At 70.5% G+C, this 226,534-nt stretch carries 221 protein-coding genes, 3 tRNA genes, 1 other RNA gene and 1 riboswitch (2 of these 226 cut by a window edge); of the genes, 96 read left to right on the top strand and 129 right to left on the bottom strand.

The window, feature by feature from the left end; translation table 11 throughout:
- The 6 genes in view from gltX to ACFVR6_RS04850 are tightly spaced (at most 55 nt apart) and all read right to left on the bottom strand, a layout consistent with a single transcriptional unit that may run on beyond the window.
- A protein-coding gene (gene gltX, locus ACFVR6_RS04825; protein ID WP_386959345.1) for a glutamate--tRNA ligase crosses the window boundary here: on the bottom strand, positions 1–579 show its start. 936 nt of this gene lie to the left of the window's left edge; 579 of the gene's 1,515 nt are visible here — the first part of the coding sequence; the start codon lies at positions 577–579; its stop codon lies beyond the left edge, outside the window.
- A gap of 42 nt (positions 580–621) precedes the next feature.
- Positions 622–1,845: an MFS transporter gene (locus ACFVR6_RS04830; protein WP_386959347.1), complete on the bottom strand. Its 1,224-nt coding sequence runs from the start codon at positions 1,843–1,845 to the stop codon at positions 622–624.
- Complete coding sequence (locus ACFVR6_RS04835; protein ID WP_386959349.1) at positions 1,838–2,605, bottom strand: fumarylacetoacetate hydrolase family protein; 768 nt, start codon at positions 2,603–2,605, stop codon at positions 1,838–1,840. Before ACFVR6_RS04835 ends, ACFVR6_RS04830 begins: the two co-directional genes overlap by 8 nt.
- A gap of 45 nt (positions 2,606–2,650) precedes the next feature.
- Positions 2,651–3,751, bottom strand: a complete 1,101-nt coding sequence (locus tag ACFVR6_RS04840) for a branched-chain amino acid aminotransferase (protein ID WP_386959351.1) — start codon at positions 3,749–3,751, stop codon at positions 2,651–2,653.
- A 55-nt stretch (positions 3,752–3,806) separates the two neighbouring features.
- Positions 3,807–4,856 carry a 3-isopropylmalate dehydrogenase gene (locus ACFVR6_RS04845; RefSeq protein ID WP_386959353.1) on the bottom strand — a complete coding sequence of 350 codons (1,050 nt, stop codon included), beginning with the start codon at positions 4,854–4,856 and terminating at the stop codon, positions 3,807–3,809.
- A 29-nt stretch (positions 4,857–4,885) separates the two neighbouring features.
- On the bottom strand, positions 4,886–6,439 hold the full coding sequence (locus ACFVR6_RS04850; RefSeq protein ID WP_386959355.1) for an MFS transporter: 1,554 nt from the start codon (positions 6,437–6,439) through the stop codon (positions 4,886–4,888).
- A gap of 68 nt (positions 6,440–6,507) precedes the next feature.
- Between ACFVR6_RS04850 and ACFVR6_RS04855 the strand changes: the two genes are divergently transcribed.
- Positions 6,508–7,059: a TetR/AcrR family transcriptional regulator gene (locus ACFVR6_RS04855; RefSeq protein ID WP_386959357.1), complete on the top strand. Its 552-nt coding sequence runs from the start codon at positions 6,508–6,510 to the stop codon at positions 7,057–7,059.
- On the opposite strand, the gene serA is transcribed toward ACFVR6_RS04855, so the two are convergent.
- From serA to ACFVR6_RS04880, 5 genes are all read right to left on the bottom strand, one after another.
- Positions 7,046–8,650 (bottom strand): phosphoglycerate dehydrogenase, encoded by a 1,605-nt coding sequence (gene serA / locus ACFVR6_RS04860; RefSeq protein ID WP_386959359.1) that lies wholly within the window; start codon positions 8,648–8,650, stop codon positions 7,046–7,048. The genes ACFVR6_RS04855 and serA overlap by 14 nt on opposite strands.
- 145 nt (positions 8,651–8,795) lie before the next feature.
- Positions 8,796–9,143 carry a bacitracin resistance protein gene (locus ACFVR6_RS04865; RefSeq protein ID WP_386959361.1) on the bottom strand — a complete coding sequence of 116 codons (348 nt, stop codon included), beginning with the start codon at positions 9,141–9,143 and terminating at the stop codon, positions 8,796–8,798.
- The gene (locus ACFVR6_RS04870) at positions 9,140–9,622 is read right to left on the bottom strand and encodes a DNA polymerase III subunit gamma/tau (protein WP_386959363.1); all 483 of its coding nucleotides are present in this window, start codon (positions 9,620–9,622) and stop codon (positions 9,140–9,142) included. Before ACFVR6_RS04870 ends, ACFVR6_RS04865 begins: the two co-directional genes overlap by 4 nt.
- Before the next feature lie 82 nt (positions 9,623–9,704).
- The gene (locus ACFVR6_RS04875) at positions 9,705–10,544 is read right to left on the bottom strand and encodes a CAP domain-containing protein (protein WP_386959365.1); all 840 of its coding nucleotides are present in this window, start codon (positions 10,542–10,544) and stop codon (positions 9,705–9,707) included.
- A gap of 43 nt (positions 10,545–10,587) precedes the next feature.
- Positions 10,588–11,268: a FadR/GntR family transcriptional regulator gene (locus ACFVR6_RS04880; RefSeq protein WP_386959367.1), complete on the bottom strand. Its 681-nt coding sequence runs from the start codon at positions 11,266–11,268 to the stop codon at positions 10,588–10,590.
- A 77-nt stretch (positions 11,269–11,345) separates the two neighbouring features.
- On the opposite strand from ACFVR6_RS04880, the gene ACFVR6_RS04885 reads away from it, so the two are divergent.
- Positions 11,346–12,176 (top strand): amidohydrolase family protein, encoded by an 831-nt coding sequence (locus ACFVR6_RS04885; protein ID WP_386959369.1) that lies wholly within the window; start codon positions 11,346–11,348, stop codon positions 12,174–12,176.
- 4 nt (positions 12,177–12,180) lie between these two features.
- On the opposite strand, the gene ACFVR6_RS04890 is transcribed toward ACFVR6_RS04885, so the two are convergent.
- Positions 12,181–12,930 (bottom strand): SDR family NAD(P)-dependent oxidoreductase, encoded by a 750-nt coding sequence (locus ACFVR6_RS04890; protein ID WP_386959371.1) that lies wholly within the window; start codon positions 12,928–12,930, stop codon positions 12,181–12,183.
- The gene (locus tag ACFVR6_RS04895; protein WP_386959373.1) at positions 12,927–13,787 is read right to left on the bottom strand and encodes a fumarylacetoacetate hydrolase family protein; all 861 of its coding nucleotides are present in this window, start codon (positions 13,785–13,787) and stop codon (positions 12,927–12,929) included. The genes ACFVR6_RS04890 and ACFVR6_RS04895 overlap by 4 nt, the downstream gene beginning before the upstream one ends.
- A 129-nt stretch (positions 13,788–13,916) precedes the next feature.
- Here ACFVR6_RS04895 and ACFVR6_RS04900 point away from each other — a divergent pair, with 129 nt between their 5' ends.
- From ACFVR6_RS04900 to ACFVR6_RS04910, 3 genes are read left to right on the top strand one after another with little or no spacing between them, the layout of a single operon-like run.
- Positions 13,917–15,212, top strand: coding sequence for an enolase C-terminal domain-like protein (locus tag ACFVR6_RS04900; protein WP_386959375.1), 1,296 nt, complete (start codon positions 13,917–13,919; stop codon positions 15,210–15,212).
- On the top strand, positions 15,205–16,179 hold the full coding sequence (locus ACFVR6_RS04905; RefSeq protein WP_386959377.1) for an aldo/keto reductase: 975 nt from the start codon (positions 15,205–15,207) through the stop codon (positions 16,177–16,179). Before ACFVR6_RS04900 ends, ACFVR6_RS04905 begins: the two co-directional genes overlap by 8 nt.
- A gap of 15 nt (positions 16,180–16,194) precedes the next feature.
- Positions 16,195–16,614: an RbsD/FucU family protein gene (locus tag ACFVR6_RS04910; RefSeq protein ID WP_386959378.1), complete on the top strand. Its 420-nt coding sequence runs from the start codon at positions 16,195–16,197 to the stop codon at positions 16,612–16,614.
- Between the two features lie 13 nt (positions 16,615–16,627).
- Here ACFVR6_RS04910 and ACFVR6_RS04915 read toward each other — a convergent pair whose 3' ends face one another.
- Genes ACFVR6_RS04915 through ACFVR6_RS04945 form a run of 7 tightly spaced genes read right to left on the bottom strand, consistent with a single transcriptional unit; the run spans position 16,628 to position 24,334 of the window.
- On the bottom strand, positions 16,628–17,353 hold the full coding sequence (locus ACFVR6_RS04915) for a copper homeostasis protein CutC (protein ID WP_386959380.1): 726 nt from the start codon (positions 17,351–17,353) through the stop codon (positions 16,628–16,630).
- Entirely contained in the window at positions 17,350–18,693 is a 1,344-nt protein-coding gene (locus ACFVR6_RS04920; RefSeq protein ID WP_386959382.1) for an alpha-L-fucosidase, read from the bottom strand. The genes ACFVR6_RS04915 and ACFVR6_RS04920 overlap by 4 nt, the downstream gene beginning before the upstream one ends.
- The gene (locus tag ACFVR6_RS04925) at positions 18,690–20,264 is read right to left on the bottom strand and encodes a M81 family metallopeptidase (RefSeq protein WP_386959384.1); all 1,575 of its coding nucleotides are present in this window, start codon (positions 20,262–20,264) and stop codon (positions 18,690–18,692) included. Before ACFVR6_RS04925 ends, ACFVR6_RS04920 begins: the two co-directional genes overlap by 4 nt.
- The gene (locus ACFVR6_RS04930) at positions 20,245–21,216 is read right to left on the bottom strand and encodes an ROK family protein (protein ID WP_386959386.1); all 972 of its coding nucleotides are present in this window, start codon (positions 21,214–21,216) and stop codon (positions 20,245–20,247) included. The genes ACFVR6_RS04925 and ACFVR6_RS04930 overlap by 20 nt, the downstream gene beginning before the upstream one ends.
- Positions 21,213–22,136: a carbohydrate ABC transporter permease gene (locus tag ACFVR6_RS04935; protein ID WP_386959388.1), complete on the bottom strand. Its 924-nt coding sequence runs from the start codon at positions 22,134–22,136 to the stop codon at positions 21,213–21,215. The genes ACFVR6_RS04930 and ACFVR6_RS04935 overlap by 4 nt, the downstream gene beginning before the upstream one ends.
- Positions 22,126–23,031: a carbohydrate ABC transporter permease gene (locus ACFVR6_RS04940; RefSeq protein ID WP_386959390.1), complete on the bottom strand. Its 906-nt coding sequence runs from the start codon at positions 23,029–23,031 to the stop codon at positions 22,126–22,128. Before ACFVR6_RS04940 ends, ACFVR6_RS04935 begins: the two co-directional genes overlap by 11 nt.
- Before the next feature lie 40 nt (positions 23,032–23,071).
- Entirely contained in the window at positions 23,072–24,334 is a 1,263-nt protein-coding gene (locus ACFVR6_RS04945) for an ABC transporter substrate-binding protein (RefSeq protein WP_386959392.1), read from the bottom strand.
- Between the two features lie 180 nt (positions 24,335–24,514).
- Here ACFVR6_RS04945 and ACFVR6_RS04950 point away from each other — a divergent pair, with 180 nt between their 5' ends.
- A complete protein-coding gene (locus ACFVR6_RS04950) occupies positions 24,515–25,672 on the top strand; it encodes an ROK family transcriptional regulator (RefSeq protein WP_386959394.1) in 1,158 nt (385 codons plus the stop codon).
- Between the two features lie 9 nt (positions 25,673–25,681).
- Here the strand turns inward: ACFVR6_RS04950 and ACFVR6_RS04955 are convergent, their stop codons facing one another.
- The 6 genes from ACFVR6_RS04955 to ilvD all read right to left on the bottom strand — a co-directional run bounded on the left by ACFVR6_RS04955 (position 25,682) and on the right by ilvD (position 35,087).
- Positions 25,682–26,944, bottom strand: coding sequence for an alpha-L-fucosidase (locus tag ACFVR6_RS04955; protein WP_386959396.1), 1,263 nt, complete (start codon positions 26,942–26,944; stop codon positions 25,682–25,684).
- A 118-nt stretch (positions 26,945–27,062) separates the two neighbouring features.
- The gene (adhE, locus tag ACFVR6_RS04960; protein WP_386959398.1) at positions 27,063–29,801 is read right to left on the bottom strand and encodes a bifunctional acetaldehyde-CoA/alcohol dehydrogenase; all 2,739 of its coding nucleotides are present in this window, start codon (positions 29,799–29,801) and stop codon (positions 27,063–27,065) included.
- Between the two features lie 167 nt (positions 29,802–29,968).
- Positions 29,969–30,994: a ketol-acid reductoisomerase gene (gene ilvC, locus ACFVR6_RS04965; protein WP_386959400.1), complete on the bottom strand. Its 1,026-nt coding sequence runs from the start codon at positions 30,992–30,994 to the stop codon at positions 29,969–29,971.
- Between the two features lie 33 nt (positions 30,995–31,027).
- Positions 31,028–31,537, bottom strand: a complete 510-nt coding sequence (gene ilvN, locus ACFVR6_RS04970) for an acetolactate synthase small subunit (protein ID WP_386959402.1) — start codon at positions 31,535–31,537, stop codon at positions 31,028–31,030.
- Between the two features lie 2 nt (positions 31,538–31,539).
- A complete protein-coding gene (locus tag ACFVR6_RS04975; RefSeq protein WP_386959403.1) occupies positions 31,540–33,345 on the bottom strand; it encodes an acetolactate synthase large subunit in 1,806 nt (601 codons plus the stop codon).
- 35 nt (positions 33,346–33,380) lie between these two features.
- Positions 33,381–35,087: a dihydroxy-acid dehydratase gene (gene ilvD / locus ACFVR6_RS04980; protein WP_386959405.1), complete on the bottom strand. Its 1,707-nt coding sequence runs from the start codon at positions 35,085–35,087 to the stop codon at positions 33,381–33,383.
- A gap of 145 nt (positions 35,088–35,232) precedes the next feature.
- Here ilvD and ACFVR6_RS04985 point away from each other — a divergent pair, with 145 nt between their 5' ends.
- Genes ACFVR6_RS04985 through ACFVR6_RS05000 form a run of 4 tightly spaced genes read left to right on the top strand, consistent with a single transcriptional unit; the run spans position 35,233 to position 37,665 of the window.
- Positions 35,233–35,922: an energy-coupling factor ABC transporter permease gene (locus tag ACFVR6_RS04985; RefSeq protein ID WP_386959407.1), complete on the top strand. Its 690-nt coding sequence runs from the start codon at positions 35,233–35,235 to the stop codon at positions 35,920–35,922.
- On the top strand, positions 35,919–36,248 hold the full coding sequence (locus ACFVR6_RS04990; protein WP_386959408.1) for a PDGLE domain-containing protein: 330 nt from the start codon (positions 35,919–35,921) through the stop codon (positions 36,246–36,248). Before ACFVR6_RS04985 ends, ACFVR6_RS04990 begins: the two co-directional genes overlap by 4 nt.
- Positions 36,245–36,910, top strand: coding sequence for a cobalt ECF transporter T component CbiQ (gene cbiQ / locus ACFVR6_RS04995; protein ID WP_386959410.1), 666 nt, complete (start codon positions 36,245–36,247; stop codon positions 36,908–36,910). Before ACFVR6_RS04990 ends, cbiQ begins: the two co-directional genes overlap by 4 nt.
- Entirely contained in the window at positions 36,907–37,665 is a 759-nt protein-coding gene (locus ACFVR6_RS05000; protein ID WP_386959411.1) for an energy-coupling factor ABC transporter ATP-binding protein, read from the top strand. The genes cbiQ and ACFVR6_RS05000 overlap by 4 nt, the downstream gene beginning before the upstream one ends.
- Positions 37,666–37,683: 18 nt before the next feature.
- On the opposite strand, the gene otsB is transcribed toward ACFVR6_RS05000, so the two are convergent.
- Positions 37,684–38,466, bottom strand: a complete 783-nt coding sequence (otsB, locus tag ACFVR6_RS05005; protein ID WP_386959413.1) for a trehalose-phosphatase — start codon at positions 38,464–38,466, stop codon at positions 37,684–37,686.
- Positions 38,463–39,878: an alpha,alpha-trehalose-phosphate synthase (UDP-forming) gene (gene otsA / locus ACFVR6_RS05010; protein ID WP_386959415.1), complete on the bottom strand. Its 1,416-nt coding sequence runs from the start codon at positions 39,876–39,878 to the stop codon at positions 38,463–38,465. Before otsA ends, otsB begins: the two co-directional genes overlap by 4 nt.
- 131 nt (positions 39,879–40,009) lie before the next feature.
- Between otsA and ACFVR6_RS05015 the strand changes: the two genes are divergently transcribed.
- Positions 40,010–40,270, top strand: a complete 261-nt coding sequence (locus ACFVR6_RS05015) for a hypothetical protein (protein WP_386959417.1) — start codon at positions 40,010–40,012, stop codon at positions 40,268–40,270.
- A 3-nt stretch (positions 40,271–40,273) separates the two neighbouring features.
- Here the strand turns inward: ACFVR6_RS05015 and ACFVR6_RS05020 are convergent, their stop codons facing one another.
- The 3 genes from ACFVR6_RS05020 to ACFVR6_RS05030 are packed head-to-tail and all read right to left on the bottom strand — an operon-like array spanning position 40,274 to position 42,889.
- A complete protein-coding gene (locus ACFVR6_RS05020; protein WP_386959419.1) occupies positions 40,274–41,458 on the bottom strand; it encodes an acetyl-CoA C-acetyltransferase in 1,185 nt (394 codons plus the stop codon).
- Positions 41,455–42,108 carry a CoA transferase subunit B gene (locus tag ACFVR6_RS05025; protein ID WP_386959421.1) on the bottom strand — a complete coding sequence of 218 codons (654 nt, stop codon included), beginning with the start codon at positions 42,106–42,108 and terminating at the stop codon, positions 41,455–41,457. Before ACFVR6_RS05025 ends, ACFVR6_RS05020 begins: the two co-directional genes overlap by 4 nt.
- Positions 42,109–42,112: 4 nt before the next feature.
- Positions 42,113–42,889 carry a CoA transferase subunit A gene (locus tag ACFVR6_RS05030; protein WP_386959422.1) on the bottom strand — a complete coding sequence of 259 codons (777 nt, stop codon included), beginning with the start codon at positions 42,887–42,889 and terminating at the stop codon, positions 42,113–42,115.
- A 99-nt stretch (positions 42,890–42,988) separates the two neighbouring features.
- Between ACFVR6_RS05030 and ACFVR6_RS05035 the strand changes: the two genes are divergently transcribed.
- Positions 42,989–43,780, top strand: a complete 792-nt coding sequence (locus tag ACFVR6_RS05035; RefSeq protein WP_386959424.1) for an IclR family transcriptional regulator — start codon at positions 42,989–42,991, stop codon at positions 43,778–43,780.
- Between the two features lie 157 nt (positions 43,781–43,937).
- Here the strand turns inward: ACFVR6_RS05035 and ACFVR6_RS05040 are convergent, their stop codons facing one another.
- Positions 43,938–44,129, bottom strand: a complete 192-nt coding sequence (locus ACFVR6_RS05040) for a hypothetical protein (protein WP_386959426.1) — start codon at positions 44,127–44,129, stop codon at positions 43,938–43,940.
- A gap of 46 nt (positions 44,130–44,175) precedes the next feature.
- Positions 44,176–44,248: transfer RNA gene (locus ACFVR6_RS05045), tRNA-Lys, on the bottom strand.
- A 93-nt stretch (positions 44,249–44,341) separates the two neighbouring features.
- Here ACFVR6_RS05045 and ACFVR6_RS05050 point away from each other — a divergent pair.
- From ACFVR6_RS05050 to ACFVR6_RS05060, 3 genes are all read left to right on the top strand, one after another.
- A complete protein-coding gene (locus ACFVR6_RS05050) occupies positions 44,342–45,169 on the top strand; it encodes an inositol monophosphatase family protein (RefSeq protein ID WP_386959427.1) in 828 nt (275 codons plus the stop codon).
- A gap of 26 nt (positions 45,170–45,195) precedes the next feature.
- The gene (locus tag ACFVR6_RS05055; RefSeq protein ID WP_386959429.1) at positions 45,196–45,786 is read left to right on the top strand and encodes a hypothetical protein; all 591 of its coding nucleotides are present in this window, start codon (positions 45,196–45,198) and stop codon (positions 45,784–45,786) included.
- Between the two features lie 103 nt (positions 45,787–45,889).
- Complete coding sequence (locus ACFVR6_RS05060; RefSeq protein WP_386959431.1) at positions 45,890–46,057, top strand: hypothetical protein; 168 nt, start codon at positions 45,890–45,892, stop codon at positions 46,055–46,057.
- A 63-nt stretch (positions 46,058–46,120) separates the two neighbouring features.
- On the opposite strand, the gene ACFVR6_RS05065 is transcribed toward ACFVR6_RS05060, so the two are convergent.
- Positions 46,121–47,071, bottom strand: coding sequence for a hypothetical protein (locus ACFVR6_RS05065; RefSeq protein ID WP_386959432.1), 951 nt, complete (start codon positions 47,069–47,071; stop codon positions 46,121–46,123).
- 116 nt (positions 47,072–47,187) lie between these two features.
- Between ACFVR6_RS05065 and ACFVR6_RS05070 the strand changes: the two genes are divergently transcribed.
- Entirely contained in the window at positions 47,188–47,961 is a 774-nt protein-coding gene (locus tag ACFVR6_RS05070; RefSeq protein ID WP_386959434.1) for a DUF427 domain-containing protein, read from the top strand.
- Between the two features lie 13 nt (positions 47,962–47,974).
- Here ACFVR6_RS05070 and ACFVR6_RS05075 read toward each other — a convergent pair whose 3' ends face one another.
- From ACFVR6_RS05075 to ssrA, 4 genes are all read right to left on the bottom strand, one after another.
- On the bottom strand, positions 47,975–48,739 hold the full coding sequence (locus ACFVR6_RS05075; protein WP_386959436.1) for a GmrSD restriction endonuclease domain-containing protein: 765 nt from the start codon (positions 48,737–48,739) through the stop codon (positions 47,975–47,977).
- Positions 48,740–48,847: 108 nt separating this feature from the next.
- Complete coding sequence (locus ACFVR6_RS05080; protein WP_386959438.1) at positions 48,848–49,609, bottom strand: NYN domain-containing protein; 762 nt, start codon at positions 49,607–49,609, stop codon at positions 48,848–48,850.
- Between the two features lie 82 nt (positions 49,610–49,691).
- Positions 49,692–49,919, bottom strand: coding sequence for an RNA-binding S4 domain-containing protein (locus ACFVR6_RS05085; protein ID WP_386959440.1), 228 nt, complete (start codon positions 49,917–49,919; stop codon positions 49,692–49,694).
- Positions 49,920–50,038: 119 nt separating this feature from the next.
- Positions 50,039–50,409, bottom strand: a transfer-messenger RNA (tmRNA) gene (ssrA, locus tag ACFVR6_RS05090).
- Positions 50,410–50,547: 138 nt separating this feature from the next.
- Between ssrA and ACFVR6_RS05095 the strand changes: the two genes are divergently transcribed.
- Positions 50,548–51,201, top strand: a complete 654-nt coding sequence (locus tag ACFVR6_RS05095; RefSeq protein ID WP_386959442.1) for an SIMPL domain-containing protein — start codon at positions 50,548–50,550, stop codon at positions 51,199–51,201.
- Between the two features lie 3 nt (positions 51,202–51,204).
- Here ACFVR6_RS05095 and smpB read toward each other — a convergent pair whose 3' ends face one another.
- The 8 genes from smpB to prfB all read right to left on the bottom strand — a co-directional run bounded on the left by smpB (position 51,205) and on the right by prfB (position 57,986).
- Positions 51,205–51,681, bottom strand: a complete 477-nt coding sequence (smpB, locus tag ACFVR6_RS05100; RefSeq protein ID WP_191717717.1) for an SsrA-binding protein SmpB — start codon at positions 51,679–51,681, stop codon at positions 51,205–51,207.
- 84 nt (positions 51,682–51,765) lie between these two features.
- Positions 51,766–52,680 carry a permease-like cell division protein FtsX gene (gene ftsX / locus ACFVR6_RS05105; protein ID WP_386959445.1) on the bottom strand — a complete coding sequence of 305 codons (915 nt, stop codon included), beginning with the start codon at positions 52,678–52,680 and terminating at the stop codon, positions 51,766–51,768.
- Positions 52,677–53,864: a cell division ATP-binding protein FtsE gene (ftsE, locus tag ACFVR6_RS05110; protein WP_386959447.1), complete on the bottom strand. Its 1,188-nt coding sequence runs from the start codon at positions 53,862–53,864 to the stop codon at positions 52,677–52,679. The genes ftsX and ftsE overlap by 4 nt, the downstream gene beginning before the upstream one ends.
- Positions 53,865–53,943: 79 nt before the next feature.
- A complete protein-coding gene (locus tag ACFVR6_RS05115) occupies positions 53,944–54,726 on the bottom strand; it encodes an anti-sigma factor (protein WP_386959449.1) in 783 nt (260 codons plus the stop codon).
- Complete coding sequence (locus ACFVR6_RS05120; RefSeq protein WP_386959451.1) at positions 54,713–55,306, bottom strand: sigma-70 family RNA polymerase sigma factor; 594 nt, start codon at positions 55,304–55,306, stop codon at positions 54,713–54,715. The genes ACFVR6_RS05115 and ACFVR6_RS05120 overlap by 14 nt, the downstream gene beginning before the upstream one ends.
- Positions 55,303–55,944, bottom strand: a complete 642-nt coding sequence (locus ACFVR6_RS05125; protein WP_386959453.1) for a class F sortase — start codon at positions 55,942–55,944, stop codon at positions 55,303–55,305. The genes ACFVR6_RS05120 and ACFVR6_RS05125 overlap by 4 nt, the downstream gene beginning before the upstream one ends.
- Before the next feature lies 1 nt (position 55,945).
- Positions 55,946–56,767 carry a DUF4397 domain-containing protein gene (locus ACFVR6_RS05130; RefSeq protein WP_386959455.1) on the bottom strand — a complete coding sequence of 274 codons (822 nt, stop codon included), beginning with the start codon at positions 56,765–56,767 and terminating at the stop codon, positions 55,946–55,948.
- A 109-nt stretch (positions 56,768–56,876) separates the two neighbouring features.
- The gene (prfB, locus tag ACFVR6_RS05135; RefSeq protein WP_386959457.1) at positions 56,877–57,986 is read right to left on the bottom strand and encodes a peptide chain release factor 2; all 1,110 of its coding nucleotides are present in this window, start codon (positions 57,984–57,986) and stop codon (positions 56,877–56,879) included.
- 26 nt (positions 57,987–58,012) lie between these two features.
- On the opposite strand from prfB, the gene ACFVR6_RS05140 reads away from it, so the two are divergent.
- The 4 genes from ACFVR6_RS05140 to ACFVR6_RS05155 all read left to right on the top strand — a co-directional run bounded on the left by ACFVR6_RS05140 (position 58,013) and on the right by ACFVR6_RS05155 (position 62,872).
- On the top strand, positions 58,013–59,284 hold the full coding sequence (locus tag ACFVR6_RS05140; protein ID WP_386960263.1) for an MFS transporter: 1,272 nt from the start codon (positions 58,013–58,015) through the stop codon (positions 59,282–59,284).
- Positions 59,285–59,591: 307 nt separating this feature from the next.
- Entirely contained in the window at positions 59,592–60,557 is a 966-nt protein-coding gene (locus tag ACFVR6_RS05145) for a TIGR03885 family FMN-dependent LLM class oxidoreductase (protein WP_386959458.1), read from the top strand.
- On the top strand, positions 60,554–62,221 hold the full coding sequence (locus tag ACFVR6_RS05150; RefSeq protein WP_386959460.1) for an alpha-amylase family protein: 1,668 nt from the start codon (positions 60,554–60,556) through the stop codon (positions 62,219–62,221). The genes ACFVR6_RS05145 and ACFVR6_RS05150 overlap by 4 nt, the downstream gene beginning before the upstream one ends.
- A 288-nt stretch (positions 62,222–62,509) precedes the next feature.
- Complete coding sequence (locus ACFVR6_RS05155) at positions 62,510–62,872, top strand: helix-turn-helix domain-containing protein (RefSeq protein WP_386959462.1); 363 nt, start codon at positions 62,510–62,512, stop codon at positions 62,870–62,872.
- Positions 62,873–62,908: 36 nt separating this feature from the next.
- Here the strand turns inward: ACFVR6_RS05155 and ACFVR6_RS05160 are convergent, their stop codons facing one another.
- The 9 genes from ACFVR6_RS05160 to ACFVR6_RS05200 form a co-directional block, all read right to left on the bottom strand.
- Positions 62,909–63,496 (bottom strand): ClpP family protease, encoded by a 588-nt coding sequence (locus ACFVR6_RS05160; protein WP_386959464.1) that lies wholly within the window; start codon positions 63,494–63,496, stop codon positions 62,909–62,911.
- On the bottom strand, positions 63,493–64,122 hold the full coding sequence (locus ACFVR6_RS05165; RefSeq protein ID WP_386959466.1) for a ClpP family protease: 630 nt from the start codon (positions 64,120–64,122) through the stop codon (positions 63,493–63,495). Before ACFVR6_RS05165 ends, ACFVR6_RS05160 begins: the two co-directional genes overlap by 4 nt.
- A 101-nt stretch (positions 64,123–64,223) precedes the next feature.
- Positions 64,224–64,646, bottom strand: coding sequence for a pilus assembly protein TadG-related protein (locus ACFVR6_RS05170; RefSeq protein WP_386959468.1), 423 nt, complete (start codon positions 64,644–64,646; stop codon positions 64,224–64,226).
- On the bottom strand, positions 64,643–65,110 hold the full coding sequence (locus tag ACFVR6_RS05175; RefSeq protein ID WP_386959470.1) for a TadE family protein: 468 nt from the start codon (positions 65,108–65,110) through the stop codon (positions 64,643–64,645). Before ACFVR6_RS05175 ends, ACFVR6_RS05170 begins: the two co-directional genes overlap by 4 nt.
- Positions 65,085–65,426, bottom strand: coding sequence for a TadE/TadG family type IV pilus assembly protein (locus ACFVR6_RS05180; RefSeq protein ID WP_386959472.1), 342 nt, complete (start codon positions 65,424–65,426; stop codon positions 65,085–65,087). Before ACFVR6_RS05180 ends, ACFVR6_RS05175 begins: the two co-directional genes overlap by 26 nt.
- A gap of 41 nt (positions 65,427–65,467) precedes the next feature.
- The gene (locus ACFVR6_RS05185) at positions 65,468–65,671 is read right to left on the bottom strand and encodes a hypothetical protein (protein ID WP_386959474.1); all 204 of its coding nucleotides are present in this window, start codon (positions 65,669–65,671) and stop codon (positions 65,468–65,470) included.
- A gap of 26 nt (positions 65,672–65,697) precedes the next feature.
- Positions 65,698–66,621, bottom strand: a complete 924-nt coding sequence (locus ACFVR6_RS05190; RefSeq protein WP_386959476.1) for a type II secretion system F family protein — start codon at positions 66,619–66,621, stop codon at positions 65,698–65,700.
- Complete coding sequence (locus tag ACFVR6_RS05195) at positions 66,618–67,475, bottom strand: type II secretion system F family protein (RefSeq protein ID WP_386959478.1); 858 nt, start codon at positions 67,473–67,475, stop codon at positions 66,618–66,620. The genes ACFVR6_RS05190 and ACFVR6_RS05195 overlap by 4 nt, the downstream gene beginning before the upstream one ends.
- Positions 67,472–68,638, bottom strand: a complete 1,167-nt coding sequence (locus ACFVR6_RS05200) for a CpaF family protein (RefSeq protein ID WP_386959479.1) — start codon at positions 68,636–68,638, stop codon at positions 67,472–67,474. The genes ACFVR6_RS05195 and ACFVR6_RS05200 overlap by 4 nt, the downstream gene beginning before the upstream one ends.
- 41 nt (positions 68,639–68,679) lie before the next feature.
- Here ACFVR6_RS05200 and ACFVR6_RS05205 point away from each other — a divergent pair, with 41 nt between their 5' ends.
- From ACFVR6_RS05205 to ACFVR6_RS05245, 9 genes are all read left to right on the top strand, one after another.
- A complete protein-coding gene (locus ACFVR6_RS05205) occupies positions 68,680–69,471 on the top strand; it encodes an OmpL47-type beta-barrel domain-containing protein (protein WP_386960266.1) in 792 nt (263 codons plus the stop codon).
- 53 nt (positions 69,472–69,524) lie between these two features.
- Positions 69,525–72,131, top strand: a complete 2,607-nt coding sequence (locus ACFVR6_RS05210; protein ID WP_386959481.1) for a helix-turn-helix transcriptional regulator — start codon at positions 69,525–69,527, stop codon at positions 72,129–72,131.
- 247 nt (positions 72,132–72,378) lie between these two features.
- On the top strand, positions 72,379–73,509 hold the full coding sequence (locus ACFVR6_RS05215; RefSeq protein WP_386959483.1) for a glycosyltransferase family 2 protein: 1,131 nt from the start codon (positions 72,379–72,381) through the stop codon (positions 73,507–73,509).
- 34 nt (positions 73,510–73,543) lie between these two features.
- Positions 73,544–73,705 carry a hypothetical protein gene (locus ACFVR6_RS05220; RefSeq protein ID WP_386959484.1) on the top strand — a complete coding sequence of 54 codons (162 nt, stop codon included), beginning with the start codon at positions 73,544–73,546 and terminating at the stop codon, positions 73,703–73,705.
- 63 nt (positions 73,706–73,768) lie between these two features.
- A complete protein-coding gene (locus ACFVR6_RS05225) occupies positions 73,769–74,575 on the top strand; it encodes a hypothetical protein (RefSeq protein ID WP_386959486.1) in 807 nt (268 codons plus the stop codon).
- Positions 74,576–74,716: 141 nt separating this feature from the next.
- Complete coding sequence (locus tag ACFVR6_RS05230) at positions 74,717–75,247, top strand: universal stress protein (protein WP_386959488.1); 531 nt, start codon at positions 74,717–74,719, stop codon at positions 75,245–75,247.
- A 136-nt stretch (positions 75,248–75,383) separates the two neighbouring features.
- The gene (locus ACFVR6_RS05235) at positions 75,384–76,220 is read left to right on the top strand and encodes a formate/nitrite transporter family protein (protein ID WP_386959490.1); all 837 of its coding nucleotides are present in this window, start codon (positions 75,384–75,386) and stop codon (positions 76,218–76,220) included.
- Between the two features lie 59 nt (positions 76,221–76,279).
- A tRNA-Leu gene (locus ACFVR6_RS05240) sits at positions 76,280–76,361 on the top strand.
- A gap of 65 nt (positions 76,362–76,426) precedes the next feature.
- A complete protein-coding gene (locus tag ACFVR6_RS05245) occupies positions 76,427–77,224 on the top strand; it encodes a DedA family protein (protein ID WP_386959492.1) in 798 nt (265 codons plus the stop codon).
- On the opposite strand, the gene ACFVR6_RS05250 is transcribed toward ACFVR6_RS05245, so the two are convergent.
- Positions 77,221–78,168, bottom strand: coding sequence for a non-homologous end joining protein Ku (locus tag ACFVR6_RS05250; RefSeq protein WP_386959494.1), 948 nt, complete (start codon positions 78,166–78,168; stop codon positions 77,221–77,223). The genes ACFVR6_RS05245 and ACFVR6_RS05250 overlap by 4 nt on opposite strands.
- Before the next feature lie 60 nt (positions 78,169–78,228).
- Here ACFVR6_RS05250 and ACFVR6_RS05255 point away from each other — a divergent pair, with 60 nt between their 5' ends.
- Positions 78,229–80,910 carry an ATP-dependent DNA ligase gene (locus ACFVR6_RS05255; RefSeq protein WP_386959496.1) on the top strand — a complete coding sequence of 894 codons (2,682 nt, stop codon included), beginning with the start codon at positions 78,229–78,231 and terminating at the stop codon, positions 80,908–80,910.
- 24 nt (positions 80,911–80,934) lie between these two features.
- Here ACFVR6_RS05255 and ACFVR6_RS05260 read toward each other — a convergent pair whose 3' ends face one another.
- The 4 genes from ACFVR6_RS05260 to murI all read right to left on the bottom strand — a co-directional run bounded on the left by ACFVR6_RS05260 (position 80,935) and on the right by murI (position 84,138).
- On the bottom strand, positions 80,935–81,849 hold the full coding sequence (locus ACFVR6_RS05260) for a cation diffusion facilitator family transporter (RefSeq protein ID WP_386959497.1): 915 nt from the start codon (positions 81,847–81,849) through the stop codon (positions 80,935–80,937).
- 74 nt (positions 81,850–81,923) lie between these two features.
- Positions 81,924–82,547 carry an RdgB/HAM1 family non-canonical purine NTP pyrophosphatase gene (gene rdgB / locus ACFVR6_RS05265; protein ID WP_386959499.1) on the bottom strand — a complete coding sequence of 208 codons (624 nt, stop codon included), beginning with the start codon at positions 82,545–82,547 and terminating at the stop codon, positions 81,924–81,926.
- An 11-nt stretch (positions 82,548–82,558) separates the two neighbouring features.
- Positions 82,559–83,305, bottom strand: a complete 747-nt coding sequence (rph, locus tag ACFVR6_RS05270; RefSeq protein ID WP_386959501.1) for a ribonuclease PH — start codon at positions 83,303–83,305, stop codon at positions 82,559–82,561.
- Between the two features lie 14 nt (positions 83,306–83,319).
- Positions 83,320–84,138, bottom strand: coding sequence for a glutamate racemase (murI, locus tag ACFVR6_RS05275; protein ID WP_386959503.1), 819 nt, complete (start codon positions 84,136–84,138; stop codon positions 83,320–83,322).
- Positions 84,139–84,177: 39 nt separating this feature from the next.
- On the opposite strand from murI, the gene ACFVR6_RS05280 reads away from it, so the two are divergent.
- Positions 84,178–85,530, top strand: coding sequence for a nicotinate phosphoribosyltransferase (locus tag ACFVR6_RS05280; protein ID WP_386959505.1), 1,353 nt, complete (start codon positions 84,178–84,180; stop codon positions 85,528–85,530).
- 15 nt (positions 85,531–85,545) lie between these two features.
- Here ACFVR6_RS05280 and ACFVR6_RS05285 read toward each other — a convergent pair whose 3' ends face one another.
- From ACFVR6_RS05285 to ACFVR6_RS05295, 3 genes are read right to left on the bottom strand one after another with little or no spacing between them, the layout of a single operon-like run.
- Entirely contained in the window at positions 85,546–85,812 is a 267-nt protein-coding gene (locus ACFVR6_RS05285; RefSeq protein ID WP_386959507.1) for a DUF3039 domain-containing protein, read from the bottom strand.
- Between the two features lie 39 nt (positions 85,813–85,851).
- Positions 85,852–87,411 carry a hypothetical protein gene (locus ACFVR6_RS05290; protein WP_386959509.1) on the bottom strand — a complete coding sequence of 520 codons (1,560 nt, stop codon included), beginning with the start codon at positions 87,409–87,411 and terminating at the stop codon, positions 85,852–85,854.
- Positions 87,387–88,643 carry an ABC transporter ATP-binding protein gene (locus tag ACFVR6_RS05295; RefSeq protein ID WP_386959511.1) on the bottom strand — a complete coding sequence of 419 codons (1,257 nt, stop codon included), beginning with the start codon at positions 88,641–88,643 and terminating at the stop codon, positions 87,387–87,389. The genes ACFVR6_RS05290 and ACFVR6_RS05295 overlap by 25 nt, the downstream gene beginning before the upstream one ends.
- A 421-nt stretch (positions 88,644–89,064) precedes the next feature.
- Between ACFVR6_RS05295 and ACFVR6_RS05300 the strand changes: the two genes are divergently transcribed.
- The 6 genes from ACFVR6_RS05300 (at position 89,065) to ACFVR6_RS05325 (ending at position 94,325) form a co-directional block, all read left to right on the top strand.
- Positions 89,065–89,757 carry a phosphocholine cytidylyltransferase family protein gene (locus tag ACFVR6_RS05300; protein ID WP_386959513.1) on the top strand — a complete coding sequence of 231 codons (693 nt, stop codon included), beginning with the start codon at positions 89,065–89,067 and terminating at the stop codon, positions 89,755–89,757.
- Between the two features lie 50 nt (positions 89,758–89,807).
- Positions 89,808–90,776 carry a hypothetical protein gene (locus ACFVR6_RS05305; RefSeq protein ID WP_386959514.1) on the top strand — a complete coding sequence of 323 codons (969 nt, stop codon included), beginning with the start codon at positions 89,808–89,810 and terminating at the stop codon, positions 90,774–90,776.
- Between the two features lie 57 nt (positions 90,777–90,833).
- A complete protein-coding gene (locus ACFVR6_RS05310) occupies positions 90,834–91,049 on the top strand; it encodes a hypothetical protein (protein WP_386959516.1) in 216 nt (71 codons plus the stop codon).
- Positions 91,050–91,078: 29 nt separating this feature from the next.
- Positions 91,079–91,300, top strand: a complete 222-nt coding sequence (locus ACFVR6_RS05315; RefSeq protein ID WP_386959518.1) for an SCO4848 family membrane protein — start codon at positions 91,079–91,081, stop codon at positions 91,298–91,300.
- Between the two features lie 45 nt (positions 91,301–91,345).
- The gene (locus tag ACFVR6_RS05320; protein WP_386959519.1) at positions 91,346–92,848 is read left to right on the top strand and encodes an HNH endonuclease signature motif containing protein; all 1,503 of its coding nucleotides are present in this window, start codon (positions 91,346–91,348) and stop codon (positions 92,846–92,848) included.
- Positions 92,849–92,945: 97 nt separating this feature from the next.
- Positions 92,946–94,325, top strand: a complete 1,380-nt coding sequence (locus tag ACFVR6_RS05325; protein ID WP_386959521.1) for a maltokinase N-terminal cap-like domain-containing protein — start codon at positions 92,946–92,948, stop codon at positions 94,323–94,325.
- 4 nt (positions 94,326–94,329) lie between these two features.
- Here the strand turns inward: ACFVR6_RS05325 and ACFVR6_RS05330 are convergent, their stop codons facing one another.
- Entirely contained in the window at positions 94,330–95,607 is a 1,278-nt protein-coding gene (locus tag ACFVR6_RS05330) for a CDP-glycerol glycerophosphotransferase family protein (RefSeq protein ID WP_386959522.1), read from the bottom strand.
- 41 nt (positions 95,608–95,648) lie between these two features.
- On the opposite strand from ACFVR6_RS05330, the gene ACFVR6_RS05335 reads away from it, so the two are divergent.
- Entirely contained in the window at positions 95,649–96,749 is a 1,101-nt protein-coding gene (locus tag ACFVR6_RS05335; RefSeq protein ID WP_386959524.1) for a glycosyltransferase family 2 protein, read from the top strand.
- 15 nt (positions 96,750–96,764) lie between these two features.
- Here ACFVR6_RS05335 and ACFVR6_RS05340 read toward each other — a convergent pair whose 3' ends face one another.
- Genes ACFVR6_RS05340 through ACFVR6_RS05350 form a run of 3 tightly spaced genes read right to left on the bottom strand, consistent with a single transcriptional unit; the run spans position 96,765 to position 101,068 of the window.
- Positions 96,765–98,216, bottom strand: a complete 1,452-nt coding sequence (locus tag ACFVR6_RS05340; RefSeq protein WP_386959526.1) for a CDP-glycerol glycerophosphotransferase family protein — start codon at positions 98,214–98,216, stop codon at positions 96,765–96,767.
- Positions 98,213–99,472, bottom strand: coding sequence for a CDP-glycerol glycerophosphotransferase family protein (locus ACFVR6_RS05345; RefSeq protein ID WP_386959528.1), 1,260 nt, complete (start codon positions 99,470–99,472; stop codon positions 98,213–98,215). The genes ACFVR6_RS05340 and ACFVR6_RS05345 overlap by 4 nt, the downstream gene beginning before the upstream one ends.
- 48 nt (positions 99,473–99,520) lie before the next feature.
- Entirely contained in the window at positions 99,521–101,068 is a 1,548-nt protein-coding gene (locus ACFVR6_RS05350; protein WP_386959529.1) for a trypsin-like peptidase domain-containing protein, read from the bottom strand.
- A 98-nt stretch (positions 101,069–101,166) separates the two neighbouring features.
- Here ACFVR6_RS05350 and ACFVR6_RS05355 point away from each other — a divergent pair, with 98 nt between their 5' ends.
- Positions 101,167–102,369: a pyridoxal phosphate-dependent aminotransferase gene (locus ACFVR6_RS05355; RefSeq protein WP_386959531.1), complete on the top strand. Its 1,203-nt coding sequence runs from the start codon at positions 101,167–101,169 to the stop codon at positions 102,367–102,369.
- Between the two features lie 7 nt (positions 102,370–102,376).
- On the opposite strand, the gene ACFVR6_RS05360 is transcribed toward ACFVR6_RS05355, so the two are convergent.
- Positions 102,377–103,186, bottom strand: coding sequence for a carbon-nitrogen hydrolase family protein (locus tag ACFVR6_RS05360; RefSeq protein WP_386959533.1), 810 nt, complete (start codon positions 103,184–103,186; stop codon positions 102,377–102,379).
- Positions 103,183–103,695 carry a DUF6328 family protein gene (locus ACFVR6_RS05365; RefSeq protein ID WP_386959535.1) on the bottom strand — a complete coding sequence of 171 codons (513 nt, stop codon included), beginning with the start codon at positions 103,693–103,695 and terminating at the stop codon, positions 103,183–103,185. Before ACFVR6_RS05365 ends, ACFVR6_RS05360 begins: the two co-directional genes overlap by 4 nt.
- 102 nt (positions 103,696–103,797) lie before the next feature.
- On the opposite strand from ACFVR6_RS05365, the gene ACFVR6_RS05370 reads away from it, so the two are divergent.
- Positions 103,798–103,874, top strand: a tRNA-Met gene (locus ACFVR6_RS05370).
- Positions 103,875–103,947: 73 nt separating this feature from the next.
- Here ACFVR6_RS05370 and ACFVR6_RS05375 read toward each other — a convergent pair.
- A complete protein-coding gene (locus ACFVR6_RS05375; protein WP_386959537.1) occupies positions 103,948–104,418 on the bottom strand; it encodes a MarR family winged helix-turn-helix transcriptional regulator in 471 nt (156 codons plus the stop codon).
- A gap of 70 nt (positions 104,419–104,488) precedes the next feature.
- Between ACFVR6_RS05375 and idi the strand changes: the two genes are divergently transcribed.
- The 7 genes from idi to ACFVR6_RS05410 are packed head-to-tail and all read left to right on the top strand — an operon-like array spanning position 104,489 to position 110,023.
- The gene (gene idi, locus ACFVR6_RS05380) at positions 104,489–105,043 is read left to right on the top strand and encodes an isopentenyl-diphosphate Delta-isomerase (protein WP_386959539.1); all 555 of its coding nucleotides are present in this window, start codon (positions 104,489–104,491) and stop codon (positions 105,041–105,043) included.
- Complete coding sequence (locus ACFVR6_RS05385) at positions 105,040–106,101, top strand: polyprenyl synthetase family protein (RefSeq protein WP_386959541.1); 1,062 nt, start codon at positions 105,040–105,042, stop codon at positions 106,099–106,101. Before idi ends, ACFVR6_RS05385 begins: the two co-directional genes overlap by 4 nt.
- Positions 106,098–106,964, top strand: coding sequence for a phytoene/squalene synthase family protein (locus ACFVR6_RS05390; protein WP_386959543.1), 867 nt, complete (start codon positions 106,098–106,100; stop codon positions 106,962–106,964). The genes ACFVR6_RS05385 and ACFVR6_RS05390 overlap by 4 nt, the downstream gene beginning before the upstream one ends.
- Positions 106,961–108,520: a phytoene desaturase family protein gene (crtI, locus tag ACFVR6_RS05395; RefSeq protein ID WP_386959545.1), complete on the top strand. Its 1,560-nt coding sequence runs from the start codon at positions 106,961–106,963 to the stop codon at positions 108,518–108,520. The genes ACFVR6_RS05390 and crtI overlap by 4 nt, the downstream gene beginning before the upstream one ends.
- Entirely contained in the window at positions 108,520–108,858 is a 339-nt protein-coding gene (locus tag ACFVR6_RS05400) for a lycopene cyclase domain-containing protein (RefSeq protein WP_386959546.1), read from the top strand. Before crtI ends, ACFVR6_RS05400 begins: the two co-directional genes overlap by 1 nt.
- Positions 108,855–109,160 carry a lycopene cyclase domain-containing protein gene (locus ACFVR6_RS05405; protein ID WP_386959548.1) on the top strand — a complete coding sequence of 102 codons (306 nt, stop codon included), beginning with the start codon at positions 108,855–108,857 and terminating at the stop codon, positions 109,158–109,160. Before ACFVR6_RS05400 ends, ACFVR6_RS05405 begins: the two co-directional genes overlap by 4 nt.
- Positions 109,157–110,023, top strand: a complete 867-nt coding sequence (locus ACFVR6_RS05410; RefSeq protein ID WP_386959550.1) for a prenyltransferase — start codon at positions 109,157–109,159, stop codon at positions 110,021–110,023. Before ACFVR6_RS05405 ends, ACFVR6_RS05410 begins: the two co-directional genes overlap by 4 nt.
- Before the next feature lie 10 nt (positions 110,024–110,033).
- On the opposite strand, the gene ACFVR6_RS05415 is transcribed toward ACFVR6_RS05410, so the two are convergent.
- Positions 110,034–112,940 carry a UPF0182 family membrane protein gene (locus tag ACFVR6_RS05415; RefSeq protein ID WP_386959552.1) on the bottom strand — a complete coding sequence of 969 codons (2,907 nt, stop codon included), beginning with the start codon at positions 112,938–112,940 and terminating at the stop codon, positions 110,034–110,036.
- A gap of 67 nt (positions 112,941–113,007) precedes the next feature.
- Complete coding sequence (locus ACFVR6_RS05420) at positions 113,008–114,129, bottom strand: YlbL family protein (protein WP_386959553.1); 1,122 nt, start codon at positions 114,127–114,129, stop codon at positions 113,008–113,010.
- A gap of 117 nt (positions 114,130–114,246) precedes the next feature.
- On the opposite strand from ACFVR6_RS05420, the gene ACFVR6_RS05425 reads away from it, so the two are divergent.
- On the top strand, positions 114,247–115,707 hold the full coding sequence (locus ACFVR6_RS05425) for a zinc-dependent metalloprotease (protein ID WP_386959555.1): 1,461 nt from the start codon (positions 114,247–114,249) through the stop codon (positions 115,705–115,707).
- Positions 115,708–116,477: 770 nt separating this feature from the next.
- Here ACFVR6_RS05425 and ACFVR6_RS05430 read toward each other — a convergent pair.
- Positions 116,478–118,235, bottom strand: coding sequence for an ATP-dependent helicase (locus tag ACFVR6_RS05430; RefSeq protein WP_386959557.1), 1,758 nt, complete (start codon positions 118,233–118,235; stop codon positions 116,478–116,480).
- On the bottom strand, positions 118,232–119,143 hold the full coding sequence (gene nudC / locus ACFVR6_RS05435; RefSeq protein ID WP_386959559.1) for an NAD(+) diphosphatase: 912 nt from the start codon (positions 119,141–119,143) through the stop codon (positions 118,232–118,234). The genes ACFVR6_RS05430 and nudC overlap by 4 nt, the downstream gene beginning before the upstream one ends.
- A 65-nt stretch (positions 119,144–119,208) precedes the next feature.
- Here nudC and ACFVR6_RS05440 point away from each other — a divergent pair, with 65 nt between their 5' ends.
- On the top strand, positions 119,209–120,522 hold the full coding sequence (locus tag ACFVR6_RS05440) for a phosphotransferase (RefSeq protein WP_386959561.1): 1,314 nt from the start codon (positions 119,209–119,211) through the stop codon (positions 120,520–120,522).
- A 43-nt stretch (positions 120,523–120,565) separates the two neighbouring features.
- Here ACFVR6_RS05440 and ACFVR6_RS05445 read toward each other — a convergent pair whose 3' ends face one another.
- Complete coding sequence (locus ACFVR6_RS05445) at positions 120,566–121,420, bottom strand: helix-turn-helix domain-containing protein (protein ID WP_386959563.1); 855 nt, start codon at positions 121,418–121,420, stop codon at positions 120,566–120,568.
- A 177-nt stretch (positions 121,421–121,597) separates the two neighbouring features.
- Between ACFVR6_RS05445 and ACFVR6_RS05450 the strand changes: the two genes are divergently transcribed.
- Both ACFVR6_RS05450 and ACFVR6_RS05455 read left to right on the top strand, forming a co-directional pair.
- Positions 121,598–122,341 (top strand): Atu4866 domain-containing protein, encoded by a 744-nt coding sequence (locus ACFVR6_RS05450; RefSeq protein WP_386959565.1) that lies wholly within the window; start codon positions 121,598–121,600, stop codon positions 122,339–122,341.
- A gap of 30 nt (positions 122,342–122,371) precedes the next feature.
- The gene (locus ACFVR6_RS05455) at positions 122,372–122,620 is read left to right on the top strand and encodes an Atu4866 domain-containing protein (protein ID WP_386959567.1); all 249 of its coding nucleotides are present in this window, start codon (positions 122,372–122,374) and stop codon (positions 122,618–122,620) included.
- A gap of 35 nt (positions 122,621–122,655) precedes the next feature.
- On the opposite strand, the gene ACFVR6_RS05460 is transcribed toward ACFVR6_RS05455, so the two are convergent.
- A complete protein-coding gene (locus ACFVR6_RS05460) occupies positions 122,656–125,943 on the bottom strand; it encodes a UvrD-helicase domain-containing protein (RefSeq protein WP_386959569.1) in 3,288 nt (1,095 codons plus the stop codon).
- Positions 125,940–129,086 carry an ATP-dependent helicase gene (locus ACFVR6_RS05465; protein WP_386959571.1) on the bottom strand — a complete coding sequence of 1,049 codons (3,147 nt, stop codon included), beginning with the start codon at positions 129,084–129,086 and terminating at the stop codon, positions 125,940–125,942. The genes ACFVR6_RS05460 and ACFVR6_RS05465 overlap by 4 nt, the downstream gene beginning before the upstream one ends.
- A gap of 135 nt (positions 129,087–129,221) precedes the next feature.
- Here ACFVR6_RS05465 and ACFVR6_RS05470 point away from each other — a divergent pair, with 135 nt between their 5' ends.
- Both ACFVR6_RS05470 and ACFVR6_RS05475 read left to right on the top strand, forming a co-directional pair.
- Positions 129,222–129,446 carry a DUF3107 domain-containing protein gene (locus tag ACFVR6_RS05470; protein ID WP_386959573.1) on the top strand — a complete coding sequence of 75 codons (225 nt, stop codon included), beginning with the start codon at positions 129,222–129,224 and terminating at the stop codon, positions 129,444–129,446.
- Positions 129,447–129,450: 4 nt separating this feature from the next.
- Positions 129,451–129,741: a hypothetical protein gene (locus tag ACFVR6_RS05475; protein WP_386959575.1), complete on the top strand. Its 291-nt coding sequence runs from the start codon at positions 129,451–129,453 to the stop codon at positions 129,739–129,741.
- 24 nt (positions 129,742–129,765) lie between these two features.
- On the opposite strand, the gene ACFVR6_RS05480 is transcribed toward ACFVR6_RS05475, so the two are convergent.
- Positions 129,766–130,482 carry a ferritin-like fold-containing protein gene (locus tag ACFVR6_RS05480; protein WP_386959576.1) on the bottom strand — a complete coding sequence of 239 codons (717 nt, stop codon included), beginning with the start codon at positions 130,480–130,482 and terminating at the stop codon, positions 129,766–129,768.
- Between the two features lie 154 nt (positions 130,483–130,636).
- Here ACFVR6_RS05480 and ACFVR6_RS05485 point away from each other — a divergent pair, with 154 nt between their 5' ends.
- Positions 130,637–132,103: a DEAD/DEAH box helicase gene (locus tag ACFVR6_RS05485; RefSeq protein ID WP_386959578.1), complete on the top strand. Its 1,467-nt coding sequence runs from the start codon at positions 130,637–130,639 to the stop codon at positions 132,101–132,103.
- A gap of 113 nt (positions 132,104–132,216) precedes the next feature.
- Positions 132,217–132,639, top strand: coding sequence for an SHOCT domain-containing protein (locus tag ACFVR6_RS05490; protein ID WP_386960269.1), 423 nt, complete (start codon positions 132,217–132,219; stop codon positions 132,637–132,639).
- Between the two features lie 18 nt (positions 132,640–132,657).
- Here the strand turns inward: ACFVR6_RS05490 and ACFVR6_RS05495 are convergent, their stop codons facing one another.
- Together ACFVR6_RS05495 and ACFVR6_RS05500 are read right to left on the bottom strand one after the other, a co-directional pair.
- Positions 132,658–133,566, bottom strand: a complete 909-nt coding sequence (locus tag ACFVR6_RS05495) for a carbohydrate kinase family protein (RefSeq protein ID WP_386959580.1) — start codon at positions 133,564–133,566, stop codon at positions 132,658–132,660.
- 11 nt (positions 133,567–133,577) lie between these two features.
- Complete coding sequence (locus ACFVR6_RS05500; protein WP_386959581.1) at positions 133,578–134,450, bottom strand: PHP domain-containing protein; 873 nt, start codon at positions 134,448–134,450, stop codon at positions 133,578–133,580.
- Between the two features lie 82 nt (positions 134,451–134,532).
- On the opposite strand from ACFVR6_RS05500, the gene ACFVR6_RS05505 reads away from it, so the two are divergent.
- From ACFVR6_RS05505 to ACFVR6_RS05520, 4 genes are all read left to right on the top strand, one after another.
- Positions 134,533–135,549, top strand: a complete 1,017-nt coding sequence (locus ACFVR6_RS05505; protein WP_386959583.1) for an endonuclease/exonuclease/phosphatase family protein — start codon at positions 134,533–134,535, stop codon at positions 135,547–135,549.
- 35 nt (positions 135,550–135,584) lie between these two features.
- On the top strand, positions 135,585–137,006 hold the full coding sequence (locus tag ACFVR6_RS05510) for an aminopeptidase P family protein (RefSeq protein ID WP_386959585.1): 1,422 nt from the start codon (positions 135,585–135,587) through the stop codon (positions 137,004–137,006).
- The gene (locus ACFVR6_RS05515; protein WP_386959586.1) at positions 137,003–138,802 is read left to right on the top strand and encodes a gamma-glutamyltransferase family protein; all 1,800 of its coding nucleotides are present in this window, start codon (positions 137,003–137,005) and stop codon (positions 138,800–138,802) included. Before ACFVR6_RS05510 ends, ACFVR6_RS05515 begins: the two co-directional genes overlap by 4 nt.
- A gap of 148 nt (positions 138,803–138,950) precedes the next feature.
- Positions 138,951–140,267 carry an HNH endonuclease signature motif containing protein gene (locus tag ACFVR6_RS05520; protein WP_386959588.1) on the top strand — a complete coding sequence of 439 codons (1,317 nt, stop codon included), beginning with the start codon at positions 138,951–138,953 and terminating at the stop codon, positions 140,265–140,267.
- 76 nt (positions 140,268–140,343) lie between these two features.
- Here the strand turns inward: ACFVR6_RS05520 and ACFVR6_RS05525 are convergent, their stop codons facing one another.
- Together ACFVR6_RS05525 and ACFVR6_RS05530 are read right to left on the bottom strand one after the other, a co-directional pair.
- Positions 140,344–141,015 carry an alpha/beta hydrolase family protein gene (locus ACFVR6_RS05525; protein ID WP_386959590.1) on the bottom strand — a complete coding sequence of 224 codons (672 nt, stop codon included), beginning with the start codon at positions 141,013–141,015 and terminating at the stop codon, positions 140,344–140,346.
- A complete protein-coding gene (locus tag ACFVR6_RS05530; RefSeq protein ID WP_386959592.1) occupies positions 141,012–141,713 on the bottom strand; it encodes a general stress protein in 702 nt (233 codons plus the stop codon). Before ACFVR6_RS05530 ends, ACFVR6_RS05525 begins: the two co-directional genes overlap by 4 nt.
- 73 nt (positions 141,714–141,786) lie before the next feature.
- Between ACFVR6_RS05530 and ACFVR6_RS05535 the strand changes: the two genes are divergently transcribed.
- From ACFVR6_RS05535 to ACFVR6_RS05545, 3 genes are read left to right on the top strand one after another with little or no spacing between them, the layout of a single operon-like run.
- Positions 141,787–143,073, top strand: coding sequence for a magnesium transporter MgtE N-terminal domain-containing protein (locus tag ACFVR6_RS05535; RefSeq protein ID WP_386959593.1), 1,287 nt, complete (start codon positions 141,787–141,789; stop codon positions 143,071–143,073).
- Positions 143,073–143,621: a DUF1003 domain-containing protein gene (locus tag ACFVR6_RS05540; protein ID WP_386959595.1), complete on the top strand. Its 549-nt coding sequence runs from the start codon at positions 143,073–143,075 to the stop codon at positions 143,619–143,621. The genes ACFVR6_RS05535 and ACFVR6_RS05540 overlap by 1 nt, the downstream gene beginning before the upstream one ends.
- A complete protein-coding gene (locus ACFVR6_RS05545; RefSeq protein WP_386959597.1) occupies positions 143,618–144,760 on the top strand; it encodes a P-loop NTPase in 1,143 nt (380 codons plus the stop codon). The genes ACFVR6_RS05540 and ACFVR6_RS05545 overlap by 4 nt, the downstream gene beginning before the upstream one ends.
- A gap of 3 nt (positions 144,761–144,763) precedes the next feature.
- Here the strand turns inward: ACFVR6_RS05545 and ACFVR6_RS05550 are convergent, their stop codons facing one another.
- On the bottom strand, positions 144,764–145,144 hold the full coding sequence (locus ACFVR6_RS05550; RefSeq protein WP_386959599.1) for a Sec-independent protein translocase TatB: 381 nt from the start codon (positions 145,142–145,144) through the stop codon (positions 144,764–144,766).
- A gap of 71 nt (positions 145,145–145,215) precedes the next feature.
- Between ACFVR6_RS05550 and ACFVR6_RS05555 the strand changes: the two genes are divergently transcribed.
- Positions 145,216–145,851 carry an O-methyltransferase gene (locus ACFVR6_RS05555; RefSeq protein WP_386959600.1) on the top strand — a complete coding sequence of 212 codons (636 nt, stop codon included), beginning with the start codon at positions 145,216–145,218 and terminating at the stop codon, positions 145,849–145,851.
- Between the two features lie 58 nt (positions 145,852–145,909).
- On the opposite strand, the gene ACFVR6_RS05560 is transcribed toward ACFVR6_RS05555, so the two are convergent.
- The 3 genes from ACFVR6_RS05560 to dapE all read right to left on the bottom strand — a co-directional run bounded on the left by ACFVR6_RS05560 (position 145,910) and on the right by dapE (position 148,449).
- A complete protein-coding gene (locus ACFVR6_RS05560; RefSeq protein ID WP_191717786.1) occupies positions 145,910–146,083 on the bottom strand; it encodes a DUF3117 domain-containing protein in 174 nt (57 codons plus the stop codon).
- An 84-nt stretch (positions 146,084–146,167) separates the two neighbouring features.
- Positions 146,168–147,391: a hypothetical protein gene (locus tag ACFVR6_RS05565; protein ID WP_386959603.1), complete on the bottom strand. Its 1,224-nt coding sequence runs from the start codon at positions 147,389–147,391 to the stop codon at positions 146,168–146,170.
- Positions 147,373–148,449 (bottom strand): succinyl-diaminopimelate desuccinylase, encoded by a 1,077-nt coding sequence (gene dapE, locus ACFVR6_RS05570; protein ID WP_386959604.1) that lies wholly within the window; start codon positions 148,447–148,449, stop codon positions 147,373–147,375. The genes ACFVR6_RS05565 and dapE overlap by 19 nt, the downstream gene beginning before the upstream one ends.
- Positions 148,450–148,492: 43 nt before the next feature.
- On the opposite strand from dapE, the gene dapD reads away from it, so the two are divergent.
- The gene (gene dapD, locus ACFVR6_RS05575; RefSeq protein WP_386959606.1) at positions 148,493–149,440 is read left to right on the top strand and encodes a 2,3,4,5-tetrahydropyridine-2,6-dicarboxylate N-succinyltransferase; all 948 of its coding nucleotides are present in this window, start codon (positions 148,493–148,495) and stop codon (positions 149,438–149,440) included.
- A 3-nt stretch (positions 149,441–149,443) separates the two neighbouring features.
- Here dapD and ACFVR6_RS05580 read toward each other — a convergent pair whose 3' ends face one another.
- The 17 genes from ACFVR6_RS05580 to ACFVR6_RS05660 all read right to left on the bottom strand — a co-directional run bounded on the left by ACFVR6_RS05580 (position 149,444) and on the right by ACFVR6_RS05660 (position 169,481).
- Entirely contained in the window at positions 149,444–151,048 is a 1,605-nt protein-coding gene (locus tag ACFVR6_RS05580; RefSeq protein ID WP_386959608.1) for an L-lactate permease, read from the bottom strand.
- Positions 151,049–151,148: 100 nt separating this feature from the next.
- Positions 151,149–152,456, bottom strand: coding sequence for a citrate synthase (locus ACFVR6_RS05585; RefSeq protein WP_386959610.1), 1,308 nt, complete (start codon positions 152,454–152,456; stop codon positions 151,149–151,151).
- 101 nt (positions 152,457–152,557) lie between these two features.
- Complete coding sequence (gene dapC / locus ACFVR6_RS05590) at positions 152,558–153,664, bottom strand: succinyldiaminopimelate transaminase (RefSeq protein ID WP_386959612.1); 1,107 nt, start codon at positions 153,662–153,664, stop codon at positions 152,558–152,560.
- A gap of 1 nt (position 153,665) precedes the next feature.
- Complete coding sequence (fdxA, locus tag ACFVR6_RS05595) at positions 153,666–153,983, bottom strand: ferredoxin (RefSeq protein ID WP_257516462.1); 318 nt, start codon at positions 153,981–153,983, stop codon at positions 153,666–153,668.
- On the bottom strand, positions 153,980–154,384 hold the full coding sequence (locus ACFVR6_RS05600) for a histidinol dehydrogenase (protein WP_386959615.1): 405 nt from the start codon (positions 154,382–154,384) through the stop codon (positions 153,980–153,982). The genes fdxA and ACFVR6_RS05600 overlap by 4 nt, the downstream gene beginning before the upstream one ends.
- Before the next feature lie 21 nt (positions 154,385–154,405).
- A complete protein-coding gene (locus ACFVR6_RS05605) occupies positions 154,406–154,720 on the bottom strand; it encodes an AzlD domain-containing protein (protein ID WP_386959616.1) in 315 nt (104 codons plus the stop codon).
- The gene (locus ACFVR6_RS05610) at positions 154,717–155,484 is read right to left on the bottom strand and encodes an AzlC family ABC transporter permease (protein ID WP_386959618.1); all 768 of its coding nucleotides are present in this window, start codon (positions 155,482–155,484) and stop codon (positions 154,717–154,719) included. Before ACFVR6_RS05610 ends, ACFVR6_RS05605 begins: the two co-directional genes overlap by 4 nt.
- A gap of 16 nt (positions 155,485–155,500) precedes the next feature.
- Entirely contained in the window at positions 155,501–157,411 is a 1,911-nt protein-coding gene (typA, locus tag ACFVR6_RS05615; RefSeq protein ID WP_386959620.1) for a translational GTPase TypA, read from the bottom strand.
- Positions 157,412–157,562: 151 nt separating this feature from the next.
- Positions 157,563–159,242: an ABC transporter family substrate-binding protein gene (locus tag ACFVR6_RS05620; protein WP_386959621.1), complete on the bottom strand. Its 1,680-nt coding sequence runs from the start codon at positions 159,240–159,242 to the stop codon at positions 157,563–157,565.
- Positions 159,243–159,303: 61 nt separating this feature from the next.
- Positions 159,304–161,466: an ABC transporter ATP-binding protein gene (locus ACFVR6_RS05625; RefSeq protein ID WP_386959623.1), complete on the bottom strand. Its 2,163-nt coding sequence runs from the start codon at positions 161,464–161,466 to the stop codon at positions 159,304–159,306.
- Positions 161,429–162,361: an ABC transporter permease gene (locus ACFVR6_RS05630; RefSeq protein WP_386959625.1), complete on the bottom strand. Its 933-nt coding sequence runs from the start codon at positions 162,359–162,361 to the stop codon at positions 161,429–161,431. The genes ACFVR6_RS05625 and ACFVR6_RS05630 overlap by 38 nt, the downstream gene beginning before the upstream one ends.
- A gap of 2 nt (positions 162,362–162,363) precedes the next feature.
- Positions 162,364–163,347: an ABC transporter permease gene (locus tag ACFVR6_RS05635; RefSeq protein WP_386959627.1), complete on the bottom strand. Its 984-nt coding sequence runs from the start codon at positions 163,345–163,347 to the stop codon at positions 162,364–162,366.
- 228 nt (positions 163,348–163,575) lie between these two features.
- The gene (locus ACFVR6_RS05640) at positions 163,576–164,130 is read right to left on the bottom strand and encodes a PH domain-containing protein (protein WP_386959629.1); all 555 of its coding nucleotides are present in this window, start codon (positions 164,128–164,130) and stop codon (positions 163,576–163,578) included.
- A gap of 11 nt (positions 164,131–164,141) precedes the next feature.
- Entirely contained in the window at positions 164,142–165,827 is a 1,686-nt protein-coding gene (locus ACFVR6_RS05645; RefSeq protein WP_386959631.1) for a dipeptide ABC transporter ATP-binding protein, read from the bottom strand.
- Complete coding sequence (locus ACFVR6_RS05650; RefSeq protein ID WP_386959633.1) at positions 165,824–166,771, bottom strand: ABC transporter permease; 948 nt, start codon at positions 166,769–166,771, stop codon at positions 165,824–165,826. Before ACFVR6_RS05650 ends, ACFVR6_RS05645 begins: the two co-directional genes overlap by 4 nt.
- Positions 166,761–167,690: an ABC transporter permease gene (locus ACFVR6_RS05655; RefSeq protein WP_386959635.1), complete on the bottom strand. Its 930-nt coding sequence runs from the start codon at positions 167,688–167,690 to the stop codon at positions 166,761–166,763. The genes ACFVR6_RS05650 and ACFVR6_RS05655 overlap by 11 nt, the downstream gene beginning before the upstream one ends.
- A gap of 162 nt (positions 167,691–167,852) precedes the next feature.
- Entirely contained in the window at positions 167,853–169,481 is a 1,629-nt protein-coding gene (locus tag ACFVR6_RS05660) for a peptide ABC transporter substrate-binding protein (RefSeq protein ID WP_386959637.1), read from the bottom strand.
- Between the two features lie 146 nt (positions 169,482–169,627).
- Here ACFVR6_RS05660 and ACFVR6_RS05665 point away from each other — a divergent pair, with 146 nt between their 5' ends.
- Together ACFVR6_RS05665 and ACFVR6_RS05670 are read left to right on the top strand one after the other, a co-directional pair.
- Complete coding sequence (locus ACFVR6_RS05665; protein WP_386959638.1) at positions 169,628–170,443, top strand: CPBP family intramembrane glutamic endopeptidase; 816 nt, start codon at positions 169,628–169,630, stop codon at positions 170,441–170,443.
- Between the two features lie 241 nt (positions 170,444–170,684).
- A complete protein-coding gene (locus tag ACFVR6_RS05670) occupies positions 170,685–171,662 on the top strand; it encodes a type IV toxin-antitoxin system AbiEi family antitoxin domain-containing protein (protein WP_386959640.1) in 978 nt (325 codons plus the stop codon).
- A gap of 122 nt (positions 171,663–171,784) precedes the next feature.
- Here the strand turns inward: ACFVR6_RS05670 and gcvP are convergent, their stop codons facing one another.
- The 4 genes from gcvP to ACFVR6_RS05690 form a co-directional block, all read right to left on the bottom strand.
- Complete coding sequence (gene gcvP / locus ACFVR6_RS05675) at positions 171,785–174,598, bottom strand: aminomethyl-transferring glycine dehydrogenase (protein ID WP_386960272.1); 2,814 nt, start codon at positions 174,596–174,598, stop codon at positions 171,785–171,787.
- 53 nt (positions 174,599–174,651) lie between these two features.
- Entirely contained in the window at positions 174,652–175,035 is a 384-nt protein-coding gene (gcvH, locus tag ACFVR6_RS05680) for a glycine cleavage system protein GcvH (protein WP_386959642.1), read from the bottom strand.
- A gap of 24 nt (positions 175,036–175,059) precedes the next feature.
- On the bottom strand, positions 175,060–176,169 hold the full coding sequence (gene gcvT / locus ACFVR6_RS05685) for a glycine cleavage system aminomethyltransferase GcvT (RefSeq protein ID WP_386959643.1): 1,110 nt from the start codon (positions 176,167–176,169) through the stop codon (positions 175,060–175,062).
- 163 nt (positions 176,170–176,332) lie between these two features.
- Positions 176,333–176,429, bottom strand: a riboswitch (glycine riboswitch).
- A 39-nt stretch (positions 176,430–176,468) separates the two neighbouring features.
- A complete protein-coding gene (locus tag ACFVR6_RS05690; RefSeq protein ID WP_386959645.1) occupies positions 176,469–177,662 on the bottom strand; it encodes a MarP family serine protease in 1,194 nt (397 codons plus the stop codon).
- 121 nt (positions 177,663–177,783) lie between these two features.
- Here ACFVR6_RS05690 and ACFVR6_RS05695 point away from each other — a divergent pair, with 121 nt between their 5' ends.
- The 6 genes from ACFVR6_RS05695 to ACFVR6_RS05720 are packed head-to-tail and all read left to right on the top strand — an operon-like array spanning position 177,784 to position 184,314.
- A complete protein-coding gene (locus tag ACFVR6_RS05695) occupies positions 177,784–178,461 on the top strand; it encodes an NUDIX hydrolase (protein ID WP_386959647.1) in 678 nt (225 codons plus the stop codon).
- An 11-nt stretch (positions 178,462–178,472) separates the two neighbouring features.
- Entirely contained in the window at positions 178,473–179,813 is a 1,341-nt protein-coding gene (gene nadA / locus ACFVR6_RS05700) for a quinolinate synthase NadA (protein WP_386959649.1), read from the top strand.
- Entirely contained in the window at positions 179,810–181,357 is a 1,548-nt protein-coding gene (gene nadB / locus ACFVR6_RS05705; protein ID WP_386959651.1) for an L-aspartate oxidase, read from the top strand. Before nadA ends, nadB begins: the two co-directional genes overlap by 4 nt.
- Entirely contained in the window at positions 181,357–182,211 is an 855-nt protein-coding gene (gene nadC / locus ACFVR6_RS05710) for a carboxylating nicotinate-nucleotide diphosphorylase (RefSeq protein ID WP_386959653.1), read from the top strand. The genes nadB and nadC overlap by 1 nt, the downstream gene beginning before the upstream one ends.
- Before the next feature lie 7 nt (positions 182,212–182,218).
- Positions 182,219–183,361: a cysteine desulfurase family protein gene (locus ACFVR6_RS05715; protein WP_386960274.1), complete on the top strand. Its 1,143-nt coding sequence runs from the start codon at positions 182,219–182,221 to the stop codon at positions 183,359–183,361.
- Positions 183,358–184,314 (top strand): glycosyltransferase family 2 protein, encoded by a 957-nt coding sequence (locus ACFVR6_RS05720; RefSeq protein ID WP_386959656.1) that lies wholly within the window; start codon positions 183,358–183,360, stop codon positions 184,312–184,314. Before ACFVR6_RS05715 ends, ACFVR6_RS05720 begins: the two co-directional genes overlap by 4 nt.
- Here ACFVR6_RS05720 and ACFVR6_RS05725 read toward each other — a convergent pair.
- Entirely contained in the window at positions 184,279–186,216 is a 1,938-nt protein-coding gene (locus tag ACFVR6_RS05725) for an ABC transporter ATP-binding protein (protein WP_386960278.1), read from the bottom strand. The genes ACFVR6_RS05720 and ACFVR6_RS05725 overlap by 36 nt on opposite strands.
- A 48-nt stretch (positions 186,217–186,264) precedes the next feature.
- On the opposite strand from ACFVR6_RS05725, the gene ACFVR6_RS05730 reads away from it, so the two are divergent.
- From ACFVR6_RS05730 to adhP, 4 genes are all read left to right on the top strand, one after another.
- The gene (locus ACFVR6_RS05730; protein ID WP_386959659.1) at positions 186,265–186,450 is read left to right on the top strand and encodes a hypothetical protein; all 186 of its coding nucleotides are present in this window, start codon (positions 186,265–186,267) and stop codon (positions 186,448–186,450) included.
- 99 nt (positions 186,451–186,549) lie between these two features.
- Positions 186,550–188,037, top strand: a complete 1,488-nt coding sequence (locus tag ACFVR6_RS05735; protein ID WP_386959662.1) for an MDR family MFS transporter — start codon at positions 186,550–186,552, stop codon at positions 188,035–188,037.
- A gap of 250 nt (positions 188,038–188,287) precedes the next feature.
- Complete coding sequence (locus ACFVR6_RS05740) at positions 188,288–188,836, top strand: type 1 glutamine amidotransferase domain-containing protein (RefSeq protein WP_386959665.1); 549 nt, start codon at positions 188,288–188,290, stop codon at positions 188,834–188,836.
- A 196-nt stretch (positions 188,837–189,032) separates the two neighbouring features.
- A complete protein-coding gene (gene adhP, locus ACFVR6_RS05745; RefSeq protein ID WP_386960281.1) occupies positions 189,033–190,052 on the top strand; it encodes an alcohol dehydrogenase AdhP in 1,020 nt (339 codons plus the stop codon).
- A 43-nt stretch (positions 190,053–190,095) separates the two neighbouring features.
- On the opposite strand, the gene ACFVR6_RS05750 is transcribed toward adhP, so the two are convergent.
- Positions 190,096–191,313 (bottom strand): trans-sulfuration enzyme family protein, encoded by a 1,218-nt coding sequence (locus ACFVR6_RS05750; protein WP_386959667.1) that lies wholly within the window; start codon positions 191,311–191,313, stop codon positions 190,096–190,098.
- A 112-nt stretch (positions 191,314–191,425) separates the two neighbouring features.
- Between ACFVR6_RS05750 and ACFVR6_RS05755 the strand changes: the two genes are divergently transcribed.
- Positions 191,426–191,911: an Lrp/AsnC family transcriptional regulator gene (locus tag ACFVR6_RS05755; protein WP_386959670.1), complete on the top strand. Its 486-nt coding sequence runs from the start codon at positions 191,426–191,428 to the stop codon at positions 191,909–191,911.
- Between the two features lie 5 nt (positions 191,912–191,916).
- Here the strand turns inward: ACFVR6_RS05755 and ACFVR6_RS05760 are convergent, their stop codons facing one another.
- The 4 genes from ACFVR6_RS05760 to ACFVR6_RS05775 all read right to left on the bottom strand — a co-directional run bounded on the left by ACFVR6_RS05760 (position 191,917) and on the right by ACFVR6_RS05775 (position 196,653).
- Complete coding sequence (locus ACFVR6_RS05760) at positions 191,917–192,225, bottom strand: metal-sensitive transcriptional regulator (protein ID WP_386959673.1); 309 nt, start codon at positions 192,223–192,225, stop codon at positions 191,917–191,919.
- 13 nt (positions 192,226–192,238) lie between these two features.
- Positions 192,239–194,509 carry a heavy metal translocating P-type ATPase gene (locus ACFVR6_RS05765; protein ID WP_386959676.1) on the bottom strand — a complete coding sequence of 757 codons (2,271 nt, stop codon included), beginning with the start codon at positions 194,507–194,509 and terminating at the stop codon, positions 192,239–192,241.
- A 13-nt stretch (positions 194,510–194,522) separates the two neighbouring features.
- On the bottom strand, positions 194,523–194,732 hold the full coding sequence (locus ACFVR6_RS05770) for a heavy-metal-associated domain-containing protein (RefSeq protein ID WP_386959679.1): 210 nt from the start codon (positions 194,730–194,732) through the stop codon (positions 194,523–194,525).
- Between the two features lie 211 nt (positions 194,733–194,943).
- Positions 194,944–196,653, bottom strand: coding sequence for a long-chain-fatty-acid--CoA ligase (locus tag ACFVR6_RS05775; RefSeq protein ID WP_386959682.1), 1,710 nt, complete (start codon positions 196,651–196,653; stop codon positions 194,944–194,946).
- Positions 196,654–196,843: 190 nt separating this feature from the next.
- On the opposite strand from ACFVR6_RS05775, the gene ACFVR6_RS05780 reads away from it, so the two are divergent.
- The 5 genes from ACFVR6_RS05780 to ACFVR6_RS05800 all read left to right on the top strand — a co-directional run bounded on the left by ACFVR6_RS05780 (position 196,844) and on the right by ACFVR6_RS05800 (position 200,831).
- The gene (locus tag ACFVR6_RS05780) at positions 196,844–197,506 is read left to right on the top strand and encodes a hypothetical protein (RefSeq protein WP_386959685.1); all 663 of its coding nucleotides are present in this window, start codon (positions 196,844–196,846) and stop codon (positions 197,504–197,506) included.
- Positions 197,484–197,897 (top strand): phage holin family protein, encoded by a 414-nt coding sequence (locus ACFVR6_RS05785; RefSeq protein WP_386959688.1) that lies wholly within the window; start codon positions 197,484–197,486, stop codon positions 197,895–197,897. Before ACFVR6_RS05780 ends, ACFVR6_RS05785 begins: the two co-directional genes overlap by 23 nt.
- Complete coding sequence (locus tag ACFVR6_RS05790) at positions 197,894–198,469, top strand: DUF3618 domain-containing protein (RefSeq protein WP_386959691.1); 576 nt, start codon at positions 197,894–197,896, stop codon at positions 198,467–198,469. Before ACFVR6_RS05785 ends, ACFVR6_RS05790 begins: the two co-directional genes overlap by 4 nt.
- Positions 198,470–198,704: 235 nt before the next feature.
- On the top strand, positions 198,705–200,399 hold the full coding sequence (gene ctaD, locus ACFVR6_RS05795) for an aa3-type cytochrome oxidase subunit I (RefSeq protein ID WP_386959694.1): 1,695 nt from the start codon (positions 198,705–198,707) through the stop codon (positions 200,397–200,399).
- Between the two features lie 102 nt (positions 200,400–200,501).
- A complete protein-coding gene (locus ACFVR6_RS05800) occupies positions 200,502–200,831 on the top strand; it encodes a hypothetical protein (protein ID WP_386959697.1) in 330 nt (109 codons plus the stop codon).
- Positions 200,832–200,837: 6 nt separating this feature from the next.
- Here the strand turns inward: ACFVR6_RS05800 and cls are convergent, their stop codons facing one another.
- Positions 200,838–202,310, bottom strand: a complete 1,473-nt coding sequence (cls, locus tag ACFVR6_RS05805; RefSeq protein ID WP_386959700.1) for a cardiolipin synthase — start codon at positions 202,308–202,310, stop codon at positions 200,838–200,840.
- A 160-nt stretch (positions 202,311–202,470) separates the two neighbouring features.
- Between cls and ACFVR6_RS05810 the strand changes: the two genes are divergently transcribed.
- A complete protein-coding gene (locus ACFVR6_RS05810) occupies positions 202,471–202,818 on the top strand; it encodes a LysR family transcriptional regulator (protein WP_386959703.1) in 348 nt (115 codons plus the stop codon).
- A 30-nt stretch (positions 202,819–202,848) separates the two neighbouring features.
- Here the strand turns inward: ACFVR6_RS05810 and ACFVR6_RS05815 are convergent, their stop codons facing one another.
- Positions 202,849–204,507 carry an ABC-F family ATP-binding cassette domain-containing protein gene (locus ACFVR6_RS05815; protein WP_386959706.1) on the bottom strand — a complete coding sequence of 553 codons (1,659 nt, stop codon included), beginning with the start codon at positions 204,505–204,507 and terminating at the stop codon, positions 202,849–202,851.
- Positions 204,508–204,901: 394 nt separating this feature from the next.
- Between ACFVR6_RS05815 and ACFVR6_RS05820 the strand changes: the two genes are divergently transcribed.
- The 5 genes from ACFVR6_RS05820 to ACFVR6_RS05840 all read left to right on the top strand — a co-directional run bounded on the left by ACFVR6_RS05820 (position 204,902) and on the right by ACFVR6_RS05840 (position 209,015).
- Positions 204,902–205,270, top strand: a complete 369-nt coding sequence (locus tag ACFVR6_RS05820) for a hypothetical protein (protein WP_386959709.1) — start codon at positions 204,902–204,904, stop codon at positions 205,268–205,270.
- Between the two features lie 61 nt (positions 205,271–205,331).
- Positions 205,332–206,672 carry an APC family permease gene (locus tag ACFVR6_RS05825; protein ID WP_386959712.1) on the top strand — a complete coding sequence of 447 codons (1,341 nt, stop codon included), beginning with the start codon at positions 205,332–205,334 and terminating at the stop codon, positions 206,670–206,672.
- Between the two features lie 90 nt (positions 206,673–206,762).
- Entirely contained in the window at positions 206,763–207,473 is a 711-nt protein-coding gene (locus tag ACFVR6_RS05830) for a DUF1345 domain-containing protein (protein ID WP_386959715.1), read from the top strand.
- Positions 207,474–207,568: 95 nt separating this feature from the next.
- Positions 207,569–207,991 (top strand): GIY-YIG nuclease family protein, encoded by a 423-nt coding sequence (locus tag ACFVR6_RS05835; RefSeq protein WP_386959718.1) that lies wholly within the window; start codon positions 207,569–207,571, stop codon positions 207,989–207,991.
- An 85-nt stretch (positions 207,992–208,076) separates the two neighbouring features.
- A complete protein-coding gene (locus ACFVR6_RS05840; protein ID WP_386959721.1) occupies positions 208,077–209,015 on the top strand; it encodes a DUF1214 domain-containing protein in 939 nt (312 codons plus the stop codon).
- A gap of 12 nt (positions 209,016–209,027) precedes the next feature.
- On the opposite strand, the gene ACFVR6_RS05845 is transcribed toward ACFVR6_RS05840, so the two are convergent.
- From ACFVR6_RS05845 to ACFVR6_RS05860, 4 genes are all read right to left on the bottom strand, one after another.
- Positions 209,028–209,633 carry a hypothetical protein gene (locus tag ACFVR6_RS05845; protein WP_386959723.1) on the bottom strand — a complete coding sequence of 202 codons (606 nt, stop codon included), beginning with the start codon at positions 209,631–209,633 and terminating at the stop codon, positions 209,028–209,030.
- A gap of 43 nt (positions 209,634–209,676) precedes the next feature.
- Positions 209,677–209,895: a PLDc N-terminal domain-containing protein gene (locus ACFVR6_RS05850; RefSeq protein WP_386959726.1), complete on the bottom strand. Its 219-nt coding sequence runs from the start codon at positions 209,893–209,895 to the stop codon at positions 209,677–209,679.
- A gap of 71 nt (positions 209,896–209,966) precedes the next feature.
- On the bottom strand, positions 209,967–210,557 hold the full coding sequence (locus tag ACFVR6_RS05855; protein ID WP_386959729.1) for an IMPACT family protein: 591 nt from the start codon (positions 210,555–210,557) through the stop codon (positions 209,967–209,969).
- Between the two features lie 3 nt (positions 210,558–210,560).
- Complete coding sequence (locus ACFVR6_RS05860; RefSeq protein WP_386959732.1) at positions 210,561–211,364, bottom strand: alpha/beta fold hydrolase; 804 nt, start codon at positions 211,362–211,364, stop codon at positions 210,561–210,563.
- A gap of 153 nt (positions 211,365–211,517) precedes the next feature.
- Between ACFVR6_RS05860 and ACFVR6_RS05865 the strand changes: the two genes are divergently transcribed.
- Positions 211,518–212,102 carry a DapH/DapD/GlmU-related protein gene (locus tag ACFVR6_RS05865; protein ID WP_386959735.1) on the top strand — a complete coding sequence of 195 codons (585 nt, stop codon included), beginning with the start codon at positions 211,518–211,520 and terminating at the stop codon, positions 212,100–212,102.
- Positions 212,103–212,414: 312 nt separating this feature from the next.
- On the opposite strand, the gene ACFVR6_RS05870 is transcribed toward ACFVR6_RS05865, so the two are convergent.
- Complete coding sequence (locus tag ACFVR6_RS05870; RefSeq protein ID WP_386959738.1) at positions 212,415–213,104, bottom strand: SDR family oxidoreductase; 690 nt, start codon at positions 213,102–213,104, stop codon at positions 212,415–212,417.
- Between the two features lie 248 nt (positions 213,105–213,352).
- Between ACFVR6_RS05870 and ACFVR6_RS05875 the strand changes: the two genes are divergently transcribed.
- The 3 genes from ACFVR6_RS05875 to ACFVR6_RS05885 all read left to right on the top strand — a co-directional run bounded on the left by ACFVR6_RS05875 (position 213,353) and on the right by ACFVR6_RS05885 (position 216,774).
- Positions 213,353–215,233 carry an MFS transporter gene (locus ACFVR6_RS05875; protein WP_386959741.1) on the top strand — a complete coding sequence of 627 codons (1,881 nt, stop codon included), beginning with the start codon at positions 213,353–213,355 and terminating at the stop codon, positions 215,231–215,233.
- 112 nt (positions 215,234–215,345) lie between these two features.
- Positions 215,346–215,693: a cupin domain-containing protein gene (locus tag ACFVR6_RS05880; RefSeq protein WP_386959743.1), complete on the top strand. Its 348-nt coding sequence runs from the start codon at positions 215,346–215,348 to the stop codon at positions 215,691–215,693.
- 148 nt (positions 215,694–215,841) lie between these two features.
- A complete protein-coding gene (locus tag ACFVR6_RS05885; RefSeq protein WP_386959745.1) occupies positions 215,842–216,774 on the top strand; it encodes an oxygenase MpaB family protein in 933 nt (310 codons plus the stop codon).
- Between the two features lie 168 nt (positions 216,775–216,942).
- Here the strand turns inward: ACFVR6_RS05885 and ACFVR6_RS05890 are convergent, their stop codons facing one another.
- The 6 genes from ACFVR6_RS05890 to ACFVR6_RS05915 all read right to left on the bottom strand — a co-directional run bounded on the left by ACFVR6_RS05890 (position 216,943) and on the right by ACFVR6_RS05915 (position 220,881).
- Positions 216,943–217,737, bottom strand: a complete 795-nt coding sequence (locus ACFVR6_RS05890; protein WP_386959748.1) for an SIR2 family NAD-dependent protein deacylase — start codon at positions 217,735–217,737, stop codon at positions 216,943–216,945.
- On the bottom strand, positions 217,730–218,296 hold the full coding sequence (locus tag ACFVR6_RS05895) for a non-canonical purine NTP pyrophosphatase (protein ID WP_386959750.1): 567 nt from the start codon (positions 218,294–218,296) through the stop codon (positions 217,730–217,732). The genes ACFVR6_RS05890 and ACFVR6_RS05895 overlap by 8 nt, the downstream gene beginning before the upstream one ends.
- The gene (locus tag ACFVR6_RS05900) at positions 218,293–219,315 is read right to left on the bottom strand and encodes a hypothetical protein (RefSeq protein WP_386959753.1); all 1,023 of its coding nucleotides are present in this window, start codon (positions 219,313–219,315) and stop codon (positions 218,293–218,295) included. Before ACFVR6_RS05900 ends, ACFVR6_RS05895 begins: the two co-directional genes overlap by 4 nt.
- Before the next feature lie 10 nt (positions 219,316–219,325).
- Positions 219,326–220,324, bottom strand: a complete 999-nt coding sequence (locus tag ACFVR6_RS05905; protein ID WP_386959756.1) for a 5'-nucleotidase — start codon at positions 220,322–220,324, stop codon at positions 219,326–219,328.
- Positions 220,325–220,441: 117 nt separating this feature from the next.
- Positions 220,442–220,639, bottom strand: coding sequence for a hypothetical protein (locus ACFVR6_RS05910; RefSeq protein ID WP_386959759.1), 198 nt, complete (start codon positions 220,637–220,639; stop codon positions 220,442–220,444).
- A complete protein-coding gene (locus tag ACFVR6_RS05915) occupies positions 220,636–220,881 on the bottom strand; it encodes a hypothetical protein (protein WP_386959762.1) in 246 nt (81 codons plus the stop codon). The genes ACFVR6_RS05910 and ACFVR6_RS05915 overlap by 4 nt, the downstream gene beginning before the upstream one ends.
- A gap of 94 nt (positions 220,882–220,975) precedes the next feature.
- On the opposite strand from ACFVR6_RS05915, the gene ACFVR6_RS05920 reads away from it, so the two are divergent.
- Positions 220,976–221,398, top strand: coding sequence for a hypothetical protein (locus ACFVR6_RS05920; RefSeq protein ID WP_386959764.1), 423 nt, complete (start codon positions 220,976–220,978; stop codon positions 221,396–221,398).
- A gap of 666 nt (positions 221,399–222,064) precedes the next feature.
- On the opposite strand, the gene ACFVR6_RS05925 is transcribed toward ACFVR6_RS05920, so the two are convergent.
- The 3 genes from ACFVR6_RS05925 to ychF all read right to left on the bottom strand — a co-directional run bounded on the left by ACFVR6_RS05925 (position 222,065) and on the right by ychF (position 225,625).
- The gene (locus ACFVR6_RS05925; protein ID WP_386959767.1) at positions 222,065–223,342 is read right to left on the bottom strand and encodes a hypothetical protein; all 1,278 of its coding nucleotides are present in this window, start codon (positions 223,340–223,342) and stop codon (positions 222,065–222,067) included.
- Positions 223,339–224,103, bottom strand: a complete 765-nt coding sequence (locus ACFVR6_RS05930; RefSeq protein ID WP_386959770.1) for an ABC transporter ATP-binding protein — start codon at positions 224,101–224,103, stop codon at positions 223,339–223,341. Before ACFVR6_RS05930 ends, ACFVR6_RS05925 begins: the two co-directional genes overlap by 4 nt.
- A gap of 448 nt (positions 224,104–224,551) precedes the next feature.
- Positions 224,552–225,625, bottom strand: coding sequence for a redox-regulated ATPase YchF (gene ychF / locus ACFVR6_RS05935; RefSeq protein WP_386959773.1), 1,074 nt, complete (start codon positions 225,623–225,625; stop codon positions 224,552–224,554).
- A gap of 220 nt (positions 225,626–225,845) precedes the next feature.
- Between ychF and ACFVR6_RS05940 the strand changes: the two genes are divergently transcribed.
- Positions 225,846–226,478, top strand: coding sequence for an exonuclease domain-containing protein (locus ACFVR6_RS05940; RefSeq protein WP_386959776.1), 633 nt, complete (start codon positions 225,846–225,848; stop codon positions 226,476–226,478).
- Between the two features lie 43 nt (positions 226,479–226,521).
- A protein-coding gene (rmuC, locus tag ACFVR6_RS05945) for a DNA recombination protein RmuC (protein WP_386959780.1) crosses the window boundary here: on the top strand, positions 226,522–226,534 show its 5' portion. It continues 1,271 nt past the right edge of the window; the window shows 13 of its 1,284 coding nt (coding positions 1–13); it begins with the start codon at positions 226,522–226,524; the stop codon falls past the right edge of the window.

Below are 226,534 nucleotides of genomic sequence, written 5' to 3' on the forward strand. Positions count from 1 at the left end.
GGGGAAGGAGCCCGCGGGGAAGGTGACTTCGCCGCGGATGAGGTCGACGTAGGTGAGGTCCTCGTCGGGGACCCGCAGCCGCCACGCCGGCTCGCGACCTTCGGCCCGGAATGCGGCCTTCTGCTCGTCGGTGAGCGTGCGGTCGTGGTTGTCGTAGCCGAGCTGCTTCGCGCGGCCGTTGGCCTCGTTGCGCGCGTCGATCTCCTCGGCGGTGGAGTACGACTCGTACACCGCGCCGGAGGCGATCAGCTGCTGGAGGACGTCGGCGTAGATGTCCCCCCGCTGCGACTGGCGGTACGGCGCGTGCGGGCCGCCCTTCTCCACGCCCTCGTCCCAGTCGATCTCGAGCCAGGTCAGCGCGTCGACGAGCTGGCGGTAGCTCTCCTCGCTGTCGCGGGCGGCGTCGGTGTCCTCCACCCGGAAGATCAGCTTGCCGCCGGTGTGGCGCGCGTACCCCCAGTTGTAGAGGGCCGTGCGCACCATGCCGACGTGCGGCAGGCCGGTGGGCGACGGGCAGAACCGGACGCGGACGTCGGTACCGGAGGCGGTCGTGGTGCGGGGATCTGGTGCAGAGGACATCACGGTCCAGTCTAGTTGCGCGGGCGGCTCGGCCGCGGGCGGTCAGCGGCGACCGGCGGGCGCGAGCACGACGACGACGGCGACCGCGACGAGGGCGACCAGGGCCAGCCCGCCGTAGCCGATGGCGCCGAGCACCGCGCCGGCGCCGATCGCACCGATCGCGCCGACGAGGTTCATGGCCAGGTCGCTGCGGCCCTGGCGACGGGTGCGGTGCTCCTCGTCGGAGGTTTCGGTCAGCAGCGCCGCCCCCGCCACCGTCGAGGCGCTCCAGCCGAGCCCGAGCAGCACGAGCCCGACCGTGACGAAGACGGTGGAATCCTGACCGATGGCGGCGACGAGGAGGGATGCCACGAGCAGCCCTTGACCGATGAGGATCGTGGGGATCCGTCCGAGCCGGTCGGCGAGCAGGCCGAACACGGGCGAGAGGGCGTACATGCCGGCGATGTGCAGGCTGATCGTGAGCCCCACGATCGACAGCTCCGCGCCGTGGTGGATGAGGTGCACGGGCGTCATCGCCATGACCGCCACCATCACGCCGTGGCTGGCCGCGATCGCGGTGATCGCGTAGCGCGCCGCGACAGGGCGGTCGGCCTTCGCGATCGTGCGGGCGGTCGCCGAGGCCTCGCGCGCCAGTCGGTGGGCGAGCAGCAGCGGGTCGGGACGGAGGGCGGTGAGGTACAGCGCGACACCCAGCAGCTGCGCGGCGATGGTGAACAGGTAGGGCCCCGTGAGCGGTGGCATCCCCACCACTTCCCCGAGGGCCTCCCCCGGTCCGACCAGGTTGGGGCCGAGCACCGCGCCGATCGTCGTGGCCCAGACCACGAGCGAGAGGTCGCGACCGCGGGAGGCGTCGGTGGCGAGATCGGTGGCCGCGAACCGCGACTGCAGATTGGCGGCCTGACCGGCGCCGATCAGCGCGAAAGCCACCAGCAGCAGGGCGAACTGGTCGAGGGAGACCGCGACCACGACGAGCGCGACGCCCGCCAGCGCGATCAGCATGCCCGAGGCGAGCGAGACGCGCCGACCGCTGCGGCGCGCGAGGGCGGCCAACGGAACAGCCAGCGCGGCAGCTCCCAGGGTCACCGCGGCGGTCGCCAGCCCCGAGAGCGTGTCGTCGCCGGAGATGTCGGCGGCCAGCACCGCGCCGAGCGAGATCGTCGCACCGAACGCGATGCCGCCCAGCACCTGCCCGAGCGCGAGGACCGCGACGGTGCGGCGACGGATGCGGCCGAGATCGAGTCCGTCGGAACGGGTCGGCTCAGGCATCCCGCGCGGTGTTGCGCAGGATTCCGAGTCCGGTGATCTCCACCTCCACCACGTCGCCTGCGACGAACGGGCCCACCCCTGCCGGCGTGCCGGTGAGGATGACGTCGCCCGGCAGCAGCGTGAACGCGGCGGACGCGTACGCGATGACGTCGGCGACGGAGTGCACCATGTCGGTGATGGGACCGTCCTGGCGGACCTCGCCGTTGACGCGGGTGACGATGCGGGCGGGGCCGGTGAGATCGAAGTCGGTCTCGATGGCGGGGCCGAGCGGGCAGAACGTGTCGAATCCCTTGGCGCGTGCCCACTGGCCGTCGCTGCGCTGCAGGTCCCGCGCGGTGACGTCGTTGGCGATCGTGTAGCCGAAGACGTAGTCCAGCGCCCGCTCGGCGGGCACGTTCTTGGCCACGCGACCGATGACGACGGCGAGCTCGCCCTCGTAGTCGGTGCGCTCGGACTGCGTGGGACGCACGATCGTGTCGCCCGGCCCGATCACCGAGGTGTTCGGCTTGAAGAACAGCAGCGGAGCCTCGGGGGCCTCGCCACCCATCTCGGCGGCGTGGTCGCGGTAGTTCTTGCCGACGCAGACGATCTTGGACCGCGGGATCACCGGGGCGAGCAGGGTCACGTCCGACACCGGGACGCGCTGTCCCGTCGTCTCGAATCCGGCGAACAGCGGATCGCCGGCGAGGACGACGAGGTCGCCTTCGTCGAGGATGCCGTAGGTGATGACGTCCTGGTGGCTGAAGCGTGCGATTCTCACCCGCTCAGCCTAGACGCGTGCGCGCTCCGGTGCCCGGTGCGCCACTCACGCGTCCAGGCGCACCAGCCAGCCGTGGCGGTCTTCGGCGCGCCCGTACTGGATGTCGGTGAGTTCCTGGCGCAGCGACAGCGCCAGCTCGCCCACGGGCTGCTCGTCGATGAAGTCGGCACCCTTGAGCTGGCCGATCGGGGCGACCACGGCGGCGGTGCCGCACGCGAACACCTCGACGATGTCTCCGGATGCCACGCCCGCGCGCCACTCGTCGATCGACACGTTGCGACCCTCGACGCGGTGACCACGGTCGGCGGCCAGCTGCAGCAGCGAGTCGCGCGTGATGCCTTCGAGGATCGACGCGGACTGCGGGGTGACGATGGTGCCGTCCTTGTAGACGAACACGATGTTCATGCCGCCGAGCTCTTCGACGTTGCGCTCGGAATCGAGGAACACCACCTGGTCGCAGCCTTCCTCGTACGCCTGGGCCTGCGGCAGCAGGCTCGCAGCGTAGTTGCCGCCGGTCTTGGCCGCGCCCGTTCCGCCCTTGCCCGCGCGGGAGTAATCCTCGCTGAGCCAGATCGACACCGGCTTGGCGCCGCCCTTGAAGTAGGCCGCGACGGGGCTGGCGATGAGGTAGTAGGCCACCTTATTGGCGGGGCGGACGCCGAGGAAGGCCTCCTTGGCGAACATGAAGGGGCGCAGGTACAGGCTCTGGTCTACGCCTGCGGGCACCCAGTCGCCGTCGACGGCGATGAGCTCCCGCAGCGACTGCAGGAAGTACTCCACGGGGAGCTCCGGCAGCGCGAGGCGGCGGGCGCTGCGCTGCAGGCGGCGGCCGTTCTGGTCGGGCCGGAAGGTGTGGATGGAGCCGTCGGCGTGACGGTACGCCTTGATGCCCTCGAACACCTCCTGCCCGTAGTGCAGCACCGCGGCGGCGGGATCCAGCGCGATCGGGCCGTACGGCTGCACGCGCGGGCGGTGCCAGCCGCCGCCGACCGACCAGCAGATGTCGACCATGTGATCGGTGAAGACGGTGCCGAAGCTGGGGTCGCGGAGGATCTCGGCGCGCTCCGCGGGCGTCTTGGCCGCGAGGTTGCGGGTGCGGGCGAACTCGAGGGGCGCGAGCCCCGCGTCGGAGTCGAGGAGGGTCATGTCAGGTCCTGTCGCATGGGGCGCCGGCGGCGCAGATTCCAGGGTACGCCGGTGATCAGGCGAGGCGGGAGGCGATCGCGTCGCCGATCTGCGTCGTGGTGCGGGGGTTGCCGTCTCGGGCGGCGATGTCCGCTTCGGCTGCGCGGGTGACGCGCTGGGCCTCGTCCTGCAGCCCGAGGTGATCGAGCATGAGGGCGACGGAGAGGATCGCTGCCGTGGGATCGGCCAGCTGCCGGCCGGCGATGTCCGGCGCCGATCCGTGCACGGGCTCGAACATCGAGGGGAAGACGCCGTCGGGGTTGATGTTCCCCGAGGCGGCGAGGCCGATGCCACCGGTGACGGCGCCGGCCAAGTCGGTGAGGATGTCGCCGAAGAGGTTGTCGGTGACGATCACGTCGAAGCGATCCGGGTTCGTGACCAGGAAGATCGTCGCCGCGTCGACGTGCAGATAGTCTACGGCCACGTCGGGGTGCTCCGCCGCGACGGCGTCGACGATGCGCTTCCACATGCCGCCCGCGTGCACCAGCACGTTGGTCTTGTGCACGAGGGTGAGGCGGCGACGACGGCGCTCGGCGAGGTCGAAGGCGTACCGCACGACGCGCTCGATGCCGTAGGCGGTGTTGACGCTCGTCTCGTTGGCCACCTCGTGGGGCGTGCCGGTGCGGATCGAGCCGCCGTTGCCGACGTACGGCCCTTCGGTGCCCTCGCGCACGACGACGAAGTCGATGTCGCCCGGGGCGGCCAGGGGGCCGGCGGCGCCGGGGTAGAGCTTCGACGGGCGCAGGTTGACGTAGTGGTCCAGCGCGAAGCGCAGCTTCAGCAGCAGCCCCCGCTCGATGTTGGCCTCGCGCAGGCGCGGGTCGCCGGGCACTCCCCCGACCGCGCCGAGCAGGATCGCGTCGTGGGCGGCGATCGCGGCGAGGTCTTCGTCGGTGAGGGTGTCGCCGGTGGCGAGGTAGCGATCGGCGCCGAGGGAGAACCGGGTCTTGTCGAACGTGACGTCGGAGTGCGCCGTCACGGCGTCGAGCACCTTCTCCGCCTCCGCGATGACCTCGGGACCGATGCCGTCACCGGCGATGACGGCGAGCTTGACGACACGCGACATGACACTCCTTTGCGGGGCGCGCCGCCGCGTCAGTGGTCGACGCGGTCAGGCGCGGGGCGGGATGTACCCAGGGTAGTGGCCGCGATGACGGCCGCGATCACGACGAGGCCGGCACCGATGAGCGCGGTGACCCCCACCCCCGCGTCGAACGCGTGCGCCGCGGCGGTCTGCAGCGCCTCGGCGGTCGTGGCATCCAGGCCCTGCGCGGCGCTGACGGCGCCGGCGAGGGTCTCGCGGGAGGCGTCGGCGACGTCGGAGGGCAGGCCGGGGGGCAGCACGATGCCGGTGCGGTACAGCGCGGTGAGGATGCCGCCGAGCACGGCCGTGCCGAGCACCGCGCCGAGCTCGTAGGCCGTCTCGGACACGGCGCTGGCCGCCCCGGCCTTCGCCGGCGGGACGCTCGCGAGGATGAGGTCGTTCGAGACGGTCTCGGCGGCGCCGATGCCGATGCCGAGCAGCGCGAAGGCCGCGATCAGCATGCCCAGCGCACCGTCGGCCGCGGTGAAGGCGACCATGACGTAGCCGGCGACCGAGAAGACCAGGGCGACGCTCACGACGACGCGGGCATCGACCCGCCGCGCCACCGGCACCACGAGCAGTCCCGCCGCGATCATGGCCAGCATCCCCGGCACGAGCGCGAAGCCCGCTTGCATGGGCGAGAGCCCCACGATCAGCTGCAGGTGCTGCGAGACGAAGAACAAGAAGCCCACGAGGGCGACGACGCTCAGCAGATTCACCATCAGCGCGCCGCTGAACGTGCCCCGCCGGAACAGGCGCATGTCGAGCATGGGCGAGTCCGCCCGCAGCTGCCGTCGCACGAACAGCACGCCGAAGCCGATGCCCGAGAGCACGAGCACGAGGGGCAGCAAGCCCGGGCCATGCACGGCGAACTCCTTGATCGCGTAGACGATCGGCACCATCGTCGCCAGCGACAGCAGGATGCTGAGCGGGTCGATGCGGCCGGGCTGCGGGTCACGGCTCTCGGGGACCAGCAGCGGCGCGAGCACGAGGAGCGGGATGAGGACCGGCACCGACATGAGGAACACCGAGCCCCACGAGAAGTGCTCGAGCAGGATGCCGCCGACGATGGGGCCGAGGGCGGCGCCGGCGGAGAACATCGCCGCCCACACCGCGATGGCGAACCGCCGCTGGTCGCGGTCGGTGAAGATGCTGCGCAGCAGCGACAGCGTGGAGGGCATGAGCATGGCGCCGAACACACCCATCGCCGCGCGCGCCGCGATGAGCAGACCCGCGGTGGGTGCGAAGGCGGCGAGCACCGAGACGGCGGCGAAGCCGGTGGCGCCGATCATCAGCATCCGTCGCCGGCCGAAGCGGTCACCGAGGGTCCCCATCGTCACCAGCAGCCCTGCCAGTACGAGCGGGTAGGCGTCGATGATCCACAGCTGCTCCGCGCTCGTGGGCGCGAGGTCCTTGGCGATGTCGGGCAGCGCGAAGCTCAGCACCGTGTTGTCGACCGAGACGAGCAGCACGGGCAGCATCAGCACGACCAGCGCGGCCCAGCCGCGCCAGCCCACTCGGCGGCCCCGGCTGTCGGCGAGGCGGATCTCTTCTGTCAGTGTCATCATGATTCTATACCGTCCAGCCGGTATAGTAACAGGATGTCCGCCTGCCCGTCGATACCATCGAGCCCATGAGCCGCCCTCCCCTGGCCCGCGAGAAGGTGCTCGACGCGTTCGAGACGATCCTCATCGACGAGGGCGAGCGCGCCGCGACCCTGGAGGCCACCGCCCGCGCGGCCGGCGTCTCCAAGGGCGGACTGCTGTACCACTTCGGCACGAAGGAGGCGCTGGAAGCCGCGCTGCTCGAACGCCTGAGCGCGCTCGTCGACGCCGACGTCACGGCGACGGCGGCCGCGCCCGACGGGCCCGTGTCGTACTTCCTTCGTTCGTCGGTCATGCACAACGATCCACTCGACCGCGCACTGCTGGCCACGTCCCGTCTCGCGCAGGGGGGCAACACCACGGCCCGGGACGCCCTGCGCACCGTGCGCGAGGAGTGGACCGCGGTGCTGCGCCCGCACGTGCGCGACGAGACGGCGTTGGATCTGGTGATGCTCGTCAGCGACGGGCTCTACTTCAACAACGCCCTCGCCGGCGGTTCCGTCCCGGGCCCGGTGCCCCGAGGGGCGGCCATGGACGCACTCATCGCCCTCGTCGAGGGCGCGACGCTTACGACTCGGTGATCTCGATCTGACGGAACAGGTCGGCCTGGATCGCCGAGCGCACCTCGTCGAGCACCTCGTCGGCGACGGGCGAGTCGACGGTGAGGACCGACAGCGCCTGTCCCCCGGCGGCGCGACGGGCGATCTGCATCCCGGCGATGTTGATGCCGGCCTCACCGAACTTCTGCCCGTAGACCGCGACGATGCCGGGACGGTCGGTGTAGAGCATGACGATGTGGTGCTGCTCGATCGGCAGTTCCACCGCGTAGTCGTTGATGCCGACGAGCTTCTCGATCTGCTTCGTGCCGGTGAGCGTCCCCGACACCGACAGCTGCGAGCCGTCCGAGAGTGCGCCGCGCAGCGTGATGACGTTGCGGTACTCGTCGGACTGATCGTCGACGATGAGGCGCGACTCGATGCCGCGCTGCTCGGCCAGCAGCGGCGCGTTGACGTACGAGACGCTCTCGCTGACGATGTTCGTGAACACGCCCTTGAGGGCGGCGAGCTTGAGCACGCTGACGTCGTACTGGCTGAGCTCGCCGTGCACCTCGATGTCGAGGCTCGTCAGCGGCGAGTGGGCCAGCGCGCTGAAGATCTGGCCCAGCTTCTCCACGAGCGGGATGCCGGGGCGCACGTACGGGTCGATGACGCCGCCTGCGACGTTGACGGCATCCGGCACCAGCTCTCCGCCGAGGGCGAGGCGCACCGAGCGGGCGACCGACACACCGGCCTTCTCCTGCGCCTCGTCGGTGGAGGCGCCCAGGTGCGGGGTGACGAGGATGTTCGGCAGGTCGAGCAGGGGGCGCGCGGTGCCGCCTTCGGCGGGCGGCTCGCTCGTGAACACGTCCAGGCCCGCCCCGGCGATCTCGCCCGTGGTCAGCGCCGTGTACAGCGCCTCCTCGTCGATGAGGCCGCCGCGCGCGACGTTGACGATGTAGGCGCTCGGCTTCATGAGCGAGAACTGCTCGGTGGAGATCATGCCGGTGGTCTCCGGCGTCTTGGGCATGTGGATCGTGATGAAGTCGGACTGCTGCAGCAGGTCGTCCAGGCCGAGCAGCTGGACGCCGAGCTGCTGCGCCCGCGCGCTGGTGACATAGGGGTCGTACGCGACGACGTGCATGCCGAAGGCCTGCAGGCGCGCCGCGATGAGGGCGCCGATGCGGCCGAGGCCGATGATGCCGACCGTCTTCTCGAACAGCTCCACGCCGGTGTAGGCGCTGCGCTTCCACTGACCGGCCGACAGCGAGGCGTGCGCGGCGGGGATGCGGCGGGCCAGGCTCAGGATGTGACCGATCGTGAGTTCGGCGGCGGAGACGATGTTCGACGTCGGGGCGTTGACCACCATGACGCCGGCGGTCGTTGCCGTCTTGATGTCGACGTTGTCCAGGCCCACACCGGCACGGGCGATGACCTTCAGCCGGGGCGCGGCGGCGATGGCCTCGGCATCCATCTTCGTCGCCGAGCGGATGAGCACGGCGTGCGCGTCGGCCAGCGCGGGAAGCAGTGCCGCCCGGTCCGCTCCGTCCACGTGACGGACCTCGAAGTCGGGCCCGAGGGCGTCGATCGTGGCAGGTGAGAGTTCTTCGGCAATGAGCACGACGGGCTGAGGCACGCTGGATCCTTCGGGGTGGCAGCGCACGTCATCGCGTGCGCCGCGACTGAGGGGGAATCCCCGTCACAGCGTCGGACGGGGGCGGTTTCACCTTATCGCGCGGGCGCGGGTGCCCTTGACCGTGTGACGCCCGGCGTCGCCGCGGTCAGACGCCGTAGAGCGAGGGGGATGCCGCGGCGTAGGCCAGCACGTCGAGCCAGAACACCGCGACGCAGGCGAGGCCGGTGAGCATGACGGCGACGTACGCCAGCGCCGGTCGCTTCCAGCCGATCGCGAAGGCGGCGGCGAAGACGGCGGGCGGGAAGATGACCGGCAGCAGCAGCACGAACCAGCCGTAGCCGGTGAGTCCGGCCGTTCCCCCGGCCTGCTGCAGCAGGAAGCCGAGCGCCGTCCAGAAGACGAACGCGTACAGCAGCAGGAACGCCCCGGCGATGACGGCGACGAGCCAAGTGGGCAGCGCCGAGCGGCGCGCGGTCGGTGCGGCGGCGGTCACAGCGAAGCTCCCGAGAGGACGAACGGCCACGGCACGAGCAACACGGCCCCGGCGGCCAGCAGCACGAGGCGCAGCCACACCTTCGAGCCGCGGGTGAGCAGCCACACGGTGGCGAACCACAGCGGCGGGGCGAGCACGGCCAGCCACATCGTGACCTGGTAGGCGACCGGATCGAGGAACAGCTGCGCGACCAGCTGCAGCCGGCCGGCGCCGAGCACCCAGCCGAGGGAGAGCAGCATGTAGACGCCGGCGAACACGCCGATGCCGACGAGCGCGGCGTTGCCCAGGGGTGCCGGGCCGGAGGGTGCGGTCAGCGGCGCCTCATCTGCGGCATCCGTCTGCTCGGACTCCCCCAGCTGCGCGCTGCCCTTGCCGACGGCCCGGTAACCGGTCGGCAGCGGTGCCGCCGCCGGTGCGGCGGCGAGGGTGGGATCGTCGTCGCCGTCCCAGCTGAGCGCGTCGTCGTCTGGTCGGGCCATGCCTCCAGCGTAGCCCGGCGGGCGCGGCGACGCGGGCGGATGCCGGTGCCGCGCAGCGCCGCGCGGCGCCGGACGCCGCGCGTCAGCGCCGCCGCAGCAGGCGCTGCGCGGGCGGCAGCAGCCAGAGCGCCACGAGCACGGCGACACCCAGCGGGATGAGCCAGGGCCACGCCGGCGGTGGCGTGGGCGAAGTCTCAGCGGCGACCGTCTCGAGCTCGGGGGCGATGACGATCGGCGCGGCGCGCGGTGCGGACGCGGGAGTCGGCGTCGCCGTCGCCGAGGGCATGGGCACGGGGGTCGCCGCTGCCGCGGTCGCGGCGGGATCCGCGGGCGCGGCTTCGACGGGCGCGGGCGCGGCATCGGCCGGTGGAGCGGGGGCCGGGGCGGGCGCCGGGGCGGGGGCGGGGGCGGGGGCGGGAGCCGCGATCGGCGCGCCGCTGCCGGGGTAGGTCGCGAACACCTGCACCGCCCACGTCGTGCCGTTCGCGGAGATCAGTGCCACCCCGATGTCGGTGAAGTCGCCGAGGATGTTGGCGCGGTGCCCGGCGGATCCCATCCAGCCGGCATGCACGGCGGAGCCGCTGCCGTAGCCCTGCGCGACGTTCTCGCCCCACGACGTCCAGCCGCCGGGGATCTGCGACCCGAGCGACGGGTTGTGGCTGAGCGTCCCGTTCGCCGCCATCTGATTCGCCCATCGCAGCGCGACCGCATCGAGTGCGCCGTTGTGCACGAGCCCGCCCATGCCGTTGGCCGACCGTTCCTGGTTCGCCAGCGACACGATCGTGCCTTCGTCGTACGCCGCGACCGGTGTCGGCACACCCCCGACGGCGATCGCCAACGCGAGCATCAGCCCGGCGAGGGTGGCGGCGACGGAGGGGCGGGAGGTGGAACGAGGGCGTCCGTGGACGAGCGTCTGCGGCATCAGGGCATCGTATCCGCGATGCCCATGCGGGTGAAGCGCCGGCTCACACCTCGTTGCGCGCGCGACGCAGCCACTGCTCCACGCCCGCGACGTGCGCCGTGGCGAGCGAGGTGGCCAGCTCCACGTCGTGGGAGGCGATCGCGTCGACGATCGCACGATGCTCGTGCAGCGTGCGCTCCACGGCGTGCTCCTCGGTGAGGCCCCGCCAGACCCGCGCACGCACGGTGTGCGTCGTCAGGCTGTCCACGAGGCTCGCGAGGTAGTGGTTTCCGCCGAGCTCGACGATCGCGCCGTGGAAGCGGAGGTCGTGCTCCACGAGGGTCTCGATGTCGGTGTCGGCTTCGACCGAGCGAAGCTCCTCCTCGAGCGCCGCGATGTCGTCCCGCGTCGCGCGCTGCGCCGCGGCACCGGTCGCCTGCGACTCGAGGATACGCCGCACCTGGAAGATCTCGAGGAGCGACTCGTCGTCGTGCATGTCCATGACGAACGAGGTCGCCTCCAGGAGCAGTCGCGGCTCCAGACTGGTCACGTAGGTGCCGTCGCCGCGGCGGACATCGAGCACCCGGATGACCTCGAGTGCTTTGACGGCCTCTCGCATCGAATTGCGCGAGAGCCCCAGTCGCTCGGCCAGCTCCTTCTCGGGCGGCAGCCGGTCGCCGGGGGCGAGCTGGCCGGACACGATCATGGCTTTGATCTTCTCGATTGCTTCGTCGGTGACCGCCATGGCGCCCATCGTACGGGCACCCGGACGAAACATCCCATGTCCGCAGTCGACTCCCTCGGTGCGGGAGAATGCCAGACGTGCGCATCCTCGATAGTCACCTGCATCTGTGGGACTCGGCCGCCCTCCGTTACACCTGGCTGTCGGGACGACTGATCGGACCTTTCGGACCGAGTCAACGACGAGCCGCGACCGAGGAGGCGGGCGACGCCGAGCGCGCCGCGATCTTCGTGCAGGCGGAATGCGTTCCCGACGACGCGCTGGCGGAAGTCGACTGGGTCACCGCACTCGCACCCGAGGCCGGCGTGGTCGGCATCGTCGCGCGGGTGGAGATGGAACGCGGCGACGCCGTGCGTCCGCACCTGCTCGCCCTCCGCTCCCGCCCGCTGGTCGTGGGAGTGCGGCGGCTGATCCAGGACGAGCAGCCCGGCTTCGCGACCAGCCCCGCCTTCCTCGCCGCCGCCCGGGCGGTCGCCGAGGCCGGCTACGTGTTCGACGCCTGCGTGCGCTCCGCCCAGCTCGGCGAGGTCATCGCCCTCGCCGATGCCGTGCCCGACCTGCCGCTCGTGCTGGACCACCTCGGCAAGCCCGATGTGTCCGGCGCACCCGGCGCAGACTGGCTGGCCGCCCTCAGCGCGCTGGCAGAGCGCCCCCAGGTGTCCTGCAAACTCTCGGGCCTGCCGGCGGAGGTCGACGGCGAATGGATGCCGGAGCAGCTGACGCCGTTCCTCGACGCGGCGCTGGCCGCCTTCGGCCCGCGACGGCTGCTGTTCGGTGCGGACTGGCCGGTCTCGTGGCCCTACGCGCGGTGGGAGCGGGCCGTCATCGACTGGGCACGCGAGCGCGTCGCCCCACACGAGGTCGACGACATCCTGTGGGGCAACGCGGCACGTGTCTACGGCGTGGTCTGAGCCGTCACACCGGCCGCAGGCGGAGCGCCGCCATGCCGCCGTCGACCTCGAGGAAGCTCCCCGTCGTCGAGCCGGCGTGGGGACCCACGAGGAACCGCACGGCCGCGGCGACCTCGTCGGCGGAGACCAGACGGCCGTGCGGCTGTCGAGCCTCGAGCGCGGCGCGCTCTGCGGCGGGGTCGGCTGCGGCATCCAGGAGGCGACCGACCCACGGCGTGTCCGCGGTGCCGGGGTTCACCGCGTTCACTCGGATGCCCTCCCGCAGGTGATCGGCGGCCATCGCACGGGTGAGCGAGAGCACCGCGCCCTTGGACGCGCTGTACAGCGCCCGCTGCGGCAGTCCCGCGGTGGCCGCGATCGACGATGTGTTGCAGACGGCAGCGGCCGGCGAGCGGCGCAGCCACGCCAGCGCGGCAGAGGTGACCCGCGCGATGCCCGTGACGTTCACCGACAGCACCCGGGCCCACTCCGCATCGTCGTTAGCGGCGATGTCGCCCTGCGCGCCGATGCCGGCGTTGTTCACGACGATGTCGATGCGCCCGAACCGCTCGCCGACGGCGGCGATCGCCGCGTCGACGCTCGCGCGGTCCGAGACGTCCGCCGCGAACGCGGCATCGGCCTCCGCAGCGGCGGGGTCGAGGTCGAGCACCGCCACGGCTGCTCCGGCCTCGCGGAGGTGGCGGACCACGGCGGCACCGATGCCCGAGGCGCCGCCCGTGACGACGGCGACCAGCCCGCTCAGCTCGGCGGTCATCGCACGAGCTCCGCCGCGCGGAACGTCTGCCGCTGGCGGCCGAGGCCATCGATCTCCACCTCGACCACATCGCCGTCGGCGAGGTAGGGGAACCGGCCGGAGAGCGCCACACCCTCCGGCGTGCCGGTGAGGACGAGGTCGCCGGGTTCGAGGGCGAGATACTGCGAGAGGTGCCAGATGAGGTGATCGACGGCGAAGATCATGTCCCCGGTGGTGGAGTCCTGACGTGGCTCGCCGTTCACGAAGCTGCGCAGGCGCACGCCCGTCGCGTCGACCTCGTCGGGGGTGACCAGCCACGGACCGGTCGGGTTGAACCCCGGCGCGCACTTGCCCTTGGACCACTGGCCACCGGAGACGGCCATCTGGAAGTCGCGCTCGGAGACGTCGTTGGCCACGACGTAGCCCGCGATGTGCTCGGCGGCCTGCTCGGGCGAGGCCAGGTACGACGCCCGACGGCCGATGACGACGCCGAGCTCCACCTCCCAGTCGGTCTTGGTGGACCCCGGCGGGATCTGCACGTCGTCGTACGGCCCGACGACGGTGTTCGGGGTCTTGAGGAACATGATCGGGATCTCCGGCGGCGCGGAACCCGACTCGGCCGCGTGCGCTGCGTAGTTCATCCCGATGCAGACGACGGCACTCGGCCGGGCGATCGGGGCCCCCACGCGCAGGGCGGCAGCCTCGGGGAGCTCGGGCAGCTCCCCTGCCGCCAGCGCCCGCCGCACCCGCTCGGTGGGGCCATCGGCCAAGAAGGCACCGTTGACATCGGAGGTGAGCGGGCGCAGATCGAGGTGGCGATCACCGTGGACGAGCACCGGGATCTCCTCGCCGATCGGGCCGAGACGCGCGAACTTCATGATTCTCCTGTTCTGCCGGCCCGAGGCCGCCCATTCCGACGGAAACGGCCACCGGCGCAATTGACAGTATAAACATCCGATGTTTACGGTGGGAAGGCCACAACCCGTGGCGTGAACCAGGAGTGACACGTGACCCGCATCGTCGCGCTCGAGACCGCCGACATCAGATTCCCCACCTCCCAGAGCCTCGATGGCTCGGATGCCATGAATCCCGACCCGGACTATTCCGCCGCCTATCTGCGCATCACCACCGATGCCGGCGACGGGATCGAAGGCCACGCCTTCGTCTTCACGATCGGGCGCGGCAACGACGTGCAGGTCGCGGCGATCGACGCGCTCGCCGGGCACCTGACCGGGCGCGAGCTCGAACCGCTGCTCGCCGACATGGGCGCGACGAACCGCGCGTTGATGGACGACTCGCAGCTGCGCTGGCTGGGGCCGGAGAAGGGCGTGATGCACATGGCCATCGGCGCCGTGATCAACGCGCTGTGGGACATCAAGTGCAAGCGTGCCGGCGAGCCGCTGTGGCGACTGCTGGCGCGGATGACGCCCGAAGAGCTCGTCGGCCTCGTGGACTTCCGCTATCTCACCAACGCGCTCACCCCCGGCGAGGCGCTGGACATCCTCCGCGCGGCGGAGCCGGGACGCGCCGAGCGTGAGCGCCTGCTGCTGGAGGGCGGTTTCCCCGCCTACACGACCACTCCCGGCTGGCTCGGCTACTCCGACGAGAAGCTCGCGCGCCTGTGCCGCGAGGCCATCGCCGACGGGTTCGGACAGATCAAGCTCAAGGTCGGTGCCGACCTCGACGACGACATCCGCCGGTTCCGCATCGCCCGGGAGGTGTGCGGCGACGGGTTCCCCATCGCGGCGGACGCCAACCAGCGCTGGGAGGTCGACGAGGCCATCGCGTGGGTGCGGGCCCTCGCGCCCTTCGACCCCGCCTGGATCGAAGAGCCCACGAGCCCCGACGATGTGCTGGGCCATGCCGAGATCGCGCGCGCCGTGGCGCCCGTGCGGGTCGCCACCGGCGAGCACGCCCACAACCGGGTGATGTTCAAGCAGCTGCTGCAGGCGGACGCGATCGCCGTCATGCAGATCGACGCCGTGCGCGTGGCCGGCGTCAATGAGAACATCGCCAACCTGCTGCTCGCCGCGAAGTTCGGGGTGCCCGTGTGCCCGCATGCGGGCGGCGTGGGCCTGTGCGAAGCGGTGCAGCACCTGGCGATGTTCGACTTCGTCGCGGTCTGCGGCACCCGCGAGGGCCGCATGATCGAGTACGTCGACCACCTGCACGAGCATTTCGTCGTGCCCACCGATGTGCGCGGCGGCGTCTATCGCGCGCCCCTCGCCCCCGGCGCCGGCATGGAGATGCGCAGCGAGAGCCGTGGGCGCCACACCTGGAAGCCGGAGGCCGTCGATGCCTGAGTCGCGCAACGATGCGACGCGCACGATGACGCGGCTCGGCTACGGTGCGGCGAACGTCGGCAACCTGTTCCGGCCGATGACGGACGACGAGGCGTGGGACATCCTCGAGACGGCATGGGATGCCGGCATCCGCTACTTCGACACCGCGCCGCACTACGGGCTGGGTCTGTCCGAGCGACGAGTGGGCGCGTTCCTGCGCACGAAGCCGCGTGACGAGTTCACGGTCTCCACGAAGGTGGGACGGCTGCTGCGTCCGAACCCGGACGACGACGGGGGCCTGGACCTCGACAACGACTTCCACGTGCGCGCCGATCTGCGCCGGGAGTGGGACTTCACCGAGGCCGGCATCCGCGCGAGCATCGCCGAATCGCTTCACCGGATGGGATTGGACCGGGTGGACGTCGTCTTCCTGCACGATCCCGAGCGCCACGACCTGGACCTCGCGCTCGCCGAGGCGCTGCCCGCCCTCGTCGCCGTCCGCGAAGCGGGGCTCGTCTCTGCCGTGGGCGTCGGATCGATGGTGAGTTCGACCATCGCCGCGGCGGTGCAATCCGCAGACCTCGACATCGTGATGATCGCCGGCCGCTACACGCTTCTGGAGCAGCCGGCAGCCGACGACGCGCTGCCGGCGTGCCACGCCACCGGCACTCAGGCGGTCGCGGCGTCCGTGTTCAACTCCGGGCTGCTCGCCAGCCCCGCGCCCCGGCGTGAGGGCCGCTACGAGTACGGTCGCCTGCCCGACGCGCTGTGGGACCGGCTGTCGGACATCGTCGCCGTCTGCGACGCACACGACGTGCCGCTCCCCGCGGCCGCCGTGCAGTTCGCCCTCCACGACCCTGCTGTGCGCTCGGTCGTCGTGGGCGGCAGCCGGCCGGCGCAGCTGCGCCAGAATGCGGAGTGGATGTCGCTGCGCATTCCCGCAGCGTTCTGGGACGATCTGGCCGACCGCGCACTCATCACACGCTGAACCGAGAGGTGTCACATGCTCACAGGAATCAACCCGCTCCTCACCGGTGAGCTGCTGTGGCATCTCGATGCCATGGGCCACTCCGACGCGGTGGTCATCGCCGATGCGCACTTCCCGGCGGCGGCGCTGGCCGATCGCCTCGTCACCCTCCCCGGAACGACCACGCCCGACGTCCTCGCTGCCATCCGCACCGTCGTCCCCCTCGACGACGCGCCCGGTCTGGACCTCATGACCTCAGCCGACGGCGAGGTGCTGCCGGTGCAGTCCGAACTCATGGCCGCCGCGGGGACGGACCTCGCAACCACCGGCTTCGTCGACCGTTTCGCCTACTACGAGCTGGCACGGTCCGCGTTTCTCGTCGTGCGCACGGGCGAGACGCGCAAGTACGGCAACGCACTGCTGCGCAAGGGCGTCGTGGGGCACCCGTCGGCGTGAGGCCGGCGACCGGTTAGGAGACGCTCTGCGCCGCGGCCACCGCGGCGACGACGAGGGCGGAATCGGTGACGTCGTGTCCTTCGACACCGCCACCCGGGCCCGAGGGCGCCGACAGCCCGCCGCGGCGCCGCGCCGACAGGTGCACAGCGCCGACGCCCGCCCGCGCGAGCGCGGGGATGTCCTGCGGCGCGACGCCGCCGCCGGCGACGATCTCCAGTGCGCCGTCGGCGCGGGCGACGAACGCCGCCAGCCGCGCGACGCCGTCGATGCTGCGCGCCGCACCGCCCGAGGTGAGCACGCGGTCGACGTTCTCCTCGCGGAGCGCCTCGAGCACCTCTTCGGGGAACGGTGTGGCGTCGATCGCACGGTGGAAGACGAGCGCCGCGGTTCCGGCGGCGTCGCGCCACCGACGCACGGCGTCCCTGTCGAGGAGCCCACCGGTGTCGAGCGCGCCGACCACCACTCCCCCGACGCCGCGGGCCACGGCCGCCCGCACGTCGGCGGCGACGAGCTCGGTCTCTTCGCGGTCGTAGACGAAACCCCCACCGCGCGGCCGCACCAGCACGTTCACGCGGTCCGGTCCGATCGCGGCGCAGACCGCCTCGATCAGGCCGATCGACGGCGTCACGCCGCCCGTCTCGAGCGCCTGACACAATTCCACGCGGTCGGCTCCCGCCGTGAGCGCCGTCCGGGCGCCCGCGGCATCCTGAACCGCGATCTCCACGATGACGCGGCTCATGCGCCCACCGTGAGAGCGACGGCGGCGTCGCCGCGCAGAGCGTCGGGGATCACCGCGACCGCGGTGCCGTCGGGACGTCGCTCGTGCTCCGCAGAGCCTCCCCCCGGCCACCACGCGGGTCGCGCGGCGAGCTCGTCGGGCAGGTCGAGCGTGCCGGATGCCGGGTCGAGCGCGATGACGTTGACGACCTCACCCGCGGCCGTGTACGCCCGCGGCGCGCCCGTCTCCTCACCCGCGCGCACCCAGGGGCGCGTGCCGTAGATGGCACTGCCGTCGCGGCGGAGCCACTCGCCCAGCTGACGCATCGCCTGCGCCTGCAGCTCCGGCACCGAGCCGTCGGCGCGCGGGCCGACGTTGATGAGCAGGTTGCCGTTCTTGCTGACGACGTCGGCGAGCAGGCGGATGAGCTCGGCTCCCGACAGCGAGTGGCGGGCGTCCTCGGCCTGGTTGTAGCCGAACGAGTACCCCAGTCCGCGGGTCGATTCCCAGGGCTGCGGCAGGATGTCGGCGACGTGGGTGTACTCCCGGGTGAGGAAGCCGTGGCGCGGCACTCCCCAACGGTCGTTCACCGCGCCGTCGGGAACGGCGGCGAAGTACCGGCGCAGCAGCGCCGCCACGGCGTAGGACTCGGTGCCCTTCCCGCCGTCGGGCCAATCGATGTCGTTCCACAGCACATCCGGGCGGAACCGCTCCACCAGTTCGTCCAGCTGCGAGGCCGCGTAGCGCGAGAAGCGCTCGTCGGCCCGGCGGAACCGGAACAGATCGGTGTCGGACTCGATCGGCGGGAAGTCGCTCACGTGCCAGTCCAGCGCGCCGGAGAAGTACACGCCGAAGCGCGTGCCGGTGCGGCGGGTGGCGTCGTGCAGCTCGGCGATGAGGTCGCGGCGGGGGCCTCGGTCGACCGCGTTGAACGAGGTCGTGCCGGTCCCCCACAGGCAGAAGCCGTCGTGGTGCTTCGTGGTGGGGATCACATAGCGCGCCCCCGCGTCGACCAATCCGGCGACGAAGGCGTCGGCGTCGAAGCCACCGGCATCCCACTGATCGGCGAGGTCCTCGTAGCTCGTCCCCGTGCCGTAGAGCTCCTGGTGACGCTCCCACGTCGGGCTGCCCGCGATGCGCACGGTGTTGGCATACCACTCGGCGTATTGATGGTGCGCGTAGGCATCCTCGACGGGCACGCCCCCCGGCGGGTGGGCAGGGGCCCACGCGGGCAGGGAGTACAGGCCCCAGTGCACGAAGAACCCCAGCTTGGCGTCGCGGTACCACTCGGGGGTCTCGGCGTCCGGGTACACCGGTGCGGCGTCACCGAAGTCGGGTCCGGTGCGCGTCTCGAAGTTCATGCTCGTGCCTCCTGTGCGCCGCGCCGGGCGACGATCGCGGACAGATCGGGGTCGGACTGCCCGGCATCGAAAGGGTAGACGCCGTCTCGCAGGTGGGAGTGGCCGAGCCGCAGCAGGTCCTGATCGACCCCACCCGGAGTGAGGGCGATCGTCCAGCCCGCTGCCAGGTCGTACAACTCCGGTTCGAGATAGCCGATCTTCACGATCACGATGTCGGCGGTCTCGGGATCGAGCCCCAGCATGCGGAAGTCGTCGAGGTGGTGGAAGGGCTTGCGCCGCTCGGTCACGATCGCGTGCACCGCGCCGGCGCGCACGACGACCTGGGTGCCGGCGACGGGATCGCCCGCGGTGACGGAGAACACCTCGCCGGTCAGCTCGACCGGGCCGCGAGGACCGGCATCCACTCGACCGCCGACGGCCACCGAGACGGTGCCGCCGACGCCGGCGGCCTCCGCCGCGCGCACCGCCGCGGGATCGAACACCGATGCCACGAGCACGGTGCGCGCGGGATCGGCGAGGTCGGCGCGCTCGAGCAGTCGGCCGAGGGTCCACGAGACGTCGCCGGCGCCACCGGCGGTGGGGTTGTCGCCGGAGTCGGAGATGACGTAGGGCCGCGGCGCACCCTCGGCCATCGCCTCGTCGAGCGCGTCGTCGAGGCTCGCGACGGGACCGACGAACGCGAACTCCGCGCGCGCCTCCCAGTAGCGACGCCCCAGCCGCTCGGCTTCGCGGGCGATGACCGCGCCGTCGTCGCCGGTCACGATCACGGTCGCGTGGCAGCGGGGTTCGTCGGCCCAGGCGTACCCGACCCAGATGGCGGCGTCGACCACGCCGTCGAGCTCTTCGACGTCGGGGATCATCCCGTACAGGCTCCGCGCGGGTTCGATGCGCGTGCTGGTCTTCTCGCCCGGCAGCAGCACCGGAACCCGCACCCAGGCCTTGAGCGGCCGTCGCGCGAGCGGGTCGGCACCGTGCGCGCCGCGCAGTCGCTCCAGCAGATTGTGCACGGCACGCTGCTTGGTGTTGAGCCAGTCCTCGTGCGGCGCCATGCGATAGCAGGTGATGAGGTCGACGGCGTCGAACAGCGCATCCGACACGTTGCCGTGCAGGTCCATGGATGCCGACACCAGCGTGTCAGGACCGAGCGCCTCCCGCACGGCGGCGGCGAGGTCGCCCTCGGCATCGGTCATGCCCACGACGCTCATCGCACCGTGGATGTCGAAGAAGAACGCGTCGAAGGGGCCGCTCTCACGGATGCCGTCGATGATCGCCTGCTTCATGCGCAGATAGGTCGCCGGCGCCACGGCGCCGCCGGGCAGGGAGCGGCCGTGGCTCAGCGGCACCCACTCGGCCGCATCGCGCAGCGGCTCGCCGGGCGCGAGGAAGGGGTAGTAGCCCAGCAGGTCCTCGCCGGTGCGGACCGTGAAGGCCTCGTCGCCGGAGATGTGCGGGGAGAAGGTGCTGGACTCGATCGAGATGCCGCCGATGCCGACCCGGGGACGGGCGAGACCATCGGGGTGGACCGCCGGCAGCGGTCCCTTCCAGATGCGGTCAGGGTCGGGACGCGACATCGCTGTTGCTCTCTTTCTGGGAGGGGGGTGAAGGGTGTGCGTCGCCGGCGACCAGCGCGGCAGCGCCGAGCACGACGGCGTCGGCGCGCAGCGCGCCGGGAACGATGCGCAGCGGCATCCCCGAGACCGGCGGATCCGAGGCGAGGGTGGCCTCGACGGCGGGTTCCAGCAGGTCCCACGCCGTGGCCACTCCCCCGCCGACGACGGCGAGGGGCACGTCGACGAGCGTCGCGGCCGACACGCACGCGAGGGCGACGGCGCGCCCGGCCTCGGCGAACACGGTCAGCGCGACGGTGTCGCCCGCGCGGGCACGGTCGGCCACGGCGCGCGCCGACACCGCACTCGCTGCGGTCGCGGCAGCGTAACGGCGGGCGATGGAGGTGCCCGACGCCAACGTCTCGAGGTGACCGACCTGGCCGCACGTGCACACCAGATCGCTGTACCCCGGGGTGTGGCCGATCTCGCCGGCCGCACCCTGGGGGCCATGGCGCAGTCGGCCGTCGAGGACGAGCGCGCCGCCGACACCGGTGCCGAGCATGACGCCCAGCACGTCCCCGCCGCGGCCGGCGCCCCACGCGTTCTCTCCGAGGAGGAAGGCGTTGACGTCGTTCTCCACGTGCACCGGGAGGGACAGACGGGAGCGCAGCCGATCGCCGAGCGGAAAGCCCGCCCACCCCACGAACGTGTCCGACGCCGCACGGATCGCCCCGTCCGCCGGGTCGACGACCCCGGCGGCGCCGACGCCGACGGCGGCCGGTCGCACGCCGGAGGCGAGGGACATCTCCTCGACGATGAGCGCCGCGGTCTCGGCCATCGCCTCGCCGCCGCTGCGGACGGGGCTCTGGCGGGTCGCCCGTGCCAGCACGGTTCCGTCCGCGGCCACCAGCGCACCCGAGGTCTTGGTGCCCCCGATGTCGATGCCGGCGACGACGCGCGCGTTGTCCGCGCTCATCGCCCGCCCAGCCCGGCCATCGCGATGCCCTTGACGAGGTGCTTCTGGAGGACCACGACGAGCAGCGTCGTCGGGATCATGGAGATGATCGCCGCGGCCATCTGCAGGTCCCACCTGGTGCCGGTGAGCCCCGAGAAGCTCGCCAGGCCGACGGGGAGCGTGCCGAGGGTCGCGTAGTCCACCGTCACGATGAGCGGCCACAGGTAGCTGTTCCAGAACGACAGGAAGGTGAACACCGACAGCACGGCGACGGCGGATTTCGACAGCGGCAGGATGATCTGCAGGAAGGTGCGCACCGGTCCCGCACCGTCCACACGGGCTGCCTCTTCGAGTTCGAACGGGATGCCGCGGAAGAACTGGCGCATGAGGAACGTCCCGAACGCGGTGAAGGCGAACGGGAGGATGAGCGCCTGGTAGGTGTTGACCCACCCGAACCACTGCATCACCTGGAACATGGGGATCACCAGCACCTCGGCGGGCACCATGAGGGTGGCCAGGAACAGCAGGAAGACGGCATCCCGGCCCTTCCACCGGAGGCGCCCGAAGGCGTATCCGGCCGTCGTCGACACGATGAGCACGACGAGCGTGCCGGCGACGCCGACGAACAGCGAGTTGCCGATGTAGGTCCAGAACGGGCCGTAGGCGAAGACTTCGGCGAAGTTGCCCCACTTGATCTGCGAGCCGATGAGCGTGGGCGGCATCGAGAAGATCTCGATGTTGGGCTTGAGCGCCGAGAAGAACGCGTACACCAGCGGCGACACGAAGACGGCCGCGGCGAGGTAGACGAAGACGTGCGCCACCACGAGGCGGGCGCGCTCGCCGCGGGTGCGGGCCACGGGACGCCGGCGACCGAGCTCCGCCTGCACGACGTCGTCGTCCGCCTGGACGAGCAGGGTGCGGGTCTCTGTCTCAGTGCTCATAGTGCACCCACTTCCGCTGCGCGGCGAACTGCATGCCGGTGATCAGGATGATGATGGCGAACAGGATCCACGCGGCGGCAGCGGCGAGGCCGAGGTCGCCGAAGGTGAAGCCCTGCTCCCAGATGAACATGACGAGTGGCTTGGTGGCGTTGCCGGGGCCGCCGCCGGTGAGCAGCTGCGGCTGGGCGAAGACCTGCAGCGCGGTGATCATCGTCATGATCGTGGCGAAGAAGATCGCCGGCGAGATCATCGGGATCATGACGCTCCACACAAGCCGCAGCCCACGGGCGCCGTCGATGCTCGCCGCTTCGAGCACGCTGTCGGGCAGCTGCTCCAGAGCGGCGGAGAAGATCAGCATGTTGTAGCCGAGACCCTGCCAGACGCTCATGGCGACGACCATGGCCATGGCCCAGAACGGATCGGCGAGGAAGTTGGGCAGACTCACGCCGAACCAGCCCTGCGCGATGCCGTTGAACAGACCCTGCGGCTGCAGCATCATCTTCCACACCAGCACGTTGGCGACCATCGGCACCACGACGGGAATGAAGAAGAGCACGCGCAGCGCGCCGCGGCCGCGGATGCGGGGGCCGAGGCCGATGGCCAGCAGCAGCGACAGCCCCACGCTCAGCGGCACGTACAGCAGCGTGTACACGGCGGAGTTGCGCAGTGCGGGCCAGAAGTCCGGGCTGGAGGTGAACAGCTGGGTGTAGTTGTCGGCGCCCGTGAAGGTGCGCTCGCCGAAGGTCGGCCAGTCGAAGACGCTCATGACGATCGACAGCCCCACGGGCACGATCGTGAACAGGGCGAGCCCCACCAGGGCTGGGCTTGCAAAGCCCAGCGCCTGGCGGGTCTCGGCCCTGGCGAGCGACCCCCGACGTTTCGTCGTGGTCGTCATTGCACTGCTCTCCTGCTCAGGAACGGGTGGGGGGACCCGTTCAGTTGCCGAACTGCGCCTGAGCGCTCTCGAGCATGTCGGCCATCGTCGTCTGGCCGTTGTAGACGCTGACGAGGTTGGGCTGGATGTAGCTCTCGAGCTTCGCCCAGTTCTGGGTCATGTACAGCGGCACGGTCGAGGCGAACGCCGACTCGAAGACGCTCTTGACGTGATCGCGGTGCTTCTCGTCGATCGACTCGAAGTACAGCGGCTGCGACTCGGTGCGCGCCGGGTACGAGCGGCCGGACTCGGCGATGTAGTCCTGCGCGTCCTTGCTCAGCAGCGAACCGAGCACCTTGAGGGCCTCCTCCGGGTGCTCGCAGGTCGCGGACACGCCGTAGCCCGAGCCGAGGATCGGTCCGGCGTTGCCGCTGGGACCCGCCGGCAGCGGTGCCATGCCGGCGGCGAAGCCGGACTCGTTGTCGAGGTAGCCCGTCGCGTTCCACGTGCCGTCCACGGCCATGGCGGCGTTGCCACCGGTGTACTGCGTCTCACCCCAGCCCGTGTCGGACGCCGAGGCGACGGGGGCGGCGACGCCGAGATCCGTCACGAGGCCCGCGAACCACGATGCGGCCTCGACGAACTCCGGGGAGTCGATGTTCAGCGAGCCGTCTTCCGCCGCCGGCTGCGTGCCGGACAGGGCGATCGGCAGGGACATCCACTGGTAGGCGCCCATGCCCATGCCGAAGCCGTGCTTGCCGTCGGCGGTGGCGTCCGTGGCGATCTGCTCGAAGTCGTCGAACGTCCAGCCGATCTCGGGCGTGGCGGCACCGGCGGCCGACAGCAGGTCCTGGTTGTAGTAGACCAGCATCGTCGCGACGTCGAACGGCATGCCGTACAGCTCGCCCTCGAAGCTCATGATGCCGTCGGCACCGGGGTTGAACTCCGCGAGGTCGAGACCCGCGGTGGCGAGGTCCTCGTCGGAGAGGGCGCGGAAGCCCGCGGTGTACCCGCCGAGCTGCGCGCCGCTCATGCCCGTGATGCAGGCCATGTTGCCGCTGGCCATGTTGGTCGTCAGCTTGGTGAAGAAGTCACCCCACGGAGCGGTCTGCAACTTGATGGTCACGTCGGGGTTCTGCTCCTGGGCGATCGCGACCTGCGCCTCGAGCGCCTCGGTGTCCGACTCGCTTCCGGCCCACATGTCCACGACGATCGTGGGCTTGTCCCCGTCGCCGCCTGCGGAGTCGGCCCCGCCGGCGCATCCCGTCAGCACCAGCGCCACGCCCGTGGCCGCGGCCACTCCGCCTACGCGCATTCTCTTCATTCCTGCCTCCTGGCAAATTCGTGTCGAACAACGTTGTTTCGCTTCTCGAATCAACCTTGTACTGTTCTGTTCAAAGTCAACATTTCAGATTTCCCCACCGGCCGCAACACGAACATCCGATGTTTATGGTTCGGTGATCTTTCGTCACATCCGCGAAACACATCGCCGCGAAAGCAGGACATGACCCCTCACTCCGACATCGCCGTCGGCGACGACTCCGTCAGCCGCCGCATCCTCGACCTGATCGCGCGTCGAGAATGCCGGTCGCGTTCAGAGCTGGCCACGACCCTGGGACTCGCCCCGTCGACCGTCGGGCTGCGTGTGCAGGCGCTGCTGGATGCCGGGGTGATCTGTGAGCGCGGCGAAGGCACCTCGCGCGGCGGCAGGCGACCCCGGCTGCTGGACATCCCCGAGGATGCCGGAGTGGTCCTCACCGCCGACCTGGGGGGCGGGCACGCCCGGATGGGCCTGCATCGCCTGAGCGGCGAGCTGATCACGACCCGCACTATCCCGGTCACCCTGGCGGATGGACCGGTGCCCACCCTCGACGCGGTCTGCGCCGTGTTCGACGCGCTGGCCCGCGACACGACGGTGCGCGCGATCGGGGTGAGCCTGCCCGGGCCTGTCGACATCGCCACCGGCACCGTCCACCAGCCCTCGCGCATGCCCGGATGGCCGGGGTTCGCCGTACGGGAGCACCTCAGCGAGCGTTACGGCATCGCGATCGCCGTCGACAACGACGCGAACCTCGCCGCCCTCGGGGAGCACCGCGTGCAGTTCGGCACCGGGCGGCACAGCATCACGGTCAAAGCCGGCACCGCGATCGGCAGCGGCGTGATCATCGACGGCATCGTGCATCGGGGGGCGACATCCGCCGCGGGCGACATCACCCACACCCGCATCGACTCCAGCGGCGGCCTCCCCTGCTCGTGCGGCAACACCGGGTGCCTCGAGACGGTCGCCAGCGGCGCGAGTCTGGTGCGCCAGATGCGGGAGCGGGGCAGGACCGACGTCACCACCACGGCGGACGTGCTCGCCCTGGCACAGGATGCCGAGCCCGAGGCCACCACGCTCGTGCGCACGGCAGGCACGCACCTCGGTCAGGCGCTGTCGGGCGTGGTGAACTTCTTCAACCCCGACGCCGTCTTCCTCACCGGCAGCATGAGCGCGTCGGAGCCGTTCATCGCGGCCGTCCGCAGCCGCGTGTACGAGGCGTGCCACCCGCTGGCGACGCAGCGGCTGCGGATCGAGGCGGCACGCACCGGCGCCGACGCGATCCTGCACGGCGCCGCCCGGTGGGCCCTGGACAACATGGAGCTGCCCACCGGGAGCGCGTGACGCCCGCGCTCAGTCGATCAGCGTGAGCTCGACCACGGGCAGCACGACATCGGGGCGGGCGACCGGCAGATGCACGGTGAGCGTGCCCTCCGGCTCGCCCTCCGGGGTCATGAGGTCGGCCACCTGGGCGGGATCGGCCGCGGTGGTCCGCAGCCAGGAGCCGTCATGGAGCAGACGCGCATAGCCCACCTTGCCGGCAAGCCCCGGCAGGTGCACGAAGCCCAGCGGCCACGTGAACAGGTGCAGGTAGAGCCGATCACCCCCGCGCGTGTACACGCCCTCCCGCGGCGGGGTGAAATCGGCATGTCCGGCGCCGACGATGGCGCGCTCGTGCAGCGCCATCCACTCCCCGATCTCGTCCAGTGCCGCGGTGTCGCGCGGGGCGATCGCGCCGCGGCCGTCGGGGCCGATGTTCAGCAGCATGTTCCCGTTCATCGACACCGAATCCGCCAGCATCCGCACGAGCAGATCCACCGACTTCTGATCGGTGTTGTCGCGGTGGTAGCCCCACGACCCGTTCATCGTCTGGCAGGCCTCCCAGACCAGCGGCTCGCCGTCGCGCGTCAGGGGCGACGTCGGCTGGTACTGCTCGGGGGTCACGAAATCGGCCGGGATCCCGAGGCGGTCGTTGACGAGCATGTTCGGCTGCAACTCGCGGCACATCGCCAGAAGCTCCGCCGCCGCCCAGTCCTCGGGGCCCTTGCCCGCCAGGCCCTCGCGGGGCTCGGGGTAGGTGAAGTCGAAGAAGAGGTAGTCGATCTCGCCGTACCCGGTGAGCAGCTCACGCACCTGCCCGTGGAGGAACTCGCGGTAGCGCCCCATGTCGCGTCCGGCGTTCTGCGCCGCGATGTCGTCGTCGCCGCGCCGGGGGTGATTCCAGTCGATCGTGAAGTCCGGGTGATGCCAGTCGATGACCGAATGGTAGAAGCCCACGCGCAGCCCCTCCGCCCGCAGCGCGTCGACGTACTCGCGGACGAGGTCGCGCCCGCACGCGGTGACCGAGGTGAAGTCGGTGAGCGCGGAGTCCCACAGCGCGAAACCCTCGTGGTGCTTGGTCGTGAGCACGACGTAGCGCATGCCTGCGCGCTTGGCCTGCCGCGCCAGGGCGCGGGCGTCGAAGCGGTCCGGATCGAAGTGGTCGAAGTACTGCCGGTACTCGGCATCGGTGAGCCGCTCGTAGTTCTGCACCCACTCGTGCCGTGCCGCCGTGCTGTACAGACCGAAATGCACGAACATGCCGAATCGCGCCTCATCGAACCACTGCTGTCGCATCGTCGCCTCTCTCATCGATTTCCGTCCATCTTGGCACAGACATCCGATGTCTACGTCTCCTCCCACAACGAGAGCCCGGTCCACACGTGTGGGCCGGGCTCTCGTTTGTGGGACGGTGTTACCGCGCGGCCTTCTTGCGACCGTGGGCGGGCGCGGGCTCAGCCGGCGCGGCATCCGTCGCCGGCGGAACCGGCGCCTCGGCCGCGTCGACGGCCGCGGCTGCGGTCGCGCGGGCGGCCCGCACCGCGTCGTACGAGGTGCCGTAGTAGGCGGCTTCCATGAGGGTGCGCATGTCGGCCAGCAGCGGCATGCGCGGGTTCGCCGGCGCGCACTGGTCGCCGTAGGCCGCCATCGCCAGTTCCTCGAGCCGGCCGATGAACGACTCCTCCGGCACGCCCTGCGCCTGGAAGGAATCCTCGATGCCGACGGCACGGCGGAGCTGCTCCACCGCGCGGGCGTAGGACTCGACACCCTCGTCCGGCGTCGCCGCCGGGAGGCCGAGGTGCCGCGCGATCTGCTGGTAGCGCTCCGGTGCGACGTAGCGCTCGTACTTGGGCCACGCGGTGACCTTCGCCGGCACCTGGCCGTTGTAGCGGATGACGTGCGGCAGATACACGGCGTTGGTGCGCCCGTGCACGAGATGGAACTTCGATCCCGTGACGTGGGCCATGGCGTGGACGATCCCGAGGAACGCGTTGCCGAAGGCCATGCCGGCGATGGATGCCGCGTTGTGCATCTTCTCGCGCGCCTGGATGTCCGCGGCATCGCTGCTGCCGGGGCCCGCCTTCGCGCTGCGTTCGATGTTCTCGAAGATCAGCTTGATGGCGTGCAGGGCCAGACCGTCGGTGAAGTCGTTCGCGTACACCGACACGTAGGCCTCGGTGGCGTGTGTCAGCGCGTCGAACCCGGCGTCGGCGACGAGAAAGGCAGGCAGCGCCGTCGTGAGCAGCGGATCGACGATCGCGACCGACGGCGTGAGGGCGTAGTCCGCGAGCGGGTACTTCATGCCCGTCTCGTCGTCGGTGATCACCGCGAACGGCGTCATCTCGGAGCCGGTGCCCGAGGTGGTCGGCACGCAGACGAGCCGCGCCTTCTCCCCCAGCTCCGGGAACCGGAAGGCGCGCTTGCGCACGTCGAAGAACTTCTCCCGCATGTCGGAGAAGTGCACGTCCGGGTTCTCGTAGAGCAGCCACATCACCTTCGCGGCATCCATCGGCGATCCGCCGCCGAGCGCGATGATCGTGTCGGGCTGGAAGTCGCGCATCTGCGCGGCGCCCCGCTGGACGCTGGCCACCGTGGGCTCCGGGGTCACCTCGTCGATGATCTGCAGGTGCACGCGGTTGGGGCGCCGGCCCAGCACGTCGAGCACCCGGTCGACGAATCCGAGCTTGGTCATGGTGGCGTCGGTGACGACGGTGACGCGCTCGATGCCCTTCATGTCGATGAGGTAGCGCAGCGCGTTGGGCTCGAAGTAGGTCTTGGCCGGCACCTTGAACCACTGCAGGTTGTTGTTGCGGCGGCCGACCCGCTTGATGTTGAGCAGGTTCACCGCAGACACGTTGTTCGACACCGAATTGCGGCCGTACGAGCCGCAGCCGAGGGTGAGCGACGGCATGAAGGCGTTGTAGATGTCGCCGATGCCGCCGAGCGCCGAGGGGGCGTTCTCGATGATGCGCACGGCCTTCACCCGTTCGGCGAAGTCGGCGATGACGGCGGGGTCGCTGGTGTGCACCGCGCCGGAGTGGCCGAGGCCGTCGAAGGCCACCATCTGCTCCGAAAGGTCGATGCCCTCCTGCGCGTCGGCGGCATGCAGCACCGCGAGCACGGGGGCGAGCTTCTCACGCGTGAGCGGCTCGTGGGGACCGACGCCGGTGACCTCGGCCAGCAGCACCGAGGTGTCCTCGGGGACGCTGAACCCGGCCATCTGCGCGATGCGCACGGCCGGCTGACCGACGATCGCGGCGTTGAGTTTCGCCTCGGCGCACGAGGAGTCGGCAGCGGAGACCCCGAAGATGAGCTCTTCCAGCATCCGCTTCTCGTCGGCGTTGACGAGGTAGGCGTGCAGACGGGCGAATTCCGCCATCGCCTCCTCGATGATGGGGGCATCGAGGATGACGGCCTGCTCGCTGGCGCACACCATGCCGTTGTCGAACGACTTCGACAGCACGACGTCGTTGACCGCGCGCCCCACCTTCGCGGTGCGCTCGATGAAGGCCGGGACGTTGCCCGCGCCGACGCCGAGCGCGGGCTTGCCGCAGGAGTACGCGGCACGCACCATGGCGTTTCCGCCGGTGGCGAGGATGAGGGCGATGCCGGGGTGGTTCATCAGTTCGCCGGAGGCGGCCAGCGAGGGCTCCGCGATCCACTGGATCCAGTCGTCGGGAGCGCCTGCGGCGATCGCCGCGTCGCGCACGATCGTGGCGGCGGCCACCGAGCAGCGCTGCGCCGACGGGTGGAAGGCGAAGACGATGGGGTTGCGGGTCTTCAGCGCGATGAGCGACTTGAAGATCGTGGTGGACGTGGGGTTGGTCACCGGCGTGATGCCGCACACCACCCCGACGGGCTCGGCGATCTCGGTGATGCCGGTGATCTCATCGACGGAGATGACCCCGACGGTGCGCTGCTTGATGATCGAGTGGGTCACGTGCTCGCACGCGAACATGTTCTTCACGGCCTTGTCTTCGAACAGACCGCGACCGGTCTCTTCGACAGCCATCACGGCGAGGTCCGCGTGGTGGCTGAGCGCGGCCACCGAGGCCTTGCGCACGATGTGGTCGATCTGGTCCTGCGTGAATGTCGCATACGCGGTCAGCGCCTGTTGCGCCCGGGCCACCAGTGCGTCGATTTCGGGGGACATCTCTCTCCAACCCGGCACGGACGCGTTGCCCGCGCCCTTGCTCTGTGGCCAGCATAGCCCTGTGGTCAGACCACAGGAAGAGGGCAACGAGAAACCCGGCCGCCACTCCCCTGGTTCGGGGTGTGACGACCGGGCTCGAGCCGTGCCGGGTGGGACGGCGGTCTGACTCAGCGCGCCGCGCTGCCCTCGACGTAGTCGCTGTCGGTCTGCTTCCAGGAGAACAGGGCGCGCAGGTCCTTGCCGACCGCCTCGATCGCGTGTGCGGCAGCCTTCTCGCGCAGCTCGCCGAACTCGACAGCTCCGGCATCCTGGTCGTTGATGAAGCGCTCGGCGAACGCGCCCGAACGGATGTCTGCGAGAACGGCCTGCATGTTCTCCTTGACGTGGGGGTCGATCACGCGCGGGCCGGAGACGTAGTCACCGTACTCGGCGGTGTCGGAGACCGACCAGCGCTGCTTGGCGATCCCGCCCTCCCACATGAGGTCGACGATGAGCTTGAGCTCGTGCAGCACCTCGAAGTACGCGATCTGCGGCTGGTAGCCGGCCTCGGTCAGCGTCTCGAAGCCGTACTGGATGAGCTGGGACACCCCACCGCAGAGCACGGCCTGCTCGCCGAAGAGGTCCGTCTCGGTCTCCTCGGTGAAGGTTGTCTTGATGACGCCGGCGCGGGTGCCGCCGATGGCCTTGGCGTACGACAGCGCGACGTCCCAGGCCTGGCCCGACGCGTCGTTCTCGACGGCGATGATGTCGGGGATGCCGCGGCCGGCGACGAACTCGCGACGCACCGTGTGACCGGGCGCCTTCGGGGCGACGAGGATGACGTCGACGCCCTCGGGGGCCTCGATGTAGCCGAAGCGGATGTTGAACCCGTGCGCGAAGGCGAGGGTCTTGCCGGCGGTGAGGTGCGGCTTGATCTCGTCGTTGTAGATCGAGCGCTGGTGCTGGTCCGGCGCGAGGATCATGATGAGGTCGGCCCACTCGGCGGCGTCGGCGACGGTCTTCACCTCGAAGCCGTCCTCCTCGGCCTTGGCGATGGACTTCGAGCCCTCCTTGAGGGCGATGACGACCTCGACGCCCGAGTCGCGCAGGTTCTGCGCGTGGGCGTGGCCCTGCGAGCCGTACCCGACGATCGCGACCTTCTTGCCCTGGATGAGCGACAGGTCGGCGTCGGCGTCGTAGAAGATGTCGGCCATTGTGTGATTCTCCTTGGATGGGGGTTCTGGGGTTCAGCCGCGCAGGACGCGCTCGGTGATGCTCTTGCCGCCGCGACCGATCGCGACCATGCCGGACTGGGCGAGTTCCTTGATGCCGAACGGCTCGACCGCGCGCAGGAAGGCGTCGACCTTGCCGCGGTCGCCGGTGACTTCGACCACGAGGGCGTCGGTGGCGTAGTCCACCACCGAGGCGCGGAAGAGGTTCACGACCTCGATGACGTTCGAGCGGGTCTGGTTGTCGGCGCGCACCTTCACGAGCATGTGCTCGCGCTGCACGGATGCCGCGGCATCCAGCTCGACGATCTTGATGACGTTCACGAGCTTGTTCAGCTGCTTGGTCACCTGCTCCAGCGGCAGCTCCTCGACGTCGACGACGACGGTGATGCGGGACAGGCCCGGCACCTCCGTCACGCCCACGGCGAGGGAGTCGATGTTGAAGCCGCGGCGGGCGAAGAGGCCGGCCACGCGGGTCAGCAGACCCGGCTTGTCCTCCACGAGGAGGCTCAGGACATGCTTGCTCATGCTCATGCCTCCTGGTCGAACGCGGGAGCGTGGTCGCGGGCGTACTGGACGTAGCTGTTGCTGACACCCTGCGGCACCATGGGCCACACCATCGCGTCCGCGCTCACGACGAAGTCGATGACGACGGGGCGGTCGTTGGTCTCCAGCGCCGTCTTGATGGCGGCATCCACGTCTTCCTCCTTCTCCACGCGCAGCGCGAGGCAGCCGTAGGCCTCGGCCAGCTTCACGAAGTCGGGGATGCGCACGGTGTCGTGCCCGGTGTTGAGGTCGGTGTTGGAGTAGCGGCCGTTGTAGAACAGCGTCTGCCACTGGCGCACCATGCCCAGCGACGAGTTGTTGATGATCGCCACCTTGATCGGGATGTTGTTGATGACGCAGGTGGCCAGCTCCTGGTTGGTCATCTGGAAGCAGCCGTCGCCGTCGATCGCCCACACCGCCCGGTCGGGCTCGGCGACCTTCGCGCCCATGGCGGCAGGCACCGCGTAGCCCATGGTGCCGGCGCCGCCGGAGTTGAGCCACGAGTTCGGACGCTCGTACTTGATGAACTGCGCCGCCCACATCTGGTGCTGGCCGACGCCCGCCGCGTAGACGCCCTCGGGCCCGGTGAGCTCACCGATGCGCGAGATGACGTACTGCGGCGACATGTGGCCGTCGGTGGGCGCGGTGTAGCCGAGCGGGAACTCGTCCCGCAGGCCGTCGAGGTAGGACCACCACTCGTCGATCTCGGGGGCACCGGCGGCGGTGGCCGTCGCGAACGCGCCGTCGAGGTCGACGAGCACGTCCTTCAGGTCGCCCACGATCGGCACGTCGGCCGTGCGGATCTTGGAGATCTCCGCCGGGTCGATGTCGACGTGCACGACCTGCGCGTTCGGCGCGAACAGCGATGCCTTGCCGGTGACCCGGTCGTCGAAGCGCGCGCCGAGCGAGACCACGAGGTCGGACTCCTGCAGCGCGAGCACCGCCGGCACCGTGCCGTGCATGCCGGGCATGCCCAGGTGCTGCGGGTGCGAGTCGGGGAAGGCGCCGCGGGCCATGAGGGTGGTCACGACCGGTGCCCCGGTGGCCTCGGCCAGGCGCAGCAGCTCGGCGGAGGCCTGCGAGCGGATCACGCCGCCGCCGACGTACAGCACCGGCTTCTTCGCGGTCGCCAGCAGCTGGGCCGCCGCCTGGATCTGCTTGCCGTGGGCCTTGGTCACCGGTCGGTAGCCGGGCAGGTCCACGCGCGGCGGCCAGACGAACGGGGCCTCCTGCTGCTGCGCGTCCTTCGTGATGTCCACGAGCACGGGGCCGGGGCGGCCGGTGCCGGCGATCTCGAAGGCCGCGGCGATCGCGCCGGGGATCTCCTCGGCGCGCTTGACCAGCAGCGAGTGCTTGGTGATCGGCATGGTGATGCCGACGATGTCCGCTTCCTGGAAGGCGTCGGTCCCCATGAGGGTCGAGAACACCTGCCCGGTGATGCAGACGATCGGCACCGAGTCCATGTAGGCGTCGGCGATGGCGGTGACCAGGTTGGTCGCCCCGGGGCCGCTCGTGGCGATCGCGACGCCGATCTTGTTGGATGCCGAGGCGTACCCCTCGGCGGCGTGGCCGGCGCCCTGCTCGTGACGCACCAGGATGTGCCGGATCTCCGACGTGTCCATGAGCGGGTCGTAGACGGGCAGGATGGCGCCGCCGGGCAGGCCGAAGACGTCGGTGACGCCGAGCAGTTCCAGCGAGCGGACGACGGCCTGCGCGCCGGTGATGACGGGCGCCGCCGTGGCGGCGCGGGCGGGTGGCCGGGGAACGGCCGGAGCGGTGTCTGAGGACATGGTGAATTACCTCGAGATCCAGGTGGCGGACGGGCCTAACCCGTGACCGCGCCTTCAGCGGCGGAGCGCACGAGTTTGGAGTACTTGGCCAGGACGCCACGGGTATAGCGCGGGGGAAGGGGTTCCCAGCCTTCTCGGCGGGAACTCAGCTCAGCCTCGTCGACGAGTAGGTCGAGTGTGCGAGCCGCGATATCGACCCGTATCAGATCACCATCGCGCACGAAGGCGATGGGACCAGCGTCCACCGCTTCGGGTGCTATGTGGCCGATGCACAGGCCGGTTGTGCCGCCTGAGAATCGTCCGTCCGTCAACAGTAGTACATCTTTTCCGAGCCCCGCGCCCTTGATGGCGGCCGTGATCGCGAGCATCTCGCGCATGCCGGGGCCGCCCTTGGGGCCCTCGTAGCGGATGACGATCACGTCGCCCGGGTCGATGTCGCCGGCCTCCAGCGCGTCCATCGCGCCGCGCTCGCGCTCGAACACGCGCGCAGGGCCCTCGAACACCGAGGCGTCGAAGCCCGCGGTCTTCACGACCGCACCCTCGGGGGCGAGCGATCCGTGCAGGACCGTGATGCCGCCGGTGGCGTGGATGGGGTTGTCGAAGCGGTGGATGACTTCGCCGTCGATCGGGTCGGGATCGAGGTCGCGCAGGTTCTCGGCGAGTGTCTTGCCGGTCACGGTGAGCGCGTCGCCGTGCAGCAGCCCCTCGTCGAGCATCGCCTTCATGATCACCGGGATGCCGCCGTGACGGTCGACGTCGTTCATGACGTACTTGCCGAACGGCTTCATGTCGGCCACGTGCGGCACCTTGTCGCCGATGCGGTTGAAGTCGTGCAGCGTCAGGCCGACCTCGGCCTCGTTCGCGATGGCGAGCAGGTGCAGCACGACGTTGGTGGACCCGCCGAGCGCCATCGCCAGGGCGATCGCGTTCTCGAACGCCTCCTTGGTGAGGATGTCGCGGGTCGTGATGCCGAGCTTCAGCAGGTTGACGACGGCTTCACCGGAGCGGTGCGCGAAGTAGTCGCGGCGCCGGTCGGCCGACGGCGGCGCCGCCGAACCCGGCAGGCTCAGCCCGAGCGCCTCGGCGACGGAGGCCATCGTGTTGGCGGTGTACATGCCACCGCAGGCGCCCTCGCCCGGGGCGATGGCGCACTCGATGCGCTTGAGGTCGGCCTCGCTCATCTTCCCGGCGAGGCACGCACCCACGGCCTCGAAGGAGTCGATGATCGTGACGTCCTTCTCGGTGCCGTCGCTGAGCTTGACCCAGCCCGGAGCGATGGACCCGGCGTAGAGGAAGACGCTCGAGAGGTCCAGACGTGCGGATGCCATGAGCATGCCGGGGATCGACTTGTCGCAGCCGGCCAGCAGCACGCTGCCGTCGAGGCGCTCGGCCATCATCACCGTCTCGACGGAGTCGGCGATGACCTCGCGGCTCACGAGCGAGAAGTGCATGCCCTCGTGGCCCATCGAGATGCCGTCGGAGACCGAGATGGTGCCGAATTGCAGCGGGTAGCCGCCGCCGGCGTGCACTCCCTCCTTGGCGCCCTGCGCGAGCCGGTCGAGACTCAGGTTGCAGGGCGTGATCTCGTTCCAGCTGGACGCGATGCCGATCTGGGGCTTGTCCCAGTCTTCGTCGCCCATGCCCACGGCGCGCAGCATGCCTCGGGAAGTGGTGGCCTCGATGCCGTCGGTGACGACGCGACTGCGGGGCTTGATGTCGATGGATTCGTCGGGATGGCTCACCGCTGCATTCTATTGCCCGCCGCGGCAGCGCCGGAGGTCCGCCACGGCACCCCCTGGTGTCGGCTCGGAGCCGCGGCTACGCTACGTGGACTTACGACGGTGTCGCAACTGGCGCACATCGCCCTCCTCGAGCCAAGGAGCGCCGATGCATGTCCCCGACGGGTTTCTGAACGTCCCCACGTCGATCGCGACGGGGGTGGTGGCGGCAGCCGGCATCGCTGCCGCCCTGCCGTTGGCACGCAAAGAGGCGGCCGATGATCGCAAGGCGCCGATGGTGGGGATCGTGGCGACGCTGATCTTCGCCGTGCAGATGATCAACTTCCCCGTCGGCGCCGGCACCAGCGGCCATCTCATGGGCGGTGCCCTCGCGGCGGTGCTCGTGGGGCCGGCGACCGGCTTGCTGTGTCTGAGTGTCGTGCTCATCGTGCAGGCCTTCCTCTTCGCCGACGGCGGCCTGACCGCGCTCGGCACCAACATCACGCTCATCGGCATCGTCACGGTCGTGGTCGGCTGGTGGGTGTTCCGCGCTGTCGTGGCGATCCTCCCGCCGCGACGCTGGGCGATCGTGGCGGGTGCGGCGCTGGGCGGGTTCGTCTCGGTGCCCGTCGCCGCCGCGGTCTTCGCGCTGCTGTTCACGGTGGGCGGCACGGTGTCGGTGCCCTCCGGCGCGGTGTTCGCTGCGATGGTCGGCTGGCACACCGTCATCGGGGTGGGCGAGGCGGTCATCACCGCGCTCATCGTGTCGGCCGTGCTCGCGACCCGCCCCGACCTCGTCTACGGCGCTCGCTTCGCGCGCCGACCGCGGGTGGGCGTCACGGAAGGAGTGATCGCATGACCGCGACGCGCCGGCGCGTCTCGACCCGCGCGTTCACGATCGCAGCCCTCCTGATCGCCCTCGCCATCGCGTGCGTCGTGAGCGTGTGGGCCTCGGCCGACCCCGATGGCCTGGAGTACGTCGCCGAGTCCGCGGGATTCCTCGGCGCCGCCCAGGACAGCGCGACCGCCGGCAGTCCCCTGGCCGACTACGGGGCCGCGTTCGTCGACAACCCGTGGCTGTCCCTCGCCATCGCCGGTGCGGTCGGCTGCGCGCTCACCTTCGGGCTGGCCTGGCTCATCGGGCTCGGCACGCGGCGCCGCAGCGGCGCGGACAGGGAACGATGATCCTCGCGTCCCCGCCCACCCGCACCGACACCCCGGCGTGGCTGCAGGCGGTCTCGCCGCGTGCACGGCTGCTGGCGGTGCTCGCCTTCGCGATCGTGGTGGTGGCCACTCCGCGCGAGTGGCTCGGCATGTTCGCGGTCTACGGCGCCGCCGTCATCACCCTGCTCATCGTCGCCCGCGTCCCGGCACGCACCGTCGCGGGACGCCTCGTGATCGAGGTGCCTTTCGTGGTGTTCGCGGCGCTGATGCCGCTCATCGCCACCGGACCGCGGATCGAGGTCTGGGGACTCTCGCTCTCGGTCGAGGGGCTCTGGGGGGCGTGGGGCCTGCTCGTGAAGGCGACCCTCGCGTTGCTGGCATCCATCGTGCTCGTGAGCATCACCGAGCCGCGCGCCATCATCCTCGCGCTGGAGCAGCTGCGCCTCCCCCGCCAACTCACGATGATCGGGGGGTTCATGCTGCGCTACCTCGACGTCATCGTCGAGGAGTGGCAGCGCATGCGCGTCGCCCGGGCGTCGCGGGGGTTCGTGGCGCGCGGTCGTCGATCGTGGCGGGTGCTGGCGAGCGGCATCGGCGTGCTGTTCGTGCGCTCGCACGGCCGGGGCGAGCGCATCCACCTGGCGATGCTCGCCCGCGGCTACCACGAAGCGGGTCGGGCATGACCGGTGCGTCGGTGGCGGTGCGGGACCTGCACTTCCGGTACCCGGGGGCATCGGCATCCACCCCGTCCGCACTCGCGGGTGTCGACTTCGAGGTGACGCCCGGGGAGCGGGTGGCGATCCTCGGCCCGAACGGCTCGGGCAAGACGACGCTCATGCTGCACCTGAACGGCATCCTCTCCCCCACGCGGGGCACGGTCGCCGTCGGCGGCACGGTGATCGACCCCCGGACGGTGCGCGACGTGCGCCGCCGGGTGGGGCTGGTCTTCCAGGACCCCGACGACCAGCTGTTCATGCCGACCGTCGCCGAGGACGTCGCCTTCGGGCCCGCGAACTACGGCGCCACCGGCACGGCGCTGGCCGAGCGGGTCACGACCGCCCTCACGCAGGTCGGGCTCGGATCCATCGGCGACCGGCACCCGCAGCAGCTGTCGCTCGGGCAGCGGCGTCGCGCCGCCATCGCCACGATCCTCTCGATGGACGTCGATGTGATGGTGCTCGACGAACCGACATCGAACCTCGACCCCGGTTCCCGCCGGGAGCTGTCGGCGACCCTCGCCCGGCTGGCGGCGACGCAGATCATCGTGACCCACGATCTGCCGTACGCACTGGAACTGTGCCCGCGGGCGCTGATCCTCGACGGCGGGCGCATCGTGGCCGACGGCGCCACCGGGGACCTGCTCGCCGACGGCGCGCTCATGACGGCGCACGGGCTGGAGCTGCCCTGGGGGTTCGACCCCACGCGCGGCCGGTCCTAGCGGTCCGCGCGTGGCGCGCTATGCGCGCAGGTCGGCCCGCAGCCGGGCCAGGCGCGACAGCAGCTCGGCGAACGCGGCGATGTCGGCGACCCGGACGTCGGCGGCGGTCTCGCCCTCGCCGACCCGCACGCCGAGGTCGCCGGGGCCGAGGCTCTTCAGCGCGTCCTCGTCGGTGACATCGTCACCGGCGAACAGCACCGCGGTCGCGCCGGTGCGCTCGCGCAAGGCCGCCACCGCGGTGTCCTTGCCCTCGTGCCGGAACGCGTACTCCACGATGTCGCGCCCGGTGCGCCGCCGCCAGTGCGACGCCTCGGCGTGCACGAGGTCGTCGACGATGCGGTTGGCCTCGGCGGCATCCGCTGCGCTCGAGCGGCGCGTGTGCACGCCCAGTCCGAACGTCTTCGGCTCGATCCAGACCCCGGCCAGATGCGCCGTCGCCTGCTCCGCGTGCGTGCGCAGGCGGTCCCGCAGCTCGACGTCGCCGGGGTCGTCCTGGGGCTCCCGGGCGCCGGAGCCGGGCTCCCAGTACTCCGCGCCGTGCGAGCCCGCCAGCCACAGCGGCGAGGCGTCGTCGTGTTCGGCGATGAGGCGCAGGTCCACCAGGCTCCGCCCCGAGACGAGGGCGACGACGGTGTCGGGCAGCGCCGCGAGCGCCTCGACCGCATCGCGGGCGACGGGCAGCATGCGCGAGCGCATGGGGTCGTCCTGCAGCGGCGACAGGGTGCCGTCGAAGTCGACGGCCACCAGCAGTCGCGGCGTGGCGGCGAGGGCGGCGAGCTTCTCCTCGAGCGCGGCGGTCACGAGCGCGCCCTCCGCACGGCGTCCAGCGCTTCCAGGAACTCGCGCGACCAATCCGACACGTCGTGGTCCCGCACCTTCTTGCGCAGGCTCCGCATGCGGCGCCCCTGTTCTGCGGCGGGCATCTCCACCGCCCGCACGATGGCATCCTTGAGGCCCTCGATGTCGTGCGGGTTGATGCGCAGCGCCGTGCCGAGTTCGTCGGCGGCACCGGCGAACTCGCTGAGCACGAGCACGCCGCGGTTGTCGACGCGGGAGGCGACGTACTCCTTGGCCACGAGGTTCATGCCGTCGCGCAGCGCCGTGACCAGCATGACGTCGGCGGCCAGGTAGAGCGCGACCATCTCCTCGCGGGGGAATGCCTGGTGCAGGTAGCGGATGGCGGTGTGGTCCATCGTGTCGAAGTCGCCGTTGATGCGACCCACCGTCTGCTCGATCTCGTCGCGCAGCTGCACGTAGGCGGCGACGCGCTCGCGACTGGGGCTGGCCACCTGCACCATGGTCACGTCCTCCACGGCCAGGCGACCGTCTTCGAGCAACTCCCCGAAGGCCTTCATGCGGTGGCGGATGCCCTTGGTGTAGTCCAGGCGGTCGACACCCAACAGCACCTTCTTCGGGTTGCCGAGGCTCTCGCGGATCTCCGCCGCCCGCGCGACGATGTCGGGGCGCTGCGCGAGACGGATGTACTCGTCGGCGTCGATCGAGATCGGGAAGGCCTTGGCCAGTGCGAGGCGCGCGCCACCGTCTTCGGTGGGTACGCGGATGCCGCTGGCCTTGGTCTCGTAGCGCAGCTGGCGGCGCACCGCGCGGGCGAAGTTGCTCGCGTCGGCCACCCGCTGGAAGCCGATGACGTCGGCGCCGAGGAGACCCTCCAGCACCTGGCGGCGCCAAGGCAGCTGCGAGTACAGGCCGTAGGCCGGGAACGGGATGTGGTGGAAGTAGCCGATCACGAGGTCGGGCCGCAGTTCCCGCAGCATGCGGGGCACGAGCTGCAGCTGGTAATCCTGCACCCACACCGTCGCGCCGTCGGCGGCGGCGTCGGCCGCGGCCTCGGCGAACCGGCGGTTGACCCGCACGTAGGCCTGCCACCACTCGCGACGGTAGCGGGGCGCGGCGATGACGTCGTGGTACAGCGGCCAGATCGTGTCGTTCGAGAAGCCCTCGTAATACAGCTCCACGTCTTCAGCGCTGAGCGTGACCGGCACGAGCTGCATGCCGTCGAATTCGAACGGCTCGACCTCGAGGTCGGCCTGGCCGGGCCAGCCGACCCAGGCGCCGTCGGCTTGTCGCATCACCGGGTTGAGGGCGGTCACCAGGCCACCGGGAGACGGACGCCACTGTTCCTCACCCTCACCGGTCCCCGAACGATCGACCGGAAGTCGGTTGGCGACGACGATGAAATCAGCAGTACCCATGGGTGTTCCTCCGTGTTGCAGGCGGGGCTCTCAGGCTATCCCGCCGATTCACGGGCTTCCGGGGGTTGCGCGGACGGCGCTCGTCTGTCAATACCCGATCGACTGCTCCCACGGCGCGATAGCGTGGCCCCATGCGCGCCTACCTCATCGGCTCCGGACTGCTCACCGCGATCACCAGCGGCATCACGCTGCTGCGGGGCCTCCGCAACGACGAACCGTTCACCTGGCGCACGGCGCTCGCCTGGCTGAGCTGGGGCATCACCCTCGCTCTGGCGATCGGCGCCGTCGTCGACACGCGCCGCGCCAAGCGCGGTCACCTCGTCGCCGGCGACTCCCCCGTCGCCGCCAAGCAGCAGAAGCTGCTCAAGCAGCGCCTGAAGAAGTCCGCCTGACCGTCAGCGGGTGAGGATCAGCGCGTCACCCTGACCGCCGCCGCCGCACAGGGCCACGGCAGCCGTACCGCTGCCCCGGCGCAGCAGTTCGTGCACCGCGTGCACGACGAGCCGGTTGCCGCTGGCCCCGATCGGGTGGCCGATCGCGATGCCGCCGCCGTGGATGTTGACGACGTCTTCACCCAGCCCGAGCTCGGCCTGCGACTGCGCGACCACCGCCCCGAACGCCTCGTTGATCTCGACGATGTCGAGGTCGGATGCCGCGATCCCCTGCTTCGCCAGCGCCTGCTCGATCGCACGGGCCGGCTGGGTGTGGAGCGAGTTGTCGGGCCCGGCCACCTGGCCTGACGCACCGACCACCGCCAGCACCTCCCAGCCCTGATCGTCGGCGTGGCTGCGGGTCGTGAGCACGACCGCCGACGCGCCGTCGGAGATCTGCGACGCGTTGCCGGCGGTGATCGTGCCGTCCTTGGCGAACGCGGGGCGCAGGTTCGCCAGTGTCTCGGTCGTGGTTTCCGGTCGCACGCCCTCGTCACGGCTGACCATCACCGGCTCCCCCCGGCGCTGGGGCACCGGCACGGGCACGATCTCGTCGTCGAAGACGCCGGCATCCTGCGCCGCAGCGGCGCGCTGATGCGACAGCGCGGCCACGTGGTCCTGCGCCTGGCGCGTGATGCCGAGTGCGCCGTTGTGCCGCTCGGTGGAGGCGCCCATGCTCTCGCGGTCGTACGCGTCGGTCAGCCCGTCGTGGGCCATGTGATCGAGCACCTCGACGCTGCCGTACGCCCAGCCGTCGCGGGAACCCGTCAGCAGGTGCGGCGCCTGCGTCATCGACTCCATGCCGGCCGCGACGACCACGCGGGCGTCGCCGGTGAGGATCATCCGCTTCGCATCGATGACCGCCGACAGTCCCGACAGGCACACCTTGTTCACCGAGGCGGCCGGCACGTCCCAGCCGAGGCCCGCGCCGATCGCGGCCTGCCGTGCGGGGTTCTGCCCGGCGCCGGCGGGCAGAACCTGGCCGACGAAGACGGCGTCGACGGCATCCGTCGGGATCCCGCCCCGCTCGAGGGCACCGCGGATGGCGATGGCGCCGAGTTCTGCGGCGCTGAGCGCGGCCAGCTGGCCCTTCAGCCGGCCCTGCGGAGTGCGCGCGGCTGCGACGATGACGACGTCTTCGTGGTTCATGCTTCCACCCTAGGAGTCTCGGCAACGATGAGCGCCGGCTGCGTCGCGGCGACGACTTCGGCGACCGTGACGCCGGGCGCCGTCTCCACCAGCACCAGGCCGGCGTCGGTCACGTCGATGACGGCGAGGTCGGTGATGATGCGGTCGACGACGCCGCGTCCGGTGAGCGGCAGCGAGCACTCGTCGACGATCTTTGGTGAGCCGTCGCGGGCCACGTGTTCCATCAGCACGATGACGCGTGCGGCGCCGTGGACGAGGTCCATCGCGCCGCCGGGGCCCTTCACCATCTTCCCGGGGATCATCCAGTTCGCGAGGTCGCCGGTGCGCGACACCTGCATCGCGCCCAGGATCGCGGCGTCGATCTTGCCGCCGCGGATCATGCCGAAACTCGTCGCGGAGTCGAAGTAGGCGGCACCCGGGAGGACCGTGACGGTCTCCTTGCCGGCGTTGATCAGATCGGGGTCGACCTGATCCTCGGTCGGATACGGACCGACCCCGAGGATGCCGTTCTCGGACTGCAGCACGACCGTCACCTGCGCTGGCACGTGGTTCGGCACGAGCGTGGGCAGCCCGATGCCGAGGTTGACGTAGGAGCCGTCGGCCAGTTCGCGGGCCGCGCGGGCGGCCATCTCCTCACGCGTCAGAGCCACGATGTCACTCCCCGTCCGCCGCGCGCACGGTGCGCCGCTCGATGCGCTTGGTGATGCCGGTGCCGACCTCGACGATGCGGTGCACGTAGATGCCGGGCAGGTGCACGTCGTCGGGGTCGAGGTCACCGGGCTGCACCAGCTCCTCCACCTGCGCGATGCAGACCCGCCCCGCCATGGCGGCCAGCGGATTGAAGTTGCGGGCCGCCTTGTGGAAGACCAGATTGCCGTGGGTGTCGCCGCGCGCCGCGTGCACAAGCGCGAAGTCGGTGACGATGGCCTCTTCCAGCACGTACGGCAGCGCCACGCCGGTCACGTCGAAGGTGCGCACGTCCTTGGCGGGGGATGCCACGGCGATGCCCCCTGCGCCGTCATAGCGACGCGGCAGCCCGCCCTCGGCCACCTGGGTGCCCACGCCCGTCTGCGTGTAGAAGGCGGCGATGCCGGCACCGCCCGCGCGAAGCTTCTCGGCGAGCGTCCCCTGCGGGGTGAGTTCGAGTTCGAGCTCGCCGCTGAGGAACTGCCGCTCGAACTCCTTGTTCTCCCCCACGTACGACGACGTCATCTTGCGGATGCGTTTCGCGTTCAGCAGCACACCGAGACCCCAGTCGTCGACGCCGCAGTTGTTCGAGACGACCGACAGCTCGCGGGTGCCCTGCGCGAGAAGAGCCTCGATGAGGGCGATCGGGTTGCCGGAGAGCCCGAATCCGCCGACCGCCAACGAGGCTCCGTCGGGGATGTCGGCGACGGCTTCGGCCGCCGAGGGGAAGGTCTTGTCGATCACGGGCACTCCTTCGTGTGTGCCTCCAGCGTGCCGCGACCTCCATGTGCGCACCCACCGGACCGTTGCCAAATGGACCACTCACGGCCTAGCGTCCACTATGTGGACACTTCCCCGCGTTCGACGGTCGCCGGCGCCCAGGCAGTGGCACGCGCGGCGCGGCTGCTGCGCCTGGTCACCTCGTCAGGGAGTGACGGTGCCGCGCTGCAGCGACTCGCTCGGGACGCCGACCTCTCACGTTCGACGACCCACCGCCTGCTCAGTGCCCTCCGGGCGGAGGGCCTGGTCGATCAGGAGGCCGACTCGGGAAGGTGGATGCCGGGGCCCGAGCTGTTCCTCATGGGATCGGTCGCGGCCGCGCGCTACGACATCACCGACCTCGCGCGCGACATCGTGCGCTCCCTCGCGATCACGACCGAGGAGAGCGCGTTCCTCTCGGTGCGTCGCGGCGATGAGACGGTGTGCCTGCTGCGCGAGGAGGGCGCGTTCCCCATCCGGTCGTTCGTCCTCAGCGAGGGCGTGCGCTTTCCGTTGGGCGTGGCATCCGCGGGGCTGGCCATTCTGGCGTTCCTTCCCGACGACGACGTCGAGGCGTACCTGTCGCGGCATCCGGAGCTCCCGGCGCGGTTCGGCTCGCGTCACGCGGCCGCGGCGATGCGGACGCGCCTGGCCGACACCCGCGACCGCGGCTACGCGGTGAACCCGGGGTTGATCGTCGAAGGATCCTGGGGCATGGGCGCCGCGGTCTTCGACCGCGCCGGGCGTCCGGAGTGGGCGCTGAGCCTCACCGGGGTGGAGTTCCGCTTCTCCCCCGACCGACTGCCGACGCTGGGGCGCTCACTGCTCGCCCACGCCCACAAACTGTCGTCGCGCATCGCGGCATCCCGCGCCTGACATCCGGCGGATCGTCGCGCGCGCCCCCCGACAGCGCGAGCACGACGTCACGAGCGCAGGAGATGTGACCAAGGCAGGACGGATGCCGCGACAAACGTCCTACGCTCGCCACTTCGCCTACGCTCGCGACGGGGCCGACGCGCGGCGCCGGCCCCGCTCAGCCGGTGGGCGCGAGCGCCTCCCGCACGTGGCCGGCGACCGCGGCAGCGCCGTCATGCGAGAGCACGATCGTGTAGTGGTTGTGCCCCGGCGGATAGAGCCCGGGCAGCCGCTCCGCCGTCGATCCCAGGATGTGGGAGACGATCGTGTCGGCGTCGAGCCCCACCGCGACGTCCACGGAAACGGGCAAAGAGAAAGGCCCCGCACCACTGGCGAGAGTGTGCGAGGCCTATCCGTGCACCCCCAGGGACTTGAACCCTGAACCCACTGATTAAGAGTCAGTTGCTCTGCCGATTGAGCTAGAGGTGCGTAATTCGGATGACCCGAACCGAGGGACAACGTTACCATCACGAGACCGGTATTCGCGAATCGAGGCACACCCGCGCCGGTATCGTGGGGTGCGTGCCCCCCACTTCTCCGTCTTCCTGGTCTGCACCGTTCGACGGGGATCTGGGCGCCGACCTGGCCCTTGCTCTGCGCCTGGCGGATGCCGCGGATGCCGTCTCGATGGCGAAATTCGATGTCGCCGATCTCGAAATCGAGGTGAAGGCGGATTCCTCGCACGTGACCGAGGCGGATCTCGCCACCGAACGCGCGATTCGCGGCCTCCTTGAGACCGAGCGGCCCGACGACGGGATCCTCGGCGAAGAGTTCGGCACGAGCGGCGATTCCCGCCGGCAGTGGATCATCGACCCGATCGACGGCACCGCGAACTATCTCAAGGGCATCCCGATGTGGACGACCCTCATCTCCCTCGCGATCGACGGCACCCCGCGCGTCGGAGTCGCCAGCCAGCCGGCCATCGGCCGGCGCTGGTGGGCGGCCACCGGCCTCGGCGCGTGGACGAACACACCCACCGGCGATGCCCGCCGCCTCGCCGTCTCCACGGTCGATTCCATCTCCGACGCCAGCGCGAGTTTTCAGAGCATCACGCAGTGGGACGACGCCGGCCACATCGAGCCCCTGCTGCGGCTCAGTCGCGCTGTCTGGCGCGATCGCGGCTACGGCGACGCCTGGCCCTACATGCTGCTCGCCGAGGGCCGCCTCGAGTTCGTCGCCGAGTTCGACGTGAAGCCCTACGACATCGCCGCGCTCGTCCCGATCATCACCGAGGCCGGTGGCCGATTCACCTCGTTCGACGGTGACGACTCGATCTCCGAGCTGTCCGCACTCGCGACCAACGGCATCCTCCACGACGACTTCCTCCGCCTGCTGCACTCCCCCGCCTGACCCTCGACCCCCACGGAACCTCCTCGATGCCTTCGCCGCGCCTTCGCCGCCCCGCCACCGCCACCGCCCTCCTCTTCGCCGCCACCCTCGCGTTCACCGCGTGCGCGACGCCGGAGCCCGAGGTCCCCGACACCACGCCCGCTCCCACCGCAGGGTCGGCGGCCTCGGCGTCCCCCACCGCCGAGCCCGAGCCGGAGGAGACCGCCGAGCCCGTCGCCGCGCCGGATTGCTCGGCGCTCATCTCCGCCACCACGGTGGAGGGGTTCGAGGACGTGGGCTGGACCCACCGCGAGGAGCCGTTCACGATCGGCGCGGCCGAGGTGCCCGACGGCATCCAGTGCCAGTGGGCCGACTTCGCCGTTCCCGGCGGTCCGCTGCAGATCTTCGGCTGGGCGCCGATCGATGCGGACGACGCGAAGGACGCGCAGGACGAACTGCTCTCGGCGGGCTGGGTGCGTGAGAGCGGCGAGGCCGGCACCTACATCACCGAGAACCCGCAGATGGCGCTGACGACCGATGCCGAGGGCTATGGCATGACCTACCTGTTCGGCGACGGCTGGGTCACCCTCGCCGACACCAAGCAGAGCCTGCTGCTGATCGAGAACCCCGCGGACTGACCTGGATGCCGCGCATTCACGCGCGACGCCGTGATTGTCAACCCGGGTGCGGGGTGCCCGCCGCGCCGCATACGTTGGCTGCATCCGACGGAAGGAGCCGAACATGAACCGCGACGCATCGGGCGCGCAGAGCGCCGAAGACGAAGAGGGCACCACCAAGCCCGGCGGGCTGGGTCAGGACGGGACGATCCCCGCGAACCCCGACGGGGTCGCCGCCGGGGTCACCGATGAGGCATCGACCTTCGAGCCCGAGGAAGACGAGCAGGCCTGACGACCGACCCCGCGACGTGGGTACGACGAAGCCCCCCGGCGATGCCGGGGGGCTTCGTGCAGCTCACTGCAGCGCGAAGTACGCCGTGTCGCCGAGCACTCCCGGACGCACTTCCAGCGCACCTTCCGTCGCGGCCGGGCCTTCGGGGGCCAACAGCACGACGTCGCCCGTGGTGCTTCCCCCGGGCGCGAGGTTGGTGATCCAGTCCAGTTCGCCGGGCAGCGACGCGAAGGTGATCTCTGTGGGCTCCCCCACAGCGGTGAGGTAGTCGATGGAGACGAAGGCGGGCATCTGACCTTCGGGCGCGCCCCCGATGTAGGTGACCGTGATGTTCGCGACGATGTACTCGTACCCGGCCGGCGGGGCCTCGGTGAACTCGCTCTCGGCCATGACCGCATCGGTCTGCGCGAACGCGACGGAGTTGACCGTCACCTCCCAGTCCTCGGAGACGACGGTGGAGCCGAGAGGCAGCAGCTCCTCCGGGAACCCCTCTGCGGCATCTCCCGGGAGCGGCGCCGGGGACGGTTCGGACTGCTGACCCCGTTCGATCTCGTCGAACAGCGTCGACGTCTGGTCGAGGAATGCCCCGCCGATGGCGAAGGTGAGGCTGGTGATCAGCACGAAGAAGCCGACGATGGCGCCGACCACCGACACGATGAGTCCCGCAATCCCGAGGGCCTTGCCCTCCCCCTTGCGGAACAGCGACACGATGCCCAGCACGAATGCCGCGAGCAGCAGCAGCCACCCGAAGAGCACCGCCCAGGGGATGCAGGCGAGGATGAACCCGACTCCGCCGAGGATGACCGAGATCAGTCCGAGTACGTTGAGCCGCTGGGGGCCGCGCGGGGGTGGCGGCGGCGCGACCGGAGGTCCCGGCGGAGGGTACATCGCGGGGCGACCGGGCGGCGGATAGCCGGGCGCGGCGACCGGGTAGGCGGCGGGCGGGTACGCGGGCGGGTAGCCCGACCCGGCGGGCGGGTACGTGCCGGGCGCGGGAGGCTCGGGGTTGGTCATGGCATTCATCCTGGCAGGAACGCCCGCCGCCGCGTCAAAAGCGGCCGCCCGCGCTCGCGCGGCATCCGTTCGCTCCGGCTCTTCCGCGGTGCGGCTGCCGGGAGGACGATGGTCAGATGGCTGTGGGGATGGATGAATGGTCGATGTCGCAACTGGGGTCGCTGCGCTGGGCGAAGGCCCGTCGGCGTGTGCGGGCGAGAGCGGCGGGTGAGACGATCGCCGATTCGATGTCGGCGCGGCTGGTGTGGGAGCCGCACCGGGTGGTGCCCTCCTACGCCGTCCCGATCGGCGATTTCCAGGTGCCTCTGACCGAGCCCCGCGCGGTGAGCCCTGTCGCGCCGCCCCGGCCGTGGCTCGACCCCGGCAACGCGTTCGCGATCCACACGACGCCCGGCACGGCGTGGACCCTGCTGACCGCGGCCGGTCCGCTCGCGGGTGCCGCCTACACGGTGGACGACCCCGACCTCGCCGACTTCGCCGTCATCGACTGGGCGGCCATGGCGGAGTGGATCGAGGAACAGCAGGTCGTCGTGGCGCACCCGCATGATCCGTTCAAGAGGATCGACTGCCTGCGTTCCGACCGTCACGTCGTGGTGTCGGTGGGCGACGTGGTGCTGGCCGACTCACGGCATCCCACCCTGCTCCTCGAGACGCATCTGCCGCCGCGGTGGTACCTGCCGCAGGACGACGTGCGCATGGAGCTGCTGGAGCCCTCCCCCACCGTCACCGTCTGCGCGTACAAGGGTCAGGCCTCGTATTTCTCCGCGCGGGTCGGCGGCGCCGTGATCGCGGATGCCGCGTGGACCTACCCTCATCCGCTCCAGGACGGTGGTCCGGTGCGGGACATGCTCTGTTTCTACGACGACCGTGTGACGGTGCGGGTGGAGTGACCCGCCCGCGCGCTCAGCGCCCGGCGACGGGTGTCGGCACGGGCTCGCCGGGGCAAGCCTGAAGGACGCGTGCGATCGCGTCGTGTTCGGCCTGGGTCACCCACAGGCCATAGACCGCCTTCACCGCGACCTGCCGGGCGACGTACGCGCAGCGGAACGTGGTGTTCGCCGGCAGCCAGGTCGCCGCATCACCGTCGCCCTTCTGCGCGTTGGCGCTGCCGTCGACGGCGAGGAGGTTCAGCGGGTCGTTCGCGAACGCGGTGCGCTGCTCGGCGGTGAGCTGCTGGGCGCCCTTCTGCCAGGCATCCGACAGAGCCACGACGTGGTCGATCTGCACCTCGGCCGACGTGTCCTGACCGCGGACGAACGGGATGGTCTGCCCCGTGAACGGGTCGAGCAGCGTGCCGCTGACGACCTTGCACGACCCCGCGAGGGTCGCCTCGGTCAGGTCGCGGGCGAGGATGTCGTTGCGGGTATCACAACCGTTGCGGTCGACGTCGAACCACCGCTGCCCGAACTCGTCGCGGTCGTATCCGGTCTGCGGCGCGCGGCCCTTCACCTGCAGGGTCGCAAGCACCTCACGCGCCGTCTGACCGGCGACGGCGGCCGGGTCCGACGGTGTGAGGACGGTCTCGGCGGGCGGGGTGAGCGCGAGCTCCTCGTCGGCGGCGGAGAGCGTCGGCACGACGAGCACCCCGACGCCCAGGGCAGCGGCCGCGACGACCCCCCAGATCCAGACGACGGTGGAGCGCAGGCGCGCGCGAGCGGGCTGAGACACGATGAGGCATCCTTCGGGCGGATGAGGGCGAGCACGAGGCTCGGACGTCGGGCGGGCCGGCACACGCGCGACCCCGGGTCGCACGGCGTCGCAGCCGGAACGATCAGCCTATCGGCCGGTGCCGGCTCCGCGCGGCTTCGGCTGCACCCGCAAGCCGCTGCCGTCCTTGATCTCGACCGCGAACAGTTCCGTTGCCCTCACCAGATCCGAGAGCTTGATGTACCCCCAGTTGCGGGGATCGAAGTCCGGCTGCTGTCGGCGCAGGAGCGTCCCGACGGGGCTCAGGTTCGCCCACCCATCTTCACCGGCGGCGGTCTTCACACTCTCCCGCAGCCCGGCGATCAGCTTCGTGTCCGCGCGGAGGGTGGGTCCCGGAGTCCTGGTGAGCGTCGGAGCGGGCTGGTCGGTCGCCGGCGCGTCCAAGATGTCGACATACGGCTCGTCGAGGACGTCCAGATAGGTGAACTGGTCGCACGCGTTGCGGAACGACTCCGGAGTCTTGCGCTCCCCGAATCCGTAGACGGTCACGCCCTCCTCGCGGATGCGCGATGCCAGGCGCGTGAAGTCGCTGTCCGAGGACACGATGCAGAACCCGTGGAAGCGGCGCGTGTACAGCAGGTCCATCGCATCGATGATGAGCGCGCTGTCCGTCGCGTTCTTTCCGCTGGTATTGGCGAACTGCTGGATCGGCTGGATCACGTGCTCGCTCGCGGCCGACTTCCATTTGCCGAGCTGGGGGGTGGTCCAGTCGCCGTACACGCGCTTGACAGATGCGGTGCCGAATCGCGCGACCTCGGCGAGGACCGCGCCGATGCGCGTGGGCGGGACGTTGTCCGCATCGACGAGGACCGCGAGAAGCTCACTGGGCATGCGCCCAGCATGGCAGTCCCGCCGGGAAACCCCGTACACCCGGCATCCGCGGGATTCCGCAGGCCGGGCGCGGTTTGGTCCCCTACCGGGCGACGCGCACGCGACGCTCTTCGAAGCCGACGACGTCACCGACCTGCAACTGCCGGCCACGGCGTCGATCGACTTCGCCGTTGACCGTGACGTAGCCGTCGATGATGGCCTCTTTCACGTCGCCCCCGCTGTCGAGGACACTCGCGAACTTGAGGAACTGACCGAGCCGAATCGACTCGCCACCGATCGAGACGTCTTCGATCGCAGCCGGATTGCTCATCCTCCAAGGGTAGGCGACCGATGTGGCAGCACACGGCGCGACGCGAGGCACCCACACAAGAAGGCCCCGGGATCCGCGTGATCACGCAGTTCTCAGGGCCTTCTTCCGTGACAACGGTTGTGTGGAGATGGGGGGAATCGAACCCCCGTCCATCGCTGGGATACTGCGTTTTCTCCGGGCGCAGTCTGTGAAGACGTTCTGCTCGGCTCCGACCTTTGTCACAGACACCTAAGTCGACAAGCCCAGCCTGGGAAAAGTCCCGCGTGACGTCCAGACGCCGTCACACAGCAAGATTCCTAGATGACGCCAGGGTCCGTGTCGGAATCACACACGGTCTGACGGACTATCGGGCTCGCTTACGCAGCGAGGGCGAAGTCAGTGCGCTTGGATTCGGCACTTATTGGTTTTGCAGGGATCGTTAACGAGATAACCCTGCATCCTCGGCCCGCTTCTCGCAGAGACTCAGGCGATGTCGAAACCGATCATCCCCGTGAACCCCTCTTTCGAAGGAACCGTCGTCACGCTGTGGAGTTGCCAATCGAGTACCGGGGTACCCGAGCATCACAGCTTATAACGGATGCCACCGCCTCGCTATTCCGCGGGCTCCGCCGCCGCGTAGAGTCACAGCATGAGCGAGGTCATCATCACCGTCCGCGGCGAGCACGAGCACCGCGTCGTCCCCGAGCGTGCCCTGGTCACCCTCAGCGTGACCGCCGAGGGGCACGATCGCACCGAGGTGGTCGAGCGCATCACGGCGCTCGCCGTGCCCGTGTCGAGCGACCTCGCCGCGCGTGTCGGCTCCGGGGTCGTGGAGTGGTCGAGCAAGCGGGTCTCGGTGTGGTCGGAGCGCCCGTGGAACGAGGGCCGGCGCTTGGCCGCGGTCCACCACGCGACCGTCGATTTCACCGCCACCTTCGACGACACCTCGGCCCTGTCGTGGTGGGTCGGCGAGATGGCAGAGCACGACGGCGTGCAGATCGGCGACGTGCAGTGGCAGCTCACCCCGGCCACCCGCGTCGCGGTGGAGCGCGAGGTGGCATCCGAAGCCGTGGGCATCGCCGTGGAGCGTGCCACCGCCTACGCCACGGCGCTGGGCCTGGCCGCGGTCACCCCGCTCGAGATCGCCGACGTCGGGCTGCTGGTGTCGCACCCCGAGGCGCCCCAGGCGCACGGCATGATGCGCGCGGCGTTCATGGCCGACGCCGGTGCCCCCGGGCTGCAGTTCCACCCCGAGGACATCGTCGTGAACGCCGCCGTGGAAGCCCGCTTCAGCGCCCGCTGAACCTCAGTCGCCGAGGCGGTTGCGCGAACGCATCGCGCGCTCTGCCTCGCGCTTGTCCTCACGCTCGCGGATCGTCTGGCGCTTCTCGAACTCGCGCTTGCCCTTGGCGACCGCGATCTCGACCTTGGCGCGGCCGTCGGAGAAGTAGAGCCGCAGCGGCACCAGCGTGTAGCCACCGGCCGATACGGCATGCGAGATCTTCACGATCTCGTCCTTGTGCAGCAGCAGCTTGCGGGTGCGCTTGGACGCGTGATTGGTCCAGTGGCCCTGCGAGTACTCCGGGATGTGCACGGAGTCGAGGAACGCCTCTCCCCCGTCGATGTATGCGTACCCGTCCGTGAGGTTCGCACGCCCTTGCCGCAGTGACTTCACCTCGGTACCGGTGAGCACGAGGCCCGCCTCGTACGTCTTCTCGATGGCGTAGTCGTGGCGCGCGCGACGATTGGTCGCGATGACCTTCTCCCCGCGTTCCCTGGGCATGATCACTCCTCTGAATCAGCCGCGACGGGCGCGCGGCAGCCCACCAGCATAGCGGGTCCGAGGACCTCGCCCGGCGGGCGGATGCTACGTACGCAGCCAGCGACGAATGGCGAAACCGGCCGACACGGCCGCGAGCACGACACCGATGAGGATGACGACCGGCAGCACGACGGCCGTGTCCCCCATGTCGACCCAGGTCGTGACGAACTCCACCCGGCCGCGCAGGTAGTCGTTCACCCCGAACTGCACAGCCGCGATGATCGCGGCGCACGCGAGCAGCGAACCGATGAAAGCGGCGAACACACCCTCGAGGATGAACGGCGTCTGGATGAACCGGTTCGACGCGCCCACGAGACGCATGATGCCGAGTTCTCGCCTGCGCGCATACGCCGACAGGCGGATGGTCGTGGCGATGAGCAGCACCGCGGCGACGAGCATGAGCGCTGCGATGCCGACGGCCAGATAGGTCGCCACCGTCAGAGCCGAGAAGAGCGGATCGAGGTATTGCAGTTGATCCGCGACCTCCTCGACCCCGGCCATGCCGCCGAAGGCCTCGATGATCACCTCGGACTGCGTCTGGTCCACGAGGTTGATCCAGAAGGTCTGGTTGAGTTGGTCGGCGGTGACGATGCTGGCGTAGTCCTCGCCGAGCAGGTCGATGACGTTCTGATACGCCTCGTCCTGCGTCTCGAAGCGCACATCGCGGATGAGCGGTGTCAGCGCCGCGCTGTCGAGCTTCTCCTGCACGAGGGCGACCTGCTCCTCCGACGCGACACCATCGACACAGGTGGGGGCCTGGGAGTTGCTCGTGCACATGTAGACGGCGACCTGGGCGCGATCGACCCAGTAGTCCTGCATCTTGCCGATCTGCATCTGCATGAGCATCGCGGCGCCGACGAAGGTGAGCGAGACGAAGGTGACGAGCACGACGGAGATGACCATCGAGACGTTGCGGCGAAGGCCCGAGAGCGCCTCGCCGAGGATGAGTCCGATTCTCACGAGGTCGGCCCCACTTCGTCGTCTGCGGATCGTCCGCCCAAGCCCAGCCGGTCGGCGAGGCCCAGTTCGTCCAGTTCCACCGGCGGCAGCTCGATCGTCACCGGGTTGGTGCGCGTCGGCGGCTCGGTGGGGTCGTTCGCCGGCTCGGGGGCGGATGCCGCCGGTTCCGGCTGCGGCTGCGCAGACGGCGCGACGGGCGCCGCGGGCACGATGGGCGCTGCCGGCGCGACGGGCCGCTCCGCCGTCGTCGCGGGGAGGTCGGCCGGTGCCGTGGCAGCGGGAGCAGCGGACGGCGCGGTGTGCACGGGGGCGGGCGCGGTCGGCGCCGCGGGAGCGGCAGGCGCCGCCGGTACCGGGCGGTCCGCGGCATCCTGCGTCAGCGGCGTCACGTCGCCACCGGCCGTGCCGATGATCTCGCGCTGCAGTTCGAGCACGGCGGTGAGGGCCGCGACAGCCGCCGCGCCCTTCTCCTCGGCGGGCATGAGCGTCGGAATGGCGGAGATGTCGCCGTAGCCGCCGTGGCGCTCGTCACGCACCATGACGCCGCCGCTGAGCTCGATCACGCGGCGCTGCATCTGGTCGACGAACGCGGCCTCGTGCGTGGCCATGACCACCGTGGTGCCGCCGGCGTTGATGCGCGCGAGCAGCTGCATGATGTCGACCGACGTCGCGGGGTCGAGGTTGCCGGTGGGCTCGTCGGCGAGCAGGATCTGCGGGCGGTTCACGAGGGCGCGCGCGATGGCGACGCGCTGCTGCTCACCGCCGGACAGTTCGTGCGGCAGGCGCTTCTGCTTTCCTTCCAGGCCCACGAGCGCGAGCACTTCGGGCACGGCCTGCTGGATGAACGCGCGGGAGGCGCCGATCACCTGCAGCGTGAACGCGACGTTCTGGAACACCGTCTTGTTCGGCAGCAGCCGGAAGTCCTGGAACACCGAGCCGATGTGGCGACGGAAGTAGGGCACCTTGCGGTTCGACAGCGTGCGCAGGTCGCGGCCGAGCACGACCACGCGCCCTTCGCTGGGGCTGTCTTCGCGCAGGATCAAGCGCAGGCACGAGGACTTACCCGAACCCGACGCTCCCACGAGGAACACGAACTCGCCGCGTTGCACCTCGAAGTCCACGTCGCTGAGTGCGGGTTTGCTGGTGCCGCGATAGCGCTTCGTGACGTTCTCGAACCGGATCATGACCCGTCGAGCCTAAGCGGCACGCCGCGCCGCGACGCGAGCGACACCCCCGGGTCGCCGCATCGGGGCGGTGCCGCCTTCAGGCAGACTCCAGCGCGCCCCGCACGATCGAGTCGCCGGAGTGAGCGGGGTCGCCGTCGTCGGCTTCCTGCGAGACGTCCACCAGGCGGAAGCGGGTGAGATCCACCCCGTCGGGGACGTCGAATGTGCCGGTGTCGCCGTCGAGCACGCCGAGGCTCACGAGGTCCGAACCGTCCTCGGCGATCAGCCACACCTCGCGGTGCCCTTCATCGGGGACGGTGGCGTCGAGGGTCACGACGACCTGGGTGCGCCCGTCGACGTCTTCCAGCAGCGCCTCGCCCTGTGCGCCCTGGTGATCGGGGAACGGGTCGAGGGTGGCTTCGGCCACGACGGTGGGCTGCATCCCCGCATCCCGCACGATCCACACCCCCGCGACCACCGCGACGACGGCCAGCGCGCCGACGAGCGCGAGAGTGAGCGGCATCCGGCGGCGGCGTCCGCTGCGACGCGCGCGGTGAGAGCCCTCCACCACGCGGGTCGGCCCTGCTGCGGGGTGGGCCGGGGGCGTGACCACGGACGGGGTGGATGCCGATGCCGATGCCGACGGGTCGGCGCCAGTGCTGTTCACCTCGGCGCTGATCGCATCCCACACCCGCGGCGGCGGAGTGAGCAGGGGTCCGCTGGCCATCGCGACGCGTGCGGCACCGGCAGCGGCAGCGAAGGCGGCCACTTCGTCGGCGCATTCCGCGCAGCCTGCCAGGTGATCGACGTCTTCGGGGGTGGCGGCATCCGTGTCGCCCATCGCGATCAGAGCGGCGACATCGGGGTCAAGGTGCGACATCTGCGGCCTCCAATCGTGTGCGCAGGCGGACAAGGCTTCGTCGGATGTGACTCTTCACCGTACCCAGCGGCATGGCCAATTGTTCCGAGATCTGGGCGTGGGTCAGGTCGTCGTAGAACGCCAGACGGATGACGGTCTGGGCATCGGGGTCGAGCGCTTCGATCTCGTGGGCGATGGCCAGGGTGTCCTCGACGTCGACAGGATCGGCCACCGGGGCGAGCGCTTGCGACTTCACCGCCTCTTCCAGGCGTGCCGCCCGAGATCTCGCCTCGTGCGCATCGGCGATGCGGCGCCGGGCTATGCCGACGAGCCATCCGCCCAGACTCCCCCGGTCGGGGGCGAACATCGCCCTCGACGTCCACGCCGAGACGAACGTGCGCTGGGTGACATCCTCCGCCTCGGCGAGGTCGCCGAGGGAGCGCGCGGCAAGCGTGTAGACCAGGCGCGACCAGCGGTCGTACATGGTCTTCAACGCGTCGGGGTCGCCTGCGACGAGTCGTCGGGCGAGTTCGGCGTCGTCCTCGTCGATGAGGCTCTCCTTCCGCGTGCGGCAGTCGGCGGCATCCAGGGCGATGGTCATGGTGTCGCCCGGGCGATGAGCACCACGTTATCGCTGTAGGTGCGGGTCTGCTCGTCGAACTGCCCGCCGCACGTGATGAGCACGAGGCTGCGGGGCCCGCCGCGGTCGAACAGCTCGTCGACGGGCAGCTCGGCGCGCGGGATGTAGGTGACGCTCTCGACCGTGTACGCCGTGACGATGCCGTCGGCATCCGCGACCTGCAGCGTCTGCCCCGGCTGGGCCTCCCGCAGCTGGGCGAGCGGTCCGACGCCGTAGACGCGGGAGTCCACGTGGGCCGCGAGCACCGTGGTGCCCTCGGCGTCGGCGGGGGCGGGACCGTAGCGGTACCAGCCCGCGACGGCCGGGTCGACGGGGATCTCCATGGTGCCATCGGCCTGCACGCCCACCGGCACGACCGGCATCTCGATCCCCAGGTCCGCCGAGGTGACCTCGGTGGGGGCCGCGCCGCGCTGCTGCACCGGCGGCGGGGTCGCGGGGGTGACCGGCACCTCCACCGCCGGGGTGGGAGGGGGCGCCGCCGGGCTCGCCACCGCGGAGGACGGGGATGCCCCGCCCTCCGCGCCGGGGGGTGTGCAGGCCGCGAGGGCCAGCATCGCCGTGACCGCCACGACCACGCTGAGCCCTCGCGACACACTCATGTCAGCGCCGCTTGGCGGTCGCGGTGCGCACCGCCACGACGGAGCCGGCTGCCAGGACCAGCAGCAGGCCACCGCCGAGGGCGAGGGTCCACATGGGCTGGTTCTCGGCTACGAGACCGGCAGAGCCGGTGTTCACGCCGCCGGGGTTGGAGTGCAGGCCGCTGATCGTCTGCACGGCGAGGGCGAGGTTGCCGTCTTCGGCGCTGCCCCACGCGTACGCGATCGTCAGCACGCCCTCCTGCACGTCGACGTCGGCCGGGCCGATCACCGGGTCGGTCGTTCCCTCGAGCGCCACCGCTGCCGAGATCACACCGGCCGGCAGGTTGAGGGTCGCCTCCTCCGGGTTGACCAGACCCGTCACGACGGGTGCACCGTTGGCGAGGATGTCCACCGCCGGAGCGGCAGCCACGTGACGCACCGTCAGTCGTCCCTCGCCGGGAGCGGTCTGCGAGATGTCGTTGGTGAACAGGTTGGTCGCGGGCTGGCCGTCGGCGTCGAGGTTCGCCACCGCGGTGTAGCTCTTGCCTGCCTCGAGGGTGAGGGTGACCGGCCCCAGGATCGGCGCGGAGGCGTCAGCGGCATCCGTCGCCGTCAGTGCGACTTCGTAGTCGCCTGCGGGGAGATCGAGGGGCCCGGCGAGATCTCCCGGCTGGAAGTCGTCGAGGGTGAGCGCACCGTTGACGTACACGTCGACGGGGGTGTCCGGGATGCCGTGGAGCACGGACAGGTCGGCCGTGGTCTCCGAGATGGCGTATGCCGGCGAGAACGCTGCGAAGGCGGCGACGGCGCCGACCACCACGCCCGCTGAGATTGTCTTACGCACGAGGAACTCCTTCAGGTGTTGCGCGACCGTTTCGCGCTTCACAGAGGTATTCCTGCCGAGCGGTGGATTTGGATGCAGCCGAATGAATGTTTTTTCGGCTGCGGCGGGATCAGTCCTCGATCTTGCGCTTGCGCCAGCGGATGCCGGCGGCGATCAGCCCGTCGAGGTCGCCGTCGAACACGGCGGCGGGGTTGCCCACCTCGTAGCCGGTGCGCAGGTCCTTCACGAGCTGCTGGCCGTAGAGGAAGTAGGAGCGCATCTGGTCGCCCCAGCTCGCGGTGATCGTGCCCGCGAGCTCCTTCTTCTTGGCCGCTTCCTCTTCGCGCTTGAGCAGCAGCAGGCGCGTCTGCAGCACCCGCATGGCCACGGCGCGGTTCTGGATCTGGCTCTTCTCGTTCTGCATCGACACGACGATGCCGGTCGGGATGTGCGTGATGCGCACGGCGGAGTCGGTCGTGTTGACCGACTGGCCACCGGGGCCAGACGAGCGGAAGACGTCGACGCGGATGTCGCCTTCGGGGACGTCCACTTCCTTGGCCTCTTCCATGACCGGGATGACTTCCACGGCGGCGAAGCTGGTCTGGCGCTTGTCGGCGGAGCCGAACGGGCTGATGCGCGCGAGGCGGTGCGTGCCCGCTTCGACCGAGAGGGTGCCGTAGGCGTAGGGCGAGTCGACCTCGAAGGTGGCCGACTTGATGCCCGCACCCTCGGCGTAGGAGATGTCGAGCACCTTCACGGGGTACTTGTGACGCTCAGCCCAGCGCAGGTACATGCGCATGAGCATCTCGGCGAAGTCGGTGGCGTCGTCGCCGCCCGCACCCGAGCGGATCGTCACCACGGCGCCGCGGTCGTCGTATTCGCCGTCGAGGAGCGTCTGCACCTCGAGCTGGCCGATGACGTCCTCGAGCTCGGCGAGCTCCTTGCGCGCCTCTTCGGCGGAGTCCTCGTCGTCCATCTCGACGGCGAGTTCGACCAGCACGTCGAGATCGTCGAGTCGACGCTCGATCTCGGTGATGCGCTTGAGCTCGGTCTGGCGGTGGCTGAGCGCGCTGGTGACCTTCTGCGCCTTGTCGACGTCGTCCCAGAGGTTCGGGGCACCCGCCTCTTCGGAGAGCCGCGCGATTTCGGCCGTGAGCGAATCGACGTCCACCACCGCTTTGATGTCGGAGAAGGTGGAACGCAGCGCCTGGATGTCGGCGGAAAGATCGAATTCAAGCATGACAGTTCAGACTAACGTGGATGCCGATGAGTATCGGCGATGACGAGGCGCCCATCGCCCGGGTGCTGTGGCGATTCGCCCCGATGATCTACGGCCCCACGGTGCTGTTCGCGCTCGGCGAGGGCGCGGTCATCCCGTTGCTGCCGATCATCGCGGCCCAGCTCGGCGCCGATCTGCCGACGGCCGCCCTCGTGGCATCCGCCCTCGTCGTCGGCCAGCTGTGCGGAAACATCCCCGCCGGCTGGGCCGTCGCCCGCCTGGGCGAGCGCCTCACGATGACCATCGCCGGCACGGCTGCCCTGGGTGGGGTCGCGGGACTGCTGCTGGCGCCGAGCATCGCGCTGCTGGCGGTGTCGGTGTTCCTCATCGGGTTCTGCGCCGCCGCGTTCGGTCTTGCCCGGCATTCGTTCATGACCACGCGCGTGCCGCTGGCGTTCCGGGCGCGGGCGCTGTCGCTGCTGGGTGGCACGTTCCGCCTCGGCATGTTCATCGGCCCGTTCCTCGCGGCGGCGCTGCTGGCGCTGTTCGGCGACCCGCACGCGTCGATCTGGCTGTTCGCGGTGTGCCTCGTCGCGACCGTGCTGCTCGTGCTGCTCGGGCCCGATCCCGAGACGGCCATCGCGGCGCCGGGCGCGGCGCCGCGCGAGGTGGAAGACACCGGCGAGCCGGTGACCGGTTCCATTCCGGTGAATGAGCGCGCCGGTGTCTTCCGCACCATGTGGCGCCATCGCGGAGTGCTGTCGCGGCTCGGGATCGCGGCGGCGTCGCTCTCGGCGATGCGTTCGGCCCGCCAGGTGGTGCTGCCGCTGTGGGGCGTGTCGATCGGGCTGGACGCGCAGACGATCGCGCTCGTCGTCGGCATCTCGGGCGCCATCGACTTCGCCCTGTTCTACGCCAGCGGCCAGGTGATGGACCGGTTCGGGCGGCTGTGGGCGGCGCTGCCGGCGATGCTGCTGATGAGCGCGGGCTTCCTCGCGCTGTCGTTCACGCACGACGTCGACCAGGCGCCGCTGTGGTTCGCGATGTTCGCGGCGGTGCTGGGCGTGGGCAACGGCCTGTCCAGTGGCATCCTGCTGACACTCGGGGCCGATACCGCGCCGCGCGACGATCCGGCCCCGTACCTCGGTTCGTGGCGCACGCTGACGGATGCCGGCGGAGCGGTCGCGCCGCTGATCGTCTCGGCGCTCGCGACGTTCTCGCTGGCGGTCGCCGCCGGCGCGATGGGCGTGCTGGGCTTGATCGGAGCGGCCGCGTTCGTGCGTTGGGTGCCGCGGTTCGTACCGCGGGAGCGCCCGTAGCCGGCGTCCCGCGGTCTGCCCACCCGGAGGGCCCGCCCGGCGGACGTTCTCTCCTCCCCGCATGTGAGTTCCCGCTCACGCAGTCGGACCGCTGGTCGGCGGGCTGCCCGGCGGGCGCGTGCTGGCCGACGTGTGAACGGGAACTCACCTATGCGAACGAGAGACACGGAAAAGTACGGCCGTCGGCGCCGCCATCGCCGCGCTCAGCAGCAGCAGCTGACTCGGTCGACGCCTCGTCGCCTACCGCACCGCCCGGGCGAAGGCAAACGCTTCCGCCCGCCCTGACCGAACCGCCAGACTCCCCGGCATGGTCTTCCTCGGATTCCACGCATCGCACGAACAGATCCCGCCCGGTCAGCTCCTGCGTGACGTCGAAGCGGCACAGGTCGCCGGCTTCGACGGCGCGATGTGCTCCGACCACGTCGCGCCGTGGGGCGTGCGGCAGGGCGAGTCCGGCTTCGCGCCCAGCTGGCTCGGCGCGGCGCTGGCTCGCACGGACTTCTCCATCGGCTTCGTCAATGCGCCCGGGCAGCGCTATCACCCCGTGATCGCCGCCCAGGCGTACGCGACGCTGGAGGAGATGTTCCCCGGCCGGTTCTGGACGGCGCTGGGCAGCGGCGAGGCCATGAACGAGCACGTCACCGGTGACCCGTGGCCACCGAAGCCCGAGCGCAACGACCGGCTCGCCGAGACCGTCTCGATCATCCGCCGACTCCTGGCCGGTGAAGAGGTCGACCACGACGGCCTCGTCCGCGTGCACCGGGCGCGGCTGTGGTCGCTCCCCGACGAGCCGCCGCCGCTTCTCGCCACCGCGATCAGTCCGGAGACCGCAGGCTGGGCGGCGTCATGGGCGGAGGGCCTCGTGACCGCGCTGCAGCCCCCTGAGGCGCTCGAGAAGGTGCTCTCCGCCTATGACTCCGCGGGCGGCACGGGCCCGCGCGCGCTGCAGGTGCACGTCAGCTGGGCACCGACGGATGCCGAGGCGCTCGCGATCGCACGGGATCAGTGGACCCACGCCGTACTCAGCCCGCCCACCATCTGGGACCTCGAGCAGCCCGAGCAGTTCGACGCCGCCGCGGGCGACCCGACCGACCAGCAGATGCGCAACGCGCTGCTCGTCTCGAGCGACCTCGACGACCTCGCCCAGCGCATCGCCGACCATGCCCGACTCGGCTTCGACCGCGTCTACCTGCACCACGTGGGACAGGACCAGGGGCCGTTCCTGGATGCGGCGCGCGACCATCTGCTGCCTCGACTGAAGGAGCTGCTGTGAGGATCACCGATACGAGCGACCTGTGGTGGAAGTCCGCGGTCATCTACTGCCTCGACGTCGAGACGTTCCTCGACTCCAACGGGGACGGCGTGGGCGACCTGGAGGGACTCGCTTCCCGCATCGACTACCTCGCCCAGCTCGGCGTCACCTGCCTGTGGCTCATGCCCTTCTACCCGACGCCGGACCGCGACGACGGCTACGACGTGACGGACTTCTACGGCGTCGACCCGCGGCTGGGCACGCACGGCGACCTCGTCGAGGTGATCCGCACGGCGCGTGACAGAGGCATCCGCGTGATCGTCGACCTCGTCGTGAACCACACCTCCGACCGGCATCCCTGGTTCCAGTCCGCCAAGCGCAGCCCCTCTTCGCCCTACCGCGACTTCTACGTGTGGCGATCCGATCCCCCGCCCAAGGGGCAGAAGAACGAGGTCTTCCCCGGGGAGGCCGACGGCATCTGGACGCGCGAGGACAAGTCGGGCGAGTGGTACATGCACAGCTTCTACCCGCACCAGCCCGACCTGAACATCGCCAATCCCGCGGTGCGCGACGAGATCGCCAAGACCGTCGGCTTCTGGCTGCAGCTGGGCATCTCCGGATTCCGCGTCGATGCCGTGCCGTTCCTGCTCGAAGTCCCGGAAGGCGCCGAGATGGCCGACCCGCACGACATGCTGCGCGACATCCGCCGCTTTTTGCAGCGGCGCTCCAGCGAAGCCGTGCTGCTGGGCGAGGTGAACCTTCCCTACGAGCAGCAGGCGGCGTACTTCGGCGCAGGCAACGACGGCCAGGAGCTGACGATGCAGTTCGATTTCGCCGGGATGCAGGCGTTCTACCTGTCGCTCGTCCGCCAGGATCCCGCGCCCCTCGCCGCGGCGCTCTCGTCGCGACCCGCGCTGCCCGTCGAAGCGCAGTGGGCCAACTTCCTGCGCAACCACGACGAGCTCACGCTCGATCAGCTCACCGACGACGAGCGGCAGGAGGTGTTCGACGCCTTCGCGCCCGAGGAGGACCAGCGCGTGTACGGGCGGGGAATCACCCGTCGCCTGCCGACCATGCTCGACGGGGACCCGCGCCGCATCCGCATGGCGTACAGCCTGCTGTTCACCCTCCCGGGCACGCCGGCGCTGTTCTACGGCGAGGAGATCGGCATGGGCGAGAACGCCGACCTCGACAAGCGGCACGCCGTGCGCACCCCCATGCAGTGGTCGGCGGAACGCGACGGCGGGTTCTCCACGGCCCCGCCTTCTCGACTCGTGGCGCAGCCGCCCGGCGACGGGTATTCCCCGCTGCACGTCAACGTCGCCGACCAGCTCGAAGACCGCGGGTCGCTCCTGCACTTCTTCCGCGACCTCACTTCCCGCTACCGCATCTCCCCCGAGCTCGGGTGGGGTGAGTTCGAGGTCATCGATCATGACGCGCCGGGCGTGCTGGTGCATTCTCTGCGCGCCGACGTCGGCCGCACGGTCGCCGTGCACAACTTCGCCGACGTCCCGGCGGTGGTCGCTTTCGCCCTCGCGGACGAGCCGGAGGGGACCACGCTGGTCGACGTGCTCGACGCCGAGCGGCTCCCGCTCGACGACCGTCGCCGCATCGAGTTCACCCTCCCCGCGTACGGTTACCGGTGGCTGCGGGTGTCACGCCCCGGGGACGGCCGGGTGACCTGACACGCGTCGGCCGGATGCCGCGGCCAGGCCGACGCGGGGGCCGTTCTCGCCGATATTCTCTCGATTTCGTATGTGACTTCCCACTCACACAGCCCTTGGCCGTGTGAGCAGGAACTCACATACGCAGTGGCAGACCTCGAGCAGGCGCGTGAGCAGGAACTCACATGCGGAATCCGGAGATACTGAAAAGTTCGACCGAAGACACACCGGCCGCACGGCGCGATCATCGCCCGTCTGCTGTGAGCAGAATCCCTTCACTCGCCGCGATCCGCCGTCCTACCATCGGGCATGGCCGATTCCCTGTTGCCGACGAAGGCAGAGGACGCTCAACAGCCGCAGGCCCCTGGCCGGCAGATACCCCCGGAGCCGCTGTGGCGTCACTTGCTGGGCGAACGCCTGCGCCGCGCGCGACACGAGCGGGGCGACACGCTCGAGGACATCGCGCGTCGCGCGGGGGTCTCCCCGCAGTACCTCTCCGAGATCGAGCGGGGCCTCAAGGAGCCGTCGAGCGAGATGATCGCGGCGGTGATGGGGGCCCTCGGCATCACCCTGGTCGACCTCACGCTCGACATCGCGGAGAGACTCATCGCGACGCAGCAACCCGCGCAGCCCGTGTCGCTGCGGCAGTCGACTGTCGCACTGGCCGCCTGACTCCTCAGAGCGAATGGATGCCGCGGCATCCACCCCTCAGCGCTGCTCGATCACGTGGTCGATGAGCCCGTAGTCGCGCGCCGTCGCCGCGGTGAACACCCGGTCGTGGTCGGTGTCCGCGCGCAGCCGCTGCACGCTCTGCCCGGTGTGCCGGGCGAGGATCGACTCCATGTCGGCGCGGATGCGCACCACCTCGTCGGCCTGCAGGATGAGGTCGGGGATACTCCCCCGCCCCTGCGCCGCCGGCTGGTGCAGCACGATCCGCGCGTGCGGCAGCGCGGAGCGACGACCTTCGGCGCCCGCCGCGAGCAGCACCGCGCCCACCGCCACCGCCTGACCCACGCACGTGGTGGCGACGGGCGAGCGGATGAACCGCATCGTGTCGTAGATGGCGAGCATGGCGCTGGGGTCGCCGCCTTCGCAGTTGATGTAGAGCTGAATGTCGCCGTCGGGGTTGTCGGACTCCAGGTGCAGCAGTTGGGCGATCAGGGCGTTGGCCACCCCGGCATCGATGCCCGTGCCGAGATACACGATGCGCTCGGTGAGCAGGTGCGAGTAGACATCCATGATCCGCTCGCCGCGCGGGTGCTGGGCGATGACGTTGGGGATCGTATAGCTGCTCATCGCAGGGTCCCTTCGCTGACGCGGCCGAATCCGGCGGTGACCGGATGCCGCGGCTTGACGTCGTCGAACGAGCCGACGATCGAGTCGATGAACCCGTAGTCCAGCGCCTCGGTGGCGGTGTACCAGTGGTCGTGCAGCGAGTCTTCGAAGATCCGGTCGATCGGCTGCCCGGTGTCGGCGGCGATCAGGCCGAGCACCGTGTCTCGGGTGTGGCGCAGGTCGTCGGCCTGCAGCTCGATGTCCACGGCGCTGCCGCCGATGCCCGCGGAGCCCTGGTGCATCAGCACCCGCGCGTTCGGGAGCGCCTTGCGTTTGCCCTTCGTGCCCGCCGACAGCAGGAACTGCCCGGCGCTGTACGCGATGCCGAACACGAGGGTCGACACGTCGTTGGGGATCGTGCGCATGACGTCGCGGATGGCGAGCATGGCCGGGACCGATCCGCCGGGCGAGTGGATCCACAGCGCGATGTCGGATGTCGGGTCCTCGGTGGCCAGCGAGATGAGCTGGGCCGCCAGCAGCGTGCCGTTGTCGTCGTCGAGGGGACCGTCGAGCACGAGCACGCGCCGCTCGTAGAACTCGCGCCGAACAGCATCGGTGAACAGTGGTGGTTTCGGTGAATCGCTCATGCGTCGACCCTGCCCGCCGGTGGCGTACCGCGGGCGGGTCTCTGCCGTGGGCGGAGCGGCTCAGAGCAGAACGCGGCCCGCCTCGGGTGACGAGGGGATCGTCACAACAGCGCGTTGCGGCTGGTCGCCGTCGCCTCCAGCGGCACGCCGTCGGGAACGAACAGCGTCAGGATCGGCGGATGCCACACCGTCGCGACCGTCACGCGCGCGGAGACACCGTCGGGCGTACCCGCCGAGATGAGCGTCGCGGTACCCACCGCCGCCACGATGTCCGCCGCCTGCTCGTAGACACCCGCGTCGGTGAGGTCGGCCATCGGCTCGCCCGCCTCGACGGTCAGCGTGAACCCGTCGGCTCCGGCGAGCGCTGCGGCATCCGCAGCCGACTCGAGGCGCTTCTGCGCCAGATACAGGCTGGTCGCATCGACGCACACCAGGATCAGCACGATCGCGATCACCGCATACCCGAGCGACAACAGCAGAATGCTGCCCTCGTCCTCCTGGGTGAGACGCTGCCGGCGCGTCACTGTGCGCCCCAGAATCGAGAGACCTTCTGCACGGCGGCCGCCTCGACCGGGATGCTCGCGATGTGATCGAGCCCGAGGATCGGCGGCACGAGCGGCAACGTCACCCGCGTCGCCACCGTCACGTGGAGGGTCGCTCCGGATGCCGGGCACGCGCTGCCCGCAGGGGTGCACGTGACCGCCACCTCGACCGCGTCGGCGGCGAGACCGTACTCGTCGACGACCGAGGCGAGGATCGCTTCGGCGCGTGCGGCGGCCGTCGCGGCATCCGGCGCCGTCGCTACGGCGCGCGCGATGTGGCGCGCGCCGGACTCTGCTCCCAGCGTCTGCCCCTGCACGGCACCGAGAGCCACGATCAGGTAGACCAGCGGGACGAGAAGGATCACCCCGACGAGGATGAACTCCAGCGCCGCCGCCCCTTCGTCGTCGGGGCGTTCCCGTTCACTGCAGGCTCTCCGCCGGAGCATGGGCGCTCACCTCCAACGCCCGGGGAGCACCGAGCAGCCCCACGAGGGGCAGCGTGGCGCGCACGGTCACCTGCACGGCGTCATGGCCCAGGTGGGTGGTCTCCACGACATCGACACCCTGCGCGAACTGTCCCCCGACGCTGCGTTCGATGATCGTGCGGGTGCGCTCCGCACCCTCGGCGAGGGTGGTGTCGGCGAGCGCCGCGTGGAAGGCGCCTTCGACCGCGGCATCGTGCACCACATTGCGCACGTAGACGGCCAACCCGAACTGCAGCACGGCCAGGGTGAGCACCGTCAGCAGCGCACCGACGAGCACGAACTCGACCGGGCTCGAGCCGGCGTCGTCGTCCCGAGAGGCTACAACCCGGAGACGCTCTGGATGGCCTGTTCGAACAGGCCGGCCAGCGCGGGACCGGCGACCGCCCAGATCACCACCACCAGTCCCGCGGTCATGAGCGTCACGAGTACCCAGCCCGGCACGTCGCCACGTTCGTCGTCGTACAGCCCACCCCACGCCGTGCGCAGCCGCGCCGCCGCTCTCACCTTCTGTTCGCGGAACATAACCGCCTCCTTCCGACCGCATGCGGTCACCCGAATCCGACTCGAAGCATGAACACCCCTGGGAAGATCGCGAACAGCACCGAGAGGGGCAAAATGAGAAAAACCAGCGGGAGCAGCATGAGAATCTCTTTGCGCCCCGCCTGTTCGATCAGGACCCGCTTGGCGTCTTCGCGGGTGTCGGTGGCCTGCGCCTGCAGCACCTGCGCCAGCGGCGCTCCCCGCTCGAGCGCCGCCACGAGATGATCGATGCTGCGCGTCAGCGCCGGGATGTCGAGGTCGCGGGCCAGGCCTGTGAGCGCGTCCGGCAACGGGGCCCCGGTGCCGACCGCGAGCACCACCCGGCGGAGCTCGCCCGGCAGCTCCCCCGACCCCACGTCGCCGACGCGGCGGAGCGCGTCGAGCACACTCTCCCCCGCCGCGAGGCACAGCGAGAGGAATTCGAGGATCGTCGGGAGCTCCTCCTGCGCATGGGTCACCCGCGCCCGCGCCGCCCGGCTCAGCCGCACGTCGTAGATCGCGGCGGCGGTGACGGCCGCGATCGGCGGGAGCAGCACGGAGCCTGCCCAGAACCGCCCTGCCACGGCGAGCACGACGATGACGAGCGCCCCGATCACGAGGCCCCCAAGCGCCCAGCCGAGCTGGCGACCCCGGAACTGCGTGGCATCCATCTGCCACGAAGCCTGCCGCAGCCGCCGGGCGATCACCGTCGATCCTCCGAGGGCGGCGGCGGTGCGGTCGCGCCAGGTGCGCCACGCACTGGCGACGTCGAGTGTCGGCACGGCGAGCGGAGTCAGGCCGAGCGGGTCCGCCGCGTCACGGAGATACGGGGCGATGCGGTCCGCCAGCCGCACCGCGCCCCACCTCGGCATCCGCATCATCACCAGCAGGAGACCGACGGCGAGCGCACCACCGAGGACCACCGCGAGCGCGACTTCGGTGACGGCGCTCATCCGAACCACCGCCGGGGTTCGGGGAGACGCCCGATCCGCACCATGATCCGGTAGGCGATGACCGAGACCGCGGCGCCGACCAGCACGAGGACGACGCCCTCCGCACTGCCATACGCCCGCGCGCCCTCGGGCCGGAGCGTGAGCAGCCCCAGGATGACCCACGGCGCGATGACCCCCAGCGCCGCCGCACCGCGGATCCATGACTGCCGCGCTTCCACCTCGGCGCGCAGCGACGCATCGGCGCGCACCGACGACGACAGCGATCTCAGCACGACGGGCAGTTCCGTCCCGCCCACCTGACGGGTCATGCGCAGTGTCTCGACGATGCGATCGGCCACGGGGTCGGCGAGCGTGTACTTGAGTCGCAGCACGGCGGAATCGAAGTGTCCGGAGGCATCGAGGTCCCGGGAGAACACCGCGAACGCGGGGCGCAGCTCGGTCGGCGCCGAGTGGGCGAGGCTCGACACGGCATCCGGCAGCGACATCCCCGCCCGCACCGACGCGATGAGCAGATCGCAGACATCGGGCCACAGACTGCGACGGCTCCGCAGGCGCCGCGAACCGCGCCCACGCAGCCACGCGTACGGCGCGGCTGCTCCCGCGACACCGGCGACGCACGCAAGAGCCGGGAGCGCGGTCACGAGCCACACGACGGATGCCGCGACCAGCGCGAACAGCACGCTCGCCGCCACGAAGATGCGGGGCCGAGTCCGCGCGAAACCGGCGGCCGCGAGCAATCGGTCGATGCGTGGCGTCCCGGTCGGCCGGGCACGGTCGGGGCGAGCGGGCCAGAGCCAGGGAGAGACCGCCAGGAGGATCCCGGCCGCCAGCATCCCACCCCAGACGAGCGTCACACGTCGCCCGCTCGGTACAGGGTCTGCGCCTCGACGAAGCCGTCGACGACGCGACCGGTCGGTGCCGTGATCTCCGCCACGCGCCGGTGTCCGCTCGGCTCCCGCTCGCAGTGCACGACCAGATGAACGGATGCCGCGACGGCCGGCAGCACGAACCCCGGGTCGATGTTGCGCCCTGCCAGCAGGGGAAGCGCGGCGAGCTTGGCGAGGGCTTCCTGGGCGGAGTTCGCGTGGATGCTCGCTGCTCCCGGCACCCCGGTGTTGAGCGCCAGCAGCAGGTCGAGGGCCTCGGCGTCGCGCACCTCCCCGACCACGAGCCGGTCGGGCCGCATGCGCAGCGCCTCCTTCACGAGCCGGCGGAGGGACACCTCGCCGGTGCCTTCCAGGCTCGGCTGGCGCCCCTGGAGGGCCACGATGTCCTCCGCATCCACTGCGAGCTCGAACGTCTCCTCCACCGTGACGATGCGCTGCTCGGACGGGCACGCGGCGATGAGCGCGCCCAGCAGTGTGGTCTTGCCGGTGTGGGTCGCCCCCGACACCAGCACGCTGCGCCCCGCCGCCATGGCCCCGCGCAGCATGTCGGCGGCGCGTTGTGTGAGCGACCCCGCGGCGACCAGCCGATCGAGGTCCCGGTACATCGGCAGGAAGCGGCGGATGTTCACGGTCCAGTGCTTGCGCGTGATGTCCGGAATGACGACGTGAAGCCGCGAGCCATCGGGCAGCGACGCGTCGACGAACGGCTGACTCAGATCCACGCGGCGACCGGTGGCGTGCAGCATCCGCTCGACCAGATCGCGCACCGCGGTGTCCGTCAGTGCCAGCGGCAACCGCTCCGTGCGCCCCTCGCGGGCAACGAAGATGCGGTCGGGCGCGTTGATCCAGATCTCCTCGACCGTCGAATCGTCGAAGTAGGGCTGCAGCGGCCCGAACCCGGAGACGGCCGCGAGCACATCCCGCACGCACGCGCCCTCGTCATCGACGGTGACGAGCCCGCGCGCCAGCGCGTAGTCGTTGTGTCGACGCACCTCGGCGAGCGCAATGTCCGCCGCCACCTCGGCGACGCGACTCGGGTCGACCTGCTCGGCCCGCAGCCGGTCGCGCACGCGCTCGGTCACCGCCGCGGTCACATGCGCGGCACCGGTCGGCGCGAAGGCGAGGCTCACCCGCGCATCCTCCCAACGCTGCGCCGGCCGCGTCGCGACTTATCCACAGCGGTGCGGCCCGGCCCCAGGCATACGTCGGGAACCTCCCCACCGACGTCGCCACCCCCGACCGCGCGCACGCCGGGTTCACCCGGGTCGCCCTCGAGCCTGGACAGTCCGCCGAGGTCGCGATCCCCATCGATCGCCGCTCCCTGCAGTACTGGGACGTCGATGCGAATCGGTGGGTCACTCCGACGGGCGCCGTGCCGCTGTATGTCGGCAGCTCGCTCGAGGACATCCGCGTGACGGGAGAGCTGTCGGTCCCCGCCGACACCGTGGCGCCGACGGTCACCATCACGCCCGATCCCGCGCAGCCCGACGGCGACCGGGGCTGGTACGTGTCTCCGGTGACCCTCGCGTTCGCAGCGACCGACGATCAGGACGCCGCGCCCGTCGTGGAGGTGAGCGTCAACGGCGGCGAGTTCTCCGTGCAGGACGGCCCACTCGTGCTCGAGGCCGACGGCGTGTATACCGTGACGGCGCGAGCGAGGGATGCCGCGGGCAACGTGTCGGAACCGGTGACGGTGGAGATCAGACTCGACCGCACGCCCCCGACGGTCACCGCCGAACGCACACGGTTGCGGCTGCTGATCGCGATCTCGGCGTCCGATCAGGTCTCGGGCGTCGCGAGCATCCAGTACCGCTACCGGCTCACCGTGGGCGAGCGGGACATCACCACGCCCTGGCGGCGTTACGTCTCCCCGGTGCTGGCCCTTCCCAACGCGCGGCTCGTCCTGGAATACCGCGCCACCGACAACGCCGGCAACGTGAGCGCCGTGAGCACGTTCCCGTAGCCGTGACCGGCGCCGGTCTGGCGGGCGGCCGGGCCCGCGACCATAGTTGACCTATGGCGACGCCGGACACGCGCAGCGAGCTGATCCACACGGTCACCGAGGCGCTGAGCGGGGGTACCTGCGTCGTGCTCGTGGGTTTGCCGGGCTCGGGACGGCGTGCCACTCTGGGCACCGTCGCCGAGCGGTTCGCCGCAGCGGGAGGCTCGGTGCGCACCATCGCGGGGTTCGATCCCGAGGGCCGCCCTCTCGAGTCCCTCGCCCTGTCGGGAGTGGTCTGGCCGGCCGCCGCGGGTGCGGCCACGCTGCCCGTGGCCGTGCAGGCGCTGTCCACGAGCCCGCCGAACGAGCCGCTGCTGCTGGTCATCGAAGATGCCGACCGTCTCGACGAGACCTCCGCAGCGGTCGTCGCCGCCGCTCTCCGGCAGCCGTGGATCATGGTCGCCGCGGCGGTGCGACCGCCCTACCCCGGCTCCCCCCGCATCGAGGCGGCACTGGCCGCGCGTGAGACGACCGTGCTGTGGATGCCCACCCTCCCGTTCGAGGAGGTGCACCGCCTGGTGTCGGATGTGCTCGACGGTGATGTCGCGACAGACGCGGTGGGACGCATCTATGCGCTCTCCGGCGGGCTGCCGGGCATCGCTGCGGCGATCGCGGCGGAGGGGCGACGGGCGGGAAAGCTCGAACCGGCATCGGGACGGTGGACCGCGCAGCGCGACCTCTGGACCCCGGCCATGGCCGTGGTGCTCGGACGCCTCGTCCTGGACCTCACCGAGGAGCAGCGCGATGCCTGCTGGGTGCTGGCCGAGCTCGGGCTGACCGACGTCGACACCGTGCGCGGTCTGCTTCCGTGGTCGGTGGTGACGGCCCTGGATGACCGCGGTCTGGTGCGATTCGTCGACTCCGACGCCGGCCCTCTGGTCGCGCTCTTCCCTCCCGTGCTCGAGGATCATCTGCGCCATCGATCGCGCAGCGCGCGCGGCCAGGCGGCCCGCACGGTCGTCGATGGGGCCCGTGCGCTGCTCATCGACCCGCCGAGCGCGCGACCGTCGCTGGACGCGCCCCTGCGGTGGTCGTCGTCCGCGGAGGCCGCGGCGATCCTCGGCCGCGTGCTGCGCGAGGACGCCTCCGCGCGCGTCGTGGCTCGTCGTGCCGCCTGGGAGCGGGATGCGACCCCCACCACGGCGGTGGCGTACGCGCAGGCGCTTCTCGACGACGGAGCCCCCACATCCGACGTCGACCTTGTGCTGGCCGAAACGCACGAGCATGCCCCATCCCCCTCGGCACGCGACATCCTGCGGCTGCGGGTATGGGAGGCGGTCTACCTGGGCGTCGTGCAGCACGACCCGCAGCGCGCCCTGAGGGTGCTCGCCGACGCCCGCGCCCTGGGACCCGACAGCGCGGCTTTGGTGCACGCGGTGGAGCAGCACCTGCGCCTGATGGTCGCCACCCTCGGCCCCGCGGAGCTGCCGCCTCAACCCGAGAGCGGCGAGATCGAGGCCGTGCAGCGGCTCGCCGCCCCGATCCCGCGTCTGGGCGTGCCCCTGTGGCAGACGGTGGACGTCGTGCGCCTGGTGCACGGCGAAGTGCTGCTCAGCAGCGGGCGGGTGAGCGACGCGGCCGCCCATTTCGCCGACCTCGCCCCCACCGATCCGCTCCGCCGCGACCCTTACTCGGTGCCGTCGCTGGCTCAACTGTGCCACGGCGACGTCGCGGGCGCGGTGGAGCGGTCGCTGCGCGAGCTCGACCTCGCTCGGGGCAGCCTGGATCGCACGCGCATCGAGCCCCACGGGTACGTCGTCGCGCTGGGACTGTACGTACAGGGGCGACTCGGGCCCCTGCGGGATCACCTGACGAGCCTCTTCGCCGTCAACGCCCCGGCGCCCCTGGTGCCCGAGTCGCGGGCGGGGCTGCTCGGCATCAGTGCGACGCTGTCGCTGTGGGAGCGCAACGATCCCAGCGCGCGGGCGATGATCGCCCAGCTCGAGGCGCTGAAGATCGGCGGCGCGCCCTTCCCCCTGATGGGGCCGCGGGTGCCCGCCGCAGCCCTCGCCGTCGCGGAGGGAGTCCCGCCGGCCGAGGCGACGCGCGAGGCCTGGCAGCGCGTGGCGACCCTCATCGACCAGGGGTACCTGCTCGCCGCGGTGTTCGATGGCGTGAGACTGGTGGACCTGAACCTCGAGGAGGACATCACCGCCCGCCTGGCCCAGGTCGCCTTCGCCGGTCAGGGCGTCGTGCTCCCCGCTCTCGGGGCCCTGCTGGAGGGCGCTCTCGCCCGGTCGCCCGAGCAGCTGCTGGCGACGGCGACCGCGCTGCGCGGCTTGGGCCTGCATCTCTACAGCACCCGGGCCCACACGATGGCCGTGCGGCTGCTGCGCCAGGAGGGTCGCAGCCAGAAGGCGTCGCATGAGGCGTCCCACCTCCGCAGGCTCGTCCACGAAGTCGGCGACGACCTGTCGCTCGTGCTCGGCGACGGTCTCGATCCGGCATCCGTGCTGACGGCGCGGGAGCGCGAGGTGGCCCGTCTCATCGCCGGCGGCGCCAGCAACCGCGAGGTCGCGGACCGTCTGGTGGTCAGCGAGCGCACGATCGACAACCACCTCTACCGCATCTTCCGCAAGCTCGGCGTCAGCACGCGTGAGGAGCTGACGGGCCTGGTCTGAGACCGGGGCCCCGCCCGCGCGACCGCGCCGGCCGGTACTCACGCGCCTCGCGCGGATGCTCGGCGGCCACCTCCGACGTGCTCGTTCCCCGGCGTCGCGGTACTCATCTGCGGCAGCGGTCGGGCTGTGCGTGCTCCGCGCGGCGTGGACTTGTGCGCGACGGCATCGCATGGATGCCGCGGCGCGGTCGCCCGCCCCCGGCGGCCATCGTCCGCCGGCAGAAACCGGCAGAAAGCCTGGTTGCGCCATGCCCACGGCCCTGCGTTCCGCTCCGCCCGCGCGCCGCGTCGTGCGCGCCCGTGAGCTCGCGGTGATCATCCCCGCGCACAACGAAGCGGATGCCATCGCCGGCACCCTCGACGCGCTCTCGCGTCAGACCGCCGTCCCCCGCCGGGTGATCGTGGTGGCGGACAACTGCACCGATGAGACCGGCTGGCGTGCGGCGGCGCACGGGGCGCACGTCATCGAGACGAAGCAGAACGCGCACCGCAAGGCCGGCGCGCTCAACCAGGCGCTCGCCGAACTCGGCGATGACGCGCCCCCGTTCGTCCTGATCCTCGACGCCGACACTCGTATCGAGCCGGACTTCATCGAGGTCGCCCTGGCACAGCTCGCCGCCGACGACGCCCTCGGCGCGGTGAGCGGGCTCTTCGTCGGCGAACGGCCGACGAGCATGCTGCAGCAGTTCCAGGCGAACGAGTACATCCGCTACGGCACGCAGATCCGCGCCACGGGCCGGGTGAGCGTCGTCACCGGCACCGCGTCGATGTTCCGTACCGCGGCCCTGCGCGACGTCGCCGCGGCGCGCGGAACGAGCCTGCCTGGCACCCCCGGAGACGTTTACGACCGTGCCGCGATCACCGAGGACTCCGAGCTGACCCTGGCTCTGAAGAACTGCGGGTGGCGCATGGTCGCCCCTGACGCGTGCGTGTGCACGACCGAGCTCATGCCCACGTGGGGCGATCTGCACCGCCAGCGCGTGCGCTGGTACAAGGGCATGCTCGACAACCTGCGCGAGTACGGCATCTCCCGCGTGACGCTGCGGTACTTCGCGCAGCAGGCGATGATCCTCGTCGGCATCCTCACCATCGCCACGCTGCTGCTGCTGACCGCACTGTCGATCGCGGCCGGCGCCTTCGCCGTGCACGGTCTCTGGTTGGCGCTGGGCGGCGTGTTCGTCGCCGAACGCATCGTCACGGTCTGGCCGGGCGGCTCACGCGCTCGACTGCTCGCCGCCGCCGTGCTGCCGGAGATCGCCTACGACATGGCGCTGCAAGCGGCGTTCCTGCACGCCGTCGCCCTCGCACTGCTCCGGCGCGACACCGCGTGGAACCACGTCACCGCGCCCGAAGCCGCCTCACTCGTTCCGTCGCGCTGACCACGCGCGGACCCGAACCAGGAAGGACCCCTCCATGTACCAGCTCAACAGCACGGCCACCGGCGTGCTGGCCACGACCGGCGCCGCCTTCGCCCACACCTGGGTCGCCGGCTGGACGCTCTTCGTCGCCGGCCTGGCGGCCCTCTCGATCGCCCGCGTCGCCGGTATGCGGCGCCGCGACGAGAGCCCGTCCTGACTGCCCGGCCCGCCCAGGCGCACCGCACGCCACGGGCAGTCACCCGAGAGAAAGGAAGAACCGATGAGAAAGATCGTCGCCGGCGCCACCGCGGCGCTGGTGATCGCCGCCAGCCCTCTGCTGATGGGCGCGTCCGCCGCGCACGCCGCGGACGACACCGTCTGCATCCCCAGCGAGGCCTGGACCGAGACCATCGTCGTCTCGCCCGAAATCCCGGCCGTTCCCGGGATTCCGGCGGTGCCCGAGATCCCCGAGGTGAGCCACATGGAGACCGTCGTCATCCAGGAGGCCTGGACCGAGACGGTGGTCGACAGGGAAGCCTGGGACGAGGAGGTGTTCGACCACTGGCAGCACTATTCGTGGACCGGTGGACCGCACCTGTCCGACGAGGCCCCGGGATTCCCGGGTGATAACTGGCAGGCCAACGTGCAGGGCGACCCGCACGGCGTGGGCGTCGCAGGCGCGTACTACGTGTCCCACGGCGGGAGCGGCAACGGCGACTGGTTCTACCTAGACGCGGTCACCCGCACCGTGCACCACGACGCGGAGACCCACACGGTGGAGCACCCGGCCGTGACCGCCGAGGTCAAGGTGATCGACCAGCCCTACGTGCCGGGCGTCCCCGAAGTGCCCGGCGTCCCCGCCGTCCCGGCGGTGACCGAGGAGGTCGTGCACCCCGCCGTCGTGTGTCCTGCACCCGCTCAGGTGCCGTCACAGGCGAAGGCCGCCGCACAGGAGCAGCCGACTCAGCAAGCGGAAACGCTGGCGCTGACCGGCGGCGCCGACACCCTGCCCGTCGTGGTCGGCGGGGCAGGTGCGCTCGGCCTGGGGGCCCTGGCCCTCGGCATGCGCCGCTTCGTCAAGAACTGACGGATCGGCTGCACTCGCGCGTGCGCGCCGTGGTCTTCCCCGGCGCGCACGCCGTTTCATATGGCGCGGCACGAAAGATCGACGGATCGACTCGCGCCTTTCCGGCTGGACCCGATCACACCGGCACGGGATGATGGCGATATGTCCACACGGCGCACCGACCTCAGCCCTTCGCCCACGTCTCGCGTGACGATCCCCTGGTCACAGCCCGGCATCCTCGTCGGCGTCGACGGATCCGACTCGTCGCACGCCGCACTGAGCTATGCCGCAGACCTCGCACGCACGCTCGGGCTCCCGCTGCACGCGGTGACGGTGTGGGACGACCCGTCGCTGATGTGGCGCGACCCCTACACCTATTTCGGCGAGCCGCAGGTGGACTTCGAAGCCAACGCCAAGCAGCTGGTGGATGCCGAACTCGCGCGGGTCTTCGCCGATGAGGTTCCCGACTGGGTCACTGCGGCAGCGCAACCCGGCAGCGCAGCCCGGGCCCTCATCGACGCGTCATCGGAGGCCGCGATGCTCGTGGTCGGCAGCCGCGGGCACGGCGGCTTCGCGGGGCTGCTCCTGGGTTCGGTGAGCAGCGCGTGCGCGTCCCACGCCCATTGCCCGGTGCTCGTCGTGCGGGATCGCGACCGGGTGATCGGACCGGGTGCGGCCGCGGGACGTTCCTGACACTCATGACCCAGCCACGTCGTGGTCTGACCACAGCTTTTTCACGGCGGCGGACCGGGCGCCCTTCAGACGGGCAGAGCACCATGGGACCCATGGGCACACCGCGTTCTGCACCCCTCTCGCGTTCGGCGACGCCATGCTGAGCATCGAACAGGCACTCGTCGTCCAGGGGGACGCTGCCGCGCACAAGGTCGATGGGCTGCGCTCTCCCGCCCGCTTCGTCGTCTCCGGCGCGCTCGCCGGGGCGTACCTCGGCATCGGCGTCGTCCTGATGATCAGCACCGCCGGTCCCCTCATCGAGGCCGGGACGGGTGCGGGCAAACTCGTGAGCGGCATCGTCTTCGGCGCAGCGCTCACCCTCGTCGTGTTCGCCGGCGGGGAGCTTGCCACCTCGAGCATGATGACCCTCACGCAGGGCACCGCGATGCGCCGCGTCCACGGCGGGCGGGCGCTACTGGCGCTCCTCGTCACGTTCGCCGCCAACATGATCGGCGCCGCCGCGTTCGCGGCGCTCGTCGCCGGGGCGGGGGTGCTGCACAGCAATCCCGCCGCCGAAGCGATGCTCACCGACATGCTCGCCGCGAAGGCGGGCGAGACGCCGCTCGAGCTCTTCCTGCGCGGCATCCTCTGCAACGTGCTGGTGTGCCTGGCCATCTGGATGGTCGCGCGACTGACCACCGACGGCCCCAAGATCGCCGTCATCCTGCTGGCCATCCTCGCGTTCATCGCCTCGGGCTTCGAGCACGTCGTGGCGAACATGACGACCTACGCGCTCGGCATGATGACCGGCATCGAGGATGCCACGTGGGCCGACTTCGGGGGCAACATGCTGTGGGTGGGGCTCGGAAACCTCGTCGGCGGCGCGCTGCTGGTGGGCCTGGCGTACTGGTTCGTCGGCGGCTCACCGCGCCACCACGCGGCCCCCGCCGACGCCACCCACGCCGCGCCGATCGCCGCCGTCGAGAACCGCTGAGATCGTCGGGATAACCCCCGCAGGAGGGGTCCGCGGGCCCCGCTAGACTGGGGCGACCCGCGGGAGTGGTGGAATTGGCAGACACGCAGGATTTAGGTTCCTGTGCCTTCGGGCGTGTGGGTTCAAGTCCCACCTTCCGCACGAGTGGATGCCACGGCGGCATCCGTTGCCTTTGACCACGGCCACGGCCTGACGACGGGATCCCTGTGCTCGACCTCGCACTGACTGCACCGACCGCGCTGATCCCGTGGCTGGATCCCGAACAGATCATCACGGCGGCCGGCCCCTGGGCCCTGCTCGTGGTCTGCTTCATCATCTTCGCCGAGACCGGCCTGCTCGTCGGCTTCCTCCTCCCCGGCGACACGCTGCTGGTCATCGCCGGTCTCCTCTCCCACGCGCAGCCCTACGCGCCAGAGGGCGTCTTCGGCATCAGCGTCTGGTGGGTCGCGCTGCTCATCGGCCTCTCCGCCTTCGTCGGCGGTGAGGTCGGCTTCTACATCGGGCACAAGGGCGGCCCGGCGATCTTCGAGCGCAAGGAATCGGGCCTGTTCAGCCGCAAGAACGTCGAGCGCACCAACGCGTTCTTCGAGCGCTTCGGCGGGCTGACGATCATCCTGGCCCGCTTCGTGCCGATCGTGCGCACCTTCGCCCCGGTCGCCGCGGGCGTCGGGCACATGCACAAGGGCAAGTACACGCTGTACAACCTCATCGGCGCGGTCATCTGGGGCTTCGGCCTGACCATGTTCGGCTACGTGATCGGCTTCATCCCGCCGGTCGCGTGGTTCGTGCAGGAGTACATCGACCTCATCCTCCTCGCCGCCGTCGGCGGCACGGCCATCGTCACCCTCTGGCACTACGTCTCCGAGCGCCGCAAGGCCAAGAAGGCCGCCGCCGCAGGCGAGGACGTCGTGACGGATGCCGACGAGGCCGAGGAACTCGTGCTCGACCCGGAGGTCTTCGAGCGCGGTCCCGAGTTCGACGACGACGACAACCCGCGCCGCTAACTCGCCTTCTTCTTCGCCGGCGCCTTCTTGGCGGCCGGCTTGGACGAGGATGCGGCCGGCTTCGTGTCGGACTTCGTGGCCGGAGGCTTCTTCGCGGCCGGCTTCTTCGCTGCGGGCTTCTGCGCGGGCTCGTCCTCGGTCTTGCCGCCGCCGCGCGCGGCCCGTGACCGCTCGACGCTGGCACGCAGCGCCGCCATGAGGTCGATCACCTCGCCCCCGGTCTCCGCTTCCTCCGTCTCGCCGAACGTCTCCGAGGTGTCCAGCGCATCGCCCTGCTCGAGCTTCGCGTCGATGAGGGTGCGCAGCTCCTCCTGGTACTCGTCGGTGAAGTCCTCGGGAGCGAAGTCGGAGGCGAAGCTCTCGACGAGGCTGGCCGAGAGCTCCAGCTCCTTCGCCGAGATGCGCACCGACTCGTCGAGCGCGGGGAACGCGGCTTCGCGCACTTCGTCGGCCCACAGCAGGGTCTGCAGCACCAGCACGTCGCCGCGCACGCGCAGGGCGGCCAGCCGGGTCTTCTGACGCAGCGAGAAGCGCACGATGGCGGTGCGGTCGGTCTGCTCGAGGGTCTTCCGCAGCAGCACGTAGGCCTTCGGCGACGTCGAGTCGGGTTCGAGGTAGTAGGCCTTGTCCAGCGTCAGCAGATCGATCTGCTCGCTCGGGACGAATTCGACGACGTCGATCTCGCGACTGCGCTCGGCCGGGAGCGACGCCAGGTCGTCTGCGGTCAGCACGACCGTCTGCTCGCCGTCGTCGTACGCCTTGTCGATGTCGGCGTACGCGACGACCTCCCCGCACACCTCGCACTTGCGCTGATACCTGATGCGCCCGCCGTCGGCATTGTGCACCTGGTGCAGCGGCACGTCGTGGTCTTCCGTGGCGGAGTAGACCTTCACCGGCACGTTCACCAGGCCGAAGGTCAGCGCACCCTTCCAGATCGCCCTCATGCACCCAGTGAACACCTGCCACAACCGTCACGCCTAGAGGTTGCGCACTAACCTGCTGGCATGGCAGGTGAGGGACAGCTGGTGCGCATCGACGGGCGTCGGCTGCGGCTGACCAACCTCGACAAGGTGCTCTACCCCGCCACCGGCACCACCAAGGGCGAGGTGATCGACTACGTCACGCGCATCGCGCCGCTGATGATCCCGCATGTCACCGGCCGCCCGGTCACCCGCAAGCGCTGGCCGGAGGGCGTCGATCAGCCGTCGTTCTTCGCGAAGGACCTCGAGCGCGGCGCACCGGACTGGGTGCGCCGGATGCCGATCGACCATTCCACGGGGGCGAAGGACTACCCGCTGGTCGGCGATCGGCCGACGCTCGTCTACCTCGCGCAGGTCGCGAGCCTCGAGTTGCATGTGCCGCAGTGGCGGTTCGCCGCCGACGGCGGACGGTCGCCGGCAGATCGGATCGTGCTCGACCTCGATCCCGGCCCCGGCACGGGGCTCGCCGAATGCGCCGAGGTGGCACGGCTGCTCCGCGACATCCTCGTGGGGATGGGGTTGAAGCCGTACCCGGTGACGAGCGGGAGCAAGGGCATCCACCTGTATGCGGCACTGCCGGGCACCCAGTCCAGCGAGCAGGTGACGGGCGTGGCGCGCGAGCTCGCGCGGGCCGTGGAGGCCGACCACCCCGACCTCGTGGTGAGTCAGATGGCCAAGGCGCAGCGCACCGGCAAGGTGTTCATCGACTGGAGCCAGAACAACGGATCCAAGACGACGATCGCCCCCTACTCGCTGCGCGGGCGGGAGCAGCCAACCGTGGCCGCGCCCCGCACGTGGGAAGAGCTGGATGATCCCGCGCTCGCGCACCTGCTGTTCGGCGAGGTGCTGGCGCGCGCGGAGCGCATGGGCGACCCGCTCGCGTCGCTGGGGTTCCACGCCGAGGGTCGCGCGTCGCCCGACGGCCCGCTCGCGGCATACATCGCCAAGCGCACCGCGGGGGCGACCCCCGAGCCGGTGCCGTCCAACGCGCTCGGGGGCCGCGCGGCATCCGACCTCCCCCGCTTCGTCATCCAGGAGCACCACGCCTCGCGGCTGCACTGGGACTTTCGGCTCGAGCGCGACGGCGTGCTGGTGAGCTGGGCGGTGCCCAAGGGCGTGCCGGAGACGCCGGCGCGGAACCACCTCGCGGTCATGACCGAGGACCACCCGCTGGAGTACGGCACCTTCGAGGGCGAGATCCCGCGTGGCGAGTACGGCGCGGGCACCGTGACGATCTGGGACGAGGGCGTCTACGACCTGGAGAAGTGGCGCGACGACGAGATCATCTTCACGGTGCACGGCAGACCCGGCGGGCCGCTCGGTGACGCGCGCCTGGCTCTCATCCGCACGGACGGTTCCGGCGAGAAGTCGACGTGGCTGCTGCACCGGATGAAGGGGGGCGCCGCCGCTGCCGGAGGCTCGGATGCCGCGGTCGCGGCTGCCGCCCCCGCGTCCGAAGCCCCCGAGATTTCGGACACTTCCTCGATTTCGCATGTGAGTTCCCGCTCACACGAGAATTCTGACGCTTCTTCGATTTCGCATGTGAGTTCCCGCTCACACGCCGTCGAGAGAGGGGACGACACCGTGGAGGCATCCGCGCGACGCCCCACCGGCCGTGTGAGCGGGAAGTCACATGCGGATGAGAGAAGGCATGAATCCGCGGATGCCGCGCCCGCCGGCACCACGCCCGCCAGCACCGGGCCCGCCGACACCGCGCCCACCGCGGGCGACTCCGGCGACCTCCGCCCCATGCTGGCCACCCCGGCCACCGATGCGCGCGCGCACGACGCGGCCCGACGCTGGGGCGAGCGGGCGTGGGCGGAGCTGAAGTGGGACGGCATCCGGGCGCTCGGCGTCTGGGACGGCGCGACGCTTCACCTGCGCGGCCGCAACGGCACCGACATCACCGAGCGGTATCCCGAGCTCACCGCCGCGGCCGCGGCCGCCTTCGGCGCCACGCCGGTCACCGTCGACGGCGAGATCGTCGCACTCGACGAGACCGGTCGCCCCAGCTTCACGCTGCTGCAGAACCGCATGCACCTGACCGGCCCGCGCGACATCGCGCGCGAATCCGCGCGCATCCCGACCTCGTGGTACCTGTTCGACGTGCTGGTGTACGACGGCATCGATGTCGCGCCGCTGCCGCTGCGCGAGCGCCGGCCGCTGCTGGAGACGCTGCCGACGTCGCCGCCGCACATCGACGTGCCGCCCGTGCTCGACGACATCGACGTCGCACTGGAGACCGCGCGCCGCCACCGCCTCGAGGGCCTCGTCGTGAAGGACCCCGGCTCGGCCTACCGCCGCGGGCAACGCTCGGAGCAGTGGCTCAAGCTCAAGATCACGCACACCCAGGAGATCGTGATCGGGGCGATCCGGCCGGGCAAGGGCGGGCGCGCCGGCTCGATCGGCTCGCTGCTGCTGGGCATTCCGAGCGCGGACGGCCTGCAGTACGTCGGCCGCGTCGGCTCCGGATTCAGCGATCGCACCCTCGCCCGGCTGCACGAGGTCCTCACGCCGCTGCGCACCGACGCGAACCCGTTCATCGGCATCCCCCGCGCCGACGCCTCCGACGCTCTCTGGGTGCGCCCCGAGACGGTCGCCGAGGTCGAGTACGCCGAGTTCACCCCCGGCGGCACCCTCCGCCACGCCCGCTGGCGGGGCCTGCGCCCCGACAAAACGCCCGACGAGGTCATCCGGGAAGACTGACGGCTCGCGCCCCCGCACGCCGCCTCAGGCGTGCGCTTCGTTCTCGACGTGCCCCGCCGGCTCCAGCTGGAACGTCGAATGGGCGACGTCGAAGTGGTCCGCGAGACACTCCTGCAGCCCCGTGAGGATGCCGGTGGCCCGCCCATCGGCAAGGCACGCGTCCTCGACGACGACGTGCGCCATGAACACCGGGGCGCCGCGGGTCAGTTGCCACACGTGCACGTCGTGCACGTCGACGACCCCGGGCGTTCCCAGGATGTGTTCACGGATCTGCGCGACCTGGATGCCGCGAGGCACCTCCTCGCCCAGCACCGATGCCACCTCACGCAGCAGCGTGATGGCCCGCGGCACGATGAGCGCCGCGATGACCAGCGACACCACGGCATCCGCCTGGGTCCATCCGGTCAGCAGGATGACGATCGCCGCGACGATGACCGCCGCCGAGCCCAGCAGGTCGCCGAGCACCTCGAGGTAGGCGCCGCGTACGTTGATGCTCTGCTTCTGCGCCGCGCTCAGCAGCCACAGCGCCACCGCGTTCGCGACGAGGCCCACGATCGCGACGACCAGCATGAGGCCGCCGCCCACCTCCGCCGCCTCCGGCCGCAGCAGCCGCTGCACCGCCTCGACGACGATCCACACCGCCAGCGCCAGCAGGATCACGCCGTTCACCAGCGCGCCCATGACCTCCGCGCGCTGGTAGCCGAACGTGGAGCGGTCGTCGGCCGGCCGCGCGGCGATCGAGCTCGCGATGAGGGCGATGACGAGCGCCGCGGCGTCCGTGAACATGTGCCCGGCATCGGCCAGCAGCGCGAGCGACCCCGACAGGATCGCACCCACCACCTGCACCACGAGCACCACCGAGGTGATCGTCAGCGACACCGCCAGCAGGCGCCGGTTGGCGGCGCCGCGGATGCCGGGGGCAGGTGCGTGGTCGTGCATGCTTCCACGCTACGACCCTCCGCCGCCGCGCGCGCTCCCGCGGCGCTAGTCGGGAATGATCGTGATTCTCAGCCTCAGAGGTCGGCCAGCAGCGGCGTCAGCGCGGCGAATGCGCGGGCGCGGTGCGACGCGGCGTTCTTCTCGCCCGCCGGCCACTCGCCGACGGTGCGCTCGGCACCTTCGGGCTGGCCGTCGGGGATGAAGATGGGGTCGTAGCCGAAGCCGCCCTCGCCCCGCGGGGCTGTCGCGAGGCGACCGGGCCAGCTGCCCTCCACGACGTGCTCCGCTCCGCCCGGGATCACGAGCGCGATCGTCGAGACGAACCGCGCCGTCCGGTGCGGGTCGGCGACGTCGCTGAGCTGATCCAGCAGAAGTTCGAGGTTCGCGGTGGCATCCTTGGCGTGTCCAGCCCAGTACGCCGAGAACACCCCGGGCGAGCCGCCCAGCACGTCGACGCAGATGCCGGAGTCGTCGGCGAGGGCGGGAAGACCGGTGTGCGCCGCCGCCGCCCGCGCCTTGATCAGCGCGTTCTGGGCGAAGGTCACGCCGTCCTCGACGGGCTCCGGGCCGTCGTAGCCGATGACTTCCACGTCGGGGCGGGTAGCGCGCACGATCGACTGGAACTCCTCGATCTTGTGCGGGTTGTGGGTCGCCAGCACCAGCCGGTCCGGACGGTTCGTCACGCTCTGCTCGCTCACGTGCGCCTGCCTCAGACGGCGTCCGTCACGGCCAGGGCCGCGGCCTGCAGCTCCCGCAGCTCGCCGCAGCCGTTGACGCCGAGCTCGAGCAGCGCATCCAGCTCGCGTTTGTCGAACGGCGCGCCCTCGGCGGTGCCCTGCACCTCGACGAACAGGCCCCGCCCGGTGACGACGACGTTCATGTCGGTCTCGGCGCGGACGTCCTCGACGTAGGCGAGGTCGAGCATCGGCTCACCGTCGATGATGCCGACCGACACCGCCGATACCGAGTCGATCAGCACCTCGGAGCGCTGCGCGATGAACTTCTTCTGCTTGCCCCACGCGATCGCGTCGGCCAGGGCCACGTAGGCGCCCGTGATGGCCGCGGTGCGGGTGCCGCCGTCGGCCTGCAGCACGTCGCAGTCGATGACGATCGTGTTCTCGCCGAGCGCCTTGGTGTCCACCACGGCGCGCAGCGCGCGGCCGATGAGGCGGGAGATCTCATGGGTGCGGCCGCCCACGCGGCCCTTGATCGACTCGCGGTCGTTGCGCGAGTTCGTCGCCCGCGGCAGCATCGCGTACTCGGCGGTGACCCACCCCTTGCCCTTGCCGGTGAGCCAGCGCGGCACGCCGTTGGTGAACGACGCGGTGCACAGCACCTTGGTGCCGCCGAACGAGATCAGCGCCGATCCTTCGGCGTGCGCACTCCAGCCGCGTTCGATCGTGATCGGGCGCAGCTGGTCGACTGCGCGACCGTCGGCTCGGGTGATGTCGGTCATGTCTCTCCTGAGGTTCAGCGGGGCAGGTCGATCGCGCCGGTCTGCACGAGGCGCACGGTGCTGACCTCGCGCCCCATCAGTCGGTGCGCCAGCCGCAGGAAGTCGTCGGCCGACGATCCGGTGGCCTGGTAGTCGTGGTGCGCCGTGGCATCCGGCCCCGCGAGCAGGTCGCGGGACACCAGCTGACGGTACACGTCCTTGGCGGTCTCGGTGTCGCTGGAGACCAGCGACACGTCGGGGCCCATCACGTAGCTGATGGCCCCCTCGAGGAACGGGTAGTGCGTGCAGCCGAGCACGAGGGTGTCGACGCCGGCGTGGCGCAGCGGCGCGAGGTAGTCCTCGGCGACAGCCAGCACCTCGGGCGAATCGGTCACGCCCGCCTCGACGAACTCGACGAAGCGCGGGCAGGCCTGGGCCCACACGCTCAGGTTCACGTTCACCTCGAGCATGTCCTGGTAAGCGCGTGAGGCGATGGTGCCCTCGGTGCCGATCACGCCGATGCGGCCGTTGCGGGTCGTGGACATCGCGGTGCGCACGGCGGGGTTGATCACTTCGACCACGGGCACGTCGTAGCGCTCACGGGCGTCGCGGAGCATGGCCGACGACGCCGTGTTGCAGGCGATGACGAGCATCTTCACTCCCTCGTCGACGAGGGTGTCCAGCACCTCGAGCGAGTAGCGGCGCACGTCGGCGATCGGCTTGGGTCCGTACGGGGAGTGCGCGGTGTCTCCGAGGTACAGGATCGACTCGCGGGGCAGCAGTGCCGAGACGGCGCGGGCCACCGTGAGTCCGCCGACGCCGGAGTCGAAGATTCCGATGGGGGCGTCGTTCACGTTCCCAGCCTACGCGAGCGCCTGGATAGGCTGGCCCGCATGAGCGACGCGTCCTCCCGTCCTGCCCGCGTGCCCAGCACCGCGCTGTTCACCGACCGGTACGAACTGACAATGCTGGACGCGGCGCTGCACGACGGCTCCGCCCGCCGTCGCTGCGTCTTCGAGCTGTTCGGCCGGCGCCTGCCCGGCGCGCGGCGCTTCGGGGTCGTGGCGGGAACGGGCCGGCTGCTGCAGCAGCTGGCCGACTTCCGCTTCGGCGACGACGAGCTGCGCTTCCTTCGCGACGAGCGGGTGGTGGATGCCGCGACCATCCGCTTCCTCGAGGACTACCGCTTCACCGGCACCATCACCGGCTACCGCGAAGGCGAGCTGTACTTCCCCGGCTCCCCCGTGCTCACCGTCGAGGGGACGTTCGCCGAGGCGGTCGTGCTCGAGACCATCGCACTGAGCGTGCTCAACCACGACTCCGCGGTCGCCAACGCCGCGGCCCGCATGAGCATCGCCGCCGGCGACCGTCCGCTCGCCGAGATGGGCTCCCGCCGCGCGTCCGAGCACGGCGCCGTCGCCGCCGCCCGCGCGGCCTACATCGCCGGATTCGGCGCAACGAGCAACCTCGAGGCCGGCCGCACGTGGGGCATCCCCACCATGGGGACCGCGGCGCACGCGTGGACGCTGCTGCACGACACCGAGGAAGACGCCTTCCGTGCGCAGATCGCCGCGCTGGGCGTGGACACGACGCTCCTCGTGGACACGTACGACATCCGCACCGGCGTCGAGACCGCGATCCGCGTCGCCGGCACCGGACTCGGTGGCGTGCGCATCGACTCCGGCGACCTCCCCACCGTCGCCGCCGAGGTGCGCGCGCAGCTGGACGCGCTGGGTGCGACCTCGACGAAGATCACCGTGACCAGCGACCTCGACGAATTCGCGATCGCGGCGCTTGCGGCATCCCCCGTCGACGCCTACGGCGTGGGCACGTCCGTCGTCACCGGCTCCGGCGCCCCGACCGCGGGCATGGTCTACAAGCTCGTGGCCCGTCAGGATGCCGCCGATTCCTGGGTGGGGGTCGCCAAGAACTCCACCGACAAGGCGTCGAAGGGCGGGCGCAAGGCCGCCTTCCGCACCCTCGACCGCGGTGTCGCCACGAGCGAGCTGATCGCGGTGGCCGATGGGTTCGAGTCGGTGCCCACGGCGGCCGACCATCCCGAAGCCCGCGCGCTGCACGTGACCCTCGTCGAGGCGGGCGAGACGGATGCCGCCTACCTCGGCCCCGCCGGCGTCACCGCCGCGCGGGAGCACCACCTGCAGGTGCGGGAGGAGCTGCCGGTGCGCGCCCTCGCGCTCAGCCGCTCCGAGCCGGCGCTGCCGACCCGTTTCGTCGATGTGGCCTGACGCCCCCGCGGGCGCTCAGGTGTTCAGCGACTCGTAGATCTCTTTGCACGAGGGGCAGACGGGGAACTTCTCGGGGTCGCGCCCCGGCGTCCACTTCTTGCCGCACAGCGCCCGCACCGGCTTGCCGGTGATGGCCGACTCGAGGATCTTCTCCTTCTTCACGTAGTGGGAGAAGCGCTCGTGATCACCGGGCTCGATGCTCTCTTCGCGGATGAGCTCCTCGAGCTCGCGGTCAAGGGTCGCAAGGCCCCCCTGGTCGGGGCTGTCGATCGGCGTGCTCATGGTCACTCAGTCTATCCGCGGCGGCGCTTCCCACGGCGGTCAGGTCGCCTCGGCGAACTCCATGATCCGCGTGCTGCCCCGTTCGAACACGCGACCGCCGATCAGGATGCCTGCCGCGAGCACGACCACACCCGACCCGATGCCGACCCAGAACCCGACCCACGCGTCGTTCGCGTCGCCGGTGAGCGTGAGCCAGCCCCACCACAGTGCAGGTGCCGCGGCGACGAGCGCGCCGACCAGCACCAGACCCTGCGACATCGCTCCCCCGGTGCGCTGCGGCTGCTGGAACGGGCTGTCGCCCGGCCGTGTCACGGCGTACGGGGCGAGCGCCGAGGCGATGGAGGACAGGCCGAGGCCCGACAGGAACAGGGCCGCGCAGACGCCGATCAGCGCGGGCATGACTGCCCAGCGCCCGTGCACCCAGATCGCCAGCGGCACCGTGACCGCGAGCAGCGGCACGCCGATCAGCAGCACCGGCACGAGCCGGCCGATGCGGTCGGAGACCCCGCGCATGGCGCTGGCGACGTGCATCCAGACGGCGGTGTGGTCGTAGGCGAGGTCGTTGTGCGGCAGCCAGCCGAGGAACAGGGCCATGAGCGGCACCGGCACCAGGGCGATCACCGGAGCGGGCACACCCACGATCGCGAGGGGTGCGATGGTGAGCACAGCCGCCACCGGGATGACGACGATGTTCACGAGGTAGCGCCGGTCGCGCATCCAGTAGACGAGGCTCCGCGCGGCCACCGCGCCGCCGGGGGTGCCGGGCATGACCGCGAACCAGCCGAGCCCGCCGCGCTCGCGTACCGAGATGGGGCGCGGCGTGGTGGTGAGCATGCGCCGCACGAGGAGGAACCACAGCCCGGCGAGCACGGCGAGGGTGGCGAGGGCGATGATGAGCGGCATCCACGGCGAGCCGTCGGCGTCGGCGCGGGCGGCGACGCCCAGTGGCGCCCCGAGCGGGGTGAGCACGAGCAGGTCGGCCACGGCGACGAGCTGCGGCGGCACGCGCCGCCCCCATTCCAGTGAGGCGAAGAAGACGACGACGGGCACGGCGACGACGAGCACGGCGAGGAGGAAGATGCCTGTCAGCTCTCGCGAGCGTCGCTCGTTGAACACCAGCGCCGCCACGGCGTAGGCGACGCGACCGAGCATCACACAGGTGGCGATGCCGAGCACGACCGCGAGCACCGCGAGGCCCCAGGCCACGCCGTGCGCGATCCAGACCATCACGAGACTCACCGCGAGCGGCACGAGTGCGAAGACGGGGACGCTGAGGAACCCCGCCCCCACCAGCACGGCAGCCAGCGGACCGGGGGCGATGCCGAACACCGCGAAACGCCGCGGGTCGAGCGGGTCGTCGATCCCCGTCACCAGCGGCGCGACCGCGAAGGCCAGGGTGAGGGCGGAGCCGCACAGCACGGTGACGGTGAAGGTGACGTCCGGCGAAGCGTCGCTGAGGCTCAGCAGTGCCCGGCATCCGGCAGCGACGGCGAGGGCGAGCGCCACCGCTCCCGCCACCATCCGCACGACGTGTCCGGTGTCGCCTCGCAGCGCGCCGGTGAGCAGTGCCAGCCTCAGCCGGAGAACGTGTGCAGCCACTCGAGGCCCTCCACGTCGCTCAGCCCGCCCGCGAGCTCGACGAAGCGTTGCTCGAGGGTCAATTCGCCGCGCACCTCGTCGACGGTGCCTTCGGCCAGCACCTGGCCTGCGACGATCACCGCGACGCGCGAGCAGACGCGCTCGACGAGGTCCATGCCGTGGCTGGAGAGGATGACGGTGCCGCCGTGCGCGACGTACGCACCGAGGATGTCGAGGATGACCGCGCTGGAGACGGGATCGACGGCCTCGAACGGCTCGTCCAGCACCAGCACCCGCGGCGAGTGGATCAGTGCGCCCGCGAGCATGATCTTCTTCGTCATGCCACCGGAGTAGTCCGACACCGGTCGAGACAGCGCATCGGTGAGGTCGAACGCGCGGGCGAGGTCGGCGGCACGGCTGTCGGCGACCGCGGCCGGAAGCCCGCGCAGCAGTCCGTAGTAGTGCAGCAGCTGGCGGCCGGTGAGCCGGTCGAACGTGCGCAGTCGATCCGGCAGCACGCCCATGAGCCGCTTCGCGCCGGCCGGGTCGGATGCGGCATCCACGCCGTTGATGCGGATGCTGCCGCGGTCGGGCCGCAGCAGGCCGGCGATCATCGACAGGGTCGTGGTCTTGCCCGCGCCGTTGGGTCCGACCAGACCGTAGAACGATCCGGCGGGCACGGTGAGGTCGATGCCGTCGACAGCGGCGGTGCCGCCGAAGAGTTTCGTGACGCCGCGCAGAGCGAGGGCGGGCAGGTGCGTGGCCGGCTCGTCGAGCGGTTCCTCGTCCAGCGTCGAGACGATGGCGGCGACGGCGGCCACGTCGGCGACGAGGTCGGCCTCCGATTCGGGGGCGCGCTCGGTCTCGACGGGTGCGACGCGCTCGACGGATTCGACATCGATCACCAGCTCGACCTCGACCGGTTCGGCCTCGACCGGTTCGACCTCGACGACGACGGATTCGGCCTCGATCGGGGCGGGTTCCGGGGAGGTCGATTCCGGGGCGATTCCCAGGTCTTCGAGCGCGTCGGCGGCGGTTTCCGTCGTTTCCGTCGGCTCCGCCTCCGGTTCGGCCGTGACGGGGGCCTCGGGCTCGGCGAGCGGAACGGCCTCCGCCACGACCTCCGCCGCAGGTGCTGTGTCGGGCACGGGCGGTGCGGTCTCGAGGCCGTCCGGCGCCGTCGTCACCTGCGCGGCAAGACGCGCGGCGACCTCCGCAGCGGACTCGGCCGGCTTGGCTGGAACGGCAGGCACAGCGCGCGCGGCGGCCGCCTGATCCGCCGGAATGGGCGGCAAGGGCGGGGGGACGAGCGTGGCGGCCGGCTCTGCGGCGCGCTTCGGCTTGGCCTTCGTCGCAGGCTTGCGCGGGCGCGGCTTGCGCGGCGCCGGCAGGGCCCTCGGGCCGGATTGCGCCGCGAACTGCTGCTCCGGAGCGGCGTCCGAATCAGAGTCGTGGGGCAAAGGCAGCGACGCTGTCATCCGTCCACGGTATCAAGGAGATCGGCTCGCGCAGCCGTCTCGGACGGTCCGATGTCATACGGCGTTGTTTGTCACGAAACGACAACGGACCGGGGGCATTCTGGGCGTTCTCAGGTGTACTCGCTACCATTGACCAGGCACAACGGGGTGTCCTTTCGGTGAACCGACTATGAACTCAGACTTCAGGAGCAACCCCTTGACTCTTCAGACCGTCATCCTCGCCGCGGGCATGGGCTCGCGACTGGGGCGCAGCCTGCCCAAACCGCTGACCGAGCTCAGCGATGGCCGCAGCATCATGCAGCAGCAGCACGACAACATCCGTGCCGCCTTCGGCAAGGCCGCCCGCATCACCACCGTCGTCGGCTACCGCGCCGAGACCATCGTTGAGGCCTTCCCCGACGCCGACTACGTCTACAACGACCGCTACGACCAGACGAACACGTCCAAGTCGCTGCTGCGCGCCCTCGCCGCCACCGGCAAGAACGGCGTGCTGTGGATGAACGGCGACGTCGTGTTCGATCCGCGGGTCCTCGGCCGGGCGATCGCCCTGATCGACGCCGAGCGCTCGTTCGTCACCGTCAACACCGCGAAGGTCAGCGATGAAGAGGTGAAGTACACGGTCGATTCCGCCGGGTACATCAACGAGCTGTCCAAGACCGTCACGGGCGGCATCGGCGAGGCCGTGGGCATCAACTACATCTCCGCTGCCGACAAGCGCGCCTTCATGCGCCAGCTGTCGCGCGTCGACGACCAGGACTACTTCGAGCGCGGCCTGGAGCTCGCGATCGCCGAGGACGGCGTGCGCCTGCAGCCCCTGGACATCTCCGACCTGTACGCCGTCGAGGTCGACTTCGCCGAAGACCTCGAGCGCGCCAACCTCTACGTCTGAGCCGGTGCGCCCCAGCGGGCGCTCAGCACAGGGTGCATAGGATCGGCGGCATGGCCGACAAGGTGTACCGCATCCACACCCTCTCGGACGACGCGCCGTGGGACGGCGGGTTGCCGCCGGTGGGCTCCGACGAGCATCCGCGCATCGTGCGCGTGCTCGACCGTGTGCTGGGCATCCAGCGCCCCGCCGTGGTCGCGCATCTGCGCAGCATCCGCCTGCGGCATCCGGATGCCACGAATGCGCAGATCGTGCGCATGCTCGAGCGCCGCTATCTCGCCGCCGTCACCACCGGGGGCGCGGCGGTCGGTGCGACCGCCGTCGTGCCCGGCATCGGCACGGGTGTGACGCTCGCGCTCAGCGGAGTGGAGACGGTGGGCTTCCTCGAGGCGACCGCGCTGTTCGCGCAGTCGATGTCGGAGCTGCACGGCATTCCGGTGGACAACCCCGACCGTGCCAGGGCTCTCGTGCTCACCCTCATGCTCGGCAAGGAGGGCGTCGACCTCGTCTCGCAGCTCGCAGGGCAGGTCGCGGGGAAGGGCGTGCCGCGGGACAAGTACTGGGGCGAACTCATCACCAAGACGCTCCCCCGCGCCGCCGTCGGCCCGCTCGTCGATCGGTTGAAGTCCTCGTTCGTGCACCGCTTCGCCGCGAAGGGCGGCGCGTCGATCGTCGGCAAGGCGCTCCCGTTCGGTGTGGGCGCCGCCGTCGGCGGGACCGGGAACCACATCCTGGGACGCCGCGTGCTCGTCACCGCCCGGCAGGGCTTCGGGGCGCCGCCGCTGGTGTACCCGCCCGAGCTGGAGCCGAAGGAAGGGTCGGTCCGGCTCGAACACGGCGCCGTCCGCGGCGTGCGGCGGGCCGGCACCGCGCTCGCCTCGGCGAGCATGGGCGCCGCCCACGGCGTGCAGCGCGCCGCGAAGAAGGTCGGCGGCACGGTGCGTCCGCGTCGCCGGGAGATCACGGCGACGCCCGACGACGGCGACGCCGGAGCCGGCACCGGCACTGGCGGCACTGACTGAGCCGCACACGGCGCCGCGCCGCGTGCGGAGGCGCACAATGGTCGGGTGGGAATGTTCATGAACCGACCGGAAGAGCCGACCGAGTGGGCAGGGCTCCCGTCCGAGCCGTGGGAGTCCGCCTCCCCCGCCGAGACCCTCGATTCCAGTGCCGTGCCCGATGCGCTCGCACTGGTGGCCGACGGCATGGCGTCGGTGTCGGTGTCGATTCCGCTCGAAGCGGCGGAGGCTGCGCCGAACGGCGAGGCGCCCGCGACCGGCGACGCGCGGCATTGAGGCCCGGGAGCCGCGGATAGGCTTGAAGGGTGGCATCCCTCCTCATCGTCCTGCTCCTGGCGAACGCCGTCTTCAACGTCGTCGTGTGGCCCACGTTCCTGCGGCGAGTGGCGAAGGACCCGCGCGCGCGGGACGCCGCGGGCAAGCCGACGAAATTCCTGATCGTCCACGCGGTGCTGATCGGCATCGCGCTGCTGCTGGCTGCCGCGTCCGCGGTCGCCGCGGTGGTCGCCCTCGTCGTCGGGGTGTAGTCCGTCCGTAGGTTCGAATGTCGGAGGCCACTTCTACCATGAAGTATGGCCTTCTTCTCCGAGACACAGGGACTGCTGGACACGCTCCACAGCACTCCTGAACTCGACGTGGAGCCTGCGTGCTTGGGGGCCGCGCTGCGCGAACTCGACAGCGAGCGGGTACTCGACCTGCTGGCCGACACGACGGCGCTGATCGACAGCCTGGAGCACGTGCGCATCGCCGCCGCCGGCGTCGCCGCCGAGCGTTCGGCACGCGACCGGGGGTATGGCGGGCTCGCGCAGACGAAGGGGCATCGCACCCCCACCTCGCTGATCCAGTCGATCACCGGCCAGAGCATCGGTGAGGTGAAGCGTCACGTGCGACTCGGTCAGGCACTGCTCGACGGCGCCGAGGCTGCTCCCCCGCCGTTGGAGGCTGCGAACGGTGCCGCCGGCACGACCGAACCGCCGACGCCACCGCGCCCGACACCCTGGCACGAACCGCTGCGGACGGCCATGCTCGGAGGTCTCCTCACACCCGCGCAGCACGACGCGATCCTGCGGGGACTCGGAGTCCCACCGACGCACAGTGCCGACGCCGCATCCGGCGGCGGTGGCGACGTGAACGAGGCGGCGCAGTTCCGCGAGATCTGGCGCGTGGCAGCCGAGCAGCTCATCTCCCAGGCACGACACTGCGCGGCCGAGGAGCTGCTGCGCCGGGCGCGGTATCTGCGCGATCAGCTCGACGAGTGCGGCGCAGCCGACCGCTTCCAGCAGCGGTACGAGGGGCGGTCTTTCCGCATGTGGCAGGACGAACACGGCCAGTACCGCGCCCACCTGGCGCTCGACGACGAGATGGCCGCCTGGCTCCGCGCCACGGTCGACGCGGCACTGCGTCCGCGGCGCGGTGGCCCCCGGTTCGTCACCGACGAGGAGCGCGCCGTGGCCGAGCAACTGGTCGCCGACCCACGCAGCAACGAGCAGCTCGAGTACGACCTGCTGATGGACACGCTCAAGGCCGGTTCGCTCGCGACGTCTGACGCCATCTTCGGCGCCCGCCAGCCGGGCGTACGCATCGTGGTGACCGCCGAGGCGACCCGGCGCCGCGATGGCCTTGGCCGGTCGATCGGCGTGGGGCATCTGGAAGACGGCGGCGCTGCGGTCGCCGGCCCGGTGGTCGAACGAACACTGTGCGCGGCGGGTTACCGCGAAGTGATCGTCGACGGCTGCGGCAACCCGTTGGACCTCGGGCGGGAGCAACGCCATTTCTCAGCCAAGCAGCGCATCGCCCTGGCGGTGCGCGACGGCGGCTGCATGGCCCCCGGGTGCCCGGTGCCGGCTTCGTACTGCGAGGCGCACCACTGCGACCAGTGGCAGCAGGGCGGCCGCACCGATGTCGACGCCGGCATCCTGCTGTGCCGATTCCATCACATGCTGCTGCACAACAACGGCTGGTGGATCACACGCGATGGGCTCGAGCCCTTCGTCCTGCATGCGCCGCCGCACCTGGGCAGGGAGCCGGTCGTGCTTCGCTCCAAATCGCCGCTGTTCCGGCCGCTCGTGGCGTGACCGGCACCACGGCAGCACGCGGGACGATAACGCGTGCGGAGGCCGCACGCGGGGTGGCGCCTCGACAGTGTGGGCACGCGGCAATACGCTCACGGGCATGGACAGTACCCTGGCGTGCCTGGCTGCCTGGATGCCCCGCCAGCGCTGGTGCACCGCCAAGGGCCGCGCGCCCCACCTGCGATACGTGGCCTCATGGGACATGCCGGTGGACGAGCCGGGGGTACGCGTGCGGACGCTGCTCGTCGCCGACGAGGGCACGCTGCCGACCGCTGTGTACCAGCTGCCCATCGTGGCACGTGCCACCAGCACCGTGCCCGAGGCCCTGACCGCCCACGTCATCGGCACCCCCGATCCCGGCACGACCCTCATCGACGCACCGCACGACCCCGCGTACGCGGCAGCGCTGCTCACCCTCGTCACTGCCGGCGGCACCGCCCGCGGCCCCCGGACCACCGCTGTGGGCCACCCCGTGACGCCGACGAGCTCGGTCGCCACCGCAGGTCCGGCGCGCGGCAGCGTCGTCACCGGCGAGCAGTCCAACACCTCGATCGTCTTCCGCTTCGATGACGCGACGTCGCCGATCATCTGCAAGGTGTTCCGTCAGGTGCAGCCGGGCCGCAACCCCGACATCGAGCTGAACACCGCACTCAGCGCCGCGCGCTCACCCCACGTGCCGCGGGCGGTGGGGTGGATCGACGGCGAGTGGCCGGACCCGGCCACCGCGGCCGGGACGGTGCGAGGCTCCTTCGCGTTCGCCCAGGAGTTCTTCCCCGACGTGGAGGATGCCTGGCGCGTCGCGCTGCGTTCGGCCGCCCACGACGAGGACTTCCGCCGGTCGGCATACGACCTCGGTACCGCCACCGCCGACGTGCACCTGTCGCTCGCGCACCTGTTCCCGAGTGCCCCTGCCACCGGCGCCGACCGGGCGAACCTGCGCGACGTGTGGCAGCGGCGCCTGGCCACGGCCATCGCCGAGGTCCCGCAGCTGGGCGCCGCGAAACATGCGATCGAGGCCATCTACGACCGCGCCCTGGAGTCGGACTGGCCGCCGCTGCAGCGCATCCACGGCGACTATCACCTCGGCCAGGTGATCCTCGTTCCTCACCGCGGCTGGGTTCTGCTGGACTTCGAAGGCGAGCCGATGCGCTCGATGTCCGAACGCACCCTCCCCGACCTGGCGCTGCGTGATGTCGCGGGCATGCTGCGCTCGTTCGACTACGTGGCGGGCTCCATCCGCCTCGACCATCCCGATCGCTCCACGTCCGTGCGCGACTGGGCGCGGAATGCGCGGGACAGCTTCCTCACCGGGTACGGCGAGCGCGTCGGCGCACGCGCCACGACGGTCGGACCGCTGCTGGACGCCCTGGAGCTGGACAAGGCCGTCTACGAGGCGACCTACGAGGCGCGTTCCCGGCCGACGTGGATCGCCATTCCGCTGCGGGCCATCGAGCGCCTCGTCGCGGCGCCGGCGATCTAGCCGGTCACTCCGCGTCGTCGAGTTCGGCGTCGTCCTGGTCGTCGTCGACCGGGTCGTCCGCGGTGAGCTCGTGCCAGCGGTCCCACTCGACCATCAGATGCTCGATCGCCGCGTGGAAGCGCGCCGTGGCCGCCCCCGGGGTCGTGTCGCCGAAGTAGCGGCGCACCCACTCCTGCAGGCGGGTCACGGATTCGGGATCCGACAGCACGCGCTGCGTCTCGGCGAGGATGTCCGCCGCGCGCTCCGCGTACAGCCACTCGCAGGCCGACAGGTAGCCGTGGGTGTCGATGCTGGCCCGCACATCGGTGGGCCGGGTGATCATGAGCGGTCGATCGGCGGCGAGCCGGTCGTAGACCATGGCCGAGATGTCGACGATGGCCACGTCCGCCGCCGACAGCTGCCAGCCGAGTTCGGGGCCGTCGTCGAAGACGTGCTGCGCGGTGGGATCGGCCGCGTTGGCCGCGGCGATCGCCGCGATGATGCGCGCATTGGCGGCACCGTACTCGTCGTCGACGACGCCGGAGCGCGGATGCGGCCGGTAGATGAGGCGGTGCGTGTTGCTCGCCAGCACCGCGCGCGTCAGCGCCTCACCGTGCGTGACGATCGAGCCGTAGTGCGCCGAGGGCCGGTCGCCCTCCCACGTCGGCGCGTACAGCACGACCGTGCGCTGGTCGGGCGAATAGGGCAGCGCCCCGGAGTAGTGGTCGGCCTGCGGCCGGCCGATCTCGATCGTGCGCCGCTCCAGGTCGTAGTCCCACAGCACCCGGCCGAGCCGCTCGCGCGCGGCATCCCCCGCCACCAGGGCGTAGTCGTACGCCTTGAACTGGTTGGTGGTCATGTACATCTTGTCGGACTCGCCGTGGTTGATGAACACGTGCCAGCGCCTGCCGTAGCGGAACATCTGGAAGTTGCGGGTGTTCTGGTTGACGTAGAGCACCACGCGGATGTCCTGGTCCGCGATGAAGCGCTCCAGGTCACGCACGGTCGGCACGAACGCGACCGGCAGCGCGCCGTCGTCCACGAGTGCCCGCGCGCCGGTGGCATTGCGACTGAGCACCACGACCGGCCAGCGCTGCGCGAGGTCGGCGAGCGGCTTGTACCACTGCCGCATCTGGTACATGTTCACGGCGCCGTCGGCGAAGTAGACCGCCACGCGGTAGTGCATCGACGGATGCGGTCCGCGCGCTTTGAGCGCCCGGCGCACCTCCCCCACCGCGGTGCGGTTGACGAGGGCCCTTCTCAGCAGCTTGGCGGCCTTGCGTCCATCCGATACGACACCCACCCCTCCAGCCTACCGACGCCGGCGCGTGACATGATCGTCTGATGCACGACGCCGCTTCCCCGCCCGGCAAGGACGCGCCCGTCGTCGCCGCAGACGCCGGCGTCACCTTCGTCATGCCGGTCCTCAACGAACGCGATTACCTCGAACGGGCCGTGCGCACGGTGCTGCAGCAGGATGTCGCGCCGCGCCCCGTCGAGCTCGTCCTCGCACTCGGACCCTCCACCGACGGCTCGACGGAACTGGCCAGGCGTCTGGCCGACTCAGACGACCGCATCGTGCTGGTCGACAACCCCGCCGCCGACATCCCCGTGGGACTCAACCTCGCCATCCGCGCGGGCCGCTACCCTACGATCGTGCGCGTCGACGCCCACTCCGAGCTCGCCCCCGGCTACACCCGTGAGGCGCTCGAGACACTCGACCGGGTGGGTGCGGCCAACGTCGGCGGCATCATGCGCGCCGACGGCCGCACGCCCTTCCAACGCGCGGTCGCGCGCGCCTACAACTCCCCGATCGGCCTCGGCGGCGGCGCCTACCACAGCGGCGGCCACGAGGGTCCGGCGGAGTCCGCCTACCTCGGCGTCATGCGCCGCGCGGTGCTGGAAGAAGTCGGCATGTTCGACGAATCCATCCGCCGTGGGGAGGACTGGGAGCTGAACCTGCGCATCCGGCGCGCCGGGTATCGCGTGTGGTTCGACCCGCGCCTGGCCGTCACCTACTGGCCGCGGGAGAGCTGGACCCGGCTCGTGCGGCAGTTCTTCGCCACCGGCACCTGGCGCGGCGAGTTGGTGCGCCGCTACGGGCGCCGCAATTCGCTGCGCTACTTCGCCCCGCCGGCGCTGGTCGTCCTCACCACGAACGCCCTGCTGATCGCGGCGCTGCAGGTGACGGGCGTGCTCTCTGGCCTCTGGTCGCTCGTGGCGTGCGTGGCCTACGTGCCCATCGCGGCGTACGTGCTGCTCATCGCAGCCGTCGCCATCGGACCGGGGGGCGGCACCGGCTGGCGCGACAAGCTGTGGACCCTCGCCGTGCTGCCCTCGATGCACCTCGCGTGGGGCGCCGGGTTCATCCGCGGGGTGCTGCGCGGCGCGCACGACACGGTCGACACCTCGCGCCTGGGCACCCGGAACACCCCGCTGCCCTGACGCCAGCGCGGGCGTTCAGCGCTCGACGAAACCCTGGTCCAGGATGCGGGCGACGACCCGCTCGGCGGCGTGGCCGTCGTCGCGCGAGTTGAACCGCTCCCGCCACGCGGCGTAACGGGAGGCGAAGCGCGCTGCCGTGCCGTCGTCGGCCAGCGCGGCCACGAGCTCGTCACCGGTGTGCACCACCGGCCCCGGCGCGTGCGCCGAGAGATCGAAGTAGAAACCACGCAGCTCGCCGCGGTAGTGCTCGAGATCGGGAACGAGGAAGTACATCGGCTTGCCGGTGACGCTGAAGTCGAACATCACCGAGGAGTAGTCGGTGATGAGAGCGTCGGCCGCCAGCAGCAGCCGCGCGGTGTCGGGGAACGCCGTCACGTCGATCACGCGCGGTCCCGAGGCGTCGCGCCCCGGGATGAGGGTCCGGGAATGGCCGCGCACGAGCACGACGGCATCCGCCGCCGCTGCCAGGGCGCCCGGGTCGACGAAGTCGACCATCTGCTCGCGATCCTCCCGCCAGGTCGGCGCGTACAGCAGCACGCGCTCGTCGGCCCCGATGCCGAGCGCCGCACGCGTGGCCGCGCCGTCACCGGTGAGGAGCACATCGTTGCGGGGGTACCCCTCGACCCAGATCGGGCGCCCGAGGAAGGCGTAGGCCTTCTTCATGATGCCGGCGCCGTACGCGTTCTGCGCCAGCAGCACGTTCCACCGCCGCGCCTCCCGCGCAACGGCGACCGCACGCCTCGGGTCGAACCCGGGACGGTGCAGCGCCAGGCGCTTGAGCGGAGTGCCGTGCCAGGTCTGCAGCACGACTTGGCCACGACGGCGCTCGAACCGGCGGCGCAGCCAGTCGTTGACCACGAGCAGCCGGGAGGAGCCGCGCGCCCGCCACCACTGCGGCGAGCCTTCGACGACCGGGATGGCGCCTTCGGGGACGGCGACCGAGAGGTCGACGACGCTCCAGTAGCGCGCGACCCCCGGGGCGACCCTGGCGAGCTCGCGGTCGATCGCGAGCGGGTTGCAGCTGGCGTTGCGGCCGTAGAAGCTCTCGAAGAACACCGCGTTCTCCAGCACCCCCGGTCGCGTGGCATAGCGCCGCTCGAGCGCCGCCTGGCCGTCACCGGAGTCGTAGGCCGGGTCCACGGGAGGACCGACGCGCAGCACGTCGCCGTCGAGCTCGGCCCGGAGGGTCCCCAGCATCGTGAGCGGGACGGCGTCCACCGCCTCCACCGGGGCACCGTCCGCTCCGGTGATCCGCACCTCGTACGCACCCGTCGGCAGCGGCCGCGCCTCGCCGCCCCAGCGCGCCGCGCGGAGGGGGAAGACCGCCCGCCACGTCGCGCCGCGGCCGGTGAGCTTCGCGGCGACCCGTGCCCGAGGGCCGATGAGCTGCGCGTCGGCGGGACGCGGGCCCGTGCCGGAGAGCTCCAGGACCGCACCGTCGTCGGCGATGAGGCGTGCTCGGATCATGCGGATCCCTTCGATCGTGCGGTCAGACCCGCCTGAATCACGCGGTGTACCCGCGCGGTGTTGCCGCCGTCGCGGAAGGCGTGCACCCGCTCGCTCAGCCGGCGGGACCGCGCGACGCGCTCGTCGCGGACGGCGGGGTCGCCCAGCACGGTGTTCAGCTGACGGCAGGCCGTCTCCCAATCCGATGCGGGATCGGGGCCGGCGACCTCGGCGTACGTGCCGTAGAAGCCGCGGCGAGCCGCATACGCCTCGAGGTCGGGCGCCAGATAGAGCACCGGCAGCGGGATGAGCCCGGCGTCGTACGCGAGCGAGGAGTAGTCGGTGATGAGCACGTCCATCCCCGCCAGGGCAGGGGTGACGTCGGGGACGACGTCGCTGCCCATGAGACGCACGCGGTCGCTGCCGGCCGGCGGCGCGTAGCGCCCGGCGCCCAGATGGTGCGGGCGCACGAGCAGCACCGCGTCGTGGCGCTCCAGCACGTCGAGGATGAGCCGCCACTCGGCGGCATCCGGAATGGAGGGGTCCTCATCGCCGTCGCGCCACGTGGGGGCGTACAGCACGAACCGGGTGCCCGGGGCGACGGCGCCGGTCGCGGCTTCGACGATCTCCCGGCCGGCGGCGCGACGCTCCTCGGCCGTGCCGGTGGACAGCACGTCGACACGAGGCTCCCCCGTCACCACGACACGCCCGGCGGGGAGCCCGAACGCCGATTCCAGTCGGCCGCGGACCAGCTGCGACGCCGCCGGCAGCACCGCGATGTCGGCGCCCGCGCGGCGGTACATCGCGCGCAGCAGCGCCGTGACGACGCGGGAACGGGGCAGGAAGCGGCTGCGGAGCGTCTCGGGCGAGTCCAGGCCGATGCGCTTGAGCGGGATGCCGTGCCAGAGCTGCACGACGAACGCGCCCGACACCGCATAGCGGTTGACGTCTCCGAAGCCGTGCGTCACCACGACGACGCGCGCGCGAGCGGTGCGCCAGTAGCCGCGCAGCGATGATTTCGGCGCCCAGCGGATGCCGCGGCGCTGCGCTTCACGCGCCTGGTCGGGCGTCCCGGTGAGCCAGATGCCGTCGGCTCCGTGGCGCTCGACGGCTTCGGTCCACAGCGCCCAGCCGCCGTCCGCGAGGCCGGCAGCGGAGCCGAACACCCACTCCCCCGCGGTACGGGGGATCACGACACCGGCGAGGCGGCCCGCCGCATACAGCGGGATGCGGGCCAGCTTGCCGGCGTTACCCGCACCGAACGAGAAGGACGCCACCCCGCGAGCCTATCGCGGGGTGGCGTCCTCAGACGGCGTCGGAGCCGGTCAGTCGGTCAGCTCTCCGAGCGTGACCTCGACCGTGCGGGCCTCACCGTCGCGGACGACCGTGAGGGTCGCTTCGCTCCCGCCGCCGACCGCGCGCACCTGGGCTGTGAGGTCGGTGGCGTTGGTGATGGGGAGGCCGTCGAAGCCGGTCACGATGTCACCGGGGCGCAGGCCCGCCTCGGCGGCGGGGCCGCCCTCGGTCACCTCGTCGATGTACGCACCGGTGGTGGTGGCGCCTTCGATGCTCGCGGCGGGGGCGACCATGGCGCCCAGCAGCCCGTGGGAGGCCTCACCGGTCTCGATCAGCTCGTCGGTGACACGCTTGACGATGTCCGACGGGATCGAGAAACCGACGCCGATCGAACCCGACTCGCTGGAGGATCCGGCCGTGGCGATCGCGACGTTGATGCCGATGAGCTTGCCTTCGGAGTCGACCAGCGCACCGCCGGAGTTGCCGGGGTTGATCGCGGCATCCGTCTGCAGCACCGAGATCGAGATGGTCGAGGTGGGCTGCTGCGGCTCACCCTGGCCGAAGTCGAAGTAGAACGGTCCTTCCTGGCCCTCTTCGGGAGCCTGCTGCGAGCCGTCCTCGGGCGTCTCGGGCGCTGCCGACGAGGCGATCTGGATCGAACGGTTCAGCGCGCTCACGATGCCGTTGGTGACCGTGTTCGACAGGCCCAGCGGCGCACCGACGGCGATCGCGGCGTCACCGACGTTGAGGTCGGCGGAGTCGGCGAACTCGATCGGGGTGAGGCCCTCGGCATCGACGAGCTTGATGACGGCGAGGTCGTACAGCGGGTCCAGACCCACGATCTCGGCGTCGTAGACGCGGCCGTCGGCCGTGGTGACCGAGAGCGCGGGGTCGGAGGTCGCGCCGTCGAGCGTGACGACGTGCGTGTTGGTCACGACGTAGCCGTCCTCGCTCAGGATGACGCCGGAACCCGTGCCGCCGGCGGAGTCGCCCGCGCTGGCCGAGATCGTGACGGTGCTCGGCACGACCTTCGCCGCGATGCCGGTGATCTGGTTGACGTTCTCGGTGTCGTTGACCGTCACCGAGACGGGGCCGGAGGAGGCGACCGTCTGGGAGTCGCCCCAGATGCTGACGCCGGCGTACGCACCGCCGACTCCCGCGGCACCGCCCACGAGGGCGGCGGCGACCATCAGCGCCGCAACCTTACCGGCGCCGATGCCCGGCTTGCCGGCCGACGACGACTGCTCGCCACCGAGGGGCTGAGTGGGCTGGGTCGGCTGGGTGGCCGACGGCGCCTGCGGGCCCTGGGCGGCGTAGGGGTATCGGGGGGCGGCGTAGCCCTGCGGGGGCGCCCCGTACGGGCGGCCCGGCGCCTGGCCGTACGGCGCCTGCGCGCCGGGGTGCTGCGGTGCGCCCGGGTGCGGCGGCTGGGCCGGGTACGGCGGGGTCGAGGCGGCAGACTGGGAGGCGGCGGCCGCAGCCGGCTGCGACGGCGCGGCCGGGCGCTCCGGGACGACCTGTTCGTCGCGCTCGGGCGCGGTGTTGTCTTCGGGACGGATGCCCTGGTTCTCGCTCATGAAAATCTCCTTCTGACAGGCATATCCAGATTGCCGCTCAGAGCTGTGCGTTTCTTATGCCCCGAATGGGATCACCCTATGCGTGTAGCGTGAACCGGATGCGAGACATTCCCGGCGCATGGCGCCGTGCCGCGAGAGGTGCCGGGCTGTTGGCCGAAGACGGAACCGCCGTTCCGACCATCTTCGCCGAGATGAGCGCTCTGGCAACCCGCACCGGCGCCGTCAATCTCGGGCAGGGCTTCCCCGATGAGGACGGTCCCGCCGAAGTGCTCGAGGAGGCCCGCTCGGCCATCGCCCACGGGGTCAATCAGTATCCGCCGGGGCGGGGCATGCCCGATCTGCTCGAGGCGATCGCCGAGCACCAGCACCGCTTCTACGGCGTGCACCTCGACCCGCACCGCCACGTCCTGGTCACGGCGGGGGCGACAGAGGCCCTCGCTGCAGCGCTGCTCGCGCTCGTCGACGGCCCCGACGACGAAGTGGTCGTCTTCGAGCCCTACTACGACAGCTATGCCGCCTGCGTCGCCCTCGCCGGCGCGCGCCTCGTGACGGTGCCGCTGCGGTGGCCCGACTTCCAGCCCGACCTCGACGATCTCCGCCGGGCCGTCACCGACCGCACCCGCATCATCCTCGTCAACGACCCGCACAACCCGACCGGTGCCGTCTTCGAGCGCGAGACGCTCGAAGAGGTGGTGCGCCTGGCTGAACGGCACGACGCGATCGTGCTGACCGACGAGGTGTACGAGCATCTCGTCTTCGATGCCGTGCACACCCCGATCGCCACGCTCCCCGGCGCCTGGGAGCGCACCCTCACCATCTCCTCGGCGGGCAAGACGTTCGCCACGACCGGGTGGAAGATCGGCTGGATCTCCGGCCCCGCCGACCTCATCGACGCGGTGCTGGCCGTCAAGCAGTTCCTGACCTACGTCAGCGGCGGGCCGTTCCAGCCCGCCATCGCCACCGGCCTGCGCCTTCCCGACAGCTATTTCGCGGATGCCGCCGCCACCCTGCGCGCCAAACGCGACCTCCTGGGAGACGGTCTCCGCCGCGCGGGTTTCGGCGTGTCCACGCCCCGCGGGTCCTACTTCACGGTGGCCGATGCCGCACCTCTGGGGGCGACGGATGCCGCCGAGTTCTGCCGCGCCCTGCCGGCGCGTGCGGGGGTCGTCGCCATCCCGCTGACGGCCTTCGTCTCGGTCGAGCACCGTGCCGACTACGCGACCCTCGTGAGGTTCGCCGCCTGCAAACGGGTCGACGTCATCGAGGACGCCGTCGCACGACTGGCCGTACTCGCCGACTGAGCCGGGGTCAGCCTCGCGGCTCGACGCGGAACCGGCGCAGCGCCAGGGCGGGGTTCACGCGACGCACGCGCGCGACGGCATCCACTTCGAGATGCGCGACGGCGACGTCGGTCGTCGTGCCGACGGCGGCGATCTGCACGCCCTGCGGGTCGACGATCATCGAGTGACCCACACCGAGCGGCGGCGGATGGTCGGCGGCGGCGACGAACAGGGTGTTCTCGATCGCCCGTGCGGTGAGGAGCGTGCGCCAGTGGTGTTCTTTGAGTGCGCCGCGCACCCATTCGGCCGCCACCAGGATCACGTCCGCGCCGGCGTCGGCCAGCAGCCGCCCGACTTCGGGGAAGCGCAGGTCGTAACAGGTCATGAGCGCGAACCGCAGGCCGCCGACCTCGAAGGTCTCGGGGGGCGTGAGCTCCCCCGCCTCCACCCAATCCGACTCCCGCTGCCCGAACGCGTCGTACAGGTGCAGCTTCCGATAGCGGGCGAGGACACCGGAGGCATCCACCGCCACGACGGTGTTGCGCACGCGCTGACCGTCGACGCCGCGCTCGAGCAGCCCGGCGACGACGTGCATGTCGTACCGCGCCGCGATCTGGACGAGCCCCTGCACGAAGGCGCCGTCGATGTCCTGGGCGTTGCGTGCGAGCGACTCGTCGAACGGGTCGACGAAGTAGCTCGAGTACTCGGGGAACAGCACCACGCGTGCCCCGCGGGCACTCGCGCGCCCCACGAGCTGGTCGATCAGGGTCAGGTTGGCCTCGATCGACGACGTCGGCCCGAACTGCGCGACGGCGACCGCGACGGAATCCGCACTCATCGGCTCTCTCCTTCTCGGCGCGCCCGCACCACCAGCGGCACCACGATCCACAGCGCCGCGATCAGGCCGCCGAGGGCGATGCCCACGACCCATGATGCCGTGTCGCTGACGACCACGTCGAACACGAAGGCGACGACCCCCACCAGCAGCACCGACACGGTCAGCAGGGAGGTCAGCAGCGCGAGGTGCCCGTACCGCACGACGGTGCGCTTGGCGCGCTGCTGGAAGAGGAACCGGTGCAACGCCACAGGCGCCAAGGCGACGATGGCACTGAGCGCGGCGAGCACGATGAGAACGAGGTAGAAGACGCGCTGCCCCGGGGAGAGGTCGGCGAAGGCGGGCTGGAAGGCGAGCGCGAGGAGGAACCCGGTGAGGATCTGCGTGCCGGTCTGCAGCACCCGCAGCTCCTGGAGCACCTCGTTCCAGTTGCGATCGGCACGCTCGGCAGGGGTCTCGTCGCGACCGTCGGGCATGTCATCGGTGAGCGCGTCGTCGGCACCTGCGGGCATGCGTTCATCATCGTCAGGGCGGCGCGAGGGGGCAAGGAGATCCCGCCGATGCCCGCCCGTGGCACCGAGAACTCCAGAGCCGTGTTAGGCTATTAAACGTGCCGCGGGGTGGAGCAGTTCGGTAGCTCGCTGGGCTCATAACCCAGAGGTCGTAGGTTCAAATCCTGCCCCCGCAACCAAGATGAAGAAGGCCCTCGCTTCGGCGGGGGCCTTCTTCGTTCGCTCCCCCGGCATCCACCCGGTCGTCTCGGATCACTCGGGGTCGAGCACGGCCGACATGCGCTCGAGGAAGCGCGAGATCGCCTCGAGTTCGTCGTCGTCGAACTCCGTCGCCACCGCGCGCATCTCCCCCAGGCGCCGGCCGAAGTGCCGACGGAAATCCGCGCGGGTGCGGTCGGTGATCTCCACGATCAGCGCGCGCCGGTCATGCGGATGCCGGTGGCGCTCCACATGCCCCGACTCGCTCAGCCGGTCCAGCAGCTTCGTGGTGGACGCGGTCGAGATGCGCAGGTGCCGCGCCACGTCGTGCGGGCTCACCGCCTCGCCGCGCTGTTCACGCATGATCAGCATGCGCAGCGCCGCCACGTCGGTGGCGTTCATGTCCATCTCGTCCTTCATGCCCCCGTGCATGCGGTCGATGGCGTCGCTGAAGGTGCGCATCGCCATCAGGGCAGATCGCACGGCCAGGTCATGATCCGCGGACTCCCGGTCATCCGCTGTCATGTGGACACCCCCGCTCACCATCGGTATCATCGTGCCAGATCGCTAGATAAACTAGCAACCAGGAGCGCTAATGAACGAAGAAGAGCTGGTCGTCCTCCTCGACGACGATGGCCGAGAGATCGGCACCGCCGCCAAGTCCAGTGTGCACGGCACCGATACGGCACTGCACCTGGCATTCTCTTGCCACGTGCTCAACCACGCCGGCGAGATCCTCGTCACCCGCCGCGCCCTCGGCAAGAAGACGTGGCCGGGGGTGTGGAGCAACTCCTTCTGCGGCCACCCGCGCCCCGCCGAGCCGCTGATGGCGGCCGTACGCCGTCGTGCGGACTACGAACTGGGACTGAACCTCGCCGACATCGAGGTGTCGCTGCCGCTCTTCCGCTACCGCGCGGTGGATGCCAGTGGCATCGTCGAGCACGAACTCTGCCCGGTGTACACCGCCCGCACCTCCGAGGAGCCGGTGCTGAACCCGCTGGAAGTGGCCGAGGCGCGCTGGGTGGAGCCGGCGGCGCTCGCACGCGCCCTCGAGGCCACGCCCTGGGCGTTCAGCCCGTGGCTCGTGCTGCAGGCCCGCCAGCTGCACGTGTTCGACTCCCTCGCCGCTGCCGGACGGGGCGCGACGTGATCACTCTTCCCCCGCCGGACCGTGCCGCCATCGACGCCGCCATCGACAGCGCCTTCGATCGGCTGGACGCGCGGGTCGCGCCGCTGGCGGGTGATGTGCGCACCCTCATCCAGGCCATGCGCCGCGCCGCTGCCGGCGGCAAGCGGTTCCGTCCCGCTCTCGTCGCGGCGGCCTATCGCGCCAACGGCGGGGAATCTCCGGCTGCCGCGGGCGTCTTCGAGGTCGCGGCCGCATTCGAGCTGCTCCACACCGCCTTCGTGATCCACGACGACGTCATCGACCGTGACACCGAGCGGCGCGGCGCCCCCAACGTCACGGGCGAATTCGCCACCCTCGCCCGCGACACGGGCGCCGACGACGCCGGCGCCACCCTGCTGGGCGATGCGGCCGGCATCCTCGCCGGCGACGTGCTGCTGCACGAGGCCGCGCGCATGATCGCTCTCACCGAGCTGCCCGCAGCCACCCGCGCGGCGCTGCTGGACCTCCTCGACGACGCCGTGCTGGTCTCTGCCGCGGGCGAGTTGGCCGACGTCGCCCATGCGGTGCGACGCGACTGCCCCGACGCCGCCGACCTCCTGGCCGCAACCCACGACAAGACCGCCGTCTACTCCTTCGCCGCTCCCCTGCGCGCCGGCGCATTGCTGGCGGGCGCCGGCGCCGCCACCGACGCCGCACTCGGACGCGCGGGCGCGCTGGCCGGCCTCGCCTTCCAGCTCGTCGACGACCTCATCGGCGCGTTCGCGTCGGCAGGCGACGCCGGTCGCGCCGAAGGTGCCGACCTCCGCGCCGCCAAGCGCACGCCACTGGTGGCCCTCGCCCGCGACAGCGCATCGTGGGCGCAGGTCGACGACGCACTCGCACTGGCGTGGACGGGTCCCCTGGCCGTGCGCGACGCGCAGCGGGCGCTGGATGCCAGCGGCGCCCGGGGGCGTCTGGTCGTGCTCGTCGAGGACACCCTGGCCGACGCCAGGATCGCCGCCGCCGACGAGGCCCTGCCCGGGGATATGACCTTGCTCCTCGCGCAGCTGTGCGACGCGATCCAGAAGCGCATCCCGTGAGCACCGGGCTCGACCTCTACGACCGCGCCGCCCAGGATGCCGCGGCCACCATCATCGCGGCCTACTCCACCTCGTTCTCGCTCGCGACGCGCCTTTTCGGCGCGCGGGTGCGCCCGCACGTGCGCAACGTCTATGCCCTCGTACGCATCGCCGACGAAATCGTCGACGGTCCCGCCGCCGAAGCGGGGCTCCCGCCGGAGACACTGCGCCGCGTGCTGGACGAGCTCGAGGCGGAGACGCTCACGGCGCTGTCGCGGGGGTTCTCGTCGAATCTCGTCGTGCACGCGTTCTGCCGCACGGCCCGCGAGACCGGCATCGACGCGAGCCTCGTGCGGCCGTTCTTCGCGTCGATGCGCACCGACCTCGACGTCGCGGCACACGACGCGCAGAGCCACGACGCCTACGTGTACGGCTCGGCGGAGGTCGTCGGGCTCATGTGCCTGCAGGTGTTCCTCAACGCCGGCGAGAGCGGGCTCCTCGTTCCGTCGCCCGAGCTGACCGACGGCGCCCGGCGCCTGGGCGCAGCTTTCCAGGACGTCAACTTCCTGCGCGACCTCGACCACGATGCCACCGCGCTCGGCCGCGACTACCTGGGGGTTCGCTCCGACGGCCCCGCGCGCACGCAGGTGCTCGACCGCATCGACGCCGATCTGGCGGCCGCGGCCGCCGTCGTGCCGCTGCTGCCTTCGGACTGCCGCCGCGCCGTCACCGCCGCCCACGACCTGTTCGCCTCGCTCGCGCGTCGACTGCGCGAGGACGACCGCACCGGCGGCGACCTGCGGGTGCGCGTCCCCGACCCGGTGAAGGCCGGACTCGCCGCCCGTGCCATGCTGGGATTCGGTCCGAGAGGAGCACGCACATGACCCGTACCGTCGTCATCGGCGGCGGTATCGCTGGACTTGCGACCGCCGCCCTGCTCGCCGACGAAGGGCACGAGGTCACCCTGGTGGAAGCCCGGGACGAGCTGGGCGGTCGCGCCGGCTCGTGGGAGAGCGACGGATTCCGCTTCGACACCGGCCCCAGCTGGTACCTCATGCCCGAGGTGTTCGACCACTTCTTCGCGCTGCTGGGCACGAGCGCCGCCGCCGAGCTCGACCTCGTGCCGCTGAATCCCGCCTATCGCGTCTACGGCGAACCCGTCGCGGGCGGCCCGGCCGACACCCTCGACATCGTGTCGGGGCGGGAAGCGGCGATGGCGCTGTTCGAGGAACGCGAGCCGGGCGCGGGCGCGCGGCTGGCGGCCTATCTCGACTCCGCGGGGGACGCCTACGAGCTGGCCGTCACGCGTTTCCTCTACGACACCTACGAGTCCACCGCGGGTCTGCGCGACCCCGAGCTGCTGCGCCGCCTGCCGCAGCTGCTGCCGCTGCTGACCCGCAAGCTCTCGACGCTGGTGGACCGGGAGTTCCAGGACCCGCTGCTGCGTCAGGTGCTCGGCTACCCCGCGGTCTTCCTCGGCGGCTCGCCGTTCGACGTGCCGAGCCTGTATCACTTGATGAGCCACCTCGACCTCGACGAGGGGGTGCTCTATCCGCGCGGCGGGTTCACCACCGTGATCGCCGCGATCGAGCGCCTCGCCCGCGCGCGGGGCGTGTCGATCCGCACCGGCACGGCCGTCGCCCGCATCCGCACCGAAGGGCGTCGGGCCACCGGCGTGGGGCTCGTCGACGGCGCGATCCTCGATGCCGACGTCGTGGTCTCCACCGCCGACCTGCACCACACCGAGACGGCCCTGCTGCCGCCGTCGCTGCGTGAGCGACCCGAGCGCTGGTGGCGCAGCCGTACGCCGAGCCCCGGCGCGCTGCTGCTCATGCTGGGGGTCGAGGGCGAGTTGCCGCAGCTGGCCCACCACACGCTGCTGTTCTCCGAGGACTGGCAGGAGAACTTCTCCGCCATCTTCGGCCGGGACACCCGCATCCCCGAGCCCGCGTCACTGTACATCTGCCGCCCCAGCGCGACCGACGACACCGTCGCCCCCGAAGGCAGCGAGAACCTGTTCGTACTCGTGCCGATCCCCGCCGATCCCGAACTCGGGCACGGCGGCATCGGCGGCAGCGGCGACATGCTCATCGAGCGCGCCGCCGACGAGGTGATCTCGCAGATCTCCTCCTGGTGCGACATCCCCGACCTCGCCGAGCGGGTGCGGGTGCGTCGCACCGTCGCCCCCGCCGACTTCGCCGCCGACCTGCACGCGTGGCGTGGCAACTCGCTGGGCCTCGCGCACACCCTCGGTCAGAGCGCCATGTTCCGCCCGCGCAATGTCTCCCGCAAGGTCGACGGACTCTTCTACGCGGGCACCTCGGTGCTCCCCGGCATCGGCCTGCCCATGTGCCTCATCTCGGCGGAGCTGGTCGTCAAGCGCCTGCGCGGTGACCGCACCGCCGGCCCCCTCTCCGTCCCCGCCGCCGCGGAGGCGTGATGCCAGGGCTGTACCTGGCGGCGATCCTGCTGTCGGCCGCCGGCATCGCCACGCTCGACGCGCGCTTCAAGCTGGCGTTGTGGCACGCGCCGGGCCGCACCGCCGCAGTCGTCGCGATCGGAACGGTGTTCTTCCTGCTGTGGGATGCGGCCGGCATCGTGACGGGGGTGTTCGTCAAGGGCGCCAGCCCGGCACTGCTGGGCATCGACCTCGCGCCGCACCTGCCACTGGAGGAGCCGGTGTTCCTGGCATTCCTCTGCTACCTCGCGCTGGTCTCCTTCCGGGGCGCCGAACGCGTGCGCGCGAGCGGCCGCCGCCGCCGGGAGGGTGCCGCGTGACCTATCTCTGGATCATCCTGCCCTTCGCCGCGCTCACGCTCGCGGTGACCCTCGCCACCCTCACCCGCCCGCACTTCGGCCGCCGCATGATCTCCTCGGCGATCGCCGCCGCAGTGCTCGTCGTGCTCACCGCCGTCTTCGACAATGCGATGATCGCGGCAGACCTGTTCACATACCCGGAGGACGACATCAGCGGCATCCGCATCGGCCTGGCCCCCATCGAGGACTTCTCCTACCCGGTGTGCGCCGCCTTCCTCATCCCCGCCGTCTGGACCCTGCTGAGCCCGCGGGAACGCGCGTGAACGCCGCCGCGCAGCTGCTGGTGTCGTCGCGCCCGGTGAGCTGGATCAACACCGCCTACCCGTTCGCGGCGGCGTACCTGCTCACCACACGCGAGATCGACGTCGTCCTGATCGTGGGGACGCTGTTCTTCCTCGTGCCGTACAACCTCGCGATGTACGGCATCAACGACGTCTTCGACTACGAGTCGGACCTGCGCAACCCCCGCAAGGGCGGAGCGCACGGTGCCGTGCTCGACCGCTCCCTCCACGCCCCCACCCTCTGGGCCGCAGGGCTGTCGTGCGCACCGTTCGTGGTGTACCTGCTGATCGTCGGCTCCCCGCTGTCGTGGGTCGTGCTGGCGATCAGCCTCTTCTTCGTCGTCTTCTACAGCGCCCCGCCGCTGCGGCTGAAGGAAGTCCCGTTCGCCGATTCGGTGACCAGCTCCATCCACTTCTTCTCCCCCGCCGTGTACGGCCTCGTCCTCGCGGATGCCGCCTGGACGTGGCAGCTGGTGCTCATCGTCGTCGCCTTCGCCCTGTGGGGTGTCGCCTCGCACGCGTTCGGTGCCGTGCAGGACGTCGTTGCGGACCGCGAGGCGGGCATCGCCTCGATCGCGACCGCTCGGGGCGCACGCTGGACGGTGCGCTTCGCGCTGGCCTGCTACGCGGCATCCGGTGTGGTCATGCTCGCCACGACCTGGCCCGGCCCGCTCGCGGCGCTGCTGGCCATGCCCTACCTCGCGACCCTGTGGCCGTTCCGGTCGATCACCGATGTAACAGCAGAGGAAGCGACGCGCGGGTGGCGTCGCTTCCTCTGGCTGAATCAGTTGACGGGGTTCGGTGTGACCCTGCTGCTCATCTGGTGGTGGTTCCTCACCTCGTGAGCCGCGGGGCTCACTCGGCGGGGGTCTGCGCCGTGTCGCCGAGCTCCAGCAGCGTCTCCACGGCGGCGGTCAGTCGCTCGTCCGCCTCGGCGAACGCGGCGAGGTCACCGGCCGTCAGGGCTGCCTGACGATCGGTCATCGCCTGACGCGCCTGTTCCAGCGCCGCCTGGTAGGCGTCGGTGGGCACGGTCGGCTGCTCGACGGGGGCACTGGGGTTCTCCGGGTCGACCGGCTCGGGGGTCACGCCCTCGTCGCCGGTGCTGGCACCGGAGTCACCGCCGAAGAGCACATCGAGCGCGTCCTGCAGCGTGTCCTCGAAGGCGACCTGGTCACCGAAGCCGACGAGCACCTTCTGCAGCGTCGGCAGCTTCGTCGCCCCGGAGGACTGCACGAACACCGGCTGCACGTACAGCAGGCCGCCACCGACGGGCAGCGTCAGCAGGTTGCCGTTGAGCACGTCCGACTGGCCCTGCTTGAGGATGTTGAGGAACGCGGACACGTCGGGATCGGCGTTGAAGGTGTTCTGCACCTGGCCGGGGCCGGGCACCGGGGTCTCGGCATCCACCACCAGCATGCGGAGCTTGCCGTAGTCCTCGGCCTTCACGCCCGCTTCGGCGCCGGCGTCGGAGTCGACCGCGAGGTAGCCCATGAGCACGTTGCGGGTGTCCTCACCACCGGGGATGAAGGTCGTGAACATGGAGTAGGCCGGGGACTCCTGGCCGGGCATCTGCATCGTCAGGTAGTACGGCGGCTGCAGCTGCGACTCCTCCTGCGGGTCGTTCGGCGTCTTCCACGCGTTGTCGCGCTGGTACAGCGACTGCGCGTCGTCGACGTGGTAGTTGCCGAGCATGGCGCGCTGGACCTTGAACAGGTCGGTCGGATAGCGCACGTGGCTCATCAGGTCGCCCGACATCTCCTCGATGGGCTCGAGGGTCGACGGGTAGATCTTCTGCCATGCCTGCAGCAGCGGGTCCTCTTCATCCCACGCGTAGAGCTTCACCGAGCCGTCGTACGCGTCGACGGTGGCCTTGACGGAGTTGCGGATGTAGTTGATGTTGTCCAGCGCCACCGTCGGGGTGGGGTTGGTCGAATCCGAGATCGCGTCGCTCAGGCTCACCGTGGACGAGTAGGGGTAGTTGGAGCTGAGGGTGTAGCCGTCGACGATCCACACGATCCGGCCGTCCACGACGCTCGGGTACGGGTCGTTGTCGAGCTCGAGGTACGGCGCCGCCTTCTGCACGCGCGTCAGCGGGTCGCGGTCGTAGAGGATCTGCGACTCGGTGTTGATCGCGTCGGAGAAGAGCATGTCGGTCGCCTGGAACTTCAGCGCGTAGATGAGGCGGTTGAACATGTTGCCGACGCTGGGCCCACCGTCACCGGTGAACGTGGTCTTCGTCTCGCTCGCACCGTCCTCGCCGCTGGGGTAGTCCAGCTCGACGGGGGCGCGGCCCTCGGGGGCGCCGACGATGGAGTAGGTCGGCGAGGACTCGCCGAAGTACACGCGCGGCTCGAAGCCGTCGCCGAGGTTGCTCAGCTCACCGCTGACGGGGATGCCGCGCTCGATGAACACGGGGTTGCCGTCGGAGGTGCGCTCGTTGCCCTTGGCGGCGACCATGCCGTAGCCGTGGGTGTAGACGAGGCTCGTGGTGTACCACGACGCCGCGTTGCCGAGCTGGTCGATGTTCAGTTCGCGCACGGACACCACGGTGTCCTGCGACTGCCCGTCGATCTCGTAGCGGTCGACGTCGAGCGGGTCCGTGAACTGGTAGTACGAGCGGTACTGCTCGATCTGGCGCACGGTCGGGTTGATGATCGCGGGGTCCATGATGCGGATGGATGCCGTCGTCTCGGCGTCTTCACGCAGCTGACCAGGCTCGACATCGGTCACGGCTTCGAACTCGGTGCGCTCGAGCGCGTCGATGCCGTAGGCGGCCTGCGTCGCGATGAGGTTGCGTTCGAAGTACGGCATCTCCAGCGTCTGCTGGTTCGGGCGCACCTGCACGTTCTGGACGAACCACGGGTAGGCGACGCCCACCACGAGCGAGGAGACGATCAGCAGCGCCGTCGCGATGAGCGGGTAGCGCCAGCGTCCGATGATGGCGGTGACGAAGAAGAGCACGGCAACGATCGCCGCGATGACGGCGAGGATCGCCTGGCCGGGGATGATCGCGTGCACGTCGATGTAGCTCGCACCGGTGATGCGGTCGCTGTCCTGCACGAGGTTCTTGTAGCGGTCCAGCCACAGGCTCGCCGCCTGCACCAGCAGGTAGAGGCCGGCGAGAACGGCAAGCTGGATGCGGGCCGACTTGGAGATGCGCAGCTCGCGCTGGCCCACCCGCACCGAGCCGTACAGGTACGACACCGTCGCGGTGACCAGCAGGCACACCAGCAGCACGGCCGAGACGAAGCCCACCACGGAGGAGTAGAAGGGCATCGCGAACAGGTAGAAGCCGGTGTCGAGGCCGAATTCGGGGTCCGCGATGTCGGTCGCGACGCCGTTGGCCCACAGCCACGTGGTCTCCCACTGCGATGATGCGGCGAAACCGGCGAAGAAGCCGAAGAAGACGGGGATGCCCCACATGGCGAGGCGTCGCAGCGGCTCGACGACCTCCTGGTAGCGGTCCAGCTGCGAGCTCAGCCGCGCGTAGACCGGACGCAGCCGGTAGGCCAGCTGGATCGCGATCCACACCGGCACCGCCATCGCGAGGAAGCCGATGACGAACATCGTCACCCGCGCCGTCCACTGCGTGACCAGCACGTTGTCGAATCCGAGCTGCTCGTACCAGAGCCAGTCTGCGAACAGGTTCGAGAAGGCGAAGAATCCGACAACGAGCGCCGCGATGACCACCAGGGTGATCGTGATGATGCGGCGAGAGGGACTCGGCGTGGCCGTTGTCGGCGCTGAGGGAGTGGTCACCCGTCAATCTTAGGCGGGCCTCCTCTGAGCAAACGCCGAGCGAATCCCGGGGACATCCCCAGCGATCTCAGGACGTGCAGGTGGGAAGCGCCCCGAGATCCCCCTCGTCGCGCACCGTTTCGAGCACCTCGAGCGCGTCATCCAGGGTCTCCACCGCGAACACCTGCAGCCCCGGGGGGACGTGGCCGACGACTTCGCCGCAGTTGGCCGTCGGCGCGAGGAAGATCTCCGCGCCCGCTTCCTGTGCCCCCCAGAGCTTCTGGCGGATGCCGCCGATGGGGCCGACCTCACCGGTGCCGGTGATGGTGCCCGTGCCGGCCACGTCCGCTCCCCCGTTGAGCTCGCCGGGGGTGATGGTGTCGATGACCCCGAGGGCGAACATCATGCCGGCACTGGGGCCGCCGACGTTGTCGAGTTGGATCGTCACGTCGATCGGGAAGTCGTACGCGTGCATGAGGGTGACACCCAGCAGCCACACCGTTTCCCCGTTGATCTCGCTCTGGGTGGGCGTGACCGTCACGTCCTGCCTGGTTCCGTCGCGCTCGATCGTGAGGGTCACCGGCTCGCCGCCCTGCTCGCCGACGAGGGTGCGCACCTCTTCCGCATCGGCGACCTGCTGCCCGTCGACGGCGACGATGACGTCGTCCTTCTCGAGGAGCCCGTTCGCCGCGGAATCGTCGGTGAGCGAGTACACCGTCAGCTCGGCGCCCACGTCGTAGCCGAGTTCCGACAGCGCCGCCGCCGTGGCCTCCTGCTGCGAGTCGACCATCATCGCCGCGCTCTCCTCGTTGCGCTGCTCGGTGGTCTGGCCGACCGGGAACACCTCTTCCAGCGGAATGACCGCGCGCGTGCGGTCGAACCAGGCCTGGGCCAGCTCGATCCACGACGGGGTGCGCTCACGGTTGCCGACGACCTGCACCGTGAGCAGGTCGAGCGTCCCGGCCGTGGGGTACGTCTCGGCGCCTTCCACCTGGATCAGTGGCACCTCGCCGCCGTCGGCGGTCTTCGCCGACCCGAGGGTGTTGTACACCGGACCCGGTTGCTGGATGACGTAGGCGGTGGGGAGGAAGGTGAGCACCAGCAGGATCACCAGGGCGACAACCAGCGCCCAGATGCCGGCGATCGTCCCGCGCGGCAGGTGGCGCCGCGGGGCGGGGACGATCGTGACGTTCTCGTCGAAGAGGGCCAACAGCGGGCCTTTCTGTGCCAGGTCGTTCGCGACCGGCGAAAACGTGCCGGGTGGTGCGAGGGAATCGTGCCACTAGCGTAGAACGGGACACCCCCCACCTGCTGAAAGGCGTCTGACATGGCCGACGGCGAAGACCGCTCACCCGAGGACGAGTTCCAGGAGTTGATGCGCCAGCTGTTCGGCGGGCAACCCGGTGCGATCGATCCCGAACAGCTCGCGCGCCTGTCGGGCATGGGCATCGACCCCGCCATGATGCAGCAGGTCATGCAGCATCTGCAGGGCGCGTTCGCCAGCGCCCCCGCGGAAGGCATCTCGTGGGACCTGGCCAAGCGTCAGGCCCTGCACATCGCCAACCAGGACGGCCTCGGCATCACCACCGGCGACCGCGCCGACCTGGGTGACGCGTTCGCCCTCGCCACGCTGTGGCTGAGCGAGGCGACGACGATACCCGAGCTCACGCAGCCTCCGCGCACCCTCACGCGCGGCGGATGGGTCGAAGCCACGCTGCCCGTCTGGCAGGAGCTGGCGGAGCCGGTGGCGCTCAGCATCGCCGACGCCCTGACGGCCGCCCTGGACCAGCAGGTCCCCGAAGAGATGCGTGCCATGGTGCAGGGGGCCGGGCGCCTCATGCGCACCGTGGGCGGCTCGCTGTTCGCCGCTCAGCTGGGCGCCGTGGTGGGACGCCTGTCGACCGAGGTGGTCAGCGGCGGCGACGTGGGCCTTCCCGTCATGCCCGCCGGCGACGCCGCCATCCTCCCCCAGAACTTCGCCGACTTCGGCCGTGACCTCGGCATCGCCGACGACCAGCTGGCGCTGTACCTCGCCACCCGGGAGCTCGCCCACGCGCGCCTGTTCCGTCACGCCAAGTGGCTGCGCCTGCACGTCATCTCGCAGGTGACCGAGTTCGCCCGCGGCATCCACGTGGACACCGACGCGCTCGAAGACCTCGCGTCGCGGTTCGACCCGTCGCAGCCCGACGAGCTGCGCCAGGCGCTGGAGAGCGGAGTGCTGCTCCCCCAGCGGTCCGAAGCGCAGACCGCCGCGCTCGCGCGGCTCGAGAACCTGCTGGCGCTCATCGAGGGCTGGGTCGACGTCGTCACCGAGACCGCCACCAGCCGACTGCCCGAGGCGTTCCGCATCACCGAGGTCGTCCGCCGCCGTCGCGCGGTCGGCGGCCCCGCCGAGCAGGCCCTCGGCTCGCTCGTCGGCCTCGAGATGCGTCCTCGGCGTCTGCGCGAGGCCGCCGCGATGTGGCGGGCCGTGACGGATGCCGTCGGCGTGTCCGCGCGCGATGCGCTCTGGGACTACCCCGACCTCATGCCCGGCTCCGAGGACATCGACGACCCGGCCGCGCTCGTGGCACGCCTGCAGGCCCGCGCCCGCGGCGATCAGGCGCCCCGCGACGAGATGGACGATGCGCTGGAGGCGCTGCTGAACGAAGCGGCGGCGGATGCCGGGGACGGCAACGGCGCAACGGACGCAGCGACCGACGGCGCGGACGATGCGCCGACGGACGGCGACCGCGGCGCGGACGACGCGCAGCCCGACGACGGACCGGCGGGCCCCCGACCGGTCTGAGCCCGGGCCTCCTCCCCAGGCGCGTCTTCGCGCCCGGCACCGGCGGACCTGTGGACAGGGCGTCCGGCGCCTCCCGCGCCCGACGCACAATCGGGGCATGCTGCGTCTCGACCCCCGCCACCCGCCGCTGTTCCGCGGCGCCACGAGCCTGCAGTTCGGTGTCGACGCCGTCGTCGTCGTCGATCCGCTCACCCGCTGGCAGGAGCGCCTCATCGGCGCGCTCGTCGAGGGGATCCCGGCCGCCGCGTTCGACGCATGCGCCCGGGCGTTCGGCGCGCAGGCGGACTCGGTCCCGCCGTTTCGCCGACTGCTCGAACCGGTGCTGCGCGAGGTGGACGACCCGCCGCGGCCCGTCGTGCGGCTGGAGCTGCCGCACGACCTCGACGCCACGCTCGCCGAGACGCTGACCGACGCGTTCACCGAGACCGGCGCGGCCCCCGAATCGGCGCCGTGGTGGGACCTGGGGTCGCTGCCCATCGCGCCCGGACCGCCCGTCGTCGCCGTCGCCGCGCATGTGCTCGACCCGCGCCGGACGGCCCGGTTCATGCGCGACGACGTGCGCCACCTGCCGATCGTCCTCTCGCCCGATCGGGTGGAGGTCGGCCCGCTCGTCATCCCCGGCGTGACGGCATGCCCCGCGTGCCTGGACGCGCACCGGCGGGACGCCGATGCGGCGTGGCCGGCGATCGCGGTGCAGCTGCTGCGCCTGCCGTCACCGGCGACGCCGCGCAGCATCCTCTACGACGCCGCGATCCTCGCGCGCCGCATGGTCAGCGCCCGGCCGGGCTCCGTGTCGCGCTCGGCGACGATCCGCGTGCGGCACGGCCGCCCGACGTGGCACGAGCATCAGCCGCACGCAGACTGCCATTGCCGATCTCTCGCACGAACCGGGAGATCTGTCGCTCCCGTTGTCCCGTTCCCCGCGCCCACGACAGTGACAGCGTCCGCGCGGCGCGCGTGATGCCCACGTACGCGAGGCGCCGCTCCTCGTCGATCGTCTCGGGGGTCGTGGCGTACGAGATGGGCAGCAGCCCTTCGGCCAGCCCCACCAGGTGCACGTGGTGCCATTCCAGGCCCTTGGCCGCGTGCAGGGTCGCCAGCGTCACGGTGCGCAACGAGGGCTCGTGCTGGTCCTTCGCACGGGCGAGCAGGTCGTCGGTGAACGCGCGCAGCGTCGTGCCGGCGGGTGCCTCCTCGGCCAGCCGCAGGATGGCGGCGCGCGCCTCCCACGCGTCGCGCACCGCGCCTCCTGCCGGCGGCGCCTCGTCGGTCAGGCCCGAACGGCGCAGGATGTCGCGCACCGTCGGCAGGAACGACGTCTCCAGCGGAGCGACGGTCGCCGCCCGCAGTTCCAGCAGCGCCTGACGAACTTCGGGCAGGTCGAAGAACCGCTTGCCGCCGAGCACGGTCGCCGCGATCTGGCGCTCCGCGAGGGCGGCCAGCAACGGCGCGGACTGCGAATTGGTGCGGTAGAGCACGGCGATGTCGTGCGGGTCGGTGCCGGCGGCGATCTGCGCCGCGATCGCGCGGGCGACGCCGGCCGCCTCGGCGCCGTCATGCGGATAGGTCGTCACAGTGGGCTGGGGACCGGGCTCGGCACCCGAGGCGGCGACGAGCGTCAGCGCACCCGGCCGGTCGCGCATCAAGTCGTTGGCGACGGCGAGCACTGCGGCATCCGACCGGTAGTTGCGGTCCAGCCTCACGACGCGCGCATCGGGATGCCGGTCGGCGAAGCCGAGCAGGAACTGCGGGTCGGCGCCGGCGAACGAGTAGACGGTCTGGCTCGCGTCGCCCACGACGCACAGGTCGCGGCGTTCGCCCAGCCACAGCTCCAGCAGCCGGTTCTGCACCGGCGAGACGTCCTGGAACTCGTCCACCGTGAAGTGGCGGTACTGCTCGCGCACCGCCGCCGCCACGTGGGGTTCGGCTTCGATCATGCCCGCGCACGCCAGCAGCACGTCTTCGAAGTCGAGCTGATGCCGCTCGTCCTTGAGCTTCTCGTACGCGCGCTGGATGTCGATGACCTGTTCGAGGTCGAGCCCGGCGACCCCTCGGGGGCGGGCTGCGGCGTACTCCTCGATGGAGCGCATCGTGACCTTGCGCCATTCGATCTCGGCGGCGACGTCGCGCAGCGCCGCGGGGCCGGGGTCGAACCCCAGTGTGTCGACGGCGTGGGCGAGGGCGCGCACCTTGCCGTTGACGATCGACGGCGCGCTGCCGCCGGCCAACTGCGGCCAGAAGAAGTTGAGCTGGGCGAGCGCCGCGGCGTGGAAGGTGCGCGCGGCGACGCCGGGGACCCCGAGAGCCCGTAGCCGGCCGCGCAGTTCGCCTGCGGCCTTGGTGGTGAAGGTGACCGCCATGACGCGCGACGGCGAGTAGGCCCCGGTGTCGACGCCGTGGGCGATGCGGTGGGTGATGACGCGGGTCTTGCCGGTGCCGGCACCGGCGAGCACGCACAGCGGACCACGCAGCACGGTGGCGGCCTGCAGCTGGGACTCGTCGAGCCCGGCGAGCGGAGTCGCGCTCATGCGCGCTCCTCGTACCAGTCGGTGATCAGCCGGTGGGCGATGGACGCGGTGCCCGGCAGCAGCACGTCGCCGCCGCCGGCGAGGGCGGCGCCGATCTCGGGGCGCGTGAACCAGCGCACCGCGACGATCTCCTCACCGTCGGCCCGGGCCGTGGACTCGTCCTCGGCGACGGCGTGGAATCCGAGCATCAGCGATCGCGGGTAGGGCCATGCCTGCGAGCTGCGGTAGCGCAGCGCCGAAACGCGCACACCGGACTCCTCGTGCACCTCGCGCACGATGGCCGATTCCAGCGACTCGCCCGCCTCGACGAATCCGGCGAACGTGGAGTACCGGTTCTGCTGCGCCCACATCGCATTGGAGCCCAGCAGCAGCCGCTCGCCGTCGGCGCTCGCGACGGCGACGATGACGGCAGGGTCCGTGCGCGGGAAGTGCTCACGCGCACATCCCTGGCAGGTGCGCGCCCAGCCGGCGGCGTGCACGAGGGTGGCCGAGCCGCAGGCGGGGCAGAAGGGCGCATCGACGAGCCAGCGACCGAGGCTCACCGCGGCGGCGAGCACCCCCGCGTCGTGCCCGTCGAGGTCGCCGCCGATCGCGCGCAGGGCGCCCCACCGCTCGTGCGCGAGCGGTGCCGGGGCGTCGGCTGCGGCCGCGGCCAGCAGCAGCGCCGCGCCCTGCTCGTCGCGCCCGAGGAACGCCCACTGCACGTCGCCGCTCACGTCGGCGGCGGCGGCGAACTGCAGCGCGCCGCTGCCGGAGAGCGGCGCGCGGTCGCCGTGCACCGCGAGGACGCGCGTGGCGGCATCCGCCCGGGCGTCGTCCAGGAGGGTTCCGACGGCACGTTCACCGGCCGCGCGATCGAACCCGCTCGGGGTGCTCGCGGGGGCGTGCGGGCTGTCGGGCACCGTCATCCAGGACCTCTCTTGCGGGCGTGGCGCGGGGGTGATCGGAGCGCGCGCGACCTACCCTTGTGGGCATGGCACGCTCACCTCTCACTCTAGCCGCGTCCGTCACCTCGGCCCTTCCCCGGGTTGCGGTCGTCGGGGTGGGAGAGCTGACCGAGGGGTCCGCCGGCCGCTTCGACAGTGCCGTGGCCGACCTCGACGACGGCCGCCGTGTCGTGGTGCGGGTTCCGAACTCCACCGAGGCCGCCGACGAGCTGGCAGCGCAGGTGCACGTGCTGCGCGCCCTGTCCGCCGGGGTGCGCGGTGTGCTGCCCTTCCGGGCCCCCGAGGTGCTCGGCGAGGCCGGCATCGGGTCCTCGCGCGTCGTCGTCTCCGATCTGCTGCCGGGTTACCGCGTCGACGCCGGTCATGTGCCGCCCGGGCGCGGCGTGGCCACCTCTCTCGGCGCCGCGATCGCCAACGTGCACGCCCTCCCCGTTTCAGTGGTCCGCGACGCCGGGCTCCCGTCCCGCACGCCCGCACAGGTGCGTGACGAGGCTGAGCGCCTGCTCGACCGCGCCGAGGCCACGGGCCTGCTGCCCTTCTCGCTGCTGCGCCGGTGGAGCACGGCCCTCGCGGCGGAGCAGCTGTGGCGGTTCGAGGCGGCCGTCACGCTCGGCGGCGTCGAGCCGACCGCTTTCCTCCTCGAGGATGTCGACGACGTCCCGACCGTGACCGGTCTGCTCGACTGGCACGGGCTGAGCGTGGGCGACCCCGCCGCCGACCTCCGGTGGCTCGCCTCGGCCCCCACCGCGGCGGATGGCGTCTACGAGGGCTATCTCTCCACCGCCCACCGCGCCCCCGACGCCCGACTGCGCGACCGCGCCCGCCTCTACGCCGAGCTCGAGTTCGCCAAGTGGCTCGTGCACGGTCACGCCGCCGGCGCCGAGAAGGTCATCGCCGACGCCGTCGCGCTGCTCGAGTCGCTCGCCGAGAGCGTCGGCGAGACGCCGCTGCTCTCGCACGACGCGGTCGACGTCGATGACGCACTCGCGCGTGTGGGCCGCATGTCGGATGCCACCGGCGAGATCGTCGACACCTCGATGCAGACCGACACCTACGACCCGTCGATGATGTCCATGTTCATGCAGGACACCGCGGACGACGACGCCGACCCCGCCGCAGAGGTCACCCAGCCGATCGAGCTGTCGCTGTTCTCCGACGACGAGGCCGTCGACGCCACCGCCGCCCCCGCCGCTGCACGGCCCGCCGCGCTCGCTGCGGAGCCTGCTCCCGCCGGCGAGCCGGTGATCGCCGACGAGGTGATCGAGGTGTCCGCCGCCGACGAACAGGAGCGCGACGACGCCGCCCGCAACGCCCTCCGCCGCTGGACCGCGTCGGACTGACCGTCACGCCGATGCCGGTGGGATGCGCCGGTGGAGCGGGCGTCTACCGACCGACGCCGGACTCGACGCCTCTCGTCGCAGCGACGCGTGTGGCGGCGAGCGTGGCGAGCAGCTTCAGGGCGTGATCGCTCGCCGATGCCGGCTCGGCGCGGTACGCGATGAGCTGCTGACCCGCGGCGCCGCGCACATCGAACGTGTGGAACTCGAGCGTGAGCGGCCCCACGTCGGGGTGGACGAAGACCTTGGCATCCTGCGTCTTCCCGCGTGCGTCGTTCTCCGCCCAGAGCGCGCTGAAGTACGCGCTCCGGCCCAGCTCTGCCACGAGCGCCCGCGTCGACCCGTCGTGCGGATCGAAGCCCAGCGCGAGCCGGAGATTCGCGACGCACGCGTGCGCGGACCGCTCCCAATCGTCGAAGAAGGCGGGCCCGGCCGGATCGATGAACACCATGCGCGCGAGGTTGCCGACATCCTGGAAAGGTGAATACAGAGCACGGGCCAGCGGATTGAGCGCGAGCAGGTCAAGGCGCCGGTTGAGGATGAGTGCCGGCGTGTCGGGCCACGCCTCCAGCAGACGCAGCAGCGACGGGTCGACCCGCTCGGTTGCGGGCGCCGGCGAGGGGACCGGTGTCGCGCCGGCCAGGCGGAAGAGGTGCTCACGGGCATCGGCGGTCAGATCGAGGGCACGACTCAGCGCGTTCAGGACCGATGCCGACGGGTTCTCCTCGCGCCCCTGCTCGAGGCGGGTGTAGTAGTCGACGCTGACGCCGGCCAGCATCGACACCTCTTCGCGGCGCAGACCCGGCACCCGCCGAACGCCGCTCCAGCGCAGGCCCGCCGCTTCGGGGGTGAGGGCCGCACGACGCGCAGTGAGGAAGAGGCCGAGCTCGTTGATCGCCATCACCCCAGCCTGCCCGTCCCGCAGCGTCCCAGGCAGGGTGCGTCGCACCCCCGATGTCGCGGCTTCCTCCACGCTAGCGGGGGTGCGCGCACTCCGGGTGCACCCCGGCCTGGTTGGCCTCCGGCCGGACCCGCACGCTGAGGTTCAGGATCCCCACCGAGGGGATCGAGGAGGAACATGAACACCGCATTCACCCCGGAGCTGCTGGAACGCATCATCGACAACCAGGCCGAGTACACCCGGCCACTGCTGTTCGTCGGCGCCCGTGTGCATCTGTTCGACTCGGTGGTGGCAGACATGGACGACGCCGACATCCTGCTCGGCGAGGGGTTCATCGTCGGCACGGGGCCCGGCATCGTCACGGCCGCCGGCGACGACAACGCCCTCGTGATCGACTGCGCGGGGATGGTCATCGTGCCCGTGGTCGTCGATGTCCGTGCCGCACTGGGCCTCACCGCCGAGCGGGCGTCCGACGTCGGCACGCTCTGGCCGGGCAACACCGGCAGCTTCGCCATCGTGGACGGGGCGATCGCAGCGGATGCCGCAGGCGCGATCTCGACGCTGCTCACGCATCCCGAGTCGGTCGCGGCGATCGTCCTCGACGGCAGGGTGGTGCTGTGGAACGGGGTGCGCACCGCGAACGCGCCCGACCGAACGGAGAAGGCGCTGACCGGCGCGGCCACCCCATCGACCAGCCCGTACCTCGGGATGTGGATCGACGAGTCCGGCTTCCTCCACCAGGAGCTCACCGCCGACGGCCGCTACGACGAGACCCGTGGCGGCCGGCCGCACGCGTTCCAGGGGTCCTTCTGGATCGCGGGCGACCGCATCGACTACCTGGACGATCTGGGCTTCTGGGCGTTCGGAGAGTTCGTCGACGGCATCCTCCACCACGGGCCCTACACGCTGACCCGTCGCTGAACTGACCCACCGCAACGAAGGAGAACGACCATGCCCGAGAGCACACCCCACCCCTACGCCGGCATGTGGCACACCGCCGACGCCCGCATCCGCCACGAGCTGCTCCCGGAGGGGCGGTACGTCGAGGCGCGCGGAAACCGGGAAGCCGCCTACACCGGCCGCTACGTCGTCACCGGCGATCACATCGACTATGTGGACGACACCGGATTCACCGCGGACGGGGACTTCGTCGACGGCGTCCTCTACCACGCAGGGATGGTCCTGCGGCGGGTGCGATAGCCGCACTCCGCGGCCCCGGATGCACGGTGCTGCGCCTAGCCGCGCAGCACCGTGCCGGTGCCGACGTAGACCAGCGCCACATCGATGAGGTCCATCGGCACACCGTGCTTCTCGTGGTACGCCCGGCGATACAGCTCGAGCTGCACCATGCGCTCCTCGCGCTCGGCGGCCGTGCCGGGAGGGCGGCCGGTCTTCCAGTCCACGATCTCGATGCGCTCCCCGCGGCGGTACACCGCGTCGAGCTTGCAGATGATCACATGCTCGCGCCCGTCTGGTCCCGTCATCGTGAAGTCGATCTCGGTCTCCACCGCGATCGGGCGCAGCGGTGCCCACTCGGTCTGGGCGAACGCCTCCTTGAGCGCAGCCATCGCCTGCGCGTCGTCGACGGACAGCGGTGCCGTGCCGTCGACGATCTCATCGTCGGACTCCCACAGCGCGTCATCCATCGAGGACCCCGCCCCGACGAGGCCCGACCGGTGCTCCACCCATGCGTGGAAGAGCGTGCCGAGCCGCGTCTGACGGTAGGGGCGCTCCGGCAGCGGCCGCGCGATGGCGGCGACGGTGCCGGCGAAGTCCGCGACGAAATCCTTGTACCGCGAGGCCGGGATGCGCGTGGGGGCCGACCTCACCCGGTCGGCCGCGCGGGCGGCGCGCTCGGCCAGCAGCAGCTCCAGTTCCGGCTGCGGCTCCGCCGGATCGGCTTCGCGCGCGGCCGCCACGGTCGCGGCGGCGGCGTGCACGGCGGCGGCGCGGGCGCCGAGGGGGTCGATGGGCCAGGTGAGCAGCCGACGCTCCCCCAGGTACGGGTTCTCGTCGGTCTGCGGCGCCGGGGTCTCCACGCCGAGCGCCTCGGCCATCTCGACGAGGAACGCACTGGGCTCGCGCGCACTGCGGGTGCCCGACCAGCTCGATCCGCTCAGCAGCAGGTGGTCGCGGGCGCGGGTGACGGCGACGTACGCGAGCCGCCGGTCCTCTTCGAGCTGACGTGCCCGCTGGTCGGCGACGAAGTCCTCCAACGCGGTCTTGAGCGCCTGCTGCGTGGGGGCGTCGTCCCGCCCCCACTTCAGCTGCGGCAGCCACGGCGCGTCCCCGCGGAATTCGTACGGCAGCACACCGAACGCGAGCCACCCTTTCGTGTCCTTCGCGGCGCTGGGCAGCTCGTCCTTCACCAGGCGCACCACCGCGACGGCATCCCATTCGAGCCCCTTGGACCCGTGGATGGTCAGCAGCTGCACGACGTCGTCTTCGGGCGGCTCGGTGCGAGGGGCGAACTCGTCGAGCTTCTCGGCGTGGTCGAGCCACGCCAGCAGACTCGGCAGCGACCCGCTCTCGTCGGCTGCGAGGAACCCGTGCAGTTCGTCGACGAACGCGCGCAGCTGCTCCGAGGCGATGCGGGCGGGGCCGCGGGCCTCGTTGGCGGCGAGTTCGACGTCGAGCCGCAGCTCCAGCTCGATGAGCCGCACGAGCTCGGGGATCGGCAGCCGCGCCGCGCGGCGCAGGCCCGCGAAGACCGCACCCGCCTCACGCAGGCGCTCCCGCGCCGCCGGGGTGAACTCGGCGAGCCAGCCGTGGTCGGCGGGGTGGCGCAGCACGAAGTCCAGCGCATCGATGAGCGAGCCCTGATCCTCCCCCGCCGACCCGCGCATGCGCTCGGCGATCTCGGGGGCGAGGGGCTTGAGGGCGTGGTCGTGACGCACGATGCGGCGGGCCAGCTGGGCGAGCGCCCGGAGGTCGGCCAGTCCGATGGCCCAGCGCGGTCCCGACAGGAGGCGGATGAGCGCCGAGCCGGCCGACGGATCGGCGATGACCCGCAGGGCCGACACGACGTCGACGACCTCGGGGGTCGACAGCAGTCCGCCCAGTCCCAGGATGCGGTGAGGGATGCCGCGACGCGCCAGGGCATCGCCGAAGCGCACCATGTGCTTCTTGCTGCGGAAGAGGATCGCCCCGGTGGTGGTCTCCCCCGCCGCGGCACGCGCGCTGCGCACCTGCGCGAACCATGACGCCACCCGTTCGGTCTCGGCGTCGAGGTCGTCCTCGAAGGCGATCTCCACCTCCCCCGCCGTCGCGCCGGGGCGCGCGAGCAGCTCATCGACCGGCACCGGCGCGGTCGCCGACAGCGGCTCCAGCACGGCGTTGGCCGCCGTGAGCACACGCGTGCTGTTGCGCCAGCTCGTGCGCAGCGCGAAGCGACCGCTGCCGCCGTCGGGCGCGAAGGCACGGGCGAAGTCGCCCAGGTTGCCGGCGCTGGCGCCGCGCCAGCCGTAGATGGACTGGTGCGGGTCGCCGACGGCCATGACGCCGGTGCCGCGGAAGAGCGTCGCCAGCAGGTCGGTCTGCACGACCGAGGTGTCCTGGTACTCGTCCAGCAGCACGACGCGGTACCGGTCGCGCAGTTCCGCGGCGACCGACTCGTGGCTGCGCACCACCTCGAGGGCACCGGCGACCTGGTCGGAGAAGTCGATGACGCCCAGGCGCGTCTTCTGACGCGCGTACTCCCGGGCGAGGTCCGACAGCAGGCCCAGGGCCGCCACCTTCTCGGCGGCACGGGCGACGTCGGCGTACACGACGGTGCGCTTGTTCTCCGACGGCCGCTCCAGCACGTCTGCGAAGCGCCCGGGAAAGGCGGCCAGTTCATCCAGCGGCACGAGGTTGTCGACGCTGTCGCGGGCGATGCGCAGCGCCGCGTCGATGAGCGTGCGCACGGCCTCGCCCCGCTCCTCGAGCCGCGGGTCGTCCGAGGCCAGCACGACCCGGCGCATCAGCAGCCAGGCGGCCGAGTCGCTCAGCACGGCCGCCTCGCCGTCGCGGCCGATCCGCACGGCGTGCTCGCGCACGATGCTGTCGGCGAAGCTGTTGTAGGTGGCCACGGTGGGCCGGTGCAGCAGTGCCTCGTCGTCGCCGCCCGTCGGCTCGGCGCCGGTGCGGGCCACGAGCCCCGCCAGCGCGGCGCGGCGCGCGGCATCCGTCGTCGTGGCGGCGAACACGTCGAGGTGTCCATCGGCGTGCAGCTGCGACAGGTGGGGCACGAGACCGCGGCGATCGAACTCCGCCAGGCGCTGCAGGCGCTTGTGGATGCGTTCGGCGAGTTCCCCGGCGGCCTTGCGGGTGAAGGTGAGCCCCAGCACCTGGTCGCGGCGCACCAGGCCGTTGGCGACGAGCCACACCACCCGCCCCGCCATCGTCTCGGTCTTGCCGCTGCCCGCGCCGGCGACGACGAGGCCCGGCGCGAGCGGGGATTCGATGACGGCGGCCTGCTCCGCAGTGGGCGGGAACTGGCCGAGGGCCGCGGCGATGGCGTGCGCCGAGATGAGCGAGGTCACGAGCTCACCGCCCCGATCGTGTGGATGCGGCAGAGGCCGTACGAATGCTCATCGCGGCAGTGCTCCTCGTAGGGGGCGACGAACGCGCTCCCGCGCATCACGTCGACGGCGGCGACGACGCGGCCGACGAATGCCTCGCGCGTCTCGACGTCGAACGGGACCTGGCGCGGGGTGACGTAGTCCTTGGATGCCGCGGAGGGCCGCAGCACGAGCAGCTTCGCGCCGCCCGGCCGCGCGCCTTCCGGTGCGGGGATCTGGCCCGCCTCGAACGCGAGCTGGTATGCGGCGAGCTGGGGGTTGTCGGCGACGGCCTTGTCGGTCTGCGGCTCGCTCTTGCCGGTCTTGAGGTCGACGATCTCCACGGCGCCGTCGGGGCCGAGTTCGACGCGGTCGATGTAGCCGCTGAGCACGGCGCCGTGTTCACCGGCGTCGGGGATCGCAATGGGAACCTCGAAGTGCGGCTCGGCGCTCAGCAGCGTCACCCCGTCGCGTTCGGTGTGACGCAGGTACAGGTGCAGACGCCGCACCAGGTCGCGCGCACGGATGAGCTCCGCCCTGCCACGCCAGGCGGCATCGAATTCCAGCTCTCCCCAGCGCTGCGCCACGATCTGCCACAGGCCCTCTTCGTCGAGCCCGGCACCGTGCTCGAGCGCGGCGTGGATGAGCGTCCCGAGCCCTGCCACCGAGCCGCCGGGGTCGCCGCCGAGGTCGCCGATCACCCAGTTGAGCTGGCATTCCTCCAGCGCGTGCAGACGCGACGGCGACACCCGCACGTCCTCGCGTGCCAGGTCGCGCAGCGGCGCGGTCGAGGTGGGACCGGCCACGCCGTACCACTGCGCAGGGTCCGCCCCGGCGACACCCGCCTCGGCGAGGAGGGCCAGCTGACCGGGTGCGGCGGCGCGGGCGGCCGCCGGGGCGCGCGGATCGGTGAGGGCGCGCCGATGCAGCGCCACGAGCCCGCGCAGGGTCAGCGGATGCTCGGCCTCCCGGGGCGCCGGCTCCGGGTCGGGGAGAAGCTCGAACAGCACGCTGGGGCCGGTGTCGTCGTCATCGACGGCGGTGACGATGAGCCGCGCGGTGGCGCGGGAGACCGCCCGCGCGAACAGGCGCAGCTCGTCGTGCATCGCCTGGCGGCGCCGGTCGAGCACGTCGCCGGTGTGCTCGCCCTCGACGGCATCGGCGAGCCGCCACGTCTCCAGCAGACTCCCGCGCAGTCGCGTGTTCGGCCAGACGCCGTCCTGTACGCCCGCGACCACGACGGTGTCGAACTCGAGTCCGAGCGAACCGGCGGGGGTGAGCACGCGCACCGAGGCCTCCGGCGGCGGTGCGGTCAGGCGGTCTTCGGCCACGTCGCTGTCGAGGATGCCACGCACGAACGCCAGCGGGGGCGCGCCGTCCTCGCGCTCCACGGCGCGCTTGGCGGCTTGGAAGAGTGCGACGACGGCGTCGAGATCGCGGTTCGCCTGCTCGGCCAGCGGGCCGTACCCGCGGGCGGTCTCCGCCCACCCCGGCTGCAGGCCCGAGCGCTCCCACGCCGTCCACAGCAGTTCGTGCACGGTCGCTCCGGCGGCGTGCTCGACCGACAGCTGCTCGAGGGTGCGGGCCACCCGCAACGCGCGGCGGGCCTCACGCGTGTCGATGAGTTCGAGCTCCAGTGGCCGCACCATGCCCGATACGAGCAGCTCCTGCCCGCCCCGTTCGCCCCCGGTGGCCAGTTCGCTCTGCCGCAGCGTCGTACGCAGCCGCCGCAGCTCCACCGGATCCATGCCACCGGCCACCCCGAGCAGCACGTCGGTCACCTCATCGAAGGTCCACTGGTCACCGGGCCGCGCCGACAGCTCCACGAGGCGCAGCAGGTCGCGCACCGGCCGCAGCGCGCCCAGCGCCCGGCCGGGGCCGCTCGCCCGCGCGGGCACCTCGCGGGCGGCAAGCTCCGCCTCCAGCGCCGCCACCTGACGGGTGTCGTGGGCGATCACCGCGCACCGGTCCCACGGCACGTCGTCACGCAGGTGCCGTTCGCGCAGCAGTCGCGCGATGGCGTCGTACTCCTCGGAGGGCGAGCGCAGCGCGAACGCGCGCACCGTGGCATCCGCGGTCACGGTGTCGTCGGGCTCGGGGCTGCGCAGGCGATGGCTGACGATGCCGACCGCGCCGATGCGCTCGGTGACCGCCGCCAGCAGGGCCCGCTGGGCGGGGCTGCCCCGGTGCGCGCCGGTGAGGACGAGCGGGGGCGCGGCGGCGGCGAGACGGGCGAAATTGCGCGGAGAGGCGCCGCGGAAAGTGCCGGAGCCGACGTCGGGGTCACCGAACGCCATGACGGCGATGCCGTGGGCACGGCATGCCTCCAGCAGTTCCACCCCCCCGAGGGTCAGTTCCTGCGCGTCGTCGACGAGCACGACCCGCACCCCGGCGAACGCGCCGAGCACGGGTGCGCCGCGCGTGCTGGAGCGGAGGATGCCGACGGCCTCGCGGACGAGTCCTGCGGCGTCGCGATGCGCGCCGCGCATGTCGGCACGGACCCGCTCGTACTCGGTCGCGAACGATGCCAGCGACGCCCACGCCGGCAGGTCCAGCCGCGCCGCCATCTCCTCCAGCCGCGCGGGGGTGATGCCCAGCGTCGTGCACTCGGCGAGGAAGGTGCGCACTTCGGCGCGAAACCCGGCGGTGCCGCGGATGGGGGCGGGCAGCCAGTCGGGCCAGCGGGAGGGGGCGGATGCCTCGTCTTCGGCGTCGCCGGCGAGCAGTTCCTGCACGAGCTGGTCCTCGTCGGCTCCGGTCAGCAGCTGCGGCGGCTCTCCCCCGGCGTGCACCTCGGCGGCGCGCACCAGTTGGAAGGCGAGCGACGCCACCGAGCGGGCCAGCGGACCCGACGTCGCCCGCCCGACCGCGAGGGCGAGGCGGTCGCGCAGCTCGGTGGCGGCGGTGCGGCTGGAGGTGAGCACGACGATGGTGTCGGGATCGACGCCGGCGGCCACGAGGGCGTGCACGCGGGCGATGAGCGTGGCGGTCTTCCCGGTTCCGGGCGCGCCGACCACCACCGCCGACGTCTCGGGCGCGAGTTCCAGCACACGGCGCTGCGCGGCATCCGGAACGAAGGCGGCCTCCGAGACGGGTTCGGGTACCCGGGTCTGGCTCTGTCGCATCGAGCCCACGGTAGCCGCCCCCACCGACGTTCGCCGACAGCGAGCGCGGCGTCGCCGGCGGCCGAGGGGGGTTCGCCGTGTCGTAGAGTCGTGATGCGCCCGCGGCGACAGCCGGGGCCGGAAAGGCAGTCACCCGTGGATATCCGCATCGGCATCGTCAACACCGGCCGCGAGCTCGGTTTCGAAACCAACGAGTCCGCCGAGACCGTCAAGACCTCGGTCGCGCAGGCACTCGACTCCGGCGCCACCCACGTGTCGTTCCGCGACAACAAGGGCAACTCCTACATCGTGCCCACCGCGACCCTCGCCTACATCGAGGTCGGCACCGAAGAGTCCCGCCGCATCGGCTTCGTCGGCTGAGCCGATGCAGATCCTGCTCGCCCTGATCGTGGGCGCGGCGATCGGCATCGCCGCGCACTTCACGGTCGCCGGTCGTGACACCCGCGGGTCGGTGCTCGCTCCCATGATCGGCGCCGTCGTGGGCGGTGCGGTGTGGATGGCGCTGACCTGGGCGGGCCTGGGCATCGACAGCCCGTGGATCTGGGTCGCGTCGTTCGCCGCCCCCGCCGTCGTGGTCCTCCCCACTCTCATCCTGCTCACACGCGCGCGGCGCGTGCACGACGAGCGCGAGCGGGCACGCCTGAAGATCGCCTGACGGCGACGAGCGGGCGGCCCGGCGTCAGGCGTCGAGGCCCATGGCCCCCATGCGCCTCGAGTGCGCGGCCAGCAGGTCGGTGAACACCGGCTCGACCTTCTTCTCGTCGACTTCGTCGAGCGTCGTGGGGCGTAGCGCCGCACGGGCGATGAGCAGCGTGTCGCCGACGAGGCGCCGCCCCCACAGCGCCAGCAGCGACCGCCACTCCTCGTCGGCCTCGACGGCGGCGACGATCATGTCCACGAGCGCCTGGCGGTCATCGTCGGCGGCGAGGATCTCGGCGGCGCTGCGCCCGGTCTCCCCGTAGCTGGAGGCCAGCGCCAGATAGAAGTCGTCGAGCATGCCCGCCGTGATGTGCACCGACAGCACGGTCTCGAGGGGCCGGGCGCCGTGCGTGGCGCGACGGAACGCGTCCAGCGGCTCCCGGAACGGCAGCATGATCTCCAGCGCGTCGTCGCCCCGCTCGCGGATGAGGGTCACCAGTCCGCGGTGCTTGAGCAGCGCCGCGCCCGCCGCAAGCGACAGTGACTCCTTCTGCGTCAGCTCCGGCGTCGAGGCGATGAGCTGACTGAGCGTCTCGAAGTAGCCCAGCTGCAGGTAGGCCGCCTGTCCGAGGAAGGTGTCGACGTCGGGAGCGAGCGCCTCGAAGTCGACCCGGTGCGCGTCACCGAGATCGCCGCGCGAGCGCAGCGACAGGGTGCGCGCGGCGGGCCGCTTGCGCTTGAAGAACCACCAGGCCACGAGACACCACGATACGCACCCACCAGGGCGTTGATGCATCTCCGGTAGGCTGGACACGCCCCGGCAGTGGATCGGGGCCCCGCGCCTGCGGCTGAGGAAGGGCGTGGAACATCTCTCCCCCCGGCGGCATCTCACCGCCAGACAGGCTCGCATTGTGACGACTTTCGCCGAACTCGGTGTCGACCAGGACATCGTCGATGTCCTGGCCAAGAAGGGCATCGTGGATGCCTTCCCCATTCAGGAGCAGACGATTCCGCTGGGTCTTCCCGGGCAGGACATCATCGGCCAGGCCAAGACCGGAACGGGCAAGACCTTCGGATTCGGCATCCCGGTGGTGCAGCGCCTCGGCCAGAACCCGGAGCCCGGTGTCAAGGCGCTCATCGTCGTTCCCACCCGCGAGCTGTGCGTGCAGGTCTACGAAGACATGGACATGCTCACGTCCGGCCGGTCCACCAGCGTCGTGGCGATCTATGGCGGCAAGGCCTACGAGGGCCAGATCGACCAGCTCAAGGCCGGCGCGCAGATCGTCGTGGGCACCCCCGGTCGCCTCATCGACCTGAACAACCAGCGTCTGCTCGACCTGTCGCACGCGACCGAGGTCGTCCTCGACGAGGCCGACAAGATGCTCGACCTCGGGTTCCTCCCCGACATCGAGAAGATCTTCTCCAAGGTTCCCGCCGTGCGGCACACGCAGCTGTTCTCGGCGACCATGCCCGGCCCGATCGTCGCGATGGCGCGTCGGTTCATGTCGAACCCGATCCACATCCGCGCGACCGACCCCGACGAGGGGCTGACGCAGGCCAACATCAAGCACGTCGTCTACCGCGCGCACTCGCTCGACAAGGACGAGATCATCGCCCGCATCCTGCAGTCCGAGGGCCGCGGCAAGACCGTGATCTTCACGCGCACCAAGCGCGCCGCCCAGAAGCTGTCCGACGAGCTCAGCGATCGCGGGTTCAACACCGCCTCGGTGCACGGCGACATGAGCCAGGAGGCGCGTGAGCGCTCGATGGCCGCGTTCAAGGCGGGCAAGAAGGACGTCCTCATCGCCACCGACGTCGCCGCCCGCGGCATCGACGTCGACGATGTCACCCACGTGATCAACCACACCATCCCCGACGACGAGAAGACCTATCTGCACCGCGCCGGTCGCACCGGCCGCGCCGGCAAGACCGGCATCGCGGTGACGTTCGTCGACTGGGACGACCTGCACAAGTGGGCGCTCATCAACCGGGCGCTGGAGTTCGGTCAGCCCGAGCCGGTGGAGACGTACTCGTCCAGCCCGCATCTGTTCAGCGACCTGGACATCCCCGCCGGCACCAAGGGCCGCATCGTGACGGCTCCCCGCACGCAGGCGGTCAAGACCGCGCCCGCCGCGGCAACCGAGGGCGAAGAGGGCTCGCGCCGTCCGCGCCGCCGCCGGCGTACCGGTGAGGACACCCAGACCGGTGGCGCCTCGGCCGCGGCGACCGGCGAGCAGCCGGCCGGCGAGAAGCCGCGCGACGCCGACGGTGGCGGCACGCACGACGGCGGCGGCAAGGAGCACCACGACGGCAAGTCGGCCCCGCGCCGGCGTCGGCGTCGCCGCGGCTCCGGCACGGGAGCGCCCGCAGCGCCCTGACCCTCGGGACCTCGCCCCTGTGCCGAAGGGATCTTTCCCGCGGGAGCACTGCGTCGCTATGGTGAGCGCAGACGACGCGGTTGCGTCGCTCCCCCGAGGAAAGGGACGTGCACATGCGACTCATCGACGCCGCCGTGGAGTATCAGGGTTTCTGGGGGTCCTTCTGGGACCTGATCTGGTGGTTCCTGTGGGCTTTCGTGTTCTTCGCGTACCTGATGGCGCTGTTCTCGATCATCGGGGACCTCTTCCGTGACCACAAGCTCAGCGGCTGGTGGAAGGCGGTGTGGATCTTCTTCCTCATCTTCTTCCCGATCATCACGGCGCTGATCTACCTGATCGCCCGCGGCAGCGGCATGGCCGAGCGCAGCGCTCAGGCCGCGCGCCAGTTCCGCGAGCAGCAGGATGCCTACATCAAGACGGTCGCCGGCAGCGGGGCGAGCCCGACGGAGGAGATCGCGAAGGCCAAGCAGCTGCTCGACGACGGCACCATCACGCAGGCCGAGTACGAGGCGCTGAAGGCCAAGGCCCTCGCCTGACACCCTCACCGTGTCGCGTCACGACGACGCCAGCTCCGCCTCCCACGGCGGGTCGGCGCCGGGACGCGACACGGTGACGGCGGCGGCTGCGGCTGCGGCCGCGAGCAGCGCCGTGAGATCGGCCGCCGTGAAGCCTGCGATGCGCGCGCGCACCTCCGCCGCCGTCGGCGCGTGCAGCCCGGCGATGAGGGCCGCCATGAAAGTGTCCCCCGCCCCGACGGTGTCGATGACCGTCACCGGTCGCGCCGCCTGTTCGACGATGCCCGTCGCGTGCGCGGCGAAGGACCCGTCGCCGCCCTCGGTGACGACGACCAGCGAAGGCCCGGCGGCGAGCCACTCCCGCGCGATGTCGCGGTGGTCGCGGCCGGGGTGCAGCCAGTCGAGATCCTCGCCGCTGGCCTTCACGACGTCCGCCAGCGCGACCAGGCGCGCCACTCGCGCGCGCACGTCGTCCGCGTCGGTCACCAGGGAGGGCCGCACGTTGGGGTCGAACGTCACCACGGAGCCGGCCCGCGCGGTGCGCAGGGCGGATTCGACCGCGTCGGCTCCGGGGTGGAGGACGGTGGCGATCGAGCCGGTGTGCACCACGGGCCCGGTCGGCGCGTTCCACGGTGCGGGGTCCCACAGGATGTCGAAGTCGTAGGTCGCCGCGCCGGCGGCGTCGAGGTGCGCGACGGCCGTGGACGTGCGCTCGGGCGTGCCGGCGACGTGCACGTCGACACCCGACTGCGTCAGCCAGGCCGTGACGTCGCGGCCGTGGGCGTCATCGGCGAGCTGCGTCACGAGCATGGGCCGCAGCCCGCGTCGCCCGAGCGCGAGCGCGACGTTGGCGGGACTGCCGCCGGGGCTGGAGCGCGTGCCGTCGGGGGCATGGACGATGTCCACGAGCGCCTCGCCGATGACGGTGACGTCGGGGGGAACGGACATGCGTCGTCCTCTCAGGGGTAGACGGGGGTGTTGCCCGTCGCCCGGTCGATGATGCGTGCCACCATCTCGTCGCTCGTGGTGTGCTCGCCGGGGATGTTGGGTTTGCCGAGCCCGTGATAGTCGCTGGACCCGGTGACGATGAGGTCGTGTCGGTCGACGAGGGCGCGCAGCGTCGCCACCCCGGTGGGGGTGTTCTCGCGGTGCCCGAGCTCGAAGCCGGCGAGCCCCAGCCCGATGAGCTCCTCCAGTGCCGAGATCGGCATCATGCGGTCCCGCCCGGCGGGACACGGGTGCGCGATGATCGGCACACCTCCCGCCGCGACGATGAGACGCACGGCGGTGGCGGCATCCGGGGCGTAGTGGGGCACGTAGTATCCGGCGCTCGGGTGCAGGATGCCGGCGAACGCCTCGCTGCGGTCGCGGGCGAGACCGCGGGCGACGAGGGCGTCGGCGATGTGCGGGCGGCCGACGGTGGCCCCGTCGCCGGTCTGGGCCACCACGTCGTCCCACGTGAGGTCGTAGTCACGCCCGATGGCGGCGACGATCTGCTCGGCGCGCCCGATGCGGGCGACGCGGATGCGGTCGGCTTCGGCCCGGAGCGCGGCGTCGTCGGCGTCGAAGAGGTACGCCAGCACGTGGACGCTGCGCCGACCGTGGACGGCACTGAACTCCATGCCGGGGATGAAGGTCATGCCCAGGGAGGTCGCCGCCTCCGCCGCCTCCGCCCAGCCGGCCGTCGAATCGTGGTCTGTCAGCGCGGCCGTGCGCAGCCCTCGCCGGTGCACCGCCTGCATGACCTGCGCGGGCGGCTCGGTGCCGTCGGAGTGCACGGAATGCAGGTGAAGGTCACTGGGTCCTTCGAACCGCTGTCGTCCCGATTGCACCCCTTGAGCGTACCCGCGGGCGGGCACGCGCTGCGGGTGCGGCATCCGCCGATCTCCCAGACAGTGGGCATAGAGTCGCGACGTGCTGCGCCTGCTGGGGATCCTCGTGACGGTCCTGTTCGCCATCGGCGCCGCGATCCTGACGTGGCCGGCGTTGTTCCGACTCGAGCGCGTCTTCCCGATCACGCAGATGGTGTCGTTCCGTCCCCTCGTGGTGCTCGCCTTCGTCGCCCTGTTCGTCCTGGCGCTGCTGCTGGCGATCGCCCGGCCCGTGCGCGGCTTCGCGCTGTCGATCGCGACGGTGTGCGTCATCGCCGCCGTCGCCGGCGCGCTCACCATCGTGCAGCGCGGTCTCGGCACCGAGGCGCTCCCGGCCAAGGGCGACGCCGGCGTGCGCGTCATGACCTGGAACACCGCCGGCGGCGAGGCGACGTCAGCCGAGAAGATCGCGCAGACGGCCGTCACGATGGAGGCCGACATCGTCGCCCTCCCCGAGACGACCATCGAGACCGGCGAAGCGGTGGCGATCGCGATGCGCGAGATGGGGCATCCGATGTGGGCGCACCACACCGAACAGGGACTCTGGGATGCCGACTCCACGACCCTGCTCATCTCCCCCCGCCTCGGGGACTATGCCGTGATCGACTCGTCGCGCGATGGCACCAGCAACACCTCGGTCGTCCCGAGCGCCGTCGCCATGCCGGTGGACGGCACCGGCCCCATCATCGTCGCGGCCCATGCCGTCGCGCCACGCCAGTCGGCCATGCAGGACTGGCGCGACGACCTGCAGTGGCTCGCCGACCAGTGCGCCGCCGACGACGTGATCATGGCGGGCGATTTCAACGCCACGGTCGATCACATGATGCGGATGGGCGTGGGCGATGCGCACCTGGGGCGCTGCCACGACGCCGCCGTCCACAGCGGCTCCGGCGCCGTCGGCACCTGGCCGACGGAGCTCCCCGCCCTCGCCGGCTCCCCCATCGACCACATCATGGCCACCGACGCGTGGACCGCGGTCGGCTCCGTCGTCCTCACCTCGATGGACGGCACCGGCAGCGACCACCGTCCGCTCGTGGTGCAGCTGGAGCCCGCCGGCTGAGCACCGCCCCAGCTTCGGGGTGCGAGACTGGTGGCATGAACACGTCAGGCGAAAGCGACACGACCACCGCCTCGGCCGAGCCGCAGCAGGCGAGCGCCGCGACCAACCGCCGCCAGCGCTACGGCCAGGGCTTCCTCGACACGATCTCCACCGGCTGGGCCGACCGCCCCGCGACCGTCCCCGTGCCCCGCGAGCAGGCCTCGTACGCTGCCGCGCGCCGCGCCGCGGTGTCCGCCGCGTTCCCGGGCCAGCGCCTCGTGATCCCCGCCGGCTCGCTCAAGCAGCGCAGCAACGACACCGACTACCCGTTCCGCGCGCACTCCGCCTTCTCGCACCTCACCGGGTGGGGCGCCGACAGCGAGCCGGACTCGGTGCTCGTGTTCGACCCGACCGACGACGGCCACGACGTCACCCTCTACTTCCGGGAGCGCGCCGACCGCACGACGGCGGAGTTCTACTCCGACGCCTCGGTCGGCGAGTTCTGGATCGGCCCGCGCCCCGCGCTGGAGGGCGTCGCCGTCGACCTGGGCATCGCGACCGACCACCTCGACGCGTTCGCACCGGGCGAGGCCGACCTCGTCATCGACGCCGATGAGGACCTCACGCGCTTCGTCTCCGAGCTGCGCCTGGTCAAGGACGAGTACGAGATCGCGCAGATGCGCCTGGCCGTCGATGTCACCGCCGCCGGTTTCGACGACATCATCGCGAACCTGCCGCGCATCATCGAGCACCCGCGGGGCGAGCGCGTCGTCGAGGGCGTCTTCCACCAGCGGGCGCGCAGCGACGGCAACGCGGTGGGCTACGACACCATCGCCGCCTCCGGGCCGCACGCCTGCTACCTGCACTGGACCCGCAACGACGGCGCGGTGCTGCCGGGCGACCTCATCCTCGTCGACGCCGGCGCCGAGGTCGACAGCCTCTACACCGCCGACATCACCCGCACGCTGCCGGTCTCGGGGACCTTCACCGACATCCAGCGCCGCATCTACGAGACCGTGCGCGAAGCGGCCGACGCCGCCTTCGCCGCCGCGCGTCCCGGCGTCTCGTTCCGCACGCTCCACGAGACGGCGATGGAGGTGCTGGCCACCCGCACCGCGGAGTGGGGCCTGCTGCCGGTGACCGCAGAGGAGGCGCTCGACGCCGACCAGGGCGGGCACCACCGTCGCTACATGGTGCACGGCACCAGCCACCACCTCGGCATCGATGTGCACGACTGCGCGCAGGCGCGGCGGGAGATGTACTACGACGGCATCCTGGAGCCCGGCATGGTCTTCACGATCGAGCCCGGCCTCTACTTCCAGATCGACGACCTCACCGTTCCCGAGGAGTACCGCGGCATCGGCGTGCGCATCGAGGACGACATCCTCATGACCGCCGACGGCCCCGTGAACCTGTCGGCCGGCATCCCGCGCACCGCGGACGAGGTCGAGGCCTGGATCGCCCGCGCGAAGGCGTGACCTTCACACCGCCCGCGTCGTTCACGACGCGACCGACGCTCGAGGGCACGTTCGGCATGGCCGCCTCCACGCACGCCACCGCGACGGCGGTCGCCCAGGCGGTACTCGAGCGTGGCGGCAACGCCTTCGACGCCGTGGTGGCGGGCGGGTTCGTGCTGCACATCGTCGAGCCGCACCTCAACGGACCCGGCGGTGACCTCGTCGGCATCTTCCAGACGGCGGATGCCGCCGCTCCCGCCGTGCTCATGGGGCAGGGCCCGGCGCCCGCGGGGGCGACCATCGCCCACTATCGGGCCGAAGGGCTCGATCTCGTCCCGGGAGCCGGCGGCCTCGCCGCGGCGATTCCGGGTGCGGTGGACGCCTGGCTGCTGCTGCTGCGCGACCACGGCACGTGGGAACTTTCCGACGTGCTGGCCTACGCCATCGGATACGCCCGCGACGGGCATCCGCTCCTCCCGCAGGCGGCCGCCACCATCGACCGCGTGGCGGCGCTCTTCCGCGACGCCTGGCCGACGTCGGCGGCGCTGTGGATGCCGGGCGGCGACGTGCCCGCTGCCGGGTCGACGATGCGCAATCCGGCGTATGCCGGGGTGCTCGAGCGGCTGATCGCCGCCGGCGACGCGGAAGGCGATCGTCACGCGCGCATCGACGCCGCGCGGCGGGAGTGGAAGACCGGGCTGGTCGCGCACGCGGCATCCGCCTTCCTCGCCCGGCCGCATCGGCATTCGTCGGGAACCGACCACGCCGCAGTCATCACACCGGACGACTTCGCGGGGTTCGACGCGGGGTACGAGCCGGCCGTGACCGGCAGGTTCCGCGGTTATGTCGTGGCCAAGGGCGGCGCCTGGTGTCAGGGTCCGGTGCTGCTGGAGGCGCTGCGGATCCTCGACGGCTTCGACGACGCGCACCTGGATCCCGCGACGGGCATCGGCGCACACACGATCATCGAGACGCTCAAGCTCGCGCTGGCGGATCGGGATGCCCACTTCGGTGACGACGCGCACGGTGGCCTCCTCGACGCCCTGCTCTCCGACGAGTACATCGCGACGCGGCGTGCTGCCATCGGCGATCGTGCGTCGCACCAGTGGCGACCGGGCGAGCTGCCCGGACGCGCGCCGTACCGCCCCGAGCTGCGCCAGCCCGCGGCCACCGATGCCGACGCGGCTGCGGGTGCCGGCGAGCCGACCGTGGCGAAGTCGGGCCAGACCCGCGGCGACACCTGCCACATCGACGTCGTCGACCGCTGGGGCAACATCGTGGCGGTCACCCCCTCCGGCGGGTGGCTGCAGTCCTCCCCCACGATCCCCGAACTCGGCTTCTGCCTCGGCACACGGCTGCAGATGATGTGGCTGGATGAGTCGGCCCCGTCGGCGCTGCGCCCCGGGGCGCGCCCGCGCACGACGCTCACCCCGACGCTCGTGCTGCAGGACGGCGCGCCGGTGATGGCCCTGGGGACGCCGGGCGGCGACCAGCAGGACCAGTGGCAGCTGCCGATGCTCCTGCGCATGATCGTCGGCGGGTACACCGCCCAGCAGGCGATCGACGCGCCGACGCTGCACACGACGGCGCTCGTAGACTCCTTCTGGCCACGCACCTGGACGCCGGCCGGGGTGGTCGTCGAGGACCGCCTGGGCGATGCCGTCATCGATGAGCTGATCGCTCGCGGGCACGACGTGACCCGCGCCGGCCCATGGAGCCTGGGACGCCTGAGTGCCGTCGGGATCGACCGTTCGCGCTCGGTCGTCTGGGCTGCGGCGAACCCGCGCGGGATGCAGGGGTACGCGGCGGGGCGCTGAGCGCACGCTGCACTCACCCATCCCCGGTAGACGTGCGCCGGACGTTGCTTCCTGCACAGGATTCGGCGAGCGTCGGTTATCCACAATCCCTGGTGAGCCCCTCTTTCCGCGCATCGCAATGTCGGAGGGGGTCGGCAGACTGGAGGGCATGGACATCTCCCCGACCAGCACCCCGACCGACGTGATGTCGGCGTCGGATGTGGTCGCGCAGATGGTGCACACCGACCGGCAGCTCGCCGAGATCCAGGCCCGCCAACTCGCGCTGCTCAGCCGCGCGGGGGACATCGCCGCGGCCCAGACCGCGGCGATCCCGGCGTCGGCACAGCGGGAGCGGGAACTGCCGCTGCGGTCGCTGGCGGCTGAGATCGGGGCGGCGTTGCGCCGGTCGGACCGGGGCATGCAGAACCGCATCCACCAGGCCACCGTGATGATGCAACGGTTCCCCACGACGGTCGCAGCGCTCGCGGCAGGACGCATCGACAACGGGCACCTGCGGGTCATCGAAGAAGCCGGCGCCCGCCTGACCGACCCCGACGCGCGCGCGATGTTCGAACAGGCCGCGCTGGCTGTTGCAGAGCGCGAAACGGTCGGCCGCGCCCGACCGACGATCCTCGCGCTCGCACAGCGGGTCGACCCCATCCCCGTGACCGAGCGCTACGCGACGGCGGCAGAAGCCCGCCGGGTGTGGGTGCGCGACCTCGCAGACGGCATGGCCGAGCTCGGCGCGGCGCTCCCCGCGCACCTCGCCCACGGCATCCTCGACCGGCTCACCCAGTACGCCCGCACTTTGCGCGACCGGGGCCGAGCGGATGCCGTCGATGCGGACGGCGAGGATGAAGCCGCCACCACCGATGCGCGGACGATGGACCAGCGCCGCGCCGACGTGTTCAGCGACCTGCTGCTCACCGGGCACGCCACCGCCACAGCCTCCGACAGCACGGTCTGTGAGACGCACGCGATCATCGCGCACATCCAGGTGACCGTGCCCGCCACCACCCTCACCGGCGCAGACGTGCCGGCCAACTTCACCGGTCACGGGCCGCTGGACCCGCACACCGCCCGCCACTACGCCGCCCACGCCACCTCCTGGGACCGACTGTTCTGCGACCCCGCGACCGGCGCTGTCACGGGGACCGACACCTACCGGCCCACCCGTGAGCAGCGGCGGTTCCTGCGCGGTCGCGACGAGCACTGCCGATTCCCCGGGTGCCGCGCCGGGGTGTGGCACTGCGACATCGACCACACCCTCGACTACGCGCACGGCGGCCCCACCCGGGTCTGCAACCTCGCCCACCTGTGCAAACGCCATCACATGCTGAAGCACAACACCGCGTGGTCGGTGGTGCAGCATGCCGGCGGAGTCCTGGTGTGGACCAGCCCGACCGGGCGGGTGTACACCGACACCCCGCAACGCACCCTCGAGTTCATCGCCACGGCCCACAGCGGCGCTCCCCCACCGTTCTAGAAAGCGGGGCACCCGCCTGCCTGTCCGGCACCGCCGGACGGCGGGCCATCGGTGCGCCGGGAGCCGGAGAGGCGCCTCACACGGCGGAACGCGCCCGCATCCATGCCACGACGACGTCCGCCAATCCTTCGCCGATCTCGTCGGCGGGGCGCTTGCGGCCCTTCACCTCGAACGAGTGGTTGCCGCCGTCGACCCAGTGCACGGCGGCATCCCGGCACGAGGCGACCGCCTCGGCGAGCTGCTCGTGCGGGTCGACGAACGGGTCGTTCGTCCCCTCGACGAACAGCTGCGGCGGCACGACGTCGGGCAGGTGCGCGACGCGCGGCTTGTCCGGGCGGCCGGGAGGATGCAGCGGGTAGCCCAGGTACACCAGGCCCGCCGGCGCGATCATGCCTTCCGCGGCCGCCATCGAGGCCATCCGGCCGCCATAGGACTTGCCGGCAGCCCACACCGGCAGACCGGGCATCGCCTGCCGCAGCGCCGTCTCAGCCGCCTGCCAGGTCGCCACGGCGTGCGCGGCCGGGCCCGGCATGCGACGGCCTGCTTCGACGTACGGGAAGTTGAACCGCAGCGTCGCGACACCGGCTGCGCGCATGCCACCGGCGAAGCCCACGAGGAACGGATGCGAGTAGCCGGCCCCCGCGCCGTGTGCCACGCCGATCGCCGCCCACGGCTCTGCCGGCACGTCCAGGTCCGCCGAGACCGTCACGTCCCCCGTCGGCAGGGCGACCGTGAGGCCCGTGATCATGCGCGGGACGAGTCCTCGTCCGGGTCGCCTGCGGGTGCCGCAGGGCCGGGGGCCGCGCCGCCCGGGGTGGGCGGAGCGATGCGCTCGCCGTACCGCGGCGGTTCGTTCGGATCGTCCAGTGGCGGGCGAGGTGCGGGGACGGCACCGGGAGCCCCGGCACCCGGAACACCCGAGCCAGGCACCGCGGTACCGGGCACGGGGGTGCCCGTGACAACGGCTGCCGGCGGCGCGTCGGCCCGGCCGAGCGCCTGACGTGCCTTGTGCACGCTCTCGGGCAGCACCGTCAGGTCGTAGCGGGCAGCGACGACCTGCGTGATCGAGGCGTAGTCGCGGCGGCGACGGATGAAGGAGTACGTGATGATGCTCATCAGCATGCCGATCGCGATGCCGACGAAGAGCACACCGACGAACAGCTGGATCGCGACGTCGGGGGTGCCGAGCACGAAGATCGCGGCGAACAGCAGGCCGAGCAGCACACCGTTCATCGCGCCCTGGCGGGCCGCGGTGGCATACCCGAGCCGGCCGGTGACCTTTTCGATGGAGCGCAGGTCAAGTCCCACGATCGCGATGTCGCGCGCCGGCACGTCCGCGGCGATCAGGGCCGACACGGCCTTCTGCGCCGCTTCGTAGCTCGTGAACGACGCCACGGTGTCGCCGACCGCATTGCGCCCCGAACCGAACCCACCCACCATGCTCATCTCCCCATCTTCGCATGAGCCGTCAGGGCGCGCTCCGGGACCGCCGGGGTGGCCCGCGCACTACGCTGGACGCGTGAGCACGCAGAGGGTTTTCGTCGCGCGGCTGGCCGGCTGCACGGTCTTCGACCCCGCCGGCGACCGTCTCGGCAAGGTACGGGACGTCGTCGTCATCTTCCGAAAAGACGATCCGCCGCGCGTGATCGGTCTGGTCGTGGAGATCCCCGGGCGCCGGCACGTCTTCCTCTCGATCGGCCGCGTCACCTCCATCGCGACCGGCCAGGTCATCACCACGGGGCTCATCAACGTGCGCCGTTTCCAGCAGCGCGGCGGTGAGGTGCGCGTGATGGCGGAACTGCTCGGACGCAAGGTCTACCTCCGCGACGGCAGCGGCACCGCTGTGATCGAAGACGTCGCGATCGACCGCAACCGCATCGGTGAGTGGGATGTGTCGCAGCTGTTCCTCCGCCGCCCGAAGACCAGCGCCTCCCCGTTCGCGAAGGGTCCGACGACCTTCGCATCGTGGAGCGAAGTGCGCGAAGACCAGACTCCGGGCGAGGCGCAGTCCGCCGAGCAGCTGGTCGCCACCTACTCCGAACTCAAGCCCGCCGACCTGGCCAACACCCTGCTCGACCTCCCGGAGGAGCGCCTGTTCGAAGTGGCCGAGGAGCTCCCCGACGACCGGCTCGCCGACGCACTGGAGGAGATGCCCGAGGACGAGCAGATGCACATCCTCGAGCGCCTCGGCGACGAGCGCGCCGCCGACATCCTCGATCACATGGAGCCCGACGACGCCGCCGACCTGCTCGGCCAGCTGCCCGAGGGCCGGATCGCCCAGCTCCTGGGCCTCATGGAGCCCGAGGAAGCGGAGGACGTCCGCGCCCTCCTGGAATACGGCCCCGACACCGCCGGTGGACTCATGACCAACGAGCCCATCGTGCTGTCGGCGGAGAACACCGTGGCCGAGGCCCTCGCGCTCATCCGTCGCCACGAGCTGCACCCCGCCCTGGCTGCCGCCGTCTACATCACCCTTCCCCCGTTCGAGACCCCGACAGGGCGGCTCCTGGGCGTCGTGCATTTCCAGCGGATGCTGCGCTATCCGCCGCACGAGCGCTTGGGCGCCATCATCGACGACACCCTCGAGCCGGTGCCGGCGACGGCCTCGGCGGCCGAAGTGGCCAGGCTCCTCGCCACCTACAACCTGGTCTCCCTCCCCGTCATCGACCAGGCCCACCGCCTGGTCGGCGCGGTCAGCGTCGACGATGTGCTCGACTACCTGCTTCCCGACGACTGGCGCTCGCACGATGCGCCGCCGCATGACAGTGCGCGCACGTCGCCGCCGACGCGAATGGGACGCCGCTGATGGCCCGCGCACCCAAGGCGTCGCTCGAGGCGCCTCGCGGCCGCGCGGGCATGCTCACGCCCCGCCCGGCGCAACCGTCGCGCGACACCTTCGGCCGGTTCACCGAGTGGATCGCCCGCGCCATGGGCACGCCGATGTTCCTGCTGCTGCTCACCCTGTTCTGCATCGCGTGGATCAGCTGGAACACGATGATGCCGGAGCATCTGCGGTTCGACTCCGCCGCCAACGGGTTCACCGCCCTCACTCTCATGCTCTCCCTGCAGGCGTCGTATGCCGCGCCGCTCATCCTCCTCGCGCAGAACCGCCAGGATGACCGCGACCGCGTGCAGATCGAGCAGGACCGACAGCGCGCCGAGCGCAACCTCGCCGACACCGAGTACCTCGCCCGCGAGATCGTGGCGCTGCGCATGGCGCTGACCGATGTCACGAGCGAGGTCGTCACGAAGGACGTGCTGCGCCAGGAGCTGGCCCGAGCCCTCGAGCGCCACGACGAGCAGCGGGACCAGGCGCACGACGCGGCCCGCGACGACGGCGGGGCGGCGCGGTGACCGCGATCGACGAATCGGTCCGGGCTGCGGTGTCGGCCGTCACCGACCCGGAACTGCGCCGCCCCATCGGCGAGCTCGACATGGTGCGGGAGGTGACCGTCGATGACGGCACCGCGCACGTCGGCATCGTGCTGACGATCGTCGGCTGCCCGGCCGCGCAGCGCATCGAGTCCGACGTGCGCGCCGCCGCCGCGTCCGTTCCCGGCGTCACCGACGTCGACGTGGCGGTGGGGGTTATGACCCCCGCCGAGCGTGCCGCCCTCACCGCGCGTCTGCGCGGCAGCCGTGCCGCACGCCAGATGCCGTTCGGTCCCGATTCGCTCACGCGCGTCATCGCCGTCACCAGCGGCAAGGGCGGCGTCGGCAAGTCCACGCTCACCGCCAACCTCGCCGTGGCGCTCGCGGCACGGGGCGCTGCGGTCGGGGTCATCGACGCCGACGTGCACGGATTCTCGATCCCCGGGCTCCTGGGCCTGGTCGGTCCCGACGGTCTGCCGCCGCAGCCCACCCGCATCGACGACCTCATGCTGCCGCCGGTCGCCTTCGGGGTGAAGGCCATCTCGATCGGCATGTTCCTCCCCCGCGACGCCGCCGGCGGGGGCGCGGTGGCCTGGCGCGGACCCATGCTCCACCGCACCGTGCAGCAGTTCCTCACCGATGTCTTCTTCGGCGACCTCGACGTGCTGCTGCTGGACATGCCGCCCGGCACGGGCGACGTCGCCATCTCGGTCGGCCAGTTCCTGCCCCACGCCGATGTGCTGGTGGTCACGACCCCGCAGGCGGCGGCATCCGACGTCGCTGTCCGCAGCGGCCTGCTGGCCCGTCAGACCGGTCAGCGCGTCATCGGCGTCGTCGAGAACATGGCGGCCATGACCCTCCCCGACGGCACGACGCTCGATCTGTTCGGCTCCGGCGGCGGCGAGGCGGTGGCCGCCGCACTGTCGACGGATGCCGCTCCCGTGCCGCTCCTGGCGACCGTGCCGCTCAGCCCCGCGCTGCGAGCCAGCGGCGACGCCGGCGTGCCGGTGGTGGCGGGGGCGCCCGACGATGCGGCGGCCGTCGCGATCACGCGTCTCGCCGACGACATCCTCGCGCAGGGCCGCAGTCTCGCCGGCCGCTCGCTCCCGTTCGCCCGCTGAGGGTCAGGTCGCCTCGGCGTCGAAAGGCGGCGGTCCGTCGGGACGCTTCTGGGGCGCTGCCGGCTCCGGCGCGGAGGCAGCAGTCACGGCGGCACCGGCAGCCGCGGCCCGCACCGTCGGGGTGGGGGCATCATCCAGCAGCGCCTCGCGAATGATGCGGCGCGGGTCGTACTGACGGGGATCGAGCTTGCGCCAGTCCACGTCCTCCATGCCCTCGCCCATTTCGTCCTGCACGCGGGTCTTGGCCCCTGCCACCCACTCGCGCGCCCGCACGGTGAAACGCGCGAGCGCCTCCGCGTACCGGGGCAGTCGTTCGGGCCCGATGAGCATGCCGGCGATCACGGCGATCAGCAGCAGCTTCTCCCACGTGAGTCCGAACACCATGCGTCCAGGTTACCCGTGCGCCTGACTGCTCCAAGCGTTGCGCCCGCGTACGCTGGCATGCGGAGGTCCCCATGGGCGAGCACGACGCGAACCGCAGGTTCGCAGCCGAGGTCACGGTCGAACCCGACGCCATCGCACGCGCACGCGCGCACGCGATGGAACTGGGTGCCGACCCCATCAGCGCGCCCGTCGGCGCGCAGTGCGCGGTCATCGCCGCGGCATCCAAGGCGCTCAACATCGTCGAGATCGGGACCGGCGCCGGTGTCTCGGGCCTGTGGCTCCTGCACGGCTCGCCGCGTGCCACACTCACGACGATCGACGTCGAGCCGGAGCACCTCGGAGCGGCCAGGCAGGCGTTCGCCTCGGCCGGCGTCGCGCCCGCCCGCGCACGTTTCATCTCCGGACGGGGTTCCGACGTGCTCCCCCGCATGAACGAGGCGTCCTACGACATCGTCCTCATCGACGCCGACCCGGAAGGCGTCATCGAGTACGTCGAGCACGGTCTCCGTCTCGTGCGCGCCGGCGGCACGGTGCTCGTGCCCCGCGTGCTCGCCGGTGGCGCCGTCGCCGATCCGGTGCGCCGCGACCCGATCACGAGCGCCTACCGCTCCCTCATCCAGGAGACGCAGTCCTCCCCCGCCGTCGTGGGGGCGCTGTCGATCACGGGCGAGGGCCTGCTGCAGCTGACCACCGTCGCCGCGTCCTGAACCGCAACGACGAAGCGACCGGTCGATGTCGACCGGTCGCTTCGTCATGTGTGGGCTGTCAGGCTGCGTTGACGACGCCTCCGAGGACGCTGTAGAGCTCCTTCGCCTCGTCGTCATTGACCGAGACCACCAGGCGACCGCCGCCTTCGAGGGGAACGCGCACGATGATCAGGCGCCCCTCCTTCACGGCCTCCATCGGTCCATCACCGGTTCGCGGCTTCATGGCTGCCATTGCGGGCTCCTTTTCGTCGAAGATCTGCCTATGAGTTTATCGTGTGCGGACCACGGGAGATAATCCGACAAACGATTTGACTAATTATGGAATGCGCCAGAACGTGTTTCCGAGCGCATACATGGCGTGAATCCACCACCACTGCCCCGCCAGACACGCCGCGAGGACCCCGCATCGCCACGCCAGGGAACGGGGTAGCGCCACCGCTCCCCACAGTGGCGACAGCGGCAGCAACAGGCGCATGATGCTCGACTGCGGGAAGAACACCGCCAGCAGGTACACCAGGTAACTGGCCGACCAGAGGCGGATGTCCAGGCCCAGTCGCCGCACATGGCGCTCGCGCCAGAGCACCAGCGCAACCAGCACGACGGATGCCGCCAGCGCGATGTAACCGGCGACGGCACCGAGCCCCGCGCGCGTGAACCAGAACGCCGCTGCCTGCACGAAGCCTTCGAACGGCAGGAAGCCGCCCTCGGCGTCCGGCAGCCAGTTGCGCCGCCAGGCCAGCTCGGTCGAGAGATACGCATCCGGCTGCCCGGTCACCACCCCGGCGATCACGACCCACGAGAACCCGACCACGACCCCGAGCAGTCCCGTGGCGACGATGTGCACGACCTCACGCGCCGGGAGCGGGTCGGTGCGGCGGCACACCCAGCGCGCGATCGCGTGGAGGGCGAGGAACAGGGCGAACGCGAGCACACCGGGGCGCGTGAATCCCATGACCGGGATGAGCAGGTACAGCCACGCATAGGCGCGGCGCTGCACGGCCCACAGCGCGAGGAACAGCAGCAGCAGGAACAGCGACTCCGCGTAGCCGACGTGGAAGATCGCCGCCAGCGGAGCGCAGGCGAACATCACCGCCGCCCACTGCGCCGCGCTTGTTCCGATGCGCTCGGACAGCATGCGGCACAGCACATACGTCGCGCCGTAGCCCGCGACCAGCGACACCACGACGGCACCGGCCACCCACGAGTTCGCGGGGGCGCCGACGATGTTCGCGAGCATCGGGTACACCGGCAGGAACGCCCACTGGTTCTCGGTGACGAGTCCGTCGGGCGTGAGCGGCAGCGTCGTCGGGTACCCGGCGACCGCGACGAGCCAGTACCACTGCGCGTCCCAGCCTCCCAGGAGATCCCCCACCCCCGCTCCCGGACCGAAACGCGAGCCGGCCGGGGCGAGCGCCGCAGCCAGCACCAGCAAGCCGTGGGTGACCAGGCGCGCCAGAAGGTACAGCCCACCGATCCGCAGCGACAGCGGCAGCGCCGCCCAGCCGCGCACCACGCGAGCGGTCAGCGGCTGGTCAGCCACGCGCGCAGACCCCGCTCGACCGACTCGATCTGCGCGAGGGGCACCCGCTCCTGGTCGTGGTGGGCCAGCATCGGGTCACCGGGACCGTAGTTGACCGCCGGCACGCCCAGCGCCGAGAAGCGGGCGACGTCCGTCCAGCCGTACTTGGCCGTGGGGACGGCGCCGACCGCCGCGACGAACTCCTGCGCGAGCGCGGCATCCAGCCCGGGGCGCGCGCCCTCGGCCAGATCGGTGATCTCCACCTCGAACCCGTCGAACACCTCGCGCACGTGGCGTTCGGCCTCGGCGGCGTCGCGGCTCGGTGCGAAGCGGTAGTTCACCTCGATCTCGCAGAGATCGGGGATCACGTTGCCGGCCACACCCCCGCTGATGCTCACGGCGTTGAGCCCCTCTCGGTACACGAGACCTTCGACGGGGACCTCCGCCGCACAGTAGTCGGCCAGCCGGGCCAGAATCGGGGCGGCCGCGTGGATGGCGTTCTCGCCCATCCACGAGCGGGCACTGTGGGCGCGCGCTCCGTGCGTGCGCACGATGGCGCGGAGGGTGCCGTTGCAGCCGCCCTCGACCTCGCCACCCGAGGGCTCCCCCAGGATCGCGAAGTCGGCCGCGAACAGGTCGGGTCTGCTCCGCGCGAGGCGGGTGAGGCCGCTGCGGGATGCCTCGACCTCTTCGTGGTCGTACCAGAGCCAGGTGAGGTCGACGCGCGGGTCCACCAGTTCCGCCGCGAGCTTGAGCTGCACCGCGACGCCGGCCTTCATGTCCACCGTGCCCCGTCCCCACAGGTGCGGCTCGCCGTCGACCTCGATCTCCCGCGTCGGCAGGTTGCTGTTGATCGGCACCGTGTCGATGTGCCCGGCGATCGCCACGCGCTGGGCACGGCCGAGGTGGGTGCGGGCGACGATCGTGTCACCGTCGCGATGCACCTCGAGGTGCGTCAGCGCCGAGACGGCGTCGAAGATCGCGTCGGCCAGGGCGGTCTCGTCGTCGGAGACGCTGGGTATGTCGCAGATCGCCCGGGTGAGATCGGCAGCGGACGCGGTCAGATCGAGCCGTGGCATCCCCCGAGTCTAGCCAGCCTCCGGGGCCGGATAATCTGGAGGGATGAGCGACGCACGACTGATCTGGGCAACGGGACTGACCACCACGGCCGGCGACGGGACGGTGCTGGAGGCCTGGTACCCGCACCCCGCCGGCGGCGCCCGCCCCGTGGATGTCGACCCGGTCGCCGACTTCGAGGGCCTCACCGGCGCCGACGAGCGCCGCAACGTCACCGTCGAGGCCGTCTCGCTGGAGATCGACCTGGACGCCGCGCCCGCGTCCACCGCCGACGCCTACCTGCGCCTGCACGCGCTGTCGCACCGTCTCGTGACCCCGAACGACCTGAACCTGGACGGCATCTTCGGCCACCTCCCGATCGTCGCCTGGACCAACGCCGGGCCCATGCTCCCCGAGGATGCCGCGAAGCTGCGTCCGTCGTTGCAGCGCCACGGGATCCAGGTGCAGAGCCTGGACAAATTCCCCCGCCTCACCGACTACGTCGCCCCCGAAGGCGTCCGCATCGCCGACGTCGCGCGCGTGCGCCTGGGCGCCTACCTCTCCCCCGGCACGACGGTCATGCACGAGGGCTTCGTGAACTTCAACGCCGGCACCCTCGGCGCCTCGATGGTCGAGGGACGCATCTCGCAGGGCGTCGTCGTCGGCGACGGCAGCGACATCGGCGGCGGCGCGTCGATCATGGGCACCCTCTCCGGCGGCGGCGCGCACCGTGTGTCCATCGGCGCGCGGACGCTCCTGGGCGCCAACGCCGGCATCGGCATCTCGCTCGGCGACGACTGCGTCGTGGAGGCCGGTCTGTACGTCACGGCGGGCACCAAGGTGACCCTCGCGGCCGAGCCGGTGCGCCATGACGGGTCGCGCCCGGTCGTGAAGGCCGCCGAGCTGTCCGGACAGAACGGGCTGCTGTTCCGCCGCAACTCCGTCACCGGCGCCGTCGAAGCCGTCCGCCGCGAGGGCGTCGGCGTGACGCTCAACGAGGCGCTGCACGCCTGAGCGTCAGAACGCGACGAACAGGGTGAAGCTCCACACGCAGATCACCACGAGCATCCCCAGGCTGTAGAGGATCGAGGCCCGCAGGATGTCGCTCTCCTTGCCGGAGAGCCCCACCGCGCCCGCCGCGATGGCGATCGACTGTGGCGAGATGACCTTCGCGGTGTTGCCGCCGGCGGTGTTGCCCGCCACCAGCAGCGCCGGGTCGGCGCCGATGCCCTGGGCCGTCGCGACCTGCAGCGGCGCGAACAGGGTGTTGTTGTTGACGACGGAGCCGGTGAGGAACACGCCGATCCAGCCGATCACCGGTGCCAGCAGCGGCACCAGCACGCCCATCGCGGCCAGGGCGTTGCCCATCGACGTGGAACCCCCGGCGTAGTTGGCGATGTTCGCCAGCGCCAGGATGAGGGCGATGAGCACGAGCGCCTGCCAGAGCGCCCGGATGGTCGCGGCGAGTTCGCCGAACAGCTCCTTCGCGTGCAGCTGCGGAGTCGTGAAGGAGGTGACCAGCACCGCCAGCAGGATGGCCGTGCCCGTCGCGTTGAGGGGGGTGAAGTCCCACGTGGCGGTGACCACCGACCCCGCCGCCGTCGTGACCTCGCCGGTGAGCCCGGGGATCGGCACCTTGACCACCGCGCCCGAGAGCGCGCCGTCGGCGGCGAACAGCGACTTGAAGGCCGGCAGGCTCCAGATCAGCACGATGACGGTGAGGATGTAGAACGGGCTCCACGCCACCGCGATCTCCCGCACGGTGTGGCGTGCCGGTTCGGGAGCGGGCGCGTCGTCCTCGCGGAACGTGCGCTTGGGCTGCCAGACGAGGCCCAGCACGAACAGCGCCACCATCGCCCCGAGGCCGGCGCCCACGTCGGCGAGTTCGGGGCCGAGGAACCACAGCAGACCGCCCTGGATGCCGCTGAACACGACCGTGACGACGATCGTCGCCGGGAGGGTCTCCTTGAGCCCGCGCCACCCGTCGAGGATCATCACGAGCAGGAACGGGATGAGCAGCGTCAGCGGCTGCAGGAGCACCACCATGGCCTTGGAGAGCACCATCACGTCGAGGCCGCTGACCTGCGCTCCGACGATGACGGGGATGCCGATGGCGCCGTACGCGCCGGCGGCGGCGTTGGCCACGAGCGAGATCATGGCGGCTTTGACCGGCCGGAACCCCAGCTGCACCAGCAACGCGGCGCAGATCGCGATCGGCACGCCGAACCCGGCGGCGCCCTCGAGGAAGGCGCCGAACGCGAAGCTGATCAGCAGCACCTGGATGCGCTGATCGGCCGAGATGCCGCCGATCGAGGAGCGGATGACGTCGAAGCGGCCGCTGATGACCGCGAGCCGGTACAGCCACACCGCCATCACGATGATGTAGGCGATGGGCCAGATCGCGGTGAGCAGGCCGATCAGCCCTGCGCCGGCCATCGCGTCCACCGGCATCCCGAACGGCCACATCGCCACGATGATCTGCGCAACGAGCGCGATCAGTGCGGCGAGGATGCCCTGCAGCTTGAACACGACCAGGCACACCAGGAACACCACGATGGGGATCGCGGCGACCAGTGCCGACAGCCAGAGGCTGCCGAAGGGGTCCGTCGACTGCTCCCACATAGCAACCTCCGCTCGTACGGCCAGGTCAAGCCGTACACACGGTACTCGGGGATGTCCTCCCGGTCACCCCATTGCGCTGCGGGCGCCGTTCAGCGTCGGATCAGACTCCGGGGTATTCGCGCCGCGGCGAGCCGGTGTACAGCTGCTGCGGGCGCCCGATCTTCGTCTGCGGGTCGTTCTGCATCTCACGCCAGTGCGCGAGCCAGCCGGGCAGGCGCCCGATGGCGAACAGCACCGTGAACATGCGGGTCGGGAAGCCCATCGCCTTGTAGATCACGCCGGTGTAGAAATCGACGTTCGGGTACAGGCGACGCTCGCGGAAGTAGTCGTCGTTGAGCGCGATCTCCTCGAGCTCCTTCGCGAGGTCCAGGAGCGGATCGTGCACGCCGAGTTCGGTGAGCACCTCGTCGGCGGATTCCTTGACGAGCTTCGCGCGCGGGTCGTAGTTCTTGTAGACGCGGTGCCCGAAGCCCATGAGCTTCACGCCGTCTTCCTTGTTCTTGACCCGCTCGACGAAGCGCTGCACGCTCTCGCCGGAGTCGCGGATGCGCGCGAGCATGTCGAGCACGGCTTCGTTGGCGCCGCCGTGCAGCGGGCCGTACAGCGCGTTGATCCCCGCCGAGACCGACGAGAACTGGTTGGCGCCGGTGGAGCCGACCAGCCGCACGGTGGAGGTGGATGCGTTCTGCTCGTGGTCCTCGTGGAGGATCAGGAGGCGTTCGAGGGCCCGCGACATGACGGGGTTGATCTCATAGTCCTCGCTCATGACACCGAAGTTCAGGCGCAGGAAGTTGTCGACGAAGCTCAGCGAGTTGTCGGGGTAGAGGAACGCCTGGCCGACGCTCTTCTTGTGCGCGTACGCGGCGATCACCGGGAGCTTGGCGAGCAGCCGGATGGTGTTGAGCTCGACGTGCTCGGGGTTGTTGGGGTCGGACTGGCCCTCGTAGTAGGTCGACAGCGCAGCCGTCGCCGAGGAGAGCACCGACATGGGGTGCGCGGTGTGCGGCAGCGAGGAGAAGAAGCGCTTGAGGTCCTCGTGCAGCAGCGTGTGCCGGCGGATGCGCTCGTCGAACGCGCCGAGCTCGTCGGCGGTGGGGAGCTCCCCGTACAGCAGGAGCCACGCGACCTCGAGGTAGGTGCTGTTGGTCGCGAGCTGTTCGATCGGGTACCCGCGGTAGCGGAGGATCCCCTCGTCGCCGTCGATGTAGGTGATCGCGGACTTCGTGGCGGCGGTGTTGACGAACCCGTAGTCGAGCGTCGTGTGGCCGGTCTGTTTCGTGAACGTCGACAGGTCGACACTCGAGGCGCCGTCGGCGCCGGTCAGGATGGGAAGCTCTGCGGTGCGCTCCCCGATGGTGACCGTGGCAACGGGCTGGGGGGCGGTGGGCTGGGTGCTCGCGTCGCTCACGAAGCCTCCTTGCGCTATGGATCGTCGGTGAATACAGCCTAACGGGCGGGGCAGCCTACTCCGATCCCCGCCAAAGGATCGTGGATTCCGGTGGAGGATACCTACGAGCCCGTCAGGCGTCGCGCGGCCTCCGCGATGCGCTCGTCGGTCGCGGTGAGGGAGAACCGCACGTGCTGCGGGAAGTGGGTGCCGTAGAAGTGGCCGGGGCCGGCCAGGATGCCGCGCTCGGCGAGCGAACCCAGGCTCTCCCAGGCATCCCTGCCCTCGGTGGCCCACAGGTACAGGCCACCTTCGCTGCCGTCGATGCGGAAGCCGGCGGCCTCGACGGCGGGGCGCAGCGTTTCGCGGCGCCGGCGGTAGAGCTCCTTCTGCGCCGCGACGTGCGCGTCGTCGGCGAGGGCGGCCGCCGCGGCGGCCTGCACGGGAGCGGGCAGCATGAGGCCGAGGTGCTTGCGCGCCGTCAGCAGGCGCGCCACGAGGTCCCGGTCGCCGGCGAGGAACGCCGCGCGGTAGCCCGCCAGGTTGGACTGCTTGCTGAGCGAGTAGACCGACAGCACACCCGACAGGTCGCCCTGGGTCACCCGGGGGTCGAGGATGCTCGGCACCGGCTCGTCGGCCCAGCGGCCGTCCCAGCCGAGTTCGGCATAGCATTCGTCGCCGGCGATGACCGCGCCGAGTTGCCGGGCACGGGCGACCGCGGCGCGCAGCTGCTCGTGGTCGAGCACGCGGCCGTCGGGGTTGCCGGGCGAGTTCAGCCAGATCAGCCGGGTGCCTTCCGGCCACTGGGACGGATCGTCGGCGGCCACCGGGGTGGCCCCCACCAGCCGCGCGCCCACCTCGTAGGTCGGGTAGGCCGCGCGGGGATGCACGACGGTGTCCCCGGGGCCGAGGCCCAGCAGCAGCGGAAGGAGGGCGACGAGCTCCTTGGAGCCGATCGTGGGGAGGACGTTGTCGACGGTGAGTCCGGGCACGTGGCGCCGACGGGCGAACCAGGCGACGATCTCTTCACGCAGCCGCGGTGTGCCCGCCGTCTGCGGGTACGCGTGCGCGTCGGTGGCATCCGCCAGCGCCGCCGCGACGACGGCCGGCGTCGGGTCGACCGGCGAACCGATCGACAGGTCGACGATGCCGCCGGGATGTGCGCGCGCCGTCGCCGCATACGGGGCGACGGCATCCCACGGGTAGTCCGCGAGGTCGGCGACTCCCACCTCAGGCCTGCGGAGGGAGAGCGGCGATGATCGGATGGTCGTGCTTGATCACACCGGTCTTGGCCGCACCACCGGGCGAGCCGATGTCCTGGAAGAACTCGACGTTGGCGGTGTAGTAGTCCGCCCACTCGGCCGGGAGGTCGTCTTCGTAGTAGATCGCCTCGACGGGGCAGACCGGCTCGCAGGCGCCGCAGTCCACGCATTCATCGGGGTGGATGTACAGCGACCTCTCGCCCTCGTAGATGCAGTCCACAGGGCACTCGTCGATGCAGGCTCGGTCCTTGACATCGACGCACGGGAGGGCGATCACATACGTCACTCCCCCAGTCTAGGCGACCTCCGCGCCATCGGCTGGTGCGACGTGTCCGGCCAGGCCACGACGAGCGCGACCAGCAGCGGCACCGCGATCGTCCAGATGATGCCGACCGAGAACTGCCCCTCCGCGGGCGCCGGCACGATGATCGAGCCGCCGGGACCGGCGCCGGAGAACACGAGCGTCGCCGTCATCGTGCCCAGCCCCGCCGCGAGCGTCGCCCACCGGTCACCCGTGAGCAGACGCACCGCCACCAGCAGCGCGCCGACGCCGACGATCGAGAGGATGAGGCCCAGCGGCAGCCAGCCGAGCATGTACGCGTGTGCGACCGTACCGGCGACACCGTAGACGAGCCCCACCACGAGGGCGATGATCCACGTCAGCACGCGTGCCCAGCTCGTTCCCACCCGTTCAGTCTAGGCGGCCGCTCACGCCGCCCATCCCCACAGCCGCAGCAGTGCCGCGGTGGCCGCGGCGGCGGCGACCACCACGAGGAAGGGCGCCCGCGCGAGCAGCAGTCCCGCCGCCACGGCGAGGGCGGGCAGGCGGGCGTCGATGACGATCGCCTGGCCGACCCCGAGCGCCTGTACGGCGACCAGAGCGGCCAGCAGCGCCACGGTCAGCAGGTCGGCGACCCTGGCGGGGCGAGGGGCTTCGAGCACCTTCGGCGGGATGAGGTAGCCGACCGCCTTCAGTGCGACGCAGATGATGGATGCCAGCAGCACCGCGTTCCACAGGGTCACGGCAGGCCCTCCCGCTCGGGCACGTCGTCGGGCTCCGCGAAGCCGGCCGCGGGGCCCGGTGAGGCGAACCAGTTGAACACGCCCACCACGACCGCCACGACCGCCGCGATGAGTACGGGCAGCCCCGGCATGAGCGCGGGGGTCAGCACCGCGGCCACCACCGCGGCGGCGACCCCCACCACGATCGCCTGCCGCTGTCGCAGGCGCGGCCACAGCAGCGCGAGGAAGGCGGCGGCCGCGGCGGCATCCAGTCCGTACGCCTTCGGGTCGCCCAGCAGATCGCCCAGCAGCGCCCCGAGGAGGGTGGAGATGTTCCACCCGACATAGATGCCGATCCCCGTCACCCAGAAGCCCAGGGTGCGGGCGCGCGGGGTGGGCTGGGCGAGCGACACGGCGGTGGATTCGTCGATCGTGAACTGCGCGGCGGCCGCACGCCGCCAGATGCTCCCCCCGATGACGGGCGCCATCCGGATGCCGTAGGCGACGTTGCGCACCCCGAGCAGGGTCGCCGACGCGATCGCGGCGGGCGCGGCGGCGAGGCCGCCGGCGGCGATCACCCCCGTGAAGGCGAACTGCGAGCCGCCCGTGAACATCACGAGGCTCAGCACGCACGCCTGCCAGACGTCGAGCCCCGACGCCACCGCCAGCGCGCCGAAGGACACGCCGTACGCGCTCGTCGCCAGTGCTACTCCCAGACCCTCCCGCGTCGCCCGACGGGCAGCGCGGGAGGCATCCGCATCGTCGGGCGGCGGTGCTTCACTCACCCGACGATGCTAGCGGTCAGACGCCGGCGTCCTGGCGCTTGAGGCGAGCGGTCGCCCGGGCGCGCTCGGTGGCATCCAGGTTGACCTTGCGGATGCGCACGATCTCGGGCGTCACCTCGACGCATTCGTCGTCGCGGGCGAACTCCAGGCTCTCCTCGAGCGAGAGCTGACGCGGCGGGGTCATCGACTCGAACGTGTCCGAGGTCGAAGAGCGCATGTTGGTGAGCTTCTTCTCCTTGGTGATGTTCACGTCCATGTCGTCGGCGCGCGAGTTCTCGCCGATGACCATGCCCTCGTAGACCTCCTGCGTCGGCTGCACGAAGAACGACATGCGCTCCTGGAGCGCGATGATCGCGAACGGCGTGACGACACCGGAGCGGTCGGCGACGATCGAGCCGTTCTGTCGCGTCACGATCTGACCGGCCCACGGCTCGTAGCCGTGGGAGATCGCGTTGGCGATGCCGGTGCCACGGGTCGTGGTGAGGAACTCGGTGCGGAAGCCGATGAGGCCGCGCGAGGGGACGACGAACTCCATGCGCACCCAGCCGGTGCCGTGGTTGACCATGTTGTCCATGCGGCCCTTGCGCGAGGCGAGCAGCTGCGTGATGGCGCCCAGGTACTCCTCGGGCGCGTCGATGGTCAGGTGCTCGAAGGGCTCGTAGGTCTTGCCGTCGATCTTCTTGGTGACCACCTGCGGCTTGCCCACGGTCAGCTCGAAGCCCTCGCGGCGCATGTTCTCGACGAGGATCGCCAGCGCCAGCTCGCCGCGGCCCTGCACCTCCCAGGCGTCGGGACGGCCGATGTCGACGACCTTGAGCGAGACGTTGCCGATGAGCTCGCGGTCGAGGCGGTCCTTGACCATGCGGGCGGTGAGCTTGTGACCCTTCACCTTGCCGGCGAGCGGCGAGGTGTTGGTGCCGATCGTCATCGAGATCGCGGGGTCGTCGACGTGGATCTGCGGCAGCGGCCGCACGTCATCGGGGTCGGCGATGGTCTCGCCGATGGTGATGTCGGGGAAACCGGCGATGGCGACGATGTCGCCCGGGCCTGCGGACTCGGCCGGGTAGCGGTCCAGCGCACGGGTCTTCAGCAGCTCGGTGATGCGAGCCGTGCTGGTGGTGCCGTCGGCACGCACCCAGGCGACCGTCTGACCCTTCTTCAGGGTGCCGTTGAACACGCGCAGCAGCGCCAGGCGGCCGAGGAACGGCGAGGAGTCGAGGTTGGTGACCCAGGCCTGCAGCGGAGCCTCGTCGTCGTAGGACGGCGCGGGGACGTGCTGCAGGATCGCCTCGAACAGCGGCTCGAGGTCGTCGTTGTCCGGCAGGCTGCCGTTCTCGGGACGGTGGGTGGACGCGGCGCCCGCGCGACCCGAGGCGTACACCACGGGAACGTCCAGCAGGGCGTCGACGTCGAGGTCGGGCACGTCGTCCTGGAGGTCCGAGGCGAGCCCCAGCAGCAGGTCGTGCGCTTCCTCCTCGACCTCGGCGATGCGCGCGTCCGGGCGGTCGGTCTTGTTGACGAGCAGGATGACGGGGAGCTTGGCCTCCAGTGCCTTGCGCAGCACGAAGCGCGTCTGGGGCAGCGGGCCCTCACTGGCATCCACCAGCAGCACCACGCCGTCGACCATCGACAGGCCGCGCTCGACCTCACCGCCGAAGTCGGCGTGACCGGGGGTGTCGATGACGTTGATCGTCACCGGCACGTCGGTGTGGATGCCGTTGTAGGTGATCGCCGTGTTCTTGGCGAGGATCGTGATGCCCTTTTCGCGCTCGAGGTCGTTCGAGTCCATGGCGCGCTCCTCCATGTGCTCGTGCGAGCCGAAGGAGCCGGTCTGACGCAGCATGGCGTCGACGAGCGTCGTCTTGCCGTGGTCGACGTGCGCGACGATAGCGACATTACGGAGGTCGGGACGGAGGGCGTGCGCCATCGGTGATCCTTGCAGGGAGAGGGGAAGAAGAGGTGTCGCACACGTCCGGAATGACGGGGCCGACACTCCAGGATACCGGAAGCGGGGCGGGACCCGGTGGATCCCGCCCCGCGAAGGGTGCGTCAGAGGACGCTCAGCTGTGTGCCGTGGCTCAGGAAGCCCAGCCCACGACCGTCCAGTCGATGGTCTCGAACTGGGTGGCGCCCCAGTTGACGAGGCCGTCCTTGACCGCGTAGACGTTCGGCAGCGGAGCGATCGGGAACATGGGCACGTACTCCCAGATCACGTCGTTGATCTCCTTGGCCGTCTCGATGCGCGCAGCCGGGTCGAGCTCCGAGTTGGCGGTCGCCCACAGGTCGCCGAGCGACTCGTCGGTGACACCGGTGAAGTTCGACTCGGAGTCCAGCGGGTAGTACAGCGCCTCGGACGAGGTGATCGGGAACGCCGTGCCGACCCACGAGAACGACACCATCTCGAAGTCACCCGGGATGACGTAGTCGCTGAAGTAGTTGTTCGCGGGAACCGTGGTCAGCTCGACGGGGATGCCGAAGTCACCGAGGTCGGCCTGGACCTGCTCGGCGCGCTGGATGTTGGTGGCCGTGTCGGCGGGGACCGTGACGCTCAGCTCGAGAGCCTCGCCGTCCTTCTCCCAGCCGCCGTCGGTCTCGGTGTAGCCGGCCTCCTCGAGGAAGCCCTTGGCGGCCTCGAGGTCGTAGGGGTACGCCTTGTCCTCGTAGCCTTCCTGACCGGGCATGAAGATGAAGTCACCCGTGGTGACGGCGGGCGCGCCCACCGGCGTGTTGGCCGACGCCGCGATCTGCTCGCGGTTGACGGCCGAGGCGACGGCCTTGCGCACGTTGACGTCGGAGAGCGGGCCCTCCTTGGCGTTCATCGTGACGTGGGTCCAGGTGACGCCACCGGAGGTCTGGATCTCGGCGTCCTCGCGCGACTGCGCGGTGGAGTACAGGTCGGCGTTGGCCGAGATGTACAGCGCGTCGAGCTCGTCGTTGGCGAACGACGAACCCTGCTGGTCCTGGCTGACCGTGCGGAAGTAGATGGTCTCGAGCTTGGGCGTCTCGCCCCACCATGCGGGGTTGCGCTCGAGGGTGAGGACCTGTCCGGTCGTGTCGACCTCCGCGATGCGGAACGGGCCCGACGAGGGCACCGGCTGCGTGCGGTAGCCGTCGTTGTACAGCGCCGGGTCCGAGGAGATCGAGGCGGGCAGCAGGCTCGCCGTGAACATCGCCTGCCAGTCGGCGTACACCGACGAGAAGGTCACGACGACGTGGAACTCGTCATCGCCCTGCTCGACCGAGGCGACGTCTTCCCAGCCGGCGGTGGATGCCGGGAGGTAGGCCTCGTTCGTGCCGTTCTGTGCCTGCCAGTAGGCCTGGTAGTCGGCGACCGTGATCGGCGTGCCGTCTTCCCAGACCGCCTCGGGGTTGAGCTTGATCTCGACGACCTGCGGGTCTTCGCTGGTGACCTCGGCCGAGACGGCGTAGTTCTCGTCGAGCTCGGGGGTGCCGTCCTCGGCGATCTTGAACGGGCCACCCATCGTCGGCTCGACGATGTCGTTGGTGTCCGCTTCGTTGCCGTCGATCTGGTTGATGTTGAAGTTCGACGGGAACTGGCTGACACCCAGCGTCAGGGTGCCGCCGTCGGTGACCTCCGCCGCGTCCGCGCGGACCCATGCCGTTGCCGGAAGCTCGACGGCCTCGGACGACGCGTCGTCACTGGGACCGGTGTTGCCGGCAGCACAGCCCGTGACGATGAGCGCAGCTGCGCCGAGCATCGCCAGGGAGCCGAACGCCTTTGCATTCTTCATGCGCATGTGATCGTTCCTCTCGGTTTTCTTGGGGCTCTTCGGCGGGGACTGCTGTGCCGAAGGGGTCTCAACCGGCCTTCGCCAGTGCGGCGTCATCCACGAGGGACGACTTGTCGACGTGATGACAGGCGACCTGCGCCCGGCCGTGCGGCCGGAGGGCAGGGTCTTCCTCGCGGCAGAGCACGCGATCCTTCTCGTCGATCAGAGCGTACAGGGGGCAGCGGGTGCGGAAACGACACCCCGTGATCTCCTGCGTGGGGCTCGGCAGATCCCCCTGCAGCAGAATGCGGTTGCGACCCTTCTCGATCCTCGGGTCGGGGATCGGGGCGGCGGAGATGAGCGCCTTCGTGTAGGGATGCCGCGGGTTGTCGAACACCTCGGCCACCGGGCCCTGCTCGATGACGGCGCCGAGGTACATCACGGCGACGTCGTCGGCGATCTGCCGGACGACCGCGAGGTCGTGCGCGACGAAGATGTACGACAGCCCGAGACGCTCCTTGAGGTCTTCGAGCAGGTTGATCACACCTGCCTGGATCGACACGTCCAGTGCCGACACCGGCTCGTCGAGCACGATGATCGACGGGTTGGTCGCCAGCGCCCGGGCGATGCCGATGCGCTGGCGCTGCCCGCCCGAGAACTCGTGCGGGTAGCGGTCGATCATGCGGGGGTCCAGACCCACCAGTTCGAGCAGCTCCAGCGCGCGCGCGTCGCGCTGCGCCTTCGGGGCCTTCTGCACGAGCAGCGGCTCGGTGATCACCTCGCCGATGGGAAGACGGGGGTCGATGGCCCCCATCGGGTCCTGGAAGACGATCTGCACGTCACGGCGCAGCTCCTGGCGCTCGCGCTTGCTGACGGTGGCGACGTCCTTGCCCGCGATCGAGATGGTGCCGTGCTGGGGCGCGGTCATCTCCATGATCTCGAGGATCGTCGTGGTCTTGCCGCACCCCGACTCCCCCACCAGGCCCAGGGTGCGCCCGGGCCGCAGCGAGAACGAGACGCCGTCGACGGCGCGCACGGTACCCACGCGCCGAGGGAAGATGCCGCCCTTCATGAGCGGGAAGGCGCGCTTGAGGTCGGTGACTTCGATCACCGGCGCCGTGTCCTGCTCGAGCTTCTCGACGGCGAGGGGTTCGGGACGGGGGAAGATGTCGCCGCGGGTGATCGCACCGGAGGCGATCTCGTCGGCGCGGATGCACGCAGCCTGGTGCGGCGTCACGGCCTCCGGATCGTGGCTCACCAGTGCGGGCTCGATCTCGAGGCACGCGTCGATCGCGATGGGGCACCGCGCCGCGAACGGGCAGCCGCGGGGCAGGTCGGCCAGCGACGGTGGGCGCCCCTCGAGCGGCACGAGGCGTTCCTGACCGGCGGTGATCATGTTCGGCACCGAGCGCAGCAGGCCGATGGTGTACGGCATCTGCGGCTCGTGGAAGACGCGGTCGGTCTCGCCGAGTTCGACCAGCTTGCCGGCGTACATGACCGCCACCCGGTCGGCGTGACCGGCGACGACGCCGAGGTCGTGGGTGATCAGCACGACGGCGGCGCCGGTGACCTCCTGCGCCTTCTCGAGAACCTCGAGGATCTGCGCCTGGATCGTCACGTCCAGTGCCGTGGTCGGCTCGTCGGCGATGATCACCTGCGGGTCGTTGGCGATGGCCATGGCGATCATGGCGCGCTGGCGCATGCCGCCGGAGTACTCGTGCGGGAAGGCGCGGGCGCGGCGGTCGGGGTCGGGGATGCCGACGAGCGTCAACAGCTCCACGGCGCGGGCCCGGGCGGCGTTCTCCGAGAGCTTGCCGTCGTGCACGCGCAGCGCCTCGGCGATCTGGTCACCCACCGAGTACACCGGAGTCAGGGCCGACAGCGGGTCCTGGAAGACCATGGCGAGCTTCTTGCCGCGCAGCCGCGACAGCTCGGCATCCTTCATGCCGACCAGCGACTGGCCCTCGAGCTCGATCTCGCCGGTGATCTGCGCCGTGGAGGGCAGCAGCCCCATGACCGCGAGGGACGACACCGACTTGCCCGATCCGGACTCGCCGACGATGCCGAGGAACTCCCCCGGGTGCACGTCGTACGAGATGCCGCGCACGGCCTGCACGGGGTTGCCGTTGCGCTGCGGGAACGTCACGGTCAGGTCCCGCACCGACAGCAGCGGTGAGGAACGACGGGCGGAGGCGGGGAGGGACAGGGACGCGTCAGTCACGGTTGTTTCCTGAAGTCGGATCGATGGCATCACGCAGGGCGTCACCGACGAGGCTGATGGCGAAGAGCAGGATGATGAGCACGCCCGCGGGGAAGACGAACAGCCACGGACGGGTGACGGCAGCCGACGCCCCGTCGGCGAGCAGGTTGCCCAGCGAGATCTCGGGCTTCTGCACGCCGAACCCGAAGTAGCTCAGCGACGTCTCGGCCATGATGGCGGCGACCACGCCCAGCGTGGCGTCGATGATCAGCAGCGAGGCGATGTTGGGGATGATGTGGCGGCGCAGGATGCCGCCGGAGGACATGCCCATGTAGCGCGCTGCGCGCACGAAGTCGCGGTTGCGCAGCGATCTGGTCTGATTTCGCACGACTTGCGCCATGATCATCCAGCTGAACGCAGCGAGGAAGATCGTCAGCGCCAGCCACGACAGCCCCTTCACCAGCGGGCTGAGCAGCACGAAGATGTAGAACGACGGGATCACCAGCAGCAGGTGGATCATCCAGCTGAGCGTGCGGTCGGTCCAGCCGCCGATATAGCCGGCGGCCGCTCCGATGAACGCGGCGATGAGGGTGGCGGCGGGTCCGGCGATCATGCCGATGATGAGCGACTTCTGGAGCCCCGACAGCGTCTGGGCGTAGATGTCCTGCCCGATCGCGTTCGTGCCGAACCAGTGCAGCGTGGTCGGCCCCATGTTCATGTTGTAGGGATCGCGGTCGGTGACGCTGAACGGGTAGAACAGCGGCGCGACGAATGCCATCAGCACGAGGGCGACGAAGATGCCGAACCCGACCCAGAACCGCGGCATGCGGCGCAGCCGCTGCCACACCAGGGCGGGGCGCGAGAGCGGCTTGCGCGCCAGTCCCGGCTCTTCGACGACGCTCTCGTCGGCCAGCGGCGCTTCGAGGGCTTCCTGTTGCATCGCCATGGTCAGCTCCGAACTCTCGGGTCGAGGGCGGCGTAGAGGATCTCCGACAGCGTGGACGAGAACAGCACCAGGATCGCGAGGAAGAGGGTGCCGCCCGCCGCGGCGTTGATGTCGTTCTGCGTCACCGCCTGCAGTTGGAACTCGCCCATACCGCGCCAGCTGAAGACGATCTCGAGCATCGCCGAGCCGGCGATGAGCGTGCCGAACGAGTAGGCGAAGAATGTCGACATCGGGATGAGGGCGATGCGCACGCCGTGACGGAAGAGCGCCTGTGTACGCGGCAGGCCCTTGGCCCGCGCCGTGCGGATGTAGTCGGCGCCCAGCACGTCGAGCATGACGTTGCGCTGGTAGCGGGAGTACGACGCCGCACCCATGAGCACGAGCGCGATCGTGGGCAGCAGCAGGTGGATCGCGCGGTCGGCGGCCAGATCCCACCAGGACCCGCTGATGCCCGCCGTGTAGGAACCGGTGAAGCGGATGGCCTGCGAGCCGATGAGCTGGTTGAACGCGGTCGCCCCGATCATCAGAAGCACGCCGATGACGAAGGTGGGCGTCGCGAAGACGATGTAGGAGGCGTAGGTGGCGATCTGGTCGCTCGCCTTGTACTGGCGCACGGCGCCCCACACGCCCACGAGCACGCCGAGCACGGCGCCGATGATCGAGCCGAGCAGCAGCAGCTGCAGGCTCGTGCCGGCGCGTGCGCCGATCTCGGCGACGACATCCTGGCCGCCGACGGTGACGCCCAGCGACCCTTGGGTGAACAGGTTCACGAGCCAGTCCCACAGCCGCACGAGCACCGGCACGTCCGGGCTCACGCCCATCTCGGCGAGCTTCGCGTCGATCGTCGCCTGCGGCGGTCGAGGGTTCATCCCGTAGTAGCGCTGGGCCGGGTCGAGGATGACGCTGGCGAGCACGTACACGAGGCACGTGGCCAGCAGACTCAGGAAGGCGTAGTTGACGAATCGCCTCAGGACGTACAGCGTCACGGTGCCGACCGCCTGATCCGACGTGTTTCGCGCACGCTCATCGTGTTCCGATCTCCTCAACAGCTGGATGCGCAGGGGTCCGGCACGCCGTGGCCGCCCTGGCGTTCGATTCTTAGACCCTAACCCGCTGGACTGATCGCCCTAGACGCGAGAGCCGGGACTTTGCAAGAACGTGACAATTCTCCCACGACTTGTTAACGCCGATGCACGGCGGCCTCCCAGCCGCGATCAGGCGGCTGTGGAGACGATGAACACCGCGATCCCCGCCCAGAGCGCGAGCGCGGCAAAGGTGCCCAGCGCCACGCCGTTCCACTGGGACTGCACCGTTCCGCCCGTCTTCCCGGCCTCGCGGGCGTCCTCCCACTGCTGCAGGATCAGCTCGGCGTCGCTGAAGCGCGCGGCATCCGCCTCGCCGTCGCGGCTGAAAGGCCGCCGCCGGGGCGGGCGCAGGCTCGGGCCGCCGAAGGCCCGCACCCGGGAGTCGTCGTCGAGGTGCACCACCAGCTGCCAGCGGGTGCCGATGTCGGCGACCCGGCCCCACGGCACCGTCGAGCGGCGCAGGATGTTCACGACGGTGATGCCCTCGGCATCCGTCTCCACCCGCGGCTCGTAGACCACGGCGTACACGACCCAGACGATCAGCAGCACCCACGGCGCCAGCAGCATCGTCTGTCCGAGGCCGCCACGCACCAGGGCGTCGCCGAGGAGGAACACCGCCACGGCGCCGGCGACGATCATGCTGACCGTCCCCGACGTCGCGCGGTAGATCCGTCTGTCAGGCATGCCTGTCCCGCTCATGCACCCGATTCGACCGCGCCCGCACCGAGCGGGAGCGAGGCGCCCGGGATGGCGTCGAGCAGCCGTCGGGTGTACTCCTCGGCGGGGTTGGCGAAGATCTCGTCGACCGTGCCCTGCTCGACGATCTTCCCCCGCTCCATGACCGACACGAAGTCGGCGACGACGCGCACCACCGCGAGGTCGTGCGTGATGAACAGGTAGGTCAGCCCGAGCTCGGACTGCAGATCCGCCAGCAGCTGCAGGATCTGGTCCTGCACCAGCACGTCCAGGGCCGACACCGCCTCGTCGAGCACGACGATGTCGGGCTTGAGCGCGAGAGCGCGCGCGATCGCGACACGCTGGCGCTGACCGCCGGACAACTCGTTCGGGTAGCGCGATGCCAGCTCCTGCGGCAGCGACACCTGGTCGAGCAGCTCCGCCACCCGCGCACGTCGCGACTTCGCGTCGCCGACCTTGTGCACCTCGAGCGGCTCCGCGATCGTGCCGCCGATGCTGCGCAGCGGGTCGAGGGAGCCGTACGGGTCCTGGAACACCGGCTGCATGCGGCGCCGGAGCGCGAACGCCTCCTTGCCGGTGAGCCGGCCGACGTTGAGGCCGTCGATGAGGATCGATCCCGACGTGGATTCCTCCAGGCCCAGCACCATCTTCGCGATGGTCGACTTGCCCGAACCCGATTCGCCCACCAGCGCCATCGTGTGGCCACGGGGGATCTCGAACGAAACGCCGTCCACGGCGCGGAACCGCTCACTGCGGAACGACCCCTGGCGGATCTTGTACTCCTTCACCAGGTCGGTCACCACGATGGCGGGCTCCGTCGTGGCGAGGTCCGATTCGTGCTGGATGCCGCGATCTTCTGCCCGCGCTTGGATGCGCTGCGAGGCCAGGCTCGGCGCCGCCGCGACCAGCCGCTGCGTGTACGGGTGCTGCGGGTTCTCGAGGATCTCGCGGCTCGGCCCGGACTCCACGATCTCGCCCTGGTTCATGACCACGATGGTGTCGGCGCGCTCCGCGGCCAGCCCCAGGTCGTGGGTGATGAGGAGCACCGAGGTGCCCTTCTCCGCCGTGAGCGAGGCCATGTGATCGAGGATCACGCGCTGCACCGTGACGTCCAGCGCCGAAGTCGGCTCGTCGGCGATCAGGAGCTTCGGGTCGGCAGCGAGGCCGATGCTGATGAGCGCACGCTGGCGCATACCGCCGGAGAACTGGTGCGGGAACTGGTGCAGACGCCGCTCGGCGTCGGCCAGGCCCGCCTGCTGCAGCACCTCGATGGCGCGGCGGTCCACCTCCTTGCGACCGGTGGCGATGCCGTTGGCGCGGATCGCCTCCTTCACCTGGAAGCCGATGCTCCACACCGGGTTGAGGTTGGACATGGGGTCCTGCGGCACGAAGCCGATGTCCCGGCCGCGGATGCGCTCCATCTGCGGCTGCGTGAGGGAGGTGAGGTCGGTCCCCTCCAGCACGATCGAGCCGCCGGTGACGTGCCCGGTCCCCGGCAGCAGGTTCACGATCGCCGACGCGGTCGTGGACTTGCCCGAGCCGGACTCGCCCACGATCGCGACGGTCTCGCCGCGGTGGATGTCGAGGTCGATGCCGTGCAGCACCTGACGGGAGGTCTTGCCGGAGTCGAACGCGACCGTGAGGCCACGGATCGACAGCAGCGGCGTGCGGTTCGCGGTGGTCATCGCCGTGCCCTCGCCTTCGGGTCGAGGGCGTCGCGCAGCAACTCGCCCAGGATGATGAACGCGAGCACCGTGACGGTCAGCGCGATCGATGGGTAGATGAGCGCCATGGGCGCGACGCGCAGCGACGACTGGGCCTGGCTGATGTCCAGGCCCCACGACATGGTGCTGCTGCCCAGCCCGACACCCAGGAACGACAGGGTCGCCTCAGCGGAGATCGCCGCTCCCAGCGTCAGCGTCGCCACGACGATGACGGGTGCCATGGCGTTGGGCATGACATGGGTGAGGAGGGTGCGGAACCGGGACAGCCCGATGGCACGGGACGCCGTGACGAAGTCGGCCTGACGCACGCGCAGCACCTCCGCGCGGATCACGCGGGCCGTGGAGGCCCAGGCGAATCCACCGATGGCGAACGCGAGCACCAGCGGCGTGCGGTTCTGCGAGAAGACGCTCATGACGACGATGGCCGCCAGGATGTACGGGATCGCGAAGAAGATGTCGCCGAGGCGGGAGAGCACCGAGTCGAGCCAGCCGCCGTAGAAGCCGGCCAGCGCACCCATCACGACGCCGATGACGGTGCCGATCAGCGTTGCGAGGAACCCGACCATGAGCGACGTGCGTGCCCCCCACACCAGGCGCGACCAGATGTCGCAGCCCTGGAAGGTGAACCCGAGCGGGTGACCGGACGTCGGGCCACCGTTGCTGTTGGCCAGGAGGCAGTTGTTGTTCGGCGGCACCTGGGTGAACAGGGTCGGCCACACCGCCATCAGCACGATGACGAACACGACGACCGCGGTCACCCAGAAGGTCGGGCGACTGCGGATGTCCCGCCAGGCGTCGCGCCAGAGGTTGCTGGGCTTGGCGTCGATGCGCACGGCATCGACGGTGATCTCGGTGTTCTTGACGGGAGCGACGAAATGCGTCGCGGAAAGCTGATCACTTGGCATAGCGGATCCTCGGGTCGAGCAGGCCGTAGAGCAGGTCCACGAACAGGTTGACCAAGACGTAGACGATGACGAACACGGTCACGAACGACACGACCGTGGGACCTTCGCCACGCACCACTGCCTGGTACAGGGTGTTGCCGACACCGGGAACGTTGAAGATGCCCTCGGTGACGGTCGCGCCCACCATCAGGACGCCGAAGTTGGTCGCCGTGTTGGTGATGACGGGGATGAGGGAGTTGCGCATGACGTGGACGGGGATGACCCGCCGCCGCGGCAGACCCTTGCTGTAGGCGGTGCGCACCCAGTCCTGGTTGAGGGTGTCGATCACCGACGCGCGGGTCAGGCGCATACTCGTGGCGTAGAGGCTGAGGCCCAGGACGATGGCCGGCAGCCACAGGTCGTTCCAGCCGTTCTCGGCGCCGACCGTGGGCCGGAACCAGCCCAGCTGCACCGCGAGGAAGTACTGCGCGAGGAAGGCGAGCACGAAAACGGGGACGGCGATGAAGACGAGCGCGATCACGAGCGAGGCGTTGTCGAAGAACTTCCCCTTGCGCAGGCCCGAGATCGTGCCGATCGTGATCGCGAGCACGAACTCGATGGCGATCGCCATGACGGCGAGGCGGAGGGTCACGGGGAAGGTGCGGGCGAGTACATCACTCACCGGCTGACCCGAGAAGCTGACGCCGAAGTCGCCTTGGAAGACGCCAGTGATGTAGTAGAAGTACTGCACGATGAACGGGTCGTTCAGGTGGTACTGGTCGCGGATCTGTTGGAGCAGCGCCGGGTTGGGCGTGCGATCGCCGAACAGCGCGAGGATGGGGTCGCCGGGCATGGCGAAGACCATGAAGTAGATCAGCAGGGTGGCGCCGAAGAACACCGGGATGACCTGCAACACACGTCTGAGGATGTAACCGAGCACGAACGCTCTCCCTCTGGGGTTGGGGTGCCACGTCGCCGCGTGTGACGGCGAAGGGCTGCCGCGTGGGGCTGCCGCGATCTCGGGTCAAGTGCGGCAGGTCTGGGAACAGCCCGCGAGGCGGTGACGTGGCCGTCACCGCCTCGCGAGTGAGATCACTCGAGGTTACTCGGCCTTGGTGATCAGGTGGTACAGCGGCACCGAGTTCCAGCCGAACTCGACGTTCTCGACGTTCTCGGAGAAGCCTCCGGTGACGTTCGAGTACCACAGCGGAATGGCCGGCAGGTCCTGCAGCAGCACCGACTGAGCCTCGGAGAACAGCGCGTTGGCTTCCTCGGGGTCGGTCGCGGAGATGCCGTCGGACAGCAGCTGGTCGAACTCCTCGCTGGAGTAGTCGCCGTCGTTCGAGCCGGCGTTCGTGGCGTACAGCGGGCCCAGGAAGTTGTACAGACCCGGGTAGTCCGCCTGCCAGCCGGAGCGGAATGCGGTGGTGATCGTGCGGTTGTTCACGAGCTCGCGCAGTTCGGCGAAGGTCGGGTACGGAGCGCCCGACGCGTCGATGCCGAGGGTGTTCTTCAGCGAGTTCGACACGGCGTCGACCCACTGGTCGTGGCCACCGTCGGAGTTGTAGCCGATCTGGAAGGTGCCTTCCCACGGGGAGATGGCGTCGGCCTCGGCCCACAGCTCGACGGCGCGGTCGGGGTTGTACTCCAGCACCTCGGCGCCCTCGAGCGAGTCCGACCAGCCGTCGATGACCGGCGACGTGAAGTCGCTGGCGGGGGTACGGCTGCCCTGGAAGATCGTCTCGGTGATCTCGTCGCGGTTGATCGCCATCGAGATCGCCTGGCGACGCAGCTGGCCTTCCTCACCGGTGAAGTGCGGCAGGTTCTGCGGGATCGTGAAGGACTGGAAGATGGCTGCCGCCTGGTTCACGGCGCGGTCCCCCAGGTCCGACTCGAAGCTGGCCATCGACGACGGCGGGATGACGTCGATCACGTCGACGAGGTTGCTCTGCAGGTCGGCGTACGCGGCATCCGCGGTGGCGTAGATCTTGATCGTGAGGCCACCGTTCTGCGCCTGACGCACACCCTGGTAGTCCTCGTTCTTGACGAGGTCGACCTGCACGTCGTGCTGCCACGCGTCCTCACCGGCGAACATGTAGGGGCCGTTGCCGATCGGGTTCTCGCCGAACGCGTCCATGTCCTCGAAGGCCACGTCGGGCAGCGGGTAGAACGCCGAGTAGCCCAGACGCTGTGCGAAGTCCGATGCCGGCTTGTTCAGCGCGATGGTGAAGGTGTAGTCGTCGACCTGCTCGAGGCCGGTCAGCTCCGAGTCGGCATCCCAGCTGAAGCCCTCGATGTCCTCGAAGAAGTAGCTGTTGGCATGCGCGTTGGACAGCTGAGCGCCGTAGTTCCACGCGTTGATGAAGTTGTCGGCGGTGACTTCTTCGCCATCGGTGAAGGTCTGGCCCTCCTTGAGCTTGACCGTCAGGTTCTGCGGGTCTTCGACCGTGATCTCTTCGGCCATGTCGTTGACGGCGGTGCCGTCGCCCTCGTACGACACCAGTCCGGCGAAGATCGCGTCGAGGATCTGACCGCCCCCGACCTCGTTGGTCATGGTCGGGATGAGCGGGTTCTCGGGCTCGGTGCCGTTGGTCGTGATGACGGCGTCCGAGGCGCCGGCGTCACCGGTCTCCTCGGCGTTGCCGCTGTCGCCACCGGCGCAGCCGGAGAGCGCGAATGCGCCCACCGTCAACAGCGCCAGGCCGGCGAAGGCAGTCTTATTGCGCTTCACTTTTCCTCCTGTGCAGGGATAGATGCGACCGGGGCGACGCGAGGCGTGGCAGGTCACACGGGATGGAGGCAACGATAGGCAACGCCGACGCCCTGATCAAAACTGGTGGCCAAAGCGTTACATGCTCTTTACTCAACGGGGTCGGAATGTGGCAATCTGACAACGTGACCGCTCCCAGCCCGGTGCCCGGCGACGCATTCTGCACAAGCCGTCCACGACTGCGCTGGGAAATCGCCATCGTGCTCGCGATCACGCTGGGCCAATCGGCCCTGTATTCGGTGCTCGCGCTCATCCGTCGCGTGCTCTCCCCCACCCCGCTCGGGCAGCAGCAGACGCAGCTGAATCCGTCCCGCGACGCCGCCGCGGCCTGGGATGCGCTGTACCAGCTGCTCGACATCGTGTTCGACCTCGCGCTCGTCGCGCTCGTGGTCTATCTGCTGTGGGAGCCGGGGGTGAACGCCCTCCGTCGGATCGGGCTCGACTTCACGAGGTTCGGGCGCGACGTCGGCCTCGGCGTTGTGGTCACGGCCGTCATCGGCATCCCGGGGCTCGCGCTGTACGCCGTCGGGCGCATGCTGGGGTTCTCGGTGGCTGTCGTCGCCTCGCCCCTGGATGCCGCCTGGTGGACCGTCCCGATCCTGCTGTTCGCCGCGGTGCGCGCGGCGCTGCTGGAGGAGGTCATCATGCTGGGGTGGCTGTTCGACCGCCTCCGCCGCCTCGGGTGGGGCTGGTGGCCGATCATCCTGTCGTCGGCCGCGCTGCGCGGGGCCTACCACGCGTATCAGGGGTTCGGCGGGATGCTCGGCAACTTCGTGATGGGGATCGTGTTCGGCTGGTGCTATCGCCGGTGGGGACGCGTGATGCCGCTGGTGGTGGCCCACACGATCCTCGACATCGTGTCCTTCCTCGGCTACCCCCTGGCCGCCGCCCTCTGGCCCACCGTCTTCGCCCCCGTCGCCTGACCCGCCGCGCGCCCCCGGCCCCGTTAATCGCTGAAACTACAGCTGGCGGCCGAGACAACGGGAAGTTCCCAATGTCTCGGCCGCCAGCTGTGGCCTCACGGTTTGGGGCGGGGCGGGGCGGGCGGGGCGGGGCGGGGCGGGGCCGGGCGGGGGCTCCTGCACAGGGGCGGATCGGCGGCGGGGGTCCTCGGAACGGGGGAAGAGCGACCCGCGCGGCGAGGGCTCGGGGCAGGGTGGGCGGATGCCGAACCTCGCTGCCGTGGTCATGACCGCCCCGGTCCCGCTCCTCCGCCGGTCCGACGTCCCCCATCCGGAGCGCGCGGTGGCGCGCGGCGACCTCGTGAAGGTGAGACGCGGCGTCTATGCGGCCGCGACGCTCTGGCGCGACCTCGCACCGTGGGAGCGATACCTCGCACGCGTCCACGCCGTTGCCCTCGGGCATCCCGACACCGTCTTCAGCCACGATTCGGCGGCGGCCCTCCTGGGCCTCCCCGTCTTCGGCGACCCGCAGACGGTGCACGTGCTGGCGGATCCCACCGGTGCCGCCAGACTCGACGCAGGCATCCGCGTGCACACGCACTCCGCCGACCGCACGATCGTAGAGGTCGGCGGCATGCTCATGACCGGCATCCTCGACACCGCCGTCGACCTCGCGCGGCTGCGTCACCGCGCGATCGGGCTGGCCATGGCGGATGCCGCGTTGCGCGCGGATCCTGGTGCGAGCGCCGAGCTCGCCCTCGTCCTCAACGAGTCGCGGGCGAGCAAGCGTGGCCGCGCGATCGCACGCTGGGCGCTGAGCCGGGCGACGCCGCTCGCAGAATCACCTCTCGAGTCGATCAGCCGTGCCTCGGTCGAGTGGCTCGGTTTTCCGCCGCCGTCACTCCAGGTGCCCTTCCGCAGCGGCGGCATGGTCGATCGCAGCGACATGGTCTGGCAGGAGATCGGGCTCGCCGGTGAATGCGACGGGGACCTCAAATACGACGGCCGCTACGGATCGCCGGCGGCCGTGCTGGGACGGCAGAGCGAGCGGGACACCCGCCTGCGTCATCACCTCCGCGCGGTCACGCACTGGGGGTGGCGGGAGGCGACGACCGCCGCGCCGCTACGCGGCATCCTCGCCGGCGCAGGGCTCCCGATCGTGGCAGCCGAGGACACCGCCGCCCTCGTCTCTCTGCGCCGCGCCCTCGCGCCCCCACCGACGCCGCCGTCCTCCCGCTGAAACTACAGCTGGCGGCCGAGACGATGGGAACTTCCCAATGTCTCGGCCGCCAGCTGTAGTCTCACTGCGCGGCGCGCGGCGCGGCGCGGCGCACGGCGCGGCGCGCGGCACGGCGCGGGCCGCTAGGCGAAGGCCTCGGGGGGCGGGCAGGCGCAGACCAGGTTGCGGTCGCCGTAGGCGTTGTCGATGCGGCGCACGGGGGGCCAGTACTTGGTCCGCACCTGGGACGGTGCGGGGTACACCGCGGTTTCGCGCGAGTACGGGTGCTCCCACGTACCTGAGACGACCGACTGGGCGGTGTGCGGCGCGTTCACGAGCGGGTTGTCGGATGCCGGCCACTCCCCTGCCGCGACGGCGTGCGCCTCGGCGTGGATCGCGATCATCGCCTCGATGAACCGCTCGATCTCGGCGAGGTCCTCGGACTCCGTCGGCTCCACCATCAGCGTCCCCGCGACCGGGAACGACATCGTCGGCGCGTGGAAGCCGTAGTCGATGAGCCGCTTCGCGACGTCGTCCACCGTGATCCCGGTGGCCTCGCGCAGCGGCCGCAGGTCCAGGATGCACTCGTGCGCCACGAGCCCACCCTCGCCCGCGTACAGCACCGGGTAGTGCTCGCGCAGCCGCGCGGCGATGTAGTTGGCCGCGAGGACGGCGGCGCCGGTGGCATCCCGCAGTCCCTCCGCGCCCATCATCCGCACGTATGCCCACGAGATCGGCAGGATCGACGCCGAGCCGTAGGGGGATGCCGAGACCGGACCGCCGTCGAAGACGAAGCCGCCGGCGTGGTCGGCGCGCTGCGACAGCGGGTGGGACGGCAAGAACGGCGCGAGGTGCGCCTTGGCCGCGACCGGACCGACGCCCGGGCCGCCGCCGCCGTGCGGGATCGCGAACGTCTTGTGCAGGTTCAGGTGCGACACGTCGCCGCCGAGGTCCCCGAAACGGGCGAAGCCGAGCAGCGCGTTGAGGTTCGCGCCGTCGACGTACACCTGACCGCCGGCATCGTGCACGGCCTGCGTGATCTCCAGCACATCGTGCTCGTAGACGCCGTGGGTCGAGGGGTAGGTGATCATGAGCGCCGCGAGCCGATCGGCGTGCGCGGTGATCTTCGCCCGCAGGTCGGCGAGCTCCACGTTGCCCGCCTCGTCGCACGCGACGACGACGACCGACATGCCGGCGAGCACGGCGGATGCCGCGTTCGTGCCGTGGGCCGACGACGGGATGAGGCACACCGTACGGTCCAGGTCGCCGTTGGCCCGGTGGTACCCGCGGATCGCCAGCAGTCCCGCCAGCTCCCCCTGGGAACCTGCGTTCGGCTGCAGCGAGACGGCGTCGTAGCCGGTGACCTCCGCGAGCCACGTCTCGAGCTGCTCGATCATCGCGAGGTAGCCGGCGACGTCATCGGCCGGGGCGAACGGGTGCACGCGGGAGAACTCCGGCCACGACACCGCCGCCATCTCGGTGGCCGCGTTGAGCTTCATCGTGCAGGAGCCGAGCGGGATCATGCCGCGGTCCAGCGCATAGTCGCGGTCGGCGAGCTGCTTGAGGTAGCGCATCATCGCCGTCTCGGAGCGGTGCGAGTTGAACACCGGGTGCTCGAGGTAGCCCTCGGTGCGGTGCAGCTCGGATGCCACCGAAGCCAGCGGCGCCACGTCGGCGAACGCGAGCTCCGCGCCGGGCTCTTCCACAGCCCCGAACGCCCATGCCACGGCGGCGAGGTCGGCCGCCGTCGTGGTCTCGTCGATCGAGACGCCGACGCTCGCGTCGGACGCCCAGAACAGCTGGTACCCGCGCGACCGCGCCCGCTCCACGACGCGCGCGGCGTCGCCGGGGACGTACACGCGCAGGGTGTCGAAGACGGCGTCGGATGCCAGTGTGAGCCCGTACCCGCGCAGCTCGGTCGCGAGCGCCTCGGTCTTCTGCGCGACCTCGGTCGCGATGCGGCGGAGGCCCTCGGGCCCGTGGTAGACGGCGTACATCGACGCCATGACGGCCAGCAGCACCTGCGCGGTGCAGATGTTGGACGTCGCCTTCTCGCGACGGATGTGCTGTTCGCGCGTCTGCAGCGCGAGGCGGTAGGCGGGGTGCCCCGCGGCATCCTGCGACACCCCGACCAGGCGCCCAGGCAGCTGGCGCTCGAGGCCGGTGCGCACGGCCATGTAGCCGGCGTGCGGCCCGCCGAACCCGAGCGGCACGCCGAAGCGCTGGGTCGTGCCCACCGCGATGTCGGCGCCGAGCGACCCGGGCGAGCGCAGCAGCGTCAGCGCCAGCAGGTCGGCGGCGACGACGACGAGGCCGCCCTGTGCGTGCACGGCGGTGACGACCTCGCTCGGGTCCCACACGCGGCCGGTCGCACCGGGGTACTGCACGAACGCGCCGAAGACCTCGTCCCCTTCGGGAAGCCCCGCGGCGTAGTCGGTCTCGACGATGCGGATGCCGAGCGCCTCGGCACGGTGACGCAGCAGGGCCTTGGTCTGCGGCAGCGCGTCGGCGTCGACGAGGAACACGTTCGATGCCCCCTTGCACGCGCGGCGGGCGACGAGCATGCCCTCCACGACCGCGGTCGACTCGTCGAGCATGGACGCGTTGGCGGTGGCGAGCCCGGTCAGGTCGGTCACCATCGTCTGGAAGTTGATGAGCGCCTCCAGACGCCCCTGCGAGATCTCCGGCTGGTACGGCGTGTACGCGGTGTACCAGGACGGGTTCTCGAAGACGCCCCGCTGAATGACCGCCGGCGTGTGCGTGTCGTAGTAGCCCAGCCCGATCATCGGCTTCGCGGTGCGGTTGGATGCCGCGAGCGCGCGCAGCTCCGCCAGCGCCTCGTCTTCGGTCGCGGCGGCGGGGATGTCGCTGGTCGTCCGCGGCTGCACGTGGATCGACGCCGGCACCGCGCGCTCGACGAGCGCGGCCACCGAGTCGTAGCCGAGGGTGTCGAGCATCTGCCGCTGGGCGGCGGCATCGGTGCCGATGTGCCGCGCGGTGAAGGGCGCGCTCACGCCTCGCCGCCGGTGAGCGCGAGGTACCCGTCGCGGTCGAGGGCGCCTTCGACCGATGCCGCTTCCACGCGCAGCTTGATGAGCCAGCCGTCGCCGAAGGCATCGGCGTTGACGGTGGAGGGGTCATCGACGACGGCGTCGTTGATCTCGACCACCTCACCGGAGAGGGGGGCGTAGAGCTCGCCGACCGACTTGGTCGACTCGATCTCGCCGCACACCTGCCCGGCGGTGACGGTGGACCCGACGGCGGGCAGATCGACGAAGACGACGTCGCCGAGCTGCTCGGCGGCGTAGTCGGTGATGCCGATCGTCGCGGTGTCGCCGTCGACGGCGATCCACTCGTGCTCGGCGGTGTAGAGAAGGCTGGTGAGGTCGGCCATGGTGTCTGCTCCCGAGGGTCGGTGTTACTGGGCGCGCCGGTAGAACGGCAGCGCGGTCACGGTGACGGGCAGGCGGGTGCCGCGCACGTCGATGGTCAGGGTGGTGCCGACGGCGGCAGCCGCCGGCGAGACGAACGCCATGGCGATCGGATGCCCGAGGGTGGGGCTGAGCGCACCGCTGGTGATCTCTCCCACGGCATCGTCACCGTCGTAGACGACGTAGCCGGCCCGGCCGGCGCGCTTGCCCTCGCCCACGAGGCCCACGAGCACGGGGGCGGAGCCGGCGACCACGGCGCCGAGGCCGGACTTGCCGACGAAGGCGTCCTTGCCGACGGCGACGACGCGGCCGAGACCCGCCTGCGCGGGCACCATGTCGAGCGAGAGCTCATGGCCGTACAGCGGCATGCCCGCCTCGAGACGCAGGGTGTCGCGGGCGGCGAGACCGGCCGGCACGAGTCCGAACGGCTCCCCCGCCGCCAGCAGCGCGTCCCAGAGGGCACCGGCGACGGTGTGGGGTACGAGGAGCTCGAAGCCGTCCTCGCCGGTGTAGCCGGTGCGGGCGACCAGCAGCGGCGCGCCCTCGAATTCGCCCCGCGTCGCGGCGTAGTACGGCAGGTCCGCCAGCGGGCGGTCGAGGCCCGTGATGCCGGCGGTGGCTTCGAGGATGCCGCGGGCGGCGGGGCCCTGCACGGCGACGAGGGCGTAGTCGTCGGTGACGTCGGTGACGGCCACGTCGAACCCCTCGGCGCGCTCGGCGAACGCCTCGGCGACGGCGGCGCGGTTGCCGGCATTGGCGATCACCAGGAAGCGGGTCTCCTCGAGCCGGTAGACGATGACGTCGTCGACGATGCCGCCGGAATCGGCGAGTACGAGCGAGTACTTCGCCTTGCCGGGCGGCAGGGTCGAGAGCCTGCCGGCCAGGGCGTAGTCCAGGAAGGCGCCGGCGTCATCGCCGTCGACGGTGAACTCCGCCATGTGCGAGATGTCGAACAGACCCGCCGCCTCCCGCACGGCGCGGTGCTCGGCGAGGTCCGACGAGTAGCGCACCGGCATCAGCCAGCCGCCGAAGTCGGTGAACGCCGCACCCAGTGCCTCGTGGCGGTCGCGCAGTGTCGTGGAGCGGGGTTCGGTCATGAGTTCTCCCGAGATCGAACGGGCAGACGCCGGGACCGACGTCTGAGAACTCCCCCTCTGTCATGGGCCTGAGAGTTTCACGCCGGCATCCGGGTGGGATGCGGCGCTTTCACCGTCGGCGGACCCGTGCGGCGAGGCGCACGGATCGCTTTCCAGAGTGGCCCAGACCTGCGCGGTACGCGTACCTGAGAGATTGGCGGGGAGGCTTGCTCCTTCGGTGTCCGGCACACGAGGTGTCGGAGCTCTCCCGCGAGGGTCGTCGGGCCGATATCGACTTGTCCGGCAAGCATAGCGGCGCGTCAGTCCGCGCAGGTACCCGACGACACCGCCGCGGTGAGGGCCGGCGCCTGTGTGACGACGGGCGCGAACTCCGCCGGGGTCATCGCGTACCCCAGGTCCTCCCCCGACTGGGCGCGGGCGAACACGACACCGGCCACGTCACCGGCGGCGTTGAGCAGCGGGCCGCCGGAGTTGCCCGGGCGCACGGCTGCGGCGAGCGCGTAGATGTCACGGGGCGCGGAGGCGGTGTCGGTGATGTCGGGGACGTCCACGACGCCGACCGAGAGCGCCCGGGCGCCCGTCATGGTGAAGGGGCCGCCGTACGGGTACCCCTGCACGACGGCTTCCTCCCCGATGGCCAGTGGCGCGGCGACAGCCAGCGGGGCCACGCCGAGGTCGTCCACGGCGATGACGGCGAGGTCGTCCACGGGGTCGAAGTACACGATGCGACCCTGGCGCGAGGTACCGCCGGGCAGCTCCACCACGGGCTCGGTCACTCCCGCCACGACGTGCGCGTTCGTCACGATACGGTCATCGGCCGCGACGAATCCCGAGCCGGTCGAGCTCGTCCCGCACGCGTACGCGACACCCGAGATGCGGGCTACCGACTGCGCGGCCGCGTTGAGCGCCGGGTCGTCGAGCGCCACCTCGGGGGCGGGGGTGCCGGGATCCACCACGATGCCGGGACCGAACAGGTTGCCCAGCGACGGCAGCCCCTCCTCGAGGAAGGCGCCGCGCACCTGCGCGAGGGCGGCGTCCACCGGCGGCGGCGTGAGGGTGTCGATGGCGCGCACCACCCGCGACGACGCCACGGCCGCCGACAGGTGCGGGATGCCGGCGACCACGACGGTCTGCGCGACGAGCGAGATCGCCAGTCCCGCGACGGCGACGCTCAGCGCACCGCCGAGGAGCCGCTCGAGCCACCCCAGCCGGATGCGCACGACGCCCCGGCGTCCCGCAGCCCCCACGGCGGAGCCGGCCACCGCGGCACCGGCCACGAGCACGATCGAGCCGATGACCACTGCGATGCCGCGCCATGCCGGCGAGGGGAACACATCGCCGAGCACCGGCAGCACCATCGGCACCACCCAGTACGCCACGAGGGCGCCGAGCGTCAGGCCGATGAGCGCGCCGAGGGCGGCGAGCAGTCCGCTGCGCAGCCCCAGCAGCAACGCCACGAGCAGCACCGCGACCACCACGATGTCGACGATCATCGGCACGTCCTCCCTGTGCGCGACAGCGTAGGCGACGCGCCTGTGATCCCACCCGCCCGGCACCCCGCTTGCACTTCAGGTCAGACTGACATTAAGATCGGCGGCACGAGTTAGGGTCACAATGACACGAACATCCGACATCCGCGTCGCCGTCTCCACGGTGATCTTCAGCCTGCGGCGCCTGCCCGGCGACGACGGCGCCGCGGTCGTGCTCCCGCTCGTCAAGCGCACCCGCGATCCCCACGAAGGACTGTGGGCGCTCCCCGGCGGCTGGCTCGGCGTCGATGAGAACCTGGATGCCGCGGCCTCGCGCACCCTCGCCGAGACCACCGGCCTCGCGCCCAGCTATCTCGAGCAGCTGTACGCGTTCGGTGCCGTCGACCGCTCCCCTGGCCGGGTGGTGTCGATCGTGTACTGGGCGCTCGTGCGCCCCGACGAGGCCGAGGCCGCGCACGCCCAGCACAATGTCGCCTGGTTCGACGCGGCATCCCTGCCCGCACTCGCGTTCGACCACAACCAGATCGTCGACTACGCGCTGTGGCGTCTGCGCAACAAGGTGGGCTACAGCCGCATCGCGCACGGACTGCTGCCGGCCGAGTTCACCCTCGCGGAGCTGCGCGAGGTGTACGAGGCGATCCTCGGCAAGCGCCTGGATCCTGCGAACTTCCGCCGCCAGGTGGAGAACTCCGCCACCCTCATCCCCACCGACCAGTTCCGCACCGGCAGCCACCGGCCGGCGCGGCTGTACCGGTACAACCACGACGTCGAGCTGGCCGACCGCGGCCCGCTCTCGCGCTGAAGGACACCGTCATGACCACCACACCGCTGACGCTCGGCCCGAGCCGCCCGCCCGCCGACCCGAGCGTCGACCACGAGATCCAGGCGATCGTCGCCGGCGCCGCCGCCGGCTCCACCTGCACGACCGAACTCGCCGCCGGGCCCTGGAACTTCGACACCCGCCCCGGCTACGGTCCCGGCGCGTCGATGGGTGATGTCATCCCCACCGGCTCCCCCCGCCAGGGCGCGCTGCCGCAGAGCTATCGCGACGCGCCCGATGAGGAGCTTCACCACCGCATCCGCGCCGCCAAGGCGACCCTCGGCGACCGGGTCGTGGTGCTCGGCCACTTCTACCAGCGCGAAGAGGTGGTGCGTCACGCCGATTACGTCGGCGATTCGTTCCAGCTCGCCGGGGCCGCCGCCTCCCGCCCCGAGGCGGAGGCGATCGTCTTCTGCGGCGTGCACTTCATGGCCGAGACCGCCGATCTCCTGTCCGGGCCCGAGCAGGCCGTCATCCTCCCCAACCTCGCCGCCGGCTGCTCCATGGCCGACATGGCCGACATCGACCAGGTCGAGGAGTGCTGGGAGCAGCTGGAGGAGCTGTTCGGCGACATGGACACCCCCGACGCCGACGGCCTCGTCCCCGTCGTGCCGGTGACGTATATGAACTCCTCTGCCGCGATCAAGGGGTTCGTCGGCCGCCACGGCGGGATCGTGTGCACGTCCTCCAACGCCCGCACGGTGCTGGAGTGGGCGTTCGCTCGCGGGCGCCGCGTGCTGTTCTTCCCCGACCAGCACCTGGGCCGCAACACCGCCAAGGCCATGGGTGTGCCGCTCGAGCGCATGCCGATGTGGAACCCCGCCCAGGCGTGGGGCGGGACGGATGCCGCGGCGCTCCACGACAGCCGGGTGATCCTCTGGCACGGTTTCTGCTCGGTGCACCGCCGGTTCACCGTCGATCAGATCGACAAGGCCCGCGCCGAGCACCCGGGGGTGCGCGTCATCGTGCACCCGGAGTGCCCCATGGCCGTCGTCGACGCCGCCGACGAGTCGGGCTCGACCGACTACATCCGCAAGGCGATCGAGGCGGCCACCGAGCCCACGACGTTCGCGGTCGGCACCGAGATCAACCTCGTGCAGCGCCTGGCCGCCGAGCATCCGCAGCATGAGATCTTCTGCCTCGACCCGGTCGTCTGCCCCTGCTCGACGATGTACCGCATCCACCCGGGCTACCTCGCGTGGGTGCTGGAGGAACTCGTCGCCGGGCGCGTGGTCAACCGCATCACGGTGCCGCAGGACGTCGCCGATCCCGGCCGCGTCGCCCTCGAGCGCATGCTGGCGGCGAAGCCCCCCGCCGCCGGGGCGCGGCCGTGACCAGCGTCGTGGTGGTCGGCTCCGGCATCGCCGGGCTCGCCGCTGCCCTCCACGCCGCCGCCGCCGGCTGCCGCGTGACGGTCGTCACGAAAGACGCCCTGGGCCAGGCGAACACCCGCTTCGCGCAGGGCGGCATCGCCGGGGTGCTCTTCGACGACGACAGCGTCGAGGCCCACGTGCGCGACACGCTCGCCGCCGGTGCAGGGCTCGCCGACCCCGCCGCCGCGCGGGTGCTCGCCACCGAAGGACCGCAGCGCATCCGCGAGCTCGTGGAGCTCGGGGTCGCGTTCGACCGCGACGCCGACGGCGTGTACGTGAAGGGGCTGGAGGCGGCGCACTCGTACCCGCGCATCGTGCACGCCGGCGGCGATGCGACGGGGCGGGAGATCGAACGGGCTCTGGTCGCCCGGGTGCGGGCGGCGGACATCGCGGTGATCGAGCACGCGTTCCTCGCTGATCTGGTCGGCACCGCGGAGGGCGTGACCGGCGTCGACCTCGTGCGCGATCATCACCCCACCCCGGTACGCCTCGAGGCCGACGCGGTCGTGCTCGCCACGGGCGGGGTCGGTCGGCTCTACGCACACACGACGAATCCGCCCGCGGCCACCGGTGACGGCATCGCCGCGGCATTGCGCATCGGCGCCGCCGTGAGCGATCTCGAGTTCGTGCAGTTCCACCCCACGGTGCTGGCCGGCGGCGCGGCGTTCCTCGTGTCCGAGGCCGTCCGCGGCGAGGGCGCGACGCTCGTCGACGAGGACGGCCGCCGGTTCGTCTTCGACGTGCACCCCGACGGTGAGCTCGCCCCGCGCGACGTCGTCGCCCGGGCGATCGTGGCGCGGATGGCCGCGCAGCGCGGGCGCCCGGTGTTCTTGGATGCCACGGGTGTGCGCCCCACGCCCCACGCCACCGCCGCGTTCCTCGCGGCGCGGTTCCCCACGATCGATGCCGCCGTGCGCGCCCGCGGGTGGGACTGGGCGCGCGAGCCGGTTCCGGTGACCCCCGCCGCGCACTACCTGATGGGCGGCATCGACACGGATCTGGACGGTCACACGAGCGTGCCCGGCCTGTATGCCGTGGGCGAGGCCGCCCGCACCGGGGTGCACGGCGCCAACCGGCTGGCATCGAACTCGCTCCTGGAGGGCGCCGTCTTCGGGGCCCGCGCGGGCGACGCGGTCGCTGGCGACGCCGGCAGTCCCTGGCCCGCGAGCGCCCCCGCCGCGCCCGCTCTCGCCACCCCCGGGCCGGTGGCGCCCCACCCCGCGCCGGCAGAACCGTTCTCACGCGCTGCGCTGCAGCGGGCGATGTGGGCCGATGCCGGAGTGCAGCGCGACGCGACCGGACTCGCCCGTGCCGCCGCATCGATCGCCGCCTGGCGCGCCGCCGCGCCCCCGTCCGCCACCGTCTCCGAGCGCGAGGACGCGAACCTGCTGCTGGTCGCCGAGCACCTGGTGGCCGCCGCCCTCGCCCGCCCGGCATCCGTCGGCGCGCACTTCCGCCGCGACGCTGCCGCCTCCCGCCACCCCGCCTACGAAGGAGCCGCCTGATGCTCACCCGCACCGTCATCGACCGCGCCGTGCAGGCCGCCCTCGACGAGGACGCGCCGTGGGGCGACCTCACCAGCGAGAGCCTCATCGTCCCCACGGCCGCCGCCCGCGCCGAACTCGTCGCGCGCGAGGACGGCCTGTTCTCGGGCGGGGAGGTGTTCGAGGCCGCGTTCCGGCTCACCGATCCGCGGTGCGATGTCGTGCTGCTCGTCGACGATGGTGAGATGTTCCGCGCCGGCGACACGCTCGCCGTCGCCAGTGGTCCCGCTCGCGCCGTCCTCACCGCCGAGCGGGTGGGACTCAACTTCGTCCAGCGCATGAGCGGCATCGCGACCCTCACCGCCCTCTACGTCGCCGAGGTCGCCCACACCGGCGCGCGCATCGCCGACACCCGCAAGACGACGCCGGGCCTGCGGGCCTTCGAACGCCACGCCGTGCGCAACGGCGGCGGGCACAACCACCGCTTCTCACTGTCGGACGCCGTGCTGGTCAAGGACAACCACCTCGCCGTCCTCACCCGCAAGGGCATGTCGGTGACGGCGGCGCTGCAGGGCGCGATCGCGCAGCTGCCGCACACGACGCACGTCGAGGTGGAGGTCGACCGGCTCGACCAGATCGAGGCGGTGCTCGCGGCGGACGTCGGAACGATCATGCTCGACAACTTCACACTCGAGCAGCTGCGCGCCGGGGTCGAGATCATCGCCGGTCGCGCCACCATCGAGGCGTCGGGCGGCGTGTCCTTGGAGACCGTGCGGGCGATCGCCGAGACCGGTGTCGATGTCATCTCGGTCGGCGCGCTCACCCACTCCGCACGGGCCCTCGACCTCGGCCTGGACGTCAGCGTCGGGGACTGACGTGTCGCTGCTGTACCTCGACCACGCCGCGACCACCCCGGTGCGCCCGGAGGTGCTGGCGGCGATGATGCCGCTGCTCACCGAGGCGTACGGCAACCCGTCGAGCCATCACACCGTCGGCGAGCAGGCCGCAGGGGTGCTGGCCGACGCGCGCACGCGGGTCGCCCTGGTGCTCGGGATGCGCGCCGGCGACGTCGTCTTCACCGCCGGGGGCACCGAGGCGAACAACCTGGCGATCAAGGGCATCGCCCTGGCGGCCCGCGCGGCCGACCCCGCGAAGCATCAGGTGATCACCACGCCGATCGAACACGAGTCGGTGCTCGCCTCCTGCGACTACCTGCGGCGCCTCCACGGCTTCGAGGTCACCCTCCTGGGCGTGGATGCGACCGGTCGCGTCGACCCGCAGGAGCTCGCCGCCGCGGTCGGACCCCAGACCGCCGTCGTCTCGGTCGGCTACGCCAACAACGAGGTCGGCACGGTGCAGGATGCCACCGCCCTCGCCGCCGCGTGCGCCGTGCACCGGGTGCCGCTGCACCTGGACGCCGTGCAGGCCGCGGGCTGGCTGCCGCTTGCGGGCACCGGTGCCGCCGCGATCTCGCTGGCCGGCCACAAGGTGGGCGCACCGAAGGGCATCGGGGTGCTCGCGATCCGAGGGCGCGTCCCGCTCGAACCGCTCGTGCACGGCGGCGGGCAGGAGCGCGGCCGCCGCAGCGGCACCGAGAATGTCGCGGGTGCGGTGGGGCTCGCCCTCGCCCTCGCCCTCGCCGAGGAGGAGCGGGCGGAGGCGGCGACGCGCGTGGCGGCGATGCGGGAGGCGTTCGTCGACGCGGTGCTCGCCGCCGTCCCCGCCGCCCGTCTCACCGGGCACCCCGTAGAGCGTCTTCCCGGAACCGCGAGCTTCACCTTCGCCGGCACGAGCGGCGAGGCGGTGCTGCTGCAGCTCGAGCGCCACGGCGTGGTCACCTCCAGCGGCTCGGCCTGCGCCGCCGGCAGCGACGAGCCGTCGCACGTGCTGGTGGCGATGGGGGTGCCGGCGGACGTCGCCCGCACCGCCGTGCGCTTCACCTTCGGCCACGGCGTGACCGTCGACCCCCGCGCACTGGCGGCAGCCGTCGCCGCGGCCGTCGCGGCGGTACGATCGGGCACGTGAACGCAGCGATCACGATCATCGTGCCCGGCTTCGACGTGGCCGAGTACGCTGCCGAAGCCCTCGACTCGCTGCGCGCTCAGACACGAGGCGACTGGATGGCGATCCTCGTCGACGACGCGTCGACGGATGCCACCGGCGCCCTGTTCGCCGAGGCCGCGGCATCCGACCCGCGGTTCCGCGTCGTGCGCCACCCGGAGCGCCGTGGGCTCAGCACCGCCCGCAACACCGGCGTCGACCTCGTCGAGACGCCCTACCTCGGCTTCCTCGACGCCGACGACGTGCTCACCCCCACCGCCCTCGAACGCCTCGCCGGCGCGCTCGACGAGACCGGAAGCGACTTCGCCGTCGGCGCCTACGTGCGGCTGCGCCCCGACGCCACCGGCGGCTACGCCGCGGGCCCGGTGCAGCCGTGGGTCGCCGCGGCCACCGACCCGGGTCGCCGGCGCACGACGATCGACCGTCACCCCGACGCATCGGGCAACATCGTCGCGTGGTCCAAGCTCAGCCGCACCGACTTCTGGCGCCGCGCCGGGCTGCGCTTCCCCGATGGCCGCCTCTACGAGGACCAGGTGGTCGCGCAGCAGATGTACAGCCGCGCCCGTCGCTTCGATGTCGTGCCCGACGTCGTCGTGCACTGGCGCGAGCGGGCCGACGGCTCGTCGATCACGCAGGGAAAGAGCGCCCTGCCGGTGCTGCGGGAGTACCTCGCCGCGATGGTGGAAGGGCTCGACGTGCTCGAGCACGCCGGTCATGCCGCGGCGGTGCGCTCACGGGTGCGGCTGATCCTCGCGATGGATCTGCCGCCGCTGGTCGACATCGCCCGCATCCACCCCGACGATGCCTACCGCCGCGCGCTCGGGGCCTTCGCCCGCGACGTGTGGGCCCGCGGGGGCGCTCACAGCGACCTCGACGAGCGCTCAGCGCGTATTGCGGCGGCCGCGCTGCTGTTCTGAGCCTTCGGCGCCCTCGAGCGCGGCCTCGGTCTCGAGCACCCGGGTCGCCGCCACCTGCTCCTCGGCGAGCTTGGCGTAGAGCCCGTCGGCCACGAGCAGCTCGGTGTGCGTTCCCGACTCCACGATGCGCCCCGCCTCCACGACATGGATGACGTCGGCGCCGATGACGGTCGACAGGCGATGGGCCACCGTGAGCGTCGTGCGGCCGTGGGCGGCGGCATCCAGGGCGTCCTGCACGACCCGCTCCGACACCGTGTCCAGCGCCGAGGTGGCTTCGTCCAGCAGCAGCACCGGCGGGTCTTTCAACAGCACGCGGGCGATGGCGATGCGCTGTTTCTCACCACCGGAGAGGCGATAGCCGCGCTCCCCCACCACGGTGTCGTAGCCGTCGCGGAAACCCATCACCACGTGGTGGATGTTCGCGGCGACGCACGCCGCGATGAGCTCGTCGTCGGTGGCGTCGGGTTTGGCGTAGCGCAGGTTCTCGCGGATCGTGGCGTGGAACAGATACGTCTCCTGCGACACGATCCCCACCTGGTCGATGAGCGACGCGTGCCGCAGCCCCCGCACGTCCTCCCCGGCGAACAGCACGCTGCCGCCGGAGGCCTCGTACAGCCGGGGCGCAAGGTAGAGCACGGTGGTCTTGCCCGCGCCCGACGGCCCCACGAAGGCGATGTGCTGCCCGGGTTCGGCGACGAACGACACGGCGTCGAGGGTGGGCCGGGCCTCGGGTGCGGCATCGGGGTAGCGGAAGACGACGTCGCGGAACTCGACCCGCCCGAGCGGACCCGGGGCGTCGGCGACGTCGATGGCGTCGGGGGCGTCGCTGATGGCGGGCTTCAGATCGAGGTACTCGAAGATGCGCGCGAACAGCGCCGCCGAGGTCTGCAGGTCCAGCGCCACGCGCATGAGCGAGGTCAGCGGCTGCAGCAGCCGTGCCTGCACCGTCGTGAACGCCACGATCGTGCCCGCCGTGATGTCCGGGCTGCCGCCGACGATGAGGTAGCCGGCGACGAGGTAGATGACGGCGGGGACGCTGGCCATGAGCACCTGCACGACGGCGAAGAATCCCTGCCCGCTCATCGCCCGGCGCACCTGCAGCACGACCTGGTTGCCGTTCTCGGCGCGGTAGCGTGCGGACTCGGTGCGCTGCCGGTTGAACGACTTCGACAGCAGGATGCCGGACACGCTCAGGGTCTCCTGCGTGATGGCGGTGAGCTCCGACAGCGACTCCTGCGTCTCCGCCGCGATGCGGGCGCGCAGCTGGCCGATCTTGCGCTGCACGAGCACGAGCGCCGGCATGAGCACGACGGCGATGAGCGTCAGGCGCCAGTCGATGATGATCATCGCCACGAGAGACGCCACGACGGTGACCGCATTGCCGAGGATGCTCGTGACCGTGTTGGTGAGCACCCCCGCCACCCCGCCGACGTCGTTCTGCAGGCGCGACTGGATGACACCGGTCTTGGTGCGCGTGAAGAAGGCGAGCTCCATCGCCTGCAGATGGTCGAACAGCCGCACCCGCAGGTCGCCGGTCACTTTGTTGCCCACGGTCGCGGTGAGCCACGTCTGCACCACGCCCACCGCCGCCGAAGCGAGGAAGAGCCCGATCATGAGGGCCACGAGTCGCAGCAGCATCGCGAGGTCGGGGCCGCCGCCGGGCGGGAACAGGGCGTCGTCGAAGATCCGCTGCACCAGCAGCGGCGGTACGACGCCGAGGGCCGCTCCCACGATGACGAGGATCCCCGTGACGGCGATACGGCCGCGATACGGACGGAACAGCGCCATGACGCGCCGGCTGAGCCCGGGGATGCGCGGCGCCTGCGCGTTGAGCTTGCGCTGCGCCGACTCGTCGACACCGCGGAATCCACCCCGCGGACCGCCGCCGCCTCCCCCGCCCATGCTCATCGTTTCAGCCTACGACCCGCCGGCGAGGGCTAGGGTGTCGGCATGACCAGCACCCCCGACGAAGACGACCGGGCCGCCCTCGACGACCTCCGCGAGGAGATCGACGCGCTGAAGCAGATCCCCGAAGAGGAACTCGTGAACCCCTCTCCGGCGAAGCTCAACGAAGCCGCCCCCGAACCGGTGCCCACCGACGCCCCGGGCTCCGAGGACGCAAGCGAATCCGAGTAGCCCGCGCGACGCGCCGCCCGGGGAATGCGCGGGCGGGCCCCACCGTTGACGCCCTCCACGGGCCGCCGCACGGCGGCCGCCGACGGCGAGGAGGCGAGCATGGCAGCGACGAACACGTCGAATCGCGCCCCCGCGGTGCGCTCCTCGGGAGTGTCCGCCGAGGCTGAGCGCGTCATCTGGCTGCTGTTGGCGGCGGCGTTCGTGGCCATCCTCAACGAGACCACGATGGGCGTCGCGATCCCGCACCTCATCGTCGACCTCGGCATCACCGCGGTCGCTGCGCAATGGCTGACGACCGCGTTCATGCTCACGATGGCCGTCGTCATCCCCATCACCGGGTTCCTGCTGCAGCGCTTCACCACGCGGGCGGTGTTCATCACCGCGATGGGACTGTTCTCCGCAGGCACCGCGGTGGCCCTGGTGGCACCGGGCTTCCCGGTGCTGCTGGCGGGGCGGGTCATCCAGGCATCCGGCACCGCCATCATGATGCCGCTGCTGATCACGACCCTCATGACGGTGGTGCCCGCCGCGCACCGCGGGCGCATGATGGGGCGCGTCTCCGTGGTGATCTCCCTCGCCCCCGCCATCGGCCCGACGATGTCCGGGTTCCTGCTCGACACCCTGTCGTGGCGCTGGATCTTCGGCATCGTGCTGCCCATCGCCCTCGTCGCCCTGGGCGTGGGCGCACGATGGATCCACAACCTCGGCGAGCCACGGCCCGCACCGCTGGATGTGCTGTCCGTCGTGCTGTCGGCCTTCGGGTTCGGCGGAATCGTGTTCGGGCTCAGCCAGATCGGCGGCGGTCACGGGGGCGATGCCGCCGCCGCCCTGTCGACCACGACGCTGGTGGTGTCGCTGAGTGTCGGCGCGGTATCGCTCGGCCTCTTCGTCTGGCGGCAGCTGCGCCTGCAGCGCGTCGACGATGCCCTGCTCGATCTTCGGGTGTTCCGCTTCCGCAACTTCTCGCTGTCGGTGGTGCACCTGACGTTCATGTCGATGGCGTTCTTCGGCACGATCACGGTGCTGCCGCTGTACACGCAGCGCGTGCTGGGCCTCACCGCCCTCGAGTCGGGCCTCGTCGTCCTGCCGGGCGCCCTTGCGATGGGGCTCGCCGGACCCCTCATCGGGCGCGTCTACGACCGATGGGGCACGCGGGTGCTGCTCATCCCGGGCAGCGTGATGGTGGTGCTGATCCTGTGGCTGTTCACCGGGCTCACCGAGAGCACGCCGGTGTGGCTGCTGGTCATCGCGCAGACGGCTCTCTCGCTCGGGCTGGCGATGTCGTTCACCCCGCTGCTGACCGCGTCGCTGGGGTCACTCCCCCCGCGGCTGTACTCGCACGGCAGCGCCATGGTCACGACGATTCAGCAGGTCTCGGGGGCCGCGGGGATCGCGGTGCTCATCACGACGCTGTCTTCGGCGTCGGCGACCGCGGCCGACGCGGGGGCGGCGGACCTCGCCGCCGGCGCCGCGGGCACACGCGCCGCGTTCCTCGTGGCGGCGATCATCTCGCTGCCGCTGCTGGTGGGTGCGGTGCTGATCCGCAAGCCCGCCGACGCTCCTGCGGAGCTGCCGGCCGGGCACTGACGCGGGTCAGTTGCAGCCGCAGCCCCCACACGCGCAGGCGTTGTCCTGCGGGGCGGCGAGCAGGTTCTTGTCGTCGCCGACGGGCTGCAGGGGCTGGGTGACGGACGTGTTCGAGGTGGTCATGCCTCCATGCTAGCCGCGCGTTAGGTCAGCGGGCCGCGACGCGCAACCCCCCGCCCTCGGCCGCGGCGATTGTCTACCGTGGCGGTACCGGGAAACCCCCGGATCCCACCGACGAGAGGACGACGAGATGACCGATATCACCGGCAAGCGCGTGGCGTTCCTGCTGACCGACGGTTTCGAAGACAGCGAGCTGACCTCCCCCTGGGAGGCGGTGACGGATGCCGGAGCCACGGCCGTGCTGGTCTCCCCCGCCGACGGAAGTGTGAGCGGCAAGAACGGCCACGAGCAGACCGTCGACCTGACCGTGGGCTCGGCCGACGCGTCGGAGTTCGACGCACTCGTTCTTCCGGGCGGCGTCGTGAACGCCGACCACCTGCGCATGGATGAGACCGCAGTGTCCTTCGCCCGCGACTTCTTCGCGCAGCACAAGCCCGTCGGGGTGATCTGCCACGGCGCGTGGATCCTCGCCGACGCCGACGTGCTGGGCGACCGCACGATCACCAGCTACCCGAGCCTGAAGACCGATCTGCGCAACGCCGGGGCGAACTGGGTCGACGAGGAGGTCGTGGTGGATGCCGGCCTCGTCTCCAGCCGCACCCCCGACGACCTGCCCGCGTTCAACGCGAAGGTCCTCGAGGAGATCGCGGAAGGCGCCCACGCCGACCAGACGGTCTGACGACCGCACACGACCGGAGCCGGCGGCCCGAATGGTCGTCGGCTCTCGTCGTGCACCGGGTTGATGTGGTCTGACCACAGAGTTACACTCTCCTGCGAGGGACGGCGAACGTCCGTCCGCAAGGAAGTGACTTGTCATGAACACGATGACGAACGCGACCGCACCCCACGATCGCGCACTCGTTCCCGGCGGCACGATGCGCGCCGCCGTCGTCACCGCCCCGGACCAGCCGCTGTCGGTGACCGAAGTTCCGATCCCCACCCCCGGCCCCGGCCAGGCGCTCGTGCGGGTGATCACCAGCGGCGTCTGCCACACCGACCTGCACGCGGCACGCGGCGACTGGCCCGTGCCGCCGAAGTCCGACCTGATCCCCGGCCACGAGGGCTATGGCGAGGTCGTCGCGCTCGGCGAAGGCGTCACGACGCTGGCCGTCGGCGACAAGGTCGGCAACGCATGGCTGTGGAGCGCCTGCGGCGTGTGCGAGTTCTGCCGCACCGGCTGGGAGACCCTCTGCCCCGAGCAGCAGAACGGCGGCTACTCGGTGGACGGCAGCTTCGGCGAGTACATGCTCGTCGACGAGCGCTTCGCCGCCCGCATCCCCGACGGGGTGGACCCCGACGAGGTCGCGCCGATCCTCTGCGCCGGTGTGACGGTGTACAAGGGCCTGAAGATGACCGAGGTCAAGCCCGGCGAGTGGGTCGTGATCTCCGGCATCGGTGGCCTCGGCCACATCGCCGTGCAGTACGCCCGCGCCATGGGCATGCGCGTGGCCGCCGTCGACATCGACGACGACAAGCTGTTCCTCGCCCGTCGCCACGGCGCCGAGATCACGGTCAACGCCGCCAAGGCCGACCCGATCGCCGAGATCCAGGAGCGCACCGGCGGTGCGCACGGTGTGCTCGTCACCGCCGTGCACCCGCAGGCGTTCGCCCAGGGCACCGGCATGGCCCGTCGCGGCGGCACCGTCGTGTTCGTGGGTCTTCCCCCGGGGCAGTTCCCGGCTGACATCTTCGACACGGTGCTGCGGGCCATCACGATCCGCGGCTCGATCGTCGGAACCCGTCAGGACATGGTCGAGGCGCTGGACTTCTTCGCCCGCGGCGAGATCCACCCGACCATCACCGTCGAACGACTCGATGACATCAACGACATCTTCGAGCGGATGGAGCAGGGAAAGATCGAGGGGCGCATCGTGATGCGCTACCCCCAGCCGTGATCGGCTGAGATCAGTACCGCCGACTGCCGGTGTGGGCCTTGCCTCACACCGGCAGCGGCATCTGCTGGGTCGTGGCGGTCGATGCGACCGCCGCGGCCAGCGCGGCATCCAGATCGGCGCGCAGATCGTCCACGTCCTCCAGACCCACCGACAGGCGCAGCACGGCCTCCGAAGGACGCGCCTCCTCCGTGACGGGACGGTGTGTGAGGGCGGCGGGATGCTGGATGAGCGAGTCCACTCCCCCGAGCGACACGGCGTGCGTGAACAGCTGCACCGCTTCTGCCACCGCCGCCGCCGCGGCATACCCGCCGCGCAGTTCGACGGCGATCATCGCGCCGCCGCCGCTCATCTGACGCCCCAGCAGCCCGCGCGGGTCGCCGTGGAGCCCGGGGTACGCCACGCGGGCGACCGCCGGATGCGTGTCGAGCCATGCCGCGAGCTGCGCGGCCGTCTGCTGCTGCGCGCGCATGCGCACCGGCAGTGTGGCGAGCCCGCGGTGCATGAGGTAGGCGCCGAGCGGATGCAGCAGCGCGCCGGTGATGGCGCGCACGCGGCGCAGCGCCTCGGCCGTCTCCTCCGAGCACGCGATGACCCCGGCCATCGCGTCGCCGTGGCCGCCCAAGTACTTCGTGCCGCTGTGCAGCGACATCGCGGCCCCCAGGGCGAGCGGGCGCTGCAGCACGGGGGTGGCGAAGGTGTTGTCCACGAGCACAGGCACCCCGGCGGCCTGCGCGACGACCGCTGCGATGTCGACGAGTTCGAGGGTGGGGTTGGCGGGGGTCTCCAGGATCACGAGCCCGGTGTCGGGCCGGAGGGCGCCCTCGACCTCGGTCTCGCCGCAGAACGTGACCTCGGTGCCGAGCAGCCCGCTCGCGAGCAGGTGGTCGGTGCCGCCGTATAGCGGGCGCACCGCGACGATGTGGGGTCGGCCGGCCGCCTGCGTGTGCGCGAGGATCGCCGCCGTCGTCGCCGCCATGCCCGAGGCGAAGGCGACGGCCGCCTCGGCGCCCTCGAGGAGCGCGAGGGCTTCTTCGAACCGGGCGACGGTCGGGTTCCACAGTCGCGCGTACACGAGGCTTCCGTCGTCGGTGGGGCGGCCGCCGGTCGCGAGGGTCTCGTAGCTGTCGCCGCCGCGCTGGACATCGGGCAGCGGATTGGTGGTCGACAGGTCGATCGGGGCCGCGTGCACGCCGAGGGCGGCGAAGTCCTCGCGTCCGGCGTGGACCGCCACCGTGTCGGGGCGCCAGGTCTCAGAGTTCATGGCCCCATGATGCGCGAATCGCGGGCTCACGGGCGGAGGTCCGCACACTACGCTGTACAAGACGCCCGATGCCGGGTTTCCTGCGGCATCCACCCCTTCCGGAGGCACTGTCTTGGTCAGATCGCAACCCGATGCCGGCGAGGTCGACGACGTCGATCTGGCCATCCTCGCGGTCCTGACCGCAGGTGCCGACATCACGAACAAGGCGCTGGCCGAGCGGCTGCACCTGGCGGAGTCCACCTGCGCACACCGCGTGCGGGTGCTGCGCCAGCGCGGGCTCATCGTCGACACACGCGCGCGCGTGGACATCGCCGCCCTCGGGTTCCCGCTGCGCGCCGTGGTCAACGTGCGTCTGGGAAGTCATACCAAAACGGGGGTGACGCAGCTGTTCCAGGCACTCACCGAGATCCCCGGCGTGATCGAGGTGTTCCACGTCGCCGGCGAGGATGACTTCGTGCTGCACGTGGCCGCGGCCGACGCGCACGCCCTGCGCGACCTCGTGCTCGAGCACATCACCGTTCATCCGAGCGTGCGCTCCACCGAGACTCACCTCGTCTTCGACCGACGCGACGGCGTCGGAGTGCTGCCTCCGGGCTGACCCGGTCAGGAACGCACGAGACGGGCGATGGCGGCGGTGGCCTCCGCCACCTTGGCATCCGCCTCGTCGCCGCCCAGGCGCGCCGCATCGACGACGCAGTGCTTCAGGTGGTCGTCGAGGAGCCCCACGGCCACGGAGTTCAGCGCGCTGGTGAGAGCGCTGATCTGCGTGAGGATGTCGATGCAGTACTTCTCGTCCTCGATCATCTTGTGCACACCGCGGGCCTGGCCCTCGATGCGCCGGAGGCGGTTGAGGTACTTGTCCTTGTCGGTGATGTAGCCGTGCGTGTGCGCGTCGTGTGCGGTCGTCGTCATGGCGCCCGTCCCTTCAGTGCGAGGTGCTCGTGGTGTCCACGAGGGGTCGGAAGCGGCGCAGCCGCAGGCTGTTGCCCACGACGAAGACACTCGAGAAGGCCATCGCCGCGCCGGCGATCATCGGGTTCAGCAGCCCCAGCGCCGCGAGCGGGATGGCAGCGACGTTGTAGGCGAAGGCCCAGAACAGGTTCGTCTTGATGGTGCGCAGCGTCTTGCGCGACAGTCGCACCGCGTCGGCGGCGGCGCGGAGGTCCCCACGGACGAGCGTGATGTCGGCCGCCTCGATCGCGGCATCCGTGCCGGTGCCCATGGCCATGCCGAGGTCGGCCTGCGCGAGGGCGGCGGCATCGTTGACACCGTCGCCGACCATCGCGACGACCTTGCCCTCGGACTGCAGGCCTGCCACGACCGCGACCTTGTCCGCGGGCATGACCTCGGCGATCACCCGGTCGATGCCGACCTCGGCGGCGATGTGCGCGGCGACGGCCTGGCTGTCGCCGGTGAGCAGCACCGGTGTGAGGCCGAGGCGGCGCAGCTGCGCGACGGCGGCGGCACTGGTGGGCTTGGGGCGGTCGGCCACGACGATGGCGCCGCGGGTCTTGCCGTCCCACGCCACGAGCACGGCCGTCTGCCCGCGCTCGGCGGCGGCGGTCAGAGCCGCCTGCACAGCATCGTCGGGATGCAGCGACCAATCGGCGAGGTGGGCGCTGCGGCCGACGAGCACCGCATGCCCGTCGACGACCCCGCTCACGCCCTTGCCCGCGGTATTGCGGAAATCCGCCACTTCGGCCAGCGCACCGGTGCGCTCGGCGGCGGTCCGGGCGATGGCGGCGCCGATCGGGTGCTCGCTGGCGTGCTCCACGGCCCCCGCCAGGCGGAGCACCGTATCGGCATCCTCGCCCTCGGCGACCGAGACGCCGACCACGCTCATGCGGCCCGTGGTGACCGTGCCGGTCTTGTCGAGCACGATGGTGTCGACGCGGCGCGTGGATTCGAGGACTTCGGGTCCCTTGATCAGCACACCGAGCTGCGCCCCTCGCCCGGTGCCCACCAAAAGCGCGGTGGGCGTGGCGAGCCCGAGGGCGCACGGGCACGCGATGATCAGCACCGCGACGGCGGCCGTGAAGGCCGCGCTCAGCGGCGCGCCGGCGATGATCCAGCCGGCGAGGGCGGCCAGGGCGATGACGATGACGATGGGAACGAAGACGGCGGAGATGCGGTCGGCCAGCCGCTGCACCTCGGCCTTGCCGGATTGCGCCTGCTCGACCAGCCGCGCCATCTGCGCGAGCTGGGTGTCGGCCCCCACCCGTGTGGCGCGCACCACGAGGCGACCACCGGCGTTGACGGTCGCGCCGGTGACCGGGTCGCCGGGCGCGACCTCGACCGGCAGCGACTCCCCCGTCAGGAGCGATTCGTCCACAGCCGAGGCCCCCGAGACCACGACGCCGTCGGTGGCGATCTTCTCGCCCGGACGCACGAGGAACTCCTCCCCCACCCGCAGGTCGGCGACCGGCACGCGCGTCTCGATGCCGTCGCGCAGCACGACGACGTCCTTGGCGCCGAGATGCAGCAGCGCGCGCAACGCAGCGCCGGCGCGCCGCTTGGCGCGCTTCTCGACGTAGCGCCCCGCGAGCACGAACATCGTCACACCCGCGGCGACCTCGAGGTAGATCTGGCCACTGGCATCGGCGGTGCCGATCGTGAGGGAGAACGGGTGGGTCATGCCGGTCATGCCGGCGGTGCCGAAGAACAGCGCGTACAGCGACCACAGCAGTGCCGCGGAGGTGCCGAGGCTCACGAGGGTGTCCATCGTGGCCGCGCCGTGGCGCAGGTTGATCGCCGCCGCGCGGTGGAAGGGCCACGCTCCCCACACCACGACGGGCGCGGCGAGCACGAGCGAGAGCCACTGCCAGTTCGGGAATTGCAGCGCCGGGATCATCGACATGAGGATCACCGGCACCGACAGCACGATCGACCCGATCAGTCGCTGGCGCAGCGACCGCACGTCGGGGTCGTCGTCGGCAGGCTCTCCTGCCGGCGCCTCAGGCTCGGGCGGGGCCGGCAGCGCGGCGGTGTAGCCGGTCGCCTCGATCTGCGCGATGACGGCGGCGGCATCGAGGTCGCGGGGCACCGTGACCTGCGCCTTCTCGGTGGCGTAGTTCACCGTCGCCGAGACACCGTCCATCCGGTTGAGCTTCTTCTCGATGCGCGCGGCGCACGACGCGCACGTCATGCCGCCGATCTCGAGTTCGAAGCGCTCCTGATCGGCGCCGATGCTGCTCATGACCTTCCCCGGTTCAGACGCGGGCGGCGGTGTAGCCGGCCTCGTCGACGGCGGCGATGACGTCGGCATCCGACAGCGGCACTGCCGAGGTCACGACGAGCCGGCCATCCTTGGCACTGACGGCCACGCTCTCCACCCCGGCGATCTTCGACACTTCACCGCGTACCGCGGCCTCACAGTGCCCGCACGACATGCCGGTGACCTGGAACTCGTTCGTCGTCATGGATCGTCCTCGCTCTTCGATGCTCTGGATACCCCGGAGGGGTACTGCTATCGTAGCAACGAGATACCACCCCGGGGTATTCCAGCGACCTACCAGAACCGGACGACCGGGTCAATCCTCTACCGACCTGAAACCGCCCGAATACGCTGGCAACAGATGTCAAAAACCCCGGTTGAGGCGGCGGCGTTCGGGTCGTCGCCGCCTCCCGGCTTCACTTCCCGGACTTCGCGGAAAGGATCCGCTCGCGTACCTCGCGGCGCAGCACCTTGCCGATGAGCGAACGCGGCAGATCGTCCATCTGCACGATGCGCTTGGGCACCTTGTACGCGGCGAGCCGGCCGCGGCAGTACTCACGCAGCCCCTCGGGGTCGAGGGTCGCGCCCGCCCGCAGCACGACCGCGCACGCGACGTCCTCGCCGCCGTGCGAGCGGGGCAGCGCCACGACGGCGGCGTCCTCGACGTCGGGGTGCGAGCGCAGCGTGTCCTCGACCTCGCTGGGCGACACATTGAAGCCGCCCGTGATGATGAGCTCCTTGAGCCGGTCGACGATCGTGACGAACCCGTCGGGCGAGACCGAGGCGATATCCCCGGTACGCAGCCACCCGTCGGCGAGCAGGGTCTCGGCGGTCTCGGCGGGTCGTCGCCAGTACCCCTGGAACACCTGCGGTCCGCGCACGAGCAGTTCGCCCGTCTCCCCCAGCGGCCGGTCGACGGTGGGGTCTGCGGGATCGACGACGCGGATCTCGGTGCTGGGGAACGGAACACCCACCGTGCCCGGGCGCCGCGACGGGCCCATGGGGTTGCCGAGGGCGACCGGGGAACTCTCGGTCATGCCGTAGCCCTCCACGAGCAGCCCACCCGTCGCCTCTTCCCAGCGACGCACCGTCGCCACCGGCAGGCTCATGGCGCCGGAGATCGCGAAGCGCACCGCCGACAGGTCCATCGTCTTGCGGGCGGCAGCGCGGGCCAGCTGGTCGTAGATCGGCGGCACCGCCGGCAGGAAGGTGGGTGGGCTCTTGCGGGCAGCGTCCGCCACGAGCCCGACGTCGAACTTCGGGAACAGCACGAGCTTCGCGCCCATGCTCATCGCGAACGTCAGGCACAGGGTCATGCCGTAGGCGTGGAACAGCGGCAGGATCGCGTAGAACGTCTCTTTGCCGTCGACCAGGCCCGGCACCCAGGCACGGCCCTGCATCGCGTTGGCGCGCAGGTTTCCATGGGTGAGGATCGCGCCCTTCGGGCTTCCGGTGGTGCCGCTGGTGTACTGCAGCACCGCGGTGTCGTCCACGGTCGGCCCTGGCACCCGCGCCGCGAGCCGGCCGCGGTCGAGGAGCTTGTCCCAGGCGATGGGATGCCGCAGCTTCGGCGTGCCGGTCAGCGCAGCCCGCGATTCGCGCGCCTTCGCGATCGGCAGGTGCAGCGCCAGGCGCTTCACGGTGGGCAGCGCCTGGGTCATGTCCACGCTGATGATGCGCGCCGGACGGACGTCGGCGGGGAAGTCGGCGACGGTGTCGACCATCTTGTCCCACACGACCGCCACCTGAGCGCCGTGGTCTTCGAACTGATGCCGCAGCTCCCGGGCGGTGTAGAGCGGGTTGTGCTCGATCGCGATCGCCCCCAGCCGCAGCACCGCGTAGAACGCCACGACGTGCTGCGGGCAGTTCGGCAGCACGATCGCCACGCGGTCGCCCTTGCCCACGCCCAGCCGGCGCAGTCCTTCTGCGGCGCGCTGGATCTGGTCGCCGAGCTGCGCGTAGGTGGTGGTGGCACCGAAGAATTCCAGCGCGGGACGGCGGCCGTGCGCCTTCACGGTGGCGGCGATCATCTCGGGCAGCGTCTGCGTCGGCGGGTCGATCTCGGCGGGCACCCCCTCCGCATAGGCGGCTAGCCACGGGCGCGACTCGTAGGGGTTCGTCGACATACCTCTATCTTGCCCCGAGGGGGCCGCGAAACATTCGGCGAACAGCCAGGTAAACGCGCCTGGGCGGCCCACGGCTGACCGCCGCCAGGAAACCACCTCGCGGCGGATCTGGCAAGGGGGGATCGGCAGGTGTCCGAACGCGCGTAGGAAGTCCTGACGTCGGGCAGATCGCCGGCGGGGAAGGGAAACCATGTCGAACAGCTACGGGTCGGCGACGCCGACCGGATCACAGCCGGCCGACGGTGAGGAGCCGTCGACCATCAACGCCGCGAAGACGGAGGCGACCGATCTGAAGGACACCGCCGTCGAGCAGGCGTCGACAGTCGCTCACTCCATCCAGGGCGAGGCATCGTCGGTCATGGGCGAGGCCACATCCCAGGCGCGGCAGCTGTATGCGCAGACGCAGCGCGAGTTGCGCGACCAGGCTGATGCCCAGCAGCAGCGGGTGGCTTCGGGACTGCGCACGATGGGGTCGGAACTCGAGTCGATGTCCGACAACGCACCGCAGCAAGGTGTCGCCGCCGACCTCGTGCGTCAGGTCGCCGAGCGGCTCTCCGGTGCGGCGTCGTGGCTCGGCGAGCGCGACCCCGCCTCGGTGCTGGAGGAGGTGAAACGCTACGCGCGACGCAAGCCCGGCACGTTCATCGCGGTGGCCGCGATCGCGGGCGTCGTCGCGGGCAGGCTCACCCGTGCCCTGGCCGCCAACGCGTCGGACGCGTCGGACCAGCCCGGCGCGAGCCGTGCGGACGCTTCGGCGACGGCGAGCGCGACGCCGCTGTTCGATCAGTCCACGACGCGCGGCGGTGCGCTGTCTGGAGAGGGTGCGCGCGATGTCCGATCCGACACCGTCTGAACAGAAGGCGGCCACGACGTCGCTCGGCGATCTGCTGGGCGAGGTGAGCCGTGACATCTCGACGCTCATGCGGCAGGAGGTGGAACTCGCCAAGGCCGAGGTGAAGCAGTCGGCGTCCCGCGCCGGCAAGGGCGCGGGACTGCTCGGAGGGGCGGGGTACGGCGCACTGATGGCCGTGTTCTTCCTCTCGGTGGCCCTGTGGTGGGCGCTGGGAGGTCTGGTCGGAGGCGGGTGGTCCGCCGTGATCGTCGCCGCCCTGTGGGCGGTCGTCGCGCTCATCCTGTTCCTCGTCGGCCGCCGTCAGCTCAAAGAGATCGAGGGGGCTCCGCAGACCGTGGAGACCCTCAAGGAGATTCCGGAAACGTTGAAGAGGAATGAGGAGAACCGATGACTGACTCACCGGACCAGATCCGCGCCGACATCGAGCGCACCCGACGCGAGCTCGGCGGAGACGTCGATGCGCTCGCCGACAAGGTGACGCCGTCCAAGATCGTCCACCGTCAGACGGACAAGGTCAGGGGCGCGTTCGGATCCCTGCGCGACCGGGTGATGGGCGCGGCCGACGACGCCGGCTCGTCACTGTCAGGTGCGGGCTCCGCCGCGGCCGGGCAGGTCTCGGACGCGAAGGACCGCCTCGCCGCCAAGGCAGAGGGCAATCCCCTCGCCGTGGGGCTGATCGCCTTCGGCGCCGGACTCCTGGCGGCCTCGCTCATCCCGGCATCCACGAAGGAGAAGCAGGTCGCCGCCGAGGTGAAGGACAAGGCGCAGCCGCTCGTGGACGAGGCGGCCGAGGTCGCGCAGGACGTCGGCGAGCATCTGAAGGGCCCCGCACAGGATGCCGCAACCGCCGTGAAGGATGCCGCGGCGCAGTCGGTGGACGCGGTCAAGACCGAGACGCAGTCGGCGGCATCCCAGGTCAAGGACCAGGCGCAGCAGAGCCGCGAGCACCTGTCGAACGGGTGAGCGTGCTGTCGTGGGCGGTGCCGAGGGTGAGCGCGCCGTCCACGACGCCGTCCTGGTTATACTCCGCGTCCCCGGGCGGTGCAATCGGGTGTTGTGACAAGGCGTGCCGGTCCTATGGTTCTCCCACCGTGAGCAGTGTCGCCTCTGGGAAGGAATGACCGTGTCGCAATCCACTCCCCCCACCGCGACCGAGAATCGGCCGCCGAACACCCTTCCGCCGCGCCAGGCGGCGCTGATGTCGCAGACACGTGTGCAGGCGAAGGGCAACCTGCTGGTGCGGTGGCTGACCTCCACCGACCACAAGACCATCGGCTACATGTACATCATCGCCTCGATGCTGTTCTTCATGCTCGGCGGCGTGATGGCCCTCGTCATCCGCGCGGAGCTGTTCGAGCCGGGCATGCAGGTGGTGCCGACGAAGGAGCAGTACAACCAGCTGTTCACGATGCACGGCACGATCATGCTGCTGATGTTCGCCACTCCGCTGTTCGCCGGCTTCGCCAACGCGATCATGCCGCTGCAGATCGGTGCCCCCGATGTGGCGTTCCCGCGATTGAACGCCCTGTCGTTCTGGCTGTTCTTCTTCGGCTCCCTCATCGCCCTGTCCGGCTTCCTCACCCCGCAGGGAGCGGCCGCCTTCGGCTGGACCGCGTATCAACCGTTGGCCGACGACACGTTCACACCGGGCGTCGGCGGGGACCTGTGGATGCTGGGGCTCGGAATGAGCGGCTTCGGGACGATCCTCGGTTCGGTCAACTTCATCACCACGATCATCACGATGCGCGCGCCCGGCATGACGATGTGGCGCATGCCGATCTTCACCTGGAACACCCTCGTCACGAGCATCCTCGTGATCATGGCCTTCCCGGTGCTCGCCGCTGCTCTGTTCGCTGCGGCATCCGACCGCGTGCTGGGATCGCACATCTTCGACCCGCAGAACGGCGGCGTGCTGCTGTGGCAGCACCTGTTCTGGTTCTTCGGTCACCCCGAGGTGTACATCATCGCGCTGCCGTTCTTCGGCATCATCTCCGAGGTGATCCCCGTGTTCAGCCGCAAGCCGATCTTCGGGTACAAGACCCTCGTCTACGCCACGATCGCGATCGCCGCGCTGTCGGTGGCGGTGTGGGCGCACCACATGTACGTCACGGGAGCGGTGCTGCTGCCCTTCTTCGCGCTCATGACCATGCTCATCGCGGTGCCCACGGGGGTGAAGATCTTCAACTGGATCGGCACGATGTGGCGCGGTTCGGTCACGTTCGAAACCCCCATGGTGTGGGCGCTCGGCTTCTTGGTCACGTTCGTCTTCGGTGGTCTCACCGGCGTGATCCTCGCCTCCCCGCCGCTGGACTTCCAGATCTCCGACACGTACTTCGTGGTGGCGCACTTCCACTACGTGGTGTTCGGCACCGTCGTGTTCGCGATGTTCGCCGGCTTCTACTTCTGGTGGCCGAAGTGGACGGGGCGGATGCTGAACGAGCGGCTCGGCTACGTGCACTTCTGGATGGTGTTCATCGGCTTCCACATGACCTTCCTCGTGCAGCACTGGCTGGGTGTCGAGGGCATGCCCCGCCGCTACGCCGAGTACTCCGCGCTCGACGGCTTCACGTGGCAGAACCAGATCTCCACGGCGGGTGCGATGCTCCTCGGGGCCTCCATGCTGCCGTTCCTGTTCAACGTCTGGATCACCGCGCGCAGCGCCCCGAAGATCACCGTGAACGATCCGTGGGGTTACGGCGGGTCGCTCGAGTGGGCGACCAGCTGCCCGCCGCCGCGGCACAACTTCACCGTCATCCCCCGCATCCGCAGCGAACGTCCGGCGTTCGATCTCAACCACCCGGAGGCGGGCGTGCCGGTGGGTGTGGGGCCAGCCACCGATGCCCCGGCGGCCCCGGTCGTCGACGCCGAGGACGGCGAAGTCAAGAGCGGGTGACGTGACCGGTGTGTAGCGGATACCGGCGTCGGGGTCAACCGCCTTCGGGGGTTTCTGCGCGCCACGGCAGGCTGAGATCAGCACAGAACGAAGGTGATCACCGTGACGATCGAAGCCACACCGACCTCGCCCCGCCGCGTGTCCCCCCGTGCGTCGGTAGCCGCGGCGCTGCGCGAACTGCCGACGCGGCGTCCCATCGCCGCGGCGCCCCGCACGGCCAGCCTGCAGTGGCGTCAGCTGACCCCGGAGCGCTACAAAGTCACCCGCGACGACGCGACGATCGGGTTCATCGAGGTGGTCGGCGCGGTCTACGTCGTCCTCGCCGGATCCCGGTACAGCCGGGCCGTCGAGGTCAGCCAGACGCTCGTCTGGAGCGAAGCACTGTCGGCCCTGGACGACACAGACGCGACGCGCTGCGGCGGGACGGGCTGATCACGGTTACTGGAGCGCCGAGGTGAGGCGGGCGATGCCGTCGAGGAACGTCGCCGTCGCCGGCTCCCGCTTCCACTCCTCGAGGGTCAGCTGCCGCCCGGCATCCCGGTAGCCCTGCTCCACCGCGCGCATGCCTTCGACGAAGGAGCCGCCGTGCACGAGCATGAGCACCTCCGCGTTGAGACTGAACGAGCGGATGTCCATGTTGCTCGAGCCGATCACCGCGACATCGTCGTCGATCGACAGGTGCTTGGCGTGCAGGATGTACGGCCCTGGGTACAGCCAGATCTTCACCCCGGCGCTCAGCAGCTCACCGTAGTACGAGCGCTGCGCGTGCCACACCGACCCCTGGTCGCCGATCTCCGAGACGAACAGCTCCACATCGAGCCCCCGGAAGCACGCCGATGTGATCGCGTACATCATGGCCTCGTCGGGGACGAAGTAGGGGCTCGTGATGATCACCTTCTCGCGTGCGGAGGAGACCAGCGCCAGGAACAGGCGCAGCCCGTTCTCGGTGTCGTAGGCGGGTCCACTCGGCACGATCTGGCACACGAGAGAGCCGGGTGAGGCGGGGACCGCGACGTCGTCGACCGGAACGTTCTCCGTGTCATCGAGCAGTTCACCGGTCTCCAGGTACCAGTCCGAGAGGAACACCCCGTTCAGGGCGGTCACGACGGGTCCGGTGACGCGTGCCATGAGCTCCTGCCACTGCAGCCCTCGGGTGATGTTCTTCTCAGACCGGTAGCTGCGGTCGATGAGGTTCTGCGACCCGGTGAAGCCGATCCGCCCGTCGACCACGACGAGCTTGCGGTGGTTGCGCAGGTCGGGGCGCTGGTACTGACCGTGCAGCGGGCGCACCGGGAGCATGTCCTTCCAGGTGACCCCGATGCGGTCGAGTTCGGCGAACGTCTCGTCGTGCCCGACCGTGCGACGGGAGGCGACGTAGTCGGCGAGCAGCCGCACGACGACCCCGCGCCGCACCGCGCGCTCCATCGCGTCGAACAGACCGCCGGTCGTGGCATCCCACGAGACGATGTAGAACTCCACGTGCACGAACCGGGTGGCGGTGTCGACGGCGGCGCTCATGGCATCGATCGACGCCTGGTAGTCGCCGATCAGCTGCGCCGTATTGCCGCCGAGCGCGGGCAACGCTCCCAGTGCGCGGTTCTGGCGGAAGAGCGCCGGCAGCCAGCCGGGCCAGGACTCCTCGCCTCGCGGGTCGGGCATCGCCTTCGCCTTCTCGGCGATGATCCGGTCGAGCTCCCGCTGTCTGTCGCGCCGCGCCTTCGGCAGCTTCACGTTGCCGATCACGAGGAAGAGGAAGACGCCCACGAACGGGATCAGGAAGATCGCGAGCAGCCACGCCATCGCCGCGGTCGGCTTGCGCCCGCGCGGGATGACGATGAGCGCCGCCACCCGGATCGCGAAATCCGCGATCACCAGGATGCCGGCGATGATCGCGGGCAGGTTCTCGAACACGGGACCTCCCTCACGGCGGGTGCGCTGCCGCCGCGTGCACGCTACGGCCGGGGCCGCACAACCGCCTCATCCGCTCCGCATGATTTCGGTCGTGCCGGGTGCGCGGAGAGCGCCTGCGACAATGGAAGGGATCTCCGACGTCGCCGTGAAAGGCTCCCCCGTGAACATCACCCAGCTCCAGCGGTTCGTCGCGGTGGCCGAGCATCTCCACTTCCCGCGCGCGGCCGAGGCCCTCGGCATCCCGCTGGCGTCGCTGTACACCTCGATCGACAAGCTCGAGGCGGAGGTCGGCCATGCCCTGTTCGCCCGCGACAGCAACGGCACCCGGCTGACGGCGCCGGGCGAGCTGCTGCTGGCCGAGGCGAAGGAGCGCATCGCCGCAGCCCCGGCCCCCGCCGCGAAACCCACCGTTCCCGCCGGCGGCAAGGCCAAGGCATCCAAGGGCAAGGGCCGTGCGCCCGTGGTCAAGGGCCAGCCGAAGCCGTACAAGAAGCGCCAGGGCCGCTGAGCGGGCCCGTCGCTCCCCTGCCCTTCGGGGCTACAGCTCCGTGACCTGCCCGGCCTCGACCCGCCAACGACGGTCGGTCTTCACGGTGTCGAGCATGCGACGGTCGTGGGTCACCAGCAGCAGCGTCCCCTCGTAGCTCTCCAGCGCCTCCTCGAGCTGCTCGATGGCGGGGAGATCGAGGTGGTTGGTCGGCTCGTCGAGCACGAGCAGGTTCACGCCGCGGGATTGCAGCAGCGCGAGACCCGCGCGGGTGCGCTCGCCCGGCGAGAGCTCATCGACGGGGCGGGTGACGTGGTCGGCCTTGAGGCCGAACTTCGCCAGGAGCGTGCGCACCTCCCCCGAGGCCATCTCCGGCACGAGCGCCTCGAACGCGTCGGCCAGTGGCTGCGATCCGGTCAGCAGCGAGCGTGCCTGGTCGATCTCACCGACCTGCACGCTGGCGCCCAGGCTCGCGGTGCCCTGGTCGGGCTGCCGACGACCCAGCAGTGCACGCAGCAGCGTGGTCTTGCCGGCGCCGTTGGGGCCCGTGATGCCGATGCGCTCGCCTGCGTTGACCTGCAGCGACACCGGGCCGAGTGTGAACGAGCCCTGGCGGATCACGGCGCCGGATAGCGTCGACACCACGGAGCTGGACCGCGGCGCCGACCCGATCGTGAACTGCAGCTGCCACTCCTTGCGCGGCTCCTCCACCTCGTCGAGACGGGCGATGCGGCTCTCCATCTGGCGGACCTTCTGCGCCTGCTTCTCGCTGGACTCGCTGGCGGCCTTGCGGCGGATCTTGTCGTTGTCGGGCGCCTTGCGCATGGCATTGCGCACACCCTGGCTCGACCACTCCCGCTGCGTGCGCGCGCGGGAGACGAGGTCGGCCTTCTTGTCGGCGAACTCGTCGTACTTCTCCCGCTGGTGCCGGCGCAGCGTTGCTCGCTCCTCGAGGTAGGCCTCATAGCCGCCGCCGAACACCTGGTTCGAGCCCTGCGCGATGTCGAGTTCGAGCACGCGGGTGACGCAGCGCGCGAGGAACTCCCGGTCGTGGCTCACGAGCACCACTCCGCCACGGAGGCCCCGCACGAACGCCTCGAGACGCTCGAGTCCGTCCAGGTCGAGGTCGTTTGTGGGTTCGTCCAGCAGCACGATGTCGAAGCGCGAGAGCAGGAGTGCCGCGAGCCCGACCCGGGCGGCCTGGCCACCCGACAGCGCGGTCATGAGCGCGTCCTCGGGGGCGTCGCCGAGGTGGAGACCCAGGTCGGCGAGCACGACGGGAAGGCGCTCGTCGAGGTCGGCCGCACCGCTGGCGAGCCAGCGGTCCAGTGCCGTCGAGTACGCGTCGGCGGGGTCGATGCCGTCGCGGGGCGTCGGGTCTGCGAGCGCCGCCGCTGCGGCATCCATGTCCCTCGTGGCGGCGGCGCACCCGGTGCGGCGGGCGATGTAGGCGGCGACGGTCTCGCCCTCGACCCGCTCGTGCTCCTGCGGCAGCCAGCCGACGAACGCGTCGGACGGTGAGACGGTGATGGTGCCGCCCTGCGGCTGGTCGATGCCGGCGAGCAGGCGCAGCAGCGTGGACTTGCCCGCGCCGTTGGCGCCGACGACGCCGATCACGTCGCCGGGCGCGACGGTGAGGTCGAGCCCGTCGAACAGCGTGCGGTGGCCATACCCGCCGGCGAGGTCACGGGCGACGAGCGAAGCGGTCATCCCTCAATCCTGTCACCGCCCCGCCCCCGTTTCCGCCGCCCGCGCCCGCCCGCGCCCGCCCGCGCCCGCGTCCGCGCGCGCCCGCGCGGTTCCCGCCGCCCGCGCCCCTGGCATCCCGTGCCGCTGGCATCCCGAGCCGCTCGAGTGTCACTTCCGCACAGTGTCCCGCGCCGACACCCACCACAAGCGACACCGGAACAGCCCGGTCCCGCCACCCGCGCGGCTCGAGTGTCACTTCGGCACAGTGTCCCGCGCCGACACCCACCACAAGCGACACCGGAGCAGCCCGACAACCCGGCGAGCGCCGCAGCGCGGCCGCAGCGGCGCGTGCCGCAGCAACGGATGCCGGCACGCGCGGTGCGACGCGCGCCCGCGACCGCGCTACGGTCGACAGATGCCCGAAACGCGACCTGCCGAACCGCTCGCCGCCACCCGCCGCATCGAGTTGACCTTCCGCAAGCCCCGGTTCGCGCTGTACGCGCGCATCCGGCCGACGCTCGTCATCGGCGAGCGCGGTCAGCCCACGCAGTGGGGCGTCGGAACCTGGCAGGTCCCCGCCGACCGCGCCGTCGTGATCGGCGTCTTCCTGTTCAACCGCGTCTGGCGGTTCGGGCAGGCGGAGTTCACGCTCCCCCCGGGCGGCGCGACCTCGCTGGTGTACCGGGCGCCGCTCCTGCCGTTCGGGCGCGGAAAGATGCGGATCGGCGACCGCCCGTCGGCACCCACGCGCGACACCGCTCGCGAAACGCAGCCGACAGAATAGATCACCCGGGCCCGCTGCGACAGCGTTTGCCCGACGCCCTCGTCTGCGCTGAAGTGTGACGATGAGCAGAGAAATCGCGGCGGTGACGCCGACTGCCCCGATCGGACTGAAGCGCGCGGTGGGTACGCCGCTGCTCTTCGCGTTCATCGTGGGCGACACCCTCGGCGCGGGCATCTACACACTCGTCGGCACCATGGCCAACGACGTGGGCGGCGTCATCTGGCTGCCGCTCCTGCTCGCGCTGGTCGTCGCGCTCCTCACCGCGGGCACCTACGCCGAGCTCATCACCAAATACCCGCATGCCGGTGGCGCCGCCCGCTACGTCGACCGCGCCTTCGGTATCCCGTACCTGTCGTTCCTCGTCGGGTTCCTGATGATGGCCTCGGGCATCACGACCGCCGCGGCCCTCGCCAACGCCTTCGCCGGCGATTACCTCACCGCGCTCATCGATGTGCCGCCCATCCCGACGGCGATCGTGTTCATCGCGGTGCTGACCCTCATCAACCTGCGCGGCGTCCGGGAGTCCCTCGCCGCCAACCTCGTCGCCTCGGTCATCGAGGTGACGGGCCTGGTCATCGTCATCGTCGTCTGCGCGATCGTCTTCGGCAGCGGCGGCGGCGATCCCTCCCGTATCTTCGAGTTCGCCCCCGACGTGCCGCCGCTGCAGGGCGCGTTCGCGGCATCCATCATCGCGTTCTTCTCGTTCCTCGGCTTCGAGGCGGCCGCGAACATGGCCGAAGAGGTCAAGAACCCTTCGAAGGCCTACCCCCGCGCGCTGTTCGGCGCGATCTTCACGGCCGCCGTCGTGTACCTGCTGATCGCGATCGGCGCCGTCATCGTGCTGCCGCCGGCGGAGCTCGCCGAATCCACCGGGCCGCTGCTCGAGGTCGTCGCCGCCAGCGGCGTCGGCATCCCCTCGTGGCTGTTCGGTCTCATCGCCCTCGTCGCGATCGCCAACGGCGCGCTGCTGTTCATGGTCATGGCCAGTCGTGTCGGCTACGGCCTGGCCGAAGCCGGCCTGCTGCCGCACGCGTTCGCTCGGGTGCTGCCCAACCGGCGCACGCCGTGGGTGTCGATCGTCGTCGTCGCCGGCATCACGATCTGCCTGACGATCGTCGGCGACATCGCGACGCTCGCCGAGACCACCGTGCTGCTGCTCCTGCTGGTGTTCCTCTCCGCCAACGTCAGCGTGCTCGTGCTGAAGAAGGACAAGGTCGACCACTCCCACTTCAACGTCCCCCGCTTCGTCCCCGTGCTCGGCATCCTCGCGTGCATCGTGCTGCTCGCCCAGCAGTCGTGGACGGTGTGGATCGGCGCCGCGGTCTACGTCGCGGTGGGATCGGTGCTCTACTTCGTGGCGCGCTACGGCCGCAAGCGCTCGGAGCGCAAGCAGGCGGCGTAGAGGCCGACGGCACGGTCCCGGACGCCACGTCGCCCGGATGCCGCAGGGAGCCGGCACGCCCGCACGAGCGACGCTCCGTAGACTTGGGCGGTGCAGGCAACCCGATACATCAGCGACACCGCCCGCGCCAACGGCTCGTCACTCATCGCCGCAGTCCTCGGCTTCGCGTTCGCCTTCACGGTCGCCGCGGTCGACGGCGAGCTCGGCCGCATCGACCCGCTGCCGTTCGCGATCGACGTGTACCTGTTCATGTGGCCGTCGTTCGGCATCGTCTACCTGGCGTGGACGCACCACACCTACGCGCGCCACAGCGCGGGGGCGCTGCAATGGCGCGCCCAGCGCGAAATCGCCGCCCAGCGTCGCTGGTGGTCGTTGCTGATCGGCTTCGGCGGTGCGTCGAGCTGGACGCTCAGCGCCGCACTCGCGGCCGTGTTCGTCACGGTCGTCATCGCGCAGAACCCGACCTACCGCGGCGACCTGATGTACGTCGCGCTGGGGCTGCTGTGCGTCGCGTGCTCGTGGGGCCTCATGGTCTACTCGTTCGCGCTGCAGTACCTGCGCCTGCAGGCCGGGGCCGACGCGGGCCGCCACATCGAGCTCGACCTCGACGAACCGGCCGAGTTCGGCGACTACCTGACCCTCGCGATCCTGCTCTCCACGATGGCGGCCACGGTGTCGGCGACCATCCGCACGCGGGAGGCATGGATGCTCGTGCGCACCAACGTGCTGTTCGCCTTCACCTTCAACTCGGTGATCGTCGCGATGGTGGTCTCACTGCTGATCGGCGGCATCGGCGGCTGAGAGCCCGGGCAGCCGCGCCGCCCGCAGAGCCCGCAGAGCCGCGCCGCCGCGCAGCCGCGCCGCCCGACGTCGGTGCCCGCGCGTAGGGTCTCACCGTGACGCACGACACGCTGCCCGGCCCCTGTCACCTGTGCGGAGACACCCGGGGCGACCGGGTCAACGGCGCGTGGCGGTGCGCCCGCTGCGGCTGGCGGTACGGGGATGTGCCGGATGCCGACCTGCCGCTGCCCCGCATCGACGTCGTGTACTACCTGCGCTTCGGCGAGCGGGTGAAGATCGGCACGAGCGCGCAGCCGCGGCGGCGCCTCGGGGCGATCCGGCACGACGAGCTGCTCGCTTTCGAGCACGGCGGCCGGGACCTCGAGCAGCAGCGCCACCGTGATTTCGCCGCGCTGCGTGAGGGCGGCGAGTGGTTCACGCTCACCGGCGACCTGGCCGCCCACATCGCGTCACTGCGCACCGCGGGCGAGCCCTGGGACCGCTACGCCCGGTGGCTGGCCGAGGCCCTCCGCGGCTGATCCCTCACCGCCCGACGGCCGCCACCTCGTCCCCGACCGTGCATCCGCGGCATCCACCCGCTACGGTCCTGGAAAGGAGGTCACCGTGACGCTCGTGGTCAATGTCGACAATTTCGTGGTGGCGGAAACCCACCGGATGATGCACGATCTGCAGCGGGATGCCGGAGGGGTGAACCGGTTCCTGCACAACCGGGAACCCGCCGCGACCGACAGGCAGACCGTCATCCGCCTCAACCGGGACACGCTGTACAGCTTCGCCGTCGTCGACATCTCGGCCGGTGCGACGCTGACGCTCCCCGAGCACGGCGAGCGGTACCTGTCGGCGATGGTGGTCAACGAGCACCACTACATCAACCGGATCTTCCACGACGCCGGGTCCTACGACCTGACCGTGGCGCAGTTCGACACTCCCTACGTGGTCGTCGCGGTGCGGACGCTGGCCGACCCGCAGGATCCGGCCGACCTCGCCGCGGTGGCGGCCCTGCAGGATCGGATCGAGCTGACGGGCACGTCCGCCGTGCCCTTCGCCATGCCCGACTACGACCCCGTGACATTCGGCGAGACCCGCGACGCGCTCCTCGCCCTCGCCCGCAACCTCGCCGACCTGTCGGGCATGTTCGGCCGCAAGGACGAGGTCGATCCCGTCCGCCACCTCATCGGCACCGCGGCCGGCTGGGGTGGGCTGCCCTCGAGTGAGGCGATCTACCTCGGCGTCGACCCGCGCCTGCCCGTCGGCACCTACGAGCTGACCGTCGGCGAGGTCCCCGTCGACGGATTCTGGTCGATCTCGGTCTACAACGCGGGCGGCTACTTCGAGCCCAACGACCGCGACGCCTACACGGTCAACAGCGTGACCGGGGTGCGTAACGCCGACGGCACCGTCACGGTGCGCTTCGGCGACCACCCCGCCGGCCTGCCCAACGTCATCCCCGTGCCCGAGGGCTGGAACTACCTCGTGCGGCTGTACCGCCCGCGCGAGGAGATCCGCGACGGCTCGTGGACCTTCCCGGCGCTTACGCCGTAGCGGGCGGGGCGCTCAGGCGCGGGCGGTGTCCCGGGCATCCCGTCCGTCGAGCATGATCGGCAGGCCGTCGACCTGCGCGAGCGCCTGCGTGCGGTTGTTCACCGCCGCCTGCACGTACTCGGCGATGTCGCCGCGCATGTCGTCGGAGTACTCGCCCGTGCGCGAGGCGACCACGGCCGCGTTCGCCTTGTTCTGCAGGGCGAAGAACATCGGCTTGTTCTGCATCGAGCGGTCCACCCACTGCGGACGGTCGAACGCCTTCCCCATCTGGATGGTGCCCTCGTCGATCCACATCGAGGCGTACACCTCGGCCGCGCCGAAGGCGGCCTGCGTGCCGAGGTCGTCAAGCGGCGTCTCGTAGAAGTCCCGCAGCTCCTGCGGCAGGCTTTCGGCGATCGGCATGACGGATGCCACGTCGGCCTCGCTCACGGCCTTCGCCTCGGCGGAGCGCGCGATCACCTGGCCCACGAGGTCGAGCCGCGAGGTGAGCGCCTCACGCAGGGCGGGGTCCATCTCACGACCGTCGCGCATGGCGAGGGAGTTGTGGAAGACCATCAGCCGCTGCAGGTTGGCGAACATCAGGATCAGCGCGTTGAAGCGGTGTTCGTCGGGAGTCATCGTTCGACGCTATCGGGATCGGGCGGTTGTCGCCGCCCCGAGGTCAGCGCTTGTGTCGGATGCCGACGAGGAAGTACGCTGCCGGGCCGATCCAGTTGATGAGGATCACCGGGATCCACGCGGGCTTGGGACCGCGCACGTCGTCATTGTCGCGCCACGCGAGATCCCAGAAGGCGAGGAAGGCGAAAACCACCTGCACCACGCTGAGCAGCCCCAGCCCGACCTTGGCTGCCACGGGCAGGCGGATCTGCGTCTTGGTCATGTCGGTCTCCCCCGTTCGCGCCGGCACCGGCCACTCCACGCTAGCCCTCCGGGTGCGCCAGCGTCGAGGCCTCATGCGTCCGGCATCCACACCGCACGACCCTGCGTCGCGTCATCGATGCGCGGCACGAGCGCCGCGACCCGGTCCTCGGCCACCTGCAGCGTCAGTTGCACGTCGAGCCCGTGCCGCACGTCCTCCAGTTCCGCGCCGAGCGCGTCGAGTTCGCGCCGCACGACCCCTTCGAACGCGTACGGGATGCTCACCCGCAGCGTCTGCACGCGCAGGAGCGGCACGCGCTCCGCGCCGAGGAGCGCCTGCGCCACGGCGTCGGTGTAGGCGCGCACGAGACCGCCGGCGCCGAGCTTCACGCCGCCGAAGTAGCGCACCACCGTCGCGAGCACGCCTTCGAGCTCCTGATGCCGCAGCACGTCCAGCATCGGGCGACCGGCCGTGCCGCTCGGTTCGCCGTCGTCGTTCGCCGCCGAGTGTCCTCCGGCCATCAGCGCCCAGCACACATGTCGCGCATCCGGATGCTCGGCCCACAGCTCCTGCACCCGGGCGACGGCCTGCTCGCGGCCGGAGACGGGCTCGACGCAGCCGAGGAAGCGGCTCTTCTTGATGACGAGCTCGCTGTGGACGGGTCCGGCAAGGGTGAAGGGCATGGCTCAGGGATGCTCGGGTCGATCGCGTTGCTGCTGGTGTGCTCGGTCCGAGGTCGCCTGTTGTGTCATCTGCTGCGCCCACCGGGCCAGGTGCGCGTGGACGAGCTGGGGCTGGTCGATCTCCAGGTTGTGACCGGCCTCGTCGAGCAGGGCATACGTCGCGCGGGGAAACCGCTGTGCGAGCGCCCATTGGTCCTGATAGCCGACCACCGCGTCCTGCCGACCGGTCACGATCAGCATGGGCCGGTCGAAGCCGGCCAGGCGGTCGTCGGGCAGCGACGGCAGGGCGTAGTTCTTCTCCAGGCGGGCCATCGCCCGCACATCCGCGGCACGCAGACCGGGGAGCACGGACCGTCGAAAGCGTTCCCAGTTCTCCCGTGACTGCACCACGGCCAGCTCCGCATAGGCCATCGCATCGGCACCGCTCAAACTAGCGATGAGGGCGGCATCCTCGACCAGCACGGCATGCGGCGGCACCAGTCGTTGCTCGCGCACCGAGTCCACGACCGGGGCCAGCAGCGCCATGCCGATGCACTGGTGCGGCCTGCGCGCGACCAGATCGCGGGCGAGCAGGCCACCGAGCGACGTGCCCACCACCGCGAAGGGCGCCGAGCCGAGCATCTCCCCCACTGCCTCATCCAGCCAGTCGGCAAGCTGCGGCAATCCGCCCGGGGCATCCAGCGCGGGGGTCGCGCCGAATCCGGGCAGATCGACGTAGAGGCGTTCCCATGGCCCGGACCCGGCGAACGCGGCATCCAGCGCGAGCATCATCCGGTGATCCACGCCGTTGCCGTGGACGAACAGCACCGGTGTGCCTCTGCCGCGACGGACGACGTGCGGGCGCGGGGTCACAGTGCTTCCGGTTGCTGCCATGAGTACATCATGATCGCCCGCGAGGCTCCACCGCGTTCGCGGCGCAACCGGGTTCAGCGCGGCGGTATCCCCGGATACCGTGGCCGCATGGCTGAGATCGAAGGACTCGACGCACTTCTGCAGGCATTGAACTCGGGACAGACGATCCCCGCAGGTTCGCCGCACCACGTCGCGATGCACGCCGCCAGCCAGCACGCGTTGCGCATCACCGCCGAGCTCAACGGGGCCTATCACTCCCCCGATGAGGTACGGGCATTGATGACGGAGTTGACCGGGCACCAGGTTCCTGAATCCTTCACCCTGTTCCCGCCGGTCAGCGCCGACTTCGGCAGGAACATCCGCTTCGGCGAGGATGTGTTCGTCAACAGTGGCTGCCGGTTCCAGGATCAGGGAGGGATCGACATCGGCGACGGGTCCCTCATCGGACACAATGCCGTCATCACGACGTTGAACCATGACATCTCGTCGAGCAGGCGGGCTGACATGCACCCGGCTCCCGTTGTCATCGGCCGAGGGGTGTGGTTCGGGGCCAACGTGACCGTGCTGCCCGGTGTGAGCATCGGAGACGGCGCAGTCGTGGGCGCGGGGGCCGTCGTCACCAAGGACGTACCGCCGCATGCCGTAGTCGTCGGCGTGCCGGCGAAGCAGGTGAGCAGGGTGCACGACGGTTGATCGCGACGCGATGCGACCGTGCCGTCCGCGGGGACGACGGTTGCTACCTGGTGATCCACGGCTGCTCGCGTACGAGGTCGCCGCGCTCTCTTCACGAGTAGCGGCCGTCGCAGCCACCAGCCTGCTCGATCCCCGTGACTGGCGGGTCCGCGCCCGCGTCACCCGGTTCGGACGTCCGGCATGCTCCGCCGGAGTCCGCGAAAACACCTGTCACGCTCGTGCACCCGGGCAGGGTTCTCCGGCTCGCCGGCACGGAGCAGCAGCGATGCAGTCACTCTGCCGGGGGCGGAACCGGCACAGGGTGAAACGGCGTCAGACGCCCGGTCGGATCGTGAGGTCGGGGATCTGCGCGTCGCGCGGCAGGTCGAGCACGGTGAGGATGCTCGTGACGACCGAGTCCGCGTCGATGAAGGCGGCCGGGTCGTAATCCCGTCCTTCCTGCTCGTGCACGCGCTCCTGCATCGCCGTCGCGGTGCGCCCGGGATACACCGACGACACCCTCACGCCGTTGGAGGCCTCCTCGGCACGCAGGCTGTCGGCGAGCGCTTTGAGCCCGTGCTTGGATGCCGCGTAGGCCGCCCACTCGGGTGCCGCACGCAGACCCGCGCCGGAGTTGACGAACACCACCTGGCCCTTCGCCGCGCGCAGCGCCGGCAGCAGCAGCCGGGTCAGCTCGGCCGGCGCGACGAGGTTCACGTCGAGCTGCGACGACCATGCGCCGACGGTGAGTTCGGACACCGGGCCGAGGTCGACCACACCCGCGACGTGGAGAAGTGAATCCAGGCCGGAGGGAAGGTCGTGTCGCGCAAGCGCGGCGGCCAGATCGCCCGGAGCGGCCAGCTCGGCCACGACGGTCTGCGCGGACGGGAACCGCTGCCGCAGCTGCTGCGCACGCGTGTCGCTGCGCGCAAGCAGGATGAGGTCGTCGCCGCGCGCATGCAGCCGCGCGGCAAGGGCGGCGCCGATGCCGGAGCCGGCGCCGGTGAGAAAGTGCAGAGCCATACCCCCATCGTCACACGCGACGTGGGCGAACCAGTTGCCACCAGAAGGTCAGCGCCCCGAGCTGCATCGGTGGCGCTGATAAACTGGACGACGGCCCTTTGGGCCCCTTCATATCGATGACACGACACGCGGGGTGCGCGCATGCACCCCTGACACGGCACGGTCGATTCACCCTCCCCGCCCTGTCAGGAGACTTTATGTCGTCATCTGCCCCTGCCCGCCCGAACGTCAAGATACGCGCGGGTGGCATGATCGCCATCGCGGCCGCCGCCGCATTCCTCGCCACGTTCAATGAGACCTTCCTGAACGTGGCCTTCACGCCGATCATGCAGGACTTCGGCATCGACGTGAACACCGTACAGTGGCTCACCACCGGCTACCTGCTCGTGGCCGCGGTGTTCGTGCCGGTCTCGAACGTCCTCTACCACCGATTCTCGACGAAGCCGCTGTTCGTGACCGTGCTCGCCATCATGGTGATCGCATCGGTGATCGGGGCGCTCGCTCCGACGTTCGAGGTGCTCCTGCTCGCACGACTGCTGCAGGCCGTCGGAACCGGCCTGCTGACCCCCATCGGCATAAACATCGTGTTGGCCGTGTCGCCGCGCGAAAAGCTCGGGCTCAACATGGGCATCATGGCGGCGATGACCACGCTCGGACCCTCGCTGGCCATCGTGCTGTCGGGCGTCCTTCTGACGCTCGCTCCCTGGACCACTCTCATGTGGGTGTTCGGCGGTCTCGCCCTTGTCGTGCTGGTCGCCGGCGCGATCGTTCTGCGCAACGTCGCAGAACTGGGCCGCCCGGTCCTCGACGTCCTGTCCTTCCTCCTCGTCGCCGTGGGCCTGGTCGGTGTCCTTTACGGCGTGACCGCCGCATTCGAGGGATCCGCCCTGTATGCGGGCATCTCCGGCGTCGTCGGGCTGCTCGCCATGTGGCTGTTCATCACCCGCCAGCGTCGCATCGAGCATCCGCTGATCGACCTGCGGCCGTTCTCCAGCGCACCGTTCGTGCTCGGCGTCCTGATGACGATGCTCGGCCTGATGTTCGTGTTCGCGATGAACGTCGTCATCCCGCTGTTCCTGCAGGGCGCGCTCGAGATGCCTCCGCTGAGCGCCTCCCTCACGCTCGCGCCGGGAATCCTCCTCACCGTGCTCATGGGCCCTGTCGCCGGTCGCCTCTTCGACCGGCACGGCGGCCGCTGGTCCATCCCGCTCGGCTTCCTCGTCATGGCCGTGTTCGTCACGCTCGTCGGCGTCGCCGCCGGAGGGTCGATCTGGATCTTCGGCGCCCTCTACATCCCCGCAGTGCTGGCGACGGCGTTCGTGATCGGGCCGGCGCAGACGTTCGCGCTGTCCAGCCTCGACCGCGAGACCAGCGCGCACGGTGTCACCGTGGTCGCCACGAGCTTCCAGATCGCCGGCTCCGTGGGAACCTCGCTGGCCGCCGGCGTCTACGGCGCGCTGGCCGCGGCCAATATGGGTGCCGGACGCAACGAGGCCGACTCCCTGCTCACGGGCTTCCACGGCGCGGTCGGCCTGGCCGTCGTCGTCTCGCTCATCGGCCTCGTTCTCGGGCTGATCGCGTACCGTTCACAGCGGTCGCGTGGCGCGTCCGAAAGCGGTCAGCCCACCGCAGACACCGTCGCGGCCATCATGCAGTCGGATGTCTACGCGCTCACCACTGACCAGACCGTGCTGGATGCCCTGCAGACCTTCACCGAGCGCGGGATCTCCGGAGCGCCGATCCTCAACGCCAACGGCACGCTGGCCGGCTTCCTCTCCGACGGGGATGTCATGCGCTACCTCTCTGCCGCTCACCCGTCGTCCACCTCGATCTACTCGTACGCGATCGGCGCCGACGAGGACCTGGAGCACGCGATGTCCGATCTGGCAGAGCTGAACGTCATGAAGATCGCTACGCGCGACGTGATCTGCATCAGCGCAGGCGCGTCGATCGCTGACGCCGTGGCCACCCTGTCGGACGAGCGACTCAAGAAGGTCCCGGTCGTGGATGCCGAGGGGAGCCGCCCGGTGGGCATCGTGAGCCGGTCGGCGATCAACCGCTTTGCGATCGCCGGCTATCTGCGATCCCGCGAGGAGCCGCAGCAGCTCGAGGACGCAACGGCCGTCTAGTCTCAGCAGCAGCAGCAAGGGCCACGATCCCGCTCGGATCGTGGCCCTTGCTGATTCGCTCTGACGACGGCGGCACTCGTGGTCGGTTCCGGCGCAGGCGTAAGCTCTGGCCATGGTCGACGAAGACCCGGTGACGACCAACCCGGAGCACTACCGCACGATCTTCGAGAACGAACACGTCCGGGTGTTGAGCTACCTCGACGCCCCCGGCGACAAGACCACTCCCCACACGCATCCCAACAGCGTCATGATCACCCTCACCGACTTCCACCGACGGTTGACCACGGCCGACGGCGACCGCGACGTGGAACTGGCCGCGAATCAGGCGCTGTGGGTTCCCGCCCAGCGTCACGCGGGTGAGAACACCGGGACCACTGCGACACGCACGATCTTCGTCGAGCTGAAGGGACCAGCGGCCGGCACCCTGGACGCACGCGCCGTCGGCCCCGATCTCCGCTAGAAGCGTCCGCCCGGCGTTCGAGATCTGGTTCGCAATCCCCCTCACCGCGGTGGGTGCCCCGACCTCGCAGCGCGGTCGGGGCACTGCCCGAGCAGGCGACGGTCACCGGTGGGGTGCACCCCTCACCGCACCGTGACACGCTTGACCCGTGACTCGACCTCCCTTGCGCGCGCGGCTCCTTTCGGCGCTCGCGGGCGATCCGGATGGCACGCCCTCCTGGGTGCGGGCTTTGGCTGACGGCGACGACCGCGGCTACTTCGCCGACGGCGGCGCAGCCTGGACGGTGCACGCCGGCACGGCGACGTTCGTCGCCGGCATCCGGGCGCTCCTCATCCAGGCGCTGCACCCGGGAGCGATGGCAGGCGTCCATGACTTCTCGCGCTATCGGGAGGATCCCATCGGACGCCTCACGGGCACGGTGCGCTGGATCATCTGCGTGACCTACGGCTCAACCGAGCAGGCACACGCCGAAACGGCACGCGTGGGTCGTCTTCATCAGAGGGTCTCGGGGACCTACTCGACGGATGCCGGTCCGCGCTCGTACTCGGCCTCAGACGCGACGCTTGTGGAATGGGTCCATCTCGCCTTCACCGAGGCATTCCTCGGCGCCCACCAGCGCTGGGGCGGCCCGATCCCCGGCGGTGCCGACGCGTACGTGCGCGAATGGGCGCAGGCCGGTCGACTGATGCACGTCGCCGATCCGCCCGAGAGCGAGGCCGCTCTGCGGTCGCGGATGGATGCGTACCTCGACCGCGGTGAGCTGGTCTCTGACGCGCGCGTCGCCGAGGTCGTTCGATTCCTGCGCGACGTCCGCTTCACCGGATCGATGCGACTCGCCTATCGTGTGCTCTTCGCCGCCGCTGTCGCGAGCCTCCCCCGGCGGTACCGCAAGCTCCTCGGTCTCCGGCGCACACTTCTCCCGGTGGTCACCGCGACGCGGATCGTGCTCGCGGTCTCGTCCCGGGCCCTCGGATCAGGTCCGCGCGCCCAAGACTTCGCCCGACAACGACACCGGCGCTTGCAGAACGCAATGAATACAGATGGGTCGGCGATCCCATCCGCGGCGGATGAGGTCTCATGAAGTTGTGAATGGTTGCCGAGCCACCCTCCACGGGTTAACCGTGGCGGTCAGCAGTTGAATCGGAGCTGGACCCCGGTGACTGCAGAGCATCCCTAATCAGGCATTGCCCGCTCAAGGTCCCGGCGCGGGCGGCGGGGCCGGATTCTGATGGGCGGCTTGAGTTTGGTGCTAACTCGTCAGGTCCCCGAGGAACCCGGTGAGCGCCGCCTTCGGATCGTCTTCGTCGGAGACGATCAGCTCAATGCCCCAGCTTCCGAGAACCTCCTGCGCGACCGGGTTCGGCCGGTGGGTGAAGACATAGGATTTTGGCCGCGTAGCTGGCAGAACCGAGTCATCCCACGTCTTGGCGAGGCGATAGAAGAGAAGGCGCATGTTTATGTCGCTGAGACTGTAACCGATGAAGAGCACTGCGTTGCCGAGGACATCATTCCTCAGCTTGATGTCGAGCGGCGACTCGAAGCTCAGCCGATCGAAGAAGCTCGTCTCGCTGAGGACGATCGACTTGTCGTCGTCGAAATCTCCATGGAGCTTGATGATCTGTCGGTGCGATTCCGAAGTGGCCACAAGGTCTGATACCTTCGCGACCTTGTCGTACTGAACACCAGATTCGTCGTGTGCAGCCTCCAGCCACCGGTCGTAGTTCGTGGTGTAGATCCGGTAGAAGTTGCCCAGAGCGATGAGTCGATGGATGTCGGACTGGGAAACCTCGATACCTGACCTATGCCACTCTCGGTCCATCCAACTGCGGAGTGGTCCGATGCTGCCTGTCTTCTTGATGTAGTACTCAGCAAGCGCGAGCGGGTCACCGTAAGTAGCGAAGATTGTCGGGTCGTAGCCCAGTTCCGACGCGATGCGGTTGATGAGGTCCCTCCAAGTGGGGAGCCCGAGATTGGCGGATACTCCCGCCCCGACAAACAGCATCAGTTTGCCGCTGCGATAGGCGTTGGAGAGCTCCTCATCCATGGCGAGTCCTCCCCTCGTCGTAAAGGTGCGAGGCAAACCTATCCAGCGCTAGTCGACGCATTGAGATCTCGTCTTTCACCGCTCCGAGCTCCGCGAAGGTCTTGTCGTGACCAGCGGGGATAAAGACGCAATCCCATTGGAAGTCCCGCGGACCGGCTGGGACCATCGGCACCGTTCCCTCGATCGCTCCCTCGAAGGTGCGAATCTCCCTCCCGTCGCAGTACCCGATGACGGTCTTGGCCGTCACCGATCGATCATCGAGCCCCCCAACCAGCGCCGCGAAGCGCTCAGCTCCCAGCCTGTCCCAGAAGATCTGAGTCAAGCCCGCTGGGAGCCCGTTGAGCCCTGACAGATATAGCCCGGTGTGTTCAACGAATAGTGGACGACCGATCATCGCGAACGCTTTGGCCAACTTGTCCCGCACCAAGCGGTCGACGTCCTCGGTCTGCAACTCCTCTATCTTCCTGGAGACAGGGACGACCTGGACGCCGCCCGGAGTCAGAATCCGTTGCACCTCGTCGATCTTGTGCCGGTTCGCGGACAGGAATCGTATCTTCACTCGAGACCCTTCATGAAAGAGTATCGCTTGGCCAACTCATACTGTCGGTCCAGTGCAGAAGGAGCCAGACCTTCGGCCGCAGCCTCGGCGTGGTCGTCGGCGAGTCCGCGATGATGTAGTCCGGGGTTGTCGGAACAGATCACAAACGGAGTTCCGCGTCCCTGGAACTCAATGAGCGGGTGCGGATCATCGGCATGCAGCGCTCCAGTGAGCCGATTGCTGATGGGGCATACCTCCACGCAAACGTCCTTGCTCGCCAGGAAGTCCATCAACTGCGAGTCCTTGCCGGCAGCGGATCCATGACCGATGCGGTCCGCACCGAACTGCTCTACCGCCGCACGAATGTTCTCCGCACGGCCGGTTTCACCGGCATGTATGGTCACGCCTAGTCCGAATTGATCCTTCGCCTCACGAAATAATGTCGGCAGGTCCGCCGGGTAGCTGGTCTCCTCGTCGCCCGCCAGATCGATTCCTACGATGTCGGTCGGCTGGCCAAGATCGCGGTATGCCTCGAGCAACGTCGACAGGTCGCGACATGAATCGGGGCCGCGGGTGACTGTGAGAACGAGTCCGCGCTTGATCTCGTGGCGCCGCGCCGCTTCTCCGGTCGACTCGATCAATGCATGCATTGCCTCGGCAGGGGTGCACTTCTGCAGGCTCGTGAGGTAGAGGACGCTGCTACGAAGCTCGACGAGACGGACGCCGTTCTGGGCGAACTCGGCGAAGGTAGCACTTGTGAGCCGATCAAGATTGTCCCGTCGCCTGGGGAGAAGGCGCAGCACCTGCCATGGCTTCAGGTATGCGCTTAGTGATGGCGCTGGTTTCCGCCGAATCAGGTCACGCTCAACACGGAACCCCTCCGGCAACGCCGTCGCTTCGTCGACCAGAACCTCTTGGATCGCCGCCAGCGGCATCGCCCCGTTCAGGTGCACGTGCAGATCCGCACGGTCGTAGACGGCGGACGCCCGGCACGCGCCGTCGACCTGGTCCGCTTCCAGCACTGTTGATGACTGCGGCATCGCGGAACCGTTAAGCATTGGCGGTGTCGGCCACGAACAGAACGCTGGCTGGAGGCATCGGCGCGCGTCGCGACTCCGGAAGCTCTTTGGGCTCGTTGACCACCCCGAACGGAACGTGGACGCTTGGGATCTCGTCCGCGGCCCCCTCCAGATGCTTCAACTGGTCATCGAAGAAGATGTGAGGCTTCAACACCCGAAGCACCCTCGCCTTCTCAATGCCGCCGAGGAAGAACGCGTCGTTCACCCGGACTCCCCAAGATTGAAGAGTCTTGACGACGCGCTCGTGGGACGGAGCGTTGCGAGCCGTGACGATAGCAACGTGGACGCGTCGGTTGTAGTTGGAGTCCGCGACGACGCGCGCTTCTTCGATGTCTTGGATTCGGTTGATCCCTCGAAGGAAGTCGGAGAGCCTGCCTTCAGGTAGCGGCTCTTCGAGGTGCTGTATCTCGTGGGCGTGGAATGCCGGGAGACCCTCGGCCTGCATGACTTTCTCTGATGAGTCATCTGCGAGAACGCCGTCGAAGTCGAATGCGATTCTCAGGTCTGTGCCACTTGGATCGGCTGCTGGAGAACCAAGAACCTGGCCAGCGGCGAATCCCATGTCAAGGGCGATGCGAACGTCTCGCTCGTTCTGTGACAGGAACAGGGACATATTCAGCGCACCCATGTATTCGTAGGGTGACCGGCCCTGCATGAATACTGCGCGCGAGATCGGTAACTCGTGGTGCGCGACCGATCGCATGACGCGAAGACCGGTCTCGGGGTCGTTTCGCGAAAGAACGATGACTTCAACCAGCGGTTCGTCGTCCGAGAGGTCGTTCAGCGAGAGGAGACGCTTAATGAAGGGGAACGCGACCCCTGGCTGAAGCGCATTCGCGATGTGCTTTTGCTGGTGCTCCCGGTATCGCGCTTCGCCGTGCTCACGAAACACTTGGTCGGCGTCGGACAAATCGAATAGTGCGCTTGAGGCGACACCGACCACGAGCATGTTCTCAAGGGGATACGGCACTTGGCTCCTTTGCTCCAGCTGGCCTGATGATCAAGCTATCTGATACTCCCCGCATGGCACCTCCGTGCGTCCGCAAGCCGGTCCCCCTGCGTTCGGCCTGCGCTCCACGAATGATGATTAGACGACGTTCGCAGTCCGACGCCGTTCACGCGCCGCGCGATGCAGCGTAATCGGGGTGCCATCGAGCGCACGGTTCACCAGAGCAGCGAGAAACACGCCCGAGTGGAGTCGCGCATCGACGGTGTCGCCTTTTATTACCCGTACGACCGGAAGGTCGGTGAGAAGCTGGTCGACTTCCGCGGTTGGAACGATCACGACGTCTTCTCCGCGGCCTCGTCGACACCTGCCGCCTCGATCATCTCTTCGGCGGGCTCGACGTCCTCCTCTTCGTCGACGGCAAATTCGGTGCCGTAATCGACGAGCAGCAAGCAGGTCGCGTGGTAGGCGTCCTCTTCCTCACCGAGCTTGCCGATCAGGTCGACCAGCCAGTCGAACGTGTCCGGCTCGGTTATGAGGATGTTCGAGCGGACACCCATCAGGAAGCCGAGCGCGGCCATCGGGTGAACGCAATTTTGTGGCAGTCCGATCGGGGCGCCGGAAGAGGGAAAAAATCCATTGTTTTCGGCCGTGGACTCACCCTATGGTCTGGGTATGAAGAGAAAACTCCAGGCAAGCGTCCTCGCGTTCATTATCCTGTTCGGTGGCGGAATGCTTTCAGCGCAAGCCGCTCATGCTGAAGACGTCGGCACTATGCCTTCGGGATGCTCCATCTCGAGCGGCACGCCGTATGCGAGCGGTGCCTACGTGAAGTGGACAGGGTCGGGCTATTGCAACGCGACCAACATAAACAACTTCGTTGCCCGTCTTGTCCATAACTATGACGGCCTGCCTGACGTGCGAGTTGCGACTGTGTATAGCTCGCCCGCCAATCGGCCCAATTACAGCGCAACGGGTACCACTTGCGATGGTGGAGGTACGACGCAGTACTACAACGAATCTGGCTACTACCGGAGCGCAGCCAATGGTGGCGATGTCATCCGGACAAGCAGCCAGGTGACGCTCACGCACTGCTAACTTTTTGCGCGATGCCGCCTGTTGCCGCTGACGCGGAGCAGGCGGCATTGTCGTATGTGCGCTACCGTCGCCGACTCATCGTGGAGGCGCATAGCAGCCCGACTGACCATGTCAGTACCGCCCATGTGAAGCCGCCGGCAGAAGAATCCGGCTGGGTGATGAGAGTGACCAGCCCCACAGGATCGTTTTCGGGTCGAGGAACTATTTGGGGCGGCAAGATGACCCAGGTGATCGCCAGTAACCAGCCCAGGCGGATTCCAAGCACCCGGTATCCGATCAGGGCGGCCCCGACTAGCGCTACCGCGTTTCGGCAAAGGGACAGGAGCCCTTGATCGTGAGTTTCGGCTCCAGCTGCGGGAAGAAATGCACCGCTGATCACGAGCGCCGCTAGTAGCCCCGCGCTGAGAGCTACAACATGAAGGAGTCGCCACTGTCCGAGATCGCGCGCTGCGGTTGCTTCCTGCAATGAAAGCGGAGACTGCAGCGAGGCGGCTACCAAAGTGGCCGGAATCAGAGGGAGCATCATCGCGACGCGGGTCAGTCCGCCGCCATTGGGGGTGAGGCCGATAGCGAGAGGGCCGCAGACAACTACCAGTACAGCCGTCACAAAGAAAACGACCGCGTTCAGGCGCCAACGGCGCGTACGGATGAACAGTCTTACGCCCGTCACGGCAGATCCGTTAGTACCAGAGAGCAGTCGGCGTAGCTCTTCTCATGCTCGCGAAGCCAGGTATTCCCTGTGGCTGGATCTGTGGATTTCATGCGGGCCCACTCGGCTGCGCCGACCGCACTACCGTCGAGCTCTCCGAGGCCGTACTGGTCGAAACCTGAAAGCCAGGTGTCGACGATGGCTGTCGCGACGATCGTGTCATACGGGGTGTCGGGGGAACAGGTCGAGAATCCGCCGTACTTCGCCACGTAACGCGAAACTGTCTGATCGAGCCCCGCCGAATCGATCCCTTCGATGTAGATGCTCCGGGCGTCTTGAGACGGCTCGTCGCCGACGCCCTCGACATTCTGTTCAAGAAGCGTCGGCTCAAGGGCCACGCCGGCGGTCTTCACCCGTAGCACTTCAAAGCGTGGGAGGAGACCCTCGAGGGATGCCGCGTACCCTCTGTTGACACAAACGACAGGGGCTGTCCCCTCACAAACGAAGTCCCGGGAGTTGTGACCCGTGATGTATTGGCCGTTGGTGCTGATGATGACGCCCGCTGCGACTATGGCTACCAACAAGGTCGGCGCCGCTGCCATGAACAACCATCGTTCACGCTGAACCGCTCGAGGACGAACCAGCAGGAAGAGTATGAGCGAGATGCTCAGGAAGAGTACGACCTGTCCCCATGTAGTGGCCGTGATATAGCGGGCGAACTCGGTGTCTCGGTTGGTGATCGCGGGAAAAAGCGTGCGGATTCCGTACGGCCAGGGAGCGCTTTGGAACAGTACGTACAGCGCGAAGTAGCCGACCGCGGCCGCGGGAGCCGCGAACCAACGGGGGCCGATGAACAACCCTGCGAAGTAGCCCACCGCGCACGCGATGATTGTGGCCGCGCCGATCGCAGCCAACCACGCAGGCGACGGTGCGCCGTATGTTCCGGTGATAGCTCCGTAGACCGTCAAACAGAGCAAGGCCAACGGATACGACGCCGCAACAGGAAGCACTGTTCCCACAACGTGGCGGGCGATAGGAAGACTCGGTGTGCGCGCGGCTGTCGCCAGCCGCGCCGACAGCGGTGCCGTCCAACGACTCGCGACAACCGCACACGCGCCGGCAGCGATCGGCCCGACAAGCACAGTCGCCTGCGAGAGGCCGCTTACGAAATCTGCCCACAGATTCAGCCCCACCCGACGAGGAAGGAACGCGAAGTAGACAAACAATCCCGCGAGGGCGAGTCCGATCACCAGGGGGAAGGCATGGCGCCGTATCCAGCTCATGACGGTTCTCATGTGAGGCTCGCTGCTTCGCCTTCGAGCACATTGAGGTAGCCGCGTTCCAGCCGGACGCTGAAATCTCCTCGCTCGCTCGAAAGACCAGCAAGTTCAGCGGGCGAACCATCAAACCAGATGCTGCCCGCTGCCATCACCAGCACACGATCGGCGATGGCAGCGACGTCATCGGTGAGGTGGGTGCTCAGCAGAACCGCCTTCTCTGACTTCATGGATTGCAGTGCAGCACGGAAGGCGGCGCGCTGAGCGGGATCCAGGCCTACTGTTGGCTCATCGAGCAGGATAAGTTCCGGATCATTGACGAGAGCCTCAGCTAAACCAACTCGCTGACGCGTGCCTCCCGAAAGGCGGGCAACTAGTTCATCGCGCTTATCGAGCAAGCCCACTCGATCTAGCGATCTAGTAGCGTGGCTCTGCAGGTCGGATCGCGGCACGAGCTTGAGCCACCCGACATACTCGACGCTCTCCTTAGCCGTGAATGAAGGAAAGTGTTGCCAGTGCTGCGGCATGAATCCGACCCGCGATTGGAACCGCCGCTGGGAATCGCGCGAGGATTCCAGCGGGATCCCCGCCAGTGAGATTTCGCCCGAGGCAATCCGCCGCGGCTGGGAGAGCGCATTCAACAGCGTGCTCTTCCCCGCGCCGTTCGGACCCAGGAGCGCGGTGATTCCTACCCCGATCTGAAGGTGGAGGTCTGAAATGATCGTCCGCCGCCCGTAGCGCAGGGTCAGGCCTTCGACGTTGATTATGGGCTCATCCACCGAGCAAACATATAGGTGCCTGGGCATTTCGAAGTAGTCGCCTGCCTGCGAGTCGTCAAGGACTTTCCATTAGGACGAGCTCTGAGCGTGTTCGTTTGGGGGTCCTCCAACGTGCACTCTCACGCTGAGATCCGCCTCGCCATGGGCGTCGAGGATCAGTGCCCGCATAGCCCGCCCTCGAGGTTGAACGGTCGAGCTCCCCTATGCGAAGAGCAGAAGCGTTCGCTCGAGTGATGCGGGCGCAATTCAACGCGTACGAGCGCTCGGCGAACGGCGGCCTTCTCAGACATGTCGGAATTCACTCGTTCCTGACCGTGGTCGAAGACACCGGGCAGCGCGACACGGACTCCTGTGCAGGTGGTTCCACGACGTGAAGCGAAGTACACGGTGGACTAAACCGAACCCAAAGCCTGACACTCCGCGGAATCACGCGGCAGATGGACCGCACTCAGACGTTGAAGCGGAACTCCACGACGTCGCCGTCCTGCATGACGTAGTCCTTGCCCTCCAGGCGCGCCTTGCCCTTCGCGCGGGCCTCGGCGACGGAGCCGGTGGCGACCAGGTCGTCGAACGAGATGACTTCGGCCTTGATGAAGCCCTTCTCGAAGTCGGTGTGGATGACGCCGGCGGCCTGCGGTGCCTTCCAGCCCTTGCCGATCGTCCAGGCGCGCGCTTCCTTGGGACCAGCAGTCAGGTAGGTCTGCAGGCCCAGCGTGTCGAAGCCGATGCGGGCGAGCTGGTCCAGGCCCGACTCGTCCTGGCCGGTGGATGCCAGCAGTTCGGCGGCATCCTCGGGGTCGAGATCGATGAGCTCGGACTCGATCTTCGCGTCGAGGAACACGGCCTTGGCGGGCGCCACGAGCGCTTCGAGCTCGGCCTCGCGCGCGGCATCCGTCAGCACGGCCTCATCGACGTTGAACACGTAGATGAAGGGCTTGGCGGTGAGGAGCCCCAGCTCCCTGATGGGCTCGAGGTCGATCTTGGATGCCGAGAGCAGCGTGCCGCGCTCGAGGGCGTCCTTCGCGGCCAGTGCCGTCTCGAGGACGATCGGGTCGGCCTTCTTGCCCCGCACTTCCTTCTCGTAGCGCGTGATCGCCTTCTCGAGGGTCTGCAGGTCGGCCAGCGCCAGCTCGGCGTTGATCGTCTCCAGGTCGTTCTGCGGGTTCACCGCTCCCTCGACGTGCACGACGTCGTCGTCGGCGAAGCCGCGCACGACCTGCGCGATCGCGTCGGCCTCGCGGATGTTCGCGAGGAACTGGTTGCCCAGCCCCTCCCCCTCGCTCGCGCCGCGCACGATGCCGGCGATGTCGACGAACGACACCGCGGCGGGCAGGATCCGCTCGGAGTGGAAGATCTCCGCGAGCTTCTCCAGCCGCGGGTCGGGCAGGTTCACGACCCCGATGTTGGGCTCGATCGTCGCGAACGGGTAGTTCGCCGCGAGCACCTGGTTCTTGGTCAGTGCGTTGAAGAGGGTGGACTTGCCGACATTGGGCAGGCCGACGATTCCGATGGTAAGAGCCACAGGCATCGAGTCTACGCGGGGGCGACGCCGGTCACCGACCGTCGGAATTCAGGCTGGCCGGAGGTTGCGGGGATCGCACCGCACGTTTCCGGCCTGCCAGCCTGAATTCCGACGGGCGGCAGCTCCAGCGGAGGCAAGGAGCCGGCCCGGCGCCTCCGAATCGGCGCGAGCGCGGCGCGCCCTCCCCCGCCCCGGCCGACCTCCGGGTGAGGGTGGACACGTGCCTTTGGATTTCACCGCGATCGACTTCGAGACGGCGAATTCCTCCAGCGCCTCAGCCTGCGCCGTCGGCCTCACCCGGGTGCGCGGCGGCGAGGTCGTCGCCACGGCAGGCTGGCTCATCCAGCCGCCCGCCGGTCATGACCGCTTCTTCAGCCTCAACACCGGCATCCACGGCATCTGCGCCGAAGACGTCGTCGGCGCCAAGACCTGGTCGGCCCAGCTCGCCGACATCGCCGCATTCGTCGGCGACGACGTGCTGGTGGCACACAACGCCGGGTTCGACATGACGGTGCTGCGCCGGGCGTGCGAGGTCACCGCCGACGTCTGCCCGCCGTACCGATACGTCTGCAGCCTGCAGGTCGCGCGCAAGACCTACGAGCTCGACTCCTACCGACTGCCGTCGGTGGCCACCGCCGTGGGCTTCCTCGACTTCCCCCACCACGATGCCACCGCCGACGCCCTCGCGTGCGCGCACATCATGATCGACGCCGCCGCTCGTGCTGGCGTCACCGACATCACCGACCTCGCCGCCGCACTGGGGCTGCGGGTCGGGCAGATCCCGGTGCCCGAGCCCGTCCCCGCGTTCGCCGCGGTGGACATGCCCGCGGTGCCCGTCGCCGTCGTCGCCTGAGCGTCGCGCCGCCGATGTCGGTGGCAGGTGACACCCTGTGACCATGGATGCCGCAA

The sequence above is a fragment of the Microbacterium sp. NPDC058021 genome (assembly GCF_042885955.1).
Classification (GTDB): Bacteria; Actinomycetota; Actinomycetes; order Actinomycetales; family Microbacteriaceae; genus Microbacterium.

Coding starts and splice junctions, on each gene's coding strand:
- ACFVR6_RS04830 (WP_386959347.1), bottom strand. CDS start 1,845: ATGCCTGAGCCGACCCGTTCCGACGGACTCGATCTCGGCCGCATCCGT.
- ACFVR6_RS04840 (WP_386959351.1), bottom strand. CDS start 3,751: ATGACCCTCCTCGACTCCGACGCGGGGCTCGCGCCCCTCGAGTTCGCC.
- ACFVR6_RS04845 (WP_386959353.1), bottom strand. CDS start 4,856: ATGTCGCGTGTCGTCAAGCTCGCCGTCATCGCCGGTGACGGCATCGGT.
- ACFVR6_RS04850 (WP_386959355.1), bottom strand. CDS start 6,439: ATGACACTGACAGAAGAGATCCGCCTCGCCGACAGCCGGGGCCGCCGA.
- ACFVR6_RS04855 (WP_386959357.1), top strand. CDS start 6,508: ATGAGCCGCCCTCCCCTGGCCCGCGAGAAGGTGCTCGACGCGTTCGAG.
- ACFVR6_RS04870 (WP_386959363.1), bottom strand. CDS start 9,622: ATGGCCCGACCAGACGACGACGCGCTCAGCTGGGACGGCGACGACGAT.
- ACFVR6_RS04875 (WP_386959365.1), bottom strand. CDS start 10,544: ATGCCGCAGACGCTCGTCCACGGACGCCCTCGTTCCACCTCCCGCCCC.
- ACFVR6_RS04880 (WP_386959367.1), bottom strand. CDS start 11,268: ATGGCGGTCACCGACGAAGCAATCGAGAAGATCAAAGCCATGATCGTG.
- ACFVR6_RS04890 (WP_386959371.1), bottom strand. CDS start 12,930: ATGACCGCCGAGCTGAGCGGGCTGGTCGCCGTCGTCACGGGCGGCGCC.
- ACFVR6_RS04895 (WP_386959373.1), bottom strand. CDS start 13,787: ATGAAGTTCGCGCGTCTCGGCCCGATCGGCGAGGAGATCCCGGTGCTC.
- ACFVR6_RS04905 (WP_386959377.1), top strand. CDS start 15,205: ATGCCTGAGTCGCGCAACGATGCGACGCGCACGATGACGCGGCTCGGC.
- ACFVR6_RS04910 (WP_386959378.1), top strand. CDS start 16,195: ATGCTCACAGGAATCAACCCGCTCCTCACCGGTGAGCTGCTGTGGCAT.
- ACFVR6_RS04915 (WP_386959380.1), bottom strand. CDS start 17,353: ATGAGCCGCGTCATCGTGGAGATCGCGGTTCAGGATGCCGCGGGCGCC.
- ACFVR6_RS04920 (WP_386959382.1), bottom strand. CDS start 18,693: ATGAACTTCGAGACGCGCACCGGACCCGACTTCGGTGACGCCGCACCG.
- ACFVR6_RS04925 (WP_386959384.1), bottom strand. CDS start 20,264: ATGTCGCGTCCCGACCCTGACCGCATCTGGAAGGGACCGCTGCCGGCG.
- ACFVR6_RS04930 (WP_386959386.1), bottom strand. CDS start 21,216: ATGAGCGCGGACAACGCGCGCGTCGTCGCCGGCATCGACATCGGGGGC.
- ACFVR6_RS04935 (WP_386959388.1), bottom strand. CDS start 22,136: ATGAGCACTGAGACAGAGACCCGCACCCTGCTCGTCCAGGCGGACGAC.
- ACFVR6_RS04940 (WP_386959390.1), bottom strand. CDS start 23,031: ATGACGACCACGACGAAACGTCGGGGGTCGCTCGCCAGGGCCGAGACC.
- ACFVR6_RS04945 (WP_386959392.1), bottom strand. CDS start 24,334: ATGAAGAGAATGCGCGTAGGCGGAGTGGCCGCGGCCACGGGCGTGGCG.
- ACFVR6_RS04950 (WP_386959394.1), top strand. CDS start 24,515: ATGACCCCTCACTCCGACATCGCCGTCGGCGACGACTCCGTCAGCCGC.
- ACFVR6_RS04955 (WP_386959396.1), bottom strand. CDS start 26,944: ATGCGACAGCAGTGGTTCGATGAGGCGCGATTCGGCATGTTCGTGCAT.
- adhE (WP_386959398.1), bottom strand. CDS start 29,801: ATGTCCCCCGAAATCGACGCACTGGTGGCCCGGGCGCAACAGGCGCTG.
- ilvC (WP_386959400.1), bottom strand. CDS start 30,994: ATGGCCGACATCTTCTACGACGCCGACGCCGACCTGTCGCTCATCCAG.
- ilvN (WP_386959402.1), bottom strand. CDS start 31,537: ATGAGCAAGCATGTCCTGAGCCTCCTCGTGGAGGACAAGCCGGGTCTG.
- ACFVR6_RS04975 (WP_386959403.1), bottom strand. CDS start 33,345: ATGTCCTCAGACACCGCTCCGGCCGTTCCCCGGCCACCCGCCCGCGCC.
- ACFVR6_RS04985 (WP_386959407.1), top strand. CDS start 35,233: ATGCATGTCCCCGACGGGTTTCTGAACGTCCCCACGTCGATCGCGACG.
- ACFVR6_RS04990 (WP_386959408.1), top strand. CDS start 35,919: ATGACCGCGACGCGCCGGCGCGTCTCGACCCGCGCGTTCACGATCGCA.
- cbiQ (WP_386959410.1), top strand. CDS start 36,245: ATGATCCTCGCGTCCCCGCCCACCCGCACCGACACCCCGGCGTGGCTG.
- ACFVR6_RS05000 (WP_386959411.1), top strand. CDS start 36,907: ATGACCGGTGCGTCGGTGGCGGTGCGGGACCTGCACTTCCGGTACCCG.
- otsA (WP_386959415.1), bottom strand. CDS start 39,878: ATGGGTACTGCTGATTTCATCGTCGTCGCCAACCGACTTCCGGTCGAT.
- ACFVR6_RS05015 (WP_386959417.1), top strand. CDS start 40,010: ATGCGCGCCTACCTCATCGGCTCCGGACTGCTCACCGCGATCACCAGC.
- ACFVR6_RS05020 (WP_386959419.1), bottom strand. CDS start 41,458: ATGAACCACGAAGACGTCGTCATCGTCGCAGCCGCGCGCACTCCGCAG.
- ACFVR6_RS05055 (WP_386959429.1), top strand. CDS start 45,196: ATGCCTTCGCCGCGCCTTCGCCGCCCCGCCACCGCCACCGCCCTCCTC.
- ACFVR6_RS05060 (WP_386959431.1), top strand. CDS start 45,890: ATGAACCGCGACGCATCGGGCGCGCAGAGCGCCGAAGACGAAGAGGGC.
- ACFVR6_RS05065 (WP_386959432.1), bottom strand. CDS start 47,071: ATGACCAACCCCGAGCCTCCCGCGCCCGGCACGTACCCGCCCGCCGGG.
- ACFVR6_RS05070 (WP_386959434.1), top strand. CDS start 47,188: ATGGCTGTGGGGATGGATGAATGGTCGATGTCGCAACTGGGGTCGCTG.
- ACFVR6_RS05080 (WP_386959438.1), bottom strand. CDS start 49,609: ATGCCCAGTGAGCTTCTCGCGGTCCTCGTCGATGCGGACAACGTCCCG.
- ACFVR6_RS05085 (WP_386959440.1), bottom strand. CDS start 49,919: ATGAGCAATCCGGCTGCGATCGAAGACGTCTCGATCGGTGGCGAGTCG.
- ACFVR6_RS05095 (WP_386959442.1), top strand. CDS start 50,548: ATGAGCGAGGTCATCATCACCGTCCGCGGCGAGCACGAGCACCGCGTC.
- smpB (WP_191717717.1), bottom strand. CDS start 51,681: ATGCCCAGGGAACGCGGGGAGAAGGTCATCGCGACCAATCGTCGCGCG.
- ftsE (WP_386959447.1), bottom strand. CDS start 53,864: ATGATCCGGTTCGAGAACGTCACGAAGCGCTATCGCGGCACCAGCAAA.
- ACFVR6_RS05115 (WP_386959449.1), bottom strand. CDS start 54,726: ATGTCGCACCTTGACCCCGATGTCGCCGCTCTGATCGCGATGGGCGAC.
- ACFVR6_RS05120 (WP_386959451.1), bottom strand. CDS start 55,306: ATGACCATCGCCCTGGATGCCGCCGACTGCCGCACGCGGAAGGAGAGC.
- ACFVR6_RS05125 (WP_386959453.1), bottom strand. CDS start 55,944: ATGAGTGTGTCGCGAGGGCTCAGCGTGGTCGTGGCGGTCACGGCGATG.
- prfB (WP_386959457.1), bottom strand. CDS start 57,986: ATGCTTGAATTCGATCTTTCCGCCGACATCCAGGCGCTGCGTTCCACC.
- ACFVR6_RS05140 (WP_386960263.1), top strand. CDS start 58,013: ATGAGTATCGGCGATGACGAGGCGCCCATCGCCCGGGTGCTGTGGCGA.
- ACFVR6_RS05145 (WP_386959458.1), top strand. CDS start 59,592: ATGGTCTTCCTCGGATTCCACGCATCGCACGAACAGATCCCGCCCGGT.
- ACFVR6_RS05155 (WP_386959462.1), top strand. CDS start 62,510: ATGGCCGATTCCCTGTTGCCGACGAAGGCAGAGGACGCTCAACAGCCG.
- ACFVR6_RS05160 (WP_386959464.1), bottom strand. CDS start 63,496: ATGAGCAGCTATACGATCCCCAACGTCATCGCCCAGCACCCGCGCGGC.
- ACFVR6_RS05165 (WP_386959466.1), bottom strand. CDS start 64,122: ATGAGCGATTCACCGAAACCACCACTGTTCACCGATGCTGTTCGGCGC.
- ACFVR6_RS05175 (WP_386959470.1), bottom strand. CDS start 65,110: ATGCTCCGGCGGAGAGCCTGCAGTGAACGGGAACGCCCCGACGACGAA.
- ACFVR6_RS05185 (WP_386959474.1), bottom strand. CDS start 65,671: ATGTTCCGCGAACAGAAGGTGAGAGCGGCGGCGCGGCTGCGCACGGCG.
- ACFVR6_RS05190 (WP_386959476.1), bottom strand. CDS start 66,621: ATGAGCGCCGTCACCGAAGTCGCGCTCGCGGTGGTCCTCGGTGGTGCG.
- ACFVR6_RS05210 (WP_386959481.1), top strand. CDS start 69,525: ATGGCGACGCCGGACACGCGCAGCGAGCTGATCCACACGGTCACCGAG.
- ACFVR6_RS05215 (WP_386959483.1), top strand. CDS start 72,379: ATGCCCACGGCCCTGCGTTCCGCTCCGCCCGCGCGCCGCGTCGTGCGC.
- ACFVR6_RS05220 (WP_386959484.1), top strand. CDS start 73,544: ATGTACCAGCTCAACAGCACGGCCACCGGCGTGCTGGCCACGACCGGC.
- ACFVR6_RS05225 (WP_386959486.1), top strand. CDS start 73,769: ATGAGAAAGATCGTCGCCGGCGCCACCGCGGCGCTGGTGATCGCCGCC.
- ACFVR6_RS05230 (WP_386959488.1), top strand. CDS start 74,717: ATGTCCACACGGCGCACCGACCTCAGCCCTTCGCCCACGTCTCGCGTG.
- ACFVR6_RS05235 (WP_386959490.1), top strand. CDS start 75,384: ATGCTGAGCATCGAACAGGCACTCGTCGTCCAGGGGGACGCTGCCGCG.
- ACFVR6_RS05250 (WP_386959494.1), bottom strand. CDS start 78,168: ATGAGGGCGATCTGGAAGGGTGCGCTGACCTTCGGCCTGGTGAACGTG.
- ACFVR6_RS05255 (WP_386959496.1), top strand. CDS start 78,229: ATGGCAGGTGAGGGACAGCTGGTGCGCATCGACGGGCGTCGGCTGCGG.
- ACFVR6_RS05260 (WP_386959497.1), bottom strand. CDS start 81,849: ATGCACGACCACGCACCTGCCCCCGGCATCCGCGGCGCCGCCAACCGG.
- rph (WP_386959501.1), bottom strand. CDS start 83,305: ATGACCGACATCACCCGAGCCGACGGTCGCGCAGTCGACCAGCTGCGC.
- ACFVR6_RS05280 (WP_386959505.1), top strand. CDS start 84,178: ATGAGCGACGCGTCCTCCCGTCCTGCCCGCGTGCCCAGCACCGCGCTG.
- ACFVR6_RS05285 (WP_386959507.1), bottom strand. CDS start 85,812: ATGAGCACGCCGATCGACAGCCCCGACCAGGGGGGCCTTGCGACCCTT.
- ACFVR6_RS05305 (WP_386959514.1), top strand. CDS start 89,808: ATGGCCGACAAGGTGTACCGCATCCACACCCTCTCGGACGACGCGCCG.
- ACFVR6_RS05310 (WP_386959516.1), top strand. CDS start 90,834: ATGAACCGACCGGAAGAGCCGACCGAGTGGGCAGGGCTCCCGTCCGAG.
- ACFVR6_RS05320 (WP_386959519.1), top strand. CDS start 91,346: ATGGCCTTCTTCTCCGAGACACAGGGACTGCTGGACACGCTCCACAGC.
- ACFVR6_RS05325 (WP_386959521.1), top strand. CDS start 92,946: ATGGACAGTACCCTGGCGTGCCTGGCTGCCTGGATGCCCCGCCAGCGC.
- ACFVR6_RS05335 (WP_386959524.1), top strand. CDS start 95,649: ATGCACGACGCCGCTTCCCCGCCCGGCAAGGACGCGCCCGTCGTCGCC.
- ACFVR6_RS05340 (WP_386959526.1), bottom strand. CDS start 98,216: ATGATCCGAGCACGCCTCATCGCCGACGACGGTGCGGTCCTGGAGCTC.
- ACFVR6_RS05350 (WP_386959529.1), bottom strand. CDS start 101,068: ATGAGCGAGAACCAGGGCATCCGTCCCGAAGACAACACCGCGCCCGAG.
- ACFVR6_RS05355 (WP_386959531.1), top strand. CDS start 101,167: ATGCGAGACATTCCCGGCGCATGGCGCCGTGCCGCGAGAGGTGCCGGG.
- ACFVR6_RS05360 (WP_386959533.1), bottom strand. CDS start 103,186: ATGAGTGCGGATTCCGTCGCGGTCGCCGTCGCGCAGTTCGGGCCGACG.
- ACFVR6_RS05365 (WP_386959535.1), bottom strand. CDS start 103,695: ATGCCCGCAGGTGCCGACGACGCGCTCACCGATGACATGCCCGACGGT.
- ACFVR6_RS05375 (WP_386959537.1), bottom strand. CDS start 104,418: ATGACAGCGGATGACCGGGAGTCCGCGGATCATGACCTGGCCGTGCGA.
- idi (WP_386959539.1), top strand. CDS start 104,489: ATGAACGAAGAAGAGCTGGTCGTCCTCCTCGACGACGATGGCCGAGAG.
- crtI (WP_386959545.1), top strand. CDS start 106,961: ATGACCCGTACCGTCGTCATCGGCGGCGGTATCGCTGGACTTGCGACC.
- ACFVR6_RS05400 (WP_386959546.1), top strand. CDS start 108,520: ATGCCAGGGCTGTACCTGGCGGCGATCCTGCTGTCGGCCGCCGGCATC.
- ACFVR6_RS05425 (WP_386959555.1), top strand. CDS start 114,247: ATGGCCGACGGCGAAGACCGCTCACCCGAGGACGAGTTCCAGGAGTTG.
- ACFVR6_RS05430 (WP_386959557.1), bottom strand. CDS start 118,235: ATGAGCGCGACTCCGCTCGCCGGGCTCGACGAGTCCCAGCTGCAGGCC.
- nudC (WP_386959559.1), bottom strand. CDS start 119,143: ATGACGGTGCCCGACAGCCCGCACGCCCCCGCGAGCACCCCGAGCGGG.
- ACFVR6_RS05440 (WP_386959561.1), top strand. CDS start 119,209: ATGGCACGCTCACCTCTCACTCTAGCCGCGTCCGTCACCTCGGCCCTT.
- ACFVR6_RS05445 (WP_386959563.1), bottom strand. CDS start 121,420: ATGGCGATCAACGAGCTCGGCCTCTTCCTCACTGCGCGTCGTGCGGCC.
- ACFVR6_RS05450 (WP_386959565.1), top strand. CDS start 121,598: ATGAACACCGCATTCACCCCGGAGCTGCTGGAACGCATCATCGACAAC.
- ACFVR6_RS05455 (WP_386959567.1), top strand. CDS start 122,372: ATGCCCGAGAGCACACCCCACCCCTACGCCGGCATGTGGCACACCGCC.
- ACFVR6_RS05465 (WP_386959571.1), bottom strand. CDS start 129,086: ATGCGACAGAGCCAGACCCGGGTACCCGAACCCGTCTCGGAGGCCGCC.
- ACFVR6_RS05475 (WP_386959575.1), top strand. CDS start 129,451: ATGCAGATCCTGCTCGCCCTGATCGTGGGCGCGGCGATCGGCATCGCC.
- ACFVR6_RS05490 (WP_386960269.1), top strand. CDS start 132,217: ATGCGACTCATCGACGCCGCCGTGGAGTATCAGGGTTTCTGGGGGTCC.
- ACFVR6_RS05495 (WP_386959580.1), bottom strand. CDS start 133,566: ATGTCCGTTCCCCCCGACGTCACCGTCATCGGCGAGGCGCTCGTGGAC.
- ACFVR6_RS05510 (WP_386959585.1), top strand. CDS start 135,585: ATGAACACGTCAGGCGAAAGCGACACGACCACCGCCTCGGCCGAGCCG.
- ACFVR6_RS05520 (WP_386959588.1), top strand. CDS start 138,951: ATGGACATCTCCCCGACCAGCACCCCGACCGACGTGATGTCGGCGTCG.
- ACFVR6_RS05525 (WP_386959590.1), bottom strand. CDS start 141,015: ATGATCACGGGCCTCACGGTCGCCCTGCCGACGGGGGACGTGACGGTC.
- ACFVR6_RS05530 (WP_386959592.1), bottom strand. CDS start 141,713: ATGAGCATGGTGGGTGGGTTCGGTTCGGGGCGCAATGCGGTCGGCGAC.
- ACFVR6_RS05540 (WP_386959595.1), top strand. CDS start 143,073: ATGGCCCGCGCACCCAAGGCGTCGCTCGAGGCGCCTCGCGGCCGCGCG.
- ACFVR6_RS05550 (WP_386959599.1), bottom strand. CDS start 145,144: ATGGTGTTCGGACTCACGTGGGAGAAGCTGCTGCTGATCGCCGTGATC.
- ACFVR6_RS05555 (WP_386959600.1), top strand. CDS start 145,216: ATGGGCGAGCACGACGCGAACCGCAGGTTCGCAGCCGAGGTCACGGTC.
- ACFVR6_RS05560 (WP_191717786.1), bottom strand. CDS start 146,083: ATGGCAGCCATGAAGCCGCGAACCGGTGATGGACCGATGGAGGCCGTG.
- dapE (WP_386959604.1), bottom strand. CDS start 148,449: ATGCCACGGCTCGATCTGACCGCGTCCGCTGCCGATCTCACCCGGGCG.
- dapD (WP_386959606.1), top strand. CDS start 148,493: ATGAGCGACGCACGACTGATCTGGGCAACGGGACTGACCACCACGGCC.
- ACFVR6_RS05580 (WP_386959608.1), bottom strand. CDS start 151,048: ATGTGGGAGCAGTCGACGGACCCCTTCGGCAGCCTCTGGCTGTCGGCA.
- typA (WP_386959620.1), bottom strand. CDS start 157,411: ATGGCGCACGCCCTCCGTCCCGACCTCCGTAATGTCGCTATCGTCGCG.
- ACFVR6_RS05620 (WP_386959621.1), bottom strand. CDS start 159,242: ATGCGCATGAAGAATGCAAAGGCGTTCGGCTCCCTGGCGATGCTCGGC.
- ACFVR6_RS05625 (WP_386959623.1), bottom strand. CDS start 161,466: ATGCCATCGATCCGACTTCAGGAAACAACCGTGACTGACGCGTCCCTG.
- ACFVR6_RS05630 (WP_386959625.1), bottom strand. CDS start 162,361: ATGGCGATGCAACAGGAAGCCCTCGAAGCGCCGCTGGCCGACGAGAGC.
- ACFVR6_RS05640 (WP_386959629.1), bottom strand. CDS start 164,130: ATGCCTGACAGACGGATCTACCGCGCGACGTCGGGGACGGTCAGCATG.
- ACFVR6_RS05645 (WP_386959631.1), bottom strand. CDS start 165,827: ATGACCACCGCGAACCGCACGCCGCTGCTGTCGATCCGTGGCCTCACG.
- ACFVR6_RS05650 (WP_386959633.1), bottom strand. CDS start 166,771: ATGCCAAGTGATCAGCTTTCCGCGACGCATTTCGTCGCTCCCGTCAAG.
- ACFVR6_RS05665 (WP_386959638.1), top strand. CDS start 169,628: ATGTGGCAATCTGACAACGTGACCGCTCCCAGCCCGGTGCCCGGCGAC.
- ACFVR6_RS05670 (WP_386959640.1), top strand. CDS start 170,685: ATGCCGAACCTCGCTGCCGTGGTCATGACCGCCCCGGTCCCGCTCCTC.
- gcvP (WP_386960272.1), bottom strand. CDS start 174,598: ATGCTCGACACCCTCGGCTACGACTCGGTGGCCGCGCTCGTCGAGCGC.
- gcvH (WP_386959642.1), bottom strand. CDS start 175,035: ATGGCCGACCTCACCAGCCTTCTCTACACCGCCGAGCACGAGTGGATC.
- gcvT (WP_386959643.1), bottom strand. CDS start 176,169: ATGACCGAACCCCGCTCCACGACACTGCGCGACCGCCACGAGGCACTG.
- ACFVR6_RS05690 (WP_386959645.1), bottom strand. CDS start 177,662: ATGATCGTCGACATCGTGGTGGTCGCGGTGCTGCTCGTGGCGTTGCTG.
- ACFVR6_RS05695 (WP_386959647.1), top strand. CDS start 177,784: ATGACACGAACATCCGACATCCGCGTCGCCGTCTCCACGGTGATCTTC.
- nadA (WP_386959649.1), top strand. CDS start 178,473: ATGACCACCACACCGCTGACGCTCGGCCCGAGCCGCCCGCCCGCCGAC.
- nadC (WP_386959653.1), top strand. CDS start 181,357: ATGCTCACCCGCACCGTCATCGACCGCGCCGTGCAGGCCGCCCTCGAC.
- ACFVR6_RS05725 (WP_386960278.1), bottom strand. CDS start 186,216: ATGGGCGGGGGAGGCGGCGGCGGTCCGCGGGGTGGATTCCGCGGTGTC.
- ACFVR6_RS05730 (WP_386959659.1), top strand. CDS start 186,265: ATGACCAGCACCCCCGACGAAGACGACCGGGCCGCCCTCGACGACCTC.
- ACFVR6_RS05735 (WP_386959662.1), top strand. CDS start 186,550: ATGGCAGCGACGAACACGTCGAATCGCGCCCCCGCGGTGCGCTCCTCG.
- ACFVR6_RS05740 (WP_386959665.1), top strand. CDS start 188,288: ATGACCGATATCACCGGCAAGCGCGTGGCGTTCCTGCTGACCGACGGT.
- adhP (WP_386960281.1), top strand. CDS start 189,033: ATGCGCGCCGCCGTCGTCACCGCCCCGGACCAGCCGCTGTCGGTGACC.
- ACFVR6_RS05750 (WP_386959667.1), bottom strand. CDS start 191,313: ATGAACTCTGAGACCTGGCGCCCCGACACGGTGGCGGTCCACGCCGGA.
- ACFVR6_RS05760 (WP_386959673.1), bottom strand. CDS start 192,225: ATGACGACGACCGCACACGACGCGCACACGCACGGCTACATCACCGAC.
- ACFVR6_RS05765 (WP_386959676.1), bottom strand. CDS start 194,509: ATGAGCAGCATCGGCGCCGATCAGGAGCGCTTCGAACTCGAGATCGGC.
- ACFVR6_RS05770 (WP_386959679.1), bottom strand. CDS start 194,732: ATGACGACGAACGAGTTCCAGGTCACCGGCATGTCGTGCGGGCACTGT.
- ACFVR6_RS05775 (WP_386959682.1), bottom strand. CDS start 196,653: ATGTCGACGAACCCCTACGAGTCGCGCCCGTGGCTAGCCGCCTATGCG.
- ACFVR6_RS05780 (WP_386959685.1), top strand. CDS start 196,844: ATGTCGAACAGCTACGGGTCGGCGACGCCGACCGGATCACAGCCGGCC.
- ACFVR6_RS05785 (WP_386959688.1), top strand. CDS start 197,484: ATGTCCGATCCGACACCGTCTGAACAGAAGGCGGCCACGACGTCGCTC.
- ACFVR6_RS05790 (WP_386959691.1), top strand. CDS start 197,894: ATGACTGACTCACCGGACCAGATCCGCGCCGACATCGAGCGCACCCGA.
- ctaD (WP_386959694.1), top strand. CDS start 198,705: ATGTCGCAGACACGTGTGCAGGCGAAGGGCAACCTGCTGGTGCGGTGG.
- ACFVR6_RS05815 (WP_386959706.1), bottom strand. CDS start 204,507: ATGACCGCTTCGCTCGTCGCCCGTGACCTCGCCGGCGGGTATGGCCAC.
- ACFVR6_RS05820 (WP_386959709.1), top strand. CDS start 204,902: ATGCCCGAAACGCGACCTGCCGAACCGCTCGCCGCCACCCGCCGCATC.
- ACFVR6_RS05825 (WP_386959712.1), top strand. CDS start 205,332: ATGAGCAGAGAAATCGCGGCGGTGACGCCGACTGCCCCGATCGGACTG.
- ACFVR6_RS05845 (WP_386959723.1), bottom strand. CDS start 209,633: ATGACTCCCGACGAACACCGCTTCAACGCGCTGATCCTGATGTTCGCC.
- ACFVR6_RS05850 (WP_386959726.1), bottom strand. CDS start 209,895: ATGACCAAGACGCAGATCCGCCTGCCCGTGGCAGCCAAGGTCGGGCTG.
- ACFVR6_RS05855 (WP_386959729.1), bottom strand. CDS start 210,557: ATGCCCTTCACCCTTGCCGGACCCGTCCACAGCGAGCTCGTCATCAAG.
- ACFVR6_RS05865 (WP_386959735.1), top strand. CDS start 211,518: ATGGCTGAGATCGAAGGACTCGACGCACTTCTGCAGGCATTGAACTCG.
- ACFVR6_RS05870 (WP_386959738.1), bottom strand. CDS start 213,104: ATGGCTCTGCACTTTCTCACCGGCGCCGGCTCCGGCATCGGCGCCGCC.
- ACFVR6_RS05875 (WP_386959741.1), top strand. CDS start 213,353: ATGATCGCCATCGCGGCCGCCGCCGCATTCCTCGCCACGTTCAATGAG.
- ACFVR6_RS05880 (WP_386959743.1), top strand. CDS start 215,346: ATGGTCGACGAAGACCCGGTGACGACCAACCCGGAGCACTACCGCACG.
- ACFVR6_RS05890 (WP_386959748.1), bottom strand. CDS start 217,737: ATGGATGAGGAGCTCTCCAACGCCTATCGCAGCGGCAAACTGATGCTG.
- ACFVR6_RS05900 (WP_386959753.1), bottom strand. CDS start 219,315: ATGCCGCAGTCATCAACAGTGCTGGAAGCGGACCAGGTCGACGGCGCG.
- ACFVR6_RS05915 (WP_386959762.1), bottom strand. CDS start 220,881: ATGGCCGCGCTCGGCTTCCTGATGGGTGTCCGCTCGAACATCCTCATA.
- ACFVR6_RS05920 (WP_386959764.1), top strand. CDS start 220,976: ATGAAGAGAAAACTCCAGGCAAGCGTCCTCGCGTTCATTATCCTGTTC.
- ACFVR6_RS05925 (WP_386959767.1), bottom strand. CDS start 223,342: ATGAGAACCGTCATGAGCTGGATACGGCGCCATGCCTTCCCCCTGGTG.